General features: G+C 66.3%; 205 protein-coding genes, 1 tRNA gene and 2 pseudogenes (2 of these 208 only partly in view). 109 read left to right on the top strand and 99 right to left on the bottom strand.

Features of this window, described 5'->3' with window-relative positions; genetic code table 11:
- Positions 1-3,836: the 3' portion of a glutamate synthase-related protein gene (locus AC1DKV_RS04310; RefSeq protein WP_441618009.1), read on the top strand. Its footprint begins 940 nt before the window's first position; the window shows 3,836 of its 4,776 coding nt (coding positions 941-4,776); its start codon lies beyond the left edge, outside the window; it ends in the stop codon at positions 3,834-3,836.
- A 135-nt stretch (positions 3,837-3,971) separates the two neighbouring features.
- Positions 3,972-5,435 (top strand): glutamate synthase subunit beta, encoded by a 1,464-nt coding sequence (locus AC1DKV_RS04305; protein ID WP_441618011.1) that lies wholly within the window; start codon positions 3,972-3,974, stop codon positions 5,433-5,435.
- A 94-nt stretch (positions 5,436-5,529) separates the two neighbouring features.
- On the opposite strand, the gene AC1DKV_RS04300 is transcribed toward AC1DKV_RS04305, so the two are convergent.
- The gene (locus tag AC1DKV_RS04300; protein ID WP_441618013.1) at positions 5,530-6,057 is read right to left on the bottom strand and encodes a GNAT family N-acetyltransferase; all 528 of its coding nucleotides are present in this window, start codon (positions 6,055-6,057) and stop codon (positions 5,530-5,532) included.
- Positions 6,058-6,416: 359 nt separating this feature from the next.
- Between AC1DKV_RS04300 and AC1DKV_RS04295 the strand changes: the two genes are divergently transcribed.
- The 26 genes from AC1DKV_RS04295 to AC1DKV_RS04170 all read left to right on the top strand — a co-directional run bounded on the left by AC1DKV_RS04295 (position 6,417) and on the right by AC1DKV_RS04170 (position 27,415).
- Entirely contained in the window at positions 6,417-7,454 is a 1,038-nt protein-coding gene (locus AC1DKV_RS04295; protein ID WP_441618015.1) for a Bug family tripartite tricarboxylate transporter substrate binding protein, read from the top strand.
- A gap of 152 nt (positions 7,455-7,606) precedes the next feature.
- Complete coding sequence (locus tag AC1DKV_RS04290; protein ID WP_441618017.1) at positions 7,607-8,428, top strand: ABC transporter ATP-binding protein; 822 nt, start codon at positions 7,607-7,609, stop codon at positions 8,426-8,428.
- Positions 8,425-9,201 carry a lipid asymmetry maintenance ABC transporter permease subunit MlaE gene (mlaE, locus tag AC1DKV_RS04285; protein ID WP_441618019.1) on the top strand — a complete coding sequence of 259 codons (777 nt, stop codon included), beginning with the start codon at positions 8,425-8,427 and terminating at the stop codon, positions 9,199-9,201. The genes AC1DKV_RS04290 and mlaE overlap by 4 nt, the downstream gene beginning before the upstream one ends.
- A 49-nt stretch (positions 9,202-9,250) precedes the next feature.
- Positions 9,251-9,769 (top strand): outer membrane lipid asymmetry maintenance protein MlaD, encoded by a 519-nt coding sequence (gene mlaD, locus AC1DKV_RS04280; RefSeq protein ID WP_441618021.1) that lies wholly within the window; start codon positions 9,251-9,253, stop codon positions 9,767-9,769.
- Positions 9,766-10,593: an MlaA family lipoprotein gene (locus AC1DKV_RS04275; protein WP_441618023.1), complete on the top strand. Its 828-nt coding sequence runs from the start codon at positions 9,766-9,768 to the stop codon at positions 10,591-10,593. Before mlaD ends, AC1DKV_RS04275 begins: the two co-directional genes overlap by 4 nt.
- Positions 10,594-10,810: 217 nt before the next feature.
- Entirely contained in the window at positions 10,811-11,434 is a 624-nt protein-coding gene (locus tag AC1DKV_RS04270) for an MlaC/ttg2D family ABC transporter substrate-binding protein (protein ID WP_441618172.1), read from the top strand.
- A 49-nt stretch (positions 11,435-11,483) separates the two neighbouring features.
- Positions 11,484-11,897 carry an STAS domain-containing protein gene (locus tag AC1DKV_RS04265; RefSeq protein ID WP_441643371.1) on the top strand — a complete coding sequence of 138 codons (414 nt, stop codon included), beginning with the start codon at positions 11,484-11,486 and terminating at the stop codon, positions 11,895-11,897.
- Between the two features lie 252 nt (positions 11,898-12,149).
- On the top strand, positions 12,150-13,100 hold the full coding sequence (locus tag AC1DKV_RS04260; protein ID WP_441618027.1) for an ABC transporter ATP-binding protein: 951 nt from the start codon (positions 12,150-12,152) through the stop codon (positions 13,098-13,100).
- A gap of 56 nt (positions 13,101-13,156) precedes the next feature.
- Entirely contained in the window at positions 13,157-13,927 is a 771-nt protein-coding gene (locus AC1DKV_RS04255; RefSeq protein WP_441618174.1) for an ABC transporter permease, read from the top strand.
- A 68-nt stretch (positions 13,928-13,995) separates the two neighbouring features.
- The gene (locus AC1DKV_RS04250; protein ID WP_441643370.1) at positions 13,996-14,250 is read left to right on the top strand and encodes a BolA family protein; all 255 of its coding nucleotides are present in this window, start codon (positions 13,996-13,998) and stop codon (positions 14,248-14,250) included.
- Between the two features lie 185 nt (positions 14,251-14,435).
- Positions 14,436-15,686: a UDP-N-acetylglucosamine 1-carboxyvinyltransferase gene (murA, locus tag AC1DKV_RS04245; RefSeq protein WP_441618031.1), complete on the top strand. Its 1,251-nt coding sequence runs from the start codon at positions 14,436-14,438 to the stop codon at positions 15,684-15,686.
- A gap of 50 nt (positions 15,687-15,736) precedes the next feature.
- Positions 15,737-16,399, top strand: coding sequence for an ATP phosphoribosyltransferase (gene hisG, locus AC1DKV_RS04240; protein WP_006159652.1), 663 nt, complete (start codon positions 15,737-15,739; stop codon positions 16,397-16,399).
- Between the two features lie 51 nt (positions 16,400-16,450).
- Positions 16,451-17,788, top strand: coding sequence for a histidinol dehydrogenase (gene hisD, locus AC1DKV_RS04235; protein WP_441618033.1), 1,338 nt, complete (start codon positions 16,451-16,453; stop codon positions 17,786-17,788).
- A gap of 96 nt (positions 17,789-17,884) precedes the next feature.
- A complete protein-coding gene (gene hisC / locus AC1DKV_RS04230) occupies positions 17,885-18,985 on the top strand; it encodes a histidinol-phosphate transaminase (protein ID WP_441618035.1) in 1,101 nt (366 codons plus the stop codon).
- 4 nt (positions 18,986-18,989) lie between these two features.
- Entirely contained in the window at positions 18,990-19,583 is a 594-nt protein-coding gene (gene hisB, locus AC1DKV_RS04225; protein WP_441618037.1) for an imidazoleglycerol-phosphate dehydratase HisB, read from the top strand.
- Between the two features lie 153 nt (positions 19,584-19,736).
- Positions 19,737-20,360 (top strand): YchE family NAAT transporter, encoded by a 624-nt coding sequence (locus tag AC1DKV_RS04220; RefSeq protein ID WP_441618039.1) that lies wholly within the window; start codon positions 19,737-19,739, stop codon positions 20,358-20,360.
- Positions 20,357-21,010: an imidazole glycerol phosphate synthase subunit HisH gene (gene hisH / locus AC1DKV_RS04215; RefSeq protein WP_441618041.1), complete on the top strand. Its 654-nt coding sequence runs from the start codon at positions 20,357-20,359 to the stop codon at positions 21,008-21,010. The genes AC1DKV_RS04220 and hisH overlap by 4 nt, the downstream gene beginning before the upstream one ends.
- Positions 21,011-21,103: 93 nt before the next feature.
- Positions 21,104-21,850, top strand: a complete 747-nt coding sequence (hisA, locus tag AC1DKV_RS04210) for a 1-(5-phosphoribosyl)-5-[(5-phosphoribosylamino)methylideneamino]imidazole-4-carboxamide isomerase (protein WP_441618043.1) — start codon at positions 21,104-21,106, stop codon at positions 21,848-21,850.
- Positions 21,851-21,926: 76 nt separating this feature from the next.
- A complete protein-coding gene (gene hisF / locus AC1DKV_RS04205; protein ID WP_441618045.1) occupies positions 21,927-22,697 on the top strand; it encodes an imidazole glycerol phosphate synthase subunit HisF in 771 nt (256 codons plus the stop codon).
- Positions 22,698-22,720: 23 nt separating this feature from the next.
- A complete protein-coding gene (hisI, locus tag AC1DKV_RS04200) occupies positions 22,721-23,128 on the top strand; it encodes a phosphoribosyl-AMP cyclohydrolase (RefSeq protein ID WP_441618047.1) in 408 nt (135 codons plus the stop codon).
- Complete coding sequence (locus tag AC1DKV_RS04195) at positions 23,125-23,502, top strand: phosphoribosyl-ATP diphosphatase (protein ID WP_441618049.1); 378 nt, start codon at positions 23,125-23,127, stop codon at positions 23,500-23,502. Before hisI ends, AC1DKV_RS04195 begins: the two co-directional genes overlap by 4 nt.
- A gap of 220 nt (positions 23,503-23,722) precedes the next feature.
- Entirely contained in the window at positions 23,723-24,079 is a 357-nt protein-coding gene (locus tag AC1DKV_RS04190) for a histidine triad nucleotide-binding protein (RefSeq protein ID WP_441618051.1), read from the top strand.
- Positions 24,080-24,262: 183 nt separating this feature from the next.
- Positions 24,263-24,496 carry a Sec-independent protein translocase subunit TatA gene (tatA, locus tag AC1DKV_RS04185; RefSeq protein WP_441618052.1) on the top strand — a complete coding sequence of 78 codons (234 nt, stop codon included), beginning with the start codon at positions 24,263-24,265 and terminating at the stop codon, positions 24,494-24,496.
- A gap of 118 nt (positions 24,497-24,614) precedes the next feature.
- On the top strand, positions 24,615-25,127 hold the full coding sequence (tatB, locus tag AC1DKV_RS04180) for a Sec-independent protein translocase protein TatB (RefSeq protein ID WP_441618054.1): 513 nt from the start codon (positions 24,615-24,617) through the stop codon (positions 25,125-25,127).
- Between the two features lie 154 nt (positions 25,128-25,281).
- Positions 25,282-26,079: a twin-arginine translocase subunit TatC gene (gene tatC / locus AC1DKV_RS04175; protein WP_441618056.1), complete on the top strand. Its 798-nt coding sequence runs from the start codon at positions 25,282-25,284 to the stop codon at positions 26,077-26,079.
- A gap of 244 nt (positions 26,080-26,323) precedes the next feature.
- Positions 26,324-27,415 (top strand): porin, encoded by a 1,092-nt coding sequence (locus AC1DKV_RS04170; protein ID WP_441618058.1) that lies wholly within the window; start codon positions 26,324-26,326, stop codon positions 27,413-27,415.
- Between the two features lie 503 nt (positions 27,416-27,918).
- Here the strand turns inward: AC1DKV_RS04170 and AC1DKV_RS04165 are convergent.
- Complete coding sequence (locus AC1DKV_RS04165; protein WP_441618060.1) at positions 27,919-29,115, bottom strand: Do family serine endopeptidase; 1,197 nt, start codon at positions 29,113-29,115, stop codon at positions 27,919-27,921.
- 19 nt (positions 29,116-29,134) lie between these two features.
- Between AC1DKV_RS04165 and AC1DKV_RS04160 the strand changes: the two genes are divergently transcribed.
- Positions 29,135-29,881, top strand: a complete 747-nt coding sequence (locus AC1DKV_RS04160; protein ID WP_441618062.1) for a Nif3-like dinuclear metal center hexameric protein — start codon at positions 29,135-29,137, stop codon at positions 29,879-29,881.
- Positions 29,882-29,926: 45 nt separating this feature from the next.
- Here AC1DKV_RS04160 and mscL read toward each other — a convergent pair whose 3' ends face one another.
- On the bottom strand, positions 29,927-30,361 hold the full coding sequence (mscL, locus tag AC1DKV_RS04155; protein WP_441618064.1) for a large conductance mechanosensitive channel protein MscL: 435 nt from the start codon (positions 30,359-30,361) through the stop codon (positions 29,927-29,929).
- 211 nt (positions 30,362-30,572) lie between these two features.
- Between mscL and petA the strand changes: the two genes are divergently transcribed.
- From petA to AC1DKV_RS04095, 12 genes are all read left to right on the top strand, one after another.
- Positions 30,573-31,190: a ubiquinol-cytochrome c reductase iron-sulfur subunit gene (gene petA, locus AC1DKV_RS04150; protein ID WP_441618066.1), complete on the top strand. Its 618-nt coding sequence runs from the start codon at positions 30,573-30,575 to the stop codon at positions 31,188-31,190.
- Between the two features lie 2 nt (positions 31,191-31,192).
- Entirely contained in the window at positions 31,193-32,596 is a 1,404-nt protein-coding gene (locus AC1DKV_RS04145; protein WP_441618068.1) for a cytochrome b, read from the top strand.
- A gap of 37 nt (positions 32,597-32,633) precedes the next feature.
- The gene (locus tag AC1DKV_RS04140) at positions 32,634-33,377 is read left to right on the top strand and encodes a cytochrome c1 (protein WP_441618070.1); all 744 of its coding nucleotides are present in this window, start codon (positions 32,634-32,636) and stop codon (positions 33,375-33,377) included.
- A 256-nt stretch (positions 33,378-33,633) separates the two neighbouring features.
- Positions 33,634-34,245, top strand: a complete 612-nt coding sequence (locus tag AC1DKV_RS04135) for a glutathione S-transferase N-terminal domain-containing protein (RefSeq protein ID WP_441618072.1) — start codon at positions 33,634-33,636, stop codon at positions 34,243-34,245.
- Between the two features lie 69 nt (positions 34,246-34,314).
- On the top strand, positions 34,315-34,812 hold the full coding sequence (locus tag AC1DKV_RS04130) for a ClpXP protease specificity-enhancing factor (RefSeq protein ID WP_441618074.1): 498 nt from the start codon (positions 34,315-34,317) through the stop codon (positions 34,810-34,812).
- A 73-nt stretch (positions 34,813-34,885) separates the two neighbouring features.
- Positions 34,886-34,961: transfer RNA gene (locus tag AC1DKV_RS04125), tRNA-Thr, on the top strand.
- Positions 34,962-35,065: 104 nt separating this feature from the next.
- On the top strand, positions 35,066-35,236 hold the full coding sequence (locus AC1DKV_RS04120) for a BrxR family transcriptional regulator (RefSeq protein WP_477137498.1): 171 nt from the start codon (positions 35,066-35,068) through the stop codon (positions 35,234-35,236).
- Positions 35,237-38,755, top strand: coding sequence for a protein NO VEIN domain-containing protein (locus AC1DKV_RS04115; RefSeq protein WP_477137497.1), 3,519 nt, complete (start codon positions 35,237-35,239; stop codon positions 38,753-38,755).
- The gene (locus tag AC1DKV_RS04110; RefSeq protein WP_477137496.1) at positions 38,752-39,243 is read left to right on the top strand and encodes a hypothetical protein; all 492 of its coding nucleotides are present in this window, start codon (positions 38,752-38,754) and stop codon (positions 39,241-39,243) included. Before AC1DKV_RS04115 ends, AC1DKV_RS04110 begins: the two co-directional genes overlap by 4 nt.
- Before the next feature lie 13 nt (positions 39,244-39,256).
- Positions 39,257-42,031 (top strand): DUF1156 domain-containing protein, encoded by a 2,775-nt coding sequence (locus AC1DKV_RS04105; RefSeq protein WP_477137495.1) that lies wholly within the window; start codon positions 39,257-39,259, stop codon positions 42,029-42,031.
- Between the two features lie 13 nt (positions 42,032-42,044).
- A complete protein-coding gene (locus AC1DKV_RS04100; RefSeq protein ID WP_477137494.1) occupies positions 42,045-45,335 on the top strand; it encodes a DUF499 domain-containing protein in 3,291 nt (1,096 codons plus the stop codon).
- Positions 45,336-45,708: 373 nt separating this feature from the next.
- Positions 45,709-45,942: a hypothetical protein gene (locus tag AC1DKV_RS04095; protein WP_477137493.1), complete on the top strand. Its 234-nt coding sequence runs from the start codon at positions 45,709-45,711 to the stop codon at positions 45,940-45,942.
- Between the two features lie 138 nt (positions 45,943-46,080).
- Here AC1DKV_RS04095 and AC1DKV_RS04090 read toward each other — a convergent pair whose 3' ends face one another.
- Positions 46,081-47,934: an ATP-dependent helicase gene (locus AC1DKV_RS04090; protein ID WP_477137492.1), complete on the bottom strand. Its 1,854-nt coding sequence runs from the start codon at positions 47,932-47,934 to the stop codon at positions 46,081-46,083.
- Positions 47,931-49,826 (bottom strand): ATP-dependent nuclease, encoded by a 1,896-nt coding sequence (locus tag AC1DKV_RS04085; RefSeq protein WP_477137491.1) that lies wholly within the window; start codon positions 49,824-49,826, stop codon positions 47,931-47,933. Before AC1DKV_RS04085 ends, AC1DKV_RS04090 begins: the two co-directional genes overlap by 4 nt.
- A gap of 1,073 nt (positions 49,827-50,899) precedes the next feature.
- Here AC1DKV_RS04085 and AC1DKV_RS04080 point away from each other — a divergent pair.
- The 5 genes from AC1DKV_RS04080 (at position 50,900) to AC1DKV_RS04060 (ending at position 55,434) form a co-directional block, all read left to right on the top strand.
- Positions 50,900-51,232 (top strand): hypothetical protein, encoded by a 333-nt coding sequence (locus AC1DKV_RS04080; RefSeq protein WP_477137490.1) that lies wholly within the window; start codon positions 50,900-50,902, stop codon positions 51,230-51,232.
- A 180-nt stretch (positions 51,233-51,412) separates the two neighbouring features.
- Positions 51,413-52,378, top strand: coding sequence for a DUF932 domain-containing protein (locus AC1DKV_RS04075; protein WP_477137489.1), 966 nt, complete (start codon positions 51,413-51,415; stop codon positions 52,376-52,378).
- A 79-nt stretch (positions 52,379-52,457) separates the two neighbouring features.
- On the top strand, positions 52,458-53,486 hold the full coding sequence (locus AC1DKV_RS04070; protein WP_477137488.1) for a YqaJ viral recombinase family nuclease: 1,029 nt from the start codon (positions 52,458-52,460) through the stop codon (positions 53,484-53,486).
- Entirely contained in the window at positions 53,480-54,388 is a 909-nt protein-coding gene (locus tag AC1DKV_RS04065; protein WP_477137487.1) for a recombination directionality factor, read from the top strand. The genes AC1DKV_RS04070 and AC1DKV_RS04065 overlap by 7 nt, the downstream gene beginning before the upstream one ends.
- On the top strand, positions 54,385-55,434 hold the full coding sequence (locus AC1DKV_RS04060) for a hypothetical protein (protein WP_477137486.1): 1,050 nt from the start codon (positions 54,385-54,387) through the stop codon (positions 55,432-55,434). Before AC1DKV_RS04065 ends, AC1DKV_RS04060 begins: the two co-directional genes overlap by 4 nt.
- Positions 55,435-55,870: 436 nt before the next feature.
- On the opposite strand, the gene AC1DKV_RS04055 is transcribed toward AC1DKV_RS04060, so the two are convergent.
- The gene (locus tag AC1DKV_RS04055; RefSeq protein ID WP_477137485.1) at positions 55,871-56,218 is read right to left on the bottom strand and encodes a helix-turn-helix domain-containing protein; all 348 of its coding nucleotides are present in this window, start codon (positions 56,216-56,218) and stop codon (positions 55,871-55,873) included.
- Positions 56,219-56,374: 156 nt separating this feature from the next.
- Here AC1DKV_RS04055 and AC1DKV_RS04050 point away from each other — a divergent pair, with 156 nt between their 5' ends.
- The 5 genes from AC1DKV_RS04050 (at position 56,375) to AC1DKV_RS04030 (ending at position 62,482) form a co-directional block, all read left to right on the top strand.
- On the top strand, positions 56,375-56,935 hold the full coding sequence (locus AC1DKV_RS04050; RefSeq protein ID WP_477137484.1) for a DUF4339 domain-containing protein: 561 nt from the start codon (positions 56,375-56,377) through the stop codon (positions 56,933-56,935).
- A 264-nt stretch (positions 56,936-57,199) separates the two neighbouring features.
- The gene (locus AC1DKV_RS04045; RefSeq protein WP_477137483.1) at positions 57,200-58,918 is read left to right on the top strand and encodes a hypothetical protein; all 1,719 of its coding nucleotides are present in this window, start codon (positions 57,200-57,202) and stop codon (positions 58,916-58,918) included.
- Positions 58,919-59,112: 194 nt separating this feature from the next.
- A complete protein-coding gene (locus AC1DKV_RS04040; RefSeq protein ID WP_477137482.1) occupies positions 59,113-60,681 on the top strand; it encodes a recombinase family protein in 1,569 nt (522 codons plus the stop codon).
- Positions 60,678-61,568, top strand: coding sequence for a plasmid partitioning protein RepB C-terminal domain-containing protein (locus AC1DKV_RS04035; protein ID WP_477137481.1), 891 nt, complete (start codon positions 60,678-60,680; stop codon positions 61,566-61,568). Before AC1DKV_RS04040 ends, AC1DKV_RS04035 begins: the two co-directional genes overlap by 4 nt.
- Entirely contained in the window at positions 61,568-62,482 is a 915-nt protein-coding gene (locus AC1DKV_RS04030) for a plasmid partitioning protein RepB C-terminal domain-containing protein (protein WP_477137480.1), read from the top strand. The genes AC1DKV_RS04035 and AC1DKV_RS04030 overlap by 1 nt, the downstream gene beginning before the upstream one ends.
- Before the next feature lie 168 nt (positions 62,483-62,650).
- Here AC1DKV_RS04030 and AC1DKV_RS04025 read toward each other — a convergent pair whose 3' ends face one another.
- From AC1DKV_RS04025 to AC1DKV_RS03990, 8 genes are all read right to left on the bottom strand, one after another.
- A complete protein-coding gene (locus AC1DKV_RS04025) occupies positions 62,651-63,838 on the bottom strand; it encodes a helix-turn-helix domain-containing protein (RefSeq protein WP_477137479.1) in 1,188 nt (395 codons plus the stop codon).
- Positions 63,839-63,846: 8 nt separating this feature from the next.
- Positions 63,847-64,488 (bottom strand): hypothetical protein, encoded by a 642-nt coding sequence (locus AC1DKV_RS04020; protein ID WP_477137478.1) that lies wholly within the window; start codon positions 64,486-64,488, stop codon positions 63,847-63,849.
- Between the two features lie 442 nt (positions 64,489-64,930).
- Positions 64,931-65,242 (bottom strand): hypothetical protein, encoded by a 312-nt coding sequence (locus AC1DKV_RS04015; RefSeq protein ID WP_477137477.1) that lies wholly within the window; start codon positions 65,240-65,242, stop codon positions 64,931-64,933.
- A gap of 726 nt (positions 65,243-65,968) precedes the next feature.
- Positions 65,969-67,150, bottom strand: coding sequence for a YagK/YfjJ domain-containing protein (locus AC1DKV_RS04010; protein ID WP_477137476.1), 1,182 nt, complete (start codon positions 67,148-67,150; stop codon positions 65,969-65,971).
- Positions 67,151-67,628: 478 nt separating this feature from the next.
- Positions 67,629-67,841 carry a DNA-binding protein gene (locus AC1DKV_RS04005; RefSeq protein WP_477137475.1) on the bottom strand — a complete coding sequence of 71 codons (213 nt, stop codon included), beginning with the start codon at positions 67,839-67,841 and terminating at the stop codon, positions 67,629-67,631.
- A 198-nt stretch (positions 67,842-68,039) separates the two neighbouring features.
- The gene (locus tag AC1DKV_RS04000; protein WP_477137474.1) at positions 68,040-69,029 is read right to left on the bottom strand and encodes a hypothetical protein; all 990 of its coding nucleotides are present in this window, start codon (positions 69,027-69,029) and stop codon (positions 68,040-68,042) included.
- A gap of 10 nt (positions 69,030-69,039) precedes the next feature.
- Complete coding sequence (locus tag AC1DKV_RS03995) at positions 69,040-70,440, bottom strand: tyrosine-type recombinase/integrase (RefSeq protein ID WP_477137473.1); 1,401 nt, start codon at positions 70,438-70,440, stop codon at positions 69,040-69,042.
- A 368-nt stretch (positions 70,441-70,808) separates the two neighbouring features.
- The gene (locus AC1DKV_RS03990) at positions 70,809-71,147 is read right to left on the bottom strand and encodes a DUF1484 family protein (RefSeq protein WP_441618076.1); all 339 of its coding nucleotides are present in this window, start codon (positions 71,145-71,147) and stop codon (positions 70,809-70,811) included.
- A gap of 671 nt (positions 71,148-71,818) precedes the next feature.
- Between AC1DKV_RS03990 and AC1DKV_RS03985 the strand changes: the two genes are divergently transcribed.
- Both AC1DKV_RS03985 and AC1DKV_RS03980 read left to right on the top strand, forming a co-directional pair.
- On the top strand, positions 71,819-72,583 hold the full coding sequence (locus AC1DKV_RS03985; protein ID WP_441649734.1) for a ParA family protein: 765 nt from the start codon (positions 71,819-71,821) through the stop codon (positions 72,581-72,583).
- A gap of 395 nt (positions 72,584-72,978) precedes the next feature.
- Entirely contained in the window at positions 72,979-74,301 is a 1,323-nt protein-coding gene (locus tag AC1DKV_RS03980; RefSeq protein ID WP_441618080.1) for a PQQ-dependent sugar dehydrogenase, read from the top strand.
- 16 nt (positions 74,302-74,317) lie between these two features.
- On the opposite strand, the gene AC1DKV_RS03975 is transcribed toward AC1DKV_RS03980, so the two are convergent.
- The 10 genes from AC1DKV_RS03975 to AC1DKV_RS03930 all read right to left on the bottom strand — a co-directional run bounded on the left by AC1DKV_RS03975 (position 74,318) and on the right by AC1DKV_RS03930 (position 83,398).
- Positions 74,318-74,857 (bottom strand): ester cyclase, encoded by a 540-nt coding sequence (locus tag AC1DKV_RS03975; protein WP_441618081.1) that lies wholly within the window; start codon positions 74,855-74,857, stop codon positions 74,318-74,320.
- Positions 74,858-75,019: 162 nt separating this feature from the next.
- Positions 75,020-75,214: a hypothetical protein gene (locus AC1DKV_RS03970; RefSeq protein ID WP_441618082.1), complete on the bottom strand. Its 195-nt coding sequence runs from the start codon at positions 75,212-75,214 to the stop codon at positions 75,020-75,022.
- 51 nt (positions 75,215-75,265) lie between these two features.
- Complete coding sequence (locus AC1DKV_RS03965; protein ID WP_441618176.1) at positions 75,266-75,760, bottom strand: M48 metallopeptidase family protein; 495 nt, start codon at positions 75,758-75,760, stop codon at positions 75,266-75,268.
- Between the two features lie 69 nt (positions 75,761-75,829).
- On the bottom strand, positions 75,830-76,048 hold the full coding sequence (locus AC1DKV_RS03960; RefSeq protein WP_441618084.1) for a hypothetical protein: 219 nt from the start codon (positions 76,046-76,048) through the stop codon (positions 75,830-75,832).
- Between the two features lie 141 nt (positions 76,049-76,189).
- Positions 76,190-77,065: a carbohydrate ABC transporter permease gene (locus tag AC1DKV_RS03955; RefSeq protein WP_441618085.1), complete on the bottom strand. Its 876-nt coding sequence runs from the start codon at positions 77,063-77,065 to the stop codon at positions 76,190-76,192.
- Positions 77,062-77,961: a carbohydrate ABC transporter permease gene (locus AC1DKV_RS03950; RefSeq protein ID WP_441618178.1), complete on the bottom strand. Its 900-nt coding sequence runs from the start codon at positions 77,959-77,961 to the stop codon at positions 77,062-77,064. The genes AC1DKV_RS03955 and AC1DKV_RS03950 overlap by 4 nt, the downstream gene beginning before the upstream one ends.
- A gap of 205 nt (positions 77,962-78,166) precedes the next feature.
- Complete coding sequence (locus AC1DKV_RS03945; protein WP_441618087.1) at positions 78,167-79,489, bottom strand: ABC transporter substrate-binding protein; 1,323 nt, start codon at positions 79,487-79,489, stop codon at positions 78,167-78,169.
- Positions 79,486-80,658 carry an ABC transporter ATP-binding protein gene (locus tag AC1DKV_RS03940; RefSeq protein WP_441618089.1) on the bottom strand — a complete coding sequence of 391 codons (1,173 nt, stop codon included), beginning with the start codon at positions 80,656-80,658 and terminating at the stop codon, positions 79,486-79,488. The genes AC1DKV_RS03945 and AC1DKV_RS03940 overlap by 4 nt, the downstream gene beginning before the upstream one ends.
- 49 nt (positions 80,659-80,707) lie before the next feature.
- The gene (locus tag AC1DKV_RS03935; protein WP_441618091.1) at positions 80,708-81,658 is read right to left on the bottom strand and encodes a C-terminal binding protein; all 951 of its coding nucleotides are present in this window, start codon (positions 81,656-81,658) and stop codon (positions 80,708-80,710) included.
- Between the two features lie 33 nt (positions 81,659-81,691).
- Positions 81,692-83,398, bottom strand: a complete 1,707-nt coding sequence (locus AC1DKV_RS03930) for an IlvD/Edd family dehydratase (RefSeq protein ID WP_441618180.1) — start codon at positions 83,396-83,398, stop codon at positions 81,692-81,694.
- 401 nt (positions 83,399-83,799) lie between these two features.
- On the opposite strand from AC1DKV_RS03930, the gene AC1DKV_RS03925 reads away from it, so the two are divergent.
- From AC1DKV_RS03925 to ettA, 4 genes are all read left to right on the top strand, one after another.
- Complete coding sequence (locus tag AC1DKV_RS03925) at positions 83,800-84,558, top strand: SDR family NAD(P)-dependent oxidoreductase (protein WP_441618093.1); 759 nt, start codon at positions 83,800-83,802, stop codon at positions 84,556-84,558.
- Complete coding sequence (locus AC1DKV_RS03920) at positions 84,558-85,631, top strand: Ldh family oxidoreductase (protein ID WP_441649733.1); 1,074 nt, start codon at positions 84,558-84,560, stop codon at positions 85,629-85,631. Before AC1DKV_RS03925 ends, AC1DKV_RS03920 begins: the two co-directional genes overlap by 1 nt.
- A 79-nt stretch (positions 85,632-85,710) precedes the next feature.
- Positions 85,711-86,436: a FadR/GntR family transcriptional regulator gene (locus AC1DKV_RS03915; RefSeq protein ID WP_441618096.1), complete on the top strand. Its 726-nt coding sequence runs from the start codon at positions 85,711-85,713 to the stop codon at positions 86,434-86,436.
- A gap of 117 nt (positions 86,437-86,553) precedes the next feature.
- Complete coding sequence (ettA, locus tag AC1DKV_RS03910; protein ID WP_441618098.1) at positions 86,554-88,221, top strand: energy-dependent translational throttle protein EttA; 1,668 nt, start codon at positions 86,554-86,556, stop codon at positions 88,219-88,221.
- A 144-nt stretch (positions 88,222-88,365) separates the two neighbouring features.
- Here the strand turns inward: ettA and AC1DKV_RS03905 are convergent, their stop codons facing one another.
- From AC1DKV_RS03905 to AC1DKV_RS03890, 4 genes are all read right to left on the bottom strand, one after another.
- Positions 88,366-89,499, bottom strand: a complete 1,134-nt coding sequence (locus tag AC1DKV_RS03905; protein ID WP_441618100.1) for a metallophosphoesterase — start codon at positions 89,497-89,499, stop codon at positions 88,366-88,368.
- A 293-nt stretch (positions 89,500-89,792) separates the two neighbouring features.
- Positions 89,793-91,208, bottom strand: coding sequence for an MATE family efflux transporter (locus tag AC1DKV_RS03900; RefSeq protein WP_441618102.1), 1,416 nt, complete (start codon positions 91,206-91,208; stop codon positions 89,793-89,795).
- Positions 91,201-91,731: a winged helix-turn-helix transcriptional regulator gene (locus AC1DKV_RS03895; protein ID WP_441618104.1), complete on the bottom strand. Its 531-nt coding sequence runs from the start codon at positions 91,729-91,731 to the stop codon at positions 91,201-91,203. Before AC1DKV_RS03895 ends, AC1DKV_RS03900 begins: the two co-directional genes overlap by 8 nt.
- A 154-nt stretch (positions 91,732-91,885) precedes the next feature.
- Positions 91,886-92,812 carry a LysR family transcriptional regulator gene (locus AC1DKV_RS03890; protein ID WP_441618106.1) on the bottom strand — a complete coding sequence of 309 codons (927 nt, stop codon included), beginning with the start codon at positions 92,810-92,812 and terminating at the stop codon, positions 91,886-91,888.
- Between the two features lie 136 nt (positions 92,813-92,948).
- Between AC1DKV_RS03890 and AC1DKV_RS03885 the strand changes: the two genes are divergently transcribed.
- The 6 genes from AC1DKV_RS03885 to AC1DKV_RS03860 all read left to right on the top strand — a co-directional run bounded on the left by AC1DKV_RS03885 (position 92,949) and on the right by AC1DKV_RS03860 (position 99,215).
- Positions 92,949-93,860, top strand: coding sequence for an SDR family oxidoreductase (locus AC1DKV_RS03885; protein WP_441618108.1), 912 nt, complete (start codon positions 92,949-92,951; stop codon positions 93,858-93,860).
- Positions 93,860-95,365: an acyl-CoA synthetase gene (locus tag AC1DKV_RS03880; RefSeq protein WP_441618110.1), complete on the top strand. Its 1,506-nt coding sequence runs from the start codon at positions 93,860-93,862 to the stop codon at positions 95,363-95,365. Before AC1DKV_RS03885 ends, AC1DKV_RS03880 begins: the two co-directional genes overlap by 1 nt.
- A gap of 51 nt (positions 95,366-95,416) precedes the next feature.
- Positions 95,417-96,397 carry a Bug family tripartite tricarboxylate transporter substrate binding protein gene (locus AC1DKV_RS03875; protein WP_441618112.1) on the top strand — a complete coding sequence of 327 codons (981 nt, stop codon included), beginning with the start codon at positions 95,417-95,419 and terminating at the stop codon, positions 96,395-96,397.
- Positions 96,398-96,492: 95 nt separating this feature from the next.
- Positions 96,493-98,037, top strand: a complete 1,545-nt coding sequence (locus tag AC1DKV_RS03870; RefSeq protein ID WP_441618114.1) for a chloride channel protein — start codon at positions 96,493-96,495, stop codon at positions 98,035-98,037.
- Between the two features lie 127 nt (positions 98,038-98,164).
- The gene (locus AC1DKV_RS03865; RefSeq protein WP_441618116.1) at positions 98,165-98,500 is read left to right on the top strand and encodes a hypothetical protein; all 336 of its coding nucleotides are present in this window, start codon (positions 98,165-98,167) and stop codon (positions 98,498-98,500) included.
- 61 nt (positions 98,501-98,561) lie between these two features.
- Positions 98,562-99,215 carry a hypothetical protein gene (locus AC1DKV_RS03860; RefSeq protein ID WP_441618118.1) on the top strand — a complete coding sequence of 218 codons (654 nt, stop codon included), beginning with the start codon at positions 98,562-98,564 and terminating at the stop codon, positions 99,213-99,215.
- 18 nt (positions 99,216-99,233) lie between these two features.
- Here the strand turns inward: AC1DKV_RS03860 and dapB are convergent, their stop codons facing one another.
- A complete protein-coding gene (gene dapB / locus AC1DKV_RS03855) occupies positions 99,234-100,043 on the bottom strand; it encodes a 4-hydroxy-tetrahydrodipicolinate reductase (protein ID WP_441618120.1) in 810 nt (269 codons plus the stop codon).
- A 67-nt stretch (positions 100,044-100,110) separates the two neighbouring features.
- Positions 100,111-100,560 carry an Lrp/AsnC family transcriptional regulator gene (locus AC1DKV_RS03850; RefSeq protein WP_441618122.1) on the bottom strand — a complete coding sequence of 150 codons (450 nt, stop codon included), beginning with the start codon at positions 100,558-100,560 and terminating at the stop codon, positions 100,111-100,113.
- 218 nt (positions 100,561-100,778) lie between these two features.
- Between AC1DKV_RS03850 and AC1DKV_RS03845 the strand changes: the two genes are divergently transcribed.
- The 3 genes from AC1DKV_RS03845 (at position 100,779) to AC1DKV_RS03835 (ending at position 103,904) form a co-directional block, all read left to right on the top strand.
- Positions 100,779-101,972, top strand: a complete 1,194-nt coding sequence (locus tag AC1DKV_RS03845) for a saccharopine dehydrogenase family protein (RefSeq protein WP_441618124.1) — start codon at positions 100,779-100,781, stop codon at positions 101,970-101,972.
- A complete protein-coding gene (gene amaB, locus AC1DKV_RS03840; RefSeq protein WP_441618126.1) occupies positions 101,969-103,489 on the top strand; it encodes an L-piperidine-6-carboxylate dehydrogenase in 1,521 nt (506 codons plus the stop codon). Before AC1DKV_RS03845 ends, amaB begins: the two co-directional genes overlap by 4 nt.
- A gap of 202 nt (positions 103,490-103,691) precedes the next feature.
- Positions 103,692-103,904, top strand: a complete 213-nt coding sequence (locus AC1DKV_RS03835) for a hypothetical protein (RefSeq protein ID WP_441618128.1) — start codon at positions 103,692-103,694, stop codon at positions 103,902-103,904.
- Positions 103,905-103,933: 29 nt separating this feature from the next.
- Here the strand turns inward: AC1DKV_RS03835 and AC1DKV_RS03830 are convergent, their stop codons facing one another.
- The 6 genes from AC1DKV_RS03830 to hemA form a co-directional block, all read right to left on the bottom strand.
- A complete protein-coding gene (locus AC1DKV_RS03830; protein ID WP_441618130.1) occupies positions 103,934-104,569 on the bottom strand; it encodes a UbiX family flavin prenyltransferase in 636 nt (211 codons plus the stop codon).
- A 7-nt stretch (positions 104,570-104,576) separates the two neighbouring features.
- The gene (gene grxD / locus AC1DKV_RS03825; protein WP_441618132.1) at positions 104,577-104,888 is read right to left on the bottom strand and encodes a Grx4 family monothiol glutaredoxin; all 312 of its coding nucleotides are present in this window, start codon (positions 104,886-104,888) and stop codon (positions 104,577-104,579) included.
- Positions 104,889-105,005: 117 nt separating this feature from the next.
- A complete protein-coding gene (gene prmC, locus AC1DKV_RS03820; RefSeq protein ID WP_477137472.1) occupies positions 105,006-105,911 on the bottom strand; it encodes a peptide chain release factor N(5)-glutamine methyltransferase in 906 nt (301 codons plus the stop codon).
- A 147-nt stretch (positions 105,912-106,058) separates the two neighbouring features.
- Positions 106,059-106,385 carry a hypothetical protein gene (locus tag AC1DKV_RS03815; protein WP_441618136.1) on the bottom strand — a complete coding sequence of 109 codons (327 nt, stop codon included), beginning with the start codon at positions 106,383-106,385 and terminating at the stop codon, positions 106,059-106,061.
- A 256-nt stretch (positions 106,386-106,641) separates the two neighbouring features.
- Entirely contained in the window at positions 106,642-107,724 is a 1,083-nt protein-coding gene (gene prfA, locus AC1DKV_RS03810; protein ID WP_441618138.1) for a peptide chain release factor 1, read from the bottom strand.
- Positions 107,725-107,877: 153 nt separating this feature from the next.
- The gene (gene hemA, locus AC1DKV_RS03805; RefSeq protein ID WP_441618182.1) at positions 107,878-109,182 is read right to left on the bottom strand and encodes a glutamyl-tRNA reductase; all 1,305 of its coding nucleotides are present in this window, start codon (positions 109,180-109,182) and stop codon (positions 107,878-107,880) included.
- A 284-nt stretch (positions 109,183-109,466) separates the two neighbouring features.
- Here hemA and AC1DKV_RS03800 point away from each other — a divergent pair, with 284 nt between their 5' ends.
- Positions 109,467-109,703, top strand: coding sequence for a hypothetical protein (locus tag AC1DKV_RS03800; RefSeq protein WP_441618140.1), 237 nt, complete (start codon positions 109,467-109,469; stop codon positions 109,701-109,703).
- 75 nt (positions 109,704-109,778) lie between these two features.
- Here AC1DKV_RS03800 and AC1DKV_RS03795 read toward each other — a convergent pair whose 3' ends face one another.
- Entirely contained in the window at positions 109,779-110,564 is a 786-nt protein-coding gene (locus AC1DKV_RS03795; RefSeq protein ID WP_441618142.1) for a 5'-methylthioadenosine/adenosylhomocysteine nucleosidase, read from the bottom strand.
- A gap of 170 nt (positions 110,565-110,734) precedes the next feature.
- Between AC1DKV_RS03795 and AC1DKV_RS03790 the strand changes: the two genes are divergently transcribed.
- Genes AC1DKV_RS03790 through AC1DKV_RS03780 form a run of 3 tightly spaced genes read left to right on the top strand, consistent with a single transcriptional unit; the run spans position 110,735 to position 113,381 of the window.
- A complete protein-coding gene (locus AC1DKV_RS03790; RefSeq protein WP_441618144.1) occupies positions 110,735-111,766 on the top strand; it encodes a DUF2157 domain-containing protein in 1,032 nt (343 codons plus the stop codon).
- Entirely contained in the window at positions 111,763-112,881 is a 1,119-nt protein-coding gene (locus tag AC1DKV_RS03785; RefSeq protein ID WP_441618146.1) for a DUF4401 domain-containing protein, read from the top strand. The genes AC1DKV_RS03790 and AC1DKV_RS03785 overlap by 4 nt, the downstream gene beginning before the upstream one ends.
- Positions 112,878-113,381, top strand: a complete 504-nt coding sequence (locus AC1DKV_RS03780) for a GDYXXLXY domain-containing protein (RefSeq protein WP_441618148.1) — start codon at positions 112,878-112,880, stop codon at positions 113,379-113,381. The genes AC1DKV_RS03785 and AC1DKV_RS03780 overlap by 4 nt, the downstream gene beginning before the upstream one ends.
- Here the strand turns inward: AC1DKV_RS03780 and mctP are convergent.
- Together mctP and AC1DKV_RS03770 are read right to left on the bottom strand one after the other, a co-directional pair.
- A complete protein-coding gene (mctP, locus tag AC1DKV_RS03775; RefSeq protein WP_441618150.1) occupies positions 113,376-114,857 on the bottom strand; it encodes a monocarboxylate uptake permease MctP in 1,482 nt (493 codons plus the stop codon). The two genes, AC1DKV_RS03780 and mctP, sit on opposite strands and share 6 nt — an antisense overlap.
- The gene (locus AC1DKV_RS03770; protein WP_441618151.1) at positions 114,854-115,051 is read right to left on the bottom strand and encodes a DUF3311 domain-containing protein; all 198 of its coding nucleotides are present in this window, start codon (positions 115,049-115,051) and stop codon (positions 114,854-114,856) included. The genes mctP and AC1DKV_RS03770 overlap by 4 nt, the downstream gene beginning before the upstream one ends.
- A gap of 426 nt (positions 115,052-115,477) precedes the next feature.
- On the opposite strand from AC1DKV_RS03770, the gene AC1DKV_RS03765 reads away from it, so the two are divergent.
- From AC1DKV_RS03765 to AC1DKV_RS03755, 3 genes are read left to right on the top strand one after another with little or no spacing between them, the layout of a single operon-like run.
- Positions 115,478-116,140: a CsgG/HfaB family protein gene (locus AC1DKV_RS03765; RefSeq protein WP_441618184.1), complete on the top strand. Its 663-nt coding sequence runs from the start codon at positions 115,478-115,480 to the stop codon at positions 116,138-116,140.
- Positions 116,141-116,173: 33 nt separating this feature from the next.
- Positions 116,174-116,560 carry a DUF4810 domain-containing protein gene (locus AC1DKV_RS03760; protein WP_441618153.1) on the top strand — a complete coding sequence of 129 codons (387 nt, stop codon included), beginning with the start codon at positions 116,174-116,176 and terminating at the stop codon, positions 116,558-116,560.
- Positions 116,557-117,213 (top strand): DUF799 domain-containing protein, encoded by a 657-nt coding sequence (locus AC1DKV_RS03755; RefSeq protein ID WP_441618155.1) that lies wholly within the window; start codon positions 116,557-116,559, stop codon positions 117,211-117,213. Before AC1DKV_RS03760 ends, AC1DKV_RS03755 begins: the two co-directional genes overlap by 4 nt.
- A gap of 370 nt (positions 117,214-117,583) precedes the next feature.
- Here the strand turns inward: AC1DKV_RS03755 and AC1DKV_RS03750 are convergent, their stop codons facing one another.
- From AC1DKV_RS03750 to AC1DKV_RS03705, 10 genes are all read right to left on the bottom strand, one after another.
- Complete coding sequence (locus AC1DKV_RS03750) at positions 117,584-118,126, bottom strand: hypothetical protein (protein ID WP_441618157.1); 543 nt, start codon at positions 118,124-118,126, stop codon at positions 117,584-117,586.
- A 12-nt stretch (positions 118,127-118,138) separates the two neighbouring features.
- Positions 118,139-118,951: an eCIS core domain-containing protein gene (locus AC1DKV_RS03745; RefSeq protein ID WP_441618158.1), complete on the bottom strand. Its 813-nt coding sequence runs from the start codon at positions 118,949-118,951 to the stop codon at positions 118,139-118,141.
- Positions 118,952-119,677: 726 nt separating this feature from the next.
- The gene (locus AC1DKV_RS03740; RefSeq protein WP_441618160.1) at positions 119,678-120,541 is read right to left on the bottom strand and encodes a lysozyme inhibitor LprI family protein; all 864 of its coding nucleotides are present in this window, start codon (positions 120,539-120,541) and stop codon (positions 119,678-119,680) included.
- A 13-nt stretch (positions 120,542-120,554) separates the two neighbouring features.
- The gene (locus AC1DKV_RS03735; RefSeq protein WP_477137471.1) at positions 120,555-122,804 is read right to left on the bottom strand and encodes a glycoside hydrolase family protein; all 2,250 of its coding nucleotides are present in this window, start codon (positions 122,802-122,804) and stop codon (positions 120,555-120,557) included.
- A gap of 64 nt (positions 122,805-122,868) precedes the next feature.
- Positions 122,869-123,048, bottom strand: coding sequence for a hypothetical protein (locus AC1DKV_RS03730; RefSeq protein WP_477137470.1), 180 nt, complete (start codon positions 123,046-123,048; stop codon positions 122,869-122,871).
- Between the two features lie 368 nt (positions 123,049-123,416).
- The gene (locus tag AC1DKV_RS03725) at positions 123,417-124,955 is read right to left on the bottom strand and encodes an acetolactate synthase large subunit (protein ID WP_441617385.1); all 1,539 of its coding nucleotides are present in this window, start codon (positions 124,953-124,955) and stop codon (positions 123,417-123,419) included.
- 130 nt (positions 124,956-125,085) lie between these two features.
- Complete coding sequence (locus AC1DKV_RS03720; RefSeq protein ID WP_441650443.1) at positions 125,086-125,898, bottom strand: GntR family transcriptional regulator; 813 nt, start codon at positions 125,896-125,898, stop codon at positions 125,086-125,088.
- A 202-nt stretch (positions 125,899-126,100) separates the two neighbouring features.
- Positions 126,101-127,141, bottom strand: coding sequence for a DUF535 family protein (locus AC1DKV_RS03715; protein WP_477115670.1), 1,041 nt, complete (start codon positions 127,139-127,141; stop codon positions 126,101-126,103).
- A 295-nt stretch (positions 127,142-127,436) separates the two neighbouring features.
- Positions 127,437-128,666 (bottom strand): MFS transporter, encoded by a 1,230-nt coding sequence (locus AC1DKV_RS03710; RefSeq protein ID WP_441650441.1) that lies wholly within the window; start codon positions 128,664-128,666, stop codon positions 127,437-127,439.
- 108 nt (positions 128,667-128,774) lie between these two features.
- On the bottom strand, positions 128,775-130,247 hold the full coding sequence (locus AC1DKV_RS03705; RefSeq protein WP_441650440.1) for an SLC13 family permease: 1,473 nt from the start codon (positions 130,245-130,247) through the stop codon (positions 128,775-128,777).
- 133 nt (positions 130,248-130,380) lie between these two features.
- Between AC1DKV_RS03705 and AC1DKV_RS03700 the strand changes: the two genes are divergently transcribed.
- Positions 130,381-131,166: an AraC family transcriptional regulator gene (locus AC1DKV_RS03700; RefSeq protein WP_441617361.1), complete on the top strand. Its 786-nt coding sequence runs from the start codon at positions 130,381-130,383 to the stop codon at positions 131,164-131,166.
- A 104-nt stretch (positions 131,167-131,270) separates the two neighbouring features.
- A complete protein-coding gene (locus AC1DKV_RS03695) occupies positions 131,271-132,209 on the top strand; it encodes an FUSC family protein (RefSeq protein ID WP_441650439.1) in 939 nt (312 codons plus the stop codon).
- A gap of 25 nt (positions 132,210-132,234) precedes the next feature.
- Here the strand turns inward: AC1DKV_RS03695 and AC1DKV_RS03690 are convergent, their stop codons facing one another.
- On the bottom strand, positions 132,235-133,689 hold the full coding sequence (locus tag AC1DKV_RS03690; protein ID WP_441650438.1) for an MmgE/PrpD family protein: 1,455 nt from the start codon (positions 133,687-133,689) through the stop codon (positions 132,235-132,237).
- A gap of 338 nt (positions 133,690-134,027) precedes the next feature.
- Between AC1DKV_RS03690 and AC1DKV_RS03685 the strand changes: the two genes are divergently transcribed.
- Positions 134,028-134,351, top strand: coding sequence for an antibiotic biosynthesis monooxygenase family protein (locus tag AC1DKV_RS03685; RefSeq protein ID WP_441617356.1), 324 nt, complete (start codon positions 134,028-134,030; stop codon positions 134,349-134,351).
- 22 nt (positions 134,352-134,373) lie between these two features.
- Here AC1DKV_RS03685 and AC1DKV_RS03680 read toward each other — a convergent pair whose 3' ends face one another.
- The 10 genes from AC1DKV_RS03680 to AC1DKV_RS03635 all read right to left on the bottom strand — a co-directional run bounded on the left by AC1DKV_RS03680 (position 134,374) and on the right by AC1DKV_RS03635 (position 146,643).
- Positions 134,374-135,531 (bottom strand): CaiB/BaiF CoA transferase family protein, encoded by a 1,158-nt coding sequence (locus AC1DKV_RS03680; RefSeq protein WP_477115669.1) that lies wholly within the window; start codon positions 135,529-135,531, stop codon positions 134,374-134,376.
- Positions 135,532-135,647: 116 nt separating this feature from the next.
- Complete coding sequence (locus AC1DKV_RS03675) at positions 135,648-136,400, bottom strand: lipoyl protein ligase domain-containing protein (protein ID WP_441650290.1); 753 nt, start codon at positions 136,398-136,400, stop codon at positions 135,648-135,650.
- Positions 136,401-136,518: 118 nt separating this feature from the next.
- Positions 136,519-137,625, bottom strand: coding sequence for an acetoin dehydrogenase dihydrolipoyllysine-residue acetyltransferase subunit (locus AC1DKV_RS03670; RefSeq protein ID WP_441650291.1), 1,107 nt, complete (start codon positions 137,623-137,625; stop codon positions 136,519-136,521).
- The gene (locus tag AC1DKV_RS03665) at positions 137,625-138,641 is read right to left on the bottom strand and encodes an alpha-ketoacid dehydrogenase subunit beta (RefSeq protein WP_477137469.1); all 1,017 of its coding nucleotides are present in this window, start codon (positions 138,639-138,641) and stop codon (positions 137,625-137,627) included. Before AC1DKV_RS03665 ends, AC1DKV_RS03670 begins: the two co-directional genes overlap by 1 nt.
- A 62-nt stretch (positions 138,642-138,703) precedes the next feature.
- Positions 138,704-139,702, bottom strand: a complete 999-nt coding sequence (locus tag AC1DKV_RS03660; RefSeq protein ID WP_477132015.1) for a thiamine pyrophosphate-dependent dehydrogenase E1 component subunit alpha — start codon at positions 139,700-139,702, stop codon at positions 138,704-138,706.
- Positions 139,703-139,747: 45 nt separating this feature from the next.
- Positions 139,748-140,896, bottom strand: coding sequence for an ATP-NAD kinase family protein (locus AC1DKV_RS03655; RefSeq protein ID WP_441617345.1), 1,149 nt, complete (start codon positions 140,894-140,896; stop codon positions 139,748-139,750).
- A gap of 215 nt (positions 140,897-141,111) precedes the next feature.
- Complete coding sequence (locus AC1DKV_RS03650; RefSeq protein WP_477137468.1) at positions 141,112-143,172, bottom strand: sigma-54-dependent Fis family transcriptional regulator; 2,061 nt, start codon at positions 143,170-143,172, stop codon at positions 141,112-141,114.
- Positions 143,173-143,421: 249 nt separating this feature from the next.
- Positions 143,422-144,162 carry a haloacid dehalogenase type II gene (locus tag AC1DKV_RS03645; RefSeq protein ID WP_441617341.1) on the bottom strand — a complete coding sequence of 247 codons (741 nt, stop codon included), beginning with the start codon at positions 144,160-144,162 and terminating at the stop codon, positions 143,422-143,424.
- Positions 144,163-144,185: 23 nt separating this feature from the next.
- Positions 144,186-145,160 carry an aldo/keto reductase gene (locus AC1DKV_RS03640; protein WP_441650294.1) on the bottom strand — a complete coding sequence of 325 codons (975 nt, stop codon included), beginning with the start codon at positions 145,158-145,160 and terminating at the stop codon, positions 144,186-144,188.
- 466 nt (positions 145,161-145,626) lie between these two features.
- Positions 145,627-146,643, bottom strand: coding sequence for an LLM class flavin-dependent oxidoreductase (locus tag AC1DKV_RS03635; RefSeq protein WP_441650295.1), 1,017 nt, complete (start codon positions 146,641-146,643; stop codon positions 145,627-145,629).
- Positions 146,644-146,783: 140 nt separating this feature from the next.
- Here AC1DKV_RS03635 and AC1DKV_RS03630 point away from each other — a divergent pair, with 140 nt between their 5' ends.
- Complete coding sequence (locus AC1DKV_RS03630; RefSeq protein WP_441617335.1) at positions 146,784-147,470, top strand: TetR/AcrR family transcriptional regulator; 687 nt, start codon at positions 146,784-146,786, stop codon at positions 147,468-147,470.
- Here the strand turns inward: AC1DKV_RS03630 and AC1DKV_RS03625 are convergent.
- Both AC1DKV_RS03625 and AC1DKV_RS03620 read right to left on the bottom strand, forming a co-directional pair.
- Positions 147,467-147,934 carry a YbaN family protein gene (locus AC1DKV_RS03625; RefSeq protein ID WP_441617333.1) on the bottom strand — a complete coding sequence of 156 codons (468 nt, stop codon included), beginning with the start codon at positions 147,932-147,934 and terminating at the stop codon, positions 147,467-147,469. The genes AC1DKV_RS03630 and AC1DKV_RS03625 overlap by 4 nt on opposite strands.
- A 6-nt stretch (positions 147,935-147,940) precedes the next feature.
- Positions 147,941-148,069: a hypothetical protein gene (locus AC1DKV_RS03620; protein WP_441650296.1), complete on the bottom strand. Its 129-nt coding sequence runs from the start codon at positions 148,067-148,069 to the stop codon at positions 147,941-147,943.
- A 519-nt stretch (positions 148,070-148,588) separates the two neighbouring features.
- Between AC1DKV_RS03620 and AC1DKV_RS03615 the strand changes: the two genes are divergently transcribed.
- Positions 148,589-149,098: a MarR family winged helix-turn-helix transcriptional regulator gene (locus AC1DKV_RS03615; protein WP_441617330.1), complete on the top strand. Its 510-nt coding sequence runs from the start codon at positions 148,589-148,591 to the stop codon at positions 149,096-149,098.
- 6 nt (positions 149,099-149,104) lie between these two features.
- On the opposite strand, the gene AC1DKV_RS03610 is transcribed toward AC1DKV_RS03615, so the two are convergent.
- Positions 149,105-151,444 carry a xanthine dehydrogenase family protein molybdopterin-binding subunit gene (locus tag AC1DKV_RS03610; RefSeq protein WP_441650297.1) on the bottom strand — a complete coding sequence of 780 codons (2,340 nt, stop codon included), beginning with the start codon at positions 151,442-151,444 and terminating at the stop codon, positions 149,105-149,107.
- Positions 151,445-151,590: 146 nt separating this feature from the next.
- Between AC1DKV_RS03610 and AC1DKV_RS03605 the strand changes: the two genes are divergently transcribed.
- A complete protein-coding gene (locus AC1DKV_RS03605; RefSeq protein WP_441650298.1) occupies positions 151,591-152,325 on the top strand; it encodes a TetR/AcrR family transcriptional regulator in 735 nt (244 codons plus the stop codon).
- A 10-nt stretch (positions 152,326-152,335) separates the two neighbouring features.
- Here AC1DKV_RS03605 and AC1DKV_RS03600 read toward each other — a convergent pair whose 3' ends face one another.
- The 4 genes from AC1DKV_RS03600 to AC1DKV_RS03585 are packed head-to-tail and all read right to left on the bottom strand — an operon-like array spanning position 152,336 to position 155,708.
- Positions 152,336-152,974 (bottom strand): N-carbamoylsarcosine amidohydrolase, encoded by a 639-nt coding sequence (locus AC1DKV_RS03600; RefSeq protein WP_441650299.1) that lies wholly within the window; start codon positions 152,972-152,974, stop codon positions 152,336-152,338.
- Positions 152,964-154,067 carry a 2,5-dihydroxypyridine 5,6-dioxygenase NicX family protein gene (locus AC1DKV_RS03595; protein ID WP_441650300.1) on the bottom strand — a complete coding sequence of 368 codons (1,104 nt, stop codon included), beginning with the start codon at positions 154,065-154,067 and terminating at the stop codon, positions 152,964-152,966. The genes AC1DKV_RS03600 and AC1DKV_RS03595 overlap by 11 nt, the downstream gene beginning before the upstream one ends.
- Positions 154,068-154,095: 28 nt before the next feature.
- Positions 154,096-154,938 carry an alpha/beta fold hydrolase gene (locus AC1DKV_RS03590; protein WP_441650301.1) on the bottom strand — a complete coding sequence of 281 codons (843 nt, stop codon included), beginning with the start codon at positions 154,936-154,938 and terminating at the stop codon, positions 154,096-154,098.
- Between the two features lie 17 nt (positions 154,939-154,955).
- Positions 154,956-155,708 carry a maleate cis-trans isomerase family protein gene (locus AC1DKV_RS03585; RefSeq protein WP_477115665.1) on the bottom strand — a complete coding sequence of 251 codons (753 nt, stop codon included), beginning with the start codon at positions 155,706-155,708 and terminating at the stop codon, positions 154,956-154,958.
- 381 nt (positions 155,709-156,089) lie between these two features.
- Between AC1DKV_RS03585 and AC1DKV_RS03580 the strand changes: the two genes are divergently transcribed.
- The 5 genes from AC1DKV_RS03580 (at position 156,090) to AC1DKV_RS03560 (ending at position 163,486) form a co-directional block, all read left to right on the top strand.
- Entirely contained in the window at positions 156,090-157,244 is a 1,155-nt protein-coding gene (locus AC1DKV_RS03580; RefSeq protein WP_441617319.1) for an FAD-dependent monooxygenase, read from the top strand.
- Between the two features lie 132 nt (positions 157,245-157,376).
- A complete protein-coding gene (locus AC1DKV_RS03575; protein WP_441650302.1) occupies positions 157,377-157,883 on the top strand; it encodes a (2Fe-2S)-binding protein in 507 nt (168 codons plus the stop codon).
- Positions 157,880-160,900 (top strand): c-type cytochrome, encoded by a 3,021-nt coding sequence (locus AC1DKV_RS03570; protein WP_477132013.1) that lies wholly within the window; start codon positions 157,880-157,882, stop codon positions 160,898-160,900. The genes AC1DKV_RS03575 and AC1DKV_RS03570 overlap by 4 nt, the downstream gene beginning before the upstream one ends.
- Positions 160,901-161,325: 425 nt before the next feature.
- A complete protein-coding gene (locus AC1DKV_RS03565) occupies positions 161,326-162,636 on the top strand; it encodes an MFS transporter (protein WP_441617313.1) in 1,311 nt (436 codons plus the stop codon).
- A gap of 85 nt (positions 162,637-162,721) precedes the next feature.
- Positions 162,722-163,486 carry an IclR family transcriptional regulator gene (locus tag AC1DKV_RS03560; RefSeq protein WP_441617311.1) on the top strand — a complete coding sequence of 255 codons (765 nt, stop codon included), beginning with the start codon at positions 162,722-162,724 and terminating at the stop codon, positions 163,484-163,486.
- 7 nt (positions 163,487-163,493) lie between these two features.
- On the opposite strand, the gene AC1DKV_RS03555 is transcribed toward AC1DKV_RS03560, so the two are convergent.
- On the bottom strand, positions 163,494-166,364 hold the full coding sequence (locus AC1DKV_RS03555; protein ID WP_441617309.1) for a hypothetical protein: 2,871 nt from the start codon (positions 166,362-166,364) through the stop codon (positions 163,494-163,496).
- Between the two features lie 71 nt (positions 166,365-166,435).
- On the opposite strand from AC1DKV_RS03555, the pseudogene AC1DKV_RS03550 reads away from it, so the two are divergent.
- Together AC1DKV_RS03550 and AC1DKV_RS03545 are read left to right on the top strand one after the other, a co-directional pair.
- A pseudogene (locus AC1DKV_RS03550) lies at positions 166,436-166,708 on the top strand (DUF1177 family protein); the annotation flags it as partial.
- A gap of 139 nt (positions 166,709-166,847) precedes the next feature.
- The gene (locus AC1DKV_RS03545; protein ID WP_441617308.1) at positions 166,848-167,528 is read left to right on the top strand and encodes a hypothetical protein; all 681 of its coding nucleotides are present in this window, start codon (positions 166,848-166,850) and stop codon (positions 167,526-167,528) included.
- Positions 167,529-167,541: 13 nt separating this feature from the next.
- On the opposite strand, the gene AC1DKV_RS03540 is transcribed toward AC1DKV_RS03545, so the two are convergent.
- Both AC1DKV_RS03540 and AC1DKV_RS03535 read right to left on the bottom strand, forming a co-directional pair.
- A complete protein-coding gene (locus AC1DKV_RS03540) occupies positions 167,542-168,504 on the bottom strand; it encodes a DedA family protein/thiosulfate sulfurtransferase GlpE (protein WP_441617381.1) in 963 nt (320 codons plus the stop codon).
- Between the two features lie 201 nt (positions 168,505-168,705).
- Positions 168,706-169,050, bottom strand: coding sequence for a hypothetical protein (locus tag AC1DKV_RS03535; RefSeq protein WP_441617306.1), 345 nt, complete (start codon positions 169,048-169,050; stop codon positions 168,706-168,708).
- 297 nt (positions 169,051-169,347) lie between these two features.
- Here AC1DKV_RS03535 and AC1DKV_RS03530 point away from each other — a divergent pair, with 297 nt between their 5' ends.
- A complete protein-coding gene (locus AC1DKV_RS03530) occupies positions 169,348-169,872 on the top strand; it encodes a cupin domain-containing protein (RefSeq protein WP_441650108.1) in 525 nt (174 codons plus the stop codon).
- Positions 169,873-170,015: 143 nt separating this feature from the next.
- Complete coding sequence (locus AC1DKV_RS03525; protein WP_441617302.1) at positions 170,016-170,372, top strand: DUF1304 domain-containing protein; 357 nt, start codon at positions 170,016-170,018, stop codon at positions 170,370-170,372.
- A 4-nt stretch (positions 170,373-170,376) separates the two neighbouring features.
- On the opposite strand, the gene AC1DKV_RS03520 is transcribed toward AC1DKV_RS03525, so the two are convergent.
- Positions 170,377-170,883: a hypothetical protein gene (locus AC1DKV_RS03520; protein ID WP_441650107.1), complete on the bottom strand. Its 507-nt coding sequence runs from the start codon at positions 170,881-170,883 to the stop codon at positions 170,377-170,379.
- A gap of 322 nt (positions 170,884-171,205) precedes the next feature.
- Here AC1DKV_RS03520 and AC1DKV_RS03515 point away from each other — a divergent pair, with 322 nt between their 5' ends.
- Positions 171,206-172,054 carry an IclR family transcriptional regulator domain-containing protein gene (locus AC1DKV_RS03515; RefSeq protein ID WP_441617298.1) on the top strand — a complete coding sequence of 283 codons (849 nt, stop codon included), beginning with the start codon at positions 171,206-171,208 and terminating at the stop codon, positions 172,052-172,054.
- Positions 172,055-172,069: 15 nt separating this feature from the next.
- Here the strand turns inward: AC1DKV_RS03515 and AC1DKV_RS03510 are convergent, their stop codons facing one another.
- The 3 genes from AC1DKV_RS03510 to AC1DKV_RS03500 form a co-directional block, all read right to left on the bottom strand.
- Positions 172,070-173,206: an NAD(P)/FAD-dependent oxidoreductase gene (locus AC1DKV_RS03510; protein WP_441650106.1), complete on the bottom strand. Its 1,137-nt coding sequence runs from the start codon at positions 173,204-173,206 to the stop codon at positions 172,070-172,072.
- A 27-nt stretch (positions 173,207-173,233) separates the two neighbouring features.
- Entirely contained in the window at positions 173,234-173,983 is a 750-nt protein-coding gene (locus AC1DKV_RS03505; protein ID WP_441617294.1) for a flagellar brake protein, read from the bottom strand.
- 204 nt (positions 173,984-174,187) lie between these two features.
- The gene (locus AC1DKV_RS03500; RefSeq protein WP_441650105.1) at positions 174,188-175,153 is read right to left on the bottom strand and encodes a LysR substrate-binding domain-containing protein; all 966 of its coding nucleotides are present in this window, start codon (positions 175,151-175,153) and stop codon (positions 174,188-174,190) included.
- 180 nt (positions 175,154-175,333) lie between these two features.
- Between AC1DKV_RS03500 and AC1DKV_RS03495 the strand changes: the two genes are divergently transcribed.
- Entirely contained in the window at positions 175,334-175,972 is a 639-nt protein-coding gene (locus AC1DKV_RS03495) for a LysE family translocator (protein WP_441650104.1), read from the top strand.
- Between the two features lie 21 nt (positions 175,973-175,993).
- Here AC1DKV_RS03495 and thpR read toward each other — a convergent pair whose 3' ends face one another.
- Both thpR and AC1DKV_RS03485 read right to left on the bottom strand, forming a co-directional pair.
- Positions 175,994-176,575 (bottom strand): RNA 2',3'-cyclic phosphodiesterase, encoded by a 582-nt coding sequence (gene thpR, locus AC1DKV_RS03490; RefSeq protein ID WP_441650103.1) that lies wholly within the window; start codon positions 176,573-176,575, stop codon positions 175,994-175,996.
- A 36-nt stretch (positions 176,576-176,611) separates the two neighbouring features.
- Complete coding sequence (locus AC1DKV_RS03485) at positions 176,612-177,526, bottom strand: 2OG-Fe(II) oxygenase (protein WP_441650102.1); 915 nt, start codon at positions 177,524-177,526, stop codon at positions 176,612-176,614.
- 362 nt (positions 177,527-177,888) lie between these two features.
- Here AC1DKV_RS03485 and AC1DKV_RS03480 point away from each other — a divergent pair, with 362 nt between their 5' ends.
- The 3 genes from AC1DKV_RS03480 to AC1DKV_RS03470 all read left to right on the top strand — a co-directional run bounded on the left by AC1DKV_RS03480 (position 177,889) and on the right by AC1DKV_RS03470 (position 182,218).
- A complete protein-coding gene (locus AC1DKV_RS03480; protein WP_477137467.1) occupies positions 177,889-180,123 on the top strand; it encodes an alkaline phosphatase family protein in 2,235 nt (744 codons plus the stop codon).
- An 89-nt stretch (positions 180,124-180,212) separates the two neighbouring features.
- A complete protein-coding gene (locus AC1DKV_RS03475; protein WP_441650100.1) occupies positions 180,213-181,574 on the top strand; it encodes a cytochrome-c peroxidase in 1,362 nt (453 codons plus the stop codon).
- Positions 181,571-182,218 carry a hypothetical protein gene (locus tag AC1DKV_RS03470; protein WP_441650099.1) on the top strand — a complete coding sequence of 216 codons (648 nt, stop codon included), beginning with the start codon at positions 181,571-181,573 and terminating at the stop codon, positions 182,216-182,218. The genes AC1DKV_RS03475 and AC1DKV_RS03470 overlap by 4 nt, the downstream gene beginning before the upstream one ends.
- Positions 182,219-182,267: 49 nt before the next feature.
- Here the strand turns inward: AC1DKV_RS03470 and AC1DKV_RS03465 are convergent, their stop codons facing one another.
- From AC1DKV_RS03465 to AC1DKV_RS03455, 3 genes are all read right to left on the bottom strand, one after another.
- Positions 182,268-183,734, bottom strand: coding sequence for a mechanosensitive ion channel family protein (locus AC1DKV_RS03465; RefSeq protein WP_441650098.1), 1,467 nt, complete (start codon positions 183,732-183,734; stop codon positions 182,268-182,270).
- A gap of 175 nt (positions 183,735-183,909) precedes the next feature.
- Positions 183,910-184,446, bottom strand: a complete 537-nt coding sequence (locus AC1DKV_RS03460; RefSeq protein ID WP_441617278.1) for a methylated-DNA--[protein]-cysteine S-methyltransferase — start codon at positions 184,444-184,446, stop codon at positions 183,910-183,912.
- Positions 184,443-185,918, bottom strand: coding sequence for an AlkA N-terminal domain-containing protein (locus AC1DKV_RS03455; protein WP_441650111.1), 1,476 nt, complete (start codon positions 185,916-185,918; stop codon positions 184,443-184,445). The genes AC1DKV_RS03460 and AC1DKV_RS03455 overlap by 4 nt, the downstream gene beginning before the upstream one ends.
- A gap of 229 nt (positions 185,919-186,147) precedes the next feature.
- Here AC1DKV_RS03455 and AC1DKV_RS03450 point away from each other — a divergent pair, with 229 nt between their 5' ends.
- The 4 genes and pseudogenes from AC1DKV_RS03450 to AC1DKV_RS03435 all read left to right on the top strand — a co-directional run bounded on the left by AC1DKV_RS03450 (position 186,148) and on the right by AC1DKV_RS03435 (position 191,305).
- Positions 186,148-188,985: a M16 family metallopeptidase gene (locus AC1DKV_RS03450; protein ID WP_441650097.1), complete on the top strand. Its 2,838-nt coding sequence runs from the start codon at positions 186,148-186,150 to the stop codon at positions 188,983-188,985.
- A gap of 147 nt (positions 188,986-189,132) precedes the next feature.
- Positions 189,133-189,558, top strand: coding sequence for a PHA-granule associated protein 4 (locus AC1DKV_RS03445; RefSeq protein ID WP_441617274.1), 426 nt, complete (start codon positions 189,133-189,135; stop codon positions 189,556-189,558).
- Positions 189,559-189,717: 159 nt separating this feature from the next.
- Positions 189,718-189,834, top strand: a pseudogene (locus AC1DKV_RS03440) (Lrp/AsnC ligand binding domain-containing protein); the annotation flags it as partial.
- Between the two features lie 160 nt (positions 189,835-189,994).
- Positions 189,995-191,305 carry an MFS family transporter gene (locus AC1DKV_RS03435; protein WP_441643344.1) on the top strand — a complete coding sequence of 437 codons (1,311 nt, stop codon included), beginning with the start codon at positions 189,995-189,997 and terminating at the stop codon, positions 191,303-191,305.
- 69 nt (positions 191,306-191,374) lie between these two features.
- Here the strand turns inward: AC1DKV_RS03435 and AC1DKV_RS03430 are convergent, their stop codons facing one another.
- From AC1DKV_RS03430 to AC1DKV_RS03415, 4 genes are all read right to left on the bottom strand, one after another.
- A complete protein-coding gene (locus AC1DKV_RS03430) occupies positions 191,375-192,190 on the bottom strand; it encodes an ImmA/IrrE family metallo-endopeptidase (protein WP_441650096.1) in 816 nt (271 codons plus the stop codon).
- 192 nt (positions 192,191-192,382) lie between these two features.
- Positions 192,383-193,540: an acyl-CoA dehydrogenase family protein gene (locus tag AC1DKV_RS03425; RefSeq protein ID WP_441617268.1), complete on the bottom strand. Its 1,158-nt coding sequence runs from the start codon at positions 193,538-193,540 to the stop codon at positions 192,383-192,385.
- 95 nt (positions 193,541-193,635) lie between these two features.
- On the bottom strand, positions 193,636-193,767 hold the full coding sequence (locus tag AC1DKV_RS03420; RefSeq protein WP_441650095.1) for a hypothetical protein: 132 nt from the start codon (positions 193,765-193,767) through the stop codon (positions 193,636-193,638).
- 222 nt (positions 193,768-193,989) lie between these two features.
- Positions 193,990-194,310, bottom strand: coding sequence for an H-NS histone family protein (locus AC1DKV_RS03415; RefSeq protein WP_441617265.1), 321 nt, complete (start codon positions 194,308-194,310; stop codon positions 193,990-193,992).
- 197 nt (positions 194,311-194,507) lie between these two features.
- Here AC1DKV_RS03415 and AC1DKV_RS03410 point away from each other — a divergent pair, with 197 nt between their 5' ends.
- The 4 genes from AC1DKV_RS03410 to AC1DKV_RS03395 all read left to right on the top strand — a co-directional run bounded on the left by AC1DKV_RS03410 (position 194,508) and on the right by AC1DKV_RS03395 (position 198,404).
- On the top strand, positions 194,508-194,900 hold the full coding sequence (locus tag AC1DKV_RS03410) for a hypothetical protein (RefSeq protein ID WP_441650094.1): 393 nt from the start codon (positions 194,508-194,510) through the stop codon (positions 194,898-194,900).
- 281 nt (positions 194,901-195,181) lie between these two features.
- Positions 195,182-196,723 carry a phospholipase D family protein gene (locus AC1DKV_RS03405; protein ID WP_441650110.1) on the top strand — a complete coding sequence of 514 codons (1,542 nt, stop codon included), beginning with the start codon at positions 195,182-195,184 and terminating at the stop codon, positions 196,721-196,723.
- A gap of 121 nt (positions 196,724-196,844) precedes the next feature.
- Positions 196,845-197,807: a LysR family transcriptional regulator gene (locus AC1DKV_RS03400; RefSeq protein WP_441650093.1), complete on the top strand. Its 963-nt coding sequence runs from the start codon at positions 196,845-196,847 to the stop codon at positions 197,805-197,807.
- A 123-nt stretch (positions 197,808-197,930) separates the two neighbouring features.
- Entirely contained in the window at positions 197,931-198,404 is a 474-nt protein-coding gene (locus AC1DKV_RS03395; RefSeq protein ID WP_441617259.1) for an aminoacyl-tRNA deacylase, read from the top strand.
- 72 nt (positions 198,405-198,476) lie between these two features.
- On the opposite strand, the gene AC1DKV_RS03390 is transcribed toward AC1DKV_RS03395, so the two are convergent.
- From AC1DKV_RS03390 to AC1DKV_RS03330, 13 genes are all read right to left on the bottom strand, one after another.
- Positions 198,477-199,475, bottom strand: a complete 999-nt coding sequence (locus tag AC1DKV_RS03390; RefSeq protein WP_441650092.1) for a Bug family tripartite tricarboxylate transporter substrate binding protein — start codon at positions 199,473-199,475, stop codon at positions 198,477-198,479.
- 488 nt (positions 199,476-199,963) lie between these two features.
- Positions 199,964-200,893, bottom strand: a complete 930-nt coding sequence (locus AC1DKV_RS03385) for a DMT family transporter (RefSeq protein WP_441650091.1) — start codon at positions 200,891-200,893, stop codon at positions 199,964-199,966.
- The gene (locus AC1DKV_RS03380) at positions 200,890-202,134 is read right to left on the bottom strand and encodes a Zn-dependent hydrolase (protein WP_441650090.1); all 1,245 of its coding nucleotides are present in this window, start codon (positions 202,132-202,134) and stop codon (positions 200,890-200,892) included. The genes AC1DKV_RS03385 and AC1DKV_RS03380 overlap by 4 nt, the downstream gene beginning before the upstream one ends.
- 22 nt (positions 202,135-202,156) lie before the next feature.
- Entirely contained in the window at positions 202,157-203,230 is a 1,074-nt protein-coding gene (locus tag AC1DKV_RS03375; RefSeq protein ID WP_441650089.1) for a histone deacetylase family protein, read from the bottom strand.
- A gap of 108 nt (positions 203,231-203,338) precedes the next feature.
- Complete coding sequence (locus AC1DKV_RS03370) at positions 203,339-205,069, bottom strand: thiamine pyrophosphate-binding protein (protein WP_441650088.1); 1,731 nt, start codon at positions 205,067-205,069, stop codon at positions 203,339-203,341.
- Positions 205,066-205,353: a cupin domain-containing protein gene (locus tag AC1DKV_RS03365; RefSeq protein ID WP_441617248.1), complete on the bottom strand. Its 288-nt coding sequence runs from the start codon at positions 205,351-205,353 to the stop codon at positions 205,066-205,068. Before AC1DKV_RS03365 ends, AC1DKV_RS03370 begins: the two co-directional genes overlap by 4 nt.
- Before the next feature lie 43 nt (positions 205,354-205,396).
- Positions 205,397-206,863, bottom strand: a complete 1,467-nt coding sequence (locus AC1DKV_RS03360; protein ID WP_441650087.1) for an NAD-dependent succinate-semialdehyde dehydrogenase — start codon at positions 206,861-206,863, stop codon at positions 205,397-205,399.
- A 47-nt stretch (positions 206,864-206,910) separates the two neighbouring features.
- Positions 206,911-208,173, bottom strand: a complete 1,263-nt coding sequence (locus AC1DKV_RS03355; protein ID WP_441617244.1) for a 4-aminobutyrate--2-oxoglutarate transaminase — start codon at positions 208,171-208,173, stop codon at positions 206,911-206,913.
- 53 nt (positions 208,174-208,226) lie between these two features.
- Complete coding sequence (locus tag AC1DKV_RS03350) at positions 208,227-209,891, bottom strand: ABC transporter ATP-binding protein (RefSeq protein WP_477137466.1); 1,665 nt, start codon at positions 209,889-209,891, stop codon at positions 208,227-208,229.
- 8 nt (positions 209,892-209,899) lie between these two features.
- On the bottom strand, positions 209,900-210,739 hold the full coding sequence (locus AC1DKV_RS03345) for an ABC transporter permease (protein ID WP_441650085.1): 840 nt from the start codon (positions 210,737-210,739) through the stop codon (positions 209,900-209,902).
- A complete protein-coding gene (locus AC1DKV_RS03340; protein WP_441617238.1) occupies positions 210,736-211,740 on the bottom strand; it encodes an ABC transporter permease in 1,005 nt (334 codons plus the stop codon). The genes AC1DKV_RS03345 and AC1DKV_RS03340 overlap by 4 nt, the downstream gene beginning before the upstream one ends.
- Before the next feature lie 142 nt (positions 211,741-211,882).
- Positions 211,883-213,499, bottom strand: coding sequence for an ABC transporter substrate-binding protein (locus AC1DKV_RS03335; RefSeq protein WP_441650084.1), 1,617 nt, complete (start codon positions 213,497-213,499; stop codon positions 211,883-211,885).
- A 229-nt stretch (positions 213,500-213,728) separates the two neighbouring features.
- Positions 213,729-215,072, bottom strand: coding sequence for an ArgE/DapE family deacylase (locus AC1DKV_RS03330; protein ID WP_441650083.1), 1,344 nt, complete (start codon positions 215,070-215,072; stop codon positions 213,729-213,731).
- 176 nt (positions 215,073-215,248) lie between these two features.
- On the opposite strand from AC1DKV_RS03330, the gene pdxR reads away from it, so the two are divergent.
- From pdxR to AC1DKV_RS03315, 3 genes are all read left to right on the top strand, one after another.
- Positions 215,249-216,847, top strand: a complete 1,599-nt coding sequence (pdxR, locus tag AC1DKV_RS03325) for a MocR-like pyridoxine biosynthesis transcription factor PdxR (protein WP_441650082.1) — start codon at positions 215,249-215,251, stop codon at positions 216,845-216,847.
- Between the two features lie 403 nt (positions 216,848-217,250).
- Positions 217,251-217,964, top strand: coding sequence for an alpha/beta hydrolase family protein (locus AC1DKV_RS03320; RefSeq protein WP_441650081.1), 714 nt, complete (start codon positions 217,251-217,253; stop codon positions 217,962-217,964).
- 105 nt (positions 217,965-218,069) lie between these two features.
- Positions 218,070-219,491, top strand: coding sequence for an FAD-binding oxidoreductase (locus tag AC1DKV_RS03315; RefSeq protein ID WP_441650080.1), 1,422 nt, complete (start codon positions 218,070-218,072; stop codon positions 219,489-219,491).
- A gap of 33 nt (positions 219,492-219,524) precedes the next feature.
- Here the strand turns inward: AC1DKV_RS03315 and eutC are convergent, their stop codons facing one another.
- Positions 219,525-220,313: an ethanolamine ammonia-lyase subunit EutC gene (gene eutC, locus AC1DKV_RS03310; RefSeq protein ID WP_477137465.1), complete on the bottom strand. Its 789-nt coding sequence runs from the start codon at positions 220,311-220,313 to the stop codon at positions 219,525-219,527.
- Between the two features lie 65 nt (positions 220,314-220,378).
- A complete protein-coding gene (locus AC1DKV_RS03305) occupies positions 220,379-221,761 on the bottom strand; it encodes an ethanolamine ammonia-lyase subunit EutB (RefSeq protein ID WP_441650306.1) in 1,383 nt (460 codons plus the stop codon).
- A 529-nt stretch (positions 221,762-222,290) separates the two neighbouring features.
- Here AC1DKV_RS03305 and AC1DKV_RS03300 point away from each other — a divergent pair.
- Positions 222,291-223,328: an AI-2E family transporter gene (locus AC1DKV_RS03300; protein ID WP_441650307.1), complete on the top strand. Its 1,038-nt coding sequence runs from the start codon at positions 222,291-222,293 to the stop codon at positions 223,326-223,328.
- A 50-nt stretch (positions 223,329-223,378) separates the two neighbouring features.
- On the opposite strand, the gene AC1DKV_RS03295 is transcribed toward AC1DKV_RS03300, so the two are convergent.
- Positions 223,379-224,071 (bottom strand): FadR/GntR family transcriptional regulator, encoded by a 693-nt coding sequence (locus AC1DKV_RS03295; protein ID WP_441650308.1) that lies wholly within the window; start codon positions 224,069-224,071, stop codon positions 223,379-223,381.
- 167 nt (positions 224,072-224,238) lie between these two features.
- On the opposite strand from AC1DKV_RS03295, the gene AC1DKV_RS03290 reads away from it, so the two are divergent.
- From AC1DKV_RS03290 to AC1DKV_RS03275, 4 genes are all read left to right on the top strand, one after another.
- Positions 224,239-225,033 carry a (Fe-S)-binding protein gene (locus AC1DKV_RS03290; protein ID WP_441650309.1) on the top strand — a complete coding sequence of 265 codons (795 nt, stop codon included), beginning with the start codon at positions 224,239-224,241 and terminating at the stop codon, positions 225,031-225,033.
- A complete protein-coding gene (locus tag AC1DKV_RS03285) occupies positions 225,030-225,743 on the top strand; it encodes a LutC/YkgG family protein (RefSeq protein ID WP_441617214.1) in 714 nt (237 codons plus the stop codon). The genes AC1DKV_RS03290 and AC1DKV_RS03285 overlap by 4 nt, the downstream gene beginning before the upstream one ends.
- Positions 225,740-227,230 (top strand): LutB/LldF family L-lactate oxidation iron-sulfur protein, encoded by a 1,491-nt coding sequence (locus AC1DKV_RS03280; RefSeq protein ID WP_441650310.1) that lies wholly within the window; start codon positions 225,740-225,742, stop codon positions 227,228-227,230. The genes AC1DKV_RS03285 and AC1DKV_RS03280 overlap by 4 nt, the downstream gene beginning before the upstream one ends.
- Before the next feature lie 184 nt (positions 227,231-227,414).
- Positions 227,415-227,606, top strand: partial view of a lactate permease LctP family transporter gene (locus tag AC1DKV_RS03275; protein ID WP_441650311.1) — the 5' portion only. Its footprint extends 1,533 nt past the window's final position; the window shows 192 of its 1,725 coding nt (coding positions 1-192); it begins with the start codon at positions 227,415-227,417; the stop codon falls past the right edge of the window.

Here is a 227,606-nt window from a genome sequence, read left to right as displayed (position 1 = left end):
TCGACAACTGCCTCGAACTGCTGACGATGGCGGGCTACCCGCTCGTCCACGCGATGATGATGATGATCCCGGAAGCCTGGGAACAGCACACGCTGATGGACGACAACCGCCGCGCGTTCTACGAATACCACGCCGCCATGATGGAGCCGTGGGACGGCCCCGCCGCGATCTGCTTCACCGACGGCCGCCAGATCGGCGCCACGCTGGACCGCAACGGCCTGCGCCCGGCACGTTTCTACGTGACCGAGGACGACGTCGTGGTGCTGGCTTCGGAAGCCGGCGTGCTGCCGTTCCCCGAGTCGCGCATCGTGCAGAAATGGCGCCTGCAGCCGGGCAAGATGTTCCTGATCGACATGGAGCAGGGCCGCATCATCGACGACAAGGAGCTCAAGGACAACCTGGCCAACGCCAAGCCCTACAAGAGCTGGATCGACGCCGTGCGCATCAAGCTCGACGAGCTCGACGCCAAGCCCGAGGACGTGGCCGCCGAGAAGAAGCCCGACGCGCGCCTGCTGGACCGCCAGCAAGCCTTCGGCTACACGCAGGAAGACGTCAAGTTCCTGATGGCGCCGATGGCGCTGTCCGGCGAGGAAGCCACCGGCTCGATGGGCAACGACAGCCCGCTGGCCGTGCTCTCGTCCAAGAACAAGACGCTGTACCACTACTTCAAGCAGCTGTTCGCCCAGGTCACCAACCCGCCGATCGACCCGATCCGCGAGAACATGGTGATGTCGCTGGTGTCGTTCATCGGCCCGAAGCCGAACCTGCTCGAACTCAACAACATCAACCCGCCGATGCGCCTCGAAGTGTCCCAGCCCGTGCTGGACTTCAAGGACATCGCCAAGATCCGCAACATCGAGCACTACACCGGCGGCAAGTTCCGTACGTATGAACTGAACATCTGCTATCCGCAGGCATGGGGCAAGGAAGGCATCGAAGCCCGCCTGGCCTCGCTGTGCGCGGAAGCCGTGGATGCCGTGCGTTCGGGCTACAACATCCTGATCGTGTCGGACCGCCGCGTCGATGCGGAGCACGTGGCCATCCCCGCGCTGCTGGCGACCTCGGCCATCCACCACCACCTGGTGGAGAAGGGCCTGCGCACCTCGGCCGGCCTGGTGGTGGAAACCGGCACCGCGCGCGAAGTGCATCACTTCGCCCTGCTGGCCGGCTACGGCGCCGAAGCCGTGCACCCGTACCTGGCGATGGAGACGCTGGCCGACATGGCGCAAGGCCTGTCCGGCGACCTCTCGCCCGAGAAGGCGGTCAAGAACTTCGTCAAGGCGATCGGCAAGGGCCTGCAGAAGGTGATGTCCAAGATGGGCATCTCCACCTACATGTCGTACACCGGCGCGCAGATCTTCGAAGCCATCGGCCTGTCGCGCGAACTCGTGCAGAAGTACTTCCACGGCACCGCGTCGAACGTCGAAGGCATCGGCATCTTCGAAGTGGCCGAGGAAGCGCTGCGCCTGCACCAGGACGCCTTCGGCGACAACCCGGTGCTGGACACCATGCTCGAGACCGGCGGCGAGTACGCCTACCGCATCCGCGGCGAAGAGCATATGTGGACCCCGGATTCGGTGGCCAAGCTGCAGCACGCGGTGCGTGCCGACGACGGCCGCGGCGCGTACCAGACGTACAAGGAATACGCCAACATCATCAACGACCAGAGCCGTCGCCACATGACGCTGCGCGGCCTGTTCGAGTTCAAGGTCGATCCGACCCGCGCGATTCCGCTCGAGGAAGTGGAACCCGCCAAGGAAATCGTCAAGCGCTTCGCCACCGGCGCCATGTCGCTGGGCTCGATCTCCACCGAAGCCCACGCCACGCTGGCCGTCGCGATGAACCGCATCGGCGGCAAGTCCAACACCGGCGAAGGCGGCGAGGACGAGAAGCGCTACCGCAACGAACTGCGCGGCATCCCCATCAAGCAGGGCGATACGATGCAGTCGCTGCTGGGACCGGAAGCCGTGGTGCGCGACCTGGAACTGCAGGCGGGCGATTCGCTGCGCTCGAAGATCAAGCAGGTCGCCTCGGGCCGTTTCGGCGTGACCGCCGAATACCTGGCTTCGGCCGACCAGATCCAGATCAAGATGGCGCAGGGCGCCAAGCCCGGCGAAGGCGGCCAGCTGCCTGGCCACAAGGTCTCGGACTACATCGGCAAGCTGCGTTACTCGGTGCCGGGCGTCGGCCTGATCTCGCCGCCGCCGCACCATGACATCTACTCGATCGAGGATCTGGCACAGCTGATCCACGACCTGAAGAACGTCAACCCGGCGTCCGACATCTCGGTCAAGCTCGTGTCCGAAGTGGGCGTGGGCACCGTCGCTGCCGGCGTGGCCAAGGCCAAGGCCGACCACGTGGTGATCGCCGGTCATGACGGCGGCACCGGCGCCTCGCCGCTGTCGTCGATCAAGCATGCCGGCACGCCGTGGGAACTCGGCCTGGCCGAAACCCAGCAGACCCTGATGCTCAATGGCCTGCGCAACCGCATCCGCGTGCAGGCCGACGGCCAGATGAAGACCGGCCGCGACGTGGTGATCGGCGCGCTGCTGGGCGCCGACGAGTTCGGCTTCGCCACCGCGCCGCTGGTGGCCGAAGGCTGCATCATGATGCGCAAGTGCCACCTGAACACCTGCCCGGTGGGCGTGGCCACGCAGGATCCGGCGCTGCGCAAGAAATTCCAGGGCAAGCCCGAGCACGTGGTGAACTTCTTCTTCTTCATCGCCGAAGAAGCCCGCGAGATCATGGCGCAACTGGGCATCCGCACCTTCGACGAGCTGATCGGCCGCGCCGACCTGCTCGACACCAAGCCCGGCATCGAACACTGGAAGGCACGCGGCCTCGACTTCGCCCGCGTGTTCTACCAGGCGCCGTTCCCCGCCGAGCTGCCGCGCTTCCACACCGACAGCCAGGACCACGGCCTGTCGCTCGAGGCCGGCAAGGCGCTGGACCACGTGCTGATCGCCAAGGCGCGCCCGGCCATCGACAAGGGTGAGCGCGTGTCGTTCATCCAGCCGGTGAAGAACGTCAACCGTACCGTCGGCGCGATGCTGTCGGGCGTGGTGGCCAAGCAGTACGGCCATGAAGGCCTGCCCGACGACACCATCCACATCCAGCTGCAAGGCACCGCCGGCCAGTCCTTCGGCGCCTTCCTCGCGCACGGCGTGACGCTGGACCTGGTGGGCGACGGCAACGACTACGTGGGCAAGGGCCTGTCGGGCGGCCGCGTGATCGTGCGCGCTCCGCACGAGTTCCGCGGCGACCCCACCCGCAACATCATCGTGGGCAATACGGTGCTGTACGGCGCCATCGCCGGCGAAGCGTTCTTCAACGGCGTGGCCGGCGAGCGCTTCGCGGTGCGCAACTCGGGTGCCGCCGCCGTGGTGGAAGGCACCGGCGACCATGGCTGCGAATACATGACCGGCGGCACCGTGGTGGTACTGGGCGGCACCGGGCGCAACTTCGCGGCCGGCATGTCGGGCGGCGTGGCCTACGTCTACGACGAGGACGGCCTGTTCGACAAGCGCTGCAACACCTCGATGGTCGCGCTCGAAGCCGTGCTGGCCTCCGCGGACCAGGAGAAGGGCCAGTCGCCCGCTTCCTGGCACAAGGTCGGCGGCAAGCGCCAGCTCGACGAGGCCATCCTCAAGGGCCTGATCGAGCAGCACTTCCGCTTCACCGGCTCGGAACGCGCCAAGGAACTGCTGGCCGACTGGACCACGACGCGCCGCAAGTTCGTGAAGGTCTTCCCGACCGAGTACAAGCGCGCCCTGGGCGAGATGTACGCGAAGGAACAGGAAGCCCGCGACAGCGACCGCGAAGCCATCGCGGCCTGAGCTAGACAGGCGGGGCCCGCGGGCCCGACCAAGCATGGGCGGCGGCGCTCTCTGCGCCGCCGGCTCACAAGATACTGACCTCACAGCGGGGCCGGCGCATGCGCCGGTGCCGCGCAGCAAGACCAAGGACGCAACATGGGTAAGGCGACTGGCTTTCTCGAATTTCCGCGCCAGAACGAAGGTTACGAGCCCGTAACCAAGCGCGTGAAGCACTACAAGGAATTCGTCTTCGCGCTGTCCGACAGCGAAGCGAAGATCCAGGGCGCGCGCTGCATGGACTGCGGCATCCCGTTCTGCAATAACGGCTGCCCGGTCAACAACATCATTCCTGACTTCAACGACCTGGTGTACCGCCAGGACTGGAAGTCGGCGATCGAAGTGCTGCACCAGACCAACAACTTCCCCGAGTTCACCGGCCGCATCTGCCCGGCACCGTGCGAAGCGGCCTGCACGCTGGGCATCAACGAACTGCCGGTCGGCATCAAGTCGATCGAGCACGCGATCATCGACAAGGCCTGGGAAGAAGGCTGGGTCGCGCCGCAGGCGCCCAGGCACAAGACCGGCAAGACCGTGGCCGTGGTCGGCTCCGGCCCCGCCGGCATGGCTGCCGCCCAGCAACTGGCGCGCGCCGGCCACGACGTGACCGTGTTCGAGAAGAACGACCGCATCGGCGGCCTGCTGCGCTACGGCATCCCCGACTTCAAGATGGAGAAGACGCTGATCGACCGCCGCATCGAGCAGATGCAGGCCGAAGGCGTGACCTTCCGCGCCGGCGTGATGGTGACCGACGGCGAACTGCCGGCCGGCATCCTGAACTACGCGCGTGAAACCATTTCGGCGCAGGCGCTGCAGGACCAGTTCGACGCTGTCGTGCTGGCCGGCGGCTCGGAAGTGCCGCGCGACCTGCCGGTGCCGGGCCGCGACCTGGACGGCATCCACTACGCGCTCGAATTCCTGATCCCGCAGAACAAGGAAGTCGCCGGTGACGCGCCCAACCCGATGCGCGCCGACGGCAAGCACGTGATCGTGATCGGCGGCGGCGATACGGGTTCGGACTGCGTCGGCACCTCGAACCGCCACGGCGCCGAATCGATCATCCAGTTCGAGCTGCTGCCGCAGCCGCCGGAAGAAGAGAACAAGCCGCTGGTGTGGCCGTACTGGCCGATCAAGCTGCGCACCTCGTCGTCGCACGACGAAGGGTGCGAGCGTGACTGGTCGGTGGCGACCAAGGAATTCGTCGGCGAGAATGGCAAGATCACCGCGCTGAAGGCCTGCCGCGTCGAGTGGAAGGACGGCAAGATGCAGGAAGTGCCCGGCAGCGAGTTCATCCTCAAGGCCGACCTCGTCCTGCTGGCGATGGGCTTCACCAACCCGGTGGGTTCGCTGCTCTCCGCCTTCGGCGTGGACACCGACGCACGCAAGAACGCCCGCGCTTCGACCGAAGGCGAGCGCGCCTACCACACCAACGTGGCGAAGGTGTTCGCCGCCGGCGACGTGCGCCGTGGCCAGTCGCTGGTGGTGTGGGCCATCCGCGAAGGCCGCCAGGCTGCGCGCTCGGTGGATGCGTTCCTGATGGGACACTCCGAACTGCCGCGCTGAGTCCGCGAAGGCTCTGACGCGCCGGCTGGCAGCCGGCAACAACCCGCCCCGCGCAAGCCGGGCGGGTTTTTTATGTGCTGGGCCGGCCCGGCGGTCAGCGGGGCGGCAGCGTGCAGCCCATCAATACCGCGTCGTCGCCATAGGCGGCCAGTTTGGCGGACAGCGCGGCGCTCGCCGGTGCCAGTTGCCGGTAGCCGAGTCGCGCCCACCAGGCAGCGGCCGATTGCACGGCCACCAGCCGCGAAGAGCGCAGTCCGGCATCGAGCGCCGCAGCGCGTGCCGCCTGGTAGAGCCGCTGCGCCAGGCCGTGTCCCTGGCCCGCCGGCGCCACCGCCATGTCGTGCACGAACCAGGTCAGTCCGCCGTCTTCCCAGTGCCTTGCCAGCATGCCGTCCAGCGGCGGCAGGCTGTCCTGCGGCCACGCATGCGTCAACAGGTAGGCGGCCGGCGCTTCCTGCCGGTCCGCTGACGCCGCCACCCAGCACGTGGCCGGCGACAGTGCCAGCCGGCTGGCCAGTGCCGCGCGGGATTCGTGCAACGCGCCGCGATAGCACAGCGCCTGGATTTCCAGCACCGCGGGCAGGTCGGCGGCCCTCATCGGCCGCAGGATCATTTCGTTCATGGCGGGCGATTATAGACGGCGTCCCTGCCCGGATTCCCGCTGACGGCGCGGGTCCGCGGGACGCGCACAGGGTTGTCCCGGCTATGGTTAACGTGGTCTGTGCGGCCCAGGGCATTGTTCGTAGAATGAACCGAACAATTAGAACAAAGACTGCCTCGCTCATCCCCTTTTCAGCCGACCCATATGTCACCGGCAACGCCCGTGGCTCGGAGGAATTGATGTCCGAAGTGCGCATTTTTCCGCGGCTTTGGCGAGGTAAGGCGAAGTTGCTTCACCCCGCCGCATGGCCGGCCTGTCTGCAGCACCTCCGGCACAGCTTGCGCGCCGGGGCCGCTGTGCCCTCTTTGCCGGCGCGGCGCGTGCCGGCCCTGCAGCGCTTCGCCGCGCGCGTCCTGGCGCTTTGCCTGGGCGGGCTGTTGTCCGGCGCCGCCGGCCTCTGCCTGGCGCGGCCGGCAGTCCCGCCGCCGTCCGCCACGCCCGCTGCCTTCACCCGACCGATCTCCTTTCCCGTGCGCCCGGTGCGCCTGGTCGTGCCGTTCCCGGCGGGCGGCGTGCCGGACGCCGTGGCGCGCATGCTGGCCGAGCGGCTGTCGGTGCGCCTGGGCGTGCCGGTCGATGTCGACAACCGGCCCGGCGCTGGCGGCACCACGGCCGGCGACCTGGTCGCCAAGGCCAGTTCCGATGGCCATACATTGTTGTTCCACCAGGCCACCATGCTGATCCAGCCGGGCCTGGAGCCGGTGCCCTACGATGTGGTGCGCGATTTCACCCCGGTCGCGCGGGTGGCCACCATGCCGTTGTTCCTGGTGATCGACGCGCGCCTGCCGATGCGCACGGCGCAGCAGTGGCTGAGCGCGGTCAAGGCCAGCCCCGCGTCCTATAGCTACGGCTCCGGGCAGGCCGGCAGCCCTTCCCACCTGTACGCGGAATACGCCGTGCACGGCGTGCCGAACGGCGTGCCGCTGGTGACGGCCAAGGGGGAGGGCGCGGTGGTGCAGGAAATGCTGGCTGGCCGCGTCAGTGCCTGTTTCTGCTCTTTTGCCGCCGTGCAAGCCCATATCCGGAATGGCAACCTGCGCCTGCTGGGCGTGACGGGCATGGCGCGCTCGCAACTGGCGCCGGCCGTGCCCACGTTGCAGGAGTCCGGCCTCGATGGCTATGGCGCCGGGGCCTGGTTCGGCGTGATGGCGCCGGCCAAGACGCCGCACGCCATCGTCGCGCGACTCGCCGACGAACTGGACGCCGTGATGGCCGAGCGCGAGGTCCGGGACCGCCTGCTGGCGGCGGGGCTGACCCCGTTGCGGGATTCGCCGGAAGCGTTTGCCACCGCCATCCGTTCGGAGTCGATCCAGTGGCAGGTGATCCTGCGGCAGGCGGGCGGACCGACGGAGCCCTAGATCGTCCCGTCGAAAGTGTCTCGAACATTGCTTTAACCGCAAAAAGTGATGAAACAATTATTTGCGGTCAATGGATGTGGATTGCGCCACACCGGCCCGGGCAGTGCTAGGTAGTAGCCCTTATAATGGCGGACTGCCAAAACGGTGCAAACGTGACCGAATCCGCCTCAAACCTCGTCGAGATCAACGCTGTCGACTTCGCCTATGCGGCGGGCGGCACGCCTATTCTGTCGGGCCTCAGCATGCGCTTCCCGCGCGGCAAGGTAGTGGCCGTGATGGGCGGCTCCGGCTGCGGCAAGACCACCGTGATGCGCCTGATCGGCGGCCAGGTGCGGCCCCAGAAGGGTGAAATCCTCTTCAACGGTGCCAATATCCCCGCGCTTGACCGCAACGGCCTGTACGCGGTGCGCCGCCAGATGGGCATGCTGTTTCAGTTCGGCGCGTTGTTCACCGATCTGACGGTATTCGACAACGTTGCCTTCCCTTTGCGCGAACATACCGACCTGCCCGAGTCGATGATCCGCGACCTTGTGCTCATGAAGCTCAACGCGGTCGGCCTGCGCGGCGCGCGCGACCTGATGCCCTCCGAGATCTCCGGCGGCATGGCGCGCCGGGTGGCGCTGGCGCGAGCGATCGCGCTCGATCCCGCCCTGTTGATGTACGACGAGCCCTTCGCCGGGCTCGACCCGATCTCGCTGGGCCTGACGGCACGCCTGATCCGCAGCCTGAACGACGCGCTCGGCGCCACCAGCATCATCGTCTCGCACGACGTCAACGAGACCTTCCAGATCGCGGACTACGTCTATTTCATCGCCAACGGCCGCATCGCCGCCGAAGGCGAGCCGGACGCGCTGCGCGCCTCGACCGATCCCTTCGTGCACCAGTTCGTCCATGCCGAGGCCGACGGCCCGGTGCCGTTCCACTATCCCGGGCCTTCGCTGGCCGATGACTTCACCAGCGGGGCCGCCCGATGATGGGATTCTTCACGAATATCGGCGCCGCCGTGCGGAAGTCCGTGGGCGGGCTGGGCCACGCCACGCGCATGTTCTTCACGGTGCTGGCCATGTCGCCGGCGCTGCTGCGGCGCTTTCGCCTGGTGAGCGACCAGATCTTTTTCGTCGGCAACCTGTCGCTGGTGATCATTGCCGTATCGGGGCTGTTTGTCGGTTTCGTACTGGGTTTGCAGGGCTACTACACGCTCAACCGCTACGGCTCCGAGCAGGCGCTCGGGCTGCTGGTGGCGTTGTCGCTGGTGCGCGAACTGGGGCCGGTGGTGACCGCGTTGCTGTTCGCCGGGCGCGCCGGCACTTCGCTGACTGCCGAAATCGGCTTGATGAAGGCCGGCGAACAACTCACCGCGATGGAGATGATGGCGGTGAATCCGCTCCAGCGCGTCATCGCGCCGCGCTTCTGGGCCGGCGTGGTGGCCATGCCGGTACTGGCCGCGATTTTCAGCGCGGTGGGCATCCTGGGCGGCTATGTGGTCGGCGTGCAGATGATCGGCGTGGATGCCGGCGCGTTCTGGTCGCAGATGCAGGGCGGCGTGGATGTGCGTGCCGATGTGCTCAATGGTGTGATCAAGAGCTTCATTTTTGGCATCGCGGTGACGTTTATAGCGTTGTACCAGGGCTACGAGGCCAAGCCCACGCCGGAAGGCGTGTCGCGCGCCACCACGCGTACCGTGGTGATTGCCTCGCTGGCCGTGCTGGCACTGGATTTCCTGCTGACCGCGCTGATGTTCAGCTGAGCCGCCACGGCCATTGCCGAGGGCGCTGTACTTGAAGAAGAGACGAGAGATGAAAAGAAATACCCTCGATTTCTGGGTTGGTCTGTTTGTGGTGGCGGGCTTTGTCGCGCTGCTGTTCCTGGCGCTGAAGGCCGGCAATATGAGCTCGCTGTCGTTCCAGGACACTTACGCCGTGCAGGCGCGCTTCGACAACATCGGCGGCCTCAAGCCGCGCGCGCCGGTCAAGAGCGCCGGGGTGGTGGTGGGCCGTGTGGTGGACATCCGCTTCGACGACAAGACCTACCAGGCCACCGTGTTGATGAACCTGGAAAAGCGCTACCAGTTTCCCAAGGACACCTCGGCCAAGATCCTCACCTCGGGCTTGCTGGGCGAGCAGTACATCGGCCTCGAGGCGGGCGGCGACACGGCCATGCTGGCCGAGGGCGCGCGCATCACCATGACGCAGTCTGCCGTGGTGCTGGAAAACCTGATCGGGCAGTTCCTGTATAACAAGGCCGCGGACGCAGGTGCCGGTGGCAACAACGCGGGCGGGAGTGCGGCCAGCGCCCCCGCAGGGGGGTTGAAATGAGTGGCAAAGGTGTCCCTGCGTGGTGGCGCGGGGGACAGAAGTGGTTGACGGCGGCTGCGGCCGCCTTGTTGATGGCGGGGTGCGCGACGGGCCCGACAGCGAACCCGAAGGACCCTATCGAGCCCTTCAACCGCGAGGTCTCGCGCATCAACGAAGACTTTGACAAGGGCGTGCTCAAGCCGGTCGGCCAGCTCTACGCCGACTTCATCCCGTCGCCGGTGCGCACCGCCATCGACAACGCGTTCTCCAACGTCAGCGACGTCTACTCCGCCGTCAACAACCTGCTGCAGGGCAAGCCCGCGCGCGCCGCGGAAGACACCATGCGCGTGGCGATCAACAGCGTGCTGGGCCTCGGCGGCCTGATCGACATCGCCACGCCGGCCGGCCTGCCGAAATACAAGGAAGATTTCGGCCAGACCCTCGGCGTGTGGGGCGTGCCTTCCGGCCCATACCTGGTGCTGCCGCTGTTCGGGCCGAGCACGGTGCGCGATACCGTCGGCATGCTGGTGGACCGCCAGATGGACCCGCTGGCCTATCTGGATCCGGTGTGGGCGCGCAATACGCTGACCGGGGTGCGCATCGTCAGCACGCGCGCTTCGCTGCTGGGCGCATCCAACCTGATCGAAGAGGCCGCGCTCGACAAGTACACTTTCCTGCGCGACGCTTACCTGCAGCGCCGCGAGTACCAGATCTACGACGGCAATCCTCCGCAAAGCGAAGAGGAGGGCGAGCCTTCGGCGCCACCGGCCGACTCCCAGCAGGAAAATCAGTCGTTGCCTACGCCGCCCGTGCAGATGCCGGGGGGCATCCGCTTCGGCCGCTGAGCCGCTACCCGCTCGCCGGCGCGTGACGACGTGACGCGGCTGTGAGCGCTGCAACAAATTGTTTGAATGTGGCGCCGGAAGCTCTGGTGTCACGAACTCCCCCGGCCCGCCTCGCTCCAACCGGGGCAGGGCCACTACCGGCACTTGAAGCCGGATTGCGCAGGTTGCCGCGCCGCGGCGATTCTTGCGTTTGATTTGATAAGGAAGGACGAAGATGATGATCAAGCGACTGTTGCTGCCTTTTCTCGCCGTAGCTGCCTTTGCCGGGGCTGCCCATGCCCAGACGCAGGATGCCAGCACACCCGATGGCCTCGTCAAGGCCGTGGTCAACGACGTGATGGCGACTGTCAAGACGGACAAGGACATGCAGGCCGGCAATATCGGCAAGATCTCCGCGCTGGTTGAACAAAAGATCCTGCCCAACGCGGATTTCCAGAGGACGACGCAGATCGCCATGGGCCGCAACTGGTCCAAGGCCTCGCCGGAGCAGCAAAAGCAGATCACTGACGAATTCAAGACCCTGCTGATCCGTACCTACTCGGGCGCGATCGCGCAGATCCGGGACCAACAGGTGCAGTTCCGCCCGTACCGCGGCACGGCGGACGACACCGACGCCACCATCCGCACCCAGGTCATCAACAAGGGCGAGCCGATCCAGCTGGACTACCGCCTCGAGAAGACGCCGCAGGGCTGGAAGGTCTATGACATCAATGTGCTGGGTGCCTGGCTGACCGAGGCCTACAAGGGCAGCTTCAACACCATCGTCGGCCAGCAGGGCGTGGACGGCGTGATCAAGACGCTGCAGGACCGCAATCGCCAGCTGGCCAACGCGAAGAACTGAGATGCGCGCCTTGCAGCCTGCGCAAATGGCAGGTTGCGGCGCAGCATGAGTGGGCGAAGTGTTTTACAATGAACGCTCCCGTCCGACCGGCGGGCGCGTTTTTCCACGCCGGAAGCGCGCATACCGCTTCGACCGCCGACATCCCGAATCCTGCCAGATGCTCTCGCTCGACACCTCGCTGACCAACCGGAACGCCGCCACCGTGCTGCGTGACGGACTGGCTCGCCTGGCCCAGGGCGAGGCCAGGGTGGATTGCAGCGCGCTGACGCAGGTCGATTCCGCCGCAGTGGCCGTGTTGCTGGCGTGGCAGCGCGACGCCGCCGGCCGCGGCCAGGCGCTGTCCTTTGTCGGCGTACCGCCGCAGCTGGCCCAGCTGGCCGCGCTGTACGGCGTCGATTCCTTGCTGGAACTGGCGCCCCAGGCCGGCGCCGGCGCGCCGCACACCGCTTCCCACCGACATTGAACCGGCATCCATGGCAGGCCGCCGAGGCGGCACCTGCCACTGCGATGCCCGGGCGATGGCAGCCGCCACGCCTCGTGCTCAGAGCGGGACTGCCCCCGCATCCCCTATAATTCCGGGTTGTTCGACCGTTCCGGCGCAAAAGGCCCGGAGCAGACGCAAGAACCGGTCGAAGCACCCAGGCGGTCCCCGCCATTTCAAGGAGGCCGGCGCGCGAGCCGACAGCCCGCAGCGCCTGCCAAACAGTATCCGGCCATGAAAGCCATCGAACTCACCGACGTTCGCAAGCGCTACCGCAACCTGCAGGCGCTCAAGGGCGTCAGCTTCACTGTCGAGCGCGGAGAATTCTTCGGCCTGCTCGGCCCCAATGGCGCGGGCAAGACCACGCTGATTTCCATTCTCGCCGGGCTGAATCGCGCCGATTCGGGCAGCGTCAGCGTGCTTGGCCACGACGTGGTATCCGACTACCGCCTGGCGCGCCGCATGCTGGGCGTGGTGCCACAGGAGCTGGTCTTCGATCCATTCTTCACGGTGCGCGAGACGCTGCGCCTGCAGTCGGGCTATTTCGGCCTGACCCGCAACGACGACTGGATCGACGAGATCATGGCCAACCTGGATCTCACCAACAAGGCCGACAGCAATATGCGCCAGCTCTCCGGCGGCATGAAGCGCCGCGTGCTGGTGGCGCAGGCGCTGGTGCACCGCCCGCCCGTGATCGTGCTCGACGAGCCGACCGCCGGGGTGGACGTGGAGCTGCGCCAGACGCTGTGGAAGTTCATTTCGCGGCTGAACCGCGAAGGCCACACCATCATCCTCACCACGCACTACCTGGAAGAGGCCGAGGCGCTGTGCGACCGCATCGCCATGCTGAAGTTCGGCGAGGTGGTGGCGCTGGACCGCACCAGCAACCTGCTGAACCAGTTCGCCGGGCTGCAACTGGCGCTGACGCTGTCCAGGGGCACGCTGCCGGCCGCGCTCGAGCCGCTGCGCATGCCCGCCAATCCGGGCGAGCGCGCGGTGCGGCTGCGGCTGTCGGGTTATCCGGCGGTCGAGCCCATCCTGGCCGCCTGCCGCGAAGCTGGCTGCGAGATCGAAGACATGGAAATCAACAAGGCAGACCTGGAAGACGTGTTCGTGCAGATCATGCGACGCGAAGGCCATATGCCGGGTGCGCTGCCGGATACGGCAGTGGAGGCCGCAGCATGAAGATGCCGACCGAATTCGACGGCGGGCGGGACGCCATCAACGCGCACCTGACGCCGATGGCGGTGGGTGGCCTGGTGGGCTTCCGCACGCTGCTCTACAAGGAAGTGCTGCGTTTCTGGAAGGTCAGCTTCCAGACCGTGGCCGCGCCGGTGCTCACGGCGATCCTGTACCTGCTGATCTTCGGCCATGTGCTGGAGAACCGCGTGAAGGTGTACGACCAGATCAGCTACACCGCCTTCCTGGTGCCGGGCCTGGTGATGATGAGCGTGCTGCAGAACGCGTTCGCCAACAGTTCGTCCTCGCTGATCCAGTCCAAGATCACCGGCAACCTGGTGTTCATCATGCTGCCGCCGCTGTCGCACTGGGAGATGTTCGGCGCCTACGTGGTGGCGTCGATCGTGCGCGGCCTGGCCGTGGGCCTGGGCGTGCTGCTGGTGACGGCGTGGTTCGCCAACCTGCATTTCGCCAATATCGGCTGGATCGTGGTGTTCGCGCTGCTGGGTGCGGCGATCCTCGGCACGCTGGGGCTGATCGCGGGCATCTGGGCCGAGAAGTTCGACCAGCTCGCGGCCTTCCAGAATTTCCTGATCATGCCGGCCACCTTCCTGTCCGGCGTGTTCTATTCCATTCACTCGCTGCCTCCGTTCTGGCAGGCGGTGTCGCACGCCAACCCGTTCTTCTACATGATCGACGGTTTCCGCTACGGCTTCTTCGGCGTCTCCGACATTGCGCCGACCTTCAGCCTGGCGGTGGTGGGCACCGCCTTCGTGGTGCTCGCGGCCATTGCGCTGCGGATGCTCAAGAGCGGCTACAAGCTGCGCCACTGAACGCCACTGAACGCCGCCTGACGCCGACCCGCCACGGACCCGCACGCGAACCAACGCCAATACACATCATGCTGCCTACACCGCAACAAGTCAGGGACTACATCGCCCAGGGGCTGTCCTGCGAACACCTCGAAGTGGAGGGCGACGGCCAGCACTTCTTCGCCACCATCGTCAGCGCCCAGTTCGACGGCAAGCGCCTGATCCAGCGGCACCAGCAGGTCTACGCCGCGCTGGGCGACCGCATGCGCGCAGAGATCCACGCGCTCTCGATGAAGACGCTGACGCCGGCCGAATGGCAGGCGCAGGCGGGCGAGGCCAAGTAAGGCCGCGTCCACCGCACAGACAAGCTGGCCGCCCGACAGGCCGGACGTGACAAACAGGGCCGCCCGGCGCGGGCGGCCCGCGGGTACCAGATCCCGTGGCCGTGCGCCTTGGCGCGCTGCAACGGAACGTGACGAACGACGCCGGACGCCAGCTTGTGTTGTGCACCGGCCAGAAACGAGAAAAGATGGACAAACTCGAGATTCAGGGCAATGGCCCGCTGCGAGGCGAGATCCGCGTCTCGGGCGCCAAGAATGCCGCGCTGCCGATCCTGTGCGCGGGCTTGCTGGCGGCCGACACCGTATCGCTCGACAACGTGCCTAACCTGCAGGACGTACGCACCACGCTCAAGCTGCTGCGCCAGATGGGCGTGAAGGCCGAGCAGGACGGCGCGCGCGTCACCCTGAACGGCGCTGACGTCAATTCGCCCGAAGCGCCGTACGAACTGGTGAAGACCATGCGCGCCTCGATCCTGGTGCTCGGTCCGCTGGTGGCGCGCTTCGGCGAGGCGCGCGTCTCGCTCCCCGGCGGCTGCGCCATCGGCGCGCGCCCGGTCGACCAGCACATCAAGGGCCTGCAGGCCATGGGCGCCGAGATCACCATCGAGCATGGCTTCATCCACGCCCGCGCCAGGCGCCTGAAGGGCGCACGCGTGGTGACCGACATGATTACCGTGACCGGCACCGAGAACCTGCTGATGGCCGCCACCCTGGCCGAAGGCGAGACCGTGCTGGAGAATGCCGCGCGCGAACCGGAAGTGACCGACCTGGCGCGCCTGCTGGTCAAGATGGGCGCCCGCATCGAAGGCATCGGCACCGACCGCCTGGTGGTGCAGGGCGTGGAGCGCCTGCACGGCGCCAGCCATTCGGTGATCGCCGACCGCATCGAGGCCGGCACCTTCCTGTGCGCGGCCGCGGCCACGCTGGGCGACGTGGTGCTGCGCGGCGTCTCGCCGGGCATCCTCGACACCGTGCTGGACAAGCTGCGCGAAACGGGCGCCGCCATCGAGACCGGCGAGGACTGGATTCGCCTGCGGATGGGTCAGCGCCCGCAGTCGGTGAGCTTCCGCACCGCCGAGTATCCGGCGTTCCCCACCGACATGCAGGCGCAGTTCATGGCGCTCAACAGCATCGCTGGCGGCGTCGCGCGCATCACCGAGACCATTTTCGAAAACCGCTTCATGCACGTGCAGGAGCTGGGCCGGCTCGGCGCCGACATCGCGGTCGAAGGCAATACCGCGGTGGTCACCGGCGTGCCCAGGCTGTCGGGCGCCAAGGTGATGGCCACCGATCTGCGCGCTTCCGCCAGCCTGGTGATCGCCGGCCTGGTGGCCGAGGGCGAGACCGTGATCGACCGCATCTATCACCTCGACCGCGGCTACGACCGCATGGAAGACAAGCTGTCGGCGGTGGGCGCCAAGATCCGCCGCATCGCCTGAGCGCAAGCGCACGCCACGCGCCCGACAAGAGAGCCAGAACAAGGACACAGATGAGCCCCTCCCCGACCCAGTTGACGCTGGCCCTTTCCAAGGGCCGGATCTTCACCGAAACCATGCCCTTGCTCGAGGCGGCCGGCATCCACGTGACCGAGGATCCGGAAACTTCCCGCAAGCTGATCCTGCCCACGTCCGATCCGGACGTGCGCGTCATCATCGTGCGCGCCTCCGACGTGCCGACCTACGTGCAGTACGGCGCGGCCGATTTTGGCGTGGCGGGCAAGGATGTGCTGATGGAGCACGGCATGGCCGGGCTCTACGCGCCGATCGACCTGAATATCGCCAAGTGCCGCATGTCGGTGGCGACCTCGGCCGGCTTCGACTACGCCAGTGCGGTGCGCCAGGGCGCGCGGCTGGCCGTGGCGACCAAGTATGTGCAGACCGCGCGCGAGCACTTCGCCAAGAAGGGCGTGCACGTGGACCTGATCAAGCTGTATGGCTCGATGGAACTCGGGCCGCTGGTGGGGCTGGCCGACGCCATCGTCGACCTGGTCAGCACCGGCGGGACCTTGCGTGCCAACAACCTGGTCGAAGTGGAGGAGATCGCGCAGATCTCGTCGCGCCTGGTGGTCAACCAGGCTGCCCTGAAGCTCAAGCGCGAGCGGCTGGCCCCGATCCTCGACGCGTTTGAGCGGGCCTCCGCCGCGCTGGCCTGAGGCTGTGAGCGGCATGGAAAGGACTAGGGCATGGACCCGGGGAATGGAGTCATGAACGAGAACGCTATGGAAAACCTGGTAATCCGCCGGCTGGATTCGACCGAGCCGGGCTTCGCCACCGAACTGCGCCAGGTGCTGGCCTTCGAGGCGGGCGAGGACGAAGCCATCGAGCGCGCCGTCGCGCAGATCCTGGCCGACGTGAAGGACCGCGGCGACCCCGCGGTGCTGGAATACACGCAGCGCTTCGACCGCGTCGAAGCCGCTTCGATGGCCGCGCTGGAAATCTCGCAGGCCGAGCTGGAAGCCGCACTCGAAGAGCTCGAGCCCAAGCGCCGCGCGGCGCTGGAGGCCGCGGCGGCACGCGTGCGCGGCTACCACGAGAAGCAGAAGATCGAGTGCGGCAGCCATAGCTGGGAGTACACCGAGTCGGATGGCACCGTGCTGGGACAGAAGGTGACGCCGCTGGACCGCGTCGGCATCTATGTGCCGGGCGGCAAGGCTGCCTACCCCTCGTCCGTGCTGATGAACGCGATTCCGGCGCGCGTGGCCGGCGTCAAGGAAGTGATCATGGTGGTGCCCACGCCGGGCGGCGTGCGCAACGAACTGGTGCTGGCCGCGGCGCAGATCGCCGGGGTGGACCGTGTGTTCACCATCGGTGGCGCGCAGGCGGTGGGGGCGCTGGCCTACGGCACCGCCGCGCTGCCGCAGGTAGACAAGATCGTCGGGCCGGGCAACGCCTACGTGGCCGCCGCCAAGCGCCGCGTGTTCGGCACCGTCGGCATCGACATGATTGCCGGCCCGTCCGAAATCCTCGTGATCTGCGACGGCACCACCGACCCGGACTGGGTGGCGATGGACCTGTTCTCGCAGGCCGAGCACGACGAACTGGCGCAGTCCATCCTGCTGTGCCCGGACGCCAACTACCTGGCCGAAGTGGAGCTGAGCATCCGCCGCCAGCTCGACAGCATGCCGCGCCGCGATGTCATCCGGGCATCGCTGACCGGGCGTGGCGCGCTGATCCGCGTGCGCGACATGGACGAGGCCTGCGAGATCGCCAACGCGATCGCGCCCGAGCACCTCGAGATTTCCGCCGAGAACCCGCGCCACTGGGCCGAGCGGATCCGCCACGCCGGCGCCATCTTCCTGGGGCGCTACACCAGCGAATCGCTGGGCGACTACTGCGCCGGCCCCAACCATGTGCTGCCCACCTCGCGCACCGCGCGTTTCTCGTCGCCGCTGGGCGTATACGACTTCCAGAAGCGCTCGAGCCTGATCGAGGTGAGCGAGCACGGCGCGCAGATGCTCGGCCAGATCGCCGCCGAACTGGCCTACGGCGAAGGGCTGCAGGCCCACGCGCGCAGCGCGGAGTACCGCCTCAGGCGCAACTGAGGTAACTGAGGCCGGGTGGCCGGCGGGCGGGATGCCCGCCGCCGGCCACCCGCAGCCACCAACCGTTTCACCGACACTCACTCAGAGGTAAATCCAATGTCAGCCGTGCAGCCTTCCCTGATCGAACGCATCATCCGTGACGACGTACGCGCCATGGGCGCCTACCATGTGGCGGATTCGCACGGTCTGGTGAAGCTGGACGCCATGGAGAACCCCTACACCCTGCCCGACGCATTGCGCGGGCAGCTGGCCGCGCGCCTGGCCGAGGTGGCGCTGAACCGCTATCCGGTGCCCAGCAGCGAAGCGCTGCGCGCGCGCCTGAAGACGGTGATGCAGGTGCCGGCCGGCATGGACGTGCTGCTGGGCAACGGCTCGGACGAGCTCATCAGCATCCTCGCGCTGGCCGTGGCCAGGCCCGGCGCCAAGGTGCTGGCGCCGGTGCCGGGCTTCGTCATGTATGCCATGTCGGCGCAGTTCGCCGGGCTCGAGTTCGTCGGGGTGCCGCTCAACGCGGACTTCACGCTGGACCGCGCCGCCATGCTGGCGGCCATGGCCGAGCACCAGCCCGCCATTGTCTACCTGGCTTACCCGAACAATCCGACCGGCAACCTGTTCGATGCATCCGACATGGAAGCCATCGTGCGTGCCGCGCAGGGGGAGGTCAGCCACAGCCTGGTGGTGGTGGACGAGGCCTACCAGCCGTTCGCGCAGGACACCTGGATGCCGCGCCTGGCCGAGTTCGGCAACCTGCTGGTGATGCGCACGGTATCCAAGCTGGGCCTGGCCGGCATCCGCCTGGGCTACCTGGCAGGCGCACCGGCATGGCTGTCGCAGTTCGACAAGGTGCGCCCGCCGTACAACGTCAACGTGCTGACCGAGGCCACGGCGCTGTTCGTGCTGGAGCACGTGGACGTGCTCGACCAGCAGGCCGCGCAGCTGCGCGCCGAACGCACCACCGTGGCCGCCGCGCTGGCCGCCATGCCCGGGGTGACGGTGTTCCCCAGCGACGCCAATTTCCTGCTGGTGCGCGTGCCCGACGCCGCGCGGGTGTTCGAAGGCGTGCTCGCACGCAAGGTTTTGATCAAGAACGTGGGTAAAATGCACCCGTTGCTGGCCAATTGTCTGCGCGTCACGGTCAGCACTCCCGAAGAGAACGCGCAATTTCTCGCCGCCTTTGCCGCGGCGTTGCAGGATTAACACCATGCGTGTTGCAGAGGTCACCCGCAATACTTCGGAAACGCAGATCCGCGTTTCCCTGAATCTCGACGGCACCGGCCGCCAGAAGCTGGCGTCCGGCGTGCCGTTCCTCGACCACATGCTGGACCAGATTGCCCGCCATGGCATGTTCGACCTCGAAGTCGAAGCCACCGGCGATACCCATATCGACGACCACCACACGGTGGAAGACGTCGGCATCGCGCTTGGCCAGGCCGTCGCCAAGGCCATCGGCGACAAGAAGGGCATCACCCGCTACGGCCACAGCTACGTGCCGCTGGACGAATGCCTGTCGCGCGTGGTGATCGATTTCTCCGGCCGCCCCGGCCTGGAGTTCCACGTGCCGTTCACCCGCGCGCGCGTGGGCAGCTTCGACGTGGACCTCACCATCGAGTTCTTCCGCGGCTTCGTCAACCATGCCGCGGTCACGTTGCATATCGACAATCTGCGCGGCATCAATGCCCACCACCAGTGCGAGACCGTGTTCAAGGCGTTCGGCCGCGCACTGCGCATGGCGGTGGAGATGGACCCGCGCGCGGGCAATACAATCCCGTCGACCAAGGGCACCCTGGTAGGCTGAATCCGGCCGGCGCCGCCACCCGCGCGCGCCGGCAAGCTAAGCGTTGCCTGCGATAACCTCCGGTCAACGCGGTACCCGATGCAGACCTTGGCGCGAGACGCGTACGATATCCGTGCGCCATTCACGCCAGACCAACGGCCCAGGCCCAACCCGATGGATACGCTCAAGTCGTTCATCTCGCTGCTGGCGCTGATCAACCCGATCGGGGCGATTCCGTTCTTTATCAGCCTGACCAACCAGCAGACCGAGCAGGAAAAGCTGCACACCATCAAGATCGCGTCCATTTCGGTGGCGATCGTGGTGGGTATCTCCGCCTTGCTGGGCCAGCAGATCATCGAGTTCTTCAATATCTCGGTGGCTTCGCTGCAGGTGGGCGGCGGCCTGATCATGATCATGATGGCCATGAACATGCTCAATGCCCAGACCGGCCGCACCAAGGCGACGCCGGAGGAGGAAGATGAAGCCGAAGCCAAGGCCAGCGTCGCGGTGGTGCCGCTGGCGCTGCCGCTGCTGACCGGACCCGGTTCGATCAGCACGGTAATCGTCTACGCTGGCAAGACGCAGCACTGGTACCAGTTGCTGATCCTGGTCGGGATCGGACTGGCGCTCGGCGCAGTGGTATATATGACGTTCCGCGCCGCTGACCCGATTGCCCGCGTGATCGGGCGCACCGGCATCAATATCGGCACGCGGCTGATGGGCCTGATCCTGTCGGCGCTGGCCGTAGAATTCATTGTGGACGGGCTGAAGACATTGTTGCCTGTTTTGAAATCATGACTACCATAGCAATTGTGGATTACGGCATGGGCAACCTGCGCTCGGTGGCGCAGGCCTTGCGTGCCGCGGCGCCGGAGGCGGATGTGCAGGTGGTGGACCGCCCCGCGGCGATCCGCGCGGCGGACCGCGTGGTGCTGCCGGGCCAGGGAGCCATGCCGGACTGCATGGCCGCGCTCGGCGCATCGGGTTTGCAGGAGGCCGTGATCGAGGCCGCCGCCAGCAAGCCGCTGCTGGGAGTGTGCGTTGGCGAACAGATGCTGTTCGACCTGAGCAAGGAAAGTAGGACGGCCGGCGGCAGCACCCCGTGCCTGGGCCTGTTGCCCGGCGAGGTGATCCGCTTCGAACTGGAGGGGATGACCCAGCCGGACGGCTCGCGCTTCAAGGTGCCGCAGATGGGCTGGAACCGCGTGCGGCAGGCCCGCTCTCATCCGTTGTGGGCAGGGATACCCGACGAGAGCTGGTTCTATTTCGTGCACAGCTATTTCGTGCATGCGCAGGATCCGGCGCATATTGCCGGCGAGACCGAGTACGGAGTCGTATTTACGAGCGCGGTGGCGCGCGATAATATTTTCGCTACGCAGTTCCACCCTGAAAAAAGCGCCGCCATGGGCTTGCAGATCTACCGGAACTTCGTGCACTGGAATCCCTGATCCTCATATAGTGACTTTACCGGGACCGGGCCGAACGGCCATGCTGGCCTAGGCTCATCTTTCTTCTCTTTCAATCAAACGCTCTTCACGCTTATGTTGCTCATTCCGGCCATCGACCTGAAGGACGGTCAATGTGTACGCCTCAAACAAGGCGACATGGACCAGGCCACCGTCTTTTCCGAAGATCCCGCCGCCATGGCACGTCACTGGGTGAATCAGGGCGCACGGCGCCTTCACCTGGTCGACCTCAATGGGGCGTTCGTGGGCAAGCCCCGCAATGAAGCTGCCATCAAGGCCATCATCGCCGAGGTGGGCGATGAGATCCCGATCCAGCTGGGGGGCGGCATCCGCGACCTGAACACCATCGAGCGCTGGCTCGACGGCGGCTTGTCCTACGTCATCATCGGCACGGCCGCGGTCAAGAATCCCGGCTTCCTCAAGGATGCCTGCACGGCGTTCGGCGGCCATATCATCGTGGGCCTGGACGCCCGCGAGGGCAAGGTCGCCACCGATGGCTGGAGCAAGCTGACGGGCCACGAAGTCGCCGACCTCGCGCGCAAGTACGAGGACTACGGCGTGGAAGCCATCATCTACACCGATATCGGCCGCGACGGCATGCTGCAGGGCATCAACATCGATGCCACTGTCAAGCTGGCGCAGTCGGCGACGATTCCGGTGATCGCCAGCGGCGGGCTGTCCGACCTTGCCGATATCGAACGCCTGTGCCGTGTCCAGAAGGATGGCGTGGAAGGCGTGATCTGCGGCCGTGCGATCTATTCGGGCGATCTCAATTTCGCCGAAGCCCAGGCACTTGCCGACAAGCTCGGCGCCGAGCAGTAAGACAACGCGCCTCCCGCGCGACAATTGCAGCCACCGGCGCCCGCACGTGCAGGCGCCGTGGCGGGCAAGGAATCACATGCTAGCCAAACGTATCATCCCCTGCCTCGACGTGACCAACGGGCGGGTGGTCAAGGGTGTCAACTTCGTCGAATTGCGCGACGCGGGCGACCCGGTCGAGATCGCCCGCCGCTATGACGAGCAAGGCGCCGATGAAATCACATTTCTCGATATCACCGCGACCAGCGACGGCCGCGACCTGATCCTGCACATCATCGAGGCGGTTGCTTCCCAGGTCTTTATCCCGCTGACGGTGGGCGGCGGCGTGCGCGCCGTGGAAGACGTGCGGCGCCTGCTCAATGCCGGCGCGGACAAGATCAGCGTCAACTCCTCGGCCATCGCCAACCCGCAGCTGGTGTCGGATGCCACCGCGCGCTACGGCTCGCAGTGCATCGTGGTGGCGATCGACGCCAAGCGCAGCTCGGCGCCAGGCGAGCCGGCGCGCTGGGAAGTCTTCACCCATGGCGGGCGCAAGGCCACCGGACTGGACGCCGTGGCATGGGCGCGCGAGATGGCCGCGCGCGGCGCGGGCGAACTGCTGCTCACCAGCATGGACCGGGACGGCACCAAGAGCGGCTTCGACCTGGAACTCACGCGCGCGGTCAGCGACGCCGTATCGATCCCGGTGATCGCCTCCGGCGGCGTGGGCGGGCTGCAGGACCTGGCCGACGGCATCAAGCTGGGCCGTGCCGACGCGGTACTGGCCGCCAGCATCTTCCACTACGGCGAGCACACCGTTGGCGAGGCAAAGGCATTCATGGCCCGCGAGGGCATTCCGGTGCGGATCTGAAATCTGGAACACGGCGAACCGACATGGCAAAGAAGTGGCTCAACAAGGTTAAGTGGGACGATAACGGCCTGGTGCCGGTGATCGTCCAGGAAATCGGCTCGAACGATGTACTCATGTTTGCGTTCATGAACCGCGAGGCGCTGCAGCGCACCGTGGAGATTGGCGAGGCGGTGTTCTGGTCGCGTTCGCGCAAGCGACTGTGGCACAAGGGCGAAGAGTCCGGCCACGTGCAGAAGGTCCACGAGATCCGCCTGGACTGCGACGAAGACGTGGTGCTGCTCAAGGTCACGCAGAACGACGGCATCGCCTGCCACACCGGGCGGCACTCATGCTTCTTCCAGAAGTTCGAGGGCGATACCGACAACGGCGACTGGCAGACCGTGGAACCGGTGCTCAAAGATCCGTCCACCATCTACGCGGCCAAGCCATGAGCGACACGCAAGCAAGCAGCACCGACGTGCTGGCGCGCCTGGCTGCGGTGCTGGAATCGCGCAAGCCCGAGAATGGCGGCGATCCCGACAAATCCTATGTGGCGCGCCTCTTCCACAAGGGCGACGACGCCATCCTGAAGAAGATCGGGGAGGAAGCCACCGAGACCGTGATGGCGGCCAAGGACGCGCGCGCCGCCGGGCTGGGCGAGGAAGCCGTCGGCAAGGTGGTCTACGAAGTGGCCGACCTGTGGTTCCACAGCATGGTCCTGCTGGCGCGCTTCGGGCTGGAACCGGCTGACGTGGTCAATGAGCTGGCGCGCCGCGAAGGGCTGTCCGGGCTCGAGGAAAAGGCGCGCCGCGAGCCCGGCGCCTGAACCTGAGGATATCGCGGCAGGAACGCGGCGGGAGCGGTGCGGCGCACGCATCGGATGCCGACCGGCTCGCCAGCCTGCGCAAGCTCACGCATAAGCTGTGTGCACTGTGCGCTATATTATGGGTGGCCGGCGGCTTCGCCGATCGGTTCCTGGCAGGCCGCGGCGGGGGCGCCTCGTGGCGCACTGCGCGGCTCGATTTGCGGCACGCAATGAAATTTTCATGAATTCAAAGCAAAATTGCATCTTCTGCCGGATCGTGGCCGGCGAGCTTCCGTCGAACAAGGTCTACGAAGACGACGAAATGCTGGCTTTCCACGATATCCACCCGAAAGCCCCGGTACACTTCCTCGTTATCCCCAAGGCGCATGTCGATTCGCTGGCCGATTGCGGAACCGGCGAGAGCGCTGTGCTTGCTAGAATGATGTTGAAGGTGCCGGAGTTGGCGCGTGCTGCAGGCTGCGGGAACGGTTTCCGGACGGTGATCAATACCGGCCCGGATGGCGGGCAGGAGGTCTATCACCTCCACCTGCACGTACTTGGCGGCCCGCGCAACCAGTGGAAGGTGCCGCTGCCCTGATCCCGACGCCCAGGTCCTGAGGACCGGCGTCGCGCCAGGCTTGCAGCCAAACCATGCAGGACCGCGGGCCGGACGTCCACGGTCAGACGCCATGCCGGCAACCGTCGCCCGGCATGGCCTTCAGTGACGGAACAACGAGCCGGGGTGGCAAGGCGCCGCCCCCGGCTTCATCAGGAGCAGAAAATGGGTTCGTTTAGCATTTGGCACTGGCTCATCGTGCTGGTGATCGTCATGCTGGTTTTTGGTACCAAGAAACTGCGCAATATCGGCCAGGACCTGGGCGGCGCCGTGAAGGGCTTCAAGGACGGCATGAAGGACCCCAATGGCGAAGACGCCGCGGCAGCCGCGCCGGCCAAGGAACTGCGCGACAGCACCACCATCGACGTGGAAGCCAAGGAAAAGTCGCGCCAGCAGTAAGCGCGATGCGATCCTTGCCGGCTCATCCGATGTCATCCCACCCGCCAGCAGTGCCAAGCCTGCGTGAGGTCCCGCGCGCCACGGGACTTGGCGGCGGCACCTCCCTTTCGACGCTCGCATGATCGATCTCGGCATTTCCAAGCTTGCACTGATCGGCGCGGTGGCGCTGGTGGTGATCGGTCCCGAGCGGCTGCCGAAAGTGGCGCGCACGGTCGGCGCCCTGGTCGGCCGCGCGCAGCGCTATATCAACGACGTCAAGGCGGAAGTCAGCCGCGAGGTCGAACTCGACGAACTGCGCAAGATGCGCACGGAGTTCGAGGATGCCGCGCGCGATGTCGAGCGCACCATCCACAAGGAAGTGCACGAGCACACCCAGTCCTTCAACGATGCGCTGTCCGGCACCGATGCCGGCACCGCGCCGGGCGGGGCGGCCGTGGACAGCGGCTATGTGCCTTCCTGGGATACGGCGCACAAGCTCCATAACGGCCGCAAGAGCTGGCGCGTCAAGCAAGGCGCGCGGCCGCTGTGGTTCAAGCGCCAGCACAATGTCCGCGTATGGGCGCAATCCGGCGCCGCGCGCGTCAAGCGCCACCGTCCCGCCACCGGTCCCGCACGCTCTTTCTTCGATTGAGCATGACCGGGTCTGCCAACACGCCGGTACCCGGCCGGCTGTCGCTGTCGTGCGTTCGGACTTGCGCTCCGACATGCGCTCCGCGCCGGCGTAACATCGCCGATTTTGTCACCGATTTTTCGATGCCAGCCCGCCGGGCTGAGCGGTCCACGCCATGAGCGACTCCCGTTCCCAAGATCCCCAAGACCCGCAGGACGAAGGCCAGCAGGAAACCTTCATCTCTCACCTGGTGGAGCTGCGCTCGCGCATCGTCAAGGCTGCCTCCGGCGTGATCCTGGTCTTCGTCTGCCTGGTCTACTGGGCACCGAATATCTTCAACCTGTTCGCCCGGCCTCTCATGGAGTCGCTGCCCAAGGGCGGCAGGATGATCGTCACCGACGTGACCGGCTCGTTCTTCGTGCCGATGAAGGTCACGCTGCTGGTGGCCTTCCTGGTCGCGTTGCCATGGGTGCTGTACCAGATCTGGCAGTTTGTCGCGCCCGGCCTGTACCAGCATGAGAAGCGGCTGATTGTCCCGCTGGTCAGCAGCAGCTACTTGTTGTTTATCTGCGGCGTGGCCTTCGCCTACTTCCTGGTGTTCCCCACGGTGTTCCATTTCATGGCGCACTACAACGCCCCGCTGGGGGCCGAGATGTCGACGGACATCGATAAATACCTCAGCTTCGCCATGACCATGTTCCTGGCGTTCGGCATTACCTTCGAGGTGCCCGTGGTGGTGATCGTGCTGGTGCGCTTTGGCGTGGTCGAGCTGGAAAAGCTCAAGCAGATCCGCCCCTATGTGATCGTCGGCGCCTTCGTGATCGCCGCCGTGGTGACACCGCCCGATGTGCTGTCCCAACTGCTGCTGGCCGTGCCGCTGGTAGCACTTTACGAGCTGGGACTGATCATGGCCCGCTTCACCTCGCGACCCGTCGCGGCAGACCCGGCAGCCAGCGAAGCGCAGGCGGACTGAGAACGCGTACCGCTTCGGAAGCAAAGCTTGGGGGCGCAACTTTTGCACCAAAACGGTGAAAATGCGCTTCCAGGCTGTTGCGACATCACAACAAAATCCCCCGCAATCCACGGTTTACGACGAAAAAGCCTTCTGGCGGCCGGGGGGGCTGACCCATAATACGCAGCAGACGTGAGGTAAATGCGTCGCCCAAGCACTTGGGCAAGCCAAGATTTCCCAATCAGTTGACAAGGAAAGTGTCGATATGAAGATGAAACTGTTTGCAGCCGCTGTCGCTGCCCTGGCCGCTGGTGGTGCGTATGCCCAATCGAGCGTGACCCTGTACGGCGTTGTTGACGCTGGTATTGAATACACCAACAAGAACGCAACTACCAACGGCAACCACAACCTGTTTGCCTTGCAGTCGGGCAACCAGTCCGGTTCGCGTTGGGGCCTGCGTGGCGTGGAAGACCTGGGCGGCGGCCTGAAGGGCATTTTCGTCCTGGAAAGCGGCTTCAACGTTGACAACGGTACTTCGGCTCAAGGCAATCGTCTGTTCGGCCGTAACGCCTACGTCGGCCTGCAGAGCCAGTACGGCACGTTGACCCTGGGCCGCCAGCAGACCACGTTCTATGATTTCGGCCTGATCTATGATCCGATGGCCATTTCGACCCGTTACAGCATTACCGCGACGGCTCCGGAATTCGCTGCCCGCGCCGACAATACCGTCAAGTACACCGGCACTTTCGGTGGCCTGACCACTTCGGCCTTCTACAGCTTCAACAACAACAACCAAGAGGTTGCGGGTAACTTCACCAACGGCCGCGAGTACGGCTTCCTGGCGAGCTACGCTGCAGGCCCGTTCTCGGTTGGTGCTGCTTATGACCAATCGAACGTCTCGACGGCAACTCTCAACAACGGCAATCAGCTGATCCGTCGCGCGACCATCGCTGGCACCTACGCATTCGGTCCGGCCAAGGTCTACGCTGGCTACCGCTACGCTCACGCTTACAACAACGTGGCCCTGCCGGGTGCTTCCGGCGTGCTGAACACCGCCTCGAACCTGGGTTGGGTTGGTCTGGGCTATCAGCTGACCCCGGCTTTCTCGCTGTCGGGCTCCGCTTACTACCAGAACCTGCGTAACGCCAAGGCTAACCCGTGGCAGTTCGTGACGACCGCCGACTACGCGCTGTCGAAGCGTACCGACTTGTACGCCTCGGCTACGTACATCCTCAACAAGGGTGGCAATTCGGCTCTGAGCGTGAATGGCTTCAACGACCAAATTACGTCTGGTCCGACCGTCCAAACTGGTGGCAACCAGTTCGGCGGCATCGTTGGTGTTCGCCACAAGTTCTAATTTAGCGCGGGCGTAAGCTCGCTCTAGATTGGCTTGAACTCAAAACGCCGGCATCCGCAAGGATGCCGGCGTTTTGTTTTTGGCGCCCGGGGCACGGCTGTCTGCTGTCGCCTTTGTCCGGCTTCGCGACGGGGCAGGGCGCATTCCCGTATCGTGCAAGCTGACTACCCATGGGCCAGCGCCGGCGGACAGCGTGGCGGCCTGGATGGCATGCCGGCCAGGCGGGAGGGGCCGGCCGTGGCGCTCAATCGCTCTTGCGCAGCCGGCTGCTTCCCGGGCCCGCGCGTCGCTCCCGGCTTCGATGCACAGCTTTTGCGCGATTTCGTTCACGTAGCCGCCGGGACTGCCGTGAGCGCAGCACCGGGTACGCTTTCGCGGCTTCAATGCGCCGAAGCCGGCATCGGCAAGCGCAGCCAGCACTGCCACCCCGGAAACAAAAAACCCCGCCACGAAAGGCGGGGTCAGGCAAGGCTCAGGCCGGGCGGGCGCGGCTGCGCGGCGGCTTATTCCTCCTCATCGAGCGGCATCGCGCGGCGCGGCGGCGGGGGGCGCTTGCCGATCATGACTGCCAGCTCGATCGGCTTGCCACGGCGCACCACCTTCATCTTGATTTCCGCGCCCGGCTTGAGCTGGGCGATGGCATTGAGCAGAGCGGTAGTGTCGGTGATGGTCTGGCCATCGACGGAGACCAGCACATCGCCCGGCTTCACGCCGGCCTTGTCGGCCGGGCCACCCTGGACCACGGCGGCGATCAGGGCCCCTTCCTTGGCTTCGAGCCCGAACGACTCGGCGATCTCCGGCGTCATGTCCTGCGGTTCCACGCCGATCCAGCCCCGCGTCACCGTGCCGGTGGAGATGATCGATTCCATCACCTGCTTCGCGGTCGACACCGGAATGGCGAAGCCGATGCCCAGCGAGCCGCCCGAGCGCGAATAGATGGCGGTATTGACGCCCAGCAGGTTGCCTTGCGCATCGACCAGCGCACCGCCCGAATTGCCCGGGTTGATGGCAGCATCGGTCTGGATGAAGTTCTCGAAGGTGTTGATGCCCAGGTGGCTGCGGCCCAGCGCCGACACGATGCCCATGGTCACGGTCTGGCCGACGCCGAACGGGTTGCCGATGGCCAGCACCACGTCGCCAACCTTGACGTTCTCGATCCGGCCCAGCGTGATCGCGGGCAGGTCCTTCAGCGTGATCTTCAGGACGGCCAGGTCGGTTTCCGGATCCGAGCCAACCACCTTGGCATTCGCCTTGCGGCCGTCGGTGAGGGCCACCTCGATCTCATCGGCGCCGTCCACCACATGGTGGTTGGTTAGAATGTAGCCTTCCGCGCTGACGATCACGCCCGAGCCGAGGCTGGATACCGGTTCCTGCCGTTCCGGGAGGCGGTCGCCGAAGAAGAACCGGAACCATGGATCTTCCGCCTGCGGGTTGTTGGGTGTGCGCTTGCTGCCATTCTTGCTGGTGAAGATGTTCACCACCGCCGGCATCGCCTGCTGCGCCGCGTCGCTATAGGAGCCCTGCGCCGAGGAACCCGCAATGTTGGGCACCACCTCCTTCAGCGCGACGATCGGCGACCCGGATTGCACGGCCACCCGGCCGCGTTGCAGCCATTCCGGTTTTAGCGTGGCCACGACGAACCACACGGCCAGCACGACGGTGACAGCCTGAGCAAAGAACAGCCAGAATCGGCGCAACATATTGGAGTTTGGGCAGAAAATGAAAACAAAAGATCTTGAATTGTACTTGAACGACCTGCTTCAGGTCCCTCGATACAAAGACTATTGCCCGAACGGATGGCAAGTGCAAGGCCGCCTTGAAGTGGAAAATATCGTCACCGGCGTGACCGCGAGCCTGGCATTGGTCGAAGCCGCCATCGAGGCGGGTGCCGATGCCATTTTGGTTCATCACGGTTATTTCTGGAAAAACGAAGACGCCCGCGTAATCGGCCAAAAACACGCCCGCCTGAAACGCCTGCTCGGGGCCGATGTGAACCTGCTGGCTTATCACCTGCCGCTCGATAATCATCCGGAATTCGGCAATAACGCCCAGCTCGGCTTGCAATTAGGATTTACACCCACCGGTCGATTTGGCGACGACCAGCTCGGCTGGACCGGCACCCTGCCGCAACCCATGCCGCTCGCCGCGCTGGCCGCCCACGTGGGCGGCGTGCTCGAGCGTGAACCGCTCGCCATCGGCGATCCCGAGCAAATGATTCGCACGGTGGGCTGGTGCACCGGCGGTGCCCAGGGCTATTTCGACGGTGCCGTGGCAGCCGGCGTGGATGCCTACCTGAGCGGCGAGATCTCCGAGCAGACCACCCATCTCGCGCGCGAGAGCGGCGTGGCCTACCTGGCGGCCGGGCATCATGCCACCGAACGCTACGGCATCCGCTCGCTCGGCGAGCACCTGGCGCAGCAGTTCGGCCTGCGCCATACCTTCATCGATATTCCGAACCCGGTCTGACAGCGGCGGGGCGCGGCATGCGCCCGCCACCCGGGCCTTGCGCGCTCAGGCCTGGCGCGCCTTCAGGCTGTCGCGGATCTCGCGCAGCAGCACCACGTCTTCCGGCGTGGCCGCAGGCGCTTCCACCTTCGGCTCTTCGGCGCGCAGCTTGTTGATGGCGCGCACCATCATGAAGATGATGAAGGCCAGGATCAGGAAATTGACCAGGATGGTCAGGAAGTTGCCGTAGGCAAAGACCGGCACGCCGGCCTTTTTCAGGGCATCGAGCGTGTGCGGCACGCCCGCGGGCGGATCCGATAGCGCGACGAACATATTGGAGAAGTCGAGCTTGCCGATGATGCGGCCGACCACCGGCATGATCAGGTCGTTCACCACCGAATCGACAATCTTGCCGAACGCCGCGCCGATAATCACGCCCACGGCCAGGTCGATCACATTGCCGCGCATTGCGAAGGTCTTGAACTCCGAGATCATCCCCATGCTTTTCTCCCTCTGTTGCTTGGTTTGAACGGTCGTCAGGACAAAAGCCTGCCGCATCACTGCCCGTAACGCAAGCCTGCAGGCCACATAGCTGATTTCTGTCCGATTATCGCGCGAACGTGAGTAACTCTGCGCCTTTCAATGCCTCATGTGCCTAAGGTACAATTTACGGTTGACGCAAAATCTAATTTGACATCCCCTGGGGTTTGGAATGAGTGACCAGCAAAACGTGAAGAACGTGGATAAGGGTCGCCGCAATTGGTTGATTGCGACGTCAGTCGCTGGCGGCATCGGAGGCGTGGCGGTCGCAGTGCCGTTCGTCAGCACGTTCGCGCCGTCAGAGAAAGCCAAGGCAGCCGGAGCACCAGTCGAGGCTGATATCAGCGCCTTGAAGCCGGGCGAAATGATGACCGTGGAATGGCGTGGCAAGCCTGTCTGGATTCTGAAGCGCACCGAGGAAATGCTCGCGTCGCTCAAGAAGACCGATGCCGAAGTCGCCGACCCCAACTCGGACGTGCCCTTCACCATGAAGACGCCCGAGTACTGCAAGAACGAAACCCGCTCGCGCGCCGACCACAAGGACCTCCTGGTCGTGGTGGGCATCTGCTCCCACCTGGGCTGCTCGCCCTCCGGCCCCTTCGGCGCCGGCTCCAATCCCCAGCTCGGTTCCGACCCCGGATTCCTATGCCCCTGCCACGGTTCGACCTTCGACCTGGCTGGCCGCGTGTTCAAGAACAAGCCGGCCCCGCAAAACCTTGACGTACCCCCCTACCAGTTCCTGTCCGACACGAAGATCGTGATCGGCAAGGATGAAAAAGGAGACGCTTGACCATGGCGGCCGAAAAACAAGTCAAGACGACTGGCCTGCTGGGCTGGATCGACGCACGCTTCCCCGCTACGCAGCTCTGGGAAGACCATCTCTCCAAGTACTACGCACCGAAGAACTTCAACTTCTGGTACTTCTTCGGCTCGCTGGCGCTGCTTGTCCTGGTCATCCAGATCGTCACCGGCATCTTCCTGGTGATGAACTACAAGCCCGACGGCACGCTCAACGCCGCCGGCATTCCCGTGGCCTACGCCAGCGTGGAATACATCATGCGTGAAGTGCCCTGGGGCTGGCTGGTGCGCTACATGCACTCCACCGGCGCCTCGGCCTTCTTCGTGGTCGTGTACCTGCACATGTTCCGCGGCCTGCTCTACGGCTCCTACCGCAAGCCGCGCGAACTGGTCTGGATCTTCGGCTGCCTGATCTTCCTGTGCCTGATGGCCGAAGCCTTCATGGGCTACCTGCTGCCGTGGGGCCAGATGTCGTACTGGGGCGCCCAGGTGATCGTGAACCTGTTCTCGGCGATTCCCGTGATCGGCCAGGACCTGTCGCTGTTCATCCGTGGCGACTACGTCGTCAGCGACGCCACCCTGAACCGCTTCTTCTCCTTCCACGTCATCGCCGTGCCGCTGGTGCTGCTGGGCCTGGTGGTCGCGCACATCATCGCGTTGCACGAAGTGGGCTCGAACAACCCGGACGGCGTCGAGATCAAGGCCAAGAAGGACGAGAACGGCATCCCGCTGGACGGCATCCCGTTCCACCCGTACTACTCGGTGCATGACCTGCTGGGCGTGGGCGGCTTCCTGATGATCTTCTCCGCGGTGATCTTCTTCTTCCCGGAGGTCGGCGGCTACTTCCTGGAGTCGAACAACTTCTTCCCGGCCGATCCGCTCAAGACCCCGCCGCATATCGCGCCGGTCTGGTACTTCACGCCGTTCTATTCGATGCTGCGTGCCACCACCTCGAACTTCCTGCCGATCCTGTGGGTGTTCTTCGCGGTGCTGCTGGGCATGGTGTTCCTGCGCAGCAAGGATGCCCGCATCAAGGTTGGCGCGCTCGCCATCGCCGTGATCCTGGCCGTGGGCTTCTACTTCATCGACGCCAAGTTCTGGGGCGTGCTGGTGATGGGCGGCTCGGTGGTGATCCTGTTCTTCCTGCCGTGGCTGGACCACTCGCCGGTGAAGTCGATCCGCTATCGCCCGGCTTTCCACAAGACCATCCTGAGCGTGTTCGTGGTGGTGTTCATCGTGCTCGGCTACCTGGGTGTCATGCCCCCGTCGCCGGTGGGTGAAAAGGTGTCGCAGCTTGGCACCCTGCTGTACTTCGCCTTCTTCCTGACCATGCCGCTGTGGAGCCGCGTCGGCCAGTTCAAGCCCGTGCCGGAACGCGTGACGTTCCACCCGCACTGAGACCGGACGAACCCCGACAAAAGCACAAGGACACACGATGAAAAAGCTGCTTTCGATTCTCGCGCTGGCCGGCGCCTGCTTTGCCGCCGCGCCCGCCATGGCCAGCGAAGGGGGCTACCCCCTCGAGCCGGCACCCGTGCAGACCAGCGATCTCTCCTCGCTGCAGCGCGGCGCCAAGCTGTTCGTGAACTACTGCCTGAACTGCCACGGCGCGTCCATGATGCGTTACAACCGCCTCAAGGACATCGGCCTGACCGACGACCAGATCCGCCAGAACCTGCTGTTCAGTGGTGACAAGGTCGGCGACATGATGACCATCGCCATGCAGCCGAAGGAAGCCAAGACCTTCTTCGGCGCGGCCCCGCCGGACCTGTCGGTGATCGCCCGCGCCCGCGGCGACGACTGGCTCTACACCTACCTGCGCACCTTCTACCGCGACGACAACCGCGCCACGGGCTGGAACAACCTGGTGTTCCCGAGCGTCGGCATGCCGCACGTACTGTGGGAGCTGCAGGGCCAGCGCGCCGCCAAGTTCGCCGAAGTCGAAGAGCACGGCGAGAAGGTCCACAAGTTCGCCGGCTTCGAGCAGGTCACCCCGGGCAAGCTGAGCACGATCGAGTACGACCAGGCCGTGACCGATCTCGTCGGCTTCCTCGACTGGATGGCCGAGCCCGCCCAGAACCAGCGCAAGCGCCTCGGCGTGTGGGTGCTGATGTTCCTCGGCGTGTTCACCGTCTTTGCCTGGCGCCTGAACGCCTCGTACTGGAAGGACATCAAGTAATCGGCAGTAAAGCCCGAGGGGCGCAAGCCCCGAAGGGGCAGGGGGCTGGCGCGGGCGTCGCGAAACCGACGTTCGCCCCAGCCCTTTTCGCTTGAATGGATCGCTTGCCGATAATGGCAAAAGTGCCATACAAAGCGCATTTACCCGCCAAAATCACGCACAAAAGTGATTTAATATCATCTAATTTGCTTTCTGCATAGCGGTTCTGCCAGAATACCGATCCAGCCAATCGACCCCGCTTCAAAGGAATCCAACCATGATGGTGTTGTATTCGGGCACCACCTGCCCGTTCTCCCAACGTTGCCGCCTCGTCCTGTTCGAAAAGGGCATGGATTTCGAGATCCGTGACGTCGACCTGTTCAACAAGCCGGAAGACATTTCGGTGATGAACCCCTACGGTCAGGTGCCCATCCTGGTCGAGCGCGACCTCATCCTGTACGAGTCGAACATCATCAACGAGTACATCGACGAGCGCTTCCCGCACCCGCAGCTGATGCCGGCCGACCCGGTGCAGCGCGCCCGCGCCCGCCTGTTCCTGTTCAACTTCGAAAAGGAACTCTTCACGCACGTCTACGCCCTCGAAAACGAAAAGGGCAAGGCCGCCGAGAAGAACCACGAGCGTGCCCGCGCCTCCATCCGCGACCGCCTGACCCAGCTCGCGCCGATCTTCGTCAAGAACAAGTACATGCTCGGCGAAGAGTTCTCCATGCTCGACGTCGCCATCGCCCCGCTGCTGTGGCGCCTGGATCATTACGGCATCGAGCTGTCGAAGAACGCCGCGCCGCTGCTGAAGTACGCCGAACGCATTTTCAGCCGCCCGGCCTACATCGAAGCGCTCACCCCGTCGGAAAAGGTGATGCGCCGCTAAACCGGCCCCCCGGCCCGAGGCGCACCGCTTCGGGCCGCCCGGAACGCGCCCCGCGCCACTGGAAGCCCAATGCCTGAAACCTCCACCAAGCCCTACCTGATCCGCGCCATCTACGAGTGGTGCACGGACAACGGCTTCACGCCATACATCGCCGTCTTCGTCGACGCCAACACCAGCGTGCCGCGCGAGTTCGTCAAGAACAACGAAATCGTGCTCAACGTCAGCTTCGACGCCACCAGCGGCCTGGACATGGGCAACGAATGGATCGGCTTCAGCGCGCGCTTCGGCGGCGTCTCCCGCAAGATCGACGTACCCATTGAAAACGTGCTCGCCATCTACGCCCGCGAGAACGGCCAGGGCATGGCCTTCCCGGTGGAGCGCAGCGTGCCCGACACCCAGGCCGCCACGGAACGCGAGAACAACCCGCCACCCAAGCTGTCAACGGTGGAAAGCGAATCCCCGGTCACGGCTGACACTACCGAAGGCCACAACGGCGACGACGAACCCACGCCGCCGCCGGTCTCGCGCATCGGCGCCAAGAAGCCTTCGCTGAAGGTGGTGAAGTAAGTACGGCGCAGGCTGCATCAAGGCATCGTCATTTCGCGCCGCATGCAGTAGAATCGCTGTCTGCACCAAACATGCCGGCTTAGCTCATCAGGTAGAGCAGTTGATTTGTAATCATCAGGTGGCGGGTTCGAGTCCTGCAGCCGGCACCAGTAGAATCAAAGGGTTACAGCGTTTTCGCTTGTGACCCTTTTTCATTTTCGATTCAGTGTAACCACTGTGTAACCATCTTTGATCAACGCCGGTCCGCATCAATTTGGCCGTCGTCGCCAAGGACTGGGGCATGGAAAAAGGTTGCGGTGTCCTCACCGTCCGGTGCGCCATGCCGTTCTATGTCTTTAAACGACAAGGGTTGCTCGGCGATCCTACTAAACGGGGCGCCAGCACATCGTTGTCAATCGCGTTGAACGGGATGAGCAAGGGATAGATGATGGCGAGGCTTGAAGAAATCCGAAATGGAGCGTCGGTGTGCGGGATCGCTTCGACGCAGGCCGTCCAGATTTTGTCGGTCGAGTGGATCGGGGACCAGGCGATCAACGTCGTCTATCGCGATCTCGTCGGAACCGTGGCCGAGGCTGTTCTCTACCGGGACGACGAGTATCGCCTTCAGGTCGAGGTCAACGGCCGGCCGTGGTCATTCGACGGCGACGGCGCGCTGCTGCGCTTGGTGACCGAGGCGAACCGGATCAAGCTCGCGCACCATTTCGATCCCTATCTGGCGATCCACACAAGCCTCGTCGATCCGCTGCCACACCAGATTTCGGCGGTATATGGCGAGATGCTTTCGCGCCAGCCGCTGCGCTTCCTGCTGGCCGACGATCCCGGTGCGGGCAAGACTATCATGGCTGGCCTGCTTATCAAGGAGCTGATCGCGCGAAGCGATCTGGAACGCTGTCTCGTGGTTGCGCCCGGCAGCCTCGTTGAGCAGTGGCAGGACGAACTGGGGCAGAAGTTCAATCTAGAATTCGATATTTTGACCCGCGACATGATTGAGACGTCGCGCTCGGGCAATCCGTTCGAGGACCGGAACCGGCTTATCGTCCGGCTGGACGTCCTGGCGCGCAACGAGGAGCTACAGAACAAGCTGCTCAGCGGGCGCGAATGGGATCTGATCATCTGCGACGAAGCTCACCGAATGTCGGCGACCTATTTCGGCGGCGAAGTCAAATACACCAAACGCTATCAGGTTGGTCAGAAGCTCGGGCAAGTCTGCCGCCATCTATTGCTGATGTCGGCAACTCCGCACAACGGAAAGGAAGAGGATTTCCAGCTCTTCATGGCGTTGCTCGATAGCGACCGGTTCGAAGGCCGATTCCGCGATGGTGTCCACTATGCGGATACGGCGGACATGATGCGGCGGTTGACCAAGGAAGAGCTGCTACGCTTCGACGGTCGGCCGCTGTTTCCGGAGCGTTGCGCCTACACGGTCAAATACCAGCTCTCTGAACAGGAGGCGGCGCTTTACGGCGCCGTGACCGACTATGTGCGAATGGAGATGAACCGCGTTCAGCGCTTCGCTGAAGGCAATGGCAAGAAGCGCAACAATGTCGGATTTGCGCTCCAGATCCTCCAGCGCCGGCTCGCATCGTCGCCTGCTGCCATTTATCAGTCACTCAAGCGGCGTCGGGAGCGGCTTGAAAGTGAGCTTGGCGAGGCACGTTTGGCTGCCAGGGGCCGCAAGGCCGGCTTCACCGCGCTGGAGGTCAATGCCGACATTCTGAAGAACCTCGAGGAATATGGTCAGGAGGAGATCGACGACCTCGAAGACCTGATCGCCACGGGGGCGACGACGGCCGAAACTGTCGAACAGCTCGCCCTGGAAGTCGAGACCCTCAAGAGCCTGGAGCATATGTCGCTCGGCGTTCTGCGCTCTGGCCTTGACGCCAAGTGGTCGCAGCTCAATCGGATCCTAGATGATGACCTCATGGTCGACGCCGATGGCAATCGCCGTAAGCTGATCGTTTTCACCGAACCGAAGGACACGCTCCACTACCTGGTCGACAAGGTACGTGCACGTCTGGGCAGCCCGGACGCGGTCGATGTGATCCATGGCGGCGTCTCACGCGACGAGCGCCGCAAGGTCATCGAGCGTTTCATGCAGGACCGCGACATGCTGGTCCTGATCGCCAACGATGCTGCAGGTGAGGGTGTGAACCTCCAACGTGGTCATCTGATGGTCAACTATGACTTGCCTTGGAATCCCAACAAGATCGAGCAGCGCTTCGGCCGAATCCACCGCATCGGCCAGACTGAGGTCTGTCATTTGTGGAATCTCGTCGCTGCCGACACCCGCGAGGGCGAGGTCTATGCTCGCCTGCTCGAGAAGCTGGAGGCGGCTCGTGAAGCTCTCGGCGGGCGCGTCTACGACGTGCTGGGCGAACTGTTCGAAGGCACGGCCCTGAAGGATCTGCTGTTCCAGGCGATCCAGTACGGCGAGCAGGAAGAAGTCAAGGCACGGTTGTTCCGCCAGGTTGACGGCGCTGTAGATCAGGATCATCTGCTGGAACTGTTGCAGCGCCGCGCTCTGACCAATGACACCATGCCCGAGGCGAAGGTCCAGGAGCTTCGTCTCGAGATGGAGCGCGCCGAAGCGCAGCGTCTGCAGCCGCACCATGTTCAGAGCTTCTTTGTTGAGGCGTTCCAGCATCTCGGCGGCCAGATGAAGCGGCGCGAGGAGGGGCGTTGGGAAATCACCCACGTACCGGTCCGCATCCGCGAACGCGATCGCCAGATCGGCACGGGCGCGCCGATCCAGAAGAAGTATGAGCGGATCTGCTTTGAAAAGGGTCAGATCAATCAGCAGCCGGTCGCAACCTTCGTCTATCCCGGCCATCCGTTGCTGGATGCGGTCATCAGTATCGTGCGCGAGCAGTACGAGCAGATCATGCGGCAGGGCGCAATACTGGTTGATGAACTGGACTCGAGCAGCGCCCTGTCAGCGGTCTTCCTCCTCGAACACCGTGTCCAGGACGGCCGGGTGACCAGTTCCGGTAAGCCGCATGTCGTTTCCCAGAAACTTCAGTTCGCGGCAGTCGATAAGGCAGGGCGCACCATCAACGCAGGGATCGCGCCGCACCTTAACCTGCGCCCGGCGACGCCGGACGAGATTGCCCTCGTCCAGGATCTGCTCGATGAGGACTGGCTGACGACCGAGTTGGAGAAGATGGCGGTCCGCTTCGCGACGGTGGAACTGGCGCAGGCCCATGTCGCCGAGGTGAAGGCCCGGCGCCTGCCCGAGATCGAGAAGGTGGAGCAGGAGGTCCGCGCGCGCCTCAAGAAGGAGATCAACTACTGGGATTCTCGGGCCTTCGAACTGAAGGAGGAGGAGAAGGCCGGCAAGAAGACTCGGGTAAGTTGGCAAAACGCCCAGCGGCGCGCAGAGGATCTAGCGGAACGCCAGAAACGGCGCATTGAGCAGCTTGAGCAAGAAAAGTTCATTTCGTCCCAGCCACCAAGAGTGCGCGGCGGGATGGTCGTCCTTCCGCGCGCCTTGCTGGACGCGCGAGCTCAGGTGGCAGGCCTCGCGGGCGCGCCGTCGCAAGCCTTTGCCGCTGACGCTGCAGCGCGGCGGGTCATCGAGCTGGCCGCAATGGACGCCGTTCTGGCGGCCGAACGGGCGCTCGGCTATGTGCCGAGTGACGTCTCGGCGCAAAAGATCGGCTACGACATCGCCTCCTATGATCCTAAGAGGAAGCAACTACGCTTCATCGAGGTGAAGGGGCGAATTCACGGCGCAGACACCGTAATGATCACGCGGCAGGAGGTCATCACCTCGCTGCATGAGCCCGACAAATACATTCTCGCCATTGTTCAGGTCGAAAACGGAGCGGCGCATACCCCTCGCTATGTGTGCGGGCCGTTGTCCGATCACGAGCCGCCGTTCGAGCACACGGCGATCCAGTTCAACCTCATGCGTCTGCTGGAGCGGTCGGAGATACCGCTTTGAAGATCACGACGAAGACCTTGATCGTCTCTTATCCGTGGATAGGATTTCTGCTCGATGAAAAGAAAACATGGGAGATGCGTCCTATAGCCCGGCCAATCACTCCGGATCGCGTACACACTGACAGCAGTCCCAGTGCTCTAATGGCATATTCCGATGCTGCGAAGGTCCAAGGGGCGGTGCCATTGGGATCGGCCGAGCCGACTCACGGTAATATTGCACACCTCCGCATCTACTTGGGGGATTTATTCGACCGTTCTCCTGACGGCGCGGTCGGTGGATCGAACCGCCACCAGAAGACTATGCGGGACATCCTCATCAACTGGGGCAGCGCCTCAACCGTCCAAACCGCTCCAGATGGAATAAAACGCTTCTTCGGAGCGCGCGGCTGGATAAAGAACTTCTTTGAAACGAACGACGCCGCCGCCGGCGATTCGCTCCTGGTGAAGAGCCCCGGGTCGTATCGCTACCGTACGCGCTTGAAGAAATGAACGGAACACGTTGATGACGACCTCCTATAAAAAGAAGCTCATAGAGATCGCAATCCCACTCGAGGCGATCAATGCGGCATCGGCCCGCGAGAAGTCGATCCGGCACGGCCATCCCTCGACGCTGCATCTCTGGTGGGCGCGCCGGCCACTGGCGGCCTGCCGCGCGGTACTTTTTGCACAGCTCGTGGACGACCCTTCCAGCCACCCAGACGAGTTCCCATCTGAAGAGGCGGTCGATGCGGAGCGGCAACGTCTGTTCGGGATCATCGAAGAGCTCGTGATCTGGGAGAACAGCACCAATGAGGAAGTGCTAGAGCGAGCTCGGCTTGAAATCAGAAAGAGCTGCGGCGGTGAGTTACCTCCCATATACGACCCGTTTTCTGGAGGGGGGTCAATCCCGCTCGAAGCACAACGACTAGGCCTGCCTGCATATGGATCAGACTTAAATCCGGTCGCCGTTATGATCGGCAAGGCTCTGATTGAGATTCCGAGGAAGTTCGCGGGCATGAAACCCGTTCATCCGGGAAGTAGTGGCAAGCTTCACTACGAGGATGCGCAGTGTTTGGCTGAAGACACACGATTTTACGGCGATTTGTTGAAGCAGCGGTCGTTTGAGCGTATCAAGCACCTCTATCCCAAAGTAGACCTTCCACCCGAATTGGGTGGCGGGAAGGCAACGGTTATTGCTTACCTCTGGTGTAGAACAGTCCCAAGCCCGAACCCGGCGTTCGGCGGCACCCCGATTCCACTTGTGCGGACCTTTGACTTGTTGCGCAAACCAAAGAGCTCGGCATGGATTGAGCCCGTTGTCGATCGCTCAACTGGAACCTACCAATTCGTAGTCAAGACTGGTGATGGCGAGGCTCCTTCTGGGACCATAAGCAGAAACGGTGCGATCTGCATCCTTTCAGGTGACGCCGTTCCGCTGAAGTATATTCGTGAACGCGCTCAAGCTGGTGAGATGAAGCAAAAGCTGATGGCGGTCGTTGTGGATACGTCATCTGGTCGAAGGTACATCTCACCAACGTCGGAAATCGAGGCTGTTGCGTTTCTAGAAAAGCCTAATTGGCGACCTGATGCGCGCATACCGGAAAAGCATCGGAATTTTCAGACTCCTCTCTACGGGATGCCGACATTCGGAGATATTTTCACCGACCGACAGGCCGTGGCGATAAATGAATTCATTAGTACGCTGAAGGAAATACGAACAGAAATAGCTGAAGACGCGAAGGCAGCTTTCCAAGGGAACATGGGCGAAGACTTACTGTCTGGAGGCACCGGGGCTCTCGCATATGCACAAGCATTAACTGTATATTTGGCATTCGCGATAAGCAAAGCAACAACCAGAAACTGCTCACTAGCTATCTGGGAGCCAGGAATGGGTCGCCTCGCGGGTGCGCTCGGCCGCCAGGCGCTTCCTATGCAATGGGCGTTTGCCGAAACCAATCCGTTCGCGGGCGCAGGGGGAGATATCTCCGGGACAGCCGTATCTGTGGCCGAAGTCTTGGACGCGCTTGTGCCTCGGGCCGAAGGAACGGAGTTCCAACGGAACGCATCTGAGCCGGTTGGCCTCGGGGTGCGCCCGGTGATATCCACGGACCCACCGTACTACGATAACATCGAATACGCGGAACTTTCCGACTTCTTCTATGTATGGCTTCGTAAAACGCTGTCCGATGAATTCTCTGAGTTGTTTCAGACTTTAGTGGTTCCCAAAGCCGAGGAGTTGGTCGCCAGCACCAACCGTTACGGTGGAAAGGAGAAGGCCGAAAAGCACTTCATGGACGGCATGTCGTTAGCAATTGCAAACATGGCAAAAGAGGGCCGTGACGATTTTCCGACAACTATTTTTTATGCTTTCAAGCAGTCCGAAGTGGACGAAGAGGGGATTTCATCCGCAGGATGGGCATCATTCTTGTCTGCGATCCTAAGTTCTGGATTCGCTGTCGTCGGCACTTGGCCTTTGCGGACCGAAGCAACGAACGCGCTGAAGAAAGGGATGAATGCGCTTGCATCTTCGGTGGTCTTGGTCTGCCGAAAAAGGCAGGTATCAGCCGAAACAATTAGTCGCGCAGAGTTCGTTCGAGCACTGAAGCGCGAGCTTCCTCCGGCAATTGCCGAACTACAGGCAGCCAATATTGCACCGGCAGACATGCCGCAGTCCGCGATCGGTCCGGGAATGGGGGTATTTTCGCGTTATAAAGCAGTGCTGGAGTCTGACGACAGTCCAATGAGCGTTAAGTCGGCTCTTCAGCTCATCAACAGGGAGCTCGACGAATATCTGGGTGGAATCCAAGGCGAGTTCGATGCTGACACTCGCTTTGCCATCACGTGGTTCGAACAGAACGGCGTGAAGGCTGGCGACTATGGCACCGCGAACTCGATCGCCCAAGCGCGAGGCATCTCAGTGGAAAGCGTGAAGCATGCCGGGATCGTGGAAAGCGCCGCCGGAAAGGTGCGCATTCTCGGACGGGAGGAACTCGACCCGACATGGGAACCAGCGAATGACGGTCATTTGACGGTCTGGGAGTGCTGTCAGCATCTGATCAGAGCGTTGGAAACGGACGGCGAATATAGGGCGGCTCTGTTGCTCAAGAAGATCGGTCCAGAGAGGGGCGACGCCGTGAAGGATCTTGCCTATTGCCTCTATGGCATTTGCGACAAGCGGTCAGATACCAAAGAAGCGACATCGTACAACGCATTGATTGCCGTCTGGGCGGAGCTGACCCGTCAAGCGGCAACGATTCGTGACACTGGCGGTGAACGCCAGACCGTCATGGATTTTTGAGGGAGACTAGTAGATGGCCAAAAGTACGCGCCAGAATGTGTTCGAAGGCATGGAGCTGATGCCGGACGCCTTGATTCCCTTCGTCGAAAAACGGCTGGAAAACTCGCTGAAGGGGCATTGGCAAACCGAGGTCGTTCAGCGGGTCCAGGGTTTGAAGCCTAACTCCAATGGCGAAGTTTCTTGGGATCAGCAGGGGCTGCTCAAGACAATGATGGCCTTCTGGAAGGAGGCCTTCGGTACGGTGCTGGGGCACCCGGAGCGGTCATACGTGTCTGAGCTTCTTGACGTTCGTAACAAGCTCTCCCACAACGAGAATTTTACCTATGACGACGCCGAGCGCGCGCTGGATTCCATGCGCCGGCTCATGGAGTCGATCAGCGCCGGCGAAACCGCCGATCAGCTTGGCAAGATGCGCGATACGATCCTGCGCACCAAATTTACCGAACTTCAGCGCAATGAAGAGCGCCGTAGAACACAGCGTCCGGAGATCTCGGTTGAGACTGTGGCCGGCCTGCTGCCGTGGCGCGAGGTGGTCGAGCCACACCAAGACGTGGCCACAGGGGAATTCCAGCAAGCGGAATTCGCAGCCGATCTGGGTAAGGTCCATGCGGGCAGCGCGCCCCCAGAGTACCGTGATCCGCAGCAGTTTTTCAGCCGAACCTATCTGACTGAGGGCCTCAGCACGCTTCTTGTCGGCGCGGCCAAGCGGTTGTCCGGCGGCGGCGGTGATCCCGTGGTCGAGCTGCAGACCAATTTCGGTGGCGGAAAAACACACTCGATGCTGGCGCTCTACCACATGGCGGGAGAGACACGGGTGCAAGATCTGTCTGGCCTCGATCAGTTGCTCGAAAAGCACAGTCTGAGCGTCCCGGCCAAGATCAATCGCGCCGTCCTCGTCGGTACTTCCCGCGGGCCGCAGGACGTACTTAGTGCCGGCGGCGATCGGAAGATTCGCACGACGTGGGGAGAACTTGCATGGCAACTCGGCGGCGAAGACGTGTTCGATATGATCGCCGAGAATGACGCCAAGGGCATCGCGCCAGGGTCCAATCTTTTGGAGGCGATCTTCAAGAGATGCTCGCCCTGCCTGATCCTGATCGACGAGTGGGTCGCCTATCTGCGGCAGATCTACAGGGTAGAGGGGTTGCCGTCGGGATCGTTCGACGCGAACCTCTCCTTTGTCCAGTCCCTTACCGAGGCAGTCAAAGCGAGCCCTGGCACACTGCTGGTCGCGTCCCTTCCGGCGTCACAGATCGAGGTTGGTGGCGACGGAGGCCAAGAGGCGCTCGCGCGTCTGAAGCAAACGTTCAGCCGTGTAGAGTCGTCTTGGCGGCCGGCGTCGCAGGAGGAAAGTTACGAGATCGTTCGCCGTCGGCTGTTCAAGGAAATCCCTGGCGACAAGTTTCATCATCGCGACAACACGCTGAAGCAATTCGCCAAACTGTATCGCGAGAATTCCAATGATTTCCCCCAGGGCTGCGCCGACGAGGACTATAGGAGGAAGCTGGAGAAGGCCTATCCGATCCACCCCGAACTCTTCGATCAGCTTTATACGAGCTGGGGATCGCTGGAGAAATTCCAACGGACCCGCGGCGTGCTACGGCTGATGGCGCAAGTCATCCACGAGCTCTGGATGAATGCGGATCCATCGGTGATGATCATGCCGGGCAGTGTGTCGGTAAGCTCTGCTCGCGTTGAGCCGGAGCTGTTGCACTATCTCGATGTCAGTTGGCAGTCGATCATTGCTGCCGACGTCGACGGGACGGCCGCGACCCCGTACAAGGTCGATCAGTCCGCACCGAACCTCAATCGGTACTCGGCGACGCGCCGCGTCGCCCGGGCCGTCTTCATGGGGACGGCGCCGACGCACCAGCAGCAGAACAAAGGCCTCGACGACAAACAGATCAATTTGGGCGTCGTCCAGCCTGGCGAGCGTCCTGCGATATTCGGCGACGCGCTGCGGCGGCTGACCAATCAAGCAAAGTTCATGCACGCTGACCTTGGTCGCTACTGGTATTCGATGTCGGCAAGCCTCAACCGTATCGCTGCCGACAGGGCCGCGCAACTCGAGAACGCGCTCGTCTTGATGACGATTGATAGCGAACTCAACAAATACATCAACGGCATTGCCGATCGCGGTCACTTCGACGCTGTCCAGGTGGCGCCGTCATCGTCGGCGGAGGTGCCCGACGAAAACGGCGGAGTGCGAGCGGTCGTCCTCGGTGTCGCCCACCCCCATACCGGCCGGGATGGTTCCGAGGCGCTGGCCGAGGCCAAGGATATTTTGACCCAGCGAGGAGGCACGCCGCGCGTCTATCGCAACATGCTGGTCTTCATCGCTGCTGAAGCCCGGCAACTCGACAACCTGAAGGACGCGGTGCGTTCGGCGTTGGCTTGGGGGGAGATCGTCCGCGACACGGATCGACTAAACCTCACCCAAAGCGACAGCGCGCTTGCGAAGGCTAAGCTAGTTGAGGCAAACGAGACGATGAAGACGCGGCTCAAGGAAGGTTGGTGCTATCTTCATTATCCGGTGCAGGAGAGCGCACAGGCCGAAGTCGAATGGATTTCAGGAAAGGTGCCGACGCAAGACGGCCTGCTGGCGCGGGCAAGCAAAAAGCTTGTCGGCGAGGAAGGATTGTTGCCCGAACTCGGGCCAACGCGCCTCGATCGCGATCTCCAAAAATATATCTGGAACGGGAAGCCACATCTCTCGCTCAAGGAACTCTGGGAATATTTGAATCGGTACACCTACCTGCCGCGCCTGAAAAACCAGCATGTGCTAATGAAGACAGTGCAGGCGGCCATTGGCGGGATGCTCCCAGGCCCGTTTGCCTATGCGGAACGGTGGGACGAGAAGACGAAGACCTACCTCGGCCTTGCAATAGAGGGGGCCGTCAACGCTGCGGTGGTGATCGATAGCGATAGCGTGATTATCAATCCCGCGGTCGCCGAAGCTCACCGACCGTCGCCATCGCTGCCCGCACCTGATACGCCATCTGTCGACCCGGGGGGTACCCCACCCGTAGGCGTCCCCTCCGGACGCACCACTGAAATCCCCTTGACGGAAAAAAAGCCGACGCGCTTTTCCGGTGCGGTGATGATTTCTGCGGAACGACCCGCCCGCGAAATCCATCAAATCGTCGAAGCAATTGTCGAGCAATTGACTACGCTTCCGGGAAGCACGGTGTCACTCAAGTTGGAGATCGATGCGGAAGTGCCTGCGGGCTTGGATCGTGCGAAGGTGCGGACTTTGATCGAGAATGCAAACACTCTTGGTTTCATCGACAAGAGCATCAAGTAGAAATTCAACTACTTCTTAGTTGGCATTCTGCATATTGAGAGATGCTGCGCATCTGTCTACTCCGTCTGGGGAGCTCGTTTTCTGGTGCGCCGCGTGGCGGAAGCGGCTTCGAGCTGCTTCACCAGCTTGCGCTCTTAGGCATCCCCGGCGTCGGTGGCACTCTGATCGCATACCAGACTCTTGAGCACGTCCACATTCACCGTCACGATTTTGGCCTTCGGAGGTGAGTTCCGGGAATAGGGGCTTGAACTGATCGACGTTCCCGGCCACAAGGTCTGCGGGCCGGGCCATCGCCCTAAGAACGGTCGTCATGTACCGGGTGAACGAACGGTAGATCCTGTTCGAGCACCTGGCGCGCCTGCGATCCGACGATTTGCTGTTGCTCGACCGCGGCTACCCAACTCGCCGGCTGATCCAACACCTGCTGCAAGCGGAGCAGACCGATCGCGCGCTGGTCGAGCAACTGTCCAACCTATCGTTTTCCGAAGCGGCGCACAACGTCGTGCTGATCGGCAGGCTCGCCAGAATTGGATTTCAGAACGGCATTCTGCTTAACGACTCGCCGTACAAAGGTCGACCGGAAATCGTTCAGCTTGGCCGCGACTGACGTATGGAACGACCGGCACATTCTTGCGCGCGGTGATGTGCTGAGGGGCGCAATGATGACGGATTATCGGCTCTGACGTTCAAAAGTAGACCCTCCGATCGTGAAGCGTATGCCGACGCTCGGATAACTAGCAGCCGCTTATCGAGTGCCAGACGCTCCTATGAAGCGCGATGCCTGCTGGCGACGTAAGTCGCCCCACGGCATGCGCTTCATGGCTGGAAACGAAAGGTATAGTAATCGCTTGGATCGCGTCACGGCCACGAACGCATTGCGGCTTTCCTCCGCCATCTCCCGCGCGCGCCCGTTCGCGCGATAGTCAGGGAACGTTCCCTCAGCCATGCCCGCAACAAAGACCACCTCAAATTCAAGGCCTTTGGACGAGTGGACGGTAAGCAATGCAACACCGTCGCGATGAGCTTTTTGCGTTGCGCCCAGGGCCTTGTTGCTCATAAATCCGGCGATCGTTCGCGAGGCGCCGTCCGCGCGAAGGTATTGGTCCCATTCTTGCTGGAAAACGGCTGCGTCCTCGTAGATCGCTCGGCGTGCGTTTTCGTCCAACGTGTCAGCGTAGCGGCGCATTGTCTCAAATGCCGGCATGAGGTCGAGGCGCGCCTTGTTTTGGACAACGGAGGCGATTGCTTCGACCGCAGCCTTGGCGCGCGGGTTGGACGATCGTTGCGTCATCTGCAAAAGCGCCGCCAATGCGTCTGTCGCCGGCCCTGGGGGCGCCACTTTCCACTTCATGGCCAGAGCCGAAAAATGCAGCCGGTCCTTCGGGTTTGCCACCACTCGCAACGCCAGCTGGAAGTCATCCACCAGTTCCGATTCGTTTTCGTGGTTAGCGGTTAAACGCTTGTAGAAAGGAACGCTTCGCCTGCGCAACTCCTTCTCTATCTCGAGCAACGCGAAGCGAGTCCTCCCTAGGATCGCGCATTTCGAAGGTTCGATCCCTCCCTCCACATCCGGGTGCCCTTGCGAAAACAGGTGATCAAGCTCGTCAACAATCAGCCTAGCCTCGTGTTCCTCATCGTCGCCAACGAAGACTCGTGCGTCCCCTTTGATTGGAAGCTGAGCGTTCACCAAATAGTTTGGGTCGATCGAGCGAGCGACATGGACAACTGCTTGCGAGGATCGAAAATTCTCAGTCAACTCAACCCTCTTCGCCTCGAATTCGGAGAAAAAGCGATCCATGTATTCCGGACTGGACGTGTTGAAGCCATAGATAGATTGCTTCGGGTCGCCGACCATCATGACGTTCTTATACTTATCTCCACAGAGCGCGCAGAGCACCGCGTACTGCGCCTCGTTGAGGTCTTGTGCTTCATCGATGCACACGAATTTGTAGAGTCTGCGATAGAAATCAGTCAGCTTTGGGTTATTGGTTAAAAGCCGATAAGCCAACAGCAAGAGATCGTCGAAATCGTAAGCGCCGCAAGCCCTCAACCCGGCGTCGTAGGCATCCAGAACTCTTTGATCGAGATCGTCGCTAAGTACCGCGCAACTGATGGGGTGCGCCTTTATACGCGAGATGGTTTGAAGCCAGCCGTCTACGCGTTTGTTGCGTTCCTTCGGATCAGCTACTTGGTTGATCTCCTCATCGAGCAACGGATCCTCTTTGATCGCCTCAAGCAGGATCTCCTTTCGGTCTTTGTGCTGTTCAAAAATATGTGGCATGCCCTCGACACCGACGAGCTTTCCACGCTCGGTGATCATTTCAAGGCAAAAGCTATGCAAGGTGCCGATAAATGCACGCTGCCGGTGCTGCCCAAGGTCGGACAGGCGGTCACGCATTTCATCGGCCGCCTTGTTCGTGAACGTCAGAGCCAGAACGCGGAAGTGCCCGGGGACATTGGTTAGCAAAAAGCGAATGCGCTCGGTCAACACGCGAGTCTTGCCGGAACCAGGCCCAGCGACAACAAGCAATGGACCGTCGACATGGCGCACCACCTCGACTTGCTGCTCTGATAACCGCGCGTGCGTTAAGCCGTTCATTTTGCTCCTGCCTCCGTTTCCGCCTTGTCGAGTCCGTGAGCCTCGCCAATGATCCTGAAGAGCCGTTCTATGCACGACGGGAAGCGTCGAGCGGGGTCTTTTGACCCCACGATTGTTCGTGCGAGTGGCTTTGCGAGGCGGGTTTTTTCGGCCTTCATTGCGTCCGCCGCGGCCCGAAGCCTCCCGCCATCGCTCTTGTAATCGCGGTTGCCCTTGTCCTTCCCATATGGCAGCCCGTGATTTTTGTCTATGAACTGGTTCAAATACGATGCGTGATTGTGCGCTTCGTTCAATGCTAGCTCGATCTCGGCAAGGTAGTTCTCGGCCAGCAATTGCCGCTCGAAGTTACTGTCCTTCGGAAGCACGACAACATTGGTGGATGCCGCAATGTTGGGCTGCCCCGCTTTCTTCAATGCTTCTTCGAGAGCGGCTACGGGTTTGGTCTCGCCATCGCCTATAACGTACCAAGGTATTTCGAGGCTCTTGGCGAGCCAAACGAACGGAAAATAGTCTGTTCCGTTGGCCCGAACGAAGCTGAAACCCAGTTCATGGATGGAGCATCCCCAATAAGCCTCTGCCCAAATCGGCAGGGCTTGTTCCTCCGTTTGGCCCTCGAATAAGACCACGGCACGGGCAAAAAGAATGTCCCCGCGCGATTCGATTACCGTGTCTTGCAGCTTACGGCGATCGTCGGGTTTAACAAGCTCCGACAGATCGAGCCTTCTGGCGGTCGTATCACCTCCTTTCTTGATAAAAAGGCGGAGGTCTTCTAGTTGTGCCTGTCCGGCAAAGTATGGCGAATGTGTGCTGACCACGCGCTGCCCGGTGATGGCCTTGATGTGCGAAAACAGTGACCGCTGAGCTTGCGGATGGAGGTGCGATTCGGGCTCTTCGAGCGCGAGCACTGAATGGACCTTATCTCCGCCTTCTATCGCATGGGCGCGGCGCCAAGAGGCGAAAGCGCGAAAGACCAGCAGGGAAGCGAGGCTTCTTGTGCCCATGCCATGCCGCGAAAGCGGAAAGGATTGCGCTCCTGCCGTCGAAAATGACACGTCGACGCCCTTCGAAAGATCGCGCAGCTTGCGGGCTACAGGTGCGATGTCGATGCCAGCGCTATCGGCCGAAACGACCACTTGCAGGTCGGTCAAATTCGCTTTGAGGTGCTTGAGTATCTCACTCTTGTTGACGATCTGTTGGTTTATGTCTGAAAGCACCGCTTCCAACTCTGCTACGTCTTCGCCCGCCAAGCCCAAGTCGTCCGTCATTCGGCGCCAGAACGACCCTTGCCGGCGTAGGTCGTCTTCCAAGTCGCGCTTAGCGTCGATATAGTGCAGCGCCACCGGTTCCAGTTGTGCCGCCGTCAACAGTCGTTCCTGGGTCGGGGTCTCAATCCAATCGTCAAACGGTCGCCATTCCTTCAGAAATCTCCGCTCCACCACATAGTCGGCCTTCTCCACCCGCCACTCCAACATCGTCCGAAATGGCATGAACTCAGTGAAGTCCTCATCATCGATGACGATTCCGGTCCCCCACAAAGCCGTCCAGAAACTTCCCTCCGGGAACCTTTCCATGATCGTGCCGTCATGGTCGATTGGCCGAATCCTGACATCAACGATCACCTGTCGATCCTTCGGCGGCATTGCTTCGCCGTGGCCGAGCCGTATGTCATCTTGGCCGAGTAGCTTGCGTCCAGCGCCGACCGCTGCGAACATCGCGTCAAGAAAGCTAGTCTTGCCCGCGTTGTTTGCGCCAATCAGCACCGTCAAGTCGCCCAACTCGACCTCGATGTTGGCCAATGAGCGGAAATTGCTGACGCGCACTTCAGTGATGGCGATGCCGCTGTCGTTCGTATATGTGGACACCAGTTCCCCTTCATGTTTTTTAGCTTTCATGGGTCTTTCTGCGGTGGTGCTAGCTGGCCGTGGTCCTTCACAGAGATGAAATACACGTGTGCGCAGGCTGTCGCCCGTCGCCAGGTTCCCGAAAACAAGCTCATTCGCCGGGCAGCTCGCCGATGTGTCATTATCGTTCGATATTAGCGGCGATCGGACGCACTAACCTCACACTCTCGCGTAAACACTTGAGGGCGTCAATTTGCGGGGCGCCGTCGAACTCCCCATCTCCGGCGGCGTCGATTGCTGCCCAGCACGGCAAGCCCACTGTGCCCCGGCGGTGCAGGCGAGGCCCGCCCACCGCCGCGCGGGCCTGCTCCTGTTGCTCCTAGTGTCAGCGGCGGGCAAAGGCCGCCACCCGCTCATACGAACCGGTGAAGCCTAATGTAGAAGGCAGCCAGAAGGCGTTCAAACGCCGCCAAGAAGTTCACGGCTATTGACACGGTGGCCCGGCATTTTACTTTCGGTGGGTCACGGCACTGACCGCTTTGCGGCGGTTAGATGGCGTGGCGTGATATCTGAGAGCAGTCGCCGTCGCAATAGATTTCGCTGCGGTCGCAACGGCGGCAAACGATGACCTGCGCCCGGCAGGGAGCGCACACAAAGAGGCGGCCAGGCTCATCGGATACCGACCGTTGATGCCGTAGGCAACAAGCACTAATCAGTCACGCAGAACAGGAGTCGTTTCGCCTTTCTGATCGACGCTGCCGTCTGGTGTTGGTTTTACACCGCCGTTCACAGGGGGGAGATAGTAGGCAAGCTGGGCGTCCTCAAGCGGAGGATTGCAAAAAATTTCATCCCTATATCACGGTATTGAGAACAGAAGGAAGCGATAGCTCAGGGCGTCAAATCGGCAGTATTGCTGCCAACCTTGGAGCCATCGTGATATCTAGCAATTCATCGATCGAAAATCTTGTCACATTCGTCATCGTCTTCGTAGGCGGCGCTCTCTGGGCCAAAAGTTTCAGTATTTGCAAAGCCAAGGAACGCGGCCCAATGCTCTGCCAGGCAGAAGCGCGAGGTCTCAATAGCGATCGCTGTGCCTCTGCAACCCACAAGGGAGGCTTGGCATCATGACCCCTTCATGCCCGCGTTGCCATTCTGGACTGGTCGAGTGCCGGAACTACGCGCGGCGAACGGCCGGCACCATTGGTACTGTTGCCGGCGTTGTCGGCAGTGCCTCGGCCGTCATCAGCGGTGCGGAGATCGGCGGGGCGGTCGGCCTTGTAGGCGGTCCTGCGGGTATGGCTCTCGGCACGATTGCCGGGGCGATTCTCGGAGGCCTGATCGGCGGTGCGGCGGGTTGCGCCACCGGTACGGCTATTGGCGAAGTGATCGACGACAATGTTCTCGACAACTATCACTGCCTGGGCTGCGGCCACACGTTCAGCAAGAAGCAGACTTAACCCACGCGACTGAGTACGGTCCTTTCCCCATCTGGCGCGGTTCATCGCGCGCCTCTTCCATTTTTCCTGAGCTGACCGGCTTGTTCCGGTCATATCGCTTTCCTCGTTCTCCCTTTCGCTCATCATCCAGCCCGGCTTCTTGCCGGGCTTTATGCACTTGTTTTATAAAAGGAGTCTCTCATGCATCTCGTCCAAACAATGGCCTATGTCAACGAAACCCCGTGGCATGGCCTGGGCAATCAGCTTGCCCCCAATCAACCGCTCGAAGTCTGGGCAGAACGTGCCGGCATGGACTGGCGAATCGAAGAATCCGAAGTCCGCTTTGTGGACGGCAACGCCGGCCTGGGTTCCATCCACGCCTTTCCCGACCAGAAGGTGCTGTACCGTTCGGACACCAAAGCCCCGTTGTCAGTCGTGTCGAACCGCTATCAGGTAGTGCAGCCTGCCGAAATCCTGGAGTTCTACCGCGACCTCACGGAAGTGGGTGGCTTCGAGCTGGAAACGGCGGGTGTGCTCAAAGAGGGCAAGAAGCTCTGGGCGCTCGCCCGTACCGGTCAGAGCGTGTCCCTCAAAGGCCGTGACCAGGTGAAGGGCTATTTGCTGCTCGCCACTGCCTGCGATGGCACATTGGCGACGACGGCGCAGTTTACCTCCGTGCGCGTCGTCTGCAACAACACGCTCGCCATTGCGCTGGGAGATGGTACGGGCGCGGTCAAGGTGCCGCACCGCAGCCAGTTCGACGCCCAGGCGGTCAAGCGCCAGCTCGGCATCGCCATTTCTTCATGGGACGGTTTCATGGCCCGCATGAAGGCGCTGTCGGAGCGCAGGGTTACTTCCGAAGGAGCGGAGGCGTATTTTCGGCGCGTATTGACCTATCAGGCTGCCAACACGACGGACCGCTCCACCCCGACCGCCAACGACAGTGCCATCAAGGCGGTCCACGAGCTATTTGCGGGACGTGGCAAGGGCGCCACCCTGGCGTCGGCCTCCGGTACGGCATGGGGGCTGCTGAACAGCGTCACCGAGTTTGTCGATCACCACCGCCGCGCCCGTAGCGAGGATTACCGGCGCGATGCCGCATGGTTTGGTCAGGGCGCCGTACTCAAACAGAAAGCATGGGATGAAGCGCTGAAACTCGTTGTCTGATGCCCCACTTATATCGCCGTCATAAAACGCCCGGTTGAACTCACGTTCACCGGGCGTTTTGCCGTCCAAGGAGATTGCAATGTCCCATCCCATCCAGGCCGGGGAACGTATCAAGGCTCGCCCCGCGCTGCGTCTGGTCGAAACACGCGGCTTGAGTCGCGACGACTGGCTGGCGATTCGCAAGACGGGTATCGGCGGCTCCGATGCCGCTGCAGCAGTCGGTCTGAGCCCGTACAAGAGTCAGCTGGAACTCTGGCTAGAGAAAACTGGCCGTGATGCGGAGCTTTCAAAGCCCGACCCCACCGACACCACAGAACCCGTCTACTGGGGGACGCTGCTGGAGCCCATCGTCGCGGCTGCCTACACGCAGCGAACCGGCAACCGGGTCCGCAAGGTCAATGCCGTCCTGCGGCATCCGAGCATCCCGTTCATGCTCGCCAACCTTGATCGGGAAGTTACCGGTGTGTCGGACGTACAGATTCTTGAATGCAAGACGGCGGGGGAGTTTGGTGCGCGGCTCTGGCGTCATGGGGTGCCGGAGTACGTGCAGCTCCAGGTGCAGCACCAGCTTGCCGTGACGGGCAAACGCGCCGCCGATGTCGCTGTGCTGCTATGCGGCCAGCAACTGGAGGTGCATCGCCTTGAGCGGGACGACGAGCTGATCGCCCGGCTCATTCCGCTGGAAGCGAAGTTCTGGCAGTACGTGGAGAGTGACACGCCGCCGCCGGCGGACGGCTCGGATTCGGCTGACCGGGCGTTGCGCTGCCTGTATCCGCGCGATGCGGGAAACACAGTGGATTTTACGGAGGATTGCCGGTTGTCTGCGGCCTTTGCCGACTTAGTTGCCGTGCGCGCCGATATCGCCATGCGCGAAGAGCACGAAGCCAAGCTAAAGCAGGAAATACAGCAGGCCATGGGCGACGCGTCGAGAGCGCAGTTTGAGACCGGAGACGTCTCGTTTAAACGCAGTAAGGGCGGTGCCGGGACCGATCTCAAGCGGCTCCTTGCCGATCACCCCGACTTGCAACCGCTGTACGCGATCCCGAAGCCCGGCTCGCGCCGGTTCCTTATTTCCAGTAAATGTGACGGAGAAAACCCATCATGCTAAAAGGCTTGGCAATCACACCGCCCGTTATCGGGCGCATTTCCATCGGGCGCGTGGTCGAGAAGAACGGCAAGCGCCTGCCAGAGAAGGACGACCAATTCACGATCACCAGCCAGGTGCAAAATCGGGATGGGTGGATTCTGCACCCCCTCGATGACGCCCTGCGCAAGGCGGGCAACAGCAAGCTGCGCTCGATTCCCGTGCGCATGCTCTTCAACGATGCGGACCTGAACCTGAGAGCGGAATACAGCCTTTTCGACCGCGAGACCGGACGGCCGGTCTGCGTCGGCAACGGGGAGACGTGCAAACGGGTGGGCGACGACGGGCTGGCCCATCTGCCGTGTCCGTCGCCAGACGGTTGCCCATTCGGCAAGGCCGGGGGCTGCAAGCCCTATGGCCGGTTGAACGTGGTGATCGGCGACGATGACGAACTGGGGTCATTCATTTTCCGGACCACATCGTACAACTCAATCCGCTCCTTGGCGGCCCGTCTTCATTACTTTAGTGCGGTGTCGGGCGGGCTGCTCGCGTGCCTGCCACTGGAGTTGAGGCTGCGCGGTAAGTCCACCACGCAAAGCTACCGCTCGGCGATCTACTACGTCGACCTTGGCGTGCGGGCGGGCAGTGGCGTCGAAGACGCGATTGTTCAGGCGCGTGAAGTTGACGTTCGTCGCAAGGCTGCGGGATTCGATCAGGCGGCGCTGGACGAGGCGGCACGTCTCGGATTCGGCAACGGCGCATTCGAGGACAGCGATGAAGAAGGCGCGGCAGTGGCGGAGGAGTTCTATCCCGACGCCGTGTCTGTCAGTAGCGACAGTGCGGGTATGGCGGTATTGGGTGCCAGGCCGAGTCTGCGAGACAAACTGGAGCGGAAAGCCGCGGGACTGGCGGGACGCCCAGCATGACCGGCCAGTGCCGTGCCCTGCCGCGTTGTGCGCTGGTGCTGGCGCTGGCCGCAACCGGCACGGCCCTCGCGCTCTCGATGTTGGCCGGCTGGCAGCGCGGCGGGTGGATTGTGGAGCGGCTCGCGTGGGTGGCAATTGGCGCGGTGCTGGTCCTGAGCGCCCATCTGCTGCCTGCCCTCGGCCGGGCTGCCCCGCTTGGAGTTCGCTGCGCAGGTGGTTTGCTGTGGGCCGCTTGCATGATGGCGGCCGGCTATGGGCATGCGGTGTTCTTCCTATTGTCGCAGCAGCACGCGGGTGAGGTCCGGGCCGATGCGGTGACTCCGCCAGTCGCCGTGACTACCGTGACGGTCGGGCCGACTGCGCCAGTCTCCTCGCCTGGTCGCAATCTGACGGCGATTGCCGCCGAGCGGGCGACCGTCATCGCGGCGCTGGCGGCTGCCAATGCGCGTCACTGCATGGGCGACTGTGCGGCGTTGCGCGTGAGTCGGGCGTCCCTCGCGGCAAGAGTCGATGCCCTGCACACCGAGGCGGAGGAGGCAAAGCGCCGGGAGGCGCTGGAGGATTGGCGCAGGACCCAGGCGGAGCGTGATTGGGCGCTTCGCGAGACGTCGCGGGGCGATCCGGTGACAAGCCGGCTCTCGGGGTTGCTGGGTATGCCAGTGGCACGGGTTGACCTGTTGTCAGGCCTGGCGTTTGCTGCTGTGCTGGAAGGCGTGGCGTGCTTGCTCTGGCTACTGGCGCTACCGGGCCGTGACTCGATATCGGTCAGCCCGGTCACGCCCGCCCCGCCTCAACCAAGTGTCGCAGTCATCGCCAGTAACGTGGAAGTCACGGCGAGTCACGAGGTCGTGACGCCTCCCGCGATCACGACGGAGCCTGTCCCGTATCAGGCAGGACCGAAGGACGACTTGGCGCGGCTCGCCCAAGAAATCGCCGCAGGCCGGATTCGTCCCACCGTTGCCGAGATCCGGCGCTATCTCGGATGCGCGCAGGCGCGGGCGTCGGCGCTGCGCAGGCAGCTTAGCCCATCAACAACAAAACAATAGGCCGAAGGCTGGTCGTCTTTTTGGTGCTCTTTTGATCACTTATAACGCCCGTGCCCCGCGAAGGCATGGGCGTGCTCACCCTTTGGAGGAAACACACATGAAACCCCCTTTAGCCTGAACCCGATTGGGTCGCGATTCCGACTCGGTTGCCTATTGGCCACGCCAGCCCCATTGGCGACATTAAAAACGGCGGAGCGCCCGCCGTGTCCTTGGTCCTGCGCCACATGCGCGGTGACTGGGGCGAGCTTTGCCAGGAAGACCGGCAGCAAAGCGAAATGGCGCTCCATGCCGGTATGCGCGTGTTGTCCAACTACGTGCTTTCCACTGGGGAATGCGTCTAGGTAATCACGGAGGCGGACCGGTCGGCGACGACGGTACTGCTCCCCAATGATTACTGAGGTGTGCTCCAGGCGCCAAGGCCGCGAGGGCAGGCCGCTCAACTGCGAGCCAGCCGCGCGGCCAGCCGTTCTACTATCTCAACGATCATCTCGCGGTCATGGTTGCTCAGTTTCAAGAGTAACCGGGCCAGGTAATTCGCCTGATCGTTGGAGCGGTTGCTGACTTCGGTCAGAAGGTCCGCTATGTCACATCGGAAGATATTGGCCAACTCTGCTAAACGCGCGATGGTCGGCATGACAACGCCCCGTTCTATACGGGAAACCGCTTCGTTCCCAATCCCCAGCTGTTCGGCGACCTGTTCCTGAGTGAGATCACAGGCTATGCGGTGCTTCGCGATGGCCCGGCCCACCACCTCAGCCAATCGGTCCATATCTCTATTTGGCATCCCCCCTCCCATTCGACCTGAATGGTTGGGCATCACCCTCTTGACATGAAGTGCTTAAAAGGTTGAGATTCAACCTTTTTGGTCGTTAACGTACTGGTTGTCCACCCGACGGCTCGATTTCATCGAGCCCCTTTTTGCTTCGACAGGAAATTTCCCATGAAGTCATGGCACTACGAGAAAGACAGTCAGCGCCTCGGCGCGGTATCCGCCGCCGACATTGGCGCGCTAATCGAGAATCGCGCAATCGATGGCAAGACCCTGGTCTGGACCCAGGGGTTGCAGGACTGGACTCCGCTCGCGCAAACCGAGTTGGCCGCATACCTGAGCGCGGCAAGCGCTCCCCCCGTCCTGCCAAGCGCCAGGATCAGCAATGTCGTGACCTGGTTCCTCGCCGTCGCTCCCGTTATCGGTCTGCTGCTGGAAGCCATGCTTGCGGGAGCCCTAGCCCCCAATGAGTACATGGCGGAGTACGCGGGTGCACGGGCCGCCAAGACGGGCCAGTACTGGTACGTGACGCTGCTCCTCAATATCGGTCTGAGTCTGCTCGACGAGCGGCGACTGACAAGGGCTGGTGTCGATACGTCAAGGTTCGGAAAGATGGTGTTCATTGTCCCGGTCTATCTCTGGAAGCGCGCGAAGTCGTTGAGTCAGAACCCGGCGTATTTCTGGACGTGGATCGGCACATTCACCCTCACGTTGCTGGCAGCAGCAGCCTGAGCGGAGCCCCTATCCAACGGCAGCGGGTTCGCCGCTGATCAATCAACGCTGGCGTTGACGCCGCCCTTCGGTAGCGCACATGCCCCCTACCAAAGTAGGGTTCAATGGCTAAATAAGCGCCGATAAATGCATATAACAGCCATCTTTTAAGTGACTGCCCCAAAAGACAAGTCTCCAAAAAGGGGCAATGGCAGAGGCCGAGAGCCAGTTTGCGGCCTTCATGAAATTTTCGAATTCTCACATCTTTCGACGGGAAACCCTGCAATGAACAATATTCACGCTAAGAGTCTGTTTGCCACCCTAGCCAGCGCGGCATTTCTATCTGCCTGCGGCGGTGGAGGCGGTGATTCTTCGTCCAGTCCGAGTACGCCAGCCAGCCCCGCACAACCTACCGCTGGACTCACAGGTAAGGCAATCGATGGCTATCTTGTCGGAGCTAAGGTCTGCCTGGATGTGAATAGCAATAACGTCTGCGACGGGGGCGAGCCGAGTACGACCACCGACGAAAATGGCAACTATGGATTGGTGGTAGACGGTTATGCTGCCGCTGGCAAGAAGGTGCTGGTGGTGGTCACCCCGACGACCAAGGACAAATCCCGTCCCGGATATGTCTTTCCGGCACAGTTCACCTTGTCCGCCATGGTCGACGGCCAGACTGCCCAACACGTTACGCCATTGACCACCATGATTGGTGCACAGATGGAAGGCGGAGCCAGTCAAATCGCTGCCTACCAAGCGGTGGTGTCGCTCGTCGGCGGTTCGGTCAACCTTAAGGACGACTACATCGCCAATGGTGACGGCAATACGGCGGCCTTTGCCAGCCAAGTGGTGGACAAGGTGACCGAGCTTGCCAAGTCTGGCCTGAGCGATCCGGACACGGTGCGGGCGATCATGAACGCCATCGTGACCAAGGGCAGCGTGACGGCCGTGACCAAAGCGGATGTCGACGCTGAACTCGCCAAGCCAGTCTACTCCAGCGACGTGGATGCCAAGGCTTTGCTAGCAGATCAACCCTCCAGCTATAACACGCTGGTCTGGGATTCTCCGACCCAAAAATCGTCGCCGGGCCGCAAGCGCTGGACACTGACCGACCAGGGCTTGCAAATTTTTCGGGAAGTTTACAATGCCCAAGCACAAAACTGGACCGCACTGACCAATATCCACGGCGTCGGTGAAAACTACGGTGAAGACTACGGCGACTACCTGCTCAAGGCCGACGGAACGTGGTCGGGCTTTATCCCGCAACTCAAGCAAGGTACGCAGTACAACCTGGCGAGCGTTACCGGTAACACGGTGACGGCAGTCGATCCGAATACCGACATCACCTACAACCTGGAATACCGTCGCACCGCGCTGGGTGGTCGCTCGTTCGTCGATGCGCTGCCTGTCTGGGTCGACGACTGGACCCGTGCGAAGGTGAAGGGTGCTTTTCCTGCAAGCAGCGATGGCTACCTCGGTATCCTCTCCAGTAAGCTCGACGCTGTAGCCCTGCCGGTGTTCAACTTCTGCCCGACGGCCCAAACGAACTTCCCGGTGATCACCGAAGACGGCTACACCCACTGCAACGTGTTGGGTGATGCTACCAAGCAGTACACTTCGGTCGACCAAGTTATCGGTGTGGAAGTGCCGGTCGGCGGCAATAGCCGCCTGGTGCTGGGGGCTGACGGCAAGGCACAGATCGTGGACTACGTTTCCAAGCAGGTTCTTCTGGACAGCAGCAAGATCAGCTGGGCGCGCACTGGCCGTAGCTCCAACGTGCTCGTGATCAACCTGGCGCTCAAGGACCTCGGTAGCGTTTACATTAACGATCGCTTCAATGTCGTGCTGCGTCAAGGCGGCAACTTGGTTGTTGCGTTGCACAACGGTCACCTGAAGCTGGGTGAACTGCTACCGGCCGTCACCGGCAAGCAAGCCGAAGTGCAACTGAAGACTTCAGTCTTCGACCAACTGATGAGCGCCCTGAAGCAAGCTGGGCTGTTCTGACGGCATAAAGCCGGCACACCCGTCGCTTGGGTTGTGCCGGCCTATTTTTTTTGTCGTGGTCCATCGCTATGCCGGCTCGTCTCGGCGCGGTCAAGGGCCGCACGCCTCGCAGTGAGGTTTTTTCTACTTGTACATAAAACTGTCATGAAATCGCCAGAGCATGGCGAGCATACCCACTGAAGGTCGGGGCGGGCATGACAGACACGAACGACACCGGCATGTCCGGGGATGGCGGCGACAAACTGCTGCCTGTGGCGCAATACGTTCGGATGTCCACGGAGCATCAGCGCTATTCGACCGAGAATCAGGCCGAAGCCATCGCCGACTACGCTGCGGCGCATGGCATGCGGATCGTCCGAACCTATCGGGATGATGGCAAGAGCGGGCTGAATATCGAAGGCCGAGATGGTTTGCAAATGCTTCTGTCGGACGTACGAAAAGGAGCCTGCAATTTTTCTGCGGTCCTCGTCTACGACGTCAGCCGTTGGGGGCGTTTCCCCGACCCCGATGAGGCGGCCGTCTACGAGTACACGTGTCGTCAGCATGGCATCCGCGTGATCTATTGCGCTGAGCAATTCAACGATGACAACTCCATGGGCTCGACGATTCTGAAGAATCTCAAGCGGAGCATGTCGGCTGAGTTCTCGCGCGAATTGTCCGTCAAGGTGTTCGCTGGCCATCGAACGCTAGCCCTCCGCGGCTATCGTCAAGGTGGGGTCGCGGGTTTCGGCTTGAGGCGACAACTCATCGACCAGGATCACAACATCAAGGGTCTCTTGCGGCTGGGCGAAAAGAAGAGCATTCAGACCGATCGAGTTCTCCTGGTGCCCGGTCCCGCGGAGGAAGTCGCCACCGTTCAGCGCATATACTCGCTCTTTCTTGAGACCGGACATCCCGAGCGTGTGATTGCATCGACGCTCAATCGCGAAGGAATCTTGACGGATCGAGGTAGGTCATGGACGCGCGGGACGGTGCATCAGATTCTTACGAATGAGAAGTACGTCGGGAACAATGTCTACAACCGCACGTCTTTCAAGCTGAAAGTTGAGCACAAACGCAACCCGCCCAGTGAATGGATCCGCAAGGACGGCGCATATGAAGCGATCGTTTCTCCGGAATGGTTCGTGCGCGTCCAGGCCATCATCGCCAGTCGGTCGCGACATCTGGATGACAACCAGATGCTCCAACTTCTCAAGCAAATCCTCGACCAGAACGGTGCATTGTCCGGATTGATCATTGACGAGCAGGATGGCGTTCCTTCCAGCGCCGCTTATCGGAACCGGTTTGGCAGCCTACTTCGGGCCTACGGCCTGATTGGGTTTAGACCGACGCGCGACTATGCGTACCTGGAGACTAATCGCGCCTTGAGGCGGCGCCATCCCGCAGTTCTCGCCGAGATCGAAGGGGGCGTCGCGAACGTGGGCGGATGGTCGCGACGCGAGGATGCGACCGAGCTCCTGATCGTTAATGGAGAATTCAGCACATCAGTCGTCATTGCCCGTTGCCAGTCAACCTCAGCCGGCGCCCGCCGCTGGCGCATACGCCTCGATACCAGCCTGGAGCCGGACATCACTCTTGTGATTCGGATGGACGTGCAAAACCTGCACCCACATGACTACTACCTGTTTCCCGCCCTAGACTTCGCACCAGCGTCGATGTCCTTGGCGGACAGCAACGGTTTTTCCCTGGATTCTTATCGGTTCGACACGCTGGACGTCTTCTACTCGCTAGCCACACGCGTACCACTTGAGGAGGCTGCATGACGAACTCTCCCCGCCAGATCCAGATGATCCCGATTGACGCAATTTTGATCGCCAATCCTCGCGCTCGGAATCCCAAGGTTCATCAGGAGATCACTGAGAATATCCAGCTTGTCGGGCTAAAGCGCCCCATCACGGTTCGACGAATTCCGGGCGCCGATGAGAAGTACGCTCTCGTGTGCGGGCAAGGCAGAGTGGAGTCCTTCAGGAATTTGGGGCAAAGTGAAATCCCTGCGATCGTCATTGCAGTGGATGAGGAGACCGGGCATGTGATGAGCATCGTGGAGAATGTCGCGCGGAGGAATCCACGAACCAGTGAAACACTAATGCAGGTCGCCGCGCTGCGCGACAAGGGTTACAGTGCTGCGGAAATCGGCAAGAAGATTGGTTGCTCTGCGTCTTGGGTCAACAACGTTACCACTCTGATCGACAAGGGCGAGAAGCGCCTTCTCGCGGCGGCCGAGGCGGGGTACATCCCATTGCATATTGCAGTGAGCATCTCGCGCGCCAACAACGCGGGAGCGCAGGAAATACTCCTTGAAGCCTTTGAGAAGGGCGAACTGAAGGGCAAGAAGCTGAGTGTGATGCGCGGTATCCTTGAGCAGCGAGGTCGCGTTGGAAAGGACTTGCGTAGCAATCCGCTATCTCGAAACACCAGCCAGAAGCGCCTAAGCGCGGACGAGTTGATCAAGCTCTACAAGCAAGATGCCGAGAAGCACCTTCGGATACAGAAGAAGGCAGCGTACACGCGCAACAAGCTATTGGTCATCGGCGAGATTTTCAAGGAGTTGTACGCAACCAAGGATTTTGTCGATCTACTCAAGAACGAGGAGCTTGCCTGCGTCCCCCAGCCCTTGGTTGATATCGCTCACGCGGGAGGGCTCATGTGATGAACAAGCCGATCAAGCTAATCGAGTGGGGCTTCGAGGGGGAGTGGATCGACGTGCCATTGACGGCACTCCACCATTCGAAGGCGGTTCCAACGAATATCACGACCAGCAAGAAGTACCTGCAGATCCGAGCCTCCGTGGAGGCCATCGGCTTGGTTGAGCCGCTGGTGGTGATTCCGCATGCCTCGCAGCACGGCTGTTTCAGCATTCTCGATGGTCACCTTCGGGCAGAAGCACTGCGGGACTTGGGTGCGGAGAGCGCCAGATGCCTGATTGCGAAGGACGACGAAGCGTATACGTACAATAAGCGCGTCAGTCGCTTGGCCTCGATACAGGAACACAAAATGATCATGCTGGCCTACAAGCGGGGTGCGTCGGCAGAGCGACTAAGCGTAGTCCTGGGAATTGCGGTAAAGACGATCCAAATGCAATTCAAGATGCTTGATGACATCTGCGACGAGGCCATCAAGATCCTTGCTGACAAACCGGTGCCACGCCGAGTGTTCTCCGTGTTGCGCCAAATGGATGCGTTCCGACAAATCGACGTCGCCAACGCGATGATCGGTCTTGGCAACTATACGTTCAAGCTCGCACAGGCGATGTTGCAGACGACGCCGCAAGAGCATCTTGTTGAGAAATTCAAGAAGAAGGTGGAGAGGGGCGGAACCATCGAGACGGTCCAGCGCCTGGAACGAGAACTTGCGTCCATTCAGAACGACACCAAACTCCTCGAGGAAGACTTCGGTCCCGATAACTTGAAGCTGGCAGTGGTCAAGACGCACATCACCTCCTTGCTGGACAACGCGCGCGTTGTCCGTTGGCTGGCACAGTTCAAGCCGGATTATCTGCGACAGCTTCAGATTGTCGCGGAGATCAAACAGCTGCCATCGGATCCGGAAAGGAAGTTTGCGTAGGCGACGCATGGTACCTATGGCTTGGGTCCACGGCCTGCCCAATTGCCTGAATCCGGAAGCACGGCACCAGAGAGTTCGATCGAAGTCTGTCGCCTTCCCATCACCACCATTCCAAGGTCAACCGTGCTCGGTTGGCCCTTTGCGTTGCCGCCTTGCGGCTCGCCGAGCCTAACTCGAACGGTCGGAGTGATGGACTAGGCGAATCGCCCCACGTCCCTTCGCTGTAACTGGACCGCTGTCTTTGCGGCCGCCGCTCAACAGGTTCAACATCAGGTTGAACGTTAGCGCATTGATCTCCTCTGGCGGGATCAATAGCTCGTCGGCGACATCAGATCTCGATACCCCCTCATCGCGAAGCGCCTTGAACACCTTTTCAAGGACGAGAGATCTCTCGTGCATCGCGCCTTCGGGTTCCGTGGTGCGGTAACCAGCCTCAGCTAGCTGAATACAAAGAGTCCGGTATATCCAGTCTGTCGTCATGCCAAGCGCATGCAGTCGATAGTTCAGAGCTGCAACAGATACCTTCCAATAGTGTTTTGAATGCACCAATCCAGGAAGCGTCGGTGCGCGAGGTCCGTTGGCCAAGACGCTCTTCTTGGGCATTAGAAAGGCAGAAGCAAAAGCGTTTGCCTCACGTTCCAATTCCGGCCCTTGAGTTTGCCCGTGGCGGTGCAAGACCAAATGTCCAAGTTCGTGCGCTGCGTCGAACCGACAATGTTCTGCCGATTTGAACGTATTCAGGAACATGAAGGGCTTGCCGCCATGCCACATCGAAAACGCATCGACCTCTTTCGCATCAATCGCCAACGAGAAGACGCGCACGCCCTTCGATTCAAGCAACGCGATCATGTTTTTTACCGGCAATTCTCCAAGACCCCAGTGCGATCGGAACGCCTCCGCGGCAGCTTCTGGGCCATATGCCGTTAACTTCGTCGGAAAGGGGATTTTGTCTTCATAGGATTTGCGGTGGGCTAGAGCTGTCAACGTGCCTGGCTCACGACCGAGATCGGGAAGATCGGGCTCCGGTAGGTTGAAATTCTTCTCCAACCAATCGCTCAGCAACAACCCAATGGCGCCCGAGCCAAGCGCGGAATCTCGTTGCCGCGCACTCATCTTGGACATCGATCGGAAGCTTGCAATCCCCTCAGTCAACTCTTCAGGGTCTGCGGCGAAGAAGAAGGCCTCGGGGAAGTTGAGAGCCTTTGCGATCCGTTGGACATTGGGGGGCTCCGGCTCTTGGTCACCCTTCTCATAGGCGGATACTGATCGTTCGCTGACGCCAATGCGTTCAGCGACCTCGCGTTTTGTCATGCCTCGCCGGCGCCTAGCCAGCGAGAAACGCTTTGAATTAAACATACGGCGACTTATGCAGACTTGCGACTGACGACGATATCGACGTCGGGAAGTTGTGGGGTAGGCAGAGACTTACGGTTGTCGTCCAACGAAATCGCGCCCAGCAGGATGCGCTCCGACCAAGAGGTCACAAAGCGTTCGGACACGTCATAGCCGTTGGGCCGTGATAGCTCCAATCGAATTTCGGAATCGAATAGCCTGTGTAGCAGAATCCACGTATCGACGGCCGGCTCGGCTTCGGACGCGGTGGGCAAGGTTTCGGGAAAGAGGTCGGCTGTTTGGTTGTCCTGGACAGCCTTGACCGTGCGGGGTCCCTTCTCGCTCTTATTTGATGGGATTCGGCTTTTTTCACCGGTTCCTGCGTCTCCAGATGCGACGGCGATGGCCAGATTTAACTCGGGATTGATTACCAACTCATAGTGGCCCTCGTCCTGCTTTTCCCATCCGCGAGGCACCAGGGAATCTCTAAGCGCTGCAACAGTCTCATTCGTCAACGTTGCATAGCGATACAGGCGTGGGTGGTGAGAAGTCAACCGCGCACGATACATGTTGGCTTGCAAAAGTGCATCGATCAAGACTTGACGGTCTAACTGGAGTGATGCCAAACGAGCGTCCACGTCGTTTGTTTCATGGACTATCACGGTCGCGAGCATAGAATCCTTTCAAGAAGGGGGCTTCCGATTATTGTACCTCATTTGTGGATGAGAAACCGGAAGCGCGTTCTCGGCGAGGTCCTATAGCGATGTTCTGCAAGCAGCGCGCGACCATCATTGGGTTGTTTCGCTGGGTCGAACGCATAGACCACGCCGCCCTTGCCTAAAGGGCGAAACTTGCCCGCCGCCTTGGCCGCGAATGGGCTGGCAAGCAGCGTTGGGGGCATACGGGCGGGATCGCCAACATAGGCTAGATACAGAATGCAATATCGAGTTCTCGATCGGCTCTATAACGCTGGGCTGCGCCAATCTCAGTCGGCCCCATCTCGAAGCGCAGCAGGTCGCCGGTGCTCGCCTTGACCTCGTAGTAGTAGGCACGGTTTTTGTGGCAACGATGAAGTCGTATCCCAATCAGCCCGAGCCACCACTCGTATTGAGCTACCTATTTGGTGGTTGACTTAAAACGCCCGCTCGCGAAGGCTTCGCTCATTGAGCTTTTACGCTCACCTTCCTCGGCGGCGGCGCGCTCTCGCTCCTTACGGATTCGCTGCATCGCAGATTTGAAGGTCGCCATGGTCATCTCGAAACCGTCCGCATTCAAGGCGTCGAGAACCTCCTGCCATGAAGATCGCCGCAACGCACCGTCTACATGGTCGTATAACAGGCGTAGCCGACTTACTTTGGAGCGAGCGGAGAGTCCACCCTTACCGAGAGCATCTAGCCGCTCCGCCAGCTTCTTATCATTCTCATTCACAACTCTTCCTCTCCCACGTTGTCGATCCATCTTGCATCTATCTTGCATCTTTAATGCCTATAGCAAGGCGTAGAATACCTCCATGGCGCATCTATTCCCATCATCTCCACTGGTAGCTAGAACCTAGGTGCAATTTTATCTTGCAACCATAGTGCATCGCCAATGCATGCTTCTTGTATCAATTTGCACCTACCCGCATGGTCGCCTGCATCGCGCCATAGCGGTGCTATGGCCGATATTGACTACCTCGTCCGGCGGGAATTGAACTGGCAATTCCGGTGGCATACCGTCAGCTGCACAATCCCTGGCGCCATCAACGCCATGTGGACCCTGCTACTCCTCGGAGCGCTGCCGCCGAGCTTCCAATAGTCGTGGCTGTGTTGGCATGTCGGGTCCGAGCCATCTTCCGGGGAGTCCGCCCAATAGCGCTCGGCTTCCACCATCTGGATTTTTCAGCGTACCAATTGACGTGCGGCTCATCCAACGTCCCATGCGCGGCTAATCGACTACTGGGCAGGTGACTAGCATTCCACAGAGCCGATCAGTCCCGCATACGAGAGGCGACGCAGTGCTGCGCGAGGACAAAGAACCAATACTGCATGGTGGAAGAACTAGTTCTGTATGGCGACGAACTAACTCCAATGCGCTTTCGGGACGTCAGTGGGTCCCTGCCCTGGGGCGGGCGGGGTAAGGTCCTATCGGATCAGCTCCGTCCCCCGCGCCCCGTTATGTTTTGCGAGGGCGGCCAGCTCCCGACTTCGGCTGCGGCATTCGCCCAGTCCCAAAGCGCTTGCACTTGGCGGAAGGCTTCACATGCACATACTGATCCTTCTTCGCTAGGTAACCCAGGGTGCGCATCAGGTGCCCGCGCTTGACCTCATCGTGGTGGTCGACCGGACCAATCGCCCACAAATCACCGTAGTTCTCCTTGTCGCGATTGCAGTTGTGGTAGATACCCCTGCCTTCGGTGATGACAGCCTCCCAGTACTGGCCGATCTGTTCGGCCAGATATTCATGCTTTTGCACTTTGGAGCCGTCCAAGAAGAATGCGCAGTGGAGGTGATAGCCGCTCACGCGCGACCATTCGAGACTCCAAACGAACCCAACCATGTGTTTGAACAAGGAAGGCTTACTGCGCATGTTTGCGAACAAGTGCTCGCGATCCTTCATCGCCTCCTTGACATCAACGCGTGCCAGCGTCTCGCGCCTGGTAAGCTCCTCTTCGCCTTCTTGATCACCAAAGAATCGCATCTGATCCATGGATGAAAGTTCCAATAGCTTATTGCGCGCCTGCCTGATTTCCATTTCGCTCAGAGTAGCTATCCTGTAGAGGAAATCTACCCGCAGCACTAGTAGTCGCGCATACCTATCGAACAGTGCATTTACATAACTATCCACGCGCTTAAGGTTCTCCGTCGTATTGCGCTCCCAGTCCGCAATCTTCCTTCTGACGTTGATCGAATTTCCCTTTCTGCGCAGGGACTCGATAAAGTTGTCGAATACTTCGGCCTCCGTACGGCCATCAGGAATGAGGCGATTCTTATTCTTCCACATGCACGAGCAGAACGGGTACTCGCGGTAACAGTCGAAGAAAAGTTGAAGGTGCGGTGCGTAACTCAAGTCTGAAGAGTACAGCTCTCGGAAGCTGCCAATAATTCCGAAGTAGTTTGCAAGGCTCGAAGCAGGAATCGCTATTTTTTCGTGAGCACGCAATATTATCTTGAATGCGGGGGTTTTCTCGCTAAGCACAGTCCTCATAAATAGAATCAAATCCCACAAGGCCTTGTTGTCCTGTCCGATCAGCTCGAGTTTGCCATCTTTGCGTCGTGCCGAATTCAGTGTTGCGTCAAGTTTATTAATGTCATCAACTAATATTCTGTTGAGCTCCTGATTTGCTTTTCTCGCCATCTCCATTCTCAATTTTTTGGGTAAAATATGCGGGGGTTTCAATGCGCGCGTGTTATTGGTTGCGTCTCGAATGTGGTTGGGATTTGTCTTGTTTTTGGAGGGGTGTTTGTTAATGGTTGATATATATCCTACTAATAACCAGAATTGCGGGGCTATAAACTCCGTGCAAATCACAGGGATTGACCTATTCAGTCTTCCGGAAAATACGAACCCTGAGCTTGTTATGTCATATGCGGAAACGTCCCGTTAATGCAAAGGCAAGGCAAGGCAAGGCATAGACGGCTCACGTGACACCTGTTCGATGTCGCGTGAGCACTCGCGCGTATTTTCTTGATGTGATCGTTGTCAGTCCGTGAAAATCCGTGTAGGTACGCAGGTGCACCGGCAAGGTGCGCGAGCCATTAGGCCGGTCGGTTGACCCAAATGGGACCCAAAATTCTAGAATGGGGATACCAACCGAGCGATGCAGGGCAGAGGCCTACGCTTTGCCTTGATTAGCGAGCGCCTCGAATGCGTCGGCAGGCCAGAGAAGGCGACGATTCGGAAGCTTAATGGGGCGAACGCCGTGGTAGCTGCCAGTGAGCGAGTAGCGCTTGCGAATGGACTGCGCCTTCAAGGAGATGGCAGCTGCGAATTCTTCGGTGGTGAGGCGACGGATCGTAGTGATCGTCGAGGGATGGATTGGCGTCATTCGGGGCTCCAAGCTGGGTGCGAAACTGAACACGGTTTAGCGCAACGTGAGGCTGTCTCGATTGATGGATGTGGATCAATCTGGTAGCTTGGAGCGAACGTTATCGGGGCTGAGAGGCGCGTGGAACAGCTGAGAAGGCTAACGAAGTACGTCGAAGTACGTCGAAGTGCGTCGAGGTACTTCGACAACTACCGAAGGCTATTGGCGTGGACCCTGGTGCCCAAGCGCCCTCCAACGTCGTATCAAGCGATTCGTCAGCTGATCTTTTGTTAGCTCGCCAACTTTGTTCTCATCATTGGTATATACCAAGCTCCCTTGCTCGCCAAAGCTGCCGTTAAATGGAGGCTCGCTCTCTAGTGCCAGCCCTTTCAGCTCCCGAAGGACATCGGGCGTTCTATAGGTGGCAGCTCGTTCGATAGCCCTGTCGATGGCGGAATCTAGGCTATTCCGCTTGCCCTTGGCGCCGTGGACTATTACCTTCATCTCGTATCGAGCATCTTTGGCTGAATTCTTCAACGCGTCGGGAGTGCTCTGCGCTGATTCACCGGGTTTGACGTTGGAGTCGCTAAAAGCCTGACTGGCGGGAGTGGCGCCCACTTCCGCGGACGGAGAGCCGCAGAATAAATGAAGAATTCCGCACCTGCCGAGAAATTCCATCAGCTCCGTTCGTTCGAATCCAATTTCGCTCAGCCGCTGGAAGTCATCCCCATTTTTGAATTTCCCTTCGCTAGTTGGAATGTCGTTTGCTATTGGCCAGTTATCAAAGCGGCCGGTCTGATAGAATTCTTCATATCTATCAAAGTAGCGAGACATATGCACCAGCATGGGCATCGCGTCATTCCGTGCTGCTTCACTGAGCTTGGGTCTTCCCGTTTCCCCCCAGTCAAACCAACTCGGCCCTTGTTCTGCTGCGTTGTGCAGGTGTTGATCAATAATCGACGCTGCTTGCGAGGCTCTAAAAGCCATCAGAAAGAGGCCGTTGAGCATGCCAATCTTGATGTTGTGGTTGCCCTCTAAGGCGTGAACTCTGCCGAAGCGATCGATGAAAGGGGTAACCGGTATCTCCTCGCGCTTCAGAACACCATCCTTCCATCCAACTGGTATCGAGACATGCTTTGCGACAGAGTCCACGAGTTCCAATACTGAAATAAATTCCACCAATCCCCCTGATACGGAGCCTTTAGACAAGGGACGCCAGCTAGGCCGGAGCAGTTGCTTTGTCCCTCTGCTTCTCCAGAGCAGGTACAAATGCAATTCCTGCCTGCTCTAGCATCCAAGATTCGATTTTATCGTGCCACATGCGCAGCATGTCGAGCGGACGACGGCGGTAGTGCTTCTCAGCAAGCGCGCTTGGCTTATGACCTTGAATCTGTGCCACGACGCCGACAGGGACCTCGCACCACTCGGCCAGGGTGCCAAACGACCGGCGTAGGCCATGCAGCGTGACGTGCGGCAAGCCGGCCGCCTCGATGGCCTGGTTGTGCGCGTACCTCGGTTCCGCGATCCGGCCATGCGCGGCATTGAGGCTGCTGAATACCCAGGGGGAGGGGGCCCACTTCTCGCCGCGTGTCTCCAGCGTCCGGAGTCGCCGGATATTCGGTGGGGTTTCGTCGCGGCGCTTTAGATCGATTAGGAGGCTTGCCAAGTAAGGCGTGAGCGGGATGACGCGCCCGGTTTCCGTCTCCACCTTGTCGGCAATGCGAAGGCTTCGCCATTGGAGGTCGACGTCTTCCCATCGGAGGCCTGCCAGTTCCTCGCGCCGCGCGCCGGTAATCAGGAGTCCCTGCAAATAGGCCGACTGCACAGGGTTCTGCAGGTTGCGTACCGCGCCGAACCAGGCGGCGAGTTGCTCCCGCTGAAGGCTGTCGCCGTCCTTGGTATTGTTGCTCGGCAAAGCGCCTGTCACCTTGGGGGAGGTGCAGCAGTCGGCCGGGATGACGCCTGTGTACTTGTCCTGTCCTTCGCACCACCGGACGAATGCCTTAAGCATCCGGAAGGCATAGGCGGCACTGGTCGGCCGGACAGGCACCTCGGATTCCAGCCACGTACCAACCGTCTTGGCGGTCAGGCCGGAGAGCTTCAGCGCCATCAGTGGGTAAAGTGGTCCGCGTTCGGTTTGCTTGCCGCCACGCTTGGCCGCCATCCCACCCGGCGCGGCAAGTTTGATGTGGTCGTTGATATAGGTTGCGGACCTTGGCTTCTTGGTCTTGGGGGAGATCTTTGTGCGCAGGTGATCGAGATAGTCTGCCCACGCTTCGGCTACTGTCACGCTCTCCCGGGCCGCCGCCGCCCGCCTTGCCTCGTAGCTGGCCCGTTGCTCGGCCTTGACTTCGCGCGGATCCTGGCCGGCATCGATCAGCGTTTGCAGGCGCCTGGCTTCCTCCTGAGCTTTGCTGATTGTCCAGCTGCGCGGATCCCCAATGGTCAGGCGGATGGTCTGTCCGTGGATCTTGCCCTGGAAAACGTATGACTTTGCCCCACTGGCGGTCGCGCGCAGACCGAGGCCAGGGGATACCGCATCCCACAGAAAGGCTTGCGCTTTGCCTATGGGGCACTCGTGCGCGTCTACGCGCGCAGCGGTGAAGTTGACTTTTGCCATGCCGAATCCTACAAATTGGGTTACACGATTCCATGTAACCGCTATGTAACCAGATTGTGTAGTATTCGATCTATCCCGGTCAACGAAAAAATCATCCGGTGTCGACAAAAAATCCTTTATTTATAGTGATTTACGTGGTTACATGGATCTCGATCAACGTAGAAGAATGTCAACTAACGGTGATTTGTAATCATCAGGTGGCGGGTTCGAGTCCTGCAGCCGGCACCAGAATTTGAAAACGGCCTCCAAGCGATTGGGGGCCGTTTTCGTTTTGCAGGCTCGCGCTCACTTAGGAAGTGCGTGGTCGCCGGGCAAGGTGTTTTTTCAGGGGCTGACCGTTGAGGCATCACCGAGGCATCACCTGGTCCTCAATACATCCCCTGCACGCCATCAACTGCCGAGTCGAGTCGACTCTTTAGCAGCGAGAGCATGCAGTGCAACCCCGAGGGCTCGGCGCATGCCGCATCGTCCTGATCCAGGAGCGTCAACATCAACCGTATTGCCGCGCTGACTTGCAGAAGTCGATCGCATTGCTCAAGGACATTGCCTCGTACTTGCTCCTCGATCGCTATCAACTGACTGACGATCTCGTGGATACGCGTTGCTGCAGAATCCTCTTTCCATAGTGCAAGGCCGTGCAACTCGGCCAACAGGTCACGCTGCATATGCCCGATTGGTGCTAGCGTCGTTTCGGCCTGCTCAGTCATGAGTCCCCTCCTCACGAACTAATGCTTGCAGCGAACAGGATTTGCGTTGGATCTGCGTTTGCTCAGCACGAGCGAAAACAACAGGCATTTGCAGCCTCCTTGGACAGGGTTTCACCCGCCTTCCGCTGCTAAACGGGGTGGGCGGGCACAGGGCGGGTTAGCAGACCGGTGTCCAAGGATGCCGGCGAGCCCGGAGGCTCCCCACCCAGGCCCGCCCATGGTATGGACGTGCGAGGGCATCGCGGACGAAAAGATAGCCGCATGGCGCGGCTGTCCGCCTTGGACGTTTCAGGCTGCTAAACCCGATCACCGTTGTTTCGGCGATGAGTCATTCTTGATGACCCCACCATCCATGTCAATCCAACCGACGACCACGGATACCATATTTAACACCTTGTGTAATATCTATCAAATCCAGCCGTAAAGCCCTGTCCAGCCGGCAATACAAACGAAAGAAGGGCGGGTGAAAAATGGGTCGTCACCAGAAGCAGCCGAAGCTTTCCGGCATTCTGCTGGAGTCGTCCTGGTCCGCAACGAAGTGACGCTGCCGGCCCGCCCACGGAAGCGCGCCCCACAATCAAGTCGAATCTTGATGCTGCAGTGCAGGCACAACGAGCGGCCTGACGGTAAGCTCTTGCCTTCAGTCGGGAGAATTCCACGGGGGAGGGCAAATGCGGCGCGTCGTATTCAATCAGAAGGGCGGTGTTGGGAAGTCGACCATTGTGTGCAACCTGGCGGCAATCAGTGCCAGCGAAGGCTTGCGCACCCTGGTCATCGACCTGGATGTGCAGGGAAATTCCAGCCAGTATCTGCTCGGCAAGCAGGCCGGCGAAGCGACCCCGACGGTGGCGGATTTCTTCGAGACCGCCCTGACCTACAGCTTCAAGCCGGTTGAGTTCTCTTCCTTCGTGCATTCGACACAGTTCGAGAATCTCGACGTGATGCCGGCGCACCCCGATCTCGATGCGCTGCATGGCAAGCTCGAATCGCGCTACAAGATCTACAAGCTGCGCGATGCATTGAACGAGCTGGATACGTACGATGCAATCTATATCGATACGCCGCCGGCACTGAACTTCTACACCCGCTCGGCCCTGATTGCCGTCGAGCGCTGCCTGATTCCATTCGACTGCGACGACTTTTCCCGCCGCGCCCTGTACACGCTGCTGGACAACGTGAAGGAGATCCAGCAGGACCATAATGCGGCGCTGGAAGTGGAGGGGATCGTGATCAATCAGTTTCAGCCGCGCGCCAGCCTGCCCCAGCAGCTGGTGGACGAACTGGTGAGCGAAGGTTTGCCGGTGCTGGGCTCGCGCCTGTCCTCGTCGGTGAAGATCCGCGAATCCCATCAGCACGCCAGGCCGATGATCTACCTGGACCCGCGGCACAAGCTCGCCCAGGAATACGTGGCATTGCATCGCGAACTGGTCGGATAGGGGCAAGCTCCGGCGGCCTGTCTTCTGGTCATGCAATCTGGCTAGCTTAGGCGGGGCAAGTTCACTTGAGCGCTGCCCGGAAGCCGCCCTCAAATCCGTTTCCTCCAAAGCCGCTCACCTGCGCACGCGGGTGCTGCCGGTGGACCTGGATGGCGCGTTCCGCTACGCCTGCGACTGAATGGCGTGGCGCGTGAGGGGCACGCGGTGATGATGCGGCCGCCGTCGTTGTCCTACGCGCGCCTGCGGTTTGGCTGACAGTACGGCCAGTCCGCTGCCCCTATAGTGAATATGGATGCGTCCGCCGGCCCGGCTTTCGCACGGGCCGGCGTGGTTTCGCTATCGCCTGCGGCTTCGCATCGCGGGCGCTCAGTCTTTCCATTGCGGGGTAGCCCATCATGCTTTTGCAGCGCTTGCCGGCCTTGTCCTTGTGCGTATTGATGGTGGCTTGCCTGGCCGCCTGCGGCGATTCGGCAACCTTGCCGGTTTCGGCCGGCACGGGCGTGAATCCAGAGCTGCCGCCGCCCAACAAGACGATGCTGCCCACCGTGAACATCGCGCCCGCCCGGGGCTGGGTGGATGGCGCAAAGCCGGTCGCTGCGCAGGGCATGGCCACGGTGGCGTTCGCCGACAAGCTCGATCATCCGCGCTGGCTCTACGTGCTGCCGAACGGCGATGTGCTGGTGGCGGAAACCAACGCACCGCCCAAGCCGGATGACGCGAGGGGCGTCAGGGGCTGGGTGATGACGCAGGTGATGAAACGCGCGGGCGCGGGCGTGCCCAGCGCCAACCGCATCACGCTGCTGCGCGATACCAATGGCGATGGCGTGGCCGATACGCGCTCGGTCTTTCTCAAGGACCTGAATTCGCCGTTCGGCATGGTGCTGGTCGGCAACGATTTCTACGTGGCCGATACCGACGCGGTGCTGCGCTTTCCCTATCAGCAGGGCCAGACCGAAATCACCGCGCCCGGCGTCAAGGTGGTGGACCTTCCGGCTGGCCCGATCAACCATCACTGGACCAAGAACGTCATCGCCGGCAAGGACGGCAGCAAGCTGTATGTCACGGTGGGCTCAAACAGCAATGTGGGCGAGAACGGCATCGACGTGGAGGAGGGGCGCGCCGCCATCTGGGAGGTCGATCCCGGGACCGGCGCGCACCGCGTCTTCGCCAGCGGCCTGCGCAACCCGAATGGCATGGCGTGGGAGCCGGTCAGCGGCGCGTTATGGACTTCGGTGAACGAGCGCGACGAAATCGGCAGCGACCTGGTGCCGGACTACATCACCTCGGTGAAGGACGGCGCGTTCTACGGTTGGCCATTCAGTTACTACGGCCAGCATGTAGACGTCCGCGTAAAGCCGCCGCGGCCGGAGATGGTAGCCAGGGCCATCGCGCCCGACTACGCCGTCGGCCCGCACACGGCATCGCTCGGCCTGGCCTCGTCTGTCGGCAATACGCTGCCGGCGCGGTTCAGGGACGGCATGTTCGTCGGCCAGCACGGTTCGTGGAACCGCAAGCCGCATAGCGGCTACAAGGTGATCTTCGTGCCGTTCTCCGGCGGCAGGCCGGCCGGCGCGCCGGTCGACGTGCTGACGGGCTTCCTCACCAAGGACGGCGATGCGCAAGGACGGCCCGTTGGCGTTGCTATCGACAAGGGCGGCGCGTTGCTGGTGGCGGACGATGTGGGCAACGTCGTGTGGCGGGTATCGGCGGCGAAGTAGCCGCCCGAAGTCACCACTACTGGTTCACGCCCATCTGCTTGAGCAGCGTGAGGTTGTCCTCCAGATGCCAGTTCTCCACGATCTTGCCGCCAGCCACGCGGTACAGGTCGAAGGCCTGGAAGTCGATTGCCTGGCCTTGTCCCTTGGCGTTGCCGAACTGCCCGGTGAAATGCCCGCGAAAGCGCAGGTGCACCGCGGCGCGGTCGCCGGCGATCACTACGTCTTCCATCTGCGCGCTCAGGTCCGGCACGGCGGTGCGGAATCCCTTCGACGCCTGCAGCGGCCCCGGCAATCCCTGCTCGCGGCCGGGCGGTAGCGTGCGGTCGGTAAAGCCGGGGTCGAGCGCGAGCCTGGCGTAGCGCTCGTCGCCGGTGTTCCAGAAGGTGGCGTAGCGGCGCGCGGCCAGCAGCACGGCGGCGTTGGCTGGCTGCCTGGCGGCTTCGGCCACGTGCTGCGGACGAACGAGTTCATCGGCCTGCTTGGCGGCGGTGGCGTTCTGTGAGAGCGAGAGCAATGCGGCGGTGGCCAGCGCGGCGGCGAGGAGGGTGGTTTTCATCGGAGGTCTCCGTGTCGGTGAATGCGATGGCGCGGTTGGTGTTGTCCTCACTATAGAATTCAATCTGAAATTGATAAACATAGTCATATCGCTATCAATTTCAAATCATGTTTGTTAATTGGGTCGGCCTGTGGCGCATGCCAGGCCGGCGTCCGCAAAGTCTCAGGTCAGCGTGAGATAGCCGCCATCGGCGCCGACGACCTTGCGCAGTACCTTGACGAATGCCGTGGCGGCAGCGCTGTCGGGCTGGCCATGGCGCCGGTGCAGGCCGCGATGGCGGACCTTGTGCTGGCGCGTCTTGCCGCGCTGGTGGAAGCGGCTGCGCCCGCGGGCGAGGTGCAGGTGTGCATGCGGCACCGGGTGGCGGCGCAGGGAAGCTACTGCAAGACAGCGGCCGTGGCCGGCTAGTTAGTCTTGCGCGGGCTCCAGCTCCCGCCATGCCAGGAACAGCCGCGTGTCGAACTCGAGCTGGTGGTAGGCCGGCTCCATGTATTCGCAGAGCCGGTAGAACGCCTTGTCGTGATCGCTTTCCTTCAGGTGCGCGAGCTCGTGCACCACGATCATGCGCAGGAACTCCGGCGGCGCTTGCCTGAATACCGAAGCCACGCGGATTTCCTTCTTGGCCTTGAGCTTGCCTCCCTGCACGCGCGAAATCGCGGTGTGCAGGCCGAGCGCGCGGTGCACCGTGTCGATCTTGGCGTCGAAGGCCACCTTGTGCAGCGGCGGCGCGCTGCGCAGGAAGTCCTGCTTCAGCTCACCGGTGTATTCGTACAGCGCGCGGTCCGTCTGTATGGCGTGGCGTTCGGGATATTTCTTGCTCAGGTGATCGCCGAGCCGGTTGGCTGCCACCATCTGGCGCACCTGTTCGAGCACGTCCGGCGGATAGCCGCCGAGAAAGCGCAGCGGATCCTTGGCGCCGGGGCGCCAGGTATTGCCGGCGAAGGCGGGGCTGCTGCCTTGGCTCACCGTGGCTTAGTGATGGTGGTGATGGTGGTGGCTGATCTCGCCGGTCGCCACGAAAGCCTGGACGGCGTCCTGCTCTCCGGTAGCGTGGCGCATCAGTTCGCCGCATTTGCACCAGCCCTGGTAGGGCTGGAGATGCGAGCAGGCCGACGTTTTCTGCAGAAACAGCGTGACGGGCTTGGTGCACTTGGTGCACTTGAAGGTAAGCGTGCGGGCGGGTTTGCTCATCGGGCGGGGTGGCGAAGCGGTTGCCTGGGGGCAACGGTGTCAAATGGCGCCGCGGCGTGCGCGGCAGGGCAGGCCGCATTTTAGCCTGCCCGGTGCGATTGCGTGCCATTGCCTGCCATTGCCTGCCACTGCCACCCGCGCCTATTCCTTGACCGCCCCGGTCATGCCCGACACGTAGTACTCGACAAAGAAGGAATACACCAGCGCCACCGGCAGCGAACCCAGCAGGGCGCCCGCCATCAGCGCGCCCCAGTGGTAGACATCGCCCTCGATCAGCTCGGTGACGATTCCCACCGGCACCGTCTTCACCTCGGACGAGGAAATGAAGGTCAGCGCGTAGATGAACTCGTTCCACGACAGCGTGAAGGCGAAGATGCCGGCCGAGATCAGGCCCGGCACCGCCAACGGCAGGATGATCTTGACCAGTATCTCCCAGCGCGTGGCGCCGTCGATCAGCGCGCATTCTTCCAGCTCATAGGGGATCGAGCGGAAGTAGCCCATCAGCAGCCAGGTGCAGAACGGGATCAGGAAGGTCGGATAGGTCAGGATCAGTGCCCAGCGCGTATCGAACAGGCCGAGCTGGAACACGATCGACGCCAGCGGGATGAACAGGATCGAGGGCGGGATCAGGTAGGCCAGGAAGATGGCCAGGCCGACCTGCTTGGCGCCCTGGAAGCGCAGCCGCTCGATGGCGTAGGCGGCCAGCACGCTGGCCGCCAGCGAGGCGAAGGTGGAAACCGTGGAGACGATCACGGTGTTGAGCAGCCAGGCCGGATACGGCGTGTTGAACAGCAGCTTCTTGAAGTGCGCCAGGGTTGGCGCGATCACCAGGAACGGGTTGGCGGTGCCCATCAGCAGTTCGCCGTCCGGCTTGAAGGCGGTGATGGCCATCCAGTAGAAGGGGAACAGCAGCACGAAGACGAAGATGCCCAGCGGGATGTAGATCGTCACCCAGCGCCGCGGGAGCGACTGCAGGTAGTCCATGCCCTGTTGCTCGGGCGCGGTGGTCGCTTTCATTTGTCGCCTCCCTGTTGCCAGCCGCGCCGTTGCAGGCCGAAGTAAGAAAACAGGATCGCCGCCAGCAGGAAGGGCACCATCATGGTGGCGATCGCCGCGCCTTCGCCCAGCGAGCCGCCCGAGATCGCGCGCTGGAAGGACAGCGTGGCCATCAGGTGGGTGGCGTTGAGCGGGCCGCCGCGCGTGAGCACATAGATCAGCTGGAAATCGGTGAAGGTAAACAGCACCGAGAAGGTCATCACCACCGCGATGATCGGCGTGAGCAGCGGCAGCGTGACATAGCGGAATTGCTGCCAGGGTGTGACGCCGTCGATCGATGCCGCCTCGTACAGCGTGGGCGAGATGGTCTGCAGCCCGGCCAGCAGCGAGATGGCGACGAAGGGAATGCCGCGCCACACATTGGCGGCGATGGTGGAGAAGCGGGCCAGCCAGGGATCGCCCAGGAAGTCGATATAGCGGTCGATCAGGCCGAGCTTGACCAGGGTCCAGCTGATGACGGAGAACTGGGCATCGTAGATCCACCAGAAGGCCAGCGCGGACAGCGCCGTCGGCACGATCCACGGCAGCAGCACGATGGCGCGGAAAAAGGACTTGAACGGCAGGTTCTTGTTGAGCAGCAGCGCCAGCCACAGGCCCAGCACGAACTTCAGCACGCTCGCCACCACGGTGTAGAAGATCGTGTTGAACAGCGCCAGCTGCGTGAGCGAGTCGCCAACCAGGTAGTCGTAGTTGGCCAGGCCGATCCATTCGCCGGCGCCGCCGATCTTGGTGTCGGTGAAGCCGAGCCAGACGCCAAGCCCGAGCGGATAAGTCAGGAAGAGCAGCAGCAACAGCCCGGTCGGCAGCATGAACAGCATGCCGAGCGCATGCCGGTGGTTCATCAGCCTGGACAGCATGGGTGCGCGCGGCGGTGGCCGCCGTGGCGTGGCAATTGCCTTGTCGATGCCTTGTTCCATCGGAGCTCCTTGTCCCAGGGGCCTGGTTTCATGTGGCCGCCGCTTGCCCGGCGTGCCCAGCTGCACGCTGCCTCGCTCCCTCCCCCGCGCGGCGGGGGGCGGGAGCTAGCCACGGGCGATGCCGCGCGGCAAGCGCCGGCGAGCGCTAGGCCTTGTAGTAGCGCGTGGCACGCTGCGCCGCGCGCGCCGCTGCCTCCTTGGGGGTCTTGGAGCCGCTGGCTGCCTCGGCCACCATGTCGACCACGATGTAGTCCGCCATGGATGCCGCCGAGGCGGTGCCGAGCGGGCCCGCGTGGCCGTTGTCGAGCATCAGCGCGGCGGAGTCGCGATAGACGGTGTGCTTGGGGTCGACGGTCCAGATCGGATTGGCCTCGTAAGCCTTGAGCGGCTGGCTGACGTAGCCGATGGCGGCCTCCATCCACGGGTTGTACTGTTCCGGCTCCATCATGAACTGCAGGTAGGCCTTCGCCGCGTTCGGGTACTTGGAGTACTTGAACAGCATCATCTGCGTGATCTGCATCAGCTCGGTGGGTTTGCCGGAGTTGCCGATGGGGAAGTGCGCATGCTGGATGTCCTGCGCCATCTCCTGCAACTTGGGCTCCTTGGAATTCTTGGCCGCGTAGTAGACCGAGATGCCGTTGGCGGTCAGGCTGACCTGCCCGTCGAGGAAGGCCTTGTTGTTCGACGGATCCTGCCATGACAGCGTGCCGGGCACGAAGGTGGCGTAGAGCTGCTTGGCGTATTCCAGCGCGGCCCAGGTCTCGGGCGAATTGACCACCACCTTGCCTTTGGTGTCGACCAGCATGCCGCCGTGCGACCACAGCAGCCAGTGCGCCCAGTTGTTGCCGTCGCCGACCGCCTTGCCGAGCGCGAAGCCGCAGGGCGTGCCCTTGGCCTTGAGGCCCTGGCAGAGCTTGAGGAAACCGGCGGTGTCCTTGGGAATGGTGTCGAAGCCGGCAGCCTTGACGTGGCTCTCGCGATAGACCAGCGCATTGCCGACCACGCCCAGCGGCAGGCCGATCCATTTGCCGTTATGGGTGCCGTACTTGCGGCACACGTCGTACCAGCCGCCATACTTGCCGCCCAGGTAGCCGGCAAGGTCGGACAGGTCGACCAGCTTGTCGGGGTACTGCTGCGGGTCGTCGAACCAGCCGACGATGATGTCCGGGCCGCTGCCCACGCTGGCCGCCACCGCGGCCTTGGGCCGCACGTCTTCCCAGCCTTCGTTGTCGACGCGTACCTCGATGCCGGTCAGCTCGGTGAATTTCTTCGTGTTGGCGTTCCACAGGTCTTCGTCGCCCTGCACGAAGCGCTTCCAGCGCAGTACGCGCAGCTTGGCGCCGGCTTCCGGCTTGTACTGCAACGGCGCCGGGGCGGCGAAGGCATGTCCGCCCAGCGCCGTGGTGGCAGCCACGGCAGCCGTGGATGCCAGGAAATCGCGTCTGGTGAAGCGGGTCGTCGTGCTCATTGCTTTGTCTCCTCCGTGGTCAGGGGTTCTGCCCCGTGCTGGTCATGCCTGTTTCCCTGGTCGCCCGCCGGCGGCGGCGCGTCGTACCGCAACAGCGCCTGGCCCGAATCGGCATCGAACAGGTGGGTGTGCTGGTGGTCGGGTACCAGGTGCAGGATGTCGCCCGCGGCAAAGTTGTGGCGCTCGCGGAAGATCGAAATGAACTCGGTCTCGCAGAAGCGCGAGTAGACCTCGGTGTTGGCACCGGTGGGCTCCACCACCGCGACGCGGCTTGGCAGGCCCTGGCCGGGCGGGCCCAGGTCCAGGTGCTCCGGACGCACGCCGTAGATCACGCGCTGGCCGTCGGTGCCGGCGCTGTTGTCCAGGCGCGCGGGAGCGGGCACGCGGCTGCCGTCGGCAAACTCGACCGTGGCCGTGCCGCCCTGGCGGCGCAGTGTGCCTGGCACGAAGTTCATCGCCGGCGAGCCGATGAAGCCGGCCACGAAGAGATTGTCGGGCCGGTCGTAGAGCTCAAGCGGCTTGCCGCGCTGCTCCACGCGGCCGTCGCGCATCACCACGATCTGGTCGGCCATGGTCATGGCCTCGATCTGGTCGTGCGTCACGTAGACCGAGGTGGTGCGCAGGCGCTGGTGCAGCTCCTTGATCTCCGCGCGCATCTGCACGCGCAGCTTGGCGTCGAGGTTGGAGAGCGGCTCGTCGAACAGGAACACCTGCGGGTCGCGCACGATCGCACGCCCCATCGCCACCCGCTGGCGCTGGCCTCCCGAGAGCTGGCGGGGATAGCGCTCCAGCAGCGCGCCCAGGCCGAGGATGGCGCAGGCCTTGTCCACCTTCTGCTTGATCTCCTCGCGCGGCGCCTTGGCCAGCTTGAGCGAGAAGGCCATGTTGTCGTAGACCGTCATATGCGGGTAGAGCGCATAGTTCTGGAACACCATGGCGATGTCGCGCTCCTTGGGCGGCAACTGGTTGACCACCCGGTCCCCGATGGCGATCTCGCCGGTCGTGATCTCCTCCAGGCCCGCGATCATGCGCAGCAAGGTGGACTTGCCGCATCCGGACGGCCCGACCAGCACGGTGAACTGGCCATCGGGAATGTCGATGTCCACGCCGCGGATGACCTGGGTGCCGCCAAAGACCTTCTCGACGCCTCGAATCTGTACCGATGCCATGCCTCGTGTCTCCGGTTACCGCTCTTGTCGGGGCCTGCCTGCAGCCCAGCTAGCTGCCTGCCACCACCACATAGGTCGGGCGGCCGCGCACGGCCCAGTCGACCAGGTTCTGCGCGGCCTTGCGCCGCAATTCCTTTTCCGCCACCGTCGAGTAGAAGGCCGCATGCGGCGACAGCACGACGCGCGGATGGCGCAGCAGGCGTGCGTCGGCGGCCGGTTCGACCGGCAGCACATCCAGTGCGGCGCCGTCGAGCCGGCCCGAGTCCAGCGCCGCCAGCAAGTCGTCGATGTCGACCACGGGCCCGCGCGCGGTATTCACCAGCACGCCGCCGGGCTGCATGCGATCGAGCAGCGCGGCGCCCACCATGCCGCGCGTTTCATCGTTCAGCGGCACGTGCAGCGAGATGGCGTGGGCCTGCGCGAACAGGGTCTCCTGGTCCACGCGCTGTACATAGGGCGGGAAGTCGCCGTCGATCAGGTAGGGGTCGCATGCGATCACGCGGGCAAAGCTGTTGCGGCCGATATGCGCCATGCGCTTGCCGATGCGGCCAAGGCCCAGGATGCCCAGCGTCATGTCGCCGACCCGCCGTAGCTCGCCGGCGCTGCCGAAATGCCAGGTGCCGGCCTTGACGTCGCGGTCGTAGAAGGGAATGTGCCGCAGCAGCGACAGCATCATCGCCAGCGCATGGGTGGCCACCTCGCCCACGCCATAGTCCGGCGAGTTGCCGACCCATATGCCGTGCGCGCGCGCGTCCGCGGTGTTCACCGTATCGAAGCCGGCGCCGTAGCGGCTCACCACGCGGATCTCCGGGCGCGCGGCGAACACCCGTGCATTGACCGGCGCGTATTGCACCAGCAGGCCCTGGCAGCCCGCCGCGGCGTCGATCACATCCTGCTCGCTGCGGCACTGCGCGGTGACGACCTCGATGCCGGCGTCGCGGTAGAGCGCCTGTTCGAGATCCACATCCGGGAAATCGTAGTCCGTGATCAGGATTTTCATCGTTGTGCTCGCTCGCGTCTCGGTGGCGATGCCTCAGTGATTGTCCTTGGGCACGCCGGCCCCGCTCCTGCCCACCAGGAAGTCGAGGTCGGCGCCCAGGTTGGCCTGCTGCACGTGCTCGACGTAGAGCCGGGTCCAGCCGCGCGTCATCGGCAGCGGGGGCGCTTGCCAGGCTGCACGCCGGCGCGCCAGCTCTTCATCGCCGACATGCAGGTGCAGCTTGCGCGCGGCCACGTCGAGCTCCACCAGGTCGCCGTCCTGCACCAGTGCGAGCGGGCCGCCGGCCGCGGCCTCGGGGGCCACGTGCAGCACCACCGTGCCGTAGGCGGTGCCGCTCATGCGCGCGTCGGAGACCCGCACCATGTCGGTGATGCCCTTGCGCAGCAGCTTGGGCGGCAGCGGCATGTTGCCGGCCTCGGCCATGCCGGGGTAGCCGCGCGGGCCGCAGTTCTTCAGCACCAGCACGCAGTTTTCGTCGACGTCGAGGGTTTCGTCGTCGAGCCGCTGGTGCATATGCTCGCTGTCCTCGAACACCACCGCGCGGCCGGTGTGCCTGAGCAGCGCCGGCGTGGCGGCGCTGGGCTTGATGACCGCGCCATCGGGGCACAGGTTGCCGTGCAGCACGGCAATGCCGGCACTGGGCTTGAAGGGCGCATCAAAGGCGAGGATGACCTCGCGGTTCCAGTTGGGCGCGTCCTTGCAGTTGTCCCACAGCGTCTTGCCGTTGACTGTCAGCGTGTCGCGCGCGAGCACCGGTCCCAGTTCGCGGATTACCGCCGGCAGGCCGCCGGCATAGTAGAAATCCTCCATCAGGTGGCGCCCGGACGGTTGCAGGTCGAGCAGGCATGGCAGCTCATGCCCGATGCTGTCCCAGTCGTCCAGGCCGAGCTGGACGCCGATGCGTCCGGCAATGGCCAGCAAGTGGATCACGGCGTTGGTCGAGCCGCCGATGGCGGCGTTGACGCGGATCGCATTCTCGAAGGCCGGGCGCGTCAGGATCTGCGACATCACCAGGTTGTCCCTGACCATCTCGACGATGCGCCGGCCCGAGGCGCGCGCCAGCACGTTGCGGCGCCCGTCCACGGCGGGAATCGCGGCGTTGCCGGGCAAGCTCATGCCGAGGGCCTCGACCATGCTGGCCATGGTCGAGGCGGTGCCCATGGTCATGCAGTGGCCATGCGAACGGTGCATGCAGCTCTCGGCCTCGAAGAAGTCTTCCTGCGACATCTGGCCGGCCCGCACCTCTTCCGACATCTTCCAGACATCGGTGCCGGAGCCGAGCTCGCCGCCGCGGAACTTGCCGCTGAGCATCGGGCCGCCCGAGACGCCGATGGTGGGCAGGTCGCAGGAGGCCGCGCCCATCATCAGCGCCGGCGTGGTCTTGTCGCAGCCCATCAGCAGCACCACGCCATCGATGGGGTTGCCGCGGATGGATTCCTCCACGTCCATGCTGGCGAGGTTGCGGAACAGCATCGCGGTCGGGCGCAGCATGGTCTCGCCCAGCGACATCACCGGGAACTCGAGCGGGAAACCGCCGGCTTCCCACACGCCGATCTTGACCTGCTCGGCCAGCGTGCGGAAATGCGAGTTGCAGGGCGTGAGCTCGGAGTAGGTGTTGCAGATGCCGATGACGGGGCGGCCGTCGAACTGATCGTGGGGGATGCCGCGGTTCTTCAGCCACGAGCGGTAGATGAATCCGTCGCGGTCTAGGCGGCCGAACCAGGCCTGGCTGCGGCGCATCGGGGGTTTCGGGGGCGCCGGCGGCTTTTCGTCGTTCACTCGGGTCTCCTGCGTTCTGCGGCACCCGCGCAGCAACGACAAGCGCCTTGCTGTCGTGACTGCCGATGCCTGCTTTTATTGTGCAATGCAGATACGGATGCGCACGACAGCCGCTGCCTTGCGGCTGCGCATGCCGAGTGAGCGCAGTCTAGTTCAGGAGCTTCAACAGGTAAACTGGTATTACCAATGACGCGCGTCGGGAGCGGCGACGCAATCGGGGCGGCGGCCCGAATTGCACCTGGACTTTCGCCGATGTGCTGCCTAGAATCCAGCGGACCTTCCGCGCACTGGCCAACTGGTCAAACCAATCTGGCCGCGCGAGCCGCCCTTGGCGCAACCCAGGGTAATCCAGGAGGAACGACGTGCCGGAGCGCAATCGATACGATTTTTCAGGTCGTCACGCGGTCGTCACCGGTGGCGCGGCGGGCATCGGGCTGGCTGTCGCGCAGCGCCTTGCCGAAGGCGGCGCCAGCATCAGCCTGTGGGACAGCAATGCCGCGGCGCTGGAGGCGGCGGGCGCGGCCTTCGGCAAGGCACGGCCTCATCTGCTCTGCGTCGACGTGGCGAAGGCGGACCAGGTCGACGCAGCGCGCGATGCCACGCTGCGCGCGGCGGGCGCCGTCGATATCCTGGTCACCAGCGCCGGCATCACCGGCGCCAACACCACCACCTGGGAGTATCCGGTGGAGGAGTGGGACCGCGTCATGGAGATCAACCTGCGCGGCACCTTCCTGTGCTGCCGTGCGCTGGCGCCGCAGATGCGCGCGCGCGGCTACGGGCGCATCGTCACCATCGCCTCGGTGGCGGGCAAGGAGGGCAACCCCAATGCCTCGGCTTACAGTGCATCCAAGGCCGGCGTCATGGCGTTGACCAAATCGCTGGGCAAGGAACTGGCGCAGAGCGGCGTCACCGTGAACTGCATCACGCCGGCGGCGGTGCAGACCGGCATGTTCGCGCAGATGACGCAGCAGCATATCGACTACATGCTGTCCAGGATCCCCATGGGCCGCTTCGGCAAGGTGGAGGAGCTGGCGGCACTGGTGTCCTGGCTGGCATCGTCCGAGTGTTCCTTCTCGACCGGCGCCGTGTTCGACATCTCCGGCGGCCGGGCCACTTACTGATGAACGCCTCCGAACGCTACAACCCGTCCGCGCTCACCGGCTTCGCCAGCGCGCTGCTGCGCGCCGCGGGCATGGAGGCCGCACCGGCCCAGGCCGTGGCCGAGGTGCTGGTCGACGGTGACCTGCTGGGCCACGATACCCACGGGCTGGCCCTGCTGGCGCCCTACCTGAAGGAAATCGAAAACGGCACCATGGCCGGCGGCGGCATGGCCGAGACACTGGCGGACCGCGGCCCTTCGCTGCTGTGGGACGGGCGGCGCCTGCCGGGGCCGTGGCTGGTCACGCAGGGCATCGATGCGCTGGTGCCACGCGCGCGCCAGTACGGCAGCGCCACCCTGGTGATCCGGCGCAGCCACCATATCGCCTGCCTGGCCAGCTACCTGCTGCGTGCCACTGGCCAGGGCTTCATGATGCTGCTCTCCAGTTCCGATCCGTCGGTGCAGAGCGTGGCGCCGCACGGCGGCACGCGCGCCGTGTTCACGCCCAACCCGATCGCCGCCGGCATTCCAACGTCCACCACGCCCTTCCTGGTGGATATCTCGGCTTCGCTCGTCACCAATGGCATGAGCGCGCGCCTGCATCAGGCCGGCCAGCAATACGAGCAGGCCTGCATGCTCGATGCGCAGGGCCATGCCAGCCGCGACCCGGCCGTGCTCGCGGCAAGTCCGCCCGGCACCATCCTGCCGCTGGGCGGGCTGGAGGCGGGGCACAAGGGATTCGGCCTGGCCTTGCTGGTCGAGGCGCTGACCGGCGCGCTGGCCGGCCGCGGCCGCGCCGACGACGCCGCGCGCGGCGATGGCTGGGGCGCCACGGTGTTTATCGCGCTCTATGACCCCGATGCCTTTGGCGGACTGGCGGATTTCCTGCGCCAGGCCGACTGGATCGGCGAAGCCTGCCGGCGCAACCCGCCGCGCCCCGGCGTGGCCGCCGTGCGCATGCCGGGCGATCGCGGTCTGGCGCTGCGCGAACGCCAGCTGCGCGAGGGCGTGCTGCTGTATCCGACCATTGCCCCCGCGCTGCGGGCCTGCGCGGCCCGCCACGGGGTGCCGTTCCCCGCGCCGCTGGCTGGCTGAAGGGCGCCGGCCGGAGGGAACCGCCAGCGTATAATCCGCGCCCTGATGCTTCGTCCCAGGCCACCCGGTCCGCTTGTCCATGCCTATCCAATCGATCGAACCGCAACGGCTCTACCGCCAGATCAGCAACCAGCTGCGTGCGCTCATCCTGGCAGGCGAGTTCCCCGTGGGCTCGCGCCTGCCGGCCGAGCGGGACCTGTCGGTGCAGCTCGGCGTGAGCCGCCCGTCGTTGCGCGAAGCGCTGATCGCGCTCGAGGTCGAAGGCTATATCGAAGTGCGAATGGGCTCGGGCATCTATGTCTGCGCGCCGCCGTCGCCCGCCAATGGCGGCTTTGACCTGTCCGGCGAGGAAGGCCCGCTCGAACTGATCCGCGCGCGCGCGCTGGTCGAGGGCGAGGTCGCCGCGCTGGCCGCGCGCACGGGGCGCAAGGCCCAGTTCGATGCGATCGAGCGGGCGATCGAGCAGATGGCGGAGGATGCCGCCGCCGGCATCAAGCCGCTCGACGCCGACCGCCTGTTCCATGTGCGGGTGGCTGAAGCCACCGGCAACAGCGTGCTGGCGGGCGTGGTCCGGCGGCTGTTCGATTTGCGCCTGGGCGCGCTGTTCGATCAGTTGCACAGCCACTTCGAGACGCCCGAGGTGTGGGCCCAGGCGATCGCCGAGCACCGCGAAGTGCTGGCGGCGCTGCGCGGCAAGGACCCCGAACTGGCACGCGCGGCCATGCAGCGGCATATGGATATCGCCTACCGCCGCCTGACCTCCAGCCTGACCCGCGCGCGCCGGCGCGCGCGACCCGCGCCCTGACGGCCGCGCCACGGGCCTGAAAAACGGCCCGAAAAGACCGTCATGGCCGTCCCGGCGGGCCGGGGCCGGAGCGGCTTTGCTACACTTGACCGGTTATCTCAATTCCATCGGATTCGCATGGCACAGTACGTATTCACGATGAACCGCGTGGGCAAGATCGTTCCGCCCAAGCGTCACATCCTCAAGGACATCTCGCTGTCCTTCTTCCCGGGCGCCAAGATCGGCGTGCTGGGCCTGAACGGCTCGGGCAAGTCGACCGTGCTGAAGATCATGGCGGGCATCGACAAGGAGATCGAGGGCGAAGCCACGCCCATGCCCAACCTGAATATCGGCTACCTGCCGCAGGAGCCGCAGCTCGACCCCGAGCAGACCGTGCGCGAGTCCGTGGAAGCGGCGCTGGGCGGCGTGTTCGAAGCGCGCAAGAAGCTCGACGAGATCTATGCCGCATATGCCGAGCCGGACGCGGATTTCGACGCGCTGGCCGCCGAGCAGGCCAAGTACGAAGCCATTCTCTCGGCCAGCGACGGCAACAACGCTGAGCTGCAGCTGGAGATCGCCGCCGACGCGCTGCGCCTGCCGGCATGGGACGCCAAGGTGGGCAACCTGTCCGGCGGCGAAAAGCGCCGCGTGGCGCTGTGCCGCCTGCTGCTCTCGCGCCCCGACATGCTGCTGCTCGACGAACCCACCAACCACCTGGATGCGGAATCGGTGGACTGGCTGGAACAGTTCCTCACGCGCTTCCCCGGCACCGTGGTGGCGGTGACCCACGATCGCTACTTCCTCGACAACGCGGCTGAGTGGATCCTGGAACTGGACCGCGGCCACGGCATTCCCTGGAAGGGCAACTACAGCTCCTGGCTGGACCAGAAGGAAGCGCGCCTGAAGCAGGAAGAGTCGAGCGAGTCGGCCCGCCAGAAAGCGCTGCACAAGGAACTGGAGTGGGTACGCCAGAACCCGAAGGGCCGCCAGGCCAAGTCCAAGGCGCGTCTGGCCCGCTTCGACGAACTGAACAGCCAGGAATACCAGAAGCGCAACGAAACCCAGGAAATCTTCATCCCGGCGGGTGAGCGCCTGGGCAACGAGGTGATCGAGTTCAACGGCGTGAGCAAGGCCTACGGCGACCGCCTGCTGATCGACGACCTCAGCTTCAAGGTGCCGCCCGGCGCCATCGTCGGCATCATCGGCCCGAACGGCGCCGGCAAGTCGACCTTCTTCCGCATGCTGACCGGCAAGGAAACGCCGGACAGCGGCGAGATCAAGGTCGGCCCGACCGTGAAGCTGGCCTACGTGGACCAGAGCCGCGACGCGCTGGACGGCAGCAAGACCGTGTTCGAGGAAATCTCCGGCGGCGCCGACGTGCTTACCGTGGGCCGCTATGAAACGCCGTCGCGCGCCTATATCGGCCGCTTCAACTTCAAGGGCTCGGACCAGCAGAAGCACGTGGGCACGCTCTCCGGTGGTGAGCGCGGCCGCCTGCACCTGGCCAAGACGCTGATCGCCGGCGGCAACGTGCTGCTGCTCGACGAACCGTCCAACGACCTCGACGTGGAAACCCTGCGCGCGCTCGAAGACGCACTGCTGGAATTCGCCGGCTGCGTGATGGTGATTTCCCACGACCGCTGGTTCCTGGACCGCATCGCCACCCACATCCTGGCCTTCGAAGGCGAGTCGCACGTGGAGTTCTTCCCCGGCAACTACCAGGAATACGAGGCGGACAAGAAGCGCCGCCTGGGCGAGGAAGGCGCCAAGCCCAAGCGTATCCGCTACAAGCCGATCGCACGCTGAGACTGGCGTATCGAAGGCACGGCTGTCGCCCCGCTCCGATAAACGGGAGCGGGGCGACAGCCATCGACAAGCCACCGTCGCCGCAAGCACAAAGGCCTCGCACAATGCGAGGCCTTTTTCGTTTCTTCGATTGCCCGGCCGCGCCTACTTGCGCACCAGCCGCAGCCGCGTGATCTCCGACGGCGCGCCGAAGCGCTTGGGCGGCCCCCAGTAGCCGGTACCCCGGCTCACATAGACCCACATCGCCTCATGGCGCTTGAGCCCGGCAACGTAAGGCTGCTGCATCGGCACGAACAGCGTCCAGGGCCAGAACTGCCCGCCGTGGGTATGGCCGGACAACTGCAGGTCGAAGCCCGCGTCGGAGGCGGCCTGCGCGGTGCGCGGCTGGTGCGCCAGCAGCACGCGCGCAGCGGCCACGGCCGGGGCGCCGGCCAGCGCGCGAGCCGGGTCGCTGCGATGGCTTTCATCGAAGCGGTGGGCGGTATAGTCGGTCACGCCGGCCAGCACCAGGGCCTCTTCGTCCTGCCCGATCACCACGTGTTCATTCATCAGCACGCGCAGGCCCAGCCGGCGCAGTTCGGCGATCCAGGGATCGGCGCCGGCGTAGTACTCGTGGTTGCCGGTGACGAAGTAGGTGCCGTGGCGCGCGCGCAGGCTGCCCAGCGGCGCGGTGTGCGCCGCCAGCTCGCGCACGGTGCCGTCGACCAGGTCGCCGGTGATGGCGATGGCGTCCGGATTCAGGCCGTTGACGCGCGCCACGATGCGCTCCAGGTAGGGGCGCTTGATGGTGGGACCGACGTGGATGTCACTGATCTGCACGATGGTGAAATCGTGCAGCGCGTCGGGCAGCCCGGCGATGGGCACCTCCACGTCCACCACCTGCGCCAGCCGGCGTGCGTTGAAGAAGCCCAGCGCCGTGACCACCAGCGCCAGCACCGGCACCGCGGCGGCCGTGCGCGGCAGCAGCCAGGCAGGGTGCCAGCCGGTGACGGCGCTGGCCAGCAGCAGCACGTCGCGCGCCAGCGTCAGCACCAGCAGCGAGGAGAAGAAGCCCATCGCCAGCATGCCCACCCAGGTGAGCGCGTCGGACCAGGGCTGGTCCAGGCGCCGCGCCAGCAGGCCGGCGGGAATGAGGGGCCAGGACAGCGCCAGCCAGGCTACGGCCAGCGCCTTGAAGGCGAAGGCCACCGGCAGGTCGGGCAGCAGGCGCAGGCCGATATAGCCATGCAGCAAGCCGACCACGAGGGCGGCCACGAAAACGGTGGTGCGAGGGGGCATGCCACCTCCAGGGAGTGAGAGGCGGATCCGGCGCATGCCGGGTCCGGGGAGCCGCTGCGCGCATTGCCGGGCCGCCTTGGCGGGCATCAGTGCCGCCATCGGCGCCGTCATCGCCATGCCCGGTCCGTGCCGTCGCAGTGCGCCGCGCGCGAACTCACTAGGTGAGGCTGGGCGAGCGCAGATTCAAGGGCGAGCCGGGAATTGTCCACATCGTGCGCCGCGCCGGCCCGCTTGCCGAATGCCCCCGCATCGCCTGCAAGAAAAAGCCTGAATGGCCCGGCGCGGCGCGCCATTCAGCGCGGCGCCCAGCTCCCGCCGCGCACGCCGAAGGCGGTGACCACGCCGTAGGCGCTGATGCCCAGCGCCACCCCAAGAAAGTGCCCGTCCAGCCCCATGCCGGCCATGTTGGCCAGCACCCAGCCGCCGCCGGCGGCCAGCGCGATGCGCGAGACCCCGGCCGCCACCGGCCAGCCCATGCGGCCCGCGCCCATCGAAGCGAAGTACAGCGCCATGCCCAGGCCGAAGCCGCCGAAGGCCGGCGCCACCCAGGACAAGGCCCGCGCGGCGATGCCCGCGACTTCGGCATCCCTGGTGAAGAGCCCGGCAAAGGCGGCCGGCGCCAGCCCCACCGCAGCCCCCACCGCGCCGGCCACCGCCAGCGCCAGCAAGGCTCCGGCCCATGCGGTGCGGCGCGCGGTGGTCCAGTCGTTCGCGCCCACTGCGCGGCCCACCAGCGCGGTCAGCGCGGAGCCCACGCCAAAGGCCAGCGGAATCATCAGGAACTCGAGCCGCGCGGAGATGCCGTAGGCGGCCACCGCCGCGGTGCCGTAGTGACGCAATTGCGCCGTCACCAGGATGGTGGTCAGGTTGGCGACCGAGGCCAGCAGGCAGGCCACCAGCCCCACCGACAGGATGCGACCGAACAGCGCACGCGACGGGCGCACGCGCAGCGTGGGCGCGAAGCCCGCACCGCCGCGCAGCACCACGGCGGCCATCGCCAGGGCCGCTGCCCACGACACCGTGGCCAGCGCCGCGCCGATGCCCGCCAGGCCCATGCCGGCCGGCTCCGCCAGCGCCCAGGCCAGCACCGGGAAGGCGATCCACATCAGCGACAGCACGCGCGCCGCCAGCGCATGGCGGCCACCGCCGCGCAGCACCGAGGCCAGCGTGTTGGCCAGCCAGGCCGGCACGGCGCCGGCGCCGAACAGCCAGATCGCGTAGGTGGCGGCCGCGTCGGCGGCGGTCTGCCCGGCCACCGCGCCGAGGATGCCGCGCGGAAAACCGGCCAGCGTCACGGCGAACACCAGGCCCGCGGTGAGCGCGATGATCAGCGCATGCAGTACCAGCGAGGAAGCCTCGTCGCGCTTGCCCGCGCCGAGCGCGCGCGCGATGGCGGCGACCACGCCGCCGCCCATGGCGCCGGTGGACATCTGCTGCAGCAACAGCGCGAAGGGCAGCACCACTGCCCAGCCGGCCAGTGCCGCCGTGCCCTGGCGCGCCGCCAGCCAGGTTTCGATCAGTTGCGCGGTGGCCTGCAGGAGGGCGATCAGGCTGGTGGGCGCGGCCAGCACCAGGATACGGCGCGTCAACTCGCGCAACGGCGGTTGCAGGGCGGGCGCGCCGGCAGCCGCGACGGATGCGGCTGATGCGGCGGATGCGGCGGATGCGAGTACCGCTGCAGCCAGCGGGTTGGCTTGCGCTTCACGCATCGCCGGCCACCGTTGCGCTCGTCTGCGCTTCGCCCTTCGCGTGGTCCGCCTCGCCGAAGCGGCGGCGCAGGTAGCCGTTGGCGGCCGGGCCAGGCGCCACGCGAAGATCGTCCAGCGTCAGCGCGCGGCCATCGGCGCGCGTCAGCGCATGCGCCTTGATCTCCTCACCGGTGTGCTTGTCCAGCAACAAGGTCATCGGGCCGCGCTCGTCGTTCATCCAGCGGTCGGCCCAGGCCTTGAGCGCCACGAATGCCGGGAAGAAGTCACGGCCCTTCGCGCTCAGGCGGTACATGTGCCGCGTGCTGTCGGGCACAGGCACACGCTCGAGCATGTCGTGCTCGACCAGCGTCTTCAGGCGTGCGCTCAGGATGTTGGGCGCAATGCCCAGGTGCCGCTGGAATTCGTCGAAACGCGTGCTGCCGTAGTACGCCTCGCGCAGCAAGAGAATGGCCCAGCGCTCGCCCAGCACCGCCATCGAGCGGGCAATCGGGCAAGGCATGCTGGCAAAGTCTGTGTGTCCCATATTCCTTGTCTTCTCCATGCGGCTTGCGGGTCGGCGGGATCGGATCCGCACCGTAGCTTTCGTTTTGCAAGCCAGTTCCACGCATATTAACTTGCAATTTGAAAGCTTGCCGGATTTCCCGCAGTGCCTTTCCCGCCGCGCCGCGCGCGGCGGATCAGGAAGGCGGCCCGCCGCCCCCGGCGGCGAACACGTCGAGCGCCGGGATCCGCTCGCGCAGGAAGTCGATCAGGGCGCGCGTGGCCATGGACGGGTGGAGGTTGGGCGTGGTGATGATGTAGAGCCGGTTGCCCAGGCCTTCGGCGTTCCATTCGGGCAGCACCCGCACCAGCCGGCCGTCCCGCATGTCCTCCCAGGCGGCGTAGACCGGCAGCAGGCCCACGCCGTGGCCGTCGCGCACGCCGCGCATCAGGAAGGGGAAATGCTCGGACTGCAGGTGCGGCACCAGCGCCACCTGCTCGCGCTGCTCGCCGCGGTCCAGCGTGAGCACGAAGCGGCGCGCGGCATAGGGCGGGCACAGGAACTGGCAGCGCGCCAGGTCCGCCGGCGCCCGCAGCGTCCCGCAGCGGGCCAGGTAGGCGGGCGCGGCAAAGAGCTGCCAGTCGATCGCGCAGACGTCGCGCGCCACGTGGTCCAGCTGCGGCTTCGAGGTGACCCGCAGGGCCACGTCGATTTCCGCGGCGATCAGGTCCACCACGCGGTTGGCGAAGAACACGCGCAGCGAGATGCCAGGGTGCTGCCCGGCGAACTCCAGCAGCAGCGGCGCGATGAAGGTGTCGCCCAGCCCGGTCGGCACGCTCACGCGCACATGTCCGCGCAGGGTCTTGCCCAGGCTGTCGATCTCGGCCTGGGCCGAAGCCACCTCCTGCAGGATGCGCAAACCGTGCTGGTAGAGCGCGTGGCCCGGCTCGGTCAGCTCCAGCCGGCGCGTGGTCCGGCGCAGCAGCTGGGCGTTGGCCTGGTGCTCGAGTTCGCGCAGCTGACGGCTGACCTGCGAGCGCGTGACGCCGCGCCGGCGGCCGGCCTCGGACAAATTGCCGGCTTCGACGATGTCGACGAAAGCCTGGATCAGGTTCAGGTCCATCCGGGATTCCATGGAGGATTGTCACATATGGCGCAACATTGTGAGTCGGGGAGCGGGAATTGTCGATGCCGCATGACGGGGCTACAGTGTGCTTTCCCCGCCGGTCAGGCATGCGCGGGGCCAAACAGGAGACAAGATGTTCAAGGACGATCTTTTCGCCGGGCAGCGCGTGCTGATCACCGGCGGCGGCACCGGGCTGGGCCTGATCATGGCCGAGCGCCTGGCCGGCCTGGGGGCCGAACTGCACCTGTGCGGGCGCCGCCTGCCGGTGCTCGACGAGGCAGCGCAGATGCTGCGCGACCGGCACGGCGCCAAGGTGGTGACCCATGCCGTGGACATCCGCGACGCCGCCGCCGTGGATGCCATGATCGAGACCATCTGGACCGCGCACGGCCCGCTGGATTGCCTGGTCAACAACGCCGCGGGCAATTTCATCAGCCGCACCGAGGATCTCTCGCCCAACGGCTTCCACGCGATTTCCGACATTGTCTTCCGCGGCACCTTCTACACCACGCAGGCGGTCGGCAAGCGCTGGATCCGCGACGGCCATCCCGGCTCCGTGCTGTCGATCGTGGTGACCTGGGTCTGGACCGGCTCGCCGTTCGTGGTGCCGTCCGCCATGTCCAAGGCCGGCGTGGACGCGATGACCAAGTCGCTGGCGGTGGAGTGGGGCCGCCACGGCATCCGCTGCAACGCCATCGCGCCCGGCGTGATCCCGACCGAAGGCGCGGGCTCGCGCCTGCGCCCGCAGGATTCGCAGCAGGACCAGCTCAGCGGGCAGAACCCCACCGGCCGCATCGGCCAGCCGCAGGACATCGGCAACCTGGCCGCCTTCCTGCTGGCGCGCGACAACTCCTGGATCAACGGGCAGACCATCGCGCTGGACGGCGGCGACTACCTCGCCAACGGCGCCTATTTCAAGCAGTACCTGGGCTGGGGCGATGCCGAGTGGCAGGCCGCGCGCGAGCGCATCGCGGCGAAGAACGCCGCCGACCGCGCCAACCGCACCGTGAACGCCCCCACCCCCACGCAAGCAGGAGACGACTGATGGCCGCAGACCTCTGGTTCGAAGACACCCACCGCAGCGGCGACGCATTGCTCGAGCGCGGCGCGCGCCTGGCCGGCGGCCTGCGCGCGCTGGGCCTGGCCGAGGGCGACGTGGTCGCCGTGCTGCTGCGCAACGATCCGGTCTTCGCCGATATCGTGCATGCCTGCCGCATCGCCGGCACCTACTACTGCCCGATCAACTGGCACTTCACCGCCGAGGAAATCCGCTTTTTGCTGACCGACAGCGGCGCGCGCGCGCTGATCGTCCATGCCGGCCTGCTGGACGGCGTGCGCGCGGTGGTGCCGGAAGGCGTGCAGGTGCTGGCGGTGGCGGAAGCCGACACAGCCTTGCCCGCCGGCGCCACCGACTACGACGGCTGGCTCGCCGCGCAGCAACCCTATGACGGCCCCCGCGTGGCGCCGCGCGGCCACATGGCCTACACCTCCGGCACCACCGGCCGCCCCAAGGGCGTGCTGCGCGCGCCGGTGCCGCTGGGCACGCTGGACGCGCAGCTCGAGCGCATGCGCTCGGTGGTGGCGCAGACCATGGGCATCGTGCCCGGCTGCCGCGCGCTGATGGCCGCGCCGCTGTACCACAGCGCGCCGGGTGTGTTCATCCAGAACGTGCTGCAGATGGGCGAGCGCCTGGTGCTGTGCGCGCGCTTCGATCCGGAGCAGGTGCTGGCGCTGGTGGAAAAGCACCGCATCGACGTGCTGTATCTGGTGCCCATCATGTACGTGCGCATGCTCAAGGTACCGGCCGAGCTGCGCGCGCGCTATGACCTGTCGTCGCTGCGCTTCGTCGCCTCCACCGGCGCGCCGTGCGCGCCCGAGGTCAAGCGCGCCATGCTCGACTGGTTCGGCCCGGTCATCCATGAAACCTACGCTTCCAGCGAGGCCGGCATGATCACCGTGGCCACGCCGGCAGACGCCGCCGCCAGGCCCGGCACCGCCGGCCGCGCGGTCGACCAGGCCGAGGTGCGCATCCTCGACGAGCAGGGCAAGCCTTGCGCGCCCGGCGAAATCGGCCTGGTCTACGTGCGCCAGCCGGCCTACCCCGACTTCAGCTACCGCAACAACGACGAAGCGCGCCGCGCCATCGACCGCGGCGGCCTGGTCAGCCTGGGCGACATGGGCTACGTGGACGCGGATGGCTATCTCTTTATCTGCGACCGAGCCTCCGACATGGTGATCTCCGGCGGCGTGAACATCTACCCGGCCGAGATCGAGCATGAGCTGGTGCGCTATCCCGGCGTGGCCGACTGCGTGGTGTTCGGCGTGCCCGACGACGAATACGGCGAACGCCTGCTCGCCATGGTGCAGCCGGTGCCGGGCGCCAGCCTGGAGGAGGGCGTCATCATCGAGTGGCTGCGCCAGCGCCTGTCGGGCTTCAAGGTGCCGCGCACCATCGTGGTGGAGGCGCAGCTGCCGCGCGACGACACCGGCAAGCTGGCCAAGCGCCGCCTGCGCGACAAGTACTGGGAAGGCCGGTCACGCCGCGTCTGAGAAGGACAAGCCGGCACCGCCGGCAAGGAAAAAAACAATCAAGGAGACGATATGCAACGCTGGATTCCCGCATGGCGCGCCATGCTCGGCGCGGGCGCGCTGGCCTGCGCGCAGCTGGCCACGGCCGGCGCCTTTCCCGACCGGCCGGTCAAGCTGGTGGTGCCGTACACGCCCGGCGGCTCGGCCGACCAGCTGGCCCGCGCGCTGGCCGATGGCATGGGCCGCGAACTCAAGCAGCCGGTGGTGGTGGAGAACCGCCCGGGCGCCAACACCATGATCGCCGCCACCGGCGTGGCGCGCACCGCGGCCGACGGCTACACGGTGCTGCTGGCCAGCAATGCCAGCATGGTGCTCAACCCGATGCTCTACAAGAAGGTCAACTACGACGCCAGGCGCGATTTCAAGGTGATCTCGGTCGCCGCCGAGCTCCCGCTGGTGGTGGTGACCAATACCCAGGTGCCGGCCGCCAACGTGCGCGAGTTCGCCAGCTACGCCAAGGCCAACGCCGGCAAGCTGAACTATGCCTCGGTCGGGCTGGGCAACCCGCTGCAGCTGGCCACCGAGATGCTCAAGACCGAGCTGGGCATCAATCTCACCCACGTGCCCTACAACGGCAGCGCGCCCGCGCTGGCGGCGCTGCTGGCCAACGACGTGCAGCTGATGATCGATGTGGTGAGCACCTCGCTGCCGCATATCAAGGCCGGCAAGCTCAAGGCGCTGGCGGTGACCAGCAAGGAGCGCCTGGAGGTGCTGCCCGACGTGCCCACCGTGGCCGAGAGCGGACATCCCAACTATCAGGCGGCCACCTGGTTCGGGCTGGCGGTGCCGGCGCAGACGCCGCCCGAAGCCATCGCACGCCTGCAGGCAGCGGCGGCCAAGGCCACCGGCGACGCGCAGTTCCGCCAGACCTTTGCCGCGCTCGGCCTGGTGATCCAGCGCCCGCGCGACAGCGCCGAGGTGCAGCGCTATGTGGACGCGGACCGCGCGCGCTGGGGCGGCGTGATCCAGGCCAACCATATCTCGCTCGACTGAAGCCGGCGCGGCGAAAAGCGTATAGTTCCGGGACGCCGTGATGCGCCCGGCCCGCGGGCCGCTCACGGTGTTTTGTCGCCCCGACCGCCGCTTTCATGAAAGACGCCGCGCCAGACCAGAGTCCCGAAGCAGATCTGCCGCCTTCCCGGCCTGATTCCGGTCCGGGCCCGGACCCGGGCGGGCCGCAGGACGTCGTGCGCGAAGCCCGGGCCGAAGCCCGGGCGGAGGCGCACGCCAATGCGGCGCACGACCGCCTGCGTGCGCTGCGCCGCCGCGCCCGCCTTGCCGCCGGCCGCAAGTCGCGCCAGATGTGGCGCATCTCCCGCACCACCCTGCGCTATGCCGTATTCATGTGCGGCGCCGGCTGCGTGGCGCTGTTCTCCCTGGTCTTTGCCTGGGTCGCCGAGCTGGCGCTGGGCTGGAACCACAAGCTCACCGGGGCCACGCCCTGGCTGGCCTTCGTGCTGCTGCCGTTCGGGCTGGCCGCGCTGCGCTGGCTGACGCTGCGCCTGGCGCCGCAGGCGCGCGGCAGCGGCATCCCCCAGGTCATCGCGTCTTTCTCGCTGCCGCCGTCCGGGCCGGCGCAGACGCTGCTGGTGTCGTTCCGCCAGGCGATGTGGAAGGTGCTGCTGACCACCGGCGGCCTGCTGGCCGGCGCCTCGATCGGCCGCGAAGGGCCGTCGGTGCAGGTGGGCGCGGCGGCCATGCTGAGCTGGGGGCGCTGGTGCCAGGAACGGCTGCGCTTTCGCATCGGCTTCCATCCCAACGCGCTGATTGCCGCGGGTGCCGCAGGCGGGCTGGCGGCCGCCTTCAATACGCCGCTGGCCGGCGTGGTGTTCGCCATCGAGGAGCTCGGGCGCGGTACCGCCGTGCGCTGGGACCGGCTGGTGCTCTCGGGCGTGCTGACCGCCGGTTTCCTCTCGCTGGCGCTGCTGGGCAACAACCCGTATTTCGCGGTCAAGACACCGATCCTCGCCCTGCACAACGCCTGGGGGCCGGTGCTGCTGTGCGCGCTGGTCAATGGCGTGCTTGGCGGCGTGTTCGCCAAGGCGCTGACCGGCGGCGTGCAAGGGCTGCTGCCGGGCAAGCTGCGCATGTGGCCGGGCGAGCACCCGGTGCTGGTGGCCTTCCTGTGCGGGCTGGTGGCCGCGGCGATCGGCTGGTCCACCGGCGGCGCCACCTTCGGCACCGGCTACGAGCAGGCCAACGGACTGATCAACGGGGATGTGCCGCCCACGCTCTGGTTCGGCCTGGCCAAGCTGGTGGCGACCGTGGTGTCTTACTTCGCCGGCATCCCGGGCGGCATCTTCACCCCTTGCCTGGCGATCGGCGCGGGCATCGGCGCCGGGCTCGAGCAGGTGGTGGCCTACCTCGCCATTCCGCTGGCCGAGCCGCGCGTGCTGGCGCTGGTGTCGATGGCCGCCTTCCTGGCCGGCGCCACCCAGGCCCCCATCACCGCCAGCGTGATCGTGATGGAGATGACGCGTTCGCAGGATCTCACGGTGTTCCTGCTGGCGGCAGCGCTATTGGCCTCCTTCGTGGCCCGCCAGTTCTGTCCGAATCCGTTCTACCACCATGTGGCCCATGCATTCCGGCGCGAGGCGCTGGACGCCACGCGCAAAGTGGCCCAGACCACATAAGGCGCGTTCGGGACATGGTGCGCGGTGCCGCTTTGTCTTACCATTGGCGGCGCCCGGGCCATGGTCCGGTGCTGTGCCCCGGCGGCACACGATGATCCGCGCCGGCACCACAAACCGGGGAGCACAGATGGCCACGCAACGACCGCACGGCAGTAGCGGCACCCAACCGTCAACCGGCGCCCGGCGTCCGGCCGGCGCGCAGGGCCCGCGGCCGCACATGTCGCACAAGGCGGCCAGGCCGCCCGGCCGGGAGAGCACCGCCGTGCGCGATCTTGGCCCGGACACCGTCTGGCATACGCGCGGCCTGCACGGCCATACCCGCTTGCGCACGACGACCGCGCGCACGGCCCGCTCGCCGCAGCGGCAACTGCCGCCCAGCCGCGTGCCGCGCCTGCTGTTGTGGACCCTGCTGGTGCTGCTGCTGGCCGTGCTGGCCAACGCGGTGCTCCGTATGACGCATTAGCCCCTGGCGGAACCACGCGCGCGGGGGGCGCTCCAATCCGCAGCTTTTCTCAGGAGTCTGGATGAAATACCCCCTCGCCGGGCTGGCCGCCGCCAGCCTGCTGCTGCTGTCGCCGCTGGCCGGCGCCGCGGCCAAGGACAGCGCCGACGCGCTGGCGCCAATGCTGGATACCCTGGAAATCGGCAGCCCGCTGCCCACGCTTCCCGATTGCGCCGACAAGCGCACGCCGGACGGCCGGGACGTGACCGCGCTGTGCGTGGAAGTGCGCGGCGACGGCACGATGCGCCAGGTCGGCGTACCGCGCGACAAGCGCCCCGCCTTCATGGACGGCCCGCACGTGGTCGCCTTCGTCGACCGCAGCGCCCTGGTGGGCCTGATCGTGCCGACCGACGGCGTGCGCTCCGAGCAGGCCGTGGTGCAGAGCCTGACCGCGCGCTACGGCAAGCCCTTCCGCTCTGAAGCGGTGGAGCTCAAGGACAAGGCCGGCAAGCCCGTCAAGACCATTCACGCCGGCTGGACCAAGCGTCCGCTGACGGTGGAGCTGTACGCCATACCCGAAGACCCGAACACCGGCACGGTGGAACTGCTGCTGCCGCAGGCACGCGCGCTGATGGCCAGCCAGGACGCGGCCATGGCGCAGCAGCTCAATCCGCAGGCCGCCTCCGCGCCGAAGGCGGCGCCTGCAGGAAAACCGGTGGAAAAGAAGGGCTGGTAGCCGGCAGGGGACGGGGCCTCAAAGCCCCTCCATCACCTTGTCCAGCCCACGGACCAGGCCTTGCAGCCCGCTGACCTTGCGGATCGCCAGCAGCGCGCCGGTGACGTAGGGCCTGGACCCGTCGCCAGCCTCGTGCTTGAGGTGAAGGCGCTGGCCGTCGGCGCCGAAGATCACCTCCACGCCGAGCTGGTAGCCAGGCAGGCGCACCGCGTGCACCTGGCTGCCGGACATGGTCGCGCCGCGCGTTTCCCTGGGGCCCTTTACCTGGTCGACCGGTACCGTTTGCGCGGCCTGGCGGACCTGGCCCAGGCGATAGGCCAGCTCGCGCACCGTGCCGGAGGGCACGTCGACCTTGCCGGCCTTGGCATAGTCGATGATTTCCCAGTGCTCCAGGTGGCGCGCGGCCATCTCGGCGAACTTCTGCAGCAGCACCACCGTGATGGCGAAATTGCCGCAGGCCAGCACGCCGCGGCCGGCCTGGCGCGCGGCGGCGTCGATCTCCTCGTAGTCCTGGTCGGACAAGCCCGAGGTGCCAACCACCACATGCGCGCCCTTGGCCAGCGCCTGCAGGATGTTGCGCTTGGCCACGTCGGGCTTGGTGTACTCCACATACACGTCGAAGCTGCCGGCGGCCAGCTCGTCGATGCTGGCCACTGCCAGGCCGGGCGTGCCCTTGTGCGCCGTCAGCTCGGCCAGGGTCTGGCCGGCCGCGCCGCGCGACAGCCCGGCCACCAGCGTCATGTCGTCCGCATGCGCCACGCCACGCGCCAGTTCGCCGCCGGCCCAGCCGGTCACGCCGCCCACGGCGACTCGGATGCGATTGCTCATCGTGCTGTTCTCCTCTGGTTGTTGGTCTGCGTGCCGGGCAGTTCAGGCCTTTGCAGGGCCTTTGCCGTCAGCCCGCCGCGCGGCGCCGGTCGATCTTGCGCGCCAGCACGATCGACGTGGTGGTGTGGTTGACGCCGTCGAGCGCGCCGATCTCGTCGAGCAGCTTGTCCAGCCGGGCGTGGGTGTCGCAGCGGATCACCGCCATGTAGTCCACCGGCCCGCTCACGGAATTCAGCTCCTCGATCTCGGGAAAGCGCTGCAGCGCCTTCACCACCGCAGGCGCGGTCTTGGGCATGACCGACAGGCCGCAGAAGGCCAGGATGGCATTGTCCTCCATCTGCTGGCCGAGCCGCACGCCGTAGCCCGCGATCACGCCGTCGCGCTCGAGCCGTGCGATGCGCGCCACCACGGTGGTGCGGGCGATGCCCAGCTTGCGCGCCAGGTTGGCGGCGTTCTCGCGCGCGTTGGCCTGCAGCAGCGAGAGCAGATGGCGGTCGGTCTGGTCGAGTTCGGTCATGGCGCGCGGTGGCCTCGCGGTGGACTAGGTCTGGTCTAGGTCTGGCGTTGATGCCGTTTCGACTGCCGGCGTTGTCGATTCGCTCGATTATGCGGTGTTTTCGTCATTCTTGTCCCTTCATTCCGACCGTGCCCGCAACCATACTTCAGCCATGGGCTTATGCCGACGAACGACCGACGAACGACCGACGAACGAACAACTGCCACCCAGGGGACATCATGACCAGACCCATTCCACCCGGCCGTGCCGCCGTCGCAACGTATGCCGCCGGCGCTGTCCGGCAGGTTCCGCTGCGCGTGGTGGTGCTAGGCGCGGGCAAGATCGGCCGCACCATCGCCGTCATGCTCCATGACAGCGGCGATTACCGCGTCACCCTGGTCGACCGCGAGCCTGCGCAACTCGACGACTTGCCGCAAGGCATTGTCGTGCGCCAGGGCGCGCCGGACCGCGCCGAGGATTGCGCGGCCCTGTTGCAAGGCGCCGACGCGGTGCTCAACGCGCTGCCATTCCACGCCGCGCTCGGCGTGGCCACGGTGGCAGCCAGCCTGGGCGTGCACTACTTCGACCTGACCGAAGACGTGGCCGCCACGCATGCCATCCGCGGCCTGGCGGCCGGCGCGCGCTCGGTGCTGATGCCGCAGTGCGGGCTGGCGCCGGGCTTTATCGGCGTGGTCGGCAACGACCTGGCGCAACGCTTCCTGAAGGACGGCGGCGAACTGCTCGAACTCAAGATGCGGGTCGGCGCGCTGCCGCGCTATCCCAGCAACGCGCTCAAGTACAACCTGACCTGGAGCACGGAAGGGCTGATCAACGAATACTGCAATCCGTGCGAGGCCATCGTCGACGGGCGCCGGGTGGAAGTGCCGGCGCTGGAGGGGCTGGAGAGCTTTGCGCTGGACGGCATCGAGTACGAGGCCTTCAATACTTCCGGCGGGCTGGGCACCTTGCCCGAGACCCTGGCGGGCCGCGCGCGCGACGTGGACTACAAGTCGATCCGCTATCCGGGCCACTGCGCGGTGATGAAGCTGCTGCTCAACGACCTGCGCCTGCGCGAGCGGCGCGACTGGATGCGCGAGATCTTCGACAGCGCGATTCCCGCCACGCAGCAGGATGTGGTGATCGTGTTCGCCAACGCCACCGGCCATGCCGCCGGCAGCCAGGGCGCGCGCGGCCGCCTGATGCAGGCCTCGTTCTCGGCGCGCATCGGCGGGGCCGACACCGACGCCGGCCATGTCAACGCGATCCAGCTCACCACCGCCGCGGGCATTTGCACCGCGCTGGACCTGGTGGCCGGCGGCGCGCTGCCGCAGGCGGGCTTCGTGCCGCAGGAGGCGATGTCGCTGGACGCTTTCCTCGCCAACCGTTTCGGCAGACACTACACGCGTCATCCGCTACAGGAGGCAATGGCATGAAGACCAGGGAATTCGCGGCCTGCTGGCAGGCCCTCGGTTTGTCCGCGCCGTGGCGCGAGGGTGAAGGACCCGCGGGTGCGCTGCCGGTGCGCTCGCCCATCGACGGAGAAGCCTTCGGCCACCTGCCCGCCTGCAGCGCGGCCGAGGCCGACGCGCGCATCGAGCGCGCGCGCGCGGCGCAGGCCAGCTGGGCCCTGGTGCCGGCGCCGGTACGTGGCGAGGTGGTGCGCCGCTTTGGCGAGGTCCTGCGCGAGCACAAGAAGCATCTCGGCCAGCTGGTCGCGCTCGAGTCCGGCAAGATCCTGCAGGAGGGGATGGGCGAGGTGCAGGAGATGATCGACATCTGCGATTTCGCGGTCGGCCTGTCGCGCCAGCTACACGGCCTGACCATCGCCTCGGAACGGCCGCAGCATGCCATGCGCGAGACCTGGCATCCCTATGGCTTGTGCGGCGTGATCTCTGCCTTCAATTTCCCGGTTGCGGTGTGGGCCTGGAACGCGGCGCTGGCACTGGTGTGCGGCAATGGCGTGGTGTGGAAGCCGTCGGAGAAGACGCCGCTGAGCGCGCTGGCCGTGCAGGGGCTGCTGGATGGCGTGCTGGAGATCGCCGCGCCGCATCACGCCGGCATCGCCACCGTGCTGGCGGGTGCGCAGGCGCTGGGGCAGCACCTGGTCGGCCATGCCGATGTGCGGCTGATCAGCGCCACGGGGTCCACGCGCATGGGCCGCGAGGTCGGCATCGCCTGCGCCGGGCAGTTCAAGCGCGCCATCCTGGAGCTGGGCGGCAACAATGCGGCGATCATCGCGCCTTCGGCCAATATCGAACTGGCCGTGCGCGCCATCACGTTCTCTGCCGCCGGCACGGCCGGGCAGCGCTGTACCACGCTGCGGCGCGCCTTCGTCCACGCCGATCTGTTCGACGCCGTGACCACGCGGCTGATGCAAGTCTTCAACAACCTGCCGGTGGGCGATCCGCTCGCCGAGTCGACACTGGTAGGCCCGCTGATCGACGGTGCCGCCGGCGCCGCCATGGCCGGCGCGCTGCTGCGCTGCCGCCAGCATGGCAATGTCGTGCACGGCGGCGAACGCGTGCTGGCGGAGCGCTACCCGAATGCCGAGTACGTGCGTCCGGCGCTGGTGCTGACCGACCGCCAGCATGAGACCATGCTGACCGAGACCTTCGCGCCGATTCTCTATGTGATGCCCTACAAGACGCTGGAGGAGGCCATCGCGCTGAACAACGCCGCGGCGCATGGCCTGTCGTCTTGCATCTTCACCGAATCGCTGCGCGAAGCGGAACGCTTCCTGTCCGCCTCGGGCAGCGATTGCGGGATCGCCAACGTGAATATCGGCACCAGCGGGGCGGAGATCGGCGGCGCGTTCGGCGGCGAAAAAGCAACCGGCGGCGGACGCGAGTCGGGATCCGATGCGTGGAAGGGGTATATGCGGCGGGCCACCAACACCATCAACTATGGGGATGCGTTGCCGCTGGCGCAGGGCATTCGTTTCGAGGTCTGAGCTTTGTCTTCGAATCGGGTCCGGACCGGGGCCGCGGCCGCTTGCCCGGCCCCGTCCCATTCCCCACATACCGACACCAACCCGTTTCCATTCGTAACAACGGTTACAGCACATTGACCCTGTATTACCAAACAGCCCCGTATAACGTTCTTAAGGGCAGGCAACAACCTGCCCGCAAAGGACAATGAAAATGAAAACGTGGATGATTGGGATCGCAGTGGCGGGTGCCGCCATGCTCGGCGGGTGCGCAGTCTATCCGGCCTATCCGGCTTACGGCTATGGCGGCGGCGAAGTGGCCGTGGCGCCGGCGCCGGTGTACGCGGCGCCGTCGGTCGTGGTGTCGCCGGGCTATTACGGCGGGTACTACGGCTATCGCGGCTACTACGGTGGCCGCCGCTACCGCTACTGGCATTGAGGCCAGCGGGCCCCGGCCCGCGCGGGGCCTCAGGCCTGGCCGTTGAGGCCGCCCCAGCTTGGTGCCAGGGTTTGCGGGATGTCGATCAGGTCCAGCACGCGCCCGACGGTGTGGTCCACCAGCTGGGCCACGCTCTGGGGCTTCTGGTAGAAGCCGGGCACGGGCGGGAAGATGATGCCGCCCATCTCTGTGACGGCGGTCATATTACGCAGGTGGGCGAGGTTCAGCGGCGTTTCGCGCACCATCAGCACCAGCTTGCGGCGCTCCTTGAGCGTGACATCGGCGGCGCGGGTGATGAGATTGTCGGACAGGCCGTGCGCCACGGCTGCCAGCGTGCGCATGGAGCAGGGCGCGACCACCATGGCATGCGCGGCGAAGGAGCCGCTGGCGATGGTGGCGCCGATGTCGCGCACGTTGTGCACGACGTGGGCGAAGGCTTCGACTTCGGCCTTGCCCATGTCCAGTTCGTGCTGCAGGTTCATCACGCCCGCGGCCGAGATCAGCAGGTGGGTCTCCACGCCGGGCACGGCGCGCAGCGTCTGCACCAGCCGCACTCCGTAGACCGCGCCGGTGGCGCCGGTGATGGCGACGATCAGGCGCCGCGGCTTGCCGCCCCCCGGGCTACCCGGACCACCGGGGCCACCTGCATCACCCGCTGCGGACATCTCGCGCTCAGGCCTTGAGCAGCGATTGCAGTTCGCCGTTCTGGTACATCTCCATCATGATGTCCGAGCCGCCGACGAATTCGCCGTTGACGTACAGCTGGGGAATGGTCGGCCAGCTGGCGTATTCCTTGATGCCCTGGCGGATGCCGTCGTCTTCCAGCACGTTGACCGTGGTGGGCGCGTCCACGCCGCAGGCCTTCAGGATCTGGATGGCGCGGCCGGAGAAGCCGCACATCGGGAACTGGGCGGTGCCCTTCATGAACAGCACTACCGGGCTGCCCTTGACGATCTGGTCGATCCGTTGTTGCACGTCACTCATGATGTCTCTTTCGGTTGAGCGGGGCCGGTCCACGCCGGACGCCGCAATCGGGAAATCGGCAGGCATGCGAGGTGCACGCCATCAAGGAATGGATTTTACCGGAATCGGCCGTTGCCTTCAGGCGACGCCACCGGACGCGGGCTGCAGCCGCGCGCCGCTGCAGCGCTCGTGGCCGGCGAGGTCGCGCGCGGTGAAGATGTCGCCCAGGCCGGCCGCCGCCAGCAGGCTGCGGGCCGCCTCGCCCTGGTCGTAGCCATGTTCCATCAGCAGCCAGCCGCCCGCATGCAGCCGACCGGCGGCGCCGCTGACGATGGCGGCAAGGTCGGACAGGCCGTCGCCGTGGTCCGTCAGCGCATCGGCCGGTTCGAAGCGCAGGTCGCCCTGGGTCAGGTGCGGATCGCCCGCGGGGATATAAGGCGGGTTGCTGACAATCAAGTCGAAGCGCAGTCCGGCCGGCAGCGCGGCGTACCAGTCCGAGGCCAGGAAGCGCGCATTGGCCGCGCCGAGCGCGCGCGCGTTGTCTTGCGCCACCTGCAATGCGCCTGCCGAGACATCCGTGGCCCAGACTTCGGCGTCGGGTCGCTCGCAGGCCAGTGTGACTGCGATGGCACCCGAACCCGTGCCCATGTCGAGCAGGCGCGGCGCGCGCAGCGGTGCCAGCAGCCGCAACGCGGTTTCCACCGCGATCTCGGTGTCGGGCCGCGGAATCAGCACATTCGGCGTCACGCGGAACATGCGCCCGAAGAACTCGCGCTCGCCGAGCAGGTAGGCCACCGGCTCGCCGGCGAGCCGGCGCGTCAGCAGGCCGGCAAAGCTGTCGCGGTCGGACGGCGCCAGCGTGTCGCCGTCGCGCGTGATCAGTTGCGTGCGCGTCAGCCCGGTCACGTGCGTCAGCAGCATCCTCGCCTCCAGCGCCGGCAGGCCGGCTGCGGTGGCTAGCGCCAGGGCCTGGTGCACCGTGACGGCTGCGGGCAGGACGGCGGGCGGGACGGCGGGCGGGACTAGCGGGGAGGGGCTGGACATGGACGCAGGCTGGCTAGCGGAAATATGCCGGGGATAAAAGCGAAAACCCCGCCGGCATGCGCCTGGGCGGGGTTTGCAGTGTAACGCGCTTGTCCGCGCTGCGGGAGCGGGCGGTTTTCCCGCCCCGCCGCCGGCAGCGGCATGGCATTACTTGTTGACGGCGTCCTTGGCCTTGTCGGCGCCGGCGTTGACAGCGTCCTTGGAGGCTTCCTTGGCGCGCTGCATTGCGTTGCCGGCATCTACCTTGGCCTTTTCAGCGGCGGCGGAGACATCGGCGGCAGCGCCGCTGGCAGCGGCCTTGGCGGCGTCGGCGGCATTGCCGGCTGCGGCTGCGGCATCGCTGGCGGCGGCCTTGGCGGATTCGGCCGCGTTTTGCATGGCGCTGTCGGCGCTAGGCGTCGCGGGGGCTTCTTCCTTCTTGCTGCAGGCAGCCAGGGCAGCGGTGATCATCAACAGCGCGAGCATTTTTTTCATGATTTTGTCCTTTTGTCCGGTAGGAGGGTCGACACGCCGTCCTTTGCGCGGCGGCTCAGTCGAAATGGATTATAGACAGCGAAAAATGTCACGCTAGTGCTGTTGCAAGCATTTACAACAGATACAAAGGTTTTCCTCGGCCCGCTCGATTTATGCCGTGCGGTATGAGTTTGATTCCGGCGGGCCGGTTTATTACCCCTCGCCGCTGTAATCCCGCCCCGCGATAATGCCGCTCCCTCGCTGCCGATTTACGCCATTAATGGTCTTCGCCGAGCGCCGCCAATTGATCGGCCTGGTGTTCCGCGGCCAGCGCGGACAGCAGTTCTTCCAGGTCGCCGTCCATGATCATTTCGATCTTGTAGAGCGTCAGGTTGATGCGGTGGTCCGTCACCCGGCCCTGCGGGAAGTTGTACGTGCGGATGCGGTCGCTGCGGTCGCCGGTGCCGATCAGGTTGCGCCGGGTGCTGGCTTCCTTGGCCTGCGCGGCGCGCAGTTGCGCGTCCATCAGCCGTGCGGCCAGCACCTTCATGGCCTTGTCCTTGTTGCGGTGCTGGCTGCGGTCGTCCTGGCATTCCACCACGATGCCGGTGGGGATGTGGGTCAGGCGCACGGCCGAATCGGTCTTGTTCACGTGCTGGCCGCCCGCGCCGGACGCGCGGAAGGTATCGACGCGCAGGTCGGCCGGATTGATCTGGACTTCGGCCACTTCGTCGGCCTCGGGCATCACTGCCACCGTGCACGCCGACGTGTGGATGCGTCCCTGGGCCTCGGTGGCCGGCACGCGCTGCACGCGGTGGCCGCCGGACTCGAACTTCAGGCGCGAGAAGGCCGCGTCGCCCGCGATGCGGATGATCACTTCCTTGTAGCCGCCCAGGTCGGAGGGCGATTCGCTCATGACTTCCACCTGCCAGCGCTGGCGCTCGGCATAGCGCGTGTACATGCGCAGCAGGTTGGCGGCGAACAGCGCGCTTTCCTCGCCGCCCGCGCCGGCGCGGATTTCCAGCAGCAGGTTGCGGTCGTCGTTGGGGTCCTTGGGCAGCAGCAGCTTCTGCAGGCTGATTTCCAGCGCCGCCAGGCGCGCGCGCGCGGCATCGATCTCGTCGGCGGCGAAATCCTTCATCTCGGGATCGTCCAGCAGCGCCTGCGCGGTGGCCAGGTCGTCCTGCGCCTGGCGGTACTGCCCGTATTGCTCGGCCACCGGCGACAGCTCCGCATGCTCGCGCGTGAGCTTGCGGTATTGGTCCATCTTGGCGGTGGCGTCTTCGCGCCCGAGCAGGGCGTTGACTTCGTCGATTCGCTCGGCCAGTTGGTCGAGCTTGGCTAGCATGCTGGCTTTCATGGGTATCCGGGCAGGGTCGCGATGATGCGGGGTCGCAGCTGGGTTGAGGCGGATGCCGGCTAGGGCGGCGTCGGGATTGCATGCCCGGACCAGAAGCCACGGCAGGCAAGGCTGGCAGTGCGCAGGACGCGCACCGCCGGACGAAGAGCGCTGCTAGCGCTCGGAGTGGCTGCTGTGGCGGAACAGGCCCGGCACCAGGCGCAGCAGGGTTTCGCGGTCGTCGCCCTGGGTATGGTTGAGTGCGTGGGTAGGACCGTGCAGGAACTTGCGGGTGAGCGCGCCGGACAGTGCCTCGAGCACCGCTTCTGGGTCGTCGCCGCGCGCCAGCATGCGGCGCGCGCGTTCCAGCTCGGCCTGGCGCATGGCCTCGCCTTGCGCCTGCAGGTCGCGGATGACCGGTACCACGCTGCGGGTCTCGAGCCAGTGCATGAAGTTCTGCACGCGGCTTTCGATGATGGCTTCGGCCTGGGCCACGGCGGCCTGGCGCATGGCGTTGCCCTCGCGCACGATGGCGCCAAGGTCGTCCACGGTGTACAGGAACACGTCGTCCAGGCGCGCGACTTCGGGTTCCACGTCGCGCGGCACGGCCAGGTCCACCATCATGATGGGGCGGTGGCGGCGCAGCTTGACCGCGCGTTCCACCGCGCCCAGACCGATGATGGGCAGCGAGCTGGCGGTGCAGGACACCACGATGTCGAATTCATGCAGGCGCGCGCCCAGGTCCGACAGGCGGATCGCCTCGGTGGTCAGGCCCTGTCCGGCCAGTTGCTCGGCCAGCCGCTCGCCGCGTTCCACGGTGCGATTGGCCACCACGATCTGGCGCGGCGTCTGCGCGGCAAAGTGCGTGGCGCACAGCTCGATCATCTCGCCCGCGCCGATGAACAGCACGCGCTGGGTCGAAACGCTTTCGAAGATCCGCTGGGCCAGGCGCACCGCGGCGGCGGCCATCGACACCGAATGCGCGCCGATCTCGGTCTGGCCGCGCACTTCCTTGGCCACCGCGAAGGTGCGCTGGAACAGCTGGTTCAGGTAGGTGCCAAGCGCGCCCGCCTCGCCGGCGGTACGCACCGCGTCCTTCAGCTGCCCGAGGATCTGCGTCTCGCCCAGCACCATCGAATCCAGCCCGCTGGCCACGCGAAAGGCATGGCGCACGGCTTCGGACTGCGGCAGGGCGTAGAGGTGGGGCGCCAGTTCGCCGGCCGGCACGTTGTGGTGCTGGGCCAGCCAGCGCAGCGTGTGATCGAAGCCTTCGTCGCCGTTGACCAGGATGTCGGTGGCGCAGTAGATCTCGGTGCGATTGCAGGTGGAGAGGATCGCGGCCTCGGTGCCGGACCGGCCCGCCAGGTGGGTGCGCAAGGCGCCCAGCGCCGGCTTGATCTGCTCAAGCGGAAACGCCACCCGTTCGCGCAGCGAGACGGGCGCCGTAGTGTGATTGATACCGATCGCAAGCAGTTGCATGGTGGAGGGCATGTCTTTTGGCGCGGGCCCCGCGGGGTGCCATGCTCCAGGCTGGCTGCCGCGCGGGCTTCAAAAGGCAAATCCGCGGCGTGGTTTCCACGAGGCGGATTCCGGCGCATTGCGCCGCCGAACCGGGCTACATTATAACGCCCGGCGCGAAAATTGCCGGCGAAGCGAGGGCCCGGGGCCGTCCCCGGACAGGTTTACCGTATCCTCGGGACCACGCGCGGCCGGCGCTTGTGCCGGGAAGACCGCGCGACTGTCGAGATCATCGGGGAAAAGTGATGCTGGGGACGCTGGTTGTGGGCGTGTTGGTCGGTCTGGCGGCGCGGTCGCTGCATCCCTCGGGGCGGGTCGGTTTGCTGGCCGCCGTGGTGTTCGGGGCACTCGGCGCGCTCGCTGCCTTCTACGGCGGCCGCGCCATGCACTGGTTCGCCGACGGCCAGATGGCCGGCTGGTTTGCCGGCATTCTGGGCGCGGGCGTACTGGTCGGAATCCGGGGGATGTTCAGGGCGCGGTGAGCGAGATTCCCGCGGCGGGATTTTCCGGCTTGCCGGACCCGCGGCTCCACTAATCCCGGCGCCTTATCTGCCTTCCTAATCTCGCTTATTCCCCTTTTCCCGGTTCTTCAGGAACCTGCCCAAAACCCCTTCCGAATAATGACTGGCCACGTTGGTCAGAAACGCGGAAAAATCCACGTGCGCGGTATCGTCCGCCCGGTCCGACACGGTCCGCATCACCGCATGGCGCACGCCATATTCGTGGCAGACCTGCGCCACTGCGGCGCCTTCCATTTCCACCGCCAGCACGCCCGGCAGGCGCTCGCGCAATTCAGCCGCGGCGGCGGGCGAGCCGATGAACTGGTCGCCGCTGGCGATCATGCCGACATGCAGCGATGGCGCGCTGACGCCGAAGCGGGCGAGCACGTCCGCGGGGATGGTCCTGGGCAGGTCTTCGCGCAGATAGCCTTCCACGGCTGCGCGCAACTCGGCGGTCAGCGCCGCGTCGGCCGGGAATTCCGCCTGGTCGAGCAGCGGCACCTCGTGCCGGCCGAAGAAGGGGCGGGCATCCAGGTCATGCTGCAGCGTGCGGTCTGCCACCACCACGTCGCCGACGCGTGTGTGCGCCCCGATGCCGCCGGCCAGGCCGGTGAAGACGATCTCGTCCACGCCAAACTCGCGCACCAGCGTCACCGTGGTGGCCGCGGCCGCCACCTTGCCCATGCGGGCCAGCACCAGCACGCAGCGCTGGCCGTGCAGTTGGCCGACGTGATAATCGCGCATGCCGATGCGCTGCACGGTGGCGCGGGCGTCGTCGTGGCGCATGGCGGCCACCAGGGCGTCGACTTCGTCGTGGATGGCGGCGAGGATACCGAGGGTCATGTCTGGAGCGCGCCGGGCGGGGCGGATGCGGAAAAACGCACAGCATACCGGCCCGCAGGACCGTCGCAAAGCAGCACAGAGGATGCGCACGAAAGCTGCGCAGGCGCCCCCGCCTTTGCTACAGTGCACTGGCGTATCCATCACACGGAACACCCATGCAGCCATCCTCGATGCAAAGCATGCAAGACCGGCGCGCCATGCGCCAGGCGCTGGCGCACTGGCGCGAGCAAGGCGCGATCGCTGCCGACGGCGTGGCCGCGGCCTGGTCGCACGCCGAGCCGGATGCGGCGGCCTGGCGGCACTGGCTCGACCGCGCCTTGCTGGCGCTGGGCGCGGCGCTGCTCTGTGCCGGCGTCATCGTCTTCTTCGCCTTCAACTGGCAGGACCTGCACAAATTCGCCCGCTTCGGCCTGCTGGCCGGCGCGCTGACCTTGCTGGCGGCATTCGCCTTCTTGCGGCCGCCGGGCGATATGGCGGGCCGCGCCGCGCTGTGCGGCGCGCAAGTGGTGGCTGGCGTGCTGCTGGCGGTGATCGGGCAGGTCTACCAGACCGGCGCCGACGCCTGGCAACTGTTTGCGCTGTGGGCGCTGCTGGCGGTGCCGTGGGCGCTGGCCGCGCGCGCTGCGCCGCACTGGTGGCTGGTGATCGTGCTGGCCAACGTGGCGTTGCTGCGCTACTGCAGCGTGCGGCTGGGCGCGGGCGGGATGTTCGAACTGCTGATCGGCATGCAGGGCGGGCGCGGCACGCCCCTGTTCCTGCTTGGCGCCACGCTGGCACAACTGGCGCTGTGGTTCGTGCTGTGCGCGGCATGGCCCGCGCAGGGCTTCCGCGGGTTGGCCGGCGCGCGCATCCTGGCCGCGCTGGCTTGTGCTTACGCCGGCTGGCTGGGACTCGGCAGCATCTTGCATGACCATGTCGATGCCGCCGCGTTCGGCCTTGCCCTGCTGGCGCCGGCCGTGCTGCTGGCCTGGTTCCGGCTGCGCGCCTTCGATGTGGTGGCGCTCAGCATGGCCAGCTTCACCTTGATCGTGGTGGTGGTGGCCGCCGTCGCGCGGTTGCTGCTGGATGTCAGCCATGGCGGATTCGGCGCCTTCCTGCTGCTGGGGCTGCTGATCATCGGCCTGGCCGCCGTGGCCGCAACCTGGCTGTTGCGCGCCTGGCGCCAGCATGACGGCGCCAGCGCCGAAGGAGAGCCGGCATGAGCGACGAACGGCAAGTCGTCACGGTCCTGTGGCGAGACCTCGCAGCGCGCGGGCTGGCGCATGGGCAGCCCGCGCAGGACCCGGCCCGCACGCCCTGGGCGGTGCGGCTGCTGATGGGCCTGGCCGGCTGGCTGGGCGCGGTCTTCTTCCTCGCTTTCCTGCTCGGCTCGGTCTTCGTGGCCGCGCGCGACAACGGCGCGGCGATGGCGCTGTGCGGCGCCGCCATGATTGCGCTGGCCGCCGTGCTGTATGCGCGCCGCAGCGGAACCGCGCTGGAACAGTTCGCGCTGGCGGTCAGCCTCAGCGGGCAAGGGCTGCTGGTGTTCGGCGCGAGCCAGGCGTACGGCGGCAGCCGCCTGCTGGAGACGCCTGCCTTCTGGGCGGCGCTGGCAATGCTCGAAGCCGTGCTGTACGCCGTGATGCCCAACCGGCTGCATCGTTGCCTGGCCGCGCTGGGTGCATGGACCGGCGTTGCCCTGGCACTGCACCTTGGCATGACGCCGGGTCTGCGCCACTTCTGGCAGTCGATGGCGCTTTCGCTCGGCTGGCTGGCGCCGCTTGCGCTGGCCCTGTTGACCGGCTTCGTGTGGGCCGAGGGACGGCTCAGCGCGGCGGGCCGGCAGGGCTGGCTCGAACCGGCAGCCGATGCCACCCTGCTGTTTGCGCTGAGCGCGGCGCTGGTGGTGACAGGCCTGGGCCTGCCCTATGCGTTCTTGTTCGATGACGGCGCGGCGCACCAGGCAGGTCCGTACTGGACGGCCGGCGCGCTGTGCGGCGTGGTGCTCGTCGCCTTGGTGCTTGCCGAGAGCGGCCGCCTGCGCCTGCGCCCTCCGGTACGCGCGATCGCCGTGGCGGGCGCGGCGCTCCTCGCCGCCTTGCTGGCCGGTGCCCCGGCAGTCCTGGCCGCCGTGCTGGCGCTGGGCCTGGCGCTGCGCCGCGGCTCGCTGCCCTGGCTTGGCCTGGCCGTGGCCACGCTCGCCGCCGGCTTTATCTGGTACTACAGCGCACTGCACTGGACGCTGCTGGCCAAGTCCGCCACGCTGGTCGCCGCCGGTGTCGCCGTCCTGGCATTGCGCACGGGACTGCGGCGCGGCATCGCAAGGAGCCAGGCATGAAACGCTGGATATTGCTCGCATGGGTGCTCGCGCTCGGGGTGGCGGCAGCCGCCATCGGTACCAAGGAACACCTGCTCGCGCGCGGCGATACGCTCTACCTGCGCCTGGCGCCGGTCGATCCGCGCTCGCTGATGCAGGGCGACTACATGGCGCTCAACTTCGCCATCGCCGATGCCATCCGCGCGGCGCGCGAGCGGCAGGGCCTGCCCGCCGAGCGCGAGCAGGTCGCGGTAGTTCGCCGCGATGCGCACGGCGAGGCCAGCCTGGTGCGCCTGCACACCGCCGGCGCGCCGCTCGCCGCGGGCGAGCAACTGCTGCGCTTCCAGACCGTGCCGTCGCGCTGGGGTGGCGTGCAGGTGCAGGTCTCGACGGACGCTTACTTCTTCCAGGAAGGGCACGGTGCGCGCTTCGGGAAAGCACGCTACGGCGAGTTCCGCGTGGGGCCGCAAGGCCAGGCCCTGCTGGTGGGCCTGCGCGACGAGAACCTGCAGCCGCTATAGCTCGGCGCTACGCTGGCCGGGCGTCACCGCCGACACCGCGAACGTGACCACGATGTTGGCCACCAGTGCGATCAGGCCGATATAGAGCGGATACGTGGCGCTGCCCAGGTGGATGGCGAACACCGGCTTGAGGCCCTGCGACATGGCCAGCGACGTGCCCAGCACGATGCCCACGGCCCAGCCGGCCAGCAGCCCCCACGTGTTCATCCGCTGCGTGTAGAGCGTGAACACGATCGCGGGGAAGATCTGCAGGATCCAGACGCCGCCGAGCAGTTGCAGGTCGATGGCGTACTGCGTGGGCAGGAACACGATGAACAGCAGCGCGCCGAATTTCACCACGAGCGAGACGATCTTCGCCGTCGAGGCCTCCGCGGAAGACGACATGTCCGGCGAGACCATCGGGCGCCACAGGTTGCGCGTGAACAGGTTCGCCGCGCCGATCGACATGATGGCCGCGGGCACCAGCGCGCTGATCGCGATGGCCGCCGCCGCGAAGCCGACGAACCACGCCGGGAACAGCTTGCCGAACAGCGTGGGCACCACGTCCGACGGCGAGCTCACGTGCACGCCGGCCGCGATCGCCATGTAGCCAAGCAGCGCGATCAGTCCCAGCAGCAGCGTGTAGGCCGGCAGCAGGATGGCGTTCTTGCGCACGGTGGCGGCCGACGACGACGACAGCACCGCCGTCATCGTGTGCGGGTACATGAAGGCAGCCAGCGCCGAGCCCAGCGCCAGAGACGCGTACGCCGTGTACTGCGACGGCTGGAGGATGATGCCCGTGACCCCGCCCTTGGCCTGGAAGAACTGGTCCGCCGCCTCGAACACGTGACCGTAGCCGCCGAGTCTGGACGGGATCAGCCACACCGCCGCGATCACCACGATATAGATCATGATGTCCTTCACGAAGGCGATCATCGCCGGCGCGCGCAGCCCGCTCGTGTACGTGTAGAGCGCCAGGATCACGAACGCCACGATCAGCGGCGCCTCGCCCGTCACGCCCAGCCCCTTGATCACCACCTGCATGCCCACGAGCTGCAGCGCGATATACGGCATCGTCGCCACGATGCCGGTGAGCGCCACCGCGGCCGGCAGCAGCTTGCCGCCGTACTCCGCATACACGAAGTCCGCCGCGGTGATGTGGTTGTGCGCATGCGCGATCTGCCACAGCCTGGGCATCACCGCGAACACGAACGGGTAGACGATGATCGTGTAAGGCAGCGCGAAGAAGCCGTACGCGCCCACCGAATACACCAGCGCCGGCACCGCGATCACCGTGTAGGCCGTATAGAAATCGCCGCCCACGAGGAACCACGTGATCAGCGTGCCGAACTGCCGCCCGCCGAGCCCCCACTCGTGCAACTGCGTCAGGTCCCCGCGCTTCCAGCGCGCCGCGAAGAACCCGACCACCGTGACCAGCACGAAGAACGCGACGAAGACCGTCATCGCCACCGGATCGACAGGCGGGACCTCGTTCATTTCACGCACCGGTAGACGATGTAGATCAGCAGCGAGGTGAGCGGCACCCAAAGGAACTGGTACCAGTAGAAGAACGGAAAGCCCGCGAACGAAGGCTGCGTATCGTTGTAGAACGGCAGCCACAGCAGGGCGATATAGGGGAGCAGCAGGATGAGCCAGAGCCACGAATGGCTGGACTGGTTTGCAGGTTCCACGAGTATTTTCTCTCGGTTGGTCCGTTGCATAAGACTGCTCTTACGACACGTCGCGGCGTGTCGCGTCGTTGCTACAAAACGCATCCATGCGAGCAGGCCATCATCGGTATCGTCTTCAAGACATGGGCGCCACGCTGCACGCCGGCCGCGAGCCCGGTGCATCGCAGCCCGGCCCGCTTGCGCCTTGATGGCTGCTTCAGTCTAGGCGATCGACGCAGAGATTTCACCGCAGCTTGCAGAGAGCCGCGCGGCCGCAGGCGCTGCGCGTTGCCCTTGTACACCCAACCGTCGAAGGGTGAGTACTTGCTTGTCGATTGCCGTTACCCTTTTCGGGTGACTGGATTTCCGCACCCGGCCCGCAAAGCGGAAATCCCTTGTTTCAAGGGGCAATCGATAGGAGAAGTCTTAGTGAAAAAAGCGAATGCAATGCATCTGCTCGGGGCGGCGGCCCTGCTGGCTCTGCTCGGTGGCTGCGCCACGGAAACATCGACCGCGCTCCCCGTGGCGAAGGTGGAAAGCGCCAGCCGCCCATACGCCGGCGTGCGCACCCCGATCGCCGTGGGCAAGTTCGACAACCGCTCCAGCTACATGCGCGGCGTGTTCTCGGACGGCATCGACCGCCTCGGCGGCCAGGCCAAGACCGTGCTGATCACGCACCTGCAGCAGACCAGCCGCTTCAACGTGCTCGACCGCGACAACATGGAAGAGATCAGGCGCGAGGCAGCCATCAAAAGCCAGGCGCAGCGCCTGAAGGGCGCCGACTACGTGATCACGGGCGACGTGACCGAATTCGGCCGCAAGGAAGTCGGCGACCAGCAACTGTTCGGCATCCTCGGTCGCGGCAAGTCGCAGGTGGCCTACGCCAAGGTCGCACTGAACGTGGTCAACATCACCACCTCGGAAGTCGTGTTCTCCAGCCAGGGCGCCGGCGAGTACGCGCTGTCCAGCCGCGAAATCATCGGCTTCGGCGGCACGCAGAGCTACGACTCCACGCTCAACGGCAAGGTGCTCGACCTCGCCATGCGCGAAGCGGTCACCAACCTGATCACCGGCATCGAAAGCGGCGCGTGGAAGCCCGGCAATCCGTAAAGCCGGTCTGATTGTCGAAGAGGAGAAGAAGCAGTGAAAGAAGTCAAAAAGCCAAAGCAGTATCGGCCGTGGCGCCTGGTGGCGCTGGCCTTGACGGGAAGCGTTCTGCTGGCCGGATGCGCGTCGCCCAAGACCCTGTACCAATGGGAAAGCTACCAGCCCCAGGTCTACCAATACTTCAAGGGCGAGCCCAAGCAGGCACAGATCGAAGCGCTCGAGCGCGACATGCAGAAGATCGTGGCCGCCGGCGCCACGCCGCCGCCGGGCTATCACGCACACCTGGGCCTGCTGTACGCCGACATCGGCAAAGACGATCAGATGGTGCAGGAATTCCAGACCGAGAAGACCCTGTTCCCCGAGTCGGCCACCTATGTCGACTTCCTGATGAAGAACGTCAAGCGGGGTGAAGAAAAGAAATGAAGCCCATGTTCAAACGCCTTTTTGCCGCCACGGCGGTCACCGTGCTGGCCGCCGGCTGCGCCGCGCCGCGACAGAACGTCGACTACGCCGCGTTCAAGGCCAGCCGCCCGCGCTCCATCGTGGTCCTGCCGCCGCTGAACGAATCGCCCGAAGTGAAGGCGACCTACAGCATGCTGTCCCAGGTCACCTACCCGCTGGCAGAGTCCGGCTACTACGTGCTGCCCGTGACGCTGGTGGACGAAACCTTCAAGCAGAACGGCCTCACCACTCCCGGCGACATCCACCAGGTCGCACCGGCCAAGCTGCGCGAGATCTTTGGTGCCGACGCCGCGCTCTACGTCACGGTATCGAAGTACGGCACCTCGTACGTGGTCATCAACAGCATCACGGTCGTCACCGCGAGCGCCAAGCTGGTCGACTTGAAGACCGGCGCCACGCTGTGGAGCGGCAGCGCGTCGGCGACGGATGATCAGGGCAACAGCGGCGGCGGGCTGATCGGCGCGCTGGTGGCCGCGGCGGTCAAGCAGGTGCTCAACAGCGTCACCGAAGCCGGGCACAAGGTAGCCGGCGTGACAAGCACGCGACTGCTGTCGGCCGGGCATCCGGGGAGCATTCTGTTCGGACCTCGGTCGCCCCGGTATGCGACGGATTGAGGTTTGCGATTGGGTTTGAGCGGTTGGGTCGAGAGGCCGCTTGAACTTTGGAGCCCCGCGGGTTGATGGACCCGCGGGGCTTTTTGTTGGTGTGCTGTCGGTGCTTGTCGCCGCGGTTCTAGAGCTTGACCTGCTCGAACTGTCCCTTGCCCGAGAAATTGAAGGGAACCTTGAAGGCTGTACCGCCTTTGATGCCTTCGGACTGCTCGATGACCCGTGGCCACCACCGCACGAGATTGTATTCGCTACACCATGCACGCTAGTGGCGAGGTTGTGCTGTCGCGAGCCGGCGCATCGAGCAAGGACGATCCGGTGCTCACACTTCCTGGCTCGCGATATCACCCATTACCCTGAGAGCTTGCAGAATTGGTTATGGCTGAGGCGTATCTGGCGGAACAATGCCATCGGCGGCCGGTGGGTTACCGATGTAACGACCACATGCGGGATACGTAGTCGTTCCGTCGGGATGGTCTACGTAGGACAGGAAGACGCGATGACCATCAGGGCGTGGTTGAACGCAGAAGATGCCAACGTATCTGCTGCCAGTCTGCCCGGTTTGACGGAATGCAAAACCATACGTGTTTCCTGCCTCAAGTGGTTTTGACCCGCCGATCTCCTTGTAGCCTCTCAATGGCCGGCCATAAAAGACGCAATCGCCGGGACGCAAGATCAAAGGCTTCATACCCGGCATTAGCTCAATGGCCCATTCTTTCGGTGGCCAGCCTGAGGCTATCTCTGCAACGGCAGCGACCTGCAATCCGATGCTCGTGCTAGCCTCCTTCGGCAAGCAGGCGACAGGAATGTCTCCCATCTGCTTGATGTCCAGTGATGGAGGCCAAAGGGAGGTATCCGCATGGCTCACGACCGGACCGCCAGCCAAAAGGCAGCTCACTACAATGCGATGAATGTTCATGGGCGCCTTGGGTTATTTCGGGAGGTGGCTCTTGTCGCGCGGGTTCACGAAGGGCGTCATGACGTTGTATAGCAACTCTGAGCTCATCTGTGGATTGTATGCATGCTGTGGCCGCCTCAGTATGCAGATCATGTAGTAGTCGGACATGATGTTGCCCTGCTGCTCCATGTTGAAGTCGCTCAGGCGACTGGTGGGTGTCAGGCTGTAGCCATAGGCGGATGCGCCTCGGCTCGTGACAGTGAGGGCATTGCGTTTGATGCCATAGCCCATCTGGTATTGCCAGACATGCGCCAGCTCATGCATGAACAACGCACGACCCCTGTCGTCGGCGCCTGCGAAGTCATCTCGGTAAATGGCCGAAGGGAAGTACATCTCCCCGTTCGGCGTGACTGCGGTTGTGGGGTCTTGCTTTCCCATGAATAACCACCAGCCGCCGTGGTGAACTCTGACCTGGGTGTAGTCAATCCCGTTGCCGAACACCGTACGTGCCATGGCAATTTCTTCCGCGGTAAGGCCGCGTTCGGTACCTTCCGGCAATGACACTGTGACTTTGGACGTCCCTACATTGTTGTTATTGGTTGTTGCGACCGAGTTGCTCTGATTGTTGATATATATCCTGTCTGTTGATCGCCCATCGCCATGTTCTGTGGCGCAACATGCTGCCTCTTGCGCAATGAGCGGCGGTGTCAACGTGAGGGAGAGGATGGAACTGGGGCGATACGTAACGATTCGTTCGGTACAGCCGTTGCTGTCAGTGACACCGGTTCGCCTGCTGCCATCATCAAGCAGGACGCTGTAAGGCAAGTGACAGGGCAGGCTCGCCATCTTTGCCTAACAGCCACAGTTGCTCATCAAAGACGGGGGGGTGGATCTGTCGTGGGCTGTACGGGAACCCGCACGGCGCGGCAGGTCAGACAATCGGGGCTTCCACATCCTGCCATGACGTTCCTCTTCTCCGTTCGCAATGGATTTCAGATGAACTATATAGGCCATCAGATGACCCATTTCAATCAGAATAATCAGAAATTCGCGGGCGTGGCTATTGCTGCTGGCGGCGACATTTCGTCGACAAGTATCTGTTTTCAACCTCCATTGGTCGCGGTGTACCTCGACCTTGGTGTAGTCGACGCGATTGCCGAACTATCCTGCGATAGTGTCTTCCGTCATGGCGATAATTTTCTATTGCACAGTATTCCCGCTGTCTCACGGCACTGTCACTGAAATTGACATTGGTACCGCTGCTGACGACCGCGCCGGCACCGTAAATTGGAATGACGATAGCCGGCAAGGACGACGGGCTTCGTGGGGCCAACTCCAAAAATATGCTGGATTCATATGCAGGGGCGGCGACTAATTGATGCCAGGCTCTGGTGCCGTGCAAGAACGGTGGGCCTTAGTGATTGGCCTGACTGCCTCGGCACTCTGACTCAGCAAGTAATAGCGTTCAGTGCATGCTGGGGGACCGTTAGCGGAGGACTCGACGTAGTACTGGGCCCGAATGAGAAGGCTATCAGGCTGAGTGACAAGGACGATTGTTACGGTTCGGCCGTCTCAAGGGACCTTTGATCTGAGCCATTCAAGTCTTTCCCTCATGGTGGCAAGAATGCATGCTTCGTTTTTGTCGCAGGCATTACGTTCTTCTAACCATGAGCGTTGTTGTTGACGTATTTCGGTCGTGGCACCTGAAATTCTCCGCTCCTGTTCTACGAGCAACTGATATCCAAAGGCGATGCTCTTATCGAGGCCGGAAAGTTCGAACGAGTGGCAAATCGCGAGCTCCGCATTGAGCTTGGTTTTGTCGCAATGGAACGACGGCGAGGGTTTTGCGTTGGAGGGGAGCTTCGACAATACCAATATTGTTTGATCATACCAGCGCATAACCATCCTTTTCTTGCTGAGAAGAAACAGCCAGGATCCAGGAGGCCCCCCGTCTGGCGAAAGATGAGGCGTAGCGATAGAGCCATTCCATACTCCAGATTTGCAGTGAATTACGATAACATCGGCTTTGAGGTTATTTGCAAGTCCCAATCTATAGTCTTTGATAGGAGAGTCGCCGGAATTAATCCCGTAGCCACCGAAACTTAACTTAATTAGGTCGTCGACTCTCAATCGCCTGAGAGTTGCAGTGGGGTTGTTGCATGCTACAACATCCTCCGAGGTGTCACTTGAGATCTTTTTGGCATTAAAATTAAAAATTCTCCATCGGAGCGACGGAGAGTTCCAGCCGTAGTGCATTGTGCGTCCGGATTCCATGTTTACGTGCACCTCTGATACCTCCCATCTTCCGGCGAGGCTTGATGGTATTGGCTCATTTTTTTTTCCCCCTGCAGCCGCAGGAAAAATCAAAATGCGGAAAAAAATTAATGCGCATAATACTAATTTTGCAAAAAAAATGATTGATGGTATGTGTTTCATTATTGGTTTTGTGCTAGCTTATTGGGGCTCCATGGTATTCATACACGCCATGAAGAAAAAGCTTTGTTTCATCTTCTCGCCTTTTTACCAGGCCGGTAGCAATCTTGCCGCCTGAGTAGATATTTTTCCTTATGATCGCCATAGCTTCTTCAATTTTTCCGTCATTTATGAACGATACAACCTTTGCCCAACTATCTCCTGGGTTGTAAGCATAAGAAGTGATGGCATCAAATTCGTTTTGATCAAGGTCGACATGAATTGCCGTTTTCACCATGTTTTCGTAGCCTGGAACTACGTGACGTAGCAACGCGAACTCCTGAGCCTCCGTCAGGATAATGAGAGCGGAATTATCCTTGGCAAATTTGAGAGCCTCACTGCCTCCCAGGCCTGATGCAGCCGAGATTGCAATCGCCGTAGATTCCTTAATACCGATGGCGACCATGTCGCGCTTTATGCTGGAGGTGCTGCGCTCTTTCATGTCGTAACCGGGCCCTAGCGTTACCCCACTCGCCCAGCCCGGCCAATGCAGTTTCTCTGAAGTCCCGGGAGTTGACTCCTGCTTGTAAATGAACCACATCCCCTTCTCTGAAAGCCGCGTTGCAGAAAATCGCATGAAGTTCCCAACCACTGCCACGGGATGGATGTGAAACACAAACGGATCGACAGGAAAACCCTCCACCCTCCCCGCCACGGCATCCCACCACACCAGCTTGGCAATCCGCGCCTTCTCGCTCTGCCACGCGGGCCGGGCTGAGCGCGGCACGTTCTTGTCCCAGGCATCCCAGCTCGCCGGGTCGGCCTTCCATTCGCTCGGGTAGCGAATGATCAGCCGCGATAGCTCGCCGAGCTTGCCGCGGCTGCGCTGGGCAGCCCGCAGTTCCCCCAGGGTCAGGCGGTGATCGGGGATGGTATCGAGGCTGGCGAAGACCTCGCGCATGGAGCCGTCGAGTTGCGCATCGGTGAGCGCCAGCTCGCCGCCCTGGAACGCAGCCATTTGGGCCGCGGTCGTGAAGATGTTGCCGTAGCCTTCGCCCGTTGGCTTGGACTCGATCAGCTTGAAGTCCACCCACTCATGCGGTGAATGCAGGGTGATGCCGGTATGGCCCACTTCCCCAGCCCAGCCGATAGCGGTGGTGGTGTCGTCGCTGATCTGCACCTGCCACCAGCGCTTGCCGGTTTCGTCCAGGGCGAAGGTGGTGGGTAGCTTAGTGGGATCCGGCGCGGCCGGCCTTGACTGCGTCAGTGTTGCAATGTCGAAGCGCTGGGGATACGGGCCGTTGATGGGACCGTTGGCGACAAACGTCAGGGGAAAAACCGGCCAGCCCTGTTCCAGATCGGCCACCAGTAGCTTGCCTCGATCGCCTTTGCCCAAGGTCGGTATTGCGTCATAGGCCGCTCTGGTGATCCACACGGGGGCACCGGCAGCCGCAGCCACCAGGATGCCCCGATAGAGCGTGGCGCCCGGCTTGCCAACGGTGCCCTGTTTGGGCGGTCGGACAATATCCCTCGCCGCATACGGCACGCCGTTGCCGTACCGGAACAGGCTCGCCTCCTTGGCGCCCTTGGGCAACGCTGCCTTGCGCTCGATCCACTGCAGGGTCTGCACCGGCCTGACCTTCACGTAGAGGGCATCCTCATGCGGAGTGCCGTCCAGCTCCACGAGGGTGTTGGCGGCAAGCAAGCCGGCCTTGGCCTCGGCCAGCACCGGGTTGCACAGTGGCGCCTTCGGCGCCACGCGCAGCAGTGTCTTCTCCTGCAACTTGGCCGATGCCGCGGCCGCCCGGCTCTTGGCGAGGAAGCCACTCAATTCAGGACCGGCAATGATCTCCTGGTGCAGGATCACCCTGTCCTGGCCAGGATCCTTGATTCGCCGGTACTCCCCCAGGTGGCCGAGCAAGGCGCCAGCCTTGATGGCGATGGCGGACTTGGGCGTGACCACGCTGTCGAAGATTTCGGGGGCCTTGCCTTGCGGCTCCAGATGGCTGAGCGGCACCCAGCCACGCTCTGCGCCGCCCAGCGGCTCGATTTGGCCAGTAGTTGGAGGGGCAATAGTGCCCTCGATCAAGCTGCGGATCCTGACCCAATTCTTGTCCGCGCTGCGTTCGACGGCGGTGAAGCGGGCTCCGCGGGGCAGGATGCCGAGGATGGTGCCCTTGGGATTGGGTAGCGAACAGATGCGCAGGCCCAAGACCGCTTGTGCGGTTGCGCCCGACGCGGCTGCCTGCTTGGGGCTGGCTTGTTTGTGATCCGCTTTCTGCGCCACGCGGTAGACGGTTGCCGGCCAGTAGTCCGGGCGCTTGACCTTGGCACCCAGGCGCTCGTAGTCGCTAAACGAGCGCAGGTAGCGTGTTGGCCATCGCCTGGACGTAGTGAATGCCGCAATGCACGCCGGAGGGGCCCAGCGGATAGAAGCCGTTGTCGGCCAGGCTGAGCGCCGTGTAGTAGAGCGCGGCGTCGCGCACCTCCTTGCCGGCCTTGTCTTTGAAGGGGAACTTGAACGAAGGCATGGTCACTCCCGTGCGCTTACGAAGCGTCCGAGAAAGACTGGGAGAACTCGCCGTCCGGCGGTCTGCCGGATGCTGGAGCGCACGCTAGCGGCGGTGAGTTACCAGCACAGGCGACGTTGAAACGCAGGGCGGAATGATTGGGCATGGCCGATCTCTTTGGAATGCCAAAGGCGATACAAGCCATGCTTCAGGTAAACAGCGCCCCCGTATATAGGCCGTTTCCCATTCATGCGGCTGAAAATTCAGAAAGCGCACGGATTTCGTCGCGGCTGGCTTCCGCGATGGCGAGATGCTGCCGCCGTCCGGCAATGGGGCCGGAGCGCGCCGGCGCGAACGTGGAGTCAGGTTCGCGCCGGCAACATGAAAAATCAAATCACCAGTTCAATCAAGAACGGCCCCGCCTTCGCATTGGCCGCCGTGAACAGCGCCGCAAACCCCTCCATGTCCACCGCGCGCGCAGCCTCCACGCCCATGCCATTGGCCAGCTTCACCCAGTCGAGATCGGGGTTGCCGATGTCGAGCATGTCGAGCGCGGTCTTGCCGGGATTGGCGCCGACACCGGCGAGTTCGCCCAGCAGGATGGCGTACTTGCGGTTGGCGAGCACCACCACCGTCACGTCGAGCTTTTCGCGCGCCATGGTCCACAGCGATTGCAGCGTGTACATGCCGGAGCCATCGGCCTGCAGCGCGACCACGCGGCGGCCGGGCGCGGCGACGGCGGCGCCGGTGGCCAGCGGCAGGCCTTCGCCGATGGCGCCGCCGGTGAGTTGCAGCCAGTCGTGCGGCGCGGCGTGCACGGTGCCGGGATAGAAGGCGCGGCCGAAGCTCACGCTTTCTTCCACCACGATGGCCTGCTCTGGCAGCAGCGCGGTCAGGGTCTGCGCCACGGCTTCGGAGGTCACGGCGCCCCTGGCGATCTCGTGCATGGAGACGGAGGCGGGCAGCGCCACGACGGGCGCGCCAAGTTCGTCGGCCAGGCGCGCCAGCGCTTCGGCGAGGTCCTGCTCGGGGCGGGCGAGCACGAAGACTTCGGCGTCTTCCGGATACGGGCGCGGCGACTTGCCGGGGTAGGCGAAGAAGGTCACGGGCGGCGGCGCGCCGACCAGGATCACGTTGCGGATGCCGGCCAGCTTGGCGCGCGCCGCGTCGCCGGAGTACGGCACGCGGTCTACGTTGAAGCGGCCACGGCCGCGCGACACGCGCGCATTGGACATCGGCGTGATCAGGCGCGCGTCGGTGGCGGCGGCGATGCGATGGGCGTCCGCCAGCGCGGCTTCGCGCAGCGCGGTGCCGGCCAGCACGATCAGCGTGGGCTGGCCGGAGCGCAGCACGCGCGCGGCCTGCTGCACGGCGTCGGGCGAGACCTTGGGCACCGGCAGCGGCGCCAGCGGGGCGGCCACCTTGCCGCCGGCGTCCCAGCACACGTCCGAGGGCAGGATCAGGCTGGCCACGCCGCCCGGCGCGGCGCAGGCCGCCTGCACGGCGGTGGCCGCATCGGCGCCGACCGAGGCAGCGTGCGTGGCGGTGCGGGTCCACACCGAAACCGGGCGCGCCCAGCCTTCGGTGTCGGCGGTCAGCGGCGCGTCGAACGGCCGGTGATAGGTAGCCTGGTCGCCGATGATGTTGATCACCGGGGTCTGCGCGCGGCGCGCGTTGTGCAGGTTGGCCAGGCCGTTGGCCAGGCCCGGGCCGCAGTGCAGCAGGGTGGCCGCGGGCTTGTCGGCCATGCGCGCGTAGCCGTCGGCCGCGCCGGTGACCACGCCTTCGAACAGGCCGAGCACGCAGCGCATGCCGGGGATACGGTCGAGGGCGGCCACGAAGTGCATTTCACTGGTGCCGGGATTGGCAAAGCAGGTGTCCACGCCGCACGCCAGCAGCGTCTTCACCAGGCTCTCGGCGCCGTTCAGTTCGCCCTGCCCGTGGTCTCCATGATTCGCCTGGTTGCGCTCGGTAGTCTGCATTTGCTTGTTTTCCGGTTGGGTTGCTGGATGGGGATGTGGATGTGAATCGGGATGCGGAATCGGGTTGCTGGCCCGCTCACGGTTGCGTGGCCGCGCGTGCCGGATAGGCCGGGGCAGCCCCCGCGCCCGGCGCGAGCAGGTCGAAATCCAGGCACACGAACTCGCTCGGGAATTCGATGCGTGCGTAGTAGACGATCACGCCGTCCACGCAGGCATGGCGGCGCAGTTCGGCCACCGGCGCGCCCACCGGCAACGCCAGCCGGGCTGCGGTTTCGGCGCCGGCGGCGATGATCGACAGGCGCTGGCGGGCGGCCGTCACCTTGAGATGCGGAAAGCGGTCCAGCACCGGCACCGAGGCGCCCTGGCGGAAGGCCTCCGGCTCGCGCGCGAACACGCTGGCCTCGATATAGACCTCGCCAAGCGCGAACGGCCGTTGCTCGATACGGTGCAGCCGGCGCAGGAAATGATAGCCCGGCGCGCGCGCGGCGCTGCATGGCAGCCCCAGTTCGTCGGGCAATGGCACCAGGCCGTCGGATTCGCTGAGCGCCTCGGTGCCGAGCCGGTCGCCTACCGCCACGGCCTGGTCCCAGCTCACGGGCAGCATCAGCGGGCGCCGCTCGCGGTAGCCGGTCTTGACGAAAGTGCCGCGCCCGCGCTCGCGGGTCAGCAGGCCCTCCTCGTCCAGCAGCGACAGCGCGTTGTGCATCGTCATGCGCGCCACGCCGAACTCGCGGCAGAGCTGTTCCAGCGAGGGGATGCGGGCGCCCGGCCGCCATTCGCCGCTCTCGATATGGCGGCGGAAGATGGTGGCAAGCTGGAGATAGACGGGCTGGCGGCTGCGCGAGAGGAGATCGCTGGCAAAGGCCGGGTTCGGCGGAGGGTTCTGCATGGGCGTCCGGGTGCGCGGGCTGGCCCGGCGGCGGCTGGCGCAGCCGTGGCTGCAAGCGAGCTACTTTAGTAAGGTCTACAAAGCTAGACTACTAGGGTTAACTAGGGGGTCGGGGCCGAGCAGGGGCCGGAAATGAAAAAAGCGCGGGATGGCTCCCGCGCTTCGCTTGCAGTCCATGTCGTGCGGCATGGCGCCGCGTGGCTCACGCCGCGAGCGCCTGCGCGTATTGCGGCGGCCTGACCTGCCTGAGGTCGGGCGCCGGGATGACCGCCGACGCCGCCACGGGCGCGGCCAGCCAGCCTTGCACCGTGGCCTGGACGCCGTCGGCCTGCGCCTGCTTGCGCCGGTAGGCCGAGCGCTTCTTGGACGGCAGTTCCATTGCATCGCGGCGCGGCAATCCGACCGGCATGCCCACGTTGCCGCCCTCAAGCACCTCGCCCCCGCACTCCATCCAGAAACTCTCGTAGTCGCACAGGATCTCGCGCGGCGTGTGGCGCTGGCGCCCGACGTGATTGGCCCGGGACACACCCACGATGCGCTGCACGTCCAGCGCGGCGGCAAAGCCCAGCAGCGCTTCCATCACTGCGTCCTTGGGGCGCAGACCGTCGCAGGCCTTGGTCGACTCGCGGATGAGGTCCCGGCTGTTCTCGCCCATCGGGCCCTGCAGGCCGCCGACGAAGATCTCCGCGCCATCCTTGCCCCGCCTGAGGTAGAAGCTGATCTGGCTCAGGCAGGTGCCGCTGGCGATGTCCTGCCAGTAGAAGGCCAGTTCGCCTTCCTTCGGATTCGGCCCGGCATCGGCCAGGCGCAGCACGTAGCGGCCCTCGCCGAAGGCACATTCCAGGCCGCCTTGCACGTAAATGCGCTCGCACAGCGCCAGCGGCACCAGCGCGTTCAAGGTCCGGTAGTGGTCCAGTACCGTGCCCATGCGCTCGCGAAAACCAAGTCCGGACACGCCCAGCGGGCGGTACGGACGCTCCAGCAGCGCCGGCTTGGCCGCGGCCACGCGCCGCATCAGCGCACACGACTCCACGGCCTGCAACCAGCCGCGCACTGCGGCGAAACGGAACGCCGAACGGCAAATCAGCTTTATCCGCTTGAAGCGCCAGCGGCCACCTTGTTGCGGATAGCAGAATGCCGCCAGCGCCGTCAGCGTAGCGAGATAGCGAAGATAGAAAAACGGCCCGAGGTTATTGAAATAACCACGGGCATGGATGGCCGACAGCCACTGAAGGCTAGACATGGGTCCCTGCACGACTTGATGCTCCCCTGTTCCTGATGCAGCTAGCCGGTATCCGGTCTTATGCTGATTGCTGCCCTTGACACGAATTTCACGAAACGGCCGGATCCGGACCAGGGGCCAGAACCGGGCAAATGTATCCATCTCGTAATAATTCGTAACGGATGGTAATACGTCTCGTTGACCGGGAGATGAAGAATCTTTGGCCGCAAGAAAAAAAGCCGGCTGATGCCGGCTGGGGGTCTCTCGGGACCTCCGGGGGGACCTTCCGGGATGCGGGGGGCTTGCTGGCCGCGACTCAGCGGTGCGCCGCCGGCCGTTGTTGCCGCTCCGTGGCGAAATACAAAACCGCCAGCACCGGCAGCCCGAACCCGATCCAGCTGGTCAGCGCCCAGCCGCCGTAGGCGAACGCCCAGGCACCCAGCGCGGAAGCAACGGCGCCACCCGTGAAGAAGATCGCCATGAAGATGCCGTTGAGCCGGCTGCGGATGGTGCCGCCGAGCGCGAAGATGGCGCGCTGGCCGACCACCAGGTTGGCGGCCACGCCGAAGTCCAGCGTGATGGCAGCCAGGGTCAGTGCCGCCAGCGCCGGCGTCGATCCCGGCGTGCCGGCCATGCCCAGCAGGAAGGCGCCAGCCGCCAGCGCCATGGCCAGCGTGGTCATGCGGCGGCCGAGTCCGCGATCGGCCGCGCGTCCGGCGAGCGGCGCCGCCACGGCGCCGGCCACGCCCGCCAGTGCGAACAGGGCGATGCCCTTCTGGCTCATGCCGAATCCGGGCCCGGCCAGCCACAGCGGCACGGTGGTCCAGAACAGGCTGAAGGCGCCGAACATGCACGCCTGATAGGCAGCCCGCCGGCGCAGCACCGGCTGGCTGCGCAGCAGTTGCCACATCGAAGCCAGCAGCGCGCCGTAGCGCACCGCCGGCGCCGGGCGGCGGTCCGGCAGCAGGCGCGCCAGCACCGTCGTCAGTACGGCCATGCCCACGGCCGAGCCGGCGAAGATGGCATGCCAGCCCCACAGGTCGGTGACCAGGCTGGACACCGGCCGCGCCAGCATGATGCCGAGCATCAGCCCGCTCATCACATTGCCCACCACCTGGCCGCGCGCATGCTCGGGGGCCAGGTGCGCGGCGAACGGCACCAGCACCTGGGCCGCCACCGAGCTGAGCCCGATGCACACGGCCGCCGCCAGGAACACGCCGGCATGGCCGGCCAGGGCCGCGGCGGCCAGCGCCACCGCGCTGGCCGCCAGCAGCGTGCAGATCAGCCGGCGGTTTTCGATGATGTCGCCCAGTGGCACGATCAGCAGCAGGCCGACGCCGTAGCCGGCCTGGATCACGGTCACGATCAGGCCGGCGGCCTGCGGCGACAGCCCCAGCGCATGGCCGATCGGGCCGACCAGCGGCTGGGCGTAGTACAGATTGGCCACGATCAGGCCGCAGGCGGTCGCCAGCAGCAGCGTCATCCAGCTCGCGCCGCCCACGGGGCCCGCCTGCGCTGTCGCCGCGCAGTCCGCTCTTGTCGTCATGATCGTATTCCTGCAGCTGACCTCGGCCGGCGCCCGATACGGGTTAACCAGAGGTCGAAGGGCGTGATCATGCCTCAGATGGCGCAAGCTTGCAGGCGGCGGTCCGGCTCACGGCAGGTAGCCCAGCAGCCGCCACCAGACATAGTCCAGCGGCATCAGCACCAGCAAGGTCGGCACGGCCAGCGCCAGGCACAGCCGGGTGCCTGCGCGCAGCCCCACCCCGCCAAGCTGCATGGCGATCACGATGGGCGGCGACTGATAGGGAAAGAACACCGTGGAAAAGACCGGCACCTGCAGCATCAGCACGGTTTCCAGCGGCAGGCCGGTGGCCTGCGCCAGTTCCCTGGCCAGCGGCGTCAGCACCGCCGGCAGGCCCGGCAGCGTGGTCACCAGCCCCAGGGCCGCGCCCACCGCGCCGAGCGCCGCCACATTCGCGGCGTTATGTCCCGGCGACAACGGCAGCCACTGCAGCAAGGCCTTGCTGATGGCCGTGCCCAGCCCGGTCGACTCCACCACCGCACCCAGGCCGAGGAAGCCGGCTACATAGATCAGCGGCGTCAGGTGCACCTGCTCGGCCAGCATGCGCGGCGACACCAGCCCCACGCCCGGCAGCAGGCACACGATGCAGGCCGCCAGCGAAATCCAGGCAGGCGAGATACCGTGCAGCGCATCGGTGGCAAACCCGGCCACGGCCAGCGCCAGGATCGCCGCCAGCACGGTCTCCTGCCGGCCCGGCGTGCCCAGGTCCTGGGGCGGCAGCGCGGCGAGCTGCCCCTTCTCCGGGAACAGCCGGCACACCAGCCACACCAGCAGCACGGTCTTGAGCGCGCCGAGGATGGGGAAATGCAGCAAGAGATAGCTGCCGTAGCTCAGGTTCACGCCGTACAGCGAACTCGCCGCGCCGAGCAGCACGCTATTGGGGATATTGGCCGGCAGGATGGTGGTCGGCGGCATATAGCTGGCCGCGGCCACCGTGAGCACCATGCCGATGCGGCCGTTGGAGCCGGGGCCATAGCCCAGGCGGTCGGCCAGCGCCAGCACGATGGGCATCAACAGCAGCACCCGCCCGGTGGTCGACGGCATCAGGAAGGCCAGCCCGACCGCGCTCAGCGCCACGGTGGCGATCACCTGCCGGTAGCTGCCCACCCGCCCACGGAAGATGATCGCCGCCAGGCGCTGCGCCAGCCCGGTCTGGCGCAAGGCCACGCCGGTCACGGCGCCGCCGAACATCAGCCACCAGGCGGTGGAGGTAAAGCCGGAGAACACCACCGGGGGCGGCGCCACGTGCAGCAGGACGGCGCACAGGAAGAACAGCAGCGTGGTGGTGGGCTCGGGCAGCACGCCGAGCGCCCAGCAGCACACCGTGGACAGCACCAGCGCCGCCGCCAGGACAAGCGGGCCGGGCGCGCCGAGGGCGTGCCCCGCCAGCCAGACCGCGGTGACGCATACGGCAATGACGGCGGCGGCGCGCGCGCTGTCGGAGAGATTGCCGGCTTGCGGCGGGCTGGGCGCGGGCTTCGGCGGGGCCGCGGCGGCTGCGCCGGCCGCGGGATAGCCTGGCTGGGGGCTGGTATGGCTCATGGGGGCGAACTCCGGGGTGCCTTGGGATGTGCGCCATGCTAGGGCGATGCGCCGTGGCCGGGTTACACTTTCCGGGCAAGTTCTTACGAATTCCAGCCACCATCGGCAATCCGGTTCCATCACTTCGCCCCGCATGCCACGTCCGACTTACCAGCCCATACCGCTGACCGAGCCCACCGCCGAACAACCGGTCATCGTGCACCTGCGCCTGCCGCCACCCAATGCGATCATTCGCCGCCACCGGCATGCTTGGGGCCAGGTCTCCCTGCCGCTGCGCGGCAGCATGCGCGTGACCGCGGCCGGCACCACCTGGGTGGTGCCGGCCATGCGCGCGGTATGGATCCCGCCGGACGTGGAGCACGAGGTGGTCACGCTGGGCGACGCCGCGCTGCATGCCTGCTATGTGCTGCCGGCGGCGTCGCCGCTGTCGTTGTCCACCTGCACGGTGCTGGAGGTGTCGGCGCTGATGCGCCAGTTGCTGGTCACGCTGGCCGATGCCGCCCGGCTCTCGCCGCGCCGGCGCCAGCTCAGCGCCGAACTTCTGCTCGAGGAACTGCGGGTGGCGCCCACCCTGTGGCCAGGGCTGGCGCTGCCCACCGACCGACGCCTCAAGGCGCTGTGCGATGCGCTGATGGAAGCCCCCGGCTCGGCCCTGAGCCTGGCGCAATGGGCGGCGCACACAGGCGCCAGCGAGCGCACGCTGGCGCGCCTGTTCCGCACCGAGCTGCACACCAGCTTCGCGGCCTGGCGCCAGCAGCTGCGCCTGGCCCACGCGGTCGACCTGATGAGCCGTGGCAAGCCGCTGGCCCATGTGGCGGCGGAAACCGGCTACGCCAATGCCGGGGCCTTCTCCACCATGTTCCGCCGCGCCCTGGGACAGGCACCGCGCGACTTCCTCGCGCACCGGGCCGAAGCGTAGACGGGACCGCCAGGGGACGGCAGCCGGGCATGGACGAGCGCCACCGAAACCGGGTAGATTCGCCTGCGTATCAACGTATGCGGCCAAGCTCGCGGAGGCAGCCTTTGGGCGAGAAAACACATCTGGGACGCGCCATCCACTGGTCCGCCGGTCCGCAGGCACATGCCGGCGAGATGCTGGCCGCCGGCCTGGGCATGGCCGCACCGCTGCTGCTGGCCGGCGCCATGGGGCACCAGCCCCTCGGCCTTGCCGCGGCGCTTGGCAGCCTGGCCATCGGTTCCGGCACCACGCCGGCCGCGCCGGGCAGCGAAGCGGAGATGGCCCGCAGCGCCGGCGCCCAGGCGCGCGAACTGGCCGCGTTGCTGGCGCCGTTCGCTGCGGCGGCGGCCGTTGCCGCGGCCTGCTCCGGCCATGGCGCGGCCAGCGACGCCATCGTCATCCTGCTTGCCGTCGCGGCCGCGGCCATCGGGGCCTATAGCCGCCCGCTCGCCGTTGCCTCGACGCGCTTGCTGCTGTTCCTGGTCATCGCCGCCAATAGCGCAGGCGCGGCGCCGTACCGCGGCGGCTTCCTGCTGCTCGCGCTGGCCGGCGCGCTCGCCGCAGCCGCCGCGCTGCGCTGGCTGTTTCCCGGCCATCACTTCGACTGGATCGCGCTGACGGTGGCCCTGCTGATCCAGCGCCAGCCCGGACTGCCTTCGCTCAAGACCACGCAGCGCGTAGGCGGCACCGTGCTGGGTGTGCTGCTGGCCGCCCTGCTGCTCGGCCACCAGCTGCCGGCCTGGGTCATCGCCGTCAACGCCGGCTGGCTGGCCGGCATGCGGCCCCTGCTGCGCAGCCGCAACTACCTCGCCTACTCGGCGGCGATGACGCCGCTGATGGTGCTGATCACGGGCGCGGGCAATGCGTCCACGGCCGGGGCCATGAGCGGCATGCTGGCCGACCGCGTGGCGGCGACCGTGATCGGCGCCGCCCTTGTCATCCTCGCCGACGGCGTTGCGCTGCGCCTGCTGGCGAAGCCGCTCAGCCGAACCTCGCCAGGTTGAGCGCGGGCAGCGAGCCGCCCGGTCCTTACTCGAAGGCGCTCTTCACCGGCGGCGCCAGCAGGGCCAGCAACTCGCGCACATCGTCCAGCTGTTCGAGGTTCATCACCATGGCTTCGATGTCGGACTGGCGCTTTGCATCGATCAGGCCGCCGGTCAGCGCGCGGTACTTCATCGCCACCTCGGCATTGGACTGCGGCGACTCGATGGCGCGCGACATCTGCCGGTTGATCTCGATGCGCTGACCGTCCGTGAAGGTGACCGCCAGGCGCACGCGCCCGCGGCCATGCTGGCCGGCGGCGTCGAACCCGGGATCGTGCCTGACCGCGATGCGCGGCAGCAGCGCCCAGACATCGTCGGCGTCGATGCGCGAAGGAGCGAACTGCGGCACCAGCGCGGCGCCGTCGAGCACCGCCACCGCCAGCGCGTAGCCGATGTTCATCTGCGCGCCGATCGGCGTGAGCGGGCGCTCCGGCACCCACCAGCCGTGGTGGTAGACGGCGTGCGACACGTCGACCTCGATGCGCGCGATCTGCTCCGCGCGCAGCGCGCGCTGCGCGCCCACGTCGAACAGCGCGTCCAGCGGCGCGTGGATGCCGCCCATGGCCGCATATGGCTTGATCACGATGCGCTCGACTTCCCAGCGCTCGCCCAGGCCATCGGTGATCTGCGACGCATCGGGCGCATGCCCTTCGCCGAAGGTGGAGAGAAAGCCGCCGTACTCCCGCTCGAACACGCGCTTGATGCCCGTGTAGCCGCCCGCCGCCAGCACCGCCGCATAGAAGCCGTTGCGCGCGGAAAAGCCGTGGTGCATGCGCTTGCACATGGCCTCGTACTGCGCAGCCATCAGCCCGGCCGACTGCGTGCCCGCCAGCCCCAGCGCATCCTCGAAGCGGGCGGCGTCCAGGCCCAGCAGCTTGCCCACCGCGGCGGCGGCCGCGTGCGTGCCGAACACCGAGCCGGAATGCCAGCCGCGCGAGAGCATCTGCCCGCCGTGCAGCGCCATGCCCACGCGCGGCCCGACCTCGTAGCCGGCCAGGGCCGCCTGCAGGAATTCGCGGCCGCTCACGCGTTGCTCGCCGGCTGCCGCCGCCCATAGCGCCGGCAACACCAGCGAGGCGCTGTGTAGCGGGCCTAGCGGATGATAGTCGTCGAGCTCGAAGCCCTGGATGAAGGTGCCGTTAAGCAGCGCCGCGCCCGGCGCGCTGGTGCCCGCGCCCCAGCCCACGATGGTGTGGCTGCCCTGGCCTTCGGTCTTGCGCACGATTTCCACCGCGGTGCGCGACCACGGCAGCCGGGCGCCGACGATGGCGCAGGCGATGCCGTCCAGCGTCAGCGCCTTGGCGCGCTCGCGGGCCTTCTCCGGTGCATGCGCCAGGTCGAAGCCGGCGAGCCAGAGCGCGAGCCGGCCGGTAGGGCCGGCCGGATCGGTGGGGGCCTGGGCCTGGGACTGCGGTTGCGGTTGTGATTGCTGTTGGGACATGGCAGGGCGGAGTGATCGCACGGAGCGGTTGGACGGAGCGGGTGACGGGAACGGACCAAGCTTGCGCTGGCCGTGTCCGCCCAGCACAGTACTGTTGTTATGTGTTTATATTCTAGGTACAACCGTTCCTGCCTTGCAAGCGATTTTTTTGCGCCGATGCCTGGGCACGGCCGCGCGCGGGCATTCCGCTCCGGCGTGGCGGAGGGAAAGGAAACGGAACGCGGAACGCGGAAGGGAGGAAAAGCCGGAAGCGGTGCGCTAACGGGACGCACCGGCACCGCGGCGTGCTTGATAGAATCGGCCAGTCAGCGCCCTGACCCCACGATACGAGGCCCCCGATGCCCATCGCAGACACCAAAGCCACGCCCTACTACGCAGTGATCTTCACCTCCATCCGCACCGATGCCGACGGCGGCTACGGCGCCATGGCCGACGCGATGGAAGCCTCCGCATCGCAGCAGCCCGGCTTTCTCGGCGTCGAGTCGGCGCGCGAGGAAATCGGCATCACGGTGTCGTACTGGGAGAGCCTCGAAGCGATCGCCGCATGGAAGCGCGACGCCGCGCACCTGATGGCGCAGAAGCTCGGCCGCGAACGCTGGTACGAGGCGTACAAGACGCGCATCTGCAAGGTCGAGCGCGACTACGAGTTCGCGCGGCCCTGAGGCGCCGCGGCCAACCCCAGGCTCAAATGCTCCCGTCCCGCCGCAGCGCGGCAACGACGCCCGCGTCCACACCCCATTCACGCAGGATCGCCTCGCTATCCGCGCCAGCCTCGACCGGCGCCCGGGGCACGCCGGCCGGCGTGCGGCTAAAGCGCGGCGCCGGCGCCGGCTGCACCACCCCCTCGATCTCCAGGAAAGTCTCGCGCGCGCGGTTGTGCGGGTGTGCGGGAGCTTCGTCCCAGTCCAGGATCGGCGCGAAGCAGGCATCGCTGCCTTCGAGCAATTCGCACCATTCGTCGCGCGTGCGCGTGAGGAACATTTCTGTCATGCGAGCCTTGAGCGCGGGCCACTGGCGTTTGTCCAGCTGCGCATCGAAGGCCGGGTCGTCCAGGCCGCAGCGCTCGCGCAACAGCGCGTAGAACTGCGGCTCGATGGCGCCCACCGCCACGTACTTGCCGTCGGCGCAGGCATAGGTGTCGTAGAAATGCGCCGCGCCATCGAGCAGGTTGTCGCCGCGCTTGTTGGTCCAGCGGCCGGCGGCCTTGAAGCCGTACATCATGGCGCCGAGCAGCGCGGTGCCGTCGGTCATGGCGGCGTCCACCACCTGCCCCTTGCCGGACTGGCGCGCCTCGTTGAGCGCGCACATCACGCCGAACGCCAGCAGCATGCCGCCGCCGCCGAAATCGCCGACATAGTTGAGCGGCACCGCGGGCGGCTCGCCCGCGCGGCCGATGGCGTGGAGCGCGCCGGCAATGGCGATGTAGTTGATATCGTGGCCGGCGGCCTGCGACAGCGGCCCGTACTGGCCCCAGCCGGTCATGCGGCCGTACACCAGCGCCGGGTTGCGCGCCAGGCAGGCCTCGGGGCCCAGGCCCAGGCGCTCCATCACGCCGGGGCGGAAGCCTTCGATCAGCACGTCGGCTTTCGCGATCAGGTCCAGCACCACCTGCGCCGCGCCGGGCTTGCGCAGGTCGATGGCCAGCGAGCGCTTGCCGCGCGCGGTCACGTCGCAGCGCGCGCGGCCGGCGCTGGTGGCGGCCGGCTCGCCCGCGGCGGCGGGCCTGGGCCGGTCGATGCGGATCACCTCGGCGCCCTGGTCGGCCAGCATCATCGCGCAGAACGGCGCCGGGCCGATCCCTACCATCTCCACCACCTTCAGTCCTGCCAAGGGTCCCGCCATATCCTGTCTCCGGTTGTCTGTGTCCGGGTGCGCCCCGGATGTGCCTTGGCGGGCAGTTTGCCACGGGCGCCGGGCGGGCGAATCGTCAATAGCGACGAATCGGGCTGCCGGTGACGTCAGATGCCGGGCACGGCGAAAGCCGGGGGGTTGGCGCGAAGCGCGTGCCGCAGCGCGTCCGCGGTCAGCTCCGGCAGCCCGGCGGGCACGGCGAGCCCGTCCTGCGCCAGCGCGCCGGCCACGCTCACCACCTTGTCGGCACGGTACTGGCGCCCGCTGCCGATGGCGGCCTCGAACGCGTTGGCGCGCTGGTTGATCTCTTCCGGGTCGGCGCTGACCAGCAGCACGGCGTGGGCCAGCACCACGTGCAGGCTCGCATCGGCCGCGCCGGCCACGCGGCGCCAGTACTGCGCCGTGCCGGCAATCTTGCGCGCGTCCGCGGCCGGGCCCCAGGCCAGGTTGAAGCGGCCGTCGCAAAAGGAGCCGTCCACGGCCTGCCAGTGCGTGCGCAGCCCGAGCTGCGACAGCGCGCCGGCCAGCACTTCGCACAGGTGCAGGTAGACCGCCTCGGCATGCGTGCCGGCGCCGCCGCGCACCGGATAGGCCAGGCTCAGGTTGAGGATGCCCGGACCCTGCGGCACCAGTCCGCCGCCGGACAGCCGCAGCCACACCGGGCAGCCGCGCGCGGCAAAGGCGCTGCGCCCGGCCTCGAGTTGCGCGTGGCGCAGGTAGCTGCGCGGCACCACCAGCGACACTGGTGCCTGCCAAAGGTGCGCCAGCCAGCGGCCGGCGGCGGCCTGCTCGAGCATGGCCTGCTCGGCGCGCAGCGGATCGGGATCGGTGGGGTCGGGAGTGAGGTAGGCGAAGGACATGGGTTGCATCGTGACGACGTTGCACAAGTACCGCCGGCCAATACTGCCACGTCCCCGCCGAGATACAAAGATGGCCAGGCGCTGCCACGGCGGCCACGCCCGGACCCAACGCCAGGCTTCACCCTCCCAGGTGCGCCTTCAGCAAGGCATTGAACTCATTGGCCCGCTCCATCTGACTCATATGCCCGGTGTCGTCGAAGACCTTGACGGTCGCCTGCGCCGGCGCGTTGCGCGCATGCGAGGCCGGCACGATGCGGTCCTGCGCCCCCCACACCACCAGCACCGGCTTGCCGCCGAGCTTGCGCCCCGGCTGCTCGGTCTGCCGGCCGCCACCGAACAGGCTCTCGCCCAGGCTCGCCAGCGCCTGCGTCACGCCGTCCAGGCGCTTGTACTTCAGGAGATCGTCCAGCATCTGGCGGCTGACCAGCCCGGTATCGGCGAACAGCTGCTCCACCACCGGCTTGAGATCGCGCCGCGACTGCGCGCTGACGAAGCCTTCGGTGTAGCCATTGTTGATCTCGTCGCCGAAGCCGACCGGCGAGATCAGCGCCAGCGAGCGCACCCGCTGCGGCGCGTCCACCGCCAGTTGCGTGGCCACGCCGCCGCCCATCGAATGGCCCACCAGGTGGGCCTGGCCGATATCCAGCGCATCCATGAACTGCGCGACAAAGCCCGCCAGCGCGGCCAGCGTGGTGCCGGGCAGCCGCGGCGTGGACTGGCCATGCGCGGGCAGGTCCAGCGCCACCACGGTATGGGTGCCGGCCACCGCATCGAGATTGAACAGCCACGCGTCGAGGTCGCCGCCGAAGCCGTGCAGGAAGAGCACGGTCTCGGCGCCCTCGCCGCGCTTCGCGTAGCGCACGCGGATGCCGTCGATATCGATGAACTGATAGGCGGCCGCCGCGGCAGCGTCATCGTCCTCATCCGCCGCCGGGGTCTCGTAGGCGGCCACGTAGGCATCGATCTCCGCGTCGCTGACCCCGGCGGGCGCCAGCACGCCGAGCAGGGCCTTCACCGGCAGCACATCGCCCACCGCCGCCACCTTGCGGCGCAGCGTGCCGGCGTCGGGCGCTTCCACCGCGTTGGCGATCTTGTCGGTCTCCACGTCGAGGATGGGCATGCCCACGGTGATCTGCGCGCCCTCTTCCACCAGCCAGTCGTTGACGGTGCCTTCTTTCATCGACAGGCCCCATTTGGGCATGACGATCGGGGTGATCTCGGCCATCAGTGTTTCCCTCCTTTCACGGTCTTGCGCGCGGCATCGGCGATCTGCGCCGCGCTGGGGATGTAGAGGTCTTCCAGCGCGGGCGAGAACGGCACCGGCGTGTGCAGCGGGCACACCATCTCGATGCCGGCCTTGAGCGCGCCGAAGGCTTGCTGCGCGACCTGGGCGGCGATGTCGGTGGCGATATTGCAGCGCGGGCTGGCTTCGTCCACCACCACCAGGCGGCCGGTGTTTTCCACGGTCTCCAGCACGGTGTCGATATCGAGCGGCGAGAGCGTGCGCAGGTCCACCACCTCGGCCTCGATGCCTTCCTTGGCCAGCGTGGCGGCGGCTTCCAGCGCGCGGTGCACCATCAGCCCGTAGGTGACGATGGACACGTCCTTGCCGTCGCGCACGATATTGGCTTCGCCGAACGGGATCGCATACGAGTTCTCCGGCACCTCGCCTTCGAAGCCGTACAGGTTCTTGTGCTCGCAGAAGATCACCGGGTCGTTGTCGCGGATGGCCTGGATCAGCAAACCCTTGGTGTCGTACGGCGTGGACGGGCACACCACCTTGAGCCCGGGGATATGCGTAAACAGCGGCGTGAGCATCTGGCTGTGCTGGGCCGCCGCGCGGAAGCCCGCGCCCACCATGGCGCGGATCACCACCGGGGTCTCGGCCTTGCCGCCGAACATATAGCGGAACTTGGCCGCCTGGTTGAAGATCTGGTCGAAGCACACACCCATGAAGTCGATGAACATCAACTCCGCGATCGGGCGCATGCCGCAGGCCGCCGCGCCGATGGCCGCGCCCACGTAGGCGGACTCGGACAGCGGCGTGTCCAGCAGGCGGTCGCCGTGCTTGGCGTAGAGGCCCTTGGTGACGCCGAGCACGCCGCCCCAGGCGTCTTTCTCGCCGTCCGCGCCGGCGCCGCCGACGATATCCTCGCCGAGCATGATCACGCTCGGGTCACGGGTCATTTCCTGGTCGATCGCCTCGTTGATCGCCAGCTTCATGCTGAGTTTGCGGGACATGGTTTGGTCTCCTGTTCGTGCTGTTCGTGCTGTTCGTTCGTGCGGTCCGGTCTGCGCCGCGCTCAGTAGCTGACGTACACGTCGGTCAGCAGGTCGGCGGCGGTCGGGAACGGCGCGGCCTTGGCCTGCTGCACCGCGTCTTCGATCAGCGCGGCGACCTGTTCGTCGATGGCCTTGAGCTCCTCCGGCGCGATCACGCCGGCCTGGGTCACGGTGGCGGAGAACTTCTTCAGGCAGTCCTTGTTGGCGCGGATGTCGTCGAGCTCGCCGCTTGCGCGGTAGGTCTGCGCATCGCCTTCGAAATGGCCGTAGAAGCGCACCATCTTGCATTCGAGCAGGGCCGGGCCGCCGCCTTCGCGGGCGCGCTTGATGACTTCGCCGGCAGCCTCGTGCACGGCGAAGAAATCGGTGCCGTCCACGGTCACGCCGGGAATGCCGAAGCCGGCGGCGCGGTCCACATAGCTGTCCACCGCGGTGCCGTAGTCGCGCGCGGTCGATTCGGCGTATCCGTTGTTCTCGATCACGAAGATGACCGGCAGGTTCCATACGGCGGCCAGGTTCAGGCTCTCCAGGAAGGTGCCCTGGTTGGAGGCGCCGTCGCCGGCGAAGGTGATGCCGATCTCGCCCTTGCCGCGGAACTTGGCCGCCAGCGCGGCGCCGCAGATCAGCGGCGCGCCCGCGCCGAGGATGCCGTTGGCGCCCATCATGCCCTTGGACAGGTCGGCGATATGCATGGAGCCGCCCTTGCCGTTGCACGAGCCGCCCTTGCGCCCGTAGATCTCCTTCATCATCGCCACCGGGTCCACGCCCTTGGCGATGCAGTGGCCGTGGCCGCGGTGCGTGCTGGCGATGCGGTCGCCGTCGCCGAGGTGATGCAGGATGCCAACGCCGGCGGCTTCCTCGCCGGCATAGAGGTGGACGAAGCCGGGGATGTCGCCGCGGCCGAAGTCCACGTGCAGCCGCTCCTCGAAATCGCGGATGGTGCGCATGCGGCGGTAGACGGCGAGCAGGTCTTCCTTGCCGAGGGGCAGCGTGTTCTGGCTGCTTGAGGTTGTCGTCATGTCTGTCTCCTTCACGGTTTTTGCAGTGGCGGTATGTGAGCGGGGTTACGACTGAGGGTGCGGATGCGGGTGCGGGTACGGCTGCGAGACTGGCCGGGACGCCAGGGGCGGCGCCGCATGCGAAGGCGGCGCCTGCGCGCTCGGCGCGCGGCCGCCGCGCATCAGCCCGGCGGCGGCGGCGTAGCGCATGCAGGCCGCCACGTCGATGCTGAGGAAGGCGCGCTCGCGCAGCGTCACGGTGACTTCGTCTTGCTCGCCGAACACCAGCTCGCGCTCGCCGTCCAGCGCGACGACGCCGCTGCGCTGGCGCACGCGGTGCGGCACGCCGTCGGTCAGGCGCTCCCAGCCTGCGATGGGCACCGCGCTGAGCAAGCCAGGCGCGATCGGCGCGCGCAGTTCGAAGCGGCCTGCGCCGGCAGCCGCCAGCTCGATGGCCAGCCCGCCGGATTCGTGCCGGCCCACCGGGTCGAGCAGGCCGCCGATGGCGGACAGGCCGATGGCCTGCGGATCGGCGAAGGCGAGGTACACGGCGCCCAGCGTCTCGGTCTTCCACAGGGCGCGCGCGCCGATGAAGTGCTCGTGGGAGATGACCGCATCCACCAGCGCAATATCGCGGCGCACCTCGTTCGTGCCGGCGATGCAGATGTCCAGCCGCTTGTTGCCGGCCAGCGAGTGCGCCGCCGGAATGCGCCCGCTGGCGAACAGGCCGGTGGCGAGCCCGGTGATGGTGGCCTCGCGCATTTCGGGATAGGCGTTGTTGGTGCCGGTGGAGATGCCGGCGATCGGCACGTCGCCGCATTCGCGCACCACGGCGCGGTGGGTGCCGTCGCCGCCGAGCACGATGATGGCGGACACCCCCGCTTCGCGCAGCATGCGCGCGGCCAGGAAGGTGTCGTCCACGCGGGCGGTGACCGGCATGTCGAGGTACTCCACCCCGGGCAGCGCTGCGTCCGGCCCCTGGCGACGCGCGAGGTGCCGCGCCAGCAGCACGCGCATGCCCTCGCGGTCCGGCATCATCAGCACGCGACCCACGCCGCAGGCGGCCAGCGCGGCCAGCAGGCGCAGCACGATATTGACGCGGTCGGCCAGTTGCAGCGTGTTGGCGTTGGCGATCACGCGGCGGATATCGCGCGCCGAGACCGGATTGGCGATGATGCCCACCAGGGGCCGTTCGGCCAGCGTCTGCTCACCCATGCGTGTCTCCTGCCGTCTTGTCTTGTGACAGGCATATCGCAATGGGCGTGCCACCCGCCGGACACGCGCGCAGGGCAGGAAAAGCGCGGGATTACCCGCAGGAAAAAGGGACTTTGGCCGGGCGTGGCGGCGCACCGCGTGACAGGTGTCACAGCATCAGGTGTACGGCCGCTGGACAGGTGTCGCGAGGCGCGGGGCGCAGCGCGGCGCCGCGCTCAGTCGTGCGCCGCGTCGCGCTGGTTGGGGGACGCGATGCCGTAGCGCGCCATGCGCCGGTACAGCGTCATGCGGCTCACGCCGATCTGGCGTGCCACCGCGCTGAGGTTCCAGCCGGCGGCGCGCAGATATTGCATCAGCAACATCGCTTCGGGCGGCAGCTGGTGCGGATCGAAGCCGGGTGCCGGCGACGCCATCGCCGGCACCTGGACCGGGACCGGCTGCGCCATGGTGGCGGCCGGCGCCGCCGGCGCGGCCGCCGTGGCAAGCAGGCCTTGCTGGCGCGCCGCCGCGCCAATGCCTTCGGGCAGGTCTTCCACCTCGATATGTCCGTCGGTGCAGATCGCGCGCGCATACTCGAGCGCGTTGCGCAGTTCGCGCAGGTTGCCGGGCCAGGCATGCGCGTGCAGGCGCGCGCGCGCCGCCGGCGACAGGCTGACGGCGCCGGCGCCGGCGCCGATGCCAGTGCCAGTGCCAGTGCCAGTGCCAGTGCCAAGCATCTTGCCGATCAGCCAGTCGAGGTCCGAGCGCTCGCGCAGCGGCGGCAGCATCAGGCGGGCGCCGTTGAGCCGGTAGTAGAGGTCTTCGCGGAAGCGGCCGCTGCTCACCAGCTGGTCCAGCGGATGGTGGGTGGCGGAGATCACGCGCACACTGACCGGCACCGGCCGCGCCGCGCCGATGGCCAGCACCTCGCCTTCGGCCAGCACGCGCAGCAGGCGCGATTGCAGCTCGCGCGGCATGTCGCCGATCTCGTCGAGGAACAGGGTGCCGCCGTCCGCTTCCTGGATGAGGCCGCGCTTGGGCCGCGAGCCGGCGCCCGAGAAGCTGTTGGGCAGGTGGCCGAACAGCTCGCTCTCGATCAGCGATTCGGGGATCGCCGCGCAGTTCACCGCCACGAAGGGCCCCTGGCGGCGTCCGCTGGACTGGTGCAGCGCCTTGGCGAGATATTCCTTGCCGCTGCCGGTCTCGCCGTTGATCAGCAGGTTGATCGGGGAGTCGACCAGCTTGGCGGCGCGCAGCAATTGCTGCTGCAGCGCGTCATCGCCGCCGCACAGGGCCGCCAGCGGCGCTTGCAGCGGCGGGCTGCGCACGGCGGCGGCCGGCTGCCAGCGCAGGGCCGGCGGCATCACGCTCAGGTAGAGCCGCGTGCCGCTGCGCGACAGGGCCAGCGCGCGCTGCTCGCTCGGGCGCGAATGCACGAAGCGGCCCAGTTCGTCGAGGCGCGCGTCGAACAGCGCCTCGAAGGCCATGCCAAGCAGGGGCGCCCCGCCCAGGCCGGGTTCGGCCCCCAGCATCTGCTGCGCGCGGCGGTTGTGCCCGACCACGCGGCCGCCGGCGTCGAGCGCGAGCAGGTATTCCGGGTTCACGTCGACGAATTCCGGCGCGGCATTGAGCTTGAGGATCCAGTCTTCGCGATGGCTGCGCAGGAAGCTGGCGTTCTCGATATGGCTGGCGTAGATGCGCACCATCTGCAGCGCCAGGCCCTGGCTGTCCTTGGCCTGCGGCGAGGTCAGCGCGGAGATGTCGAGGATGGCGCAGAGGCTGCCGTGCGAATCGAACAGCGGCGCGGCGGTGCAGGTCAGCGGGATATGGGTGGCGTCGAAATGGTCGGCCTGGTGCACGGTCAGCGCCTGCCCGGTGGCCAGCGCGGTGCCCACCGCGCAGGTGCCGGCGCCGGCCTCGCTCCACTGCGCGCCCAGGTACAGGCCGGCGCGGCGCAGGCGCGCATCGGCACTGGCGTCGCCGAGGTAGTCCACCGTCACGCCCTGCGCGTCGGTGAGCAGCACCACGTAGCCCATGCCGGCGACCTGGCTGTACAGCGTCTGCAGCCCGTGGCGCGCGATGCGGGCGAAATCGTCGATGCGCTGCTGGTGCTCGCGCAGGCGCGTCTGCGGCAGGATGCAGGCCTGCTGCATGCGCGCCGGGTCCAGGCCGTACTGGTGCACGCAGCGCCGCCAGGAGTTCTGGATGATGGTCTCGGGCGCGCGCGGCAACAGCGCGCCGGCGTGCGTGGTGAGCTGCACTACCGCATCGATGTGCTCGCGTTGCCGCAGGTCCATCGTCGTCTCCTTGTCGTCTCCCGGCCTGGCGCCGTCGCCGGCTCTATGTGCCTCTGGAATGACGGGCGGCCGGGAATCCTAATGTATCCGACAGGGAGCCGCTTGGGCAAACCGCTTGGGCAAACCTCTTCATGCGATGTGCGGCCTGCACTTCATGCGCCGCGCACGCGCGCGGATCTCCGCCCTGGATGTGCGCGGGCCGGCGCATGCGACGACCCGCGCGAAACGGAAAGCACGAAACCGGGCGGATCAGCAGATCCGGTCCGCCAGCTCGGTCATGCTGCTCACCACCACATCCCAGTCGGATTCGGCGGCAAGATCCCTGGACTGGTTCGGGCCATATTCGGCAGGCCGGTTGACGTAGGCGGTGCGCATGCCGTGCGAGCGCCCGTGGCGCAGGTCGTCGTTGTGCGCCGCCACCAGCATCACCTCGTGCGGGCGCAGGCCGAGAAAGCCGATCACGCCCCGGTAGATCCTCGGGTCCGGCTTGAAATGCCGCACGATATCGGCGCTGAACACCGCGTCCCAGGGCAGGCCGGCATGCCTGGCGGTATTCACCAGGCAGGACACGCTACCGTTGGAAAACGTGGAGATGATGTAGCGCTGCTTCAGGCGCGTGAGGCCCGGCACGGTGTCGGGCCAGCCCGAGAGCCGGTGCCAGGCGCGGTTGAGATAGTCCTTCTCCACTTCGTCCAGGCCTTCGATGCCGAACTCGTCGAGCAGCACGTCGAGCCGCTCGCGGTGCAGCACGTCGATATTGGCCCAGGGCCGCTCGCCCTCGCGCACGCGGTCCATGCCGGGCACGTAGCCGGCGCGCCAGGCATCGGCGAACGCCACCCAGTCCGCCTCGATGCCCTTGCGCTTGCCGAACGCGGCGAGGTCGGCGCTGACGCTGCTGCGCCAGTCCACCACCGTGCCGAACACATCGAACACCAGCGCCTTGACCTCGCCAAGCCCGTGGCCCTTGCTGTCTTCCTTCTTGCTGTCCATGTCCGCTCCAGGTTCGGCCGCGCTCAGGCGCTGGCCTTGTCGAGCAATGCGATATCGTCCGCGCCCAGTTGCAGGCGCGTGGCGGCGATCAGGTCGTCGAGCTGCGCGACCGAGGTGGCGCTGGCGATGGGCGCGGTGATGCTGGGACGCGCGATCTGCCACGCCAGCGCGACCCGCGTGGGATTGGCGCCGTGCCGCGCCGCCACATCGTCCAGTGCGGCCAGGATGCCCAGGCCGCGCGCATCCAGGTAGGCCTTGACCCGCTGGCCGCGCGCGCTGCTCTTGTCGAGATCGGCCTCGGAGCGGTACTTGCCGCTCAGGAAGCCGCTGGCCAGCGCGTAGTAGTTGAACACCCCGATCCCTTCGCGCAGTACCAGCGTTTCCAGCTCGCTCTCATACTCATTGCGGGTGTAAAGATTGTAGTGCGGCTGCAGGCTCTCGTAGCGCGGCAGGCCGAGGCGCCGGCTGGTCTCCAGCGCCTCGGCCAGGCGCGCGGCGGTGTAGTTGGAAGCACCGATGGCGCGCACCTTGCCGGCCTTGATGAGACGGTCGTAGGTGTCCAGCGTCTCCTCCAGCGGCGTGTCCTGGTCGTCGGTGTGCGATTGGTAGAGATCGATGTAGTCGGTCTGCAGGCGCTGCAGCGAGGCGTCCACCGCGCGCTCGATATAAGCGCGCGACAGGCCCTTGCGGCCTTCGCCCATGTCCATGCCGACCTTGGTCGCCAGCACGACATCGGCGCGCTTGCCGCTGCGCCTGAACCATTTGCCGAGGATGGCCTCGGATTCGCCACCCTGGTTGCCGGGTACCCAGCGGGAATAGACGTCGGCCGTGTCGATGAAATTGAGTCCGGCGCCGACGAAGGCATCCAGCAACCTGAACGAAGTGGCTTCGTCGACACTCCAGCCGAACACATTGCCGCCGAATGCCAGCGGCGAGACTTCCAGCCCGGACCTGCCCAGTTTGCGCCTGGTGATGCTGTTGGTGATGCTTGAGGTCATCCGTGTTGCTCCGCGAGTTGCATCGAACCGCCCCCGTCAGACCGCTGTCGGGCCGCTGCCCTGCCCGAACCCCATCTGGCATGACTGCCGGCGGCAAAGGTGCCGCGCCGGTCCAGGCGCGGCGAAAAGCACATTGTAGGCAGGGAACGCAAAGCTTGCCGGCGGCAGCGCGCCAGGCCGGCGCGCTGGCGGTGAATGCACCGGAGATCGCGCGGCGTGGCGGCGAGAACAGACCACCGGCATCGGGCAGGTCGGGCAGGCGGTCAACCAGATGGATGCGGTGCCGCAGCAGGACGCCGCGCTGGTGAAACAGGCCGCGGCAGCGGCCCAGGCGCTGGCGGAGCAGGCGCAGTCGATGATGCGCGCGGTCGGCGTGTTCAAGCTCGCCGCCTGGCGCGTCTTGTTCCGCGCCGGCGTGCGAGCCGGCAAGGGCGGCCCGGCCGCCCTGTCTATTTTCCGGCGCGCCTCAGATGGCGGCGCGCGCGGCGGGCTCCAGTTCCTTCATCACTTGCGCCGCGATTTCGAACGAGCGCAGCCGCGCTTGGTGATCGTGGATCTGCGCGGTAAGCATCAGCTCGTCCGGGCGCAGGTCGTCGACAAAGCGCTGCACGCCGGCGCGCACGCCCTGCGCGTCCCCCACCACCGAGCATGCCAGCGAGCGGCGGATATGGGTGGCCTCGGTCTCGCTCCACAGCGATTCGATATCGTCCACCGGCGCGCGGATCGGGCCCGGCGTGCCGCGCACCAGCGCCAGGAACTGCTGCTGCAGCGAGCTGAACAGCCGGCGCGCCCGCGCATCGCTGTCTGCGGCGAAGACGTTGAGGCCAAGCATGACGTGGGGCCTGGCCAGTTGCTCGGAGGGCCGGAAGGTCTGGCGGTAGAGATCCACCGCCTGGCGCATGAAGCCCGGCGCGAAGTGCGAGGCAAAGGCGAAGGGCAGGCCCATGGCGGCGGCCAGCTGCGCGCTGAACAGGCTCGAGCCGAGCAGCCACAGCGGCACCTTCAGGCCCGCGCCTGGCACGGCGCGCAGCCGCTGGCCGGGGCGCGGCGCATCGAAGTACGCTTGCAGCTCTTCCACGTCCTGCGGGAAGGCGTCGGCGGTATCCTGCGTGGCGCTGCGGCGCAGCGCGCGCGCGGTGGACTGGTCGGTGCCGGGCGCGCGGCCCAGGCCGAGGTCGATGCGGCCGGGAAACAAGGCTTCGAGCGTGCCAAACTGCTCGGCCACCACCAGCGGCGAGTGATTCGGCAGCATGATGCCGCCCGAACCCACGCGGATGGTGGAAGTGCCGTTGGCGACATAACCGATCAGCACGGCCGTGGCGGCGCTGGCGATGCCGGGCATATTGTGGTGCTCGGCCAGCCAGAAACGATGGTAGCCAAGACGCTCGGCGTGCTGCGCGAGCGCCAGCGAGTTGCGCATGGCCTGGCCGGCATCGCCGCCTTCCACGATGGGGGACAGGTCAAGCAGGGAATAGGGAATCATGGCGACGAAGATTGACTGCGACGGATGGCGGCAAAACGTCCCGCGGAAGGTCCGGCGGAAGAACGGCGGCCAGCCCGGCAATTTATTGAACGATCGCTATATTAATCACACGCTGGTGCGACTGGCAACGGAAAAATATAATGACCACTATGAAAAAGAGTGTTTCCGGTGCGGGCCGCGGACGGCCCAGGCAATTCGATCGCGAGACGGCGCTGGGCCAGGCCTTGTCGCTGTTCTGGCGATATGGCTATGAATCCACTTCGATCGCCACGCTGACCGAGGCGATGTCGATCACGGCGCCGAGCCTGTACGCCGCGTTCGGCAGCAAGGAGCAGTTGTTCTACGAGGCGGTGGAGCGCTATGCGCAGACGCATGGCGCGCTGCTGTACGGGCCGCTCGAGGCCGGCGGCAGCGCCCGCGACGCCGTGCACGGGCTGCTCCGCGGCGCGGCCGCGCTGTTCAGCGCCAAGGGCAATCCGGCCGGCTGCTTCCTCATGAGCGGCACCAGCCATTCGGCGGACTGCGCCTATATCGAGGACACCCTGCGCCAGCGTCGCCGCGAGAAGGAACAAGCCATGCAGGCGCGCATCGAGGCCGGCATCGCACAAGGCGAGCTTGCCGCGGACGCCGACGCCGCAGCGCTCGCGCGCTTCTTCAACGCAGTGATGCAGGGCATGTCGATGCAGGCGCGCGACGGCGCCACGCGTATCGCGCTGGAACAGATGGCGGAGATGGCGATGCAGGCGTGGCCCGGCAAGGCCGTGAAAGCGGCGCGCGCCACCAGGGCCACCAGGGCCGCCAGGGGGCGGGAGGTGCAGGCGGCCTAGCCCGGCGGCTCGGGACGGCACCACAGCCAGGCCAGCACGCACGCCATGCAGGCAATCGCGCCATAGGCCAGCCAGGGCCGGTGCATGCCGAACAGCAGCACGCCGGCGCACACCGTCATCGCGGCCGTGGCGCTCCATTTGGCGCGCCGGCTGACCATGCGGCCGTGATGCCAGTTATAGAGCATGGGCCCGAACACGCGATGGCCCAGCAACCATGCATGCAGGCGCGGCGAGCCCTTGGCCGCGGCCCACGCGGACAGCAGCACGAACTCCGTGCTCGGCAGCCCCGGCACGAACAGCCCCAGGATGGCCACGCCCAGGCTCAGCAGCGCCAGCGCCGTCAGCAGCGCGCGCGCGGTGCGCGTGCGCGCCAGCCGCAGCGGGGTGTCTTGGGAAGCCTCCGCGGCGGCGGCCCTCGTAGGCGGCACCGCGTCGCGCGCGCAGGCTGCGTCGGCATCATCCAAGGCTTGTCACCACAGTGAGGAATGGCGCCGCAGCAACGCGCCGAAGCGGTCGAAGGCATCCTGCGCGGCGGTCTCGTGCTTGAGACGCTGCGGCAGCGTAAGTCTGTCTGGAGAGGCGGCAAGGGCCGGCAGCATGTCTCGGTTTCTCTCGGTTTGGCCGGCGCGGATGCTTCGGCGACTGGACGCGCCCACTGCGCCAGCACGCGGCCGTGCCCATTGTCGCGCGCCGCCACGGCAGGGGGCAAGGTGAGACCCTGACGCCCGTGCTGGCTTTCGCACACAGGCAAGGCCGGAATCCGGCGCGAATTCCCGTACGCGGCACACCGCACGGCACGGCATATAGTAGCGCTTCGGCGGCAGTCGCCGGCGCCAGTGCCTTGGCCTGGGACAGACGCTGCCAACGAGGTCGGAATCAGGGCGAGGTTCATTCACCTAGCTGGAGGGATTGCGCGGCTACCCGCCGACGTCCGATGGTTTGCCGTCGCGCTGCCCGGCGACGCCGTGGCGGTTGTGAAATGCTGCCCGTGCGGCATCCTTGCGCTGCGTCATGCCGCGCATGCAATGCGCAGGAATGGCACGCGATAAATGCTGCCGCGCACGGTCACGGCCGGTATACTCGCAGGCACGTCTACCCCTGCCTGCAGACCGCTCATCGTGTCCTCTTCCTCCGCGCACAAGACCGCCGCGCAAGCACCCGCCGCCGCACCCTACGATTTCACCGAGCAGGTCGGCCACCTGCTGCGGCGCGCCTACCAGCGCCATGTGGCGATCTTCCAGCAGACCATTGCCGATTCGCAGCTCACCGCCGCGCAGTTCGTGGTGATGTGCGCGGTCAACGACCGCGGCTCCTGCTCGCTCAGCGAGATCGTGCGCGCCACCGCCATCGACCAGGCCACCGTGCGTGGCATCATCGAGCGGCTCAAGGCGCGGGCGCTGGTGGCGGTATCGCACGATGCCAACGACCGCCGCAAGGTGGTGGTCACCGTCACGCCGGGCGGTCTCGCGCTGATCGAGGAAACGGTGCCGTTCGCGCACCGCATCTCCGAGCAGACCTTCGGCGACCTCAACCCGGCCGAACGTGTGGCGATCCTCTACCTGCTGCGCAAGATGAGCGAGTGCGACGAACGCGGCGAACGCGACGCCGCGCCGGACGCGCAGGCGTAGCCGGCGTCAGGCCGGCTGCGCGATGCTGCCGGCCAGCGCCGCCAGCACCGCCTCCGGCGTGAAGGGCGCGCGCCGCAGCCGCACGCCGGTGGCATCGAACAAGGCATTGGCAATGGCCGGCGCGCCCGGCAGCGAAGCCGACTCACCGGCGCCCATGGGCGCTTCCTCCTGCCGTTCCAGCAACAGCACCTCGATCGGCGGCAGTTCCGGGAAGGCCAGCAGCGGATAGCTGCCCCATTCGCGGCTTGCCACGCCCGCCGCGTCGAAACGCACCTGTTCCTTGAGCACGCGGCCAAGGGCCTGCACCACGTTGCCCTGCACCTGGTGGCGCACGCCGTCGGGGTTGACCATCATGCCCGTGTCCTGCGCGACCACCAGCCGCTGCACGACGATCTCGCCGGTATCGGGCGCCACCGTGAGGTCTACCACCCAGGCCGCCCAGGCGGCGCCGAAACCGGGAAACCGGCTATGGACATAGCGGGCGTAAGCCACGCCGCGCCCGCGCAGCAGGCCGTCCGCGCCAGGCGTGCCGCGCGTGCCGCGCGCGCCTTCGCGCCAGCCGGCGTGCGTCGCCAGTTCGCGCAACAGCGCGCTGGCGCGTTCGTCGGGCAGGTGGCGCAGGCGGAAGGCGAGCGGATCGGCGCCGGCTTCGTGGGCGATCTCGTCGATCAGGCACTCGTGCGCGAACACATTGGGCAACGCCGAGACGCCGCGCAGCCAGGAGGCCCGCACGATGGCCGGCGTGTCATCGCAGGCGATGCGCGCACTGGCGTAGTGGTACGGCGGCACCGCGGTGCGGTCGCCCATCTGCAGCGTGCGCGGGGCATTGTCGACGATGCCGGTGAGCAGCAACGCCAGCGTGGGCGCGTCATTGGACGGATAGCGGCTGACGAAGTCATAGGCAAGCAGGTCGCCGGCGGCGCCGATGGCCGCGCGCACGTCCATCAGCTGCGCCGCGCCCTTGGGCTCCCACAGGTGTTCCTGTTCGCGGCTGAGCTGCACGCGCACGGGCCGCTTCACCGCGCGCGAAAGCAGCACGGCGTCGGCGCAGACGTCGTCGGCGCAGTTACGCCCGTAGCACCCGGCAGCCTCCATGCGCACGATCTCGATACAGCCTTCGTCGAGACCGGTGAGGCGCGCGAGATCGATGCGCAGGACATGCGGGTTCTGCGTGCCGGACCACACGGTGAGGCCGTCGTCGCGGTAGTCGGCCACGGCACACGAGGGGCCGATCGATGCATGCATCTGGAACGGCCATGCATAGCTGCGCGACAGCACCTTGCCGCTGCCCCGCGCGGCTTCGAGCGCGCCGGCCACGTCGCCTTCGTCCACCAGCTGGCGGCGCGTGGCGGGGTTGGCGCGCAGCGCGGCCTCCGCCTCGCCCGGGCCATTGAGCGCGGGCAGCGGCGGCACCGGCTTCCAGTCCACGCGCAGGCGGCGCGCGGCCTGCATGGCCTGCTCCTCGCGCTGCGCCACCACGCCGACGAAATCGCCCTGCACCACCACGTCGATGACGCCGCGCACGCCCTCGAGCGAGGCGCGGTCCACCCCGCGCAGGCTGGTGCCGACGAAGTCGCCGCAATCGCGGCCTGCGTAGGGCGGACGCACCACGCGGCCGTGCACCATGCCGGGTACGCGCACGTCATGCACGAAGGCCAGTTGCGCCGTGGCCTTGGCGGGAATATCGACACGCGCCGCGGCGCGGCCGACCACGCGGTATTCGGAGACCGGCTTGGTGTCGAACTGGTCGGCCAGCGGCAACTCGACATGTTCGCCCGCCAGCAGTTCGGCATACGACAGTGCCTGGTCCGGCGCGCCCTTCACGTGCAGCCGGCAGTCGTCGGCGGCCAGCGTGGCGGCGGGCACGCCCAGCCGCTGCGCGGCACGTTCGCGCAGCCAGGCCATGGCCTGCGCCGCCGCGCGCCGCAGCGGCAGCGCCGAGATCTGGATGGTGGCGCTGGCAATGGTGGGGCCCTGGTTGGGCGTGGCCTCGGTATGGCCCAGCGTCATCGCCACGCGCGCGGCCGGCACGTCGAGCTCCTCGGCCACGATCTGCGCCAGCGAGGTGCGGATGCCGGTGCCGAGGTCCACATGGCCGTTGAAGGCGAGGATCTCGCCGTTGTCGAGCAGCGCCACGAAGATGTCAGGCTGCGCCGCCACATAGTCCGATGCCGCGCCGGGCTGCCCCGGCGCCGGACGCGGCGCGGCCTGTGGCGCGCGCGTCACCAGCAAGGCGCCTTGCCTGCGCAGCAGCGCGTCGCGCAGCGCGCCGGGCGAGGTCGCGGAGGCGGCCACTGACGATGATGCGCGCGCATCGGCCTGCGCGGCGGCGGGGTCGGTTTGCATGGCTTCCCTCACTCGTCCATCCCTTGTCCATCCCTTGTTCATCACTTCGGTGCGCGCGCGGGCGCCGCGTTTGCGGCGCGCCATGCCCTGCCCGTTATACTCCCAGCCTTGATCAGCACAGCAACGCGGCTTCAGGCCCCAGACATATGAACACCCCGACCGCTAGGAAGAGCGCGGCAGCCGGAACCCGGGCCCGGCAGGCTCAGGACACCCGGGCCAAGATCCTCAAGGCAGCCATCAAGGTCTTCGCCATGGGCGGCTACGAGGGCGGGCGCGTGGAACGCATCTCGTCGCTGGCCAAGACCTACGACCGCATGATCTATTACTACTTCGGCAGCAAGGAAAAGCTGTTCGTCGAAGTGCTGGAAACCATCTACACCCAGCTCAACGAGGCCGAACAGGCACTCAAGCTCGACGCCGGGGACCCCGTGCGCGCACTGACGCAACTGGTCGACTTCGTCTGGAACTACTACCTGGAGCATCCCGAGTTCGTCGCCATCCTGTCGAGCGAGAACATGAGCCAGGGCAAGCACGCCAAGAAATCCGGCCGGCTCAGGGACATTTCCAGCTATGCCTTGTCGGTGCTCGACGGCATCCTCGAGCGCGGCAAGGCCGCCGGCCTGTTTCATGCCGATGTGCGCGCCCGCGATGTCTACCTGGTGATCGCCTCGCTGGGCTACTTCTACAACTCGAACCATCATACGCTCAGCGCCTTCCTGGGCGAGCCGATGATGAGCAAGGCCGCGCTCGAGCACTGGCGCAACATGATGCAGCGCACCGTGCTGAGCACGGTCTGCGTGGTCCCGTCCGGCAGCGCGCCGGTCGCGGCGCCGACGGAGCCCGCGCCTCCCAGGAAGGCCGCGCGCGCCCGGCGCGCCTAGCCGCCCCGGCTCAGCGCGCATCGCCACCGGCGCGCGCCAGCAACGCCAGCGCCTCGTCGCGCGGCATCACGCTGGCGTATTTCTGCGCCATGTCGAACAGGTTGGCGTCGTGCGGGCCGATAGCGCGGTCGCCCACGCAATCGGACAGCACCAGCGGGCGAAAGCCCAGCGACATCGCATCGACCACGCTGGCGCGCACGCAGCCGCTGGTGACGCAGCCCGCCACCAGCAGCGTCTGCACGCCACGCTGCGTCAGCCACGCCGCCAGCGAGGTGCCGAAGAAGGCCGAGGGCACCGTCTTGCGCACCACCAGCTCGCCGGCGCGCGGCGCGAGCTGCGGCACGATGGCGCTGTCGTGGCTGGCTTCCTTCAGGCCCAGCATGCCGGGCACCTTCAGGGTGAAGATATTCTGGTCGCTGTCGTCGTCGGCGAACACGATGCGGCTGTGCGCCACCGGCCAGCCCTGCTCTCGCGCGGTGGCCAGCAACGGCACGGTGTTGGCGATGGCGGCAGGGATATTGCCGCCGCCGAACACCTCCGGATTGGCGAAGCCGTTGACGAAGTCGATGATCAGCAGGCCGTAGGGCGCCCTGGGCGCCAGCGTGGCGCCAAAGCCCTGGCGCTGGTAGGTGGTGGCTTCATCGTGCATGGGTGGCTCCGCTCTCGTGTGTTTGCCCCTGGTTCGACTGCGCCTGGCCGGCCTGGTGCCAGCCGTCCAGCACCTTGCCGCGCTCGACCACCGCCTCACCATCGAGCCGCACGGTGCAATGCCGCACCGGGATATCGATATGGCAAGCCGTGGTGCGGCTGCCGCCGGCCTCGTTGTTGGGACCGAAGGAGCACAGGAAATTGCCTTCGAAGGCGCGTGCGTCCATGCCGATGGTGGCCTCGCGGTCGTACATGGCCAGCGTGGACCAGCGCGCGCGCGGCTGCAGGCCCCAGCCGATATGCGACATGGCGTAGGCCTCCGGATCGTTGAAGGAGGCCATGTAGTCGCTCAGCAGGTCGGCGTCGAGGCCGCCTTCGATATGCGTGACATAGCCATTGCGCACGGTGATGTCGACGGGCGCCTGCACATAGGACTTCATCGGCAGCAGGATGTCGCCGCGGTCGAGCACGATGCGTCCGCTGGTGCCGCCCTCGTTCGGCCAGGTCAGCACGAAGCCACTCGGCCAGTGGTCCCAGCGCCCGGGCTTGTCGACGAAACCGTACTCGCTGATGGCCGGGAACTCGCCCAGCGCGCAGCGCAGGTCGGTGCCGGCGCCGGACGTGATGTGCATTTCCCTGGCGCGCCCGAGCCGCGCGGTGGCGGCCATGACGCGCGCGCGGTCGTCCTCGGTGGGCACCAGGCGCACCAGCACTTCGGGCGGCTCCACCGCCAGCAGGATCTTGGTGCCGCCGGACAGGATCTCGTGCTGCTCGGGCGAGAACAGCAGCGTCATCAGGTCCAGCACCAGGTCGCTGGCCTTGAGCGCGGCGATGGCGGCCGGGTTGCCGGTCAGCGGCGTGGTGCCGAGATAGGCCAGCGCGTCGCGGCTGAGCGCGCGCTCGCCGTTGACGGGCGGCAGGTCGAGCCGGTTGACGATGGCGCCCATCGACGCCGCCGCGAGTTGCGCGGTGCGCAGCGTCTGCGGGTGGGTGGCGGCGCCGGTCAGCACCGTGACGGTCTGTCCGGGCTGCAGCCTGGACAAGGTGAGCACCTGGCGCCAGGCCTGGGTCAGGTCGTGATCGCTTACGGGCATGGTTTCTCCTTGGTTGGCGGTGGCGCGCTCAGGCGGCGGTCTGGTCGCACACGAGCGGCGCGCCGAGGAAATCGCCGAACGCGCGGTAGAAGCCGGCTTCGTCGTCCCACGGGATCATGTGGCCGGCATCGGGCACGCGCGCCACCAGCACGGCGGGCAGCAGGCCGCGGATCTCCTCGATATCTTCCGCGCGGATGACATCGCCGCGGCCGGCCACCATCAGCAGCGCGGGCACGCGCAGCGCCGGCAGGTCGGCGTGGATATCGTCGCGATGGAAGTCCTCGAAGCTGGCCACCACCGCGCGTTCGTCGCAGGTATGCAGCCACTCGGCGCGCAGGCGCAACTGGTCCTGCGTCCAGGTCGGGCAGAAGCGCCGCATGCCCTCGGCATCGATGCCCTGCCGCGCCAGGCGGATCGAATCGACATACCAGGGCAGTTGCGACGGATAGGCGCGGCGGCCCGGACCGGACACCGGCGGGTCCACCATCACCAGGCGGGTCAGCCCGGCGGGATTGGCGCGCGCCGCACGGATGCCGATGCGCGCGCCCATCGAGTGGCCGACGATGGCGTAGCGCGCAAGGCCGAGTGCCCGGGCAAAGGCAAGCACATCGGCGCCCTGCGCATCGAGGCCGTAGTCAAGCGTATCGCCCGCGGCCGACAGGCCGCGGCCGCGCACATCGAGGACATAGGTATCGAAGTGCTGGCCGAACCGTTCGCCGACGAAGCCCCAGGTGACGGCCGGGCTGGTGATGCCGGGCACGATGATCACCGCGTCGCGCTGCGCGCGCGCGCCGGCGTTGCCGCCGTAGCGCAGGTAGTGCTGGCGGATGCCGTTGGCGGACACATGGCCGCCGTAGAGAAACTCGCTCATGGCTGGCTCTCTCGCGCTCAGTAGGCGCCCGACAGCAGCGCGCCCGCGCCGGGCACCACCGGTTCGAGATCGAGCTGCCTGAGGATGGCGTAGGTGGTGGCGATGGCGGCGGTGATGACAGGCTTGCCGGTCATGGCTTCCACCTTGGCCACGGCCGGCAGCGAGGGCATCTGCACGCAGGCGGACAGCACGATGGCATCCACGTCCTTCGTATTCATCTGCGCGACGATGCCCGGCAGGTTCGCAGGGTCGTGGCGGCCTACCTCCAGGTTGTCCGCGATCTCCAGCGCGCGCCAGTCCACCACCTCGTAGCCCTCATTGCGGATGTAGTCCACCACGAGCTCGGTCAGGGGCTTCATGTACGGCGCGACCACGGCGATGCGCTTCGCACCGATCACCTTGAGCGCGTCCACCAGCGCGCCGGCGCTGGTGATCACCGGCGCATCGGCGCCATTGGCCGCGGTATGGGCCTGCAGGCGCTTCTCGGAGACGCGGTGGTAGCCGTGTCCCATCGCCATGATCGCCACCAGGCAGGCGTAGCCCAGCACGTCGACGCGCGCGTCGCTCAGCTCCAGCGCGCAGCGGTCGGATTCGGCGTCCATTGCCGCCAGCTCTTCCTTGACCACTTTCTTCATGCGCATGCGGCTGGAATGGAAGGTGAAGCGTTCGGGCCGAACCAGCTGGCGCGCCGCGAGCATCGCCGGGATTTCGGTTTCCATCGTGGTGTTCGAGCTCGGCACGATCTGGCCGATACGGAAATTTTTCTGCACTGTCGACTCCATCATCCATCTGTTTTGTCCACCCGCCCAGGCGCTGCGCTTGCGTGGCCAGCTCCTTGCACGGCGGCCCGGCGGCTTGCCAGCGCCCCGGTACCTTGCGAACGATTGTAGTGTACACACTGTAATTTCACAACAAATCAATGCGCCGCGCGTGCCGCACTTATTCAGTGCTCGCTTAACGAAATGATGCCTGAAAATGGGCATATTTTCCCGTGTACAGTGCAATGCACCGCTGCAATCACATCCGGATAAGGGTTTTCCATAGGACGCGCATATCGTTCCTTTACTTCCATTTTTATGGTGTGTACACTCGATTTCACCAACTGGCCGAAAGGCCGCTCCAGACCCACATACATCGCCAGGAGAAATATCGTGCAAGGCAAACCACGGATCGCAATCATCGGGGCCGGACTGGGAGGGACCGCTGCCGCGGCGCTGCTGCAGCGCAGCGGCTTCGAGGTCAGGCTGTATGAGCAGGCTCCGGCGTTCTCGCGTCTGGGCGCGGGCATCCATGTGGGGCCCAATGTGATGAAGATCATGCGCCGCATCGGCATCGAGGATGCGCTCAACCAGATGGGCTGCCACCCGGATTTCTGGTACAGCCGCGACGGGCAGAGCGGCGAAGTGGTCGCGCAGATCCCGCTCGGCGACTACGCGCTGTCGCACTACGGGGCCAGCTACCTGACCGTGCACCGCGGCGATTTCCACGCCCTGCTGACCGAGGCGGTAGCGCCGGGCACGCTGCTGTTCGACAAGAAGCTGGACAGCGTGGAAGACCTGGGGCACGCGGTACGCCTGCGCTTTACCGACGGCACGGTGGACGAAGCCGATATCGTGATCGGCGCGGACGGCATCAATTCGCGCATCCGCGAGACCTTGCTGGGTGCCGAGCCGCCCCGCTACACCGGCTACGTGGCGCACCGCGCCGTGTTCCCGATCTCGCGCGTGAAGGGCTTCACGCACGACCGCTGCACCAAATGGTGGGCCGACGACCGTCACATGATGGTCTACTTCGACACCGGCAAGCTCGACGAGATCTACTACGTGACCGGCGTGCCCGAGCCCACCTGGGACCTGAGCAAGAGCTGGCTGCCGAGCAGCATCGAAGAGATGCGCGCTGCCTTCGACGGCTGGCACACAGGGGTGCAGTCGCTGATCGAGGGCACGGTGGAAGTCACCAAGTGGCCGCTGCTCGAGCGCGACCCGCTGCCGTTGTGGAGCCGCGGCCGCCTGGTGCTGCTGGGCGACGCCTGCCACCCGATGAAGCCGCACATGGCGCAGGGCGCGGCCATGGCGATCGAGGATGCCGCCATGCTGACGCGCTGCCTGGAGCAGACCGGACTGTCGGACTTCGGCACGGCCTTCTCGCTGTACGAGGCCAACCGCGCCGCGCGCGCCAGCAAGGTGCAGCTTGTTTCGCACAACAATACCTGGCTGCGCGCCAACGAGAACCCGGACTGGTGCTTCGGTTACGATGTGTTCAACGTGCCGCTGGCGCAAGCCGGGCAGGTGGCGATCGCCGCCTGAGCCAGATCCGGCAATACCGCCAGGCCCCCGGGGCCTCCGGCCGCACATGCCTGCCCACGTCGCAGGCATGGCGCCGGAGCCGGGGACCGGGCCTCGCAGAGTGATGTTCTGGAACGCCCCCGCCCCACTGGAATGCACACGCCCCGCCCCCTCACCCTCCGGGTCAACCGGACCACGCACCTGCTCGATGCCGAGGTCGACCCCGACACGCCGCTGCTCTATATCCTGCGCAACGACCTGGCATGCAACGGCCCCAAGTATGGCTGCGGGCTGGGCCAGTGCGGAGCATGCACGGTGCTGGTCGACGGCGTCGCGGCACGCTCGTGCGTGATCCCGGTCAAGGCCGTGGCGCAGCGCGCGGTGACCACGCTCGACGGATTGGGCACGCCGGAGCGGCCCGACCCCGTGCAGCAGGCCTTTATCGACGAGCAGGCGGCGCAATGCGGCTACTGCCTGAACGGCATGATCATGACCGCCAAGGCGCTGCTGGCGGAGAACCCGTGTCCCGATGAAGCGCAGATCCGCGAGGCGCTGCGCTTCAACCTGTGCCGCTGCGGCACGCATGTGGAAATCCTGCGCGCGGTGCAGCGCGCCGCCGTGCTGCTGCGCCAGGCTGCCGGACCGGAAGGCGCGCCATGAGCGGGCGCGACGAGATCGTCGCCGGCCAGGCCGGCGCGGCGCCCTGGATGCCACCGGAAGCAGCGGATTGCCTCGCCTGCCATATGGTGCGGCCCCCGCAGCTTGCGTGGCAGGCCGGCACCCTGCGCAGCGCCCGGCTGGTCGATTGCGATGAGGCCGCCGCGCGCGCGGTGGCCGGCGTGGCCGCGGTGGCGCGGCGCGCAAACTTTCTCGGCATTGCCGCCGGCACCGCGCAGCAGGCGGCCCAGGCTGCCAGCGCATTGCGCGCACGCTGGCGCGCGCCGGATACCGGCAAGCCGGAGCTGCGGCCCGGCGCCCGCGTGATCGCCGCGCACGGCGATGCCGCCCAGGCCACGGCGAGCGCCGCGGGCGGGAGCACGCAAGACTACCGCTGGCCGTTGGCCGGCACGCAGCCCGGTGGCTGCACCGCCATTGCCGACTGGCGCGGCGGCGCGCTGCGCGTCTGGCTGCCCAGCCGCACGCCCGGCGCCCTGCGCGCCGAACTGGCCGCGCTGCTTGGGATCGGCGCGGACCGCATCACGCTGGTCTGCTGGCAGGCCATGGACGATGGCGCGTCCGGCGAAGACCCGCTTTACGCCCACCATGCCGCCGCCGACGCAGCGCTGATGGCCCACGCCGCCGGCCGCCCGGTGCGCGTGCGGGTGCAGGCGCATGAACTCGGCGCCACGCAGGCGTGGGCCGGCATCCATCTGCAAAGTGCATGGGCGAGCGATGGCCAGATCACGGCCTATGCTGCCGATGCCACCATTGACGCGCGCCACAGCGCGGCGCTGGCAAGTGCGCCGCCGCTGGCGCTCTGGCTGACCGGCACGCCGTCGCCCGTCAGCGAGATCCGCCCCGATGCGCATGGCGGCGCTGCGCAACCCGACGCGAGCGACGCCATCCTGCCACCCTACCGTTTCGCCAGCCTGCGCGTGACACAGGCCGACGCGCCGGGCCAGCCGCCTGCCGCGGCGCCGGCGGAACAAGCGGGGCAAGCAGGACAGACGGCGCGCGCGCACGTCTTCGCGCGCGAATCGCATCTGGACGAGATCGCGGCCGCCAGTGCGCAGGATCCGGTGGCATTGCGCCTGCGTCATCTCGAAGACGCTCGCGGCGCCGCGCTGGTCGGCCGTGTCGCCGCCCAGGCCGGCTGGCAGCCGCGCGCCACGCGCGCGCAAGGCAGCGGCAATGTGCGGCGCGGGCGTGGCTTCGCCTACGCCAGCACCATCGACGCCGGCGACGCCCATGCCGGGCGGAGCTGGTCCGCATGGGTGGCGGACGTCGAAGTCGACGCGGCCACGGGCGAGGTCAGCGTGACCGGCATCACGCTGGGCCACGACGGCGAAGCTGCGGGCAAGCCTGTCCCCGCCGACGCGCCGGCACTGCAGCAGCAAGCCATGCGCGCCGCGCAGCGCCTCACCGCCGGCGGCGGCTTCGACAGCTGGGGAGAGACGCAGGCCTTGCAGCAGGAGGATCACCTGCCGGCGCTTGCCGACGCGCCCTTGCCCACCGTGCGCGTCGCCGGCACGCTCGGCCCTGCGACCCTCGGCACCGGCGCGGCGACGACACTGCCGGCCGCGCCCGCCGTGGCCAATGCCATCTTCGACGCAACCGGCGTGCGCCTGCGCGAGCCGCCCTTCAGCGGCGAACGCCTGCGCGCCGCGCTGGCCGCGCAGGCAGGCGGCACGGATGCGCGCGGCGCCAGGCGCAAGCGCAACTGGCTGCTTGCCGCCGCAACCACCGCGGCGACGACCGCCGCCGGCCTGATCGCAACCGCCATGCCCTGGCGCGCGCCGATCGCGCCGGTGGCGCCGCCCGCGCCCGGCTTCTACTCGGCGGCCACCATCGAACGCGGCCGCCTGGTGGCCGCCGCCGGCGACTGCGCGGTCTGCCACACGGCGCCCGGCGGCGTGCGCAACGCCGGCGGGCTGGCGCTCGATACGCCGTTCGGCACCATCTACAGCACCAACATCACGCCGGACCCGGAAACCGGTATCGGCAACTGGTCCTACGGCGCCTTCGAGCGCGCCATGCGCGAGGGCATCCACCGCGACGGGCGGCATCTGTACCCGGCCTTTCCGTACACCGCCTTCGCCAAGGTCAGCGACCCCGACCTGCAATCGCTCTACGCCTACCTGATGGCGGCCGAGCCGGTGCGCGCCAGGGCGCCGGAAACGGCGCTGGCCTTCCCCTACAACCTGCGCCCGCTGATGGCCGGGTGGAACCTGCTGTTCCATCGCGCCAAGCCCTTCGAAGCCGACCCCGCGCGCAGCGCGCAATGGAACCGCGGCGCCTATCTGGCCGAAGGCCTGGGGCATTGCAGCGCCTGCCATTCGCCACGCAATGCGCTGGGTGCCGAGCGTGGCGGCCGCGCTTACCTCGGCGGCGGCGAGGCCGAAGGCTGGGAGGCGCCCGCGCTGAATACGCTGTCGCGCGCGCCGGTGCCGTGGACCGAACAATCGCTGTTCGCATACCTGCGCCAGGGCTACGCGCCCCATCACGGCGCAGCGGCGGGACCGATGGCGCCCGTCGTCGAGGAGCTGGCGCTGTTGCCGGAAGAGGATGTGCGGGCTATCGCGCACTATGTCGCGTCCTTCGGCGAGAACGCGCCGGACGCGGCGCAGGCAGCCGCGCAGGCCGCGCTGCTCGAGCAGCGCAGCGCCGCTGCCGCGCGCGCGCTCGCCGGGCCGGCGCAGCGCCTGTACCAGAGCGCCTGCGCGGTGTGCCACCAGGGCGAGCAGGGCATCCGCCAGTTCGGCATCAAGCCTTCGCTGGCGCTCAATACCAATCTGCATGGCGACAAGCCCGACAACCTGATCCGCGTGCTGCTCGACGGCATCCCGGCGCCGGCGGCCAGCGCGCTGGGCTATATGCCGGCGTTCGGCGACAGCCTCGACGACGCCCAGCTGACGCAACTGGTGCACTACCTGCGCGCCCGTTTCGCCCCCGACAAACCCGCCTGGGACAACGTCGACGAGACGCTGGCCAGGGCCCGTGCCACGCCTTCGCACTGAGAAGCACTATCGAGGCGGTCCCGGCTTCGCCGCACGGCCATGGCAGGTACGGCTTGCCTGCGGCAGTTACGCCTGGCCTGGACCGCTTCGCTTGACCCTGATAGCGCCTCCAGGCGGGAAAACCCCGAGGAGAAAACCACGCCCTCGCCCTTGCACGGCTGTTTCATGTAGCTTACGCTGAATGATCATGTAGCAGGCACTACATGAGTGCGGCGTGAAGGAAAGCGGTGCCGGCCCTGCACAAGGACGGCGCCACGGCAGACGGCCAATGTGCCCTGCGGCCCGCATCAAACCATAAGAAAACGACCCAGCCATCACTGCACAGGCGCTGGCCCGCAGCTTGCATAGCAAGACGGCGGCCCGCCGCCGGCAGCACTGGCGAAGACACCCAACGGCAGACAACGGTAGAAAACAAAGGAGTGAACATGTCGTATCAGTATCAAGACGGCGCGGCGGGCGTACTGCCCGCCGCGTCCCGGCCCGACGTCTACCGCAAGGTGACGTGGCGCCTGATCCCGTTCTTCTGCGCCTGCTATCTCGCAGCCTATCTCGACCGCATCAACGTCGGGCTGGCCAAGCTGCAGATGCTCGACGACCTGCACTTCAGCGAGACGGTCTATGGCCTCGGGGCCGGCCTGTTCTTCGTCGGCTACATCCTGTTCGAGGTGCCGAGCAACCTGGTGCTGCAGAAGGTGGGCGCGCGCCTGTGGATCGCGCGCATCATGATCACGTGGGGCCTGCTGTCCGGCGCGACCATGTTCGTCACCACGCCGACCCAGTTCTACGTGCTGCGCTTCCTGCTGGGCGCGGCCGAGGCGGGCTTCCTCCCCGGCGTGCTGCTCTACCTGACCTACTGGTTTCCCACCCACAAGCGCAGCAAGATCATCGCCCTGTTCATGATGGGCCTGCCCCTGGCGAGCATGATCGGCAGCCCGCTGTCCGGCTGGATCATGACGGCGTTCGCCGGCGTGCACGGCTGGGCCGGCTGGCAATGGCTGTTCTTCCTGGAAGCCATTCCCTCGGTGCTGCTGGGCGTGATGGTGTTCATCTACCTGCCCAACGGCATTGCCGACGCCAAATGGCTGCAGCCCGACGAGAAGCGTGTCCTGCAGCGCAACCTGGAGTCCGACGTGCTCACGGAAAGCAGCCATTCGCTCAAGGCGGCCTTCACCGACCGCCGCGTGTGGATGCTGGGCCTGATCGACATGTGCCTGCTCATGGGCACCTACTCGATCGGCTTCTGGATGCCCACCATCATCCGCGACACCGGCGTGGCCAGCCCGCTGCATATCGGCCTGCTCACGGCCATCCCGCACGCGGTGGCGGTCGTGGCGATGCTGCTCAACGGCGCCCATTCGGACAAGACCCGCGAGCGCCGCTGGCATATCGTGATCCCCATCCTGGCGGGCGCGGCCGGCCTGGTGGGCAGCACCTTCGTCACCGGCTCGGCCTCCGCCACCGTGATGATGCTGACCCTGGCCAACGTGGGCATCGTGGCGACCTTCCCGGTGTTCTGGTGCCTGCCGTCGACGTTCCTGAGCGGCACCGCGGCCGCCGCCGGCATCGCGCTGGCCTGCTCCATCGCCAACCTCGGGGGCTTCGCGGCCACCTACCTGCTGGGCTGGCTGAAAGACACGTTCCACAGCCCCAGCGCCGGCCTGATCCTGTTCGCCGGCTGCCTGCTGGGCGCCTGCTTCCTGGTGCTGGCCATGCCAGCCAGGGTGGTCAACCGCTAAGCCGCGGCGACACGGGCGGCGCGCGGACATTGAGCCGCGCGCCGCTTATCCGTACCATGCTGCCCATGCAAAGCGGGAACATGGTATGACTCTCAAGACTCTGGACGGCGCGCTGGCCCTGCTGACCTACTTCACGGTGCGGCAGCCCACCTGGGGCGTGCGCGAGCTGGCCAAGCACAGCGGGGTGCACCACGCGGTGGTGCACCGCGTACTGGCGACCTTCGCCGCCAACGGCTTCCTGGTGCAGGACGCGGCCAGCGGCAAGTACTCACTGGGGCTGCGGCTGTTCGAGCTGGGCCAGGTGGTGCGCAAGACCTTCTCGCCGGCCGAGGTAGTGCAGCCGGTGCTGGAAAAGCTTGCCGCGCAAAGCGGCGAGACGGTATTCCTGTCATGGCTGGACGGCCATGAAGGCCTGTGCGTGGGCATGGTGCAAGGCCAGCACCAGCTGCGTTTCTCGATCGAGCTGGGCCAGCGGTTCCCGCTGCATGCGGGTGCCCATGCCAAGGTCATCCTGGCTTTCCAGGACGACACCTTCCGCGCCCGCGTGCTCGCGCACGCCAGCGACCCCGCGCATGCGCAGCCGGGCCTGGCCACGACGGATCCGGCCGTGATCGAGCCCCAGCTGGCGGAGATCCGCGCGCAGGGCTGGGCCCACACGCGCGGCGAGGCAGCCGCCAGCGTAGCCGGGCTCGCCTTGCCGCTGTGGTCGCGCGACCACGGCGCGGTGGTCGGCTCGCTGGCCATCGCCGGGCCGCAGCAGCGCCTGGATGAAGAGGCGGTGCCGCGCATGCTCGATGCCCTGCGCGACGCCAGCCGGCGGCTCGAGGAAGTCGTCGGTTTCGGACGCTAGGGTCTGCTCAGCGCGCCCACAGCGCGCGTGCCACCGCATCGCCCGCCGCGCCGCCGCCGAACACGCGCTGGCCGATGGCGAAGCCAAGTTCGCGGTAGCTCTCCCACTGCGCCTCGTCGAAGAACTGGTCGCTGGTGGGTTCCTGCGGAAAGGCCGGATGGCTGCCACCGTATTGCCGCACGTCCGCCGGTGCGCTGGCGACCTGGCAAGGCTTGAGCAGGACGATGCGCGTCACCGGCCTGCGTGTGGCGGCAGGCTCGTCGGCGCGATAGACATCGAGCAGCAAGGCGCATTTCTCGCAGGCCGCGGCGCGGGCCTGCGGCGTGAAATCCGCTGGCGTGCCGAACACGCTGCCGAGCACGGGATCCCCGGCGGCGGCGGTGTCGACCACGATCTCCAGCCCCATGTCGATGCGCGCCAGGCGGATCAGGTTGGCAAGGTCGCCGAACTGGTAGTTCGGATCCGCCCCGCAATCGCACAGCACGATCATCGACACCGCGCGCTCCGGCCGCAGCAGCTCATACACCGCGGTGTTCTCGAAATGGCCGCCGTCCGACAGGTACTGCCAGCCGCGGCGGGTGCCGTGAAAGCGCGCGCTCAGCTCGCAGGCCAGGTAGTAATGCGTGCGGAACAGCGAGATGAAGGCACCCAGCCAGGGCCGGTCGGGGCGGTCGTCCTGCACGCGGTCGCGCTCGGCACCGCCGGCGCGCGGTGCGCTGCCCGCATCGAGCGGATAGGACGGCCACCACGTGCCCAGGCGCAGGTTGGCCAGGCCCAGCAGCAGCGAGGTACCAAGTGTGGTGGAGCGGCCAAGGCCGGTGGAGATGGCCGCGCCCGAGGTGGCGATCCAGTCGCCAAGCGTGCGCGCCTGCGAGAGTTCGCTGCCGCCGGCCTTGTGCGTTTCCGGAAAGTAGCGCTGCCCGTCCACCGTGAAGCGCACGAAGGCGTCGGCGGGCAGCCCGCGCGCCGTGGTGGCCGGCAGCGTGAACGGCCCGGGCGCGATGCACAGCGGCTTGCCCTTGCGGTCGCGCTGCACCAGTTGTTCGGCCGGATCCACGGTCAGGTTGAGCGTGATGTTGATCAGGTGCAGCGGCGCCAGCATGGCGGGATCGTAGTAGGCGTTCAGGCTGAGCGGATCGCCATCGGCGGGCTCGGCGACGCTGAGGCGGGCGCGCTGGATGGCGTGCTGGCGCGCCGCCGTTCCCTCGCCCGCGGCAGGCGCGAAGCGCTGGCCGTTGGAGCCGCCAAGGTAGGCGCGCGTCAGCCGCGCCGAGTAGAACTGCTGCAAGGTCGACAGGTTCAGGAAGCCGGCGAAACGCCCGGCGATCAGCGTCAGCCCGAGCGCCAGGGCGCTCAGCGTGCCCAGCACAGGCGTGGTGTAGGCATTGCCGAACACCAGCCAGTCGACCGGCTCGCCGCCATTCCAGCGCACCCACAGGACCAGCCACGACCACAGCACGAAGACCAGCATCGCCACCACGGCCGCGGCGATGCCGGCCAGCAGCGATACCGGCAGCCGCGACAGCCAGCCGGTCACGCCAGCCTTGCCGTCGCCGCCCTTGCCGTCGACCAGGCCCGCGCCGTAGCGGATCAGCCAGACCACGCCGCCCAGCAGCCCGGCCGGGCCGAGTGCGCCCCAGGGATGTCCGGTGGACTGCGTGTACAGGTAGAACGTGCGCGCCACGGTATCCGCCACGCCCAGCGCCGCCAGCCATAGCACGGTGCCAACGGCGCCGCTGAGCAAGCGCGTGGCACGCACGCGGTAGGCCTGCACGGTGGCCGGCCGCACGCGGCACAGCGCAAAGCAGCAGGCTACGCCGAGCAGGGCCAGCACCGCCGCGCCCAGCAACAGGCAGGCCACCGCCAGGCCAGGCCCCATGCGGTGCAGCCATGCCGCCAGGCCCAGCATCACGACGCCCGCCAGCGCGGCCAGGCGCGTGGCCAGGCTGTCGAAGCGCAGCGCCGGGCGCGCATCGGCGGGATGCGGGTAGACCAGCCAGTACGCCACGGCAGGCGGCACCGCGAACAGCAGCAGCGCGGCCAGCGGCAGCCACATCAGTTCACTCCACCAGATCGCCAGGCCGCCTTCGTTGAAGACCTGCCGTGCGTCATGCAGCAGGTCCATCTCGTGCCGGCCCAGATCGATATAGGTGCCCACGGCCAGGTGACGCAGCAGCGCGAGTACCGCCAGCAACAGCAGCAACGCGCTGCCGATCACGTATTGCATGGCGAACCAGTTGCGCACCACCAGCGATGCCGCGTACAGCGAGTCGCCGGCGCCGGTCGGCGTCAGGTAGCGCCCGTTCTCGCGCAGCCACGCCACCGCGGCGCGGCCGGGATCGCCGGCGTACGACACCGAGGAACGGATGCGCCCGGGTGGCTCCTGCTGCAAGGTCCGGTAGGCCAGCGTCGCGGCCTCGACGCCGTTGGTGCCTGGCTTCAGGCGGCCCGGCACGAACAGGCTGCAGAAGAAGGCGCCGAGGTAGCCGCCGCCGCTGACGGTGGAGAGGTAGTCGAACTGGCCGAGCAGCGAGGCGGTGGCCGGCACGGCGGCAGGCTCGATGGCGTCGGGACCGTCGCCCTCCTGCACATCGGCGCGCGCCGCCCCGGGCGGCGGCGCGTGCGCGGCTTCGTGCCCGGCTTCGTGCCCGGCTTGGTGCGGCGTGGCGCCGGCCTGCCCCGCCAGCGCCGGCGGCGGCGCCTTGGCCAGCGCCTGCATCACGCCCAGGCAGAAGGTGGCGCTGCGGATGCCTCCGCCGGACAGGGCCAGCGCCCAGTTGCCGTCGCCGTCGCGCATCCGCCTGGCGATACCGAGTTGCCGGCGCCGCCGCGCGATGCGCGCCGATTCGTCACCGGAAGGCTGGTCTTCGGCTGGCATGCGGCTCTCCCTCGCAGATACCCGCCCCAGTATAGGCAACGCCACCTTGTATCCAAGTCCGCACGCAGCCAGGCCTGTACCATTTCAACAGCATCATGCAGCCGCATGTGGCCACTTCCGCGCCGGTGGTGGGCGTGGCGCTGACCGCGCAATCGGTGGTCTCGGGCAGCGCCACCAGCGCCAACCACGAGATCGACATCGCCGAGGCGGTGCGCTTCTGCGTGGAAGTGGCCAAGCGCTTCGGCCAGGACAAGTGCCGCTTCTTCAACGCGGTGGAGTGGGACAAGATCCGCGCGATCTATCCCGACATGACGGCCTTCCAGCGCGCCGGCACGGCACGCTGAAGACCGGCGCCTGCCGGCGCGAGGCCGCGCTGGTGGCGCCGTGCGTGCGGCAGGCCACATGGAGGATGTTCAGAGCGCCCGCTTCAGTGTATGGTTGCGCACCTGACGCGGTCCCAGCCCCAGCGGCTATTCTTTTTGCATGAAGTCCTGCCTCAACGCCCCCGCCAGCGCGCCGCTGCTGCGCTGCCTGTCCATCCTCGCCGCCTGCGCCGCGCTGACGGCGCTGACGGGCTGCGAACGCGAGCAGCCGGCACCGGCTGCCCCGGCGGCGGCCGACGCCTCGACCGCGCGCGCCGACGATGCCGGCCAGCCCGACGACTCGCCCGCCTTCGCTCCGGCCCCGCTGGCGCGCCCGCTGGTGGCGCTGCGCGGGCTATCCAGCATGGCGGACGTGCAGGCTGCCTGGGGCAAGCCGCCCAATATCACGCCCAACCAGGAAGAATGCGGTACGGCACTCGACGAAGAGAACCTGGTGGACTACCGCTACCCGGACGCGCTGATCGAAGTGGGCCGCAGCGGCGACGCCGTGATCCGTTCCCTGCACGGCATTCCGGCGGGACTGACGCTCAAGCTCGAGGGCCACGACATCGCCGCGACCACGACGCTCAGCGAACTCAACTCGGCCCTGCGCAAGAACCCGCGCTGGAAAATGGCGGAGGCACCCGGCAAGGTGCGCAGCCCGGCCGACCGCGACGAAGACGATCCGCTCGAGCACCTCGCCTACACCACGCTGTACACGCTGGATGGCGACGGCGACCAGTACCGGCTGTATTTCCTTGGCGAGCGGCTGGTCGGGTACGCCTACTGGGTCGGCTGCTAGCGCAGGCGGATCGCTAGGACGTGCGCGGGGCGGGCTCCCGCGCGGCGAGGTCGTCCGCGGCGGACGCCGCGTCGTGCAGGCGTTTCCATTCGTCGAAGCCGCCGGCCAGCGCCCACGTGTTGAGATAGCCCGCGCCTTGCAGCCGCTCGGCCAGGATGGCGGCGGACACCTCGTTCGGACATGCGCAGTAGATGACGATCTCGACGTTGGCCGGATGGGTCGACAGCAGGTCCAGCGGCGCGTGCAGATCCATCGTCAGCGCACCGGGAATCCTTTCGATGGCTTCGGTGCGCACGTCCACCACCAGCGGGGAAGCGTCGCCCTGGCGCCGCGCCTCGAGCTCGCCCACCGTCATGCGGCGCACCAGGCGGGTCCGGCGCAGCAGCCGCACCCGCCGCACGAACTTGTACGCGACGAAGGCCGCGAAAGCGGCCAGCACCACCGCCACCGCCACCGGGCCATAGGTGCTGAAGGCAAGCAGGATGGCTTCCACGAAATCGGTAAACACCACGCCGATCAGCAGCGCCCCGCCGGCCCACACCAGCGCGCCCAGCGCATCGTAGAACAGGAATATCGCGAACGGCGTGGCGGTCATGCCCGCCATGGCGGTGGACAGCGCGCCGGCGCCCGGCAGCAGCTTGGAGAACACCAGGCTGCGCGGGCCCACGCGCAGATACAGCGACTGCGTCTGGCGGATGCAGCTGTCGGGGGAAATCGAGACGCGGCAGATGGTGCGCAGCATCGGCTGGCCCAGGCGCTTGCCGGCAAAGTACCACGCGGTATCTGCAATCAGGCAGGCCAGGATGACCGCCCCCAGCACCAGCCCGATCGACGGCCCGGTGTCGCGCATGCCGAGCGCCCCGGCCACGAACAGCATCGGCACGGCCGGCACCGGCAGCCCGGCCTGCTCGGCCAGCACATTGAGAAACACCAGCATCACGCCGTGGTTCTCAAGCAAGGTCTTCAATTCGCCCAAACTGCCCACGCCACTCTCCGCGCTTTTCTGCCCCTCAACTCAGGCGGCGCGGGCGGGATGCCCGCGCCGGCGGGCATAGGCGTAGTGTGCCACCATGGCGGCACCGTGCGGCGCAGAGTCTTGCATGGCGGCCTCAAAAACCCTGAATGAAGAGCCGCCGGCCAGCCGCTGCTGTCGCCGCGCGCATCGTCCCGATGCACCTCAGGCGTGGGCGCCGTCCTGGAACGTGTCGATCTTGCGTGCCGGGTCGGACGACACGCCGGTGCGATCCCAGCCGGCCAGCTTCTGCGCGCCATCGGAGTACGGGTCCGGCCTGCGCAGCTGGCTGGCGGACGCCACGGGGACGGGCGGCGCGGCGGGGTCGAGGCGCGCGCCGTCGCTGTACACGTCGAAGCGCGACGCGTGGAACGCGTGGAATACATAGCCATAGCGGTCGGCGGACACGGCGCTGTCCCTGGGGCCGGTGGCCTGCGCCGGGATCGCCAGCGTGGCGAGGCCCGCAAGTGCGGCAGACGTCATCAGGAGCTTCAGGCTGGGGGTCTTCATGATGCTCTCCTTCTTGGCGATCGGCGGATCGCAGTATTGCTAGCAAGGCGCAGCGCGTTGCGCTGTTCCGGCCACACGTGAATCGCGCGGTTGAAGACAGATACGCCGCGCGGCGCGCGGTGGATGCAGCCAATCGCGATGCCGGCGCGGGTCAGGCTTGCAGGTCAGGCTTGCAGGTCGATCCCGGCCGCGCCGGCCGGGCGCCGGACCAGCCTTCGCCGCTGACTTCTCCCCGGCCAGCAGGCATCATGTCGGCTATCCGTTTCCCGTCCCGCCTTGCCTGTCCCGGAGCCACGCATGCCCGCCCGACCCGCCCTGCAAGACCAACTGATCCAGCGCTTCGGCCTGCAGGCACATCCCGAAGGCGGCTACTACCGCGAGACCCATCGCGACACCGCGCGCGTGGCGCGCGAAGGCGGCCCGGCCGGCGTGGCCACGCACGCCGCGTCCACGGCGATCTACTACCTGCTGTGCGACGAGGCGTACTCCGCCTGGCATCGCATCCGCGCCGACGAGGTTTGGCACTTCTATGCGGGCTGCCCGCTGCATGTGCACGTGCTGGAAGCCGATGGCAGTCTCACCACGCACCGGCTAGGCGATGCGCTTGCGCATGAGGACACGGTGTTCCAGGCGGTAGTCAGGGCGGGTTGCTGGTTCGCCGCCGAGCGCAGCGATCCGGACGGATTCTCGCTGGTCGGCTGCACGGTGGCGCCCGGCTTCGAATTCAGCGAATTCGAGCTGGCCGACGCCGCCAGCCTGCAGAAGGCACACCCGCGCCACGCCGCGCTGATCGCGCGGCTCGCGCCTGCCGTGGCGGGCTGAACACGCGTGGCGGCGACGCCGGCGCCGAATACCCGCCGAATACCCGCCGAATACCCGCCGAATACCCGCCGAATACCCGCAGAGTACCCGCCGGGTACCGGAACGATTCCCAACCCTGCCGTACTTTCCCGAGAGCCTTGGCTATGAAATGGTTGTCCCTCGCAGCGGTCGCGCTGGTGGCGCTGGAGCATGTCTACATCATGGTGCTGGAGATGTGCCTGTGGGACAAACCCCGCGGCATGCGCGCCTTCGGGCTAACGCAGGAATTCGCCACCGCGACCCGGGCGCTGGCGGCCAACCAGGGGCTCTACAACGGCTTCCTTGCCGCCGGGCTGCTGTGGGGCCTGGCCAGCGCGGCGGTGCCGGTGCAGTTGTTCTTCCTGGGCTGCGTGCTGGTGGCCGGCGTGTTCGGGGCCTGCACGGCGAGCCGGAAGATCCTGTGGATTCAGGCCGTGCCGGCGGCGGTGGCCATCGGACTGGTGCTGCTGGCCCGCGCCTGAAAGCTCAGTTCGGCCGGCGGTATGCGTTGTCGATCCACGCCGCCGCGCTGGCCTTGCTCAGCTTGAACGCGGGAGATACGCGCACCTGCGCCAGTTCCGCGCCGAGTTCGTCGCAGGCGCGCAGCACGGCGTAGGGATTGTCTTCGTCGGGCACGATATCGAGCGTCACGGCGATGCGGGCCGTGTCGGTATCCACCATCACGCTCTTGTGCAGCATGGCGTGGAGCTGCTGTTCGTGGCGGCGCAGCACCTCGGAGGCAGTCTTGACCAGGGTCGAGAACGCACCGGTGTCCAGCGGCTTGGGATTCTTCTTGTCCCGGCCCATGGTCCACGGGCCCACCAGGGCGGGCTCGGGCTCGCCGTCCTTGATCATGGCCACGGCCCAGCCGTCGTCGTCCTCGTTCTTGATCACGCGGGCGGTCCAGCCGTCGGCGCGCCACAGGCGGGCTTCCTGGATCTTCTCGGCGTCTTCCCCGGCTTGGTCTTGGGACAGTTCGGGCTGGTCGGTCATGGCGGCATCTGCATCGGAAACAAGGGCGCGATTCTACCCGTCCCGGCCCGTGCCGGCAGTGAGACGGATCCCATACATCGATCCCCTCAAAAGTTGTATTTAATGTCTGCGCACCGCGTCCTATGCTGGGAACGTCGCCGAGACCCCCGTCTTGATGACACCCCTTCGATGTCGCCGCCACCTTGGAACGGCGACGTTTTTTTGTGCGCAGGCGCCGCGCGTGGCACCAAAGCGGGGCCGGCGGCACAAGAAAAGCGCTGGCCGGGCGGGCCGAGGCAGTTTAAGATGCGCGATTATCGAACAACACGCGCGCACCCGCCCAATGGACGCCTCCATTCCCAGCAGCCCTGGCCAGGCACCGGCCGCCACTGTCCGCGTCGCCCGTCCCCAGGCCGACCTTCTCAACAGCTTCGCCGGCGACCCCAATTTCATGCTGTCGCTGGCGCGGGGCCTGAGCGTGCTCGAGGCCTTTTCGGAGCGTAAGCGCCCGCTCACCATCTCCCAGGTCGCGCAGCGCACCCAGCTGTCGCGAGCCTCGGTGCGGCGTTGCCTGTACACGCTGGAGCAGCTCGGCTACGTGAGCCAGCAAGGCGGGCAGTTCGCCCTGCGTCCGCGCGTGCTGCACCTGGGACATGCGTATTTCTCGTCCACGGCGCTGGTATCGCTGGCCCAGCCCATCCTCGACGGCCTGAGCGCGCGGATCCAGCAGACCTCCGCGCTGGCCATCCTCGACGACACCGACATCCTTTACCTGGTGCGCTCGGAAGTGCAGCGCGTACTCACTTATTCGCTCGGCATGGGCAGCCGGCTGCCGGCCTACTGCACCTCGATCGGGCGCCTGCTGCTGGCCCACCTGGCGGAGCCGGCGCTGGAAGATTACTTCGACCACGTCGACCTGCGCCCGCGCACCCTGCAGACCAAGATCTCCCGCCCCGAGCTGGAGGCCAGCTTCGCCAACGCGCGCGAGCTGGACTACATCATGGTGGACGAGGAACTGGAGCCGGGCCTGCGCGCCATCGCGGTGCCGGTGCGGGGGATTTCCGGCAGCGTGATGGCCGGCATCAGCGTCAGCATGAAGGCGACGCAGGTATCCGAGGCGGAGATGGTGTCGCGGCTGCTGCCGCCGATGCGCGAAGCCGCCGTGGCCATCGGCAAGCTGATTGCCGCCTGAGCGGCCCTGCACCGCCTAGCGGTGCAGGCGAGCCGGCCCGAGCATGGCCGCGTCGAGGCCGAAATCCACGATGCGCTGCGGCAGTGGCTTGCCCTGCACCAGCGCCGCGCAGGCCTCGCCCATCGCGGCCGAGGTCTGGATGCCGTAGCCGCCTTGCGCGGCCACCCAGAAAAAGCCCGGGGCCTGGTCGTCGAAGCCGCCCACCAGGTCGCCGTCGGCGACGAAGGAGCGCAGGCCGGCCCAGGTGCGGGCCGGGCGGCGGATTTCCAGCGTGGTCATGTCCTCGATATGGTGGATGCCCAGCGCGATATCCATTTCCTCGGGCTGCACGTCGTGCGGCGACACGGGGTCGGCATTGGCCGGCGAACCCAGCAGCATGCCGGCGTCCGGCTTGAGGTACCAGCTCTCGTCGAAGCACATGAACATCGGCCACCGGGCGATCTCCAGTCCCGCCGGCGGCGCGAACACGAAGGCCGAGCGGCGCTTGGGGGTGAGCCCCAGCGGCCTCGCGCCGGCCAGTCCCGCCACCACGTCGCACCAGGCGCCGGCCGCATTGACCACCACCGGGGCGCGCCAGGTACGCCCGCCCGCCTGCACTTCCCAGATGCCCTGGCTGCGTTCGATGGCGGTAACCTCTGCGTCGCAGACGAGGGTGCCGCCGCGCTGGCGCATGCCGCGCAGGTAGCCCTGGTGCAGGACATGTACGTCCATGTCGGCTGCGTCGGGCTCGAGCACGGCGCCCAGCACCTTCTCCCCGCGCAACACCGGCACCAGGGCGCAGGTGGCGTCGCGGTGCAGGCGCGCGGCGCGCGCGCCGAGCCTGCGCAAGCCGTCGAAATGCTGGTCCAGCTCGGCGCCCTCGCCGGGCTTGCCGATGGTCATGGCGCCGCGCGGGCTGAGCACGGGGTGTTCGGAAAAGCCTGCTGGCGGCGCATCGAAGAACGCGCGGCTGGCCATGGTGAGAGCGCGCACCTGCCGGGGGCCGTAGCTCTCCATGAAGAGCGCGGCTGAACGGCCTGTCGAGTGATAGCCGGGCTGCGCTTCGCGCTCGAGCACCACTACCCGTCCGGCCTGGGCCAGCCAGTAGGCCAGCGACGCGCCGGCAATACCGCCCCCGATAACGAGGAAATCCGCGCAACCCGTCTCTTCCATGCGCTGCCTCCTTGCGCCTGGCCGGTCCTAACCGCGGCTGGCGAGTTCCAGGGAAAACACCAGGCGCTGCAGGAAATTCTCCATGCGGCCGTCCAGGTTGGAGAAGGCGCAGCCGAAGTGGTGGATGGCGCTGTCGTCGCGTCCTGCCAGCCAGTGGCCGACTACCTGCAGGCTCAGATCGAGCTTGCCCAGCGGGCCGAAGTCCAGCTTCGCGCCGGCCACCGTGGTGCCGACCGGCAGGTGCGTGGCATCCACCGTCTTCGAGCGCAAGCCTACGCCTGAAAGCGACAGGTCGGCAATGTCGAGCTTGAGCGCGGCGCCGTCCGACATCTTGATGGTGCAGCCGTAGCCCTTGGTGACCAGCGTGCGCGCGCGGAAATGGCGGCGGCGCTGGAAGTGATACAGCTTCTCCGGGAACGGTGCGACAAACGCCGGGCCGCCCTGGAACTGGGTGGCTTCGGGCGTGCCGATCACGAAGTTCACGGGCACGCCGCGCAGCGAGGCGGAGAACGCGTTCTCGGGCGAGGCCAGCAAGGCCTGCCGCTCCGGCTCGGTGCGGCACCAGTCGAAGACAAAGGTGCGGTTGGCCGGATCGACATGCAGGACCGTGGTGACCATCTCGTGCGCGGTACGCGCCCGCACGTTGATGACGCACTTCTGCCAGGCGAGGTCGCGCAGCACGGTGCCGATCTGCGAGGAATGGGTAAGGCGATAGCGGTCGTCTGGCAACGCGCCCGCGTCTAGCTCGGATTGCTCCGGGGAATCTTGGAGACTCATGAAATCACGCAAACGTCTGTGAGAGGCCTGCGTCGCGCCAGACTGGCTTGCGACGGGAAAACGGGCTGGCCGCGAACATGGAGCGGGCGGCCAGCGCCGCATGTTAAGCGTGGCGCTGGTCGCTGCGCAAGCTCTTGTTCGGTCTACGGCGAAATGTGGCAAAACTTGAGCCAGACTTCCGTGGGGTAGCCCGCCGGGCCGCGTTCAGGCGTCGCCCGCGGCGCCGGGCCGGCCGGTGATGCCCGCCGCCCTGCGCGGGCGCGCAACCCCGCCAGGCGCGGTGGCGCGATGTGCCGGCACGGTCACCTTGGCCGGCTCGGCGCCCAGCGATGCCAGCGCCTCGCGGCACAACCAGTCGCGCACCGCGCGCCGCCGTTCGTCGCGCTCGAAGGCCACCGGCGAGAGCAGATGGTAGGAGGAGCCGTCCCGCACGAAGCCGTGCGGCGCGGCAATGCGGCCGTCGGCCATCTCGTCGGCCACCATCAGGCGCGAGGCGATGGCACAGCCGAGCCCGGCCGCGGCAGCCTGGATGCTCAGGTAGAAATGCTCATACCACGCGTCGGCGCCAAAGCGATGCCTGCCGCCGGCAGCCTGTGCCCAGCGCTGCCACGCGTCGGGGCGCGAGCGCGTGTGCAGGCGCGGCTGCCCGGCCAGGTTCGCGGTGCCGGCGCGGCACACCACGCCCACCCATTCCTCGGCCACCTCATGCGTATGCAGCTGCGCGCCGAAGCGGAAATCGTCGCGCCGCAGCGCGAGGTCCACGCCGCTGCGCGCGAAATCGAGCGGACCACCCGCGGCCATCAGGTGCAGCGTGATATCCGGATGCGCCTCGGCAAAGCGAGGCAGCCGCGGAATCAGCCAGCGCATGGCGATGGTGGGCTCGCACGACAACACCAGCGTCTGTTGCCGGCTCTGCGCGCGGATGCGGTCCACGGCGCCGGCCAGCAGCTCGAGCGACTGTGTGGCGGCCGCATGCAGGGCGTGCCCGGCCTCGGTCAGGAACACCGCGCGGTTGCGCCGCTCGAACAGCGCCACGCCGAGCGCGTCCTCGAGCTGGCGGATCTGCCGGCTGACCGCGCCGTGGGTCAGGTGCAGTTCGTCGGCGGCGCGCATGAAGCTCTGGTGCCGCGCCGCGGCCTCGAAGAAACGGATCCAGCCAAGCCAGTGCATGCGGCGCCCCAGTCAATGAGATACGTGAATTTTCCTGACGGAATTGCAGCAGTATAAATCGGTTGTGAGGGACCCGCCCGGCCGGGAGAATGGCGCAATTGCAGCAGTATTTCCTGCGCTTCCGGCTGCACGGGCCGTGCCTCGCGGCATGCCATCACCATCAGGTAACCTCACACGAATATGCACCCGTTCACCGAACTGCTGGCCGTCGCGACCATCACCGTGCTGGCCGTCATCAGCCCCGGCCCCGATTTCGCCATGGTGATGCGCAACAGCTACCTGCACGGCCGTCGCGCGGGCCTGCTCAGCGCACTGGGCATTGCGCTGGGCGTGCAGGTGCACGTGTTCTACACGATGTTCGGGGTGGCCCTGCTGATGGAACATGCCCACGGCCTGCTCGGCGTGGTCAAGGTGCTGGGGGCCGCCTACCTGGTCTGGATCGGCATCCAGACCTTGCGCAAGCGTGCTCCCGCCGCGGCTGCCGCGGCTGCCGATAGCGCGACCGCGGCGCCGGCGCTGTCGGCGAGCGCGGCGCTCAAGATGGGCTTTCTCACCAATGCGCTCAATCCCAAGACCACCTTGTTCGTGGTGAGCACCTATACGCAGGTGGTGGATGCGGGAACGCCGCTGCCGGTGCAGTTCGGCTACGGGCTGTTCATGTCGCTGGCGCACCTGGCGTGGTTCGGCCTGATCGCCTGCTGCTTCACCACGCCGGCGCTGCGCTGCGCCATGCAGCGCCGCCAGCGCCTGCTGGACCGCGTCATCGGCGGCGCACTGCTGGGACTCGGGCTGGCGCTGGGGCTCGGCAATCTCGCCTGAGATGCGCCGCCGGCCCGGGCCTCAGCCGGTGACGGCAAGCGCGTAGGCCCGCCGGCAGACATGCTGCGCGCCGCCGGGGCGCAGGTAGCTTTGGTAGAGCACGAAGCGCTCGACTGTAAGCGGCGCGCCGACCTGGTCCATCTGCGCGGCGCGCCATGCCCGCAGCGCGTTGTCCGGCACCGCTTGCATGCTGCGCGCGAGCGTGATGTGCGGCAGGAAGCCGGCATGCCGGCGGTGTGTGGAGGGTGGGGCCGGCGACTGTGCGCCGGCATCGCCGTCGCAGCCGGCCAGGGCATCCTCGACCGCCGCGTGAAGCGCATCGAGCGCGGCGCAGCGTGCGACGCCCGCCCACAGCACGCTCGCGCGGCGGCCACGAAAACATCCGGCCTGCTGCACGCTGAGCGCGAACGGCGTGCACGAGACTGCCTGCAGCGCCTGCTCGATGCATACCGCCGTGTCCTCGTCCCGCTCGCCAAGGAAGTGCAGCGTCAGGTGGACCTGATGCGGGGCTGCCAGGCGAACGCCCGCCACGCGCGGCACGCGCGCGAGCAACGCGTCTGCCAGCACCGCGGGAACTTCGATCGCCACGAACAGGCGTGCCATGCCATTCACCTCTTGTGCGCGCCCTGCCGCGCCGGGCTAGCCCGCCATCCTCTGCGGCGCGCCGCCGGCAGGCACGAAGCGCCGCTGCCGCATCCACTTGGTCACGACCCATTTCTCGCCGGCCTGCACCGGCGCGCCCGCGTGCAGCGTCCTGCCATCGAGCTGGTTGGCCGCATCGCAATATTCAAAGTACACCGCATTGCCCTTGCGCGGCGAAACCGCGAAGCCGATTTCGGGGAAGGCGGTCTCGCCACCGGCCGGCACGTCGTTGAGATACACCACCAGGGTGCTCACGCGCTGCCCGCTGCGCGCCAGCGAAGCCTGGTTGGCCGCGTTGGTCGGCATCAGGAAATCGTAGTGCGGCGTACTCTGCGCGCCCACCCCGTAGCGCAGCACCTGCAAGCCTTCGCCGTTCTCCACGGGCAGTTGCATCAGCGCGGCGATGCGCTGGTCGAGCCGCGCGACCAGCGCATTTTCCTGCAGGCGAAAGAACATGCCATGGCTGGAGCGGTCGTCGCTGACCACGGTGAAGCCGGTCGAGGGATCGACGGTGGTGGAAGGCGCCAGGCGCGGCTGCGCCATGGCCACCAGCGCATCGCATTCGTCGTGGCTCAACACGCCCTCGAGCACGGCGATCACCGGCCGGTCCATGCGCGACAGCACGCGCACGTCGCGATCGGCGGCGCGCAGCAGCGAACCCGGCCCCAGGCGCGCGCCGGGTGCCGCCGGCCTGGGCCGGGGCATGGTGATGCTGTCCTGCGGCGCGGGGCGGCCGTCGCGGCGCGCGCGCGCGAACGCTGCCACCAGTTCTCGCGCGACCAGCGCATCGTAGCCCTGCGCGCAGAGCGCCTGCGCCATCTTGTCTGGCGCCGCGCCGCGCTGCAGTCCCTGCGTGATCCAGTCGCGCAGCGCGGGGGGGAAATGGATGGTGGCAAGCGTGGTGTCTGACATGGCGGGCAGGTGGCGGGGAGGAAGCGAAATGGCGCCGCGAGTATGGCGCCACGGCGCCCATGTACGCAAATCACTACATACGGACATTAGCGCGTCACATAGTTTCAAATGAAATTAAATTGTCACTTAACGCCGATAGTATCCCGCCTGCCGCAACCTTGGCGTGGCGCGTAGCCCATTTTCCGCTCACCCGGCGGGGCCCGCGACCATGGCGACGGATGCATCCGTACGGCCTGTGAAGAGCGGGTGCGCATCGGCATCCGGCGCGCCTTCATGCAGATGCCACGGACGCGCCAGCCGGCATGTCGCGCAGGCTTGCCGGTGCCGGTTCCATCCTTGCCACAGTCCCCTCGAGGTCAACAATGAAGAAGAATGCAAGCCCACACCGCCTGATCCCCGCCGTCACGGCGCTTGCCGCCGCCGCCATGCTGGCGGCTTGCGGCAGCGACGGCACCGGCACCGCCAGCACCCCGGGCAGCGTCACGCCGACGCAATCCGCCGTGCAGGGCAGCGTGATCGGCGCGGCAGTGAAAAACCCCACCGGCGCGGCCAACTCCAGCGCCGCCGGTGGCGTCGACTACGCCTTGAGCACCACCGGCGTTGCCGTGTCGCAAACCTTCCAGCTCGTGGCCTACGGCAACGCCAAGGTGTGCGCGGACACCAACGGCAACGGCCTGTGCGACGGCGGCGAGGCCTCCACGCTGAGCGCGGCCGACGGCAGCTTCACGCTGCCCGCCGGCACCACCGGCAGCCTGGCCGCGGTGGTGGGCACCGACGCTACCTTTACCGATCCCAACACCGGCAGCAGCGCCAAGGTGGCGCAGAAGATGATCCTGCGCAGCGCGGGCGAGCAGAACGTGGCGGGCGCCAAGGTTGTGATCAGCCCGCTGTCGACCGAAGTCGTGCGCAATATGGAAGCCGGCAAGCAGTCCTTCGCCGACGCCAAGGCCGCGCTGGCCGGCCGCCTGAGCCTGCAGAACACCCCGGCGCTGCCGACCGACGTGACGGTGCAAGCGGACAGCGTGGTGGCCGACGTGGCCGCCGTGACCGACAGCCGAGCGCAGGCGGCGCTGCTGGGCGAGGCAAACATGCTGGCCAGCCGCTTCGCCCTGGCCAGCACCATCCTCGACCGCGGCTATGTCACCAGCGCGGCGACCGATGCCGTGCAGACGCTGCAAGTGGCGCAGGACAACGCCTTCAACCCCGAAGGCATCCCGCGCTATGACCACCTGTTCGTGGTGGTGTTCGAGAACCACAGCAACCAGACGGTCGACAGCGCCTCGTATCCCAATTTCTACAAATACCTCAACGTCGAAGGCAACAAGGCCTCGAACTACTTCTCCACCGGCAACCCCAGCGAGCCGAACTACATCTCGCTGGCCAGCGCCGACGACTGGGGCGTGGCCGACGACAATGCCTGGAATTGCCTGCCGGCCGGCGACACCGCCAACCAGCCGACCGACGCCTACATGCCGCTGGTCGCCTGCAACGGCGACACCAAGGTGCATAACCTGAAGGGCCGCCGCAATATGTTCACGGCGCTGTACAAGGCAGGCATCGGCACGCGCGTCTACAGCGAATCGATGGACCCGGGCCAGGACCCGCGCAAGGATGGCGCCGGCAATGTGGCCATCACCGCGGTCAACACCACCTCGGGGCTGGGCGCGACCGAACCGATGATCGCCAGCCTGTACAAGACCAAGCACCATCCGGCGGTGAACTTCGACGACGTGCGCACCCGCCCCGACTTCTTCAAGAACCTGAGCCGCACCGTGGGCGGCGGCCAGTGGGATGCAGCGATCGCAAGCTATGCCAAGGCGCACGGCATCACCTGGAACACGCACCAGTTCGAGGATGACCTGCTCAGCGGCGACATCGGCGCGCTGAACTACATCGTGCCCGACCAGTGCGATGACATCCACGGCACCGGCGTCGCGGTGGCCGACTGCGTGTCCGGCCCGACCGGCATCGCGCGCGGCGACAAGTACGCCAAGTACCTGGTCGAGACCATCAAGGCCTCGCCGGTCTGGAAGAACACCAACCGCCGCTCGGCCATCGTGCTGCTGTTCGACGAAGGCAGCAGCTTCTTCGGCAGCTCCTCGTGCTGCGGCTGGAACGTGGGCGGCGGCGCCACCAGCGGCGCGCCGCTGGGCGAAGGCATCACCACCGCGGTGCCGAAGTACAACGGCAGCAACAAGGGTGACGGTCCCACCATCTTCGCGGTGCTGACCAACCAGGCGAGCGCGCCCAAGGGCGTGGCGGATTCCGACTCCTACAGCCACTTCTCCTTCGTGCGCACCATGCAGGACATGTTCGCCCTGGCCGACCCGGGCGTGAATACGTCCTACATGAACCGCTCCAAGTACACGGAGTCGTACATCGCCGCCAACCTCGCCAGCCTGGCCGAATACTCGGGCAGCGCCGACACGCACTTCGACGCCGTGCGTCCGATGAACCACCGCTACGTGGTGAAGGCCGGCGACCGCCAGTCGGGCGGCGCCACGCCAGGCGCGGGCCGCAGCGGCCTGTTCAACAACGGCAACGTGGCCGCCGGCCCGGACACCACCCAGATCAACATCTGGGCTCAGCACTCGTAACGCGATGCGGGCCGCGCTGCGGCGCGGCCCCTTCCTTGTTCCCGCAACACCTTGACGGGCGCGCGGCGGTGACGCCGCGCGCCGCAACCATGCGCACTTCCCTCATCGCCGCCTGCCTGCTCGCCGCCGCCCTCGCGGCATGCAAGGACCGGCAGGTCACCAGCGGGGCCACGGCCCAGGCGACACCGGCACCGGCAACGGTCCAGGCCACGGCCTCGCAGACGCTCGCCCCGCCCGCACCGCTTTCGCTCGCCGCCCAGGCCGGCGCCAAGATGTTCTTCGATCCCGCGCTGTCCGGCTCGGGCAGGATGTCCTGCGCCAGCTGCCATGATCCGGCGCACGCCTACGGCCCGCCGAACAAGCTGGCGGTACAGCTCGGCGGCCGCGATCTCACGCTGGCCGGCACGCGCGCGGTGCCCACGCTGATGTACAAGGACTACACCAAGGCGTACTCCGATACCTACGAAAACCCGGACGCGATCAGCCCGCCCGGACCCGGCGGCGGCTTTGCCTGGGACGGGCGCGCCGACACGCTGGCCGCGCAGGCCGCGATTCCGCTGCTGGCACCCAACGAGATGGCCAACGACAGCCCGGCCGCGGTGGTGGAAGCCATCCGCCACGCGCCCTACGCTGCGCTGTTCCGCCAGGCCTTCGGCGCCGATGCGCTCGACCAGCCCGAACGCGCCTTCGCACTGGCGGGCGCCGCGCTGCAGGCCTTCCAGGTCGAGGACAAGAGCTTCCATCCGTACAGCAGCAAGTTCGACCGCTACCGCAACAACAAGACCGGCGGCACGCTGACCGAAGCCGAGGCACGCGGCCTGCGCGTGTTCCTGGACCCAAAGAAGGGCAACTGCATGGCCTGCCACCTGCTCGGCGGCGGCAACGACGGCAGCCTGGACATCACCAGCGACTACTCGTTCGCCGCCATCGGCGTGCCGCGCAACAAGGACATCCCGGCCAACGCCGATCCCGCGCATTTCGACCTGGGCCTGTGCGGACCGCTGCGCACCGACCACCTTCCGGGCAAGGGCAAGGGCAAGGGCAAGGGCAAGGATGCCGCGAGCGGTTGCGGCATGTTCAAGACACCGGTCCTGCGCAACATCGCCACGCGCCACGTATTCATGCACAACGGCGTGTTCAAGTCACTCGAAGACGTAGTCAAGTTCTACAACACGCGCGATACCCGGCCCGAGCTGTGGTACCCCAGGGACGCCCGCGGCAAGGTGCGCAAGTTCGACGACCTGCCCGCGCGCTACCGCGCCAACCTGGACGACCAGATGCCGCTGGACCAGCGCCGCGCCGGCAGCAAGCCGCCCATGACCGACGCGGAAATGGCGGACCTGCTCAAGTTCCTCGCCACGCTGACCGACGGCTACGACCCCGCGCGCGCCGCCACGCCGGCCGCCGCGCCGGCCACCACGCCGGCCACCACTACCCAGGCTTCACGATGAACATCTCCTCCCGGCCCGCGCACGCGATCGCCTGCGCCCTGTCACTCACGCTGCTGGCCGCCTGCCAGCAAGCCTCCGACCCGAGCGAGCGCAATTTCGGCGCGGCGCTGCAGCAGTATTTCGAAGGGCACGGCGAGCTGTGCATCGGCCGCCACCTGTGGCCCGTGGACGTACCCGATACGCCTGCTGCGAGCGGATTGCGCGACGGCATCCAGATGCCGGCGCTGGAACGTGCCGGCCTGGTCGCGCACACGCCGGCGGAAATGACCTTGCATCACCAGGACGGCAGCAGCGAGACCGTGAAGGCGCGCCGCTACCAGCTGACCGACAAGGGCCGCGAGTATTTCCGCGAACACCCCCAGGTCAGCACCGCGCAGGCCGGCGCCGCGCAGGCCGATCTCTGCTACGGCAAGATCAGCCTGGCGCGCGTGCTCGACTGGGAACCGCCGCGCGCCGGCGAGGGCGCGCGGCCGCGGCAAACCACCACGGTGCGCTATACCTACGTCATCGATGCCGCGCCATGGACGCGCGAGCCCGCCGTCCAGCAAGCCTTTCCGGTGCTGGCGCGGGTGGTGAAGGGCAGCGGCAGCATGCCGCTCACGCAGGCGCTAACGCTGACCGACGCAGGCTGGGCAGTGCAATAGCCGGATGCGGCTATCGCGCCGGCAATCGCGCCGGCAATCGCGCGTCACTTCATGCCATATCGTGCAGGGCATGCATTTTTGCCTGCAGCCACTGCAGGATGCTGGTCTTCTGTGCTTCCGGCGCGACTCGCATCTTCGCCAGCGTATCGTTCGATTCCTTGCGCTGGGAGAGCAGGTTGCACATCCTCGACCCCACTTCCGGGCGCGCCTGGAGAATCGGCGTGAGATCCGTCTTCTCCAGCCGGTAGAGCACTACGCTGGTGATGGCCTCGATGGTGACTTGCATGGGAATGCCGGCGAGCACGCCGAACTCCCCGAAGGTATCGCCGGGGCCGAGCCGCGCGGTCTCGACGCGCTCGCCCCCCCGGTTCGCCGTCACGGAGAGCACGCCGGCGTCCACCAGCAGGAGGTAGTCGGTGATATCGGTACTCGCGACGACCTCCTGTCCTGACTCGTATTCATGCCGCGACAGGCGCTTGGCCAGACGCGAAAGCTCATCCGCATCGAGCTCCTGGAAGATGTTCACCGTGGAGAGCAGCCGCAGGCGACGGTCGGAAGCGGAAGGCGGCTTGCTGTAGGTGGTGGCCAGCGAGCGCAGGTCGATGCCGGCGGAAGCCAGGTGTCGGTATGCGAGATCGAAGAGCTGGTTCGCCGCGGTTGCCTTGCTCGCCAGGGAGGCCACGTAGCACGTCATCTCGTACTCGATCGCGTTCGTGTTCATGCGCTTGACCATGACGGATGGCTCCGGCTTCGGCAGTGCCACCCGGCAGCCCCTGATGGCACGTTCAAGCGCATCGAGGATCAGTTGCGGGCGCGCCTCCGGTGTCACCTCGATGATCACGTTGACGCCATGAAGCTCCGAAGGCCGGCTGAAGTTGGTGATCTTGGCGCGCGCGGTTGCGTTGTTGGGAATGACGATCAGGTTGCCTTGCGCGCTCAGCAGATGGGTGGCGCGCCAGTTGATCTCGAGCACCTTCCCGTCGACGCCATCGATGGATACCAGGTCGCCAAGGTGGTAGGGCTGGGTGGTGTTGAGGACAAGGCCGGAGAACACGTCGCTCAAGGTGCTCTGGATGGCCAGCCCGACAATGATCGCCAGCGCCCCCGATGTCGCCAGCAGGCCGCTCACCGGAAGCTCCAGCACATAGGCAACGGCGGCGACGGCGGCGGCAACGAAGATCAGCGCGCCGAGAACGTCCTGGAAGAGGCGCTCGCCTTGCCAGGCCTTGGGCAGGAACAGGGCGCCCGAGAGCGCCGCGAGGACCCGGGCGCCGAGCAGCCACCAGGTGATCTCCAGCGCCTGCGCGAGAAAATGCCGGACTGGCTGGTCAGGCCACGGAGCGGCATCGAGCGGGACCATGCCGCCCCGGAACAGGACGATGGTCAGGAGCGCGAAGATGGCCAGACGGACGAAGAGGCGCAGCCTTTGGCGTTCGGCGCGGATAAGGCGCCAGGCGAGAATATCGCAGACGACGATACCCAGCCCAAGGAACAGCGGATCCAGCCGATATGCCATGGTGAGCCACCCCTGCCGAGATTCGAAACCACGCTCCGCTGAAGCCAGCCGGTGGCTTCAATCGATTCGGCCCTCGCATGGTTGCCCGGGCAACTTGCCGGCCAGGCCACTTCCGGGTCCGCTCCCTATCGTACAGGAGCGGAAATACCGGCGAAAGGCGGCGGCGGCCTGCCGCTCATTCGAACGCCAGCGCTGACTGGCGCAGGATGGGCAGGGCAGCCGCGGCGGCGGTGCCCTCGAGGCGCAGCAGCGCGCGCTTGCGGTCGGTGCCGCCGGCGTAGCCGGTGAGGTCTCCGCTGGCGCCGAGCACGCGGTGGCATGGCACGATCACCGACAGCGGATTGCGTCCCACCGCGCCCCCGACCGCGCGCGCATGCGTGGGTGGCAGGCCCAGGCCCGCGGCTAGTTCGCCGTACGAGAGCGTCTCGCCGAACGGGATCGCGCGCAGCGCGTCCCAGACCGAGCGCTGGAAAGCGCTGCCGGCCAGCACCATGGGCACGGTGAATGCCTGCAGCCGTTCGGCGAAGTAGTCGTCCAGTTCGTCGGCGGCCTGCTCGAAGACGGCCTTGGCCGCGGCCGGCACGATCGCGGCCGGAGTGGCCGTCGCGGGATAATGCTTCTGCCCGGCAAAGAAGAGCCCGCTCAGGCGCGCCCCGTCGGCGCGCAGCAGCACCTCGCCCAGCGGGCTGGGGATAATGCGATAGGCAATCATGGCGTGGCCTTCTCCTTGTCTCTCGACTCTTGTTCCTTGCGCTCTTCATAGCGCCGCCACAGATGGATGGCGGCGTAGGCGCGCCAGGGCGCCCACTGCGCAACGTGTTCGTTCATGGCACGCACGGTAGCAATGCCGAGCACCTTGCGCAAGGCGTAGTCGGTACCGGGGAATGCGTCAGGCCAGCCCAGCGCGCGCATGGCCACGTATTGCGCGGTCCAGTCGCCCACCCCTTCGATCGCGCACAGGCCCGCGATGGCGTCCTCGGGCGCGGCACTCGGTTCGAGCTTCAGCTCGCCCGCCGCCACGCGGCTGGCGATGGCGTGAATCGCCCGGCCCTTGGCCAGCGGGATGCCGATCTCGCGCAACGCTTCGGGCGCCACCAGCGCCAGCGCGGCAGCGCCTGGAAAGCCGTAGCGCAGGCCCGGCAGCGGCTGCGCCAGCGCGGGGCCGTGGTGCTCTGCCAGCCGCGCCAGCAAGGTGCGCGCATGCTTGACCGAAATCACCTGCCCGACCACCGCGCGCACGGCGATCTCGAAACCGTCCACCGCGCCGGGAAGGCGCATGCCGGGGGCTTGCGCCGCGAGCGGCCCCAGGTGCTGGTCCACCACATCGGGACGACAGCCGAGGTCGCACAGGCGGCGCACGCGACCCAGCGCTTGCGGGATGACGTGCGCCAGCGAGCCGGACAGCGTCACGCGGATCACGTGGCGGCGCGCTACATGTTCGAGCCGCAGCCAGCCAAGATGGGTGCGGCCGCCGACGTCGATGGCCAGCGTGCGCGCGTAGGTGCCGTCGCCGAGCTGCTCGACGCCGTCCACCGCCCGCACGCCGATGAACTGCAGCCACGACGCCCATGCCAGCGGCGGGCGGTAGCCCAGCTCGAACACCAGTTCGTCGGCCATGTTGTCGGCAGCGCGCTTGCGCATCGCCAGCGGCGTGAGCCCGTAGCGCGTCTTGAGCACGTCGTTGAAACGCCGCACGCTGCCAAAGCCGGCGGCGTGCGCCACGTCGGTCACCGTCAGCGCGGTATCGGTCAGCAGGCGCTTGGCCAGCAGCAGCCGCTGGGTCTGCGCGTACTCCAGCACCGAGACCCCGAACTGGGCGTCGAACAGCCGCCGCAGATGGCGCTCGGTGACGCCGATGCGCGCGGCCAGCGCGGCCACGCCGGCATCGGCCATGAAGCCGTCATCGATCAGCGTGGCCGCCGCCTGTGCCAGCCGCCCGGACAGATCGGACAAGCCGTGCCCCGGCGCCAGTTCGGGCCGGCAGCGCAGGCAGGGCCGGAAGCCGCGCTTCTCGGCCGCGGCGGCGGTCTCGTAGAAGGTGCAGTTCTCGCGCTTGGGCGTGCGCACCGCGCACACGGGGCGACAGTACACCCCGGTGGACGACACGCCGACAAAGAAGCGTCCGTCGAAGCGGCGGTCGTGCGAGGCCACGGCCTTGTAGCAGGTGTCCGGATCGAGTTTCATAGGGTGCATGCTACTCCGTCGGCGGCACCGGACTGGCTGGATTCGGACATTTGCCCCGGCACTCGCGGGTGCCGGCGGCATGCGGAAATGTCGGAAAGCGCGACGGCATGCCGCCACAGGGCGCGGCAACGGCTAGAATCGGCCTCCGGACCTTCCTTGCCGCAGGTGGCGCAGCCTGTTCCTGCCGTCCGCCCGCGCCGGAGCAAACCCATTCCAAGCCGAATTCCGCATGCGTCTTATCCTCAAGCGCCTCACCTGCCTGCTGGCCCTGGCCTTCAGCGTCTCCACGCCTGCTGCTCCCGCCGGCACGCAGCCTGCCGCGGCAACCCCGGCCCAGGTAGCCAGCGCCGAGGGCATCACCGAGTACCGCCTGCCCAACGGCCTGCGCGTGCTGCTGGCGCCCGACGACGCCCAGCCGGTGACCACCGTCAACATGACTTACCTGGTGGGCAGCCGCCACGAGAACTACGGCGAGACCGGCATGGCGCATTTGCTCGAGCACTTGCTGTTCAAGGGCACGCCGGCCTTGCCCGGCAACACCATCGCGCAGGAACTCACGCGCCGCGGCATGCAGTTCAACGGCACCACCGGCTTCGACCGCACCAATTACTTCGAGAGCTTCTCCGCCAGCGAGGAGAACCTGGACTGGGCGCTGAAGATGGAAGCGGACCGCATGGTCAACAGCTTCATCGCGCGCGAGGCGCTCGACAGCGAGATGACGGTGGTGCGCAACGAGATGGAGCGCTCCGAGAACGAACCCGGCGCCATGCTCGCGCAGCAGATGCGCGCGGCGGCCTACCGCTGGCACAACTATGGCAAGGCGCCGATCGGTGCGCGCAGCGACGTGGAGCATGTCTCCATCGGCAACCTGCAGGCCTTCTACCGTCGCTACTACCAGCCCGACAACGCGGTGCTGGTGGTGGCAGGCAAGTTCGACGTGCCCGCCACGCTGGCCCGCATCGGCACGTTTTTCGGCGCGATCCCGAAGCCGGCGCGCACGCTGCCGGCGGAGTACACCGTGGAGCCGCCGCAGGAAGGCGCGCGCGAGATCACCCTGCGCCGCAAGGGTGACGCGCAGATGGTGGCGATTCAGTACCACATCGCGCCGGGCGCGCACCCGGATGCCGTGGCGATGCAACTGCTGGCCGACATCCTGACCGACGGGGCGGGCGGCCGCCTGTACAAGGCGCTGGTCGAAAGCGGCAAGGCCAACTGGCAGTCGGGCTCGGTGTCGGCCATGCGCGATCCCGGCTCGGTGCTGTTCGCCGCGGGCCTGGGCAAGACGCAGGATCTCGAGGCCGCGCAGCGGGCATTGCTGGCGCAGGTGGAGGGCTTTGCCGAACGGCCGGTGACCCAGGCGGAACTGGAGCGCGCCCGCACCCGGCTGCTCAATGCCTACGAGCGCCTGCTGGAGAACCCCTCCGGCTACGCCGTGGCCTTGTCCGATGCCATCGCCAAGGGCGACTGGCGCCTGCTGCTGATCGCGCGCGACCAGGCCGGGCGCGTCACCCTGGACGACCTGCAGCGCGTGGCGCAGAACTACCTGCGCCCAAGCAACCGCACGCTCGGCCGCTTTATCCCCGTCGACATGCCCGGCGAGACCGCCACGGCCGCGCTGGCGCCCGCCGCCATGCCCGCCGCGCCGGATGTCGCCGCCATGGTGGCGGGCTTCCAGGCCAAGCCGGCCAGGGCCGCGGTGGCGGCCTTCGACCCGAGCCCGGAGAATATCGAAGCGCACACGCTGCGCGGCAAGCTCGCCAACGGCATGCAGTTCGCCCTGCTGCCCAAGCCCAGCCGCGGACAGACCGTGAGCGGCCGGGTGGTCCTGCGCACGGGCGAGCTGAGTAGCCTGCAGGGCCTCGACGCCACGGGCGACATCACGGCCGCCATGCTGATGCGGGGCACGGTCACGATGGACCGGCAACAGATCTCCGACCGGCTGGCCGCGCTCAAGGCCTCGGTGTCGCTGCAGGGCGATGCGGAGGGTGTCACGGTGCGCTTCGAGGCGCGGCGCGACACGCTGGCGCAGACGCTGGCACTGATCCGCGACGTGCTGCGCGAGCCCAGCCTGCCTGTCGCCGAGTTCGAGACCCTGCGCGCCAACGCCATCGCCGGCATCGAAGGCGGGCTGGGGCGCCCGGAAACGCTCGCTTCGCTCGCGCTGGGGCGGCACGGCAATCCCTACCCTGCCGGGGATCCCCGTTACGTGGCCACGCCGCAGGAAGACATCGCCGCCCTCAGGCGACTGACGCTCGACGAGGTCCGCGCCTTCCACGCGCGCTTCTACGGGGCCGGCGACGGCCAGGTCACGCTGGTCGGCGATTTCGACCAGCCGGCCGCCCGCGCCCAGCTGGCCAGCCTGTTCGGCGACTGGCGCGCACAGGCGCCGTATGCACGCATCGCGCGGCCGTTCGTGGCGCTGCCGCCGGCGAGCCTCACGCGCGAGACAACGGGCAAGGCCAACGCCGTGTATCTGGCCGCGCTGCCGGTGGAGCTGACCAGCGACGCCCCCGACTATCCGGCCCTGGTGATCGCCAACCGCGTCTTCGGCGGCAACCCGCTCAAGAGCCGGCTGGCCGACCGCCTGCGCCAGCAGGACGGAATCAGCTACAGTGTGGGCAGCTTCGTTCAGGTTGGCGCGCTCGATACCAATGGGCGCCTCGGCATGCAAGCGGCGTATGCGCCGCAAAACCTCGACAAGCTCAAGCGGGGCGTCGCGGAAGAACTGGCTCGGCTGACGGCCCAAGGCATCACGCCGGAGGAACTGGCGCAGGCCAGGAGCGGCCTGTTGCAGCAAGGCGCGCTCGCGCGCACCAGCGACTCGGCCCTGGCCGGCACGCTGGCCGGCCAGCTGTTTCTCGGGCGCACCATGCGCTATGTCACGGAGTTCGAGCAAGCTATCGCCACGGCGAGCGTCGAGCAGGTCAACGCCGCGATCCGCAAGTATGTGGATCCGGCCAGGGTGGTCCAGGTATACGCAGGAGATTTTTCTGTCACGGCAGCGCAAGATGGCGCAGCCACCATAAAGGCAGGCAACACCCCTGCGGTAGCAACGCCATCCCCCTGAAACCGCGAGAGTGGAGGAAAATGGAGGTTGCCCGGGTGTCGCAGGACGCCCGCGGTGCGGCAGCGTGGCCGGCCGGGGGGCGACCCCTTGCCGCAACAGCGCGTTGACTGTATATTCGTACAGTATAAGTTGATATAAGAGGTGTGGATGTCAATAGTGCGAGCTAGCAGCAAGGCAGAAGCGCTTCGGCTTCTCGCATCGAAAGATGTGCTGGCCCTTGAGCTGGACTATGAGACCGGATGGCAGGACGCCGTCGAACTGGGCCGGCTCGGAGAGAAACGCGGCATTAAAGTGCAGTACCGGGGACAGGAAAGCATCGCTGTCCATTCGCGCGAAGCCCTGATCGAAGGGCTTGCCAAAACCAAGACTACCTTCCGCCAACGCAACCTGTATTGCCAGTTCGACCTCGGCACGCTGGCCGATCACGAACTGCTCGATCTCGAAGCCAAGGCCACCCGACTGGGCGACTATATCCTGGCAGGCCATCTGCTGAGGGATGTGGACGGCGTTTGGCCGCAGGAAGCACAGGATGCGCAGGAGCCGCGCCAGGAATCGCGGCAAGAACCGCAGTAAATCCGCGGAAAGACAGGCGGCAAGCGATACGCGCGGCATTGCGCGCGATCACCCGGGAGGCCCTCATTCGCGCGACGCCCGCAGGCATCGCGCGACAGGCGCGTGCCCCCGGCGTGCGCGGCGTTCGTGCGCCGCCCAGGTATTCCCTCCCCTTCAGCCGTGCCGGACCGCCCCGCGCCCATATCCTTCGCGGGCTTCGAAAAGGCCGCGCAGAACGTCCCGGGCTGCATGGAATGTCACGTCGTGACAGGAGAGTTCGACTACTTCATGGTGCTCTAGCAGGTCCTGTCGACCACGCAGATTCCGCTCCGAATGCACCTTTGCGCACACCGCCGCAGAGCCGGCGCAATCGCACTACACTGGAAACCTGCGTGCCTGCCCGGCCCCGCGGCCGTCTTCAGCGCGGGGCCTCAGGACGAAAAGCAAGAGGCAAACCATGACCGACCTGTCCGCCCCCGCCCTGAACGCCCCCCCGACTGCCGAAGAAAAACGCAAGCGCATCTACGCCATCGTCGCCGCCTCGTCAGGCAACCTGGTCGAGTGGTTCGACTTCTATGTCTACGCGTTCTGCGCGATCTATTTTGCCGGGTCCTTCTTCCCCAAATCCGATCCCACCGCGCAACTGCTCAACACCGCAGGCGTGTTTGCCGCCGGCTTCCTGATGCGGCCGATCGGGGGTTGGATATTCGGGCGCATCGCCGACCGGCATGGCCGCAAGAACTCGCTGCTGATCTCGGTGCTGATGATGTGCTGCGGCTCGCTGCTGATCGCCAGCCTGCCGACCTACAACACCATCGGGGCGTGGGCGCCCGCGCTGCTGCTGGTGGCGCGCCTGCTGCAAGGCCTTTCGGTGGGCGGTGAGTACGGCACCACCGCAACCTATATGAGCGAAGTCGCGCTCAAGGGCCAGCGCGGTTTCTATTCTTCGTTCCAGTACGTCACGCTGATCGGCGGCCAGTTGCTGGCCGTGCTGGTGGTCGTGCTGCTGCAGCAGTTCCTCGACGAGCAGGAGCTCAAATCCTGGGGCTGGCGCATTCCCTTCGTGATCGGCGCGATCACCGCCATCGTCGCGCTCTTCCTGCGCCGCACGCTGCATGAAACCACCTCTGCCGCCACGCGCGCAAGCAAGGAGGCCGGCACGCTGACCGAGCTGTTCCGCCATCACAAGGCAGCCTTCTTCACGGTGCTCGGCTACACCGCGGGCGGTTCGCTGATCTTCTATACGTTCACCACGTACATGCAGAAGTACCTGGTCAACACGGCCGGCATGTCGATCAAGACAGCCAGCTACGTGATGACCGGCTGCCTGTTCGTGTATATGTGCATGCAGCCGGTCTTCGGCATGCTGTCGGACCGCATCGGGCGGCGCAACAACATGCTGATGTTCGGCGCGCTGGGCGCGCTGGCCACGGTGCCGGTGATGACGGCGCTCAAGAGCGTGCACAGCCCCTTCGCCGCCTTCGTGCTGATCTGCATCGCGCTGGCGATCGTCAGTCTCTACACCTCCATCAGCGGCATCGTGAAGGCGGAGATGTTCCCCACCGAGATCCGGGCGCTGGGCGTGGGGCTAGCGTATGCGGTGGCCAATGCCGTGTTCGGCGGCTCGGCCGAGTACGTTGCACTGGACCTCAAATCGCTCGGCCACGAATCGAGCTTCTATTGGTACGTGACGGTGATGATGGTGATCGTGTTCCTTGTCGCCTTCCGCCTGCCGCGGCAGGCGAAGTACCTGCACCACGAACACTGACGCGCCCGCGCGCGCGTCCACGGACCCTCGCGCGCATTGCCGGGCGGGGGCCCGGCCCGCGTTGCGCGGCTAGCGCGGAAACGCCGCAGGCCTGCGCGACTGCCCGCGCACGGCGGCATGCCTGGGCCAGATGGACAGGCCGATGCCGATGCCATCCGCAAGCACCATGCGCGTGCCGCCCAGCCGCTCGGCGCACAGGCCGAACGCGGTTTCGCTGGCCCAGCTGCCCAGCCTGCGGCCCTGATGCTCGAGCGTAAGCACCGCCTTTTGCGCGGTATAGGACAGCCAGCGCCGCGCCACATGCGTCAATGGCAGGCCAAGGCGGCCGGCCAGCGCGGCCAGCGCGTCGAGGTCGACCGCGCCGGGCAAGGTGCGGCGGCACACGTCGAGCGGCATCAGCAGGCGGCCGGCGAAGGCATAGGCCTGGCCGCCCGCCGATTCGTCGTCGGGCATGGCCATCAGCGCCTCGTTGGCGCACTCGACGAAATCCAGGTCGGTGCCGCCCAGCAGATGCCTGCCGAGCAGGTAGGCAATCATGAAGCGCGCGTCCGGCGCGGCCAGGCGGTCGCTGTAGAGAATGGTCCAGGCACGGGCGCCAGTGCGATAGAGCGCGCCGTCGAAGCTCTGCAGCCGGCTCGGCTGTACGGAGCACACCTGATCGGCGCGGTGCAGCGCGCGGCCGGCGCCAAGCGCCAGGCGAATGCAGTCGAGCGGCGCGTCCGCCGGCTGCAGGGCGGCCATCAGCGCTTCGATGATGGGATAGCACGGCGCGCTGCCGGGCCCCGCATTGTCATTGGCGGCCAGGAGCGCATGGCGGCCGGGCGTATTGCCCGCTGCCACAAGGTCGGGGCTGCGCGCGGGCACGCCGGAAGCGACGAATGCCATCGTGGGTGGTCTCCGTTGAAGCGACGGGGCGGTGCGCGCCCGCGGGCCGTGAAGCAGGCCATGAAGCAGGCCGCGGATGCAAGCCGTGGATGCAAGCCGTGGATGCGAGCGGTGGATGCGAACCGGCGGCGCAGGCCGCCGCGCGCGCGGCGGGACGGACGTGGTGCCCGCCCCCGCCTGCGCGCGGCGCGATCAGTCGCGCAGGAGCTGCTTGGCGATGATCAGTTGCTGGATCTGCGTGGTGCCTTCGTACAGGCGCAGCAGGCGCACGTCGCGGTAGAAACGCTCGGCCTTGTACTCGGCGATATAGCCGGCGCCGCCGTGGATCTGCACGGCGCGGTCGGCCACGCGGCCCACCATCTCGGTACAGAACATCTTGGTGCAGGAGGCCAGCATGCTGACTTCCGGATCGCTCTTGCCGGGCGTCTTGGCGTCATAGCGCGCAGCGCAGTCGCGCACCATCGACAGGCCCGCGTACAGCTCGGCCTGGCTGTCGGCCAGCATGGCCTGGATCAGCTGGAAATCGCCGATCGGCTGGCCGAACTGCTTGCGCTCCTTGGCATAGGCCACGGCGTCCGTGATCAGGCGGTGCGCCATGCCGCAGGCCAGCGCCGAGAGATGCAGGCGGCCGCGGTCAAGCACCTTCATGGCAGTCTTGAAGCCCACGCCCGGCACGCCGCCGATGATGTTGGCCGCCGGCACGCGCACGTTCTCCAGCACCACGTCGCAGGTCTTGGTGCCGCGCTGGCCCATCTTCTTGTCCGGCTTGCCCAGCGAGATGCCCGGGGTATCGGCCGGCACGACGAACGACGAGATGCCCGAGGCGCCGGCACCGCCGGTGCGGGCCATCAGCGTGAAGGCGCCCGCGCGCGGCGCGTTGGTGATGAAGCGCTTGGTGCCGTTGATGACGTAGTGGTCGCCGTCGAGCTCGGCCCGGGTCTGCAGCGAAGCCGCGTCGGAACCGGCATTCGGCTCGGTCAGCGCGAACGAGATGATCAGCTCGCCGCTGGCGATCTTGGGCAGGTAGGCCTGCTTCTGCTCCTCGGTGCCATCCATCAGGATGCCCTGCGAGCCGATGCCCACATTGGTGCCGAACACCGAGCGGAAGGCGAAGGCGGTGTGGCCGAGGTCGTAGACCACATCGCATTCCTGCGACATCGAAAGGCCGATGCCGCCGTAGTTCTCGGGGATGGAGATCCCGAACAGGCCCATCTCCTTCATGTCGGCGACGATCTCGGCCGGTACGTCGTCAATTTCCTCGAGCGTGTCTTCGGCCGGCTTCAGGCGTTCGTCGATAAAACGCTGCACCGACGCGCGCAGCAGCGAAAAGGATTCTGCATCCAGGCTCATGGGAAATCTCCGGTCAAGGCAAACAACGATGTGGCCATCATGGTACGCCGTCACCTGGCTTTGACAATCCCCCATGTCTTGAACAGAATGGATAGTTATTTTTTACAATCAGAAAAATGTGATTGCTGCATTTCTTTTGGCAAGCGGAAAACAGCAGCCTGGTGCGCCGTCTCCACCGCGATGCAGTCATGCATGCCGGCGGTGGTGGTGATGCCAGCCTTGTTCATGCAAGTCGCGTACTGCTTCGACAACAGCTTCTCGTGCGCATGAGCGCCAGCGGGACGCAGCCAGCAGCGACGATGCGCGGACGGCTTTTTCATGGAAACAGGGGGGGAAGCCCGAACAAGGGCGGGACAGGCAACGTCAGGCACGCCGATCGCGGCGCGCGGAGCGCCGCAACCGGGTTGATGGCAGGAAAACCGGGCGGCACCCAGGCGCCGCCGCGTCAATCAGGCTTCCGCGATCAGGAAGCGCGTGCGGTTCTTGCCCAGCCATGCCGGAGCGCGGCCACGGCCGGTCCAGGTGGCCCCGGTCTTGGGGTCGCGGTACTTCGGGGGCAGCGCGCTCTTGGGCTTGGCGGCCTTGCCATTGGCGCCGGCTGCCGGACGGCCGCGGCGGCGCTTGGGAGCGATATCGTCGAGCGTCAGTTCATATTCCGACATGAGACCCTGGATCTGGGCAATGACGCCGGACACTTCACTGGCGCGCATCTCCGTCAGTTTTGCCTCGAGCGCTTCCTTCTCCGCGATCAGCTGCTTGTACGTCGCCATTTTGATTCTCCTGGGTCAGGGTTAATTGAATGATAGGGAAAATTTGCTGCCACAGCCTACCACGTTTGATTAATAAAGAAATAGCAACGTAAGAACTTGATACAACCGTCCGAATTTCGCTGCCATTTGGGGCATGCCCCGCGGCCGTGCCGATTGGGCGGAATGGTCCGATTGCCGTGATTGGCAACGGCCAATGCGTGTCCCTGAAGATTCCGGATTCACGTATTAGCGCCACGGATATTGCGGTTTCCTATCCCCGCTTTGACCGCCGCCATGCTGGTGTATTCAAGCAACCCGCGGCGGCAAGAAAGGGGTTTGAAAGCCGAAAGCAGGGCCAATGGGCCCGCAATTGCCGCCGGCAGGCCGCTACCGGCCATCGCCTCGCCACCATGGATTGGATCAAATCCCGGCCATCGGACAGTTCCTGGACAATGCGCGAAGCGGCATGGAAATTGGCGAAGACCTTCAAAGCCGATGCTAAGCAATATCCACTTTCGCGCCGCATGCGTATCGCACCGGGCGGATGGCCGGTGCCCCCGATGCGGAAGTTTTTTTGCAAGGAAAGGCCCCGGCATGCCCACGGCACTTGAATCGCAATGCATTGCCTGCTTTGATTCAAACGCGCGCCAGCGCGGCATTGCCAATTGGTGCCCGCCCGGTCGTACGCTGGCCGGCCTCGTTCTTTGCCTGCCGCATCAAACCGGTGGTAACGTGCAATTCGCGCGTCCATTGGGAACCGGGCCACTTCAATTCGGGGGAATACGAGATGCCGCTTGCGCTGCGAGATAAACCCCATTCACACGTGAGCGGTGCCGTGGATCCCGTCGAAGCGCTCCGGTGCCGCCCCGGCTGGCTCGGCACGCGCGTCGGCATGGCGATGATGCTGGCGCTGTTGACAGCCTGCGCCAGCCTGCCGCAGCCGCCCGGCGGCACGCCCTCGCATGCGCTGACCGATACGGCCAGCACGAGGCTCGGCCAGGCGCTGGCGCCGGGGCAGGCGCAACACCCCGGCGAATCGGTGTTCTATCCCTTGTCATCCGGCCCCGACGCGCTGGTGGCGCGGCTCGCGCTGGCGCGCGGCGCCGAGCGCAGCCTGGACCTGCAGTACTACATCTTCGACGCCGACCTCACCGGCAAGACCCTGCTCGGCGCCGTGGTGGCGGCGGCCGACCGCGGGGTGCGCGTGCGGCTGCTGCTCGACGACCTTCACCTGTCGGGGCAGGACCGTGCGCTGGCGGCCATCGACGCGCATCCCAATATCGAGGTACGGCTGTTCAACCCGTTTGCGAATCGCGGCGCGCGCTGGCTCGATTTCGCCACGAGCTTCCGGCGCCTGGACCGGCGCATGCACAATAAATCGATGACCGCCGACAATCAGCTCGCGGTGGTGGGCGGACGCAATATCGGCGACCCGTACTTCTCCGCCGACGCCGCCAGCGACTTCACGGATTTCGACGTGCTGGCCGGCGGCCCCGTGGTGCAACAGGTGTCCGCCGTCTTCGACGACTACTGGAACGGCGCCGCGAGCTATCCGGCGGCAGCGCTGCTGCCCGCGCCGGACGACGCGCAGGCCGAAGTGGAGGCCTTGCGCAAATACCTGGACCGCGAGGCGGAGCAGGCCAGGGGAGGCGAGTATGCGCAGGAACTCTTCACCTCCGGCATCGTGCGCGCCCTCGAAGCCGGCAAGCTGCCCGCCTACTGGGGACGTGGCACGGTGATCGCCGACCAGGCCGTCAAGGTCACGCTACCGCCCGAGGACGACTCCACCCACGCCATCCCGAAGCTGGCGCGGCTGCTGGGAAGCGCGCAACAGGAGCTATCCCTGGTCTCGCCCTACTTCGTGCCCGACCGCAAATCCGTCGAGTGGCTTGCCGCCCTGGCGCAGCGCGGCGTGCATGTGCGCATCCTCACCAATTCCTACGCCGCCACCGATGTCAGCGCGGTGCATGCCGGCTATGCGCCCACGCGCCAGGCACTGCTCGAAGCCGGCGTCGAGCTGTATGAACTCAAGCCGTCGGCCTACGCGGAGATGGCCCGCACCGGCCACCGCAGCCTGATCAGCAAGAGCCGGGCGAGCCTGCACGCCAAGAGCTATATGGTGGACCGCCACCTGCTGTTCGTCGGCTCGCTCAACCTGGACCCCCGCTCGGCACGGCTGAACACCGAGATGGGCGTGGTGCTCGACAGCGCCGCGCTGTGCGCCACGCTCAGCACGGGACTGGACGACAAGCTGCTCGACGTCGCCTACAAGGTCATGCTGGAGGCAGATCCCGCCAGCGGGCAGCAGCAGATGGTCTGGGTCACGCGCGAGGACGGCCTGCTTCGGACCTATCGCAGCGAGCCGGACATGGGCTTCTTCCAGCATCTCGGGCAGGGGCTGTTGCGCCTGCTGCCGCTGCAGGAGGAACTATAGGCAGGCGGCGCGTGCGCGCCAGGCGCGCGGGCGATCAACGCTAAACTCCCTGCCGTGCCGACGCCCGCTGCCCGCTGCCCGCTGCACGCTGCACGCTTTCATAAAGGATTTCAAGCGCCACATGGATCTCAATGCCCTTCGCCTGTTCGTGGACATCGTCGACGCCGGCAACCTGTCGGCCGCCGCGCGCAAGCTCAAGATGACGCGCGCCAACGTGAGCTACCACCTCAAGGCGCTGGAGGAGGCGCTCGGCGTGCAGCTGCTGCGCCGGACCACGCGCCATGTGGAACCCACGCCGGTGGGCGCCGGCCTGTACGAGCACGGCCGCAATATCCTGGGCGAGGTGGCAGCGGCCAACGCGTTGATCAACAGCATGGGCAAGAGCCTGCAAGGCCATGTGCGCCTGTCGGTGCCGACCGGGCTGGGCCACGCGATGCTGTCGCCGCTGCTCGTGAAGTTCAAGCACCGCTACCCCGACATCACGCTCGACGTGGTGTTCGACAACCGCATCCACAACCTGGTCTCCGAGGATGTGGAAGTGGCCTTGCGCATCATCTCGACACCCCCCGATTCGGTGGTGGCCACCGAGATCGGCGTGGTCGAATGGATAGTGTGCGGCTCGCCGGGCTACCTGGCCACGCAGCCCGCCCCGCGCGAGCTGGCCGATCTCAAGGACCATGCGATCGTGTGTGCCTCGCCCATCGGCCAGAAGCTCAAGGCGTTCGGCTCGCGCGGCCAGGGCGCCGATTCCGTGCGCGAGCAGGTGGCGCTGGAGCCCACGCTCAGCTCGGAGAACTTCGCCTTCCTCAAGGACGGCGTGCTGGGCGATCTCGGCCTCGGCATCTTCCCCCTCTACGCCATTGGCGCCGAGCTCGAGGCGGGCACGCTGGTAGCGCTGCTGCCGGACTACCACATCAGTGTGTTCGGCAGCCGCCTCTACATGCTGACCATGCCCAACCGCTACCAGACCATGGCCACGCGCTACCTGCTGAACTTTCTCAAGACCGAGTTGCAGGCCCTGTGGCCCGCACCCCGGCAGACGCCACCCGCCGGCGAGCCCGACGAAGCACCCGACGAGCCGTGACCCCCGCATGACGCCGGCGTCACCGGTGCGCACAGCGGCTTGGCAGCCCGGCAACGCCGTCTATAGTAGGAAACGCAGGGGTCAACCGGCCCGGACTGCAACGTACAGCGAAGGAGACGCATCATGGCCTTGGCTACCACCCTGGCAAATTGCCTGAACAGCAGGAACAGCCGTTTCGATACCATCCGCCATCCCTACACCCTCAGCAGCATGGCCACTGCCGAGGCAGCACACGTTCCCGGAGACCGCCTGGCCAAGACCCTGTTGCTGGAGGACGAAATCGGCTACGTGGCCGTGGTCATCCCGTCCAGCCATCACCTGAACCTGGCGGCGCTGTGCGCGCAGACAGGCCGCACGCTGATCCTCGCGCAGGAAGACGAGATCCGCGAAGTCTTCAAGGACTGCGACTTCGGCGCCATTCCTCCCGTGGCCATGGCGTATGGCATGCACACCTATCTCGACGAGAGCCTGCTGGCGCAGCCGGAAGTGTTCTTCGAGGCAGGCGATCACCAACAGCTGGTCCACATGACCTGCGAGCAGTTCACCGACCTGATGGCCGGTGCCGAGCAAGGACATTTCTCCCACCACATGATGTAGTCCCCGAGGGGCGCTTGCTGCCTTGCGCGTGGCGCGCCCCCGTCCTTTCCCGCAGCCCGGGCGCCACCATCACTATTGCAGGCTGATGCCCGACTGCTTCACCAGCTTCTCCGTGCGCGGGATTTCCGCGCCGACCATTGCGCCGAAATCCGCGACCGAGCCGCCACGCGGCTCTGCCCCGGTGGCCGCCAGCTTCTCGCGGAAGCCCGGATCCTTGAGCAGCTTGTTGATCGATGCATTGAGCTTGCCGACCACCTCGGGCGGCGTGCCCTTGGGGGCGACGATGCCGTACCAGGGCGCGATATCGAAGCCCGGGTAGCCCTGCTCCGCGATGGTGGGGATATCCGGCGCCATCGCCGAGCGCCTGGCGTTGGACATGCCCAGCGCACGCAGCTTGCCGGCCTTCACATAGGGCAGCCCGGTCATGATGGTGTCGAAGTACATCGACACCTGGCCCGACAGCAGCGCCGGGATCGCCTCGCCCGCCCCCTTGTACGGCACGTGCACGATATCGATGCCGGCCAGCGCCTTGAGCATTTCTCCGGCCATGTGCGAGGTGGTGCCGGCACCGAACGACGCATAGGTCAGCTTGCCCGGATTGGCCTTGGCGTAAGCGATCATCTCGGGCAAGGTCTTGAACGGCAGGTCCGGGCTGGACAGCAGGATGTTGGGCGTGAACGCCACCACCGCGACCTTCTCGAAGGCGTCGGGATCGTAGCTGAGTTTCTTGTAGAGGAAGCGGTTGGTCACCAGCGAAGCCGGGCCGGACATCAGCAAGGTGTAGCCGTCGCCGGGCGCGCGCGCGGCGGCCTCGCTGCCGATCATCGCCGCCGCGCCCGGGCGGTTCTCCACCACGAAGGTCTGCCCGTACTCCTTGCCCAGCCCGATGCCGAGCTGGCGCGTGATGAGGTCGGTGGCGGAGCCGGCCTGGAACGGCACCACGATACGCACGGGCTGCGTGGGCCAGTCGCGCGCTGTCTGGGCAAACAGCGAGGGTGCGGCGGCGAGGCCGGCGCCCAGCAGGATGGCGAGCGTGGCTGCGCGTCGTTTCTTGAACGGATGATTGTGCATGGTGTGGCTTGCCTCTAGGAGATGGGATCGTCCCGGCTGGGGTTAAGGATCAATGAAGCAATTGCCATGCCACTTGGAAACGGATTTCCCCGGAACCGGCATACCGTTTTCAGCGAAATCTGCACCTGATTGGATGCGCAATCAAGAATCATGCACTCCGATGGAATTTTCGATATGAATTCCATCATGAAGACACGGTATCCTCCTGCCCGCTCCAACGGCATCGATACGACAAAAAGCATGGCTATCCCGCATGAAAGGCGACATTGTCATCCCGTCATGCGATCAGTCAACGTCCTTCACATGAAAATAAAGCGATACCTCCTTTCCAATTTATTTAAATAGATTCACTCAACCAAATTTAATCCAGGCCGTCTTTATGTCAGTGCATTTATCGAACGCATGCAATGACTTGTCGTGGCCGTTGCCTGATTGCCCGACCCCGCCGAACGGCATCCGGTGGGCGAGGTCGTGCGATCCACTCACGATCATTCCGCGCTTGAGGTGGAACGAAAGCGCCCACGCCCGTGGGCCGTGGCGCGCGTTGGCAAGGTCAGGGACAGGCCGGCTGCGATGATCAGCGCGATGCCCGCCATGGCGGGCCCGTCAGGCCAGCGGCCGAACCACAGCGCGCTGTACACCAGCGCCAGCAGCAGGTGGCAATAGTTGAGCGGCGCCAGGGTGGAGGCCGGCGCGCGCTGCAGCGCCAGGATCAGCAGCACCTGCGCGCCGGCGCTCATGAAACCCATGGCGAGGATGGCCAGCCAGTCCGCCGCGCCGGGCCACACGGCCGGCAGGAAGAACGGCGCCGGCAGGCCGGTGGCGATCATGCAGATCACCGCGGCGAAGCCGTACTGCACGCCGGCATCGGCCTTGCCGGCCAGGCGCCGCGTGAGCAGTTGCAGCAGTGCATACGCGAAGGCTGCCGCCACCATCAGCAAGGTGCCCAGCGGCGACAACTGCGAGCCTGGCCGCACGATCAGCAGCATGCCGGCAAAGCCCGCACCCACCGCCAGCCACTTGCGCGAGCCCACATGCTCGCCCAGCAGCCACGGCGACAGCGCGACGATCACCAGCGGCGACATGAAGTAGATCGCGGTGGCCTCGGCCAGCGGCATCCACAGCAGCGCGGTCATGAAGCAGGTGCCGACCAGCGCCAGCATCACGCCGCGCAGCGCCAGCAGGCCGCGGTGCGGCGTGCGCCAGAAGCGCAGGCGTCCCGAGCGCGCCAGCATCAGCACCGCCACCGTGGCGGTGGCGGCGTAGCGCACCGCGTTCAGGAAGGGCGCCGGGTAGCGCCCCACCAGGTGCTTGGCGGTGGCGTCCACGGTGGCGAACAAGGCCACCGCGCACAGGAAGATCAGGCCGCCGCGCCACCAGCCCGCCGCGCTGCCGCCCGCCGGCGCGGCGGCCCTCATGCGCCGGCCTGCGCCACCATCGCGCCCAGCAGCACGTTGGCGCCGGCTTCCAGGTGCTCGGGCTTGGCATCTTCCACCTCGTTGTGGCTGATGCCGTCCTTGCACGGTACGAAGATCATCGCGGTGGGCGCCACCGTGGCGATGTACACCGCGTCGTGACCCGCGCCGGTGACGATGTCCTGGTGCGCATGACCCAGCGCCGCGGCCTGACTGCGCACATGGCCCACCAGCTCCGGCGCGAATGGCGTGGGCGGGAAATACTGCACGTCCTCGATCTTCACGCCGAGCGGCGCGCCGGTGGTCTCGCCGCGCGCCAGCGCCGCGCAGGCCGCGCGCAGGCGCGCGTCCATCTCCGCCAGGCGATCCGCATCCTGGTGGCGCAGGTCCACGGTGAACTTCACTTCGCCCGGGATCACGTTGCGCGAGGCGGGATGCACGTCGAGCACGCCCACCGTGCCGCGCCCGTGCGGCGCGAAATCATGGGCGATGCGCACCACCTCCTGCAGGATGAAGGACGCGCCGTACAGCGCGTCGCGCCGCAGCGGCATCGGCGTGGGGCCGGCATGCGCTTCCATGCCGGTCACGGTCAGGTCGTACCAGCGCAGGCCCAGCGACCCCGTCACCACGCCGATCACGTTGCCGGCGTCTTCCAGTACCGGACCCTGCTCGATATGCGCCTCGAAATACGCGCCCACCTGCCGCCCGCCCACTTCGGCGTCGCCGGCGTAGCCGATGGCGCGCAGTTCGTCGGCCACGCGCTTGCCTTCGTTGTCGGTGGCGTCCAGCGCGGTCTGCAGCGGGAAGATGCCGGCGAACACGCCCGAGCCCATCATCACCGGCACGAAGCGCGTGCCTTCCTCGTTGGTCCAGATCGCCAGCTCGAGCGGCGCCTCGGTCTGCACCCCGTGGTCGTCGAGGGTGCGCATCACTTCCAGCCCGGCCAGCACGCCAAAGCAGCCGTCGAACTTGCCGCCGGTGGGCTGGGTGTCGATATGGCTGCCGGTCATCACCGGCGGCAGGCTGTCGTTGCGCCCGGCGCGGCGGCCGAAGATATTGCCCACGCGGTCCACGGTCACGCTCAGGCCGGCATCGCGCATCCAGCCCGTCACCAGGTCGCGGCCCTGCCCGTCCAGCGCGGTCAGCGCCAGGCGCGCATTGCCGCCGCGCGGCGTGGCGCCGACGCGGGCCAGGTCCATCAGCGATTGCCACAGGCGCTCGCCGTTGATCTTCAGTGCGGTCATCTCGGGTCTCCTTGTTCTTGTCTCAGGCCATCGCGGGGACGAGGCCGCACAGAAACGCATCCAGCGCCGGGCCGATCGCTTCCACCTCGTAGCCGCCTTCCTGCACCACCACGGTGGGCACGCCCAGCGCGTTGATGCGCTCGCCGATGCCGCGGTAGGCGTCCAAGCCCACGCGCAGCACGCTGATGGGGTCGTGAATATAGGTATCGAAGCCCAGCGCCAGCACCAGCGCCTGCGGGCGGTAGTCGCGCAGTGCGTCGAGCGCATTGTCCAGCGCGGCCAGGAAGCCGTCGTCCTCGGTGCCGTGCGCCAGCGGGAAGTTCAGGTTGTAGCCATAGCCGGCGCCGTAGCCGCGCTCGTTGGCGTAGCCGGTATAGAAGGGGTAGTAGCCGCTCGGATCGGCGTGCAGCGAGATCGTCATCACGTCGGAGCGCTGGTAGAAGATCTGCTGGGTGCCGTCACCGTGGTGGGCGTCCACGTCCAGCACCGCCACCTTGCCGAAGCGCTTGAGCAACGTCTGCGCCGCGATGGCCGAGTTGTTGACGTAGCAGAAGCCCGCCGCGCGGTCGCTGTGCGCGTGGTGGCCGGACGGGCGCGACAGCGAATAGGCGATGCCCTGGCGGTCCTGCTGCTCGCACACATACTGCGCGGCGGCCACCGCGCTGTGCGCCGAGCGCAGGATGGCGCGCCAGCTCTGTGGCCCGAGCGGCGCGCTCAGGTCACCGAGGTAGTAACCGGCCTGCGCGATGATGGAATCGGTCGGGCAAGGCACGCGGCGCGGCTGCTCGACGCGGCCGTTGTAGTAGGGCGAGAGATTCGGCAGCACCTCGATGCCGGGCTCGAAGCCGGGCCGCGCCAGCGCCATCCAGCGCTCGTGGGCGTAGCCGAGGAAATCGAGATAAGCCGGGCTGTGCACAGCCTCGAGCGGCGCGCGGCCGAAGTCGGCCGGCTCGGCCAGTTCGATGCCGCGCCCGGCCAGCGCGCGTTGCAGCGCATGCGCCCGCGCAGGCACGTCGGTCGGCTCGCACAGGCGGCCCGCGCGCATGAACTGGCGGGGCTGGTGCAGCAGTTGGTCATCCGAGAAGAAGGCGCGCATGATTGTTTTGTGGTGAGACTTGTTGGTCTTCGTCAGGGTGGTGGTCGACCGAAGGTTTTCTCCCCTCGCCCACGCCAGCGAGAGAGGGGCAAAGCAATGGCAATGCGCCTATGCCTGCGCCCGCTGCAGGGCGAACGCCGCTTCGCGGATCTCCGTCAGCGTCACGCCGGGCGCAATGCCATCGGCGTCATAGCGCAGCTCGAGCAGTGCCGGCAGCCGCTCCTTGTCGGCGAAGGCCCGCGCACGCGCGAACGCCGGGCCGAAGGCCTCGTCGCTGTCCACCACCTCGCCATAGCCGCGGTAAGCGCGGATCAGCTCGGTGAACTCGGGGTTGTCGAAGCCGAGCGCAATCGTGCGGCCCGGGAATTCGCGCTCCTGATGGGCGCGGATGGTGCCCCAGATGCCGTTGTTGAACACCAGGATCACGATGCCGAGCCGGTACTGCATGGCCACGCCGAGTTCCTGCAGGTTCATCTGGAAGCAGCCGTCGCCGGCATAGCAGACCACGGTGCGTTCCGGGTTCTCCAGCTTGGCCGAAATCGCGGCCGGCAGGCCGTAGCCCATCGAGCCCACCGTGGGCGCCAGGCTGGTGCCCACGCCCTTGAAGCGGTAGTAGGTATGCGGGAACACGGCGTAGTTGCCGGCGCCCACGGTGATGCAGGCGTCCTGCGGCAGCACGTCGCGCACATGGCACGCGGCACGGTTCAGGTTGAGGCTGCCCGGCGCCTGCCTGGGCTCCTGCGCGGCCAGGTATTCGTGGCGCGCCGTGCGCGTGCGCGCGGCCCAGGCCGGCGCGCGCGCGGGCGACAAGCCATCGAGCGCCGCCGCGAAGGCATTGACGTCCGACACGACCGGCAGCGCCGGGTGGAACACGCGGCCCAGCTCGCCGGCATCCGGGTACACATGCACCAGCCGCTGGCGCGGCAGCGGGCTTTCCACCAGCGTGTAACCCTCCGTGGTGGCCTCGCCCATGCGGGTGCCCACCGCGATCAGCAGGTCGGCCTCGCGGATGCGCTGCTGCAGCGCCGCGCCCATGCCCCAGCCCACATGGCCGGCGTAGTTCGGATGATGGTTGTCGAAGCACTCCAGCCGGCGCCACGCCACGCCCACCGGCAACGCGAAGCGCTCGGCGAATGCCTCGAGCCGGCGCTGCGCCTGCGCGCTCCAGCCCGAGCCGCCCACCAGCATGAACGGGCGCTCGGCGCGCGCCAGCAGGCCGGACAATTCGGCCAGCGCCTGCGGCGTGGGCGCGCCGTGCGCGCGCTGGTAGCGCGGCATGTCGGCCACCGCGGCCTTGCCCCACAGCGTATCTTCGGGCAGCGCCAGCACCACCGGGCCGGGCCGGCCGCTGGTGGCCACGGCGAAGGCGCGCGCGATGAACTCGGGGATGCGCTCGGTGCGGTCGATCTGCGCCACCCACTTGGCCATCTGGCCGAACATGCGGCGGTAATCGATCTCCTGGAAGGCCTCGCGCTCGCTGAAATCGTTGCCGACCTGCCCGACGAACAGGATCATCGGCGTCGAGTCCTGGAACGCCGTATGCACGGCAATGCTGGCATTGGTGGCGCCGGGCCCGCGCGTGACGAAGCACACGCCGGGCTCGCCGGTGAGCTTGCCGTAGGCCTCCGCCATGTAGCCCGCGCCGCTTTCCTGCCGGCACACGATGGGCTGGATCGCGTCCTGGTGGTCGTACAGCGCATCGATGCAAGGCAGATAGCTTTCGCCCGGCACCAGGAACACGCGCCTGACGCCCTGGAGGCGCAGTTGCTCGATCAGGATCTGGCCGCCGTTGCGCTCGCGCGGCGCGGCGGACGATGCCTGGGACAGGGGTGCATTCATCGCTTGATCTCGATTTCCACGAACACGCATTCGCCGTCGTGCGCGTTGATGACGTTGTGCTCCACACCCGCCGCGCGGTAGTAGGCCCGGCCCGCCACCAGCTGGCTGACCACCTCGCCGGCCGGCGTTTCCAGCCGCAGCGCGCCGGTGGTCATCGGCACCACCACGTAGTCATGGCCATGGCGGTGATGCCCGGTCTCGGCGCCCGGCGCGAAGCGCCACTCGGTGACGGCCACGCGGTCGTTGTCGACCTGCACGGTGGGTACGGCTTGGGGTCTGCTCATGGCGGCCTCGGCTCAAAGGGGTGTGCGGGTGCGGTGCCCGGGCTCAGCGGTCCACGCCGCCCATGCACAGGTACTTGGTTTCCAGGTATTCCTCGATGCCGTAGCTGGAGCCCTCGCGGCCCAGGCCGGACTGCTTGACGCCGCCGAACGGTGCCACCTCGTTGGAGATCAGCCCGGTATTGATGCCCACCATGCCGTACTCCAGCGCCTCGGCCACGCGCCACACGCGGCCGATATCGCGGCTGAAGAAGTACGAGGCCAGGCCGAACTCGGTGTCGTTGGCCATGTCGATCACTTCCTGGTCGCTGGAGAAGCGGAACAGCGGCGCGAGCGGACCGAAGGTTTCTTCCTTCGCCACCAGCATGTCCGGCGTCACGCCGGCCAGCACCGTGGGTTCGAAGAAGGTGCCGCCCAGGCCGTGGCGCTTGCCGCCGGCGAGCACCCGCGCGCCCTTGCCCACGGCATCGGCGATGTGCTGCTCCACCTTGGCCACCGCGTCCTCATTGATCAGCGGGCCCTGCAGCACGCCGGGCTCGAGGCCGTGGCCTACCTTGAGCTTTGCCACCGCGGCCACCAGCTTCTGTGCGAAGGCGTCATACACCTTGTCGTGCACGTAGAGGCGGTTGGCGCAGACGCAGGTCTGGCCGGCATTGCGGTACTTGGAAGCCATGGCGCCTTCCACGGCGGCATCGAGATCCGCATCGTCAAAGACGATGAACGGCGCATTGCCGCCCAGCTCCAGCGAGAGCTTCTTGATGGTGGGCGCGGACTGGCGCATCAGGATGCGGCCCACTTCGGTGGAGCCGGTGAAGCTGAGCTTGCGCACCACGGCGCTGCCGGTCAGCTCGCCGCCGATCTCGATCGAGCTGGCGGCGTCGCCGGTCACCACGCTCAGCAGGCCGGCAGGCAGGCCGGCGCGCTCCGCCAGCAGCGCAAGCGCCAGCGCGGACAGCGGCGTATCCTCGGCGGGCTTGAGCACCATGGCGCAGCCGGCGGCCAGCGCCGGGCCGGCCTTGCGCGTGATCATGGCGAGCGGGAAATTCCACGGCGTGATGGCCGCGCACACGCCCACCGGCTCCTTGACCACCAGCAGGCGCTTGTCGGCCGCGGGCGTAGCCAGCACGTCGCCATTCACGCGCTTGGCTTCCTCGGCGAACCATTCCAGGAAGGACGCGGCATAGACCGCCTCGCCGCGCGCCTCGGCCAGCGGCTTGCCCTGCTCGCTGGTCATCAGCACGGCGAGGTCGTCGGCGTTGGCCAGCATCAGGTCGTACCAGGCGCGCAGCACCTGGGCGCGCTCGCGTGCGGTCTTGCGGCGCCACGCGCCCTGCGCCACGCGCGCGGCCTCGATGGCGCGGCGCGTCTCCGCCGCGCCCATCAGCGGCACGGTAGCGATCAGCGAGCCGTCGGCGGGATTGGTGACGGCGAAGGTGGCGCCGTTGTCGGCGTCCTGCCACTGTCCGCCGATGAAGGCCTGCGAGCGCAGCAGGCTGGAGTCCTTGAGTTGCATGATGTCTTGTCTCTCTGTCTTGGTTGGTGTTGGCCCGCGTGCGATGCTCAGCGCGTGAGCACGTCGGCCAGGATGTCCAGCCCTTCGTCCATCACCGCGTCCTGGATCGTGAGCGGGAACAGGAAGCGGATCACGTTGCCGTACACGCCGCACGACAGCAGCAGCAGGCCCTGCTCCAGCGCGCGGTTCTGCACTTCGCGCGTGAACTCGGCGTCGGGGCTGCCGTCGGCCTTGCGGAATTCCACGGCCACCATCGCGCCCAGGCCGCGCACTTCCGCGATCTGCGGCACGCGCGGCTTCAGGCCTTCCAGCCGCTCGACCAGGCGCTGGCCGAGCGCGGCGCCGCGCGGGATCAGTTGCTCGCCTTCGAGCACGTCCAGCACGGCCAGCGCGGAGGCCACCGCCAGCGGGTTGCCGGCATAGGTGCCGCCCAGCCCGCCGGGCGCGGGCGCGTCCATCACCTCGGCGCGGCCGCACACGGCCGACAGCGGCATGCCGCCGGCCAGGCTCTTGGCCATGGTGGTGAGGTCCGGCGCCGCCTCATAGTGCTCCATGGCGAACAGGCGGCCGGTGCGGCCGAAGCCGGTCTGCACCTCGTCGGCGACCAGCAGGATGCCGTGCTCGTCGCAGACCGCGCGCAGCGCCTTGACGAAGGCCGGCGGCGCCACGTTGAAACCACCCTCGCCCTGCACCGGCTCGAAGATGATGGCGGCCACGCGCTTGGGATCGACGTCGGCCTTGAACAGGTGCTGCAGCGCCTTGAGCGAATCTTCCACCGACACGCCATGCAGGGCGCATGGATACGGCGCGTGGAAAACCTCGCCCGGGAACGGGCCGAATCCCACCTTGTACGGCACCACCTTGCCGGTCAGCGCCATGCCCATCATGGTGCGGCCGTGGAAGCCGCCCGAGAAGGCGATCACGCCGGGCCGGCCGGTGGCGGCGCGGGCGATCTTGATGGCGTTCTCCACGGCTTCCGCGCCGGTGGTGAAGAAAGCGGTCTTCTTGGCCGAGCGGCCGGGCGCGCGCGCGTTGATCTTCTCGGCCAGCTCGATGTAGCTGGCATACGGCACGATCTGGTAGGCCGTGTGCGTAAAGCGATCGAGCTGGCGCCGCACGGCATCGACCAGGCGCGGATGGCGGTGGCCCGTGTTGAGCACGGCGATGCCGGCGGCGAAGTCGATATAGCGCTTGCCCTCCACATCCCAGATCTCCGAGTTCTCGGCGCGCTCGGCGTAGAAATTGCACATCACGCCCACGCCACGCGGGGTGGCGGCGTCCTTGCGGCGGACCAGTTCGGCGTTCTTCATCTGTTGTTGCTCCATCTTGGTATGGGTTGTGCTGCTGTCTGGATGGCGCGCGCTCAGGCGGCGGCGCGGATCAGGGTCGGGTCCCATTCCTTGCCGGGGACCGCGGCAATCAGGCGCTGCGTGTATTCGTGGCGCGGCGCGTCGAAAATCTGGTCGGGCGGGCCGGACTCCACCACCCGCCCCTTGTGCATCACCATCACGTGGTGGCAGATCTGCGCGGCCACGCGCAGGTCGTGGGTGATGAAGATCAGCCCGATGTTCAGCCGCTTCTGCAGGTCGGCCAGCAATTGCAGCACCTGCGCCTGCACCGAGACGTCGAGCGCGGAGACCGATTCGTCGGCCACCAGCAGCTTGGGCTCCAGCGCGAGCGCGCGCGCGATGCCGATGCGCTGGCGCTGCCCGCCGGAGAACTGGTTGGGGTAGCGGTCGAACGCGGACGGCTCCAGCCCCACCAGCTGCAGCAGTTCGCGCGCGCGCGCCTGTGCCTTTGCCAGCGGCACGCCGTTGGCGACCGGGCCGTCGGTGATGATGCGGCCCACCGTGTGGCGCGGGTTGAGCGAGGCGAAGGGGTCCTGGAAGATCATCTGCACGTCGCTGCGCAGCGGGCGGAACTGCCGCTCCGACAGTCGCGCGATGTCCTGCCCGTCGAACAGCAGCTCGCCCCCGTCGATGCCGGTCAGCTTGAGCAGGCATTTGCCGATGGTGGACTTGCCCGAGCCGGACTCGCCGACGATCCCGAGCGTCTGCCCGCGGCGCACGCTGAAGCTCACACCGTCCACGGCGTTGACCACGCGCTTCTTGCTGAATAGCCCGCCGCCGGAGACATAGGTCTTGCGCAGGTCGCGCACTTCCAGCACGGTCTCGGCCGCGTCCGCCCGACGCTCCTTGGCGCGCCCGTGCGGCACCGCGCTGATCAGGCGGCGCGTGTAAGGATGCTGCGGGTGGTTGAGCACCTGCTGCGCCGGGCCCATCTCCACCAGCACGCCTTTTTCCATCACCGCCACGCGGTCGGCGATCTCCGCCACCACGCCGAAGTCGTGCGTGACGAACATCACGCCCATGCCCTTCTCGGCCTGGATGCGCTTGATCAGCGCCAGGATCTGCGCCTGCGTGGTGACGTCCAGCGCGGTGGTCGGCTCGTCGGCGATCAGCAGCGCGGGTTCGAGCGCGAGCGCCATGGCGATCACCACGCGCTGGCGCTGCCCGCCCGACAGGCGGAAGGGATAGCTGTGCGTCAGCGTGGCGGGGTCGGGCAGGCCGACGAACTCCAGCAGTTCCAGCACGCGGCGGTTGCGCGCCTCGCCGGGATAGGCGCCGTGCACGCGCATCACCTCGGCGATCTGCTCGCCCACCGTCATCACAGGGTTGAGCGCCGACAGCGGCTCCTGGAACACCATGGCCATGTCCTTGCCGCGCATCGACAGCAGGGTGTCTTCATCCGGCGCCAGCAGGTCGCGGCCCCGGAACAGGATCTGCCCGCCCTGCGGCTTCAGGTAGGGCGGCAGCAGGCCCATGATGGCGTTGGCGCTCATCGACTTGCCCGAACCGGACTCGCCGACGATGCACAGGATCTCGCCGGCGTGCAGGTCGTAGCTCACGTCCTTGACCGCGTGCGCGCGGTCGCCGCCGGCGGGCAGCGCGATGGTGAGGTCGCGCACGGACAGCAGCGGCGCGGTGTTCTGCGGGGATTTCTGGTCTGGTGCTTGCATGAACGGCATCCTTTGACTTACTCGCCGCGGCGGCGGAGTTGGGGATTCATGGCGTCGTTCAGCCCTTCGCCAATCAGGTTGATGGACAGCACCGTGAGCAGGATCGCCACGCCCGGCCACACGCTCATCCACCAGGCTTCGCGGATCATGGTGCGGGCCGCGCCGATCATGAAGCCCCAGCTCATCATGTTGCGGTCGCCCAGGCCCAGGAAGGACAGCGCCGACTCGGTCAGGATCGCCGTGGCCACCATGAAAGAGGCGGACACGATGATGGGCGACATGGCGTTGGGCAGGATCTGGGTGACGATGATGCGCAGCGGCTTCTGCCCGATCACCACCGCCGCCTGCACGAACTCGCGCTGCTTCAGCGTGAGGAACTCGCCGCGCACCAGGCGCGCCACCGGCGGCCACGACACCACCGAGATGGCCGCCACGATGGAGTAGATGGTGGGATTGAAGATCGCCACGATCACCACCGCCATGGCCAGTTGCGGGATGGTCTGGAAGAACTCGGTGAAACGCATCAGCGCGTCGTCGATGCGGCCGCCGCAATAGCCGGCCACCGAGCCGATCAGGATGCCGAACCCCAGCGCCACGCCGGTGGAGATCACGCCCACCAGCAGCGACACGCGCGCGCCGTACAGCATGCCGGCGGTGATGTCGCGGCCGAGCATGTCGGTGCCGAAGGGATAGGCCGCGTCAGCGAACGGGCGCACCAGCGGCTCGCCCACCATCAGCCAGGGCGATTCCTCGTACAGCACCGGCGCCAGCAGCGCCACCGCCACCACGGCCAGCAGCACCAGCAGGCCGATCACCGCGCCGTAGTTGCGCGCATAACGTCGTGCGAAGGCTTTCATGCCGTGGCTCCCTTGCCGCCCACCGCGATGCGGGGGTCGATGAAGCGGTAGACGATGTCCGTCACCAGGTTGAAGAACACCACCAGCGCCGAGGTGACGAAGAAAATGCCCAGCAGCAACTGGTAGTCCCGCTGCAGCAGCGCGTCGAACATCAGGCGGCCGATGCCGGGCCACGAGAACACGGTCTCGGTCAGCACCGCGCCGCCGGCCATCTGGCCAAGCTGGATGCCGGCGAAGGTGATCACCGGCAGCAGCGCGTTGCGCAGCACGTGCACGCGGATCACGCGCCCGGCCGGCACGCCCTTGGCGCGCGCGGTCTTGACGAAGTCCATGCCCATCACTTCCAGCATCGAAGCACGCGTGAGGCGCACATACACCGCCATGAAGAAGCAGCCCAGCGAGATGGTGGGCAGGATCATGTGCAGCGCCACGTCCTGCACGCGCGCCAGGCCCGTGTAGCCCGCGCCGATGGTTTCCATGCCGAAGGCGGGCAGCCACCCCAGCACCACCGAGAACAGGATGATTGCCATCAGCGACAGCCAGAACAGCGGCGTGGCGTACAGGAGCAGCGCACCGGACATCACCGCGCTGTCGATCCAGCGGCGCTTGTTCTCGTAGCGCGTGCGCGCCGAGATCACGCCCAGCAGCACGCCAAGCACGAGCGAGAACAGGAACGCGCCGCTCATCAGCACGAAGGTAGCGGGCAGGCGGTCCAGGATCAGGTCCAGCACCGGCAGGTGGTTGCGGTAGGAGTAGCCCAGGTCGAGCCTGGCCACGCCCTTGAGATAGATGCCGAGCTGGGTCAGCACCGGCTGGTCCAGCCCGAACTGCTCGCGCAGCTGGTTGACGAAGGCGGCGTCGCCGGCCCCGGCCTCGCCCGCCATGACGGTGGCCGGGTCGCCGGGCGCCATGCGGATCAGGAAGAAGTTGATGATGACCACGCCAAGGACGACCACCAGGGCCTTCCACAGGCGGGACAACAGGAAAGAGAGAAAATTCACGGCATGCTCCACGCGGGCAAGGACTGGGCCCGGGCGCCATCGCGCCCACATTGCGGCGTCACCCCGCCAGCGCGGGCATGACCGGGGGGCGAGCCCGGATTCGCGCAGAACCCGGGACCGCCCCGCCATACGACTCGACGACTCAGTTCTTCTCGATGGAAACGTTGTCGAACGACTCGTTCAGCCCGATCGCGGTGGTCACGAGGTTCCTGACGTTCTTGCGGTACAGCGTGGGGAACTCCAGCTCGAACAGGTTGCCGGCGGCCACCTCGGTCACCAGGATCTTCTGCACTTCGCTGTACAGCTTCTGGCGCTCGCCCGCGTCCAGCGCCACGCCGGCCTGGGCCCACAGCGTGTCGGCCTGCGCGTTGCTATAGCCCTGCACGTTGGCGAACGGCGTGCCCTTGACGATGTTCCTGGTCACGTAGAGCCGTTCCACGCCCAGCGCCGGATCGCCGTACTGGTAGGTGTAGGTGGCGGTCAGGTCGAAGTCCCAGTTGCTGACGCGCGCAGACCACGTGCCGGCATCGGCCGACTCGATGCTGACCTTGAAGCCGAGCTGCTCGAGCATCTGCTTCATGTACTCGTCGAGGCGGTCCCAGTTGGCGCCGTAGGAGGTCGACAGGATCTTGACCGGGTACTGGCCGACGTTGACGCCCGACTCCTTGATGAGGTCGCGCGCCTTCTTCAGGTTGAAGTCGTAGGCGGGCATGTTCTTGTCGAAGAACAGCGTGGCCGAGGCGAACGGGCTCACCGCCGGCTTGCCCATGCCGAAGAAGATGTTGTCCACGATCATCTTGCGGTTGAGCGCGTGCATCACCGCCTGGCGCACCTTGACGTTGTTGAACGGCGGCTTGCGCTCGTTCATCAGCAGGCTCGACATCGGCGAGAACATCTCCCAGCCCTTGGTGGTGTATTCCACGTTGGGCAGCGCGCGCAGGCGCTTGACGTCCACGTTGTCGACGTCGCCGCCACGCAGCACCTGCACGTCGCCCTTCTCGAAGGCCACCGCGCGCGAAGCCGAATCGGGGATCACGTAGAACACCAGCTCGTCCAGGTAGGGCTTGCCTTTCTTCCAGTAGTTCGGGTTCTTGGCCAGCTTGATGTAGGCGCCCTTCTTCCATTCCTTGAACATGAAGGGGCCGGTGCCCACCGGCTTCTGGTTGGCCGGGTTGCTGCGGTAGTCAGTGCCGTCGTAGATGTGCTTGGGCATCATCGGCATGGTGCCGGTCTCGAACATGGAGATGAACGGCGGGAACGGTTCCTTGAGCTTGATCTCCACGGTGCTGTCGTTCACCGCGCGGATCGAGTCCACGTACTTGTTGAGCACCGCGCGCGTGCGCACATGCACCTCGCGCAGCATCTTGTCGATCGAGAACACCACGTCGGCCGAGCCGAAGGGCTTGCCGTCATGCCACTTCACGCCCTGCTGCAGCTCGAAGGTGTAGGTCAGGCCGTCCGCCGAGATCTTCCACGACTTGGCCAGCTCGGCGCGCGGCTTGAGGTCCGGGCCATAGGTCAGCAGGCCCTGGTAGATCTTGCCGGCGATGTACTGGGTGGGTGCCTGCGAGTTCAGCGCGCTCACCAGGATCGGCGGCTCGGGCTGGACGATGCCGGACAAGGTGCCGCCCGCGGTCTGCGCGACGGCGTTGCCCGCCGGCAGCAGGACCGGCGCCAGCGCCAGGCCGGCGCTGGCCAGCGCCATCGACACCAGGCTTTTGCCAAAGCTCTTTTTCAGGTGTTGGGTGAAGGATTTCATCGGTCAGTTTCCTGTGGTAGTGATCGTGCTCTGCGGATACGGAAGGTACGAAGGACGCGTTGCTGCGACTGCCGTGACTACGACTTTCATTGGCTACTTATCTTTGCCCGACGGTGCAGGGCGGTGGCTTCAAAGCGAAGCGAAGGGGCGCGGCCGCAGGCAGTACAAGCAGAACAAGCGGTACCTGCCGTGCCGCGCAACGACGCCAGGATCTCTTTGAAGCGACCTCTCAGGCAGGTTCGATGCCGCACCAGTCGTGCATGAACTGCGCGAGCGTGGTGGCCACGCGCACCATGCTCTCGATGGAAACCGACTCGTCGATGCCGTGGATATTTCGGGCCTGCGGGCCGTAGCAGGTCACCGGCGTCTCCAGCATCAGGCGGAAATGGCGTGCGTCCGTGGTGGCGGTAGTGGCCTCGCGCCGCACCGCCTCGCCGTTGACCTTGCGGTGCGCTTCGGCCAGCGCCTGCATGCTGGGCACGTCGAGGTCGAACTCGCAGCCCGGGGCATGAAAGCCTTCGTAGCGGATATGGAGCTGCAGGTTGCCGGCCAGGCGCGCCAGCGTGCCGCGCACGCAGGCTTCCACGCGCGCCTTGGCGTCGGCCACGTCCATGCTCGGGTAGAAGCCGATGCGCACGCCCAGCGTGCAGGTGCAGGGCACCGACGAATTCCATTCGCCGCCGTGGATCTGGCCGAGGTTGAAGTTGATCGGGTGCGCGTGGTCGCGGTACACGGCCGGGCGGTTTTCGGGCAGGTTCCACTCGGCCTCGAGCTTGCGCAGGTCCGCCATCACTTCGATGCCGGCCTCGACCGGGTTCACGCCGCTGGTCATGTAGGCGGCATGCGCGGGGTGGCCTGTCAGCTCCACGAACATCCAGAACACGCCCATCTGCGCGCTCATCAGGTTTTCGCCCAGCGGCTCGGGAATCACCACCGCGTCGAAGGCGGCCAGCTTGCCCGCGCCCACCGCGCTGCGCAGGGCCGCGACCGTGGCCAGCGCGCCGTTGCCGGTGTTTTCCTCTTCCAGCACGGAGTTGAAGCCGACCGCGCCGGCCGGCTGCACGCCGAGGTCCTTGAGCGCCTTGAACGCGGCCAGCGTGCAGATGATGCCGGCCTTCATGTCGCCCGCGCCGCGGCCGAACAGCCAGCCGTCCTCGACGAACGGCGCGAACGGCGACTGGCGCCACATCGATTCGGGGCCGGTCGGCACCACGTCGAGGTGGCCGTTGAACAGCACCGAGCGCCCGCCCTTCGCGACCGGCCGGTGCGTGGCGAGCAGGTTGTAGCGGCCGCCGTCCGGGCAACATGGCGGAGAGAACAGCGGCAGGTCCTTGAGCGCTTCGCTGCGCAGGTAGATGCGCTCGGACCCCAGGCCGAGTTCGCGCAGCGCGCCTTCCATGAAGGCCACGGCCGGCTGTTCCTGCCCCGACGGGCTCGGCGCGGCCACGAAGTCCGACAGCGTGCGCACCATGTACGGCTCGAGCGCGCGCACGGCGGCAGCGATATCGTCGGTGGTCAGCGCGGGAAGATCGGGCGTGGCGGACATCGCGGCACTGCCGGCGGTACGTTGCATGGTGGCTCCACTGACTGGTCCGGGGTGCGCAAGGGGGCGCGTCCGGAGGGGGATCGAATCAGCCGAATCGGCAAGACGTCGCTGGAAAAACGACGAACCCAACAAGATGTGTGGAAAGTTAGCCGATCATTGGTACCATAGGTAGGTCCATATATCGCTTTTTAGCCGGGGCCACTTTGAAAGAGACGATTCTGTCCGAGCTGCTGCTGCAGCGTATGGAGCGGCCCGCAAATGGTGCGGATGACAAGAACGGCACGCACATGAACCGCCAGCTGTACGAGATCATTCGCCAGGAAATCCTTGCTGGCTCGCTGGTTGCGGGCAGCAAGCTGCCGGCGTCGCGGCTCCTGTCGAAGGAAGTCGGCGTCTCTCGCAACACGGTGCTGTACGCCTATGAACAGCTGCTGGCCGAAGGCTATGTCACGGCATCGAGCGGAAGTGGCACCTTTGTGTCACAGAGTTTTCCCGACCATAGTGCATTGCACAACGGCAGGGCGCGAAATGGCACCATCGCCGTGCCCGCACCGCAGCAAAACCCGAACCGTTTCGCCTTGTCGCGCCGCGGCCAGCACCTGGTGTCGCATTCCGGTGCATCGGACCGGCAATGGGGCGCGTTTGTCGCGGGCGTGCCCGATGTCTCGTTGTTTCCGCACGCGGTCTGGGCACGCCTGCTCAACAAGCACTGGCGCGCGCCGAAGCCGGAACTGCTGACCTACGCGCACAACGGTGGCTATATGCCGCTGCGCCGCGTGCTGGCCGAGCACCTGCGGCTGGTGCGCTCGGTGCGCTGCGAGCCCGAGCAGATCATCCTGACCACCGGGATCCACCAGGCCATCGACCTGATCGCGCGGCTGCTCGGCGATCCCGGCGACAAGGCGTGGATGGAGGATCCCGGCTACTGGGGCACGCGCAGCCTGCTCACCAGCGCCGGCATCGAGACCATCCCGGTGCCGGTGGACAGCGAGGGCATCGCCCCGGACGCGGCCACGCTGCAGAACCCGCCGCGCTTCATCTTCGCCACGCCGTCGCACCAGTATCCGCTAGGCATGGTGATGAGCCTGTCGCGCCGGCGCATGCTGCTCGAATACGCGCGCCAGCGCGGCGCGTGGATCGTGGAGGACGACTACGACAGCGAGTTCCGTTTCGAGGGCCGGCCGCTGGCTTCGCTGCAGGGCCTGGACGAGCACGACCGCGTGATCTACATGGGCACGTTCTCCAAGACGCTGTTCCCGGGGCTGCGCATGGGCTTCATGGTGCTGCCCAAGCCGCTGGCGCCGCATTTCGCCACCGGGCTGTCGGAACTGTTCCGCGAGGGCCAGCTGATGCAGCAGGCGGTGCTGGCCGACTTCATCGAGGAAGGCCACTACGCCACCCACATCCGCCGCGTGCGCCAGCGCTACGCGCAGCGCCAGGGCCTGCTGCGCGAGGCGATCGCCGCGCGGCTCGGCGCGGACTGGCCCACCTCCACGCACGAGGCCGGCCTGCACCTGGTGGTCCACCTGCCGCCCGGCGCCGACGATCTCGGCATCAGCATGGCGGCGCGCACGCAGGGCCTGACCACGCGGCCGCTGTCGCGCTACTTCGCCGATCCCGCGCGAGCGACCAGCCAGGGCCTGCTGCTGGGCTATGCCTGCGTGCCGGACGACCAGATCGCACCGGCCTTCCACAAGCTCGCCGAAGTGATCGAGCCCGCGCTGGAACACCTGGCGCGCACCCGGTCGCCACGGCGCGCGCCGGCCGCGGCCATCAATCGCGAGGCGTGGAGCGGCGCGTAAGCGCGCGCTGCCTGCGCCGACCGCGCGGCCATGCCGCGCAATGCAATCCATAGCAATCCATAGCAATCCATATCCGGAGAGGCCGGCATGAACGCCAAGGAAGACTACGCCCTGTTCGACGCGGGCACCGTGCGGCTGCAATCGGGCCGGGACTTTCCCGGCATGCGACTGGCCTACAAGACCTACGGCACGCTCAACGCCCGCAAGGACAACGTGATCGTCTACCCGACCTCGTTCAGCGCGCAGCACTACGATACCGAGTGGCTGGCCGCGCCGGGCGGCGTGCTCGACACCGATCGCTACTTCGTCATCATCCCCAACCTGTTCGGCAACGGCTTGTCGTCGTCGCCGTCGAACTCGCCGCAGTTCGCGCCGGGCACGTTCCCCGCAGTCACTTATCACGATGCCGTGGCCGTGCAGCGCACGGCTGCTGCAGGAAGTGTTCGGCATCGAGCGCATCGCGCTGGTGTACGGCTGGTCGATGGGCGGCATGCAGGCCTACCACTGGGGCGCCTGCCACGCCGACATGGCCGGGCGCATCGCGGTGGTGTGCGGCAGCGCGCGCTGCTCGCCGTTCAACCAGGTCTTCCTCGAAGGCGTGCGCGCCGCGCTTACGGCCGACCCCGCCTTCCGCGACGGGCACTTCGCCGCGCCGCCTCGCGCGGGCTACCGCGCCATGGGCCGCGTGTACGCGGGATGGGCCCTGTCGCACGCGTTCTACCGCGACGAACTGTGGCGCGCGGCAGGCTTCGAATCGCTCGAGGCGTTCCTCGCCGGCACCTGGGACAGCAACTTCGCGCGCCGCGACGCCAACGACCTGCTTGCCCAGCTGTGGACATGGCAGCACGGCGACATCAGCCGCTGCGACGCCTTCGGCGGCGACCTGGACCGCTCGCTGGCCGCCATCCGCGCCGACGTGCTGCTCATGCCCGGCCGCACCGATGCGTACTTCCAGGCGCAGGACAACGCGGCGGAATTGCCCCGGCTCACCGGCGCGCGCACGGCCGCGCTGCGCCCGATCCCGTCCGACTACGGGCATCGTGCCGGCAACCCGCACAATATCCCGGCGGACCGAGCCTTCCTGCGCGAAACGATCGCCGCCTTCCTGGCGGCGTAGGCCGCGAACCACGCCATGGCGCCATCGTCACGGCGCCGAATGGCCCTTAACGCCAGGGCCGCCTTCGCCTAGCATGGGCACCTTCCTCCTCCGCACGCACCGCATATGGCAAGCACCGCTCCCAACGCCTCTTCCTTGCTGGCCGAACTCGCCACGCGGCTCGACGCCGCGGGCCTGCAGACCGGCGACGCCATCGAGACGCGCTTTCGCAAGGACTGGTACGCACCGCTCGGCGCGGTCGCCCCGCTGGCCGTGGTCCGCCCGCGCAACAGCGCCGAAGTGTCCGCCGTGCTCGCGCTGTGCAACCGCATGCGCCAGCCCGTGGTGCCGCAGGGCGGCCTCACCGGCCTGGCCGGCGCGGCCACGCCGGCAGGCGGCGAAGTCGTGCTGTCGCTCGAGCGCATGCGCGGCGTGGAAGAGATCGACACCCAGGCCGGCACCATGACCGTGATGGCCGGCACCACGCTGCAGGCGGCGCAGGAGGCCGCGCGCGCGGCCGGCTGGCTGCTGGCGGTGGACCTGGGGGCGCGCGGCAGCTGCCAGATCGGCGGCAATATCGCCACCAACGCGGGCGGCAACCGCGTGATCCGCTACGGCATGATGCGCGACCAGGTACTGGGGCTGGAAGCCGTGCTGGCCGACGGCACCGTGGTGTCTTCGCTCAACAAGATGCAGAAGAACAATGCCGGCTACGACGTGCGCCAGCTCTTCATTGGCAGCGAAGGCACGCTGGGCGTGATCACGCGCGCCGTGCTGCGCCTGGCCCCGCTGCCGGCCGCCACGCAGACCGCGCTGTGCGCGCTGTCCGGCTACGACGACGTGGTGCGCATGCTGCGCCATGCCCAGCGCAAGCTCTCGGGCCGCCTCAGCGCGTTCGAAGTGATGTGGGCCGATTTCTACGGCCTAGTCACCACGCGCGTGCCCGGCGTGCGCGCGCCGCTGCCGGCGGGCCATCCCTTCTACGTGCTGCTCGACCTGCAAGGCAACGACGCCGCGCAGGACGCGCCCGCCTTCGAAGGCATGCTGGAATCCGCGATGGAAGCCGGCCTGATCCAGGACGCGGCGGTGGCATCCAGCCACAAGGAAGCGCAGAGCTTCTGGCAACTGCGCGACGCGGTGGCCGAATTCCCGGTGATGTGGGCGCCCAACGCCGCCTTCGACGTCAGCCTGCCGATCGGCGGCATCGGCGCCTTCGCCGATGCGCTGCGCGTGCGCGTGCTGGCCACCTGGCCCGATGCCGAGCTGGTCAACTTCGGCCATGTAGGCGACAGCAACCTGCACGTCAGCGTGCATTTGCCCGGCGCCACCGACGCGGACTTCCCTGAACACGAGATCTCCGATGCGGTATACGGCGTGGTGCAGGCGTTCCAGGGCAGCATCTCGGCCGAGCACGGCATCGGCTTGCACAAGAAGCCCTACCTGCATTGCTCGCGCTCGCCCGAGGAGCTGGCGCTGATGCGCCTGCTCAAGCGCTCGCTGGACCCGAACCATATCCTTAGTCCGGGGCGGGTGTTCGATCCGGGTTGAGTGCGTCGCGGCTGCGGCGGCATGTGCGCCGCTTCATTCGGATGTCGGCAAGGCAGCCGATTCCGGTCCCGTCACGAACGCCGCGCCGCTGTCGTCCTTCAGGTCCACCCCGCTGCGCCCCAGCGCCAGCGCGCCGCGCAGCAGGAAGGCGAGCTTGTCCGCCGCCTGCGCATAGGGCAGCCCTTCGGGCCGCACGTTGGAGATGCAGTTGCGCTCGGCGTCGCTGCGGCCCGTGCGCGGGTCGTAGGTCAGGTAGATACCGAGGCTGTCCGGCGAGCTGAGCCCGGGCCGCTCGCCGATCAGCATCACCACCTGGCGCGCGCCGAGCAGCTGGCCGGCCTCGTCGCCCAGCGCCACGCGCGCCTGCTCGGCCACCACCACGGGGCCGATGCGCCAGCCGGGCAGGCGCTCGCGCGCGGCCAGCAGCAGCGGCACGCCGTGGCGCCCGGCCGCCAGCGCGTAGAGGCCATCGGCGATCACGAAGACCACGTCGGGCACCTCGGCGGGGCGCGCCTGCGCCAGCCGTGCGCGGCTTTCGTCGTCGAGCTGGCGGCCGAGGTCGGGCCGGCGCAGATAGTGCTGGCGGTCCGCGGCGGCGCTGTGCGCGGGCACGCTGGCCAAGCCGGCCTGGTGCAGCGCGCGCTCGATGTCGGCGCGCGCCAGCGGCAGGTGCACGGCGTCGCGCGCCTGGGCATGAGCCAGGCCAAAGGCGAGCACGGTGTCGGTGGTCTGGCTGTTGCCGGCGCGGCCCAGCGCGATGCGCGCGGCGGTGAACTGGCGCAGGCGCTGCCACGGATTGGGCTGGGTCAGTTTGCGGCTCATGGCTGGATCATGGCTGGATCATGGCTGACAGATGGCTGGCTTGTGAGGGGCTTGAGGGACCGCGCTCACAGGGCGTGCGCGAGCTGCAGCAGCGGCTGGCGCTCGGCCAGCTCCAGCAGGCGGCCGTCCTCGCCGAGGATGCCCATGCGCTGCAGCCAGTCCTCGAACTCGGGCGCGGGCCGCAGGCCCAGCGTGTCGCGCAGGTAGAGCGCGTCGTGGAAGGAGGTGCTCTGGTAGTTCAGCATGATGTCGTCGGCGCCGGGCACGCCCATGATGAAGTTGATGCCGGCCACGCCGAACAGCGTCAGCAACGTGTCCATGTCGTCCTGGTCGGCCTCGGCGTGGTTGGTGTAGCAGACATCGCACCCCATCGGCACGCCGAGCAGCTTGCCGCAGAAGTGGTCCTCCAGCCCGGCGCGGATGATCTGCTTGCCATCGTAGAGATACTCGGGGCCGATAAAGCCCACCACGGTATTGACCAGCAGCGGCGAGAACGCGCGCGCCACCGCGTAGGCGCGCGCTTCCATGGTCTGCTGGTCCACGCCGTGGTGCGCGTTGGCGGAGAGCGCGCTGCCCTGGCCGGTCTCGAAGTACATCACGTTGTTGCCCACGGTGCCGCGCGCCAGGCTTTGCGCGGCGTCGTGCGCTTCGGCCAGCAACGCCAGGCTGACGCCGAAGCCGGCATTGGCGCGCTCGCTGCCCGCCACCGACTGGAACACCAGGTCCACCGGCGCGCCCTGCTCGATGGCGCGCACGGTGTTGGTGACGTGGGTCAGCACGCACGATTGCGTGGGCACGTCATAGCGGCAGCGCAGGTCGTCGACCAGGCGCAGCAGGGTGACGATGGCGCCGAGGTTGTCGGTGGCCGGGTTGATGCCGATGGTGGCGTCGCCGCAGCCGTACAGCAGGCCGTCGATCATCGAGGCGGCGATGCCCTTGGGGTCGTCGGTGGGATGGTTGGGCTGCAGCCGCACGGAGAGCCGGCCGGGCAGGCCGATGGTGTTGCGAAAGCGCGTGACCACGCGACACTTGCGCGCCACCGCCACCAGGTCCTGGTTGCGCATGAGCTTGCTCACCGCCGCGGCCATCTCGGGCGTGATGCCCGGCGCCACGCGCGCGAGGGTGGCGGCATCGGTCTGGTGCAGCAGCAGCCAGTTGCGCAGGTCGCCCACGGTCAGCCCGGCGATCTCGCGGAAGGCGGCGCGGTCATGGCGGTCGACGATCAGGCGCGTGACTTCGTCCTCCTCGTAGGGGACCAGGGCTTCCTGCAGGAACCGCGTCAGCGGCAACTCGGCCAGCGCCATGCGCGCGGCCATGCGTTCTTCCTCGCTGGCGGCGGCCAGGCCGGCCAGGTAGTCGCCCGAGCGCGCCGGACTGGCCTTGGCAAGCAAGGTCTTGAGATCGCCGAACAGGTAGCGGCGCGAAGCGACGGTGTGGGTGTAGGCCATGATCGGGTCTCAGTCGGTTGCCGGCGTGGCAGGGGCGCTGCCGGCCAGGTCGCCATGCGCCAGCTGGAACCGCACGCGCCGCTGGCAATGCGCATAGCCCACGATATCAAGTCCCATGAGCACAATATATACGCCTGTCGCGGCAAGCTTGGGGTCGAGCCCCGGGAACTGCACATTGCGACGGGCGCCGATGGAATGGACCTCGCAACGCCCAAGATTGGCCCAGGATTGACCCAAGATTGACGCAGGATTGCCTGGCGTACCCAAATCTTCGTCATGAGCGCCACCTCCGGCACCCTGCCGCCAGCCACGTCGACGAACACGCCGCCAACTGTCGCGCCGGAACCCGGCCTGCGACCGGCTCTCGCCCGCCGGCCCTGCCGATCCGCATCGGAAGCGGACCAGTTTGCCTCCCGCGCGCGAGCGCGCTTGCCTTGGCCGCCCGCCGGACCGACAATCGAGCGCCGTACCATCCACAGATGGCCGGCCGCCCGGATCGCGCGGCCCGGCCGTCCATGCAGGAGACTCGATGAACCAACCCGATCCGCCACGCCTGCCCCGCCTGCCTGAAGCAGCGTGGCTGAACGTTGGCACGGTCGCCTATGTCCTGAGCGCCCTGGCGCTCTGGATGGTGATGCAGGCCAACCTGGTCGCGGCGCTGCTCGCCGGGCTGTTGCTGTATTCGCTGGTGGACGTGCTGGCCCCCAGGCTGGTAGGCCTGCACCAGAAGCACGACGCGCTGGCGGTGGCGATCCTGTCCGCCGTCACGCTGCTTGGACTGACGCTCGGCGGATGGGCGCTGATACGCTTCGTCGGCGGCGACGCCAACCGGCTCGATACCTTGCTGATCCGCGCCGCCGACATCATCGACCAATCGCGTGCGCAGCTGCCGGGCTGGGTCAACGATGCCCTGCCGCGCGGCGTGGATGAACTGGCCAACACGCTGATTGCCTGGCTGCGCGAGCATGCACAGATGGCGCAGAAGTTCGGCGCGGAGGTGCTGCGCACGCTGGCGCATATCCTGATCGGCCTGGTGATCGGCGCCATGGTGGCGCTGTACCGCGCCATCGCCAAGCCAAACCGCCGGCCACTGGCCACCGCGCTGGTGGAGCGCGCGCGCAACCTGCAGCGGGCCTTCGCGCAGTTCATCTTTGCCCAGATACAGATCTCGCTGATCAACACCGTGCTCACCGCGGTCTACCTGCTGGTGGTGCTGCCGCTGTGTGGCGTGCACCTGCCGCTGACCAAGACGCTGGTGGCGCTGACCTTCCTGGTGGGGCTGCTGCCGGTGCTGGGCAACCTGATCTCGAACGCGGGCATCGTGGTGGCGTCGCTGTCGATCTCGCTGCCGATCGCGATCGCCTCGCTGGTCTACCTGGTGGTGATCCACAAGCTCGAGTACTTCCTCAATGCGCGCATCATCGGCGCGCGCATCAACGCCGCCGCATGGGAACTGCTGACCGTGATGCTGCTGATGGAATCGGTCTACGGTATCGCCGGCGTGGTCGCCGGGCCGATCTTCTATGCCTATCTCAAGCGGGAGCTGGCGGCCAAGGGGCTGATCTGAGGCGGGGGAGGTAGGACCAATCCGGGTGCCTGGCGCCCGGCGCCCCTCACTTAGTTCCCCTCCTGTTCGTCCATCCCGCCCTCCTGCTCCACCCGGCTGCGCACGAAATCGATATGTGTCTGCATGGCCGTGCGCGCCTCTTCGGGGCGCCGCGCGAGGATGGCCTCGCACAGCGTGCGGTGCTGCAGCAGCAGTAGCGCCGAGGCGTCCTCGGCCTGGACGCGCAGGCCGGTGCCGTTGATGGTGATGTGCTCGCGCAGCATGCCGATCACGCTGGTGTGCAGGTGCAGGAACATGGTGTTGTGCGAGGCCTGGGCAATGGCCTCGTGCAGCTTGGCGTCGGCTTCGGCCTCGGCGGTCTTGTCGTCCTGCTCGCGCGAGGTTTCGAGCGCGCGCAGCAGGCCGCGGATGCGCTTGAGGTCACCGCTGTCGGCGCGCATCGCGGCGAAATACGCGGTGGCCCCTTCCAGCACGCGGCGGAACTCCAGGATATCGTCGCGCAGCACCGGGTGGTCCGCCACCAGCTGGCGCCACGGCGAGGCAATGCCCGCGCGCAGCTGCTCGGTGACGAACACGCCTGCGCCCTGCCGGCTCTGCAGCAGCCCGCGCGCGGCCAGCCGCTGGATCGCCTCGCGGATGGTATTGCGGGCCACGCCATATTGCTCCGCCAGCGCCCGTTCGGCCGGCAGCCTCGTGCCGGCCGGCCAGGTGCCGTCGAGCAGCGCCGTTTCCAGTTTGCGCATCACCTGTTCCACGCGCCCGCGTGTCTGCATGCCCCCAGCCATTGCCCGCTCCGTCGCCATCCCCGCCTGGCTGGTCCAACCAATTTGAACTGCCGAGCGTCTCGCGGAATTATGCGCCAAACACCGGCGGACCTGACAGCCAGGTATCCGTCCCCACGGAGCGAGACATGAATCCAAGGCGCTACCCCCCTGCCCCGGCGCAGGCCTACCTGTTCGCCACCTGCCTGGTCGACCTGTTCGTGCCGCAAGCCGGCCTGGACGCGGTGCGGCTGCTCGAGCGCGAAGGCCTGACCGTGCACTTCCCGCGCGGCCAGAGCTGCTGCGGCCAGCCGGCCTACAGCAGCGGCAACCCGGAGCAGGCGCGCAAGGTGGCGCTGGCGCAGCTCGACCTGTTCGCCCAGCCCTGGCCGGTGGTCGTGCCGTCGGGCTCGTGCGCGGGCATGATGCGCCACCACTGGCCCCAGCTGTTCGCCGACGACCCGGTGGCCGGGCCCAAGGCGCGCGAGCTGGCCGAGCGCGTCTACGAGCTGAGCGAGTTCCTGCTGCACGTGCTCAAGGTCAGCTTCGACACCGCCGCGCCCGCGCAAGCGGAGGAAACCGTGGTGCTGCATACCTCATGCGCGGCACGTCGAGAAATGGGTACGCGCCAGCATGGCGTGGCCCTGGTCGACGCCCTGCCCGGCGTCACGCGCGTCGAGCATGTGCGCGAATCCGAGTGCTGCGGCTTCGGTGGCACTTTCTCGCTCAAGCATCCCGATATCTCCGGCGCCATGGTGCAGGACAAGATCGCCTCGGCCTGCGCCACCGGTTGCGACCGCCTGGTTTCCGCCGACTGCGGCTGCCTGCTCAATATCGGCCACGCGGCGCGCCACCAGGGCGCGCCGCTGCCGGTAGAGCACCTGGCCAGTTTCTTGTGGCGGCGCACCGGCGGCAAGGCCGACGGCAACGGGGGACAAGCATGAGCGCGCTGACTTCACGCGAGCGCATGCTGGGCCGCCTGCGGGCAGCCGCGCCGGCTGCCCCTGCCGACGACGTCGCCACGCTGGACGCGCGCATCGATGCGCACTTCGACGACCGCCGCGCGGCGGCGCAGGCCACCGCCCGGGACCACGTGCAGGCCATGCAGGCGGCGCTGACCGCCTCCCACGCGCAGGTCTGGTGCGCCGGTAGCGAAGACTGGCCCGCGCAGCTCGCCGACAAGCTCGCCGCCGCCGGCGTGCGCCGGCTGCTGCTGGATCCCGCCGGCGCGCAAGGCGCGGCGCTGGCGCGCGCGCTGCCCGGCAGCGTGTCCACGCTGGCCTACGACCGCCCCATCGAAGCCTGGAAGGCGGAATTGTTCGATACCGTGGACGCGGGCTTTACCGTGGCGCGCTCCGGCATCGCCGCCACCGGCACGCTGATCCTGGCGCCGGACGCGCACACGCCGCGCACGGTCTCGCTGGTGCCGCCGCTGCATGTGGCGCTGGTGTACGCCGATACGCTGCACGCGGACCTGCACGCCGCCGCGCGCGCCGAGCGCTGGCGCGACGGCATGCCGACCAACCTGGTGCTGGTGTCCGGCCCGTCCAAGACCTCGGACATCCAGCAAACGCTGGCCTACGGCGCGCACGGCCCGCGCGAGCTGTGGGTGATCATCGTGACGCGCGGCGCTGCCAACGGAGCCACGCAATGAGCACGCCTGCCACGCCCACCTCGCCCACCCCGCGCAACGCCGCCAGCCCCCTGCATTTCGTGCCGGCGGCCGACTTCAAGGCGCGCACGCGCGCCGCGCTGGACGACCCCAAGCTGCGCAGCAGCTTCCGCGGCGCCATGGACTTCCTGCAGTCCAAGCGCGCCGTGCAGTTCCCCGACGGCGACGAACTCGAGCGCCTGCGCGACCTCGGCGAGGCGATCCGCCAGCACGCGCTGGCGCGCCTGCCGGACCTGCTGGTGCAGCTCGAAGACAAGCTCACCGCGGCCGGCGTGCAGGTGCACTGGGCCGAGACCGCGGAGCAGGCCAACGCCATCGTCCACGGCATCGCGCAGGCACACCGCGCGCGCCGCGTGATCAAGGGCAAGTCGATGGCCAGCGAGGAAATGGAGCTGAACCATTACCTGGCCGAGCGCGGCATCGACTGCATCGAGTCCGACATGGGCGAGTACATCGTGCAGCTGGCCGGCGAAAAGCCGTCGCATATCGTGATGCCGGCCATCCACAAGACGCGCGGCGACATCGCCGCGCTGTTCGAGCAGCATATTCCCGGCACGCCCTATACCGAAGACGTCGACGAACTGATCCAGACCGGACGGCGCGCGCTACGCCAGGAATTCGTCAATGCCGACATCGGCCTGTCCGGCGTGAACTTCGCCGCGGCCGACACCGGCACGCTGTGGCTGGTGGAAAACGAGGGCAACGGCCGCCTTTCCACCACCGTGCCGGACGTGCATATCGCCATCATGGGCATGGAAAAGGTGGTGGCCAGGCTCGAGCACATCGTGCCGCTGGCCAGCCTGCTGACGCGCTCGGCCACCGGCCAGGCCATCACCACCTACTTCAACCTGATCTCGGGCCCGCGCAACGAAAGCCGCGGCGAGCGCGACGGCCCGCGCGAGGTGCACCTGGTGCTGCTCGACAACGGCCGCAGCCAGGCCTATGCCGACGAGCAGCTGCGCGCCACGCTGCAATGCATCCGCTGCGGCGCGTGCATGAACCACTGCCCGGTGTACACGCGCATCGGCGGCCACGCCTACGGCACCACTTACCCGGGACCGATCGGCAAGATCATCTCGCCGCACTTGCTGGGGCTCGAGGCCACCGCGGACCTGGCCACCGCGTCGAGCCTGTGCGGCGCCTGCGGCGAGGTGTGCCCGGTGCGCATCCCGATCCCGCAGTTGCTGATCCGCCTGCGTACCGAGGCCAACCGCGACCCGCAAGAGCAAGTCGCGCATCCGCTGCGCGGCCAGGGCGCGAAGTTCAGCCGCAGCGAACACCTGGTGTGGCGTTTCTGGAGCGGCGCCTTCGCGCATCCGCTGACCTACCGCGTGTTCCGCTGGGCGGCGACGCGCCTGCGCGCCTTCGCACCCTCGCGCCAGCTCGGCTGGACCAGGCACCGCGCGCCGCTGACGCCGGCGCCGCGCAGCCTGTCCGACCTGCTGCGCGAGCGGGGGCAGGCGGAGTAATACGCGTCCGCCGATCGCGGGCGCGGTAGCCCCCCTTTCCCGCTGCGTGGAAAAGGGGAGCAAGCCACGGGCGACAAGGCAGTTCCCCCGGCACGCAAGACCACAAGAACGCAAGCACATAAGCACGCAAGAAGGCGCCCCCTTCCCAGTTCATTCAAACGCATCCATCGGAGGAGACCCGACCATGCAACCCTGGACCCAGATCTATACGCCGCTAGGCAGCTTGTGGCTGTCGGCGCTCGCGGCGGCGCTGCCCATCCTGTTCTTTTTCCTCGCGCTCGCGGTGCTGCGCATGAAGGGCCATATGGCCGCCGCCATCACGCTGGCGCTGGCGCTGGGCGTGGCCGTGTTCGCCTACGGCATGCCGGTGCCGCAG

The organism is Cupriavidus sp. 05T41 (assembly GCF_056396525.1).
Note: the sequence above shows the minus strand (reverse complement) of the source record. Positions and strands in the feature narration are given on the sequence as shown.

Coding starts and splice junctions, on each gene's coding strand:
- AC1DKV_RS04305 (WP_441618011.1), top strand. CDS start 3,972: ATGGGTAAGGCGACTGGCTTTCTCGAATTTCCGCGCCAGAACGAAGGT.
- AC1DKV_RS04300 (WP_441618013.1), bottom strand. CDS start 6,057: ATGAACGAAATGATCCTGCGGCCGATGAGGGCCGCCGACCTGCCCGCG.
- mlaE (WP_441618019.1), top strand. CDS start 8,425: ATGATGGGATTCTTCACGAATATCGGCGCCGCCGTGCGGAAGTCCGTG.
- mlaD (WP_441618021.1), top strand. CDS start 9,251: ATGAAAAGAAATACCCTCGATTTCTGGGTTGGTCTGTTTGTGGTGGCG.
- AC1DKV_RS04275 (WP_441618023.1), top strand. CDS start 9,766: ATGAGTGGCAAAGGTGTCCCTGCGTGGTGGCGCGGGGGACAGAAGTGG.
- AC1DKV_RS04270 (WP_441618172.1), top strand. CDS start 10,811: ATGATCAAGCGACTGTTGCTGCCTTTTCTCGCCGTAGCTGCCTTTGCC.
- AC1DKV_RS04260 (WP_441618027.1), top strand. CDS start 12,150: ATGAAAGCCATCGAACTCACCGACGTTCGCAAGCGCTACCGCAACCTG.
- AC1DKV_RS04255 (WP_441618174.1), top strand. CDS start 13,157: ATGGCGGTGGGTGGCCTGGTGGGCTTCCGCACGCTGCTCTACAAGGAA.
- AC1DKV_RS04250 (WP_441643370.1), top strand. CDS start 13,996: ATGCTGCCTACACCGCAACAAGTCAGGGACTACATCGCCCAGGGGCTG.
- murA (WP_441618031.1), top strand. CDS start 14,436: ATGGACAAACTCGAGATTCAGGGCAATGGCCCGCTGCGAGGCGAGATC.
- hisG (WP_006159652.1), top strand. CDS start 15,737: ATGAGCCCCTCCCCGACCCAGTTGACGCTGGCCCTTTCCAAGGGCCGG.
- hisD (WP_441618033.1), top strand. CDS start 16,451: ATGAACGAGAACGCTATGGAAAACCTGGTAATCCGCCGGCTGGATTCG.
- hisC (WP_441618035.1), top strand. CDS start 17,885: ATGTCAGCCGTGCAGCCTTCCCTGATCGAACGCATCATCCGTGACGAC.
- hisB (WP_441618037.1), top strand. CDS start 18,990: ATGCGTGTTGCAGAGGTCACCCGCAATACTTCGGAAACGCAGATCCGC.
- AC1DKV_RS04220 (WP_441618039.1), top strand. CDS start 19,737: ATGGATACGCTCAAGTCGTTCATCTCGCTGCTGGCGCTGATCAACCCG.
- hisH (WP_441618041.1), top strand. CDS start 20,357: ATGACTACCATAGCAATTGTGGATTACGGCATGGGCAACCTGCGCTCG.
- hisA (WP_441618043.1), top strand. CDS start 21,104: ATGTTGCTCATTCCGGCCATCGACCTGAAGGACGGTCAATGTGTACGC.
- hisF (WP_441618045.1), top strand. CDS start 21,927: ATGCTAGCCAAACGTATCATCCCCTGCCTCGACGTGACCAACGGGCGG.
- hisI (WP_441618047.1), top strand. CDS start 22,721: ATGGCAAAGAAGTGGCTCAACAAGGTTAAGTGGGACGATAACGGCCTG.
- AC1DKV_RS04195 (WP_441618049.1), top strand. CDS start 23,125: ATGAGCGACACGCAAGCAAGCAGCACCGACGTGCTGGCGCGCCTGGCT.
- AC1DKV_RS04190 (WP_441618051.1), top strand. CDS start 23,723: ATGAATTCAAAGCAAAATTGCATCTTCTGCCGGATCGTGGCCGGCGAG.
- tatA (WP_441618052.1), top strand. CDS start 24,263: ATGGGTTCGTTTAGCATTTGGCACTGGCTCATCGTGCTGGTGATCGTC.
- tatB (WP_441618054.1), top strand. CDS start 24,615: ATGATCGATCTCGGCATTTCCAAGCTTGCACTGATCGGCGCGGTGGCG.
- tatC (WP_441618056.1), top strand. CDS start 25,282: ATGAGCGACTCCCGTTCCCAAGATCCCCAAGACCCGCAGGACGAAGGC.
- AC1DKV_RS04170 (WP_441618058.1), top strand. CDS start 26,324: ATGAAGATGAAACTGTTTGCAGCCGCTGTCGCTGCCCTGGCCGCTGGT.
- AC1DKV_RS04165 (WP_441618060.1), bottom strand. CDS start 29,115: ATGTTGCGCCGATTCTGGCTGTTCTTTGCTCAGGCTGTCACCGTCGTG.
- AC1DKV_RS04160 (WP_441618062.1), top strand. CDS start 29,135: ATGAAAACAAAAGATCTTGAATTGTACTTGAACGACCTGCTTCAGGTC.
- mscL (WP_441618064.1), bottom strand. CDS start 30,361: ATGGGGATGATCTCGGAGTTCAAGACCTTCGCAATGCGCGGCAATGTG.
- petA (WP_441618066.1), top strand. CDS start 30,573: ATGAGTGACCAGCAAAACGTGAAGAACGTGGATAAGGGTCGCCGCAAT.
- AC1DKV_RS04145 (WP_441618068.1), top strand. CDS start 31,193: ATGGCGGCCGAAAAACAAGTCAAGACGACTGGCCTGCTGGGCTGGATC.
- AC1DKV_RS04140 (WP_441618070.1), top strand. CDS start 32,634: ATGAAAAAGCTGCTTTCGATTCTCGCGCTGGCCGGCGCCTGCTTTGCC.
- AC1DKV_RS04135 (WP_441618072.1), top strand. CDS start 33,634: ATGATGGTGTTGTATTCGGGCACCACCTGCCCGTTCTCCCAACGTTGC.
- AC1DKV_RS04130 (WP_441618074.1), top strand. CDS start 34,315: ATGCCTGAAACCTCCACCAAGCCCTACCTGATCCGCGCCATCTACGAG.
- AC1DKV_RS04115 (WP_477137497.1), top strand. CDS start 35,237: ATGATGGCGAGGCTTGAAGAAATCCGAAATGGAGCGTCGGTGTGCGGG.
- AC1DKV_RS04105 (WP_477137495.1), top strand. CDS start 39,257: ATGACGACCTCCTATAAAAAGAAGCTCATAGAGATCGCAATCCCACTC.
- AC1DKV_RS04100 (WP_477137494.1), top strand. CDS start 42,045: ATGGCCAAAAGTACGCGCCAGAATGTGTTCGAAGGCATGGAGCTGATG.
- AC1DKV_RS04090 (WP_477137492.1), bottom strand. CDS start 47,934: ATGAACGGCTTAACGCACGCGCGGTTATCAGAGCAGCAAGTCGAGGTG.
- AC1DKV_RS04085 (WP_477137491.1), bottom strand. CDS start 49,826: ATGAAAGCTAAAAAACATGAAGGGGAACTGGTGTCCACATATACGAAC.
- AC1DKV_RS04080 (WP_477137490.1), top strand. CDS start 50,900: ATGACCCCTTCATGCCCGCGTTGCCATTCTGGACTGGTCGAGTGCCGG.
- AC1DKV_RS04075 (WP_477137489.1), top strand. CDS start 51,413: ATGCATCTCGTCCAAACAATGGCCTATGTCAACGAAACCCCGTGGCAT.
- AC1DKV_RS04070 (WP_477137488.1), top strand. CDS start 52,458: ATGTCCCATCCCATCCAGGCCGGGGAACGTATCAAGGCTCGCCCCGCG.
- AC1DKV_RS04065 (WP_477137487.1), top strand. CDS start 53,480: ATGCTAAAAGGCTTGGCAATCACACCGCCCGTTATCGGGCGCATTTCC.
- AC1DKV_RS04060 (WP_477137486.1), top strand. CDS start 54,385: ATGACCGGCCAGTGCCGTGCCCTGCCGCGTTGTGCGCTGGTGCTGGCG.
- AC1DKV_RS04055 (WP_477137485.1), bottom strand. CDS start 56,218: ATGCCAAATAGAGATATGGACCGATTGGCTGAGGTGGTGGGCCGGGCC.
- AC1DKV_RS04050 (WP_477137484.1), top strand. CDS start 56,375: ATGAAGTCATGGCACTACGAGAAAGACAGTCAGCGCCTCGGCGCGGTA.
- AC1DKV_RS04045 (WP_477137483.1), top strand. CDS start 57,200: ATGAACAATATTCACGCTAAGAGTCTGTTTGCCACCCTAGCCAGCGCG.
- AC1DKV_RS04040 (WP_477137482.1), top strand. CDS start 59,113: ATGACAGACACGAACGACACCGGCATGTCCGGGGATGGCGGCGACAAA.
- AC1DKV_RS04035 (WP_477137481.1), top strand. CDS start 60,678: ATGACGAACTCTCCCCGCCAGATCCAGATGATCCCGATTGACGCAATT.
- AC1DKV_RS04030 (WP_477137480.1), top strand. CDS start 61,568: ATGAACAAGCCGATCAAGCTAATCGAGTGGGGCTTCGAGGGGGAGTGG.
- AC1DKV_RS04025 (WP_477137479.1), bottom strand. CDS start 63,838: ATGTTTAATTCAAAGCGTTTCTCGCTGGCTAGGCGCCGGCGAGGCATG.
- AC1DKV_RS04020 (WP_477137478.1), bottom strand. CDS start 64,488: ATGCTCGCGACCGTGATAGTCCATGAAACAAACGACGTGGACGCTCGT.
- AC1DKV_RS04010 (WP_477137476.1), bottom strand. CDS start 67,150: ATGGCGAGAAAAGCAAATCAGGAGCTCAACAGAATATTAGTTGATGAC.
- AC1DKV_RS04005 (WP_477137475.1), bottom strand. CDS start 67,841: ATGACGCCAATCCATCCCTCGACGATCACTACGATCCGTCGCCTCACC.
- AC1DKV_RS03995 (WP_477137473.1), bottom strand. CDS start 70,440: ATGGCAAAAGTCAACTTCACCGCTGCGCGCGTAGACGCGCACGAGTGC.
- AC1DKV_RS03990 (WP_441618076.1), bottom strand. CDS start 71,147: ATGACTGAGCAGGCCGAAACGACGCTAGCACCAATCGGGCATATGCAG.
- AC1DKV_RS03985 (WP_441649734.1), top strand. CDS start 71,819: ATGCGGCGCGTCGTATTCAATCAGAAGGGCGGTGTTGGGAAGTCGACC.
- AC1DKV_RS03980 (WP_441618080.1), top strand. CDS start 72,979: ATGCTTTTGCAGCGCTTGCCGGCCTTGTCCTTGTGCGTATTGATGGTG.
- AC1DKV_RS03975 (WP_441618081.1), bottom strand. CDS start 74,857: ATGAAAACCACCCTCCTCGCCGCCGCGCTGGCCACCGCCGCATTGCTC.
- AC1DKV_RS03960 (WP_441618084.1), bottom strand. CDS start 76,048: ATGAGCAAACCCGCCCGCACGCTTACCTTCAAGTGCACCAAGTGCACC.
- AC1DKV_RS03955 (WP_441618085.1), bottom strand. CDS start 77,065: ATGAAAGCGACCACCGCGCCCGAGCAACAGGGCATGGACTACCTGCAG.
- AC1DKV_RS03950 (WP_441618178.1), bottom strand. CDS start 77,961: ATGCTGTCCAGGCTGATGAACCACCGGCATGCGCTCGGCATGCTGTTC.
- AC1DKV_RS03945 (WP_441618087.1), bottom strand. CDS start 79,489: ATGAGCACGACGACCCGCTTCACCAGACGCGATTTCCTGGCATCCACG.
- AC1DKV_RS03940 (WP_441618089.1), bottom strand. CDS start 80,658: ATGGCATCGGTACAGATTCGAGGCGTCGAGAAGGTCTTTGGCGGCACC.
- AC1DKV_RS03935 (WP_441618091.1), bottom strand. CDS start 81,658: ATGAAAATCCTGATCACGGACTACGATTTCCCGGATGTGGATCTCGAA.
- AC1DKV_RS03930 (WP_441618180.1), bottom strand. CDS start 83,398: ATGCGCCGCAGCCAGGCCTGGTTCGGCCGCCTAGACCGCGACGGATTC.
- AC1DKV_RS03920 (WP_441649733.1), top strand. CDS start 84,558: ATGAACGCCTCCGAACGCTACAACCCGTCCGCGCTCACCGGCTTCGCC.
- AC1DKV_RS03915 (WP_441618096.1), top strand. CDS start 85,711: ATGCCTATCCAATCGATCGAACCGCAACGGCTCTACCGCCAGATCAGC.
- ettA (WP_441618098.1), top strand. CDS start 86,554: ATGGCACAGTACGTATTCACGATGAACCGCGTGGGCAAGATCGTTCCG.
- AC1DKV_RS03905 (WP_441618100.1), bottom strand. CDS start 89,499: ATGCCCCCTCGCACCACCGTTTTCGTGGCCGCCCTCGTGGTCGGCTTG.
- AC1DKV_RS03900 (WP_441618102.1), bottom strand. CDS start 91,208: ATGCGTGAAGCGCAAGCCAACCCGCTGGCTGCAGCGGTACTCGCATCC.
- AC1DKV_RS03895 (WP_441618104.1), bottom strand. CDS start 91,731: ATGGGACACACAGACTTTGCCAGCATGCCTTGCCCGATTGCCCGCTCG.
- AC1DKV_RS03890 (WP_441618106.1), bottom strand. CDS start 92,812: ATGGACCTGAACCTGATCCAGGCTTTCGTCGACATCGTCGAAGCCGGC.
- AC1DKV_RS03885 (WP_441618108.1), top strand. CDS start 92,949: ATGTTCAAGGACGATCTTTTCGCCGGGCAGCGCGTGCTGATCACCGGC.
- AC1DKV_RS03880 (WP_441618110.1), top strand. CDS start 93,860: ATGGCCGCAGACCTCTGGTTCGAAGACACCCACCGCAGCGGCGACGCA.
- AC1DKV_RS03875 (WP_441618112.1), top strand. CDS start 95,417: ATGCAACGCTGGATTCCCGCATGGCGCGCCATGCTCGGCGCGGGCGCG.
- AC1DKV_RS03870 (WP_441618114.1), top strand. CDS start 96,493: ATGAAAGACGCCGCGCCAGACCAGAGTCCCGAAGCAGATCTGCCGCCT.
- AC1DKV_RS03865 (WP_441618116.1), top strand. CDS start 98,165: ATGGCCACGCAACGACCGCACGGCAGTAGCGGCACCCAACCGTCAACC.
- AC1DKV_RS03860 (WP_441618118.1), top strand. CDS start 98,562: ATGAAATACCCCCTCGCCGGGCTGGCCGCCGCCAGCCTGCTGCTGCTG.
- dapB (WP_441618120.1), bottom strand. CDS start 100,043: ATGAGCAATCGCATCCGAGTCGCCGTGGGCGGCGTGACCGGCTGGGCC.
- AC1DKV_RS03850 (WP_441618122.1), bottom strand. CDS start 100,560: ATGACCGAACTCGACCAGACCGACCGCCATCTGCTCTCGCTGCTGCAG.
- AC1DKV_RS03845 (WP_441618124.1), top strand. CDS start 100,779: ATGACCAGACCCATTCCACCCGGCCGTGCCGCCGTCGCAACGTATGCC.
- amaB (WP_441618126.1), top strand. CDS start 101,969: ATGAAGACCAGGGAATTCGCGGCCTGCTGGCAGGCCCTCGGTTTGTCC.
- AC1DKV_RS03835 (WP_441618128.1), top strand. CDS start 103,692: ATGATTGGGATCGCAGTGGCGGGTGCCGCCATGCTCGGCGGGTGCGCA.
- AC1DKV_RS03830 (WP_441618130.1), bottom strand. CDS start 104,569: ATGTCCGCAGCGGGTGATGCAGGTGGCCCCGGTGGTCCGGGTAGCCCG.
- grxD (WP_441618132.1), bottom strand. CDS start 104,888: ATGAGTGACGTGCAACAACGGATCGACCAGATCGTCAAGGGCAGCCCG.
- prmC (WP_477137472.1), bottom strand. CDS start 105,911: ATGTCCAGCCCCTCCCCGCTAGTCCCGCCCGCCGTCCCGCCCGCCGTC.
- AC1DKV_RS03815 (WP_441618136.1), bottom strand. CDS start 106,385: ATGAAAAAAATGCTCGCGCTGTTGATGATCACCGCTGCCCTGGCTGCC.
- prfA (WP_441618138.1), bottom strand. CDS start 107,724: ATGAAAGCCAGCATGCTAGCCAAGCTCGACCAACTGGCCGAGCGAATC.
- hemA (WP_441618182.1), bottom strand. CDS start 109,182: ATGCAACTGCTTGCGATCGGTATCAATCACACTACGGCGCCCGTCTCG.
- AC1DKV_RS03800 (WP_441618140.1), top strand. CDS start 109,467: ATGCTGGGGACGCTGGTTGTGGGCGTGTTGGTCGGTCTGGCGGCGCGG.
- AC1DKV_RS03795 (WP_441618142.1), bottom strand. CDS start 110,564: ATGACCCTCGGTATCCTCGCCGCCATCCACGACGAAGTCGACGCCCTG.
- AC1DKV_RS03790 (WP_441618144.1), top strand. CDS start 110,735: ATGCAAAGCATGCAAGACCGGCGCGCCATGCGCCAGGCGCTGGCGCAC.
- AC1DKV_RS03785 (WP_441618146.1), top strand. CDS start 111,763: ATGAGCGACGAACGGCAAGTCGTCACGGTCCTGTGGCGAGACCTCGCA.
- AC1DKV_RS03780 (WP_441618148.1), top strand. CDS start 112,878: ATGAAACGCTGGATATTGCTCGCATGGGTGCTCGCGCTCGGGGTGGCG.
- mctP (WP_441618150.1), bottom strand. CDS start 114,857: ATGAACGAGGTCCCGCCTGTCGATCCGGTGGCGATGACGGTCTTCGTC.
- AC1DKV_RS03765 (WP_441618184.1), top strand. CDS start 115,478: ATGCATCTGCTCGGGGCGGCGGCCCTGCTGGCTCTGCTCGGTGGCTGC.
- AC1DKV_RS03755 (WP_441618155.1), top strand. CDS start 116,557: ATGAAGCCCATGTTCAAACGCCTTTTTGCCGCCACGGCGGTCACCGTG.
- AC1DKV_RS03750 (WP_441618157.1), bottom strand. CDS start 118,126: ATGAACATTCATCGCATTGTAGTGAGCTGCCTTTTGGCTGGCGGTCCG.
- AC1DKV_RS03745 (WP_441618158.1), bottom strand. CDS start 118,951: ATGGCGAGCCTGCCCTGTCACTTGCCTTACAGCGTCCTGCTTGATGAT.
- AC1DKV_RS03740 (WP_441618160.1), bottom strand. CDS start 120,541: ATGAAACACATACCATCAATCATTTTTTTTGCAAAATTAGTATTATGC.
- AC1DKV_RS03730 (WP_477137470.1), bottom strand. CDS start 123,048: ATGCCTTCGTTCAAGTTCCCCTTCAAAGACAAGGCCGGCAAGGAGGTG.
- AC1DKV_RS03720 (WP_441650443.1), bottom strand. CDS start 125,898: ATGCAGAACCCTCCGCCGAACCCGGCCTTTGCCAGCGATCTCCTCTCG.
- AC1DKV_RS03715 (WP_477115670.1), bottom strand. CDS start 127,141: ATGTCTAGCCTTCAGTGGCTGTCGGCCATCCATGCCCGTGGTTATTTC.
- AC1DKV_RS03710 (WP_441650441.1), bottom strand. CDS start 128,666: ATGACGACAAGAGCGGACTGCGCGGCGACAGCGCAGGCGGGCCCCGTG.
- AC1DKV_RS03705 (WP_441650440.1), bottom strand. CDS start 130,247: ATGAGCCATACCAGCCCCCAGCCAGGCTATCCCGCGGCCGGCGCAGCC.
- AC1DKV_RS03700 (WP_441617361.1), top strand. CDS start 130,381: ATGCCACGTCCGACTTACCAGCCCATACCGCTGACCGAGCCCACCGCC.
- AC1DKV_RS03690 (WP_441650438.1), bottom strand. CDS start 133,689: ATGTCCCAACAGCAATCACAACCGCAACCGCAGTCCCAGGCCCAGGCC.
- AC1DKV_RS03685 (WP_441617356.1), top strand. CDS start 134,028: ATGCCCATCGCAGACACCAAAGCCACGCCCTACTACGCAGTGATCTTC.
- AC1DKV_RS03680 (WP_477115669.1), bottom strand. CDS start 135,531: ATGGCGGGACCCTTGGCAGGACTGAAGGTGGTGGAGATGGTAGGGATC.
- AC1DKV_RS03675 (WP_441650290.1), bottom strand. CDS start 136,400: ATGTCCTTCGCCTACCTCACTCCCGACCCCACCGATCCCGATCCGCTG.
- AC1DKV_RS03670 (WP_441650291.1), bottom strand. CDS start 137,625: ATGGCCGAGATCACCCCGATCGTCATGCCCAAATGGGGCCTGTCGATG.
- AC1DKV_RS03665 (WP_477137469.1), bottom strand. CDS start 138,641: ATGTCCCGCAAACTCAGCATGAAGCTGGCGATCAACGAGGCGATCGAC.
- AC1DKV_RS03660 (WP_477132015.1), bottom strand. CDS start 139,702: ATGACGACAACCTCAAGCAGCCAGAACACGCTGCCCCTCGGCAAGGAA.
- AC1DKV_RS03655 (WP_441617345.1), bottom strand. CDS start 140,896: ATGGGTGAGCAGACGCTGGCCGAACGGCCCCTGGTGGGCATCATCGCC.
- AC1DKV_RS03650 (WP_477137468.1), bottom strand. CDS start 143,172: ATGGACCTGCGGCAACGCGAGCACATCGATGCGGTAGTGCAGCTCACC.
- AC1DKV_RS03645 (WP_441617341.1), bottom strand. CDS start 144,162: ATGGACAGCAAGAAGGAAGACAGCAAGGGCCACGGGCTTGGCGAGGTC.
- AC1DKV_RS03640 (WP_441650294.1), bottom strand. CDS start 145,160: ATGACCTCAAGCATCACCAACAGCATCACCAGGCGCAAACTGGGCAGG.
- AC1DKV_RS03635 (WP_441650295.1), bottom strand. CDS start 146,643: ATGATTCCCTATTCCCTGCTTGACCTGTCCCCCATCGTGGAAGGCGGC.
- AC1DKV_RS03630 (WP_441617335.1), top strand. CDS start 146,784: ATGACCACTATGAAAAAGAGTGTTTCCGGTGCGGGCCGCGGACGGCCC.
- AC1DKV_RS03620 (WP_441650296.1), bottom strand. CDS start 148,069: ATGCTGCCGGCCCTTGCCGCCTCTCCAGACAGACTTACGCTGCCGCAG.
- AC1DKV_RS03610 (WP_441650297.1), bottom strand. CDS start 151,444: ATGCAAACCGACCCCGCCGCCGCGCAGGCCGATGCGCGCGCATCATCG.
- AC1DKV_RS03605 (WP_441650298.1), top strand. CDS start 151,591: ATGAACACCCCGACCGCTAGGAAGAGCGCGGCAGCCGGAACCCGGGCC.
- AC1DKV_RS03600 (WP_441650299.1), bottom strand. CDS start 152,974: ATGCACGATGAAGCCACCACCTACCAGCGCCAGGGCTTTGGCGCCACG.
- AC1DKV_RS03595 (WP_441650300.1), bottom strand. CDS start 154,067: ATGCCCGTAAGCGATCACGACCTGACCCAGGCCTGGCGCCAGGTGCTC.
- AC1DKV_RS03590 (WP_441650301.1), bottom strand. CDS start 154,938: ATGAGCGAGTTTCTCTACGGCGGCCATGTGTCCGCCAACGGCATCCGC.
- AC1DKV_RS03575 (WP_441650302.1), top strand. CDS start 157,377: ATGCACACGCCCCGCCCCCTCACCCTCCGGGTCAACCGGACCACGCAC.
- AC1DKV_RS03570 (WP_477132013.1), top strand. CDS start 157,880: ATGAGCGGGCGCGACGAGATCGTCGCCGGCCAGGCCGGCGCGGCGCCC.
- AC1DKV_RS03565 (WP_441617313.1), top strand. CDS start 161,326: ATGTCGTATCAGTATCAAGACGGCGCGGCGGGCGTACTGCCCGCCGCG.
- AC1DKV_RS03560 (WP_441617311.1), top strand. CDS start 162,722: ATGACTCTCAAGACTCTGGACGGCGCGCTGGCCCTGCTGACCTACTTC.
- AC1DKV_RS03555 (WP_441617309.1), bottom strand. CDS start 166,364: ATGCCAGCCGAAGACCAGCCTTCCGGTGACGAATCGGCGCGCATCGCG.
- AC1DKV_RS03545 (WP_441617308.1), top strand. CDS start 166,848: ATGAAGTCCTGCCTCAACGCCCCCGCCAGCGCGCCGCTGCTGCGCTGC.
- AC1DKV_RS03535 (WP_441617306.1), bottom strand. CDS start 169,050: ATGAAGACCCCCAGCCTGAAGCTCCTGATGACGTCTGCCGCACTTGCG.
- AC1DKV_RS03530 (WP_441650108.1), top strand. CDS start 169,348: ATGCCCGCCCGACCCGCCCTGCAAGACCAACTGATCCAGCGCTTCGGC.
- AC1DKV_RS03525 (WP_441617302.1), top strand. CDS start 170,016: ATGAAATGGTTGTCCCTCGCAGCGGTCGCGCTGGTGGCGCTGGAGCAT.
- AC1DKV_RS03520 (WP_441650107.1), bottom strand. CDS start 170,883: ATGACCGACCAGCCCGAACTGTCCCAAGACCAAGCCGGGGAAGACGCC.
- AC1DKV_RS03515 (WP_441617298.1), top strand. CDS start 171,206: ATGGACGCCTCCATTCCCAGCAGCCCTGGCCAGGCACCGGCCGCCACT.
- AC1DKV_RS03510 (WP_441650106.1), bottom strand. CDS start 173,206: ATGGAAGAGACGGGTTGCGCGGATTTCCTCGTTATCGGGGGCGGTATT.
- AC1DKV_RS03505 (WP_441617294.1), bottom strand. CDS start 173,983: ATGAGTCTCCAAGATTCCCCGGAGCAATCCGAGCTAGACGCGGGCGCG.
- AC1DKV_RS03500 (WP_441650105.1), bottom strand. CDS start 175,153: ATGCACTGGCTTGGCTGGATCCGTTTCTTCGAGGCCGCGGCGCGGCAC.
- AC1DKV_RS03495 (WP_441650104.1), top strand. CDS start 175,334: ATGCACCCGTTCACCGAACTGCTGGCCGTCGCGACCATCACCGTGCTG.
- thpR (WP_441650103.1), bottom strand. CDS start 176,575: ATGGCACGCCTGTTCGTGGCGATCGAAGTTCCCGCGGTGCTGGCAGAC.
- AC1DKV_RS03485 (WP_441650102.1), bottom strand. CDS start 177,526: ATGTCAGACACCACGCTTGCCACCATCCATTTCCCCCCCGCGCTGCGC.
- AC1DKV_RS03480 (WP_477137467.1), top strand. CDS start 177,889: ATGAAGAAGAATGCAAGCCCACACCGCCTGATCCCCGCCGTCACGGCG.
- AC1DKV_RS03475 (WP_441650100.1), top strand. CDS start 180,213: ATGCGCACTTCCCTCATCGCCGCCTGCCTGCTCGCCGCCGCCCTCGCG.
- AC1DKV_RS03470 (WP_441650099.1), top strand. CDS start 181,571: ATGAACATCTCCTCCCGGCCCGCGCACGCGATCGCCTGCGCCCTGTCA.
- AC1DKV_RS03465 (WP_441650098.1), bottom strand. CDS start 183,734: ATGGCATATCGGCTGGATCCGCTGTTCCTTGGGCTGGGTATCGTCGTC.
- AC1DKV_RS03460 (WP_441617278.1), bottom strand. CDS start 184,446: ATGATTGCCTATCGCATTATCCCCAGCCCGCTGGGCGAGGTGCTGCTG.
- AC1DKV_RS03455 (WP_441650111.1), bottom strand. CDS start 185,918: ATGAAACTCGATCCGGACACCTGCTACAAGGCCGTGGCCTCGCACGAC.
- AC1DKV_RS03450 (WP_441650097.1), top strand. CDS start 186,148: ATGCGTCTTATCCTCAAGCGCCTCACCTGCCTGCTGGCCCTGGCCTTC.
- AC1DKV_RS03445 (WP_441617274.1), top strand. CDS start 189,133: ATGTCAATAGTGCGAGCTAGCAGCAAGGCAGAAGCGCTTCGGCTTCTC.
- AC1DKV_RS03435 (WP_441643344.1), top strand. CDS start 189,995: ATGACCGACCTGTCCGCCCCCGCCCTGAACGCCCCCCCGACTGCCGAA.
- AC1DKV_RS03430 (WP_441650096.1), bottom strand. CDS start 192,190: ATGGCATTCGTCGCTTCCGGCGTGCCCGCGCGCAGCCCCGACCTTGTG.
- AC1DKV_RS03425 (WP_441617268.1), bottom strand. CDS start 193,540: ATGAGCCTGGATGCAGAATCCTTTTCGCTGCTGCGCGCGTCGGTGCAG.
- AC1DKV_RS03420 (WP_441650095.1), bottom strand. CDS start 193,767: ATGAACAAGGCTGGCATCACCACCACCGCCGGCATGCATGACTGCATC.
- AC1DKV_RS03415 (WP_441617265.1), bottom strand. CDS start 194,310: ATGGCGACGTACAAGCAGCTGATCGCGGAGAAGGAAGCGCTCGAGGCA.
- AC1DKV_RS03405 (WP_441650110.1), top strand. CDS start 195,182: ATGGCGATGATGCTGGCGCTGTTGACAGCCTGCGCCAGCCTGCCGCAG.
- AC1DKV_RS03400 (WP_441650093.1), top strand. CDS start 196,845: ATGGATCTCAATGCCCTTCGCCTGTTCGTGGACATCGTCGACGCCGGC.
- AC1DKV_RS03395 (WP_441617259.1), top strand. CDS start 197,931: ATGGCCTTGGCTACCACCCTGGCAAATTGCCTGAACAGCAGGAACAGC.
- AC1DKV_RS03390 (WP_441650092.1), bottom strand. CDS start 199,475: ATGCACAATCATCCGTTCAAGAAACGACGCGCAGCCACGCTCGCCATC.
- AC1DKV_RS03385 (WP_441650091.1), bottom strand. CDS start 200,893: ATGAGGGCCGCCGCGCCGGCGGGCGGCAGCGCGGCGGGCTGGTGGCGC.
- AC1DKV_RS03380 (WP_441650090.1), bottom strand. CDS start 202,134: ATGACCGCACTGAAGATCAACGGCGAGCGCCTGTGGCAATCGCTGATG.
- AC1DKV_RS03375 (WP_441650089.1), bottom strand. CDS start 203,230: ATGCGCGCCTTCTTCTCGGATGACCAACTGCTGCACCAGCCCCGCCAG.
- AC1DKV_RS03370 (WP_441650088.1), bottom strand. CDS start 205,069: ATGAATGCACCCCTGTCCCAGGCATCGTCCGCCGCGCCGCGCGAGCGC.
- AC1DKV_RS03365 (WP_441617248.1), bottom strand. CDS start 205,353: ATGAGCAGACCCCAAGCCGTACCCACCGTGCAGGTCGACAACGACCGC.
- AC1DKV_RS03360 (WP_441650087.1), bottom strand. CDS start 206,863: ATGCAACTCAAGGACTCCAGCCTGCTGCGCTCGCAGGCCTTCATCGGC.
- AC1DKV_RS03355 (WP_441617244.1), bottom strand. CDS start 208,173: ATGAAGAACGCCGAACTGGTCCGCCGCAAGGACGCCGCCACCCCGCGT.
- AC1DKV_RS03350 (WP_477137466.1), bottom strand. CDS start 209,891: ATGCCGTTCATGCAAGCACCAGACCAGAAATCCCCGCAGAACACCGCG.
- AC1DKV_RS03345 (WP_441650085.1), bottom strand. CDS start 210,739: ATGAAAGCCTTCGCACGACGTTATGCGCGCAACTACGGCGCGGTGATC.
- AC1DKV_RS03335 (WP_441650084.1), bottom strand. CDS start 213,499: ATGAAATCCTTCACCCAACACCTGAAAAAGAGCTTTGGCAAAAGCCTG.
- AC1DKV_RS03330 (WP_441650083.1), bottom strand. CDS start 215,072: ATGCAACGTACCGCCGGCAGTGCCGCGATGTCCGCCACGCCCGATCTT.
- AC1DKV_RS03320 (WP_441650081.1), top strand. CDS start 217,251: ATGCCGTGGCCGTGCAGCGCACGGCTGCTGCAGGAAGTGTTCGGCATC.
- AC1DKV_RS03315 (WP_441650080.1), top strand. CDS start 218,070: ATGGCAAGCACCGCTCCCAACGCCTCTTCCTTGCTGGCCGAACTCGCC.
- eutC (WP_477137465.1), bottom strand. CDS start 220,313: ATGAGCCGCAAACTGACCCAGCCCAATCCGTGGCAGCGCCTGCGCCAG.
- AC1DKV_RS03305 (WP_441650306.1), bottom strand. CDS start 221,761: ATGGCCTACACCCACACCGTCGCTTCGCGCCGCTACCTGTTCGGCGAT.
- AC1DKV_RS03300 (WP_441650307.1), top strand. CDS start 222,291: ATGAACCAACCCGATCCGCCACGCCTGCCCCGCCTGCCTGAAGCAGCG.
- AC1DKV_RS03295 (WP_441650308.1), bottom strand. CDS start 224,071: ATGCGCAAACTGGAAACGGCGCTGCTCGACGGCACCTGGCCGGCCGGC.
- AC1DKV_RS03290 (WP_441650309.1), top strand. CDS start 224,239: ATGAATCCAAGGCGCTACCCCCCTGCCCCGGCGCAGGCCTACCTGTTC.
- AC1DKV_RS03285 (WP_441617214.1), top strand. CDS start 225,030: ATGAGCGCGCTGACTTCACGCGAGCGCATGCTGGGCCGCCTGCGGGCA.
- AC1DKV_RS03280 (WP_441650310.1), top strand. CDS start 225,740: ATGAGCACGCCTGCCACGCCCACCTCGCCCACCCCGCGCAACGCCGCC.